Source organism: Mycobacterium sp. SA01, assembly GCF_041287105.1.
Classification (GTDB): domain Bacteria; phylum Actinomycetota; class Actinomycetes; order Mycobacteriales; family Mycobacteriaceae; genus Mycobacterium.
Genome location: NZ_JBGGNO010000022.1, coordinates 285,807 through 500,968, shown reverse-complemented (window position 1 = coordinate 500,968; position 215,162 = coordinate 285,807). Strand labels below are relative to the sequence as shown.

Sequence of the window (215,162 nt, the reverse complement as noted above, 5' to 3'; positions counted from 1 at the left end):
CACCGGTTCCGGGAACATCGGGTTGTTCAACTCGGGTAACAACAACGTCGGGTTCTTCAACTCCGGTGATGGCAATGTCGGGTTCTTCAACTCCGGCAACAACAACTGGGGCTTCGGCAACGCCGGCAACCTCAACACCGGCTGGCTCAACGTCGGCAACACCAACACCGGTGCGCTCAATGTGGGCCACACGAACACCGGTTACGGGAACACGGGTAACACCAATTCCGGTGTGCTGAACGTCGGCAGCACCAACACCGGCGGGTTCAACCCCGGTGATCTCAATACCGGGTTTGCGAACACCGGTAACTCCAACACCGGTTTCGCCAACACGGGCAACGTCAACACCGGCGCCTTCATCGGCGGCAATTACAGCAACGGCATCTTCTGGCGCGGCGACAACCAAGGACAGTTCAGCGCCAGCCTCGGCATCACGATCGCCGAGATACCCGCCTTCTTCGACGTCAACATCCCGGTGAACATCCCGATCGCCGTCACCGCGACACCCGTACACATCGACCAGATCACGATCCCCACCGTCACCATCGGGCCCGGCCCGATCACCGGCATCGCCATCGGCATCTGTGACCTCGGCTGCACCGTCAACCAAGTCGGCCTCAGCGGCTCCTTCGGCCCGTCGACCATCGGGCCCGTCGACATCGGCTTCACCGACAACAAAGCCGCCTCGCTCATCATCGGCGGACTCAACACCGCCATCCTCATCGGCGCATCCGGCGGCGTAGGCCCCATCCGAATCTCGTTGTTGGACATTCCCGCCGCGCCCGGGTTCTTCAACGCGACCACCAATCCGACGTCGGGCTTCTTCAACACCGGCACCGGCGGGGGATCGGGAGCCTTCAACTTCGGAGCTGCCACCTCCGGATGGGCCAACTTCGTCACCGGTGCCGGATCCACCCTGTCCGGCTGGCTCAATTACGGTGCGACGTCATCCGGCTTCGCCAACCTCGGCAACACCGTCTCAGGGCTCGTCAACACCAGCACCCTGAACCTGGCGACCCCTGGATTCGTCTCCGGAATCGGCACGCTCGGAACGAATCTGGCGGGTTGGTTCCGCGACGCCACCGGGACCCGGTTCAATCTCGGGTTCGGCAATGTCGGGTCGTTGAACGTTGGGTGGGGCAACGTCGGGAACGGGAACCTCGGTTCGGGCAACGATGGCAGCACCAACGTCGGCAACGGCAACCAGGGCGACGGCAACATCGGGTCGGGTAACCACGGCAGTTCCAATGCCGGGTTCGGGAACCTGGGCAACTCCAATTTTGGTTGGGGGAACTTGGGGGACTTCAACTTTGGGTTCGGCAATATCGGGTCGGGCAATATCGGGTTCGGGAATTCGGGTACCGGCAATATCGGGATCGGGCTGACCGGCAACAACCAATTCGGCTTCGGAGGCTGGAACACCGGCAGCGGGAACATCGGGTTGTTCAACTCGGGTAACAACAACATCGGGTTCTTCAACTCCGGTGATGGCAATGTCGGGTTCTTCAACTCCGGCAACAACAACTGGGGCTTCGGCAATGCGGGCAACCTCAATCGGGGTTGGCTCAACGTCGGCAACACCAACACGGGTTACGGGAACACGGGCAGCAACAACAGCGGCATGCTGAACGTGGGCAACACCAACACCGGCGGCTTCAACCCCGGCGACACCAATACCGGCGTCGCGAACACCGGAAACTCCAACACCGGCTTCGCCAACTCCGGCAACGTCAACACCGGCGCGTTCATCGGCGGCAACTTCAGCAACGGCATGTTCTGGCGAGGCGACCACCAAGGACTCGTCAACGTCAAGTACTCCATCGCTATCGAGCAATTCGGCTACCACTACGCCGTCCACGTCCCGATCGACATCCCGATCACCGGCACCATCAACGCGCTCAACCTCAGCGCTGTCGACATCAACATCCCGTTCTCGGTACGAACCTGGGATCGCCAGGGCCTGTGCGGACTCGGCGACTGCATCTGGACCGACTGGGGTCTGCCCATAACCGTTGCCAGCGGCAACATCCCGGTCACCATCGACCCGACCGCCATCATCGACCCGATCCCACTGAGCTTCGCCTTCCAAAGCCTCATCGATCTCATGGGCAATGGGACGCTGGGCCCCTACGAGTTCGACGTCATCGACTTCCACCAAACCCCCGGTTACTTCAACTCCACCACCAACCCGTCCTCCGGCTTCTTCAACAGCGGGACGGGCGGCAATTCCGGGGCGCTCAACTCCGGCGACCTCACCTCTGGTCTGGCCAACGCCGGCAATCAACTTTCGGGCTTGTTCAATCGGTAGGTTGGGATTCCATGTACCCCAACGCCGAGACAACCGGCACCGCACCGGTCGTGGCCGTCATCGCGGAAGTCCGATTCACCGATGCGCCGCGGCTGCGCAGGCAGGAAACCCTCGACGCCATCGCGATCGCCGTCGACAGACGCTTCCCGGTCACCGAGCCGCTGACCGGTGTCAGCCTTGCGGACGCCGGGCCCGGTCTGCCGCCACGGATGGAACAACGCCAGGGCATCCTGCTGCGTAACGCCGACAGCACCGAGTCGCTGACGGTCACCGCGAGCACCCTCAGTTATGAGACCACCAACTTCACCGGTCTCGACGCGATCCGCACCGCGATCGCCGCCGGATGCCGCGCCCTGGTCGACGCGCAGATCACCTCCGGCCTGCAGCGTGTCGGCCTGCGCTACATCGACGAGATCCGGGTGCCGCAGCCGCCCGCCGACGCCCGCGGATGGGCTACGTGGATCGACGGCGGCCTGCTCGGCCCGCTGGCGGTCGCCCCCGACCACGTGCCGTCCCGCGGCGTCCAAGGAGTCGCCGCCTTCGACCTCGGCGGGCGCGCCGGACTCAACGTGCAGTACGCCGCATTCGCGAACGGGTCCGCGACCCTCCCGCAGCACCTGCGGCGACGGCCCTTCCAGCCCGGGCCGTTCTTCGGCCTGGACTTCGACGGTTTCTACGAGTTCGGCACCGACGAGTTCGTCGGCATGGACGCCGACGTCGTCACCGACATCCTGGCCAAACTGGACGCCCCGATCACCTCGGCCTTCCAGCGCGCCATCACCGACGACGCCAGGGCCCTGTTCGGGCTCGCCGACGGCGCCTCCCGGCATCGCGGTGACCCCCTGGCCGGGCCCGCCTAGACCGGCCCCCACCTGCCGGTTGGTAGGGAGGCCGATACCCTGAGGGGATGAGTGTCGAAGCGCCATCCCTCGATCAGGGCTTGCGCGGCCAGGTTCACGACGCTGCCCGCCGCGCGCGGGTCGCGTCCCGCACCCTCGGCACGCTGACCACCACGGTCAAAGACCGCGCCCTGCACGCCGCCGCGGACGCCGTCCTCGCGCACGCCCACCGGATCCTGGCCGCCAATGCCGCCGACCTCGACGCCGCACGTGCAGCGGGCACCGCGGAGGCCATGCTGGACCGGCTGGCGCTCAACCCTCAGCGCATCGACGGCATCGCCGCCGGCCTGCGTCAGGTCGCCGGGCTGCCGGACCCGATCGGTGAAGTGTTGCGCGGCCGCACCCTGCCCAACGGGCTGCAACTGCGCCAGCAGCGGGTTCCGCTCGGAGTCGTCGGGATCGTCTACGAGGGCCGGCCCAACGTGACCGTCGACGCCTTCGGACTCACCCTCAAGTCCGGCAACGCCGTCCTGCTGCGCGGCAGTTCCTCGGCCGCCAACTCCAACGCCGCGCTCGTCGCCGCGCTGCGCGGCGCCCTGGCCGCCGAAGGCCTGCCCGAAGACGCGGTCCAGCTGCTGCCCAGCGCCGACCGCGCCAGCGTCACCCACCTCATCCAGGCCCGCGGGTTGGTGGACGTGGTGATCCCGCGCGGGGGCGCCGGCCTGATCGACGCCGTCGTGCGCGATGCCACGGTGCCGACCATCGAAACCGGCGTCGGCAACTGCCACGTCTACGTCCATTCCGCCGCGGACATCGACGTCGCTGAACGAATCATCCTCAACGCCAAGACCCGTCGGCCCAGCGTCTGCAATGCGGCCGAGACCCTGTTGGTCGACCAGGCGCTGGTCGACACCGCGCTACCTCGCCTGGTCGACGCCCTGAGTCGGGCCGGCGTCACCGTCCACGACAACCCGACCGAGGACGAGCTGCGGGCGGAGTTCCTGTCGATGGACATCGCGGTGGCCACCGTGGCCGGCCTCGACGCCGCCATCGAGCACATCAACACCTACGGCACCGGGCACACCGAGGCGATCGTCACCACCAATCTCGAAGCGGCGCAACGGTTCACCGAACGAGTGGACGCCGCCGCGGTGATGGTCAACGCCTCCACGGCATTCACCGACGGCGAGCAGTTCGGCTTCGGAGCCGAGATCGGCATCTCCACCCAGAAGCTGCATGCCCGCGGCCCGATGGGTTTGCCCGAATTGACGTCAACCAAGTGGATCGTCTGGGGAGACGGCCACACCCGACCTGCCTAGGACGACAACAGGAGAATCCGTGACTGAAACCCCGGCCCGCCCGGCGCCGCTGTTCGCTGACATCGACGATGTCGCCAAGCGGCTGGCCGAGACCGGCTACCTGCCCGACACCGCCACCGCCACCGCGGTGTTCCTGGCCGACCGGCTGGGCAAGCCCCTGCTGGTCGAGGGCCCGGCCGGCGTCGGCAAGACCGAGCTCGCCCGCGCGGTCGCCCAGACCACCGGGTCGGGCCTGGTACGCCTGCAGTGCTACGAGGGTGTCGACGAGGCCCGCGCGCTTTACGAGTGGAACCACGCCAAGCAGATCCTGCGGATGCAGTCCGGGTCGAACGACTGGGATCAGGCCAAGTCCGACATCTTCAGCGAGGAATTCCTGCTGTCCCGCCCGCTGCTGACCGCGATCCGACGCACCGAACCCACCGTGCTGCTGATCGACGAAACCGACAAGGCCGACATCGAGATCGAAGGCCTGCTGCTGGAGGTGCTCAGCGACTTCGCGGTCACCGTGCCCGAACTCGGCACCATCACCGCCTCGCGCACTCCGTTCGTGGTGCTGACCTCCAACGCCACCCGGGAGCTGTCCGAGGCGCTCAAGCGTCGTTGCCTGTTCCTGCACATCGACTTCCCCGACCCCGACCTCGAGCGACGCATCCTGTTGTCGCGGGTGCCCGAACTACCGGAGTCGCTGGCCGCCGAACTGGTGCGGATCATCGGGGTGCTGCGCGGGATGCAGCTCAAGAAGGTGCCCTCGGTCGCCGAGACCATCGACTGGGGCCGCACGATCCTGGCCCTCGGGATGGACACCATCGACGACGCCACCATCGCCGCGACGCTCGGGGTGGTGCTCAAGCACCAGTCCGATCAGCAGCGCGCCACCGGCGAACTTCGGCTGAACTAGCCCGATGGCCGTCCGCAGGGTGCGTCCCGCACAGCCGCTGGCCCCGCACGGGTTGCCCGGGCATCTGGTGGGGTTCGTCGAAGCGCTACGCGCCCAAGGTATCTCGGTGGGCCCCTCGGAGACCGTCGATGCGGGCCGGGTGCTGACGGTGCTGGGGCTGGGGGAGCGGGAAGCGCTGCGGGAGGGCCTGGCCTGCGCGGTGCTGCGGCGCGCTGACCACCGGCAGACCTACGACGCGTTGTTCGACCTGTGGTGGCCTGCCGCGCTGGGCGGCCGCACCGTGCTGGTCGACGAGGATGCCGACGAGGAGCCCCAGCAGGGCCTGCCGCCCGAGGACATCGAGGCCATGCGGGAAATGCTGCTGGACCTGCTGGCCGACAACCCCGACATCGGCGACATGGACGAGCGGCTGGTCGCGATGATCGCCCAGATCGTCGAGGCGTACGGCCGCTACACCTCGAGTCGCGGCCCGTCGTACTCGTCGTATCAGGCGCTCAAGGCGATGGGACTCGACGAGCTGGAAGGCCGGCTGCTGGCCGGCTTGCTCGCACCGCACGACGACGACCCCACCCCCACGCAGGAGCAGATCGCCAAAGCGCTTGCCGCGCAGAAGATCGCACAACTTCGCCGGATGGTGGAGAGCGAGACCAAGCGGCGCACCGCCGAACAGCTGGGCCGTGACCATGTCCAGATGTACGGCATCCCGCAGCTGTCCGAGAACGTGGAGTTCCTGCGGGCGTCCGGGGATCAGCTGCGCGAGATGCGCAAGGTCGTCGGCCCGCTGGCGCGGATGCTGGCCACCCGCCTGGCGGCCCGCCGCCGTCGGTCCCGGTCCGGTGCCATCGACCTGCGCAAGACGCTGCGCAAGTCGATGTCGACCGGTGGTGTGCCGATCGACGTTGTGCTGCGTAAGCCGCGCCCGGCTCGGCCGGAACTCGTTGTGCTGTGCGATGTCTCGGGTTCAGTGGCGGGCTTCAGTCACTTCACTCTGCTGCTCGTCAATGCCCTGCGTCAGCAGTTCTCCCGGGTTCGGGTGTTCGCCTTCATCGACACCACCGACGAGGTGACGCACCTGTTCGGTCCGGATGCCGACCTCGCGGTCGCGATCCAGCGCATCACCCGCGAGGCGGGGGTGTACACCCGCGACGGGCACTCCGACTACGGCAATGCGTTCGTCTCGTTCACCGAGAACTTCCACAACGTGTTGTCGCCGCGCAGTTCGCTGTTGGTGCTCGGCGACGGTCGCACCAACTACCGCAATCCGGCCGTGGACGTGCTGGCCCACATGGTCACCTCGAGCCGGCATGCGCACTGGCTCAACCCCGAGCCGCGGCACCTGTGGGGCAGCGGCGATTCGGCGGTCCCGCGCTACGAAGACGTCATCACCATGCACGAATGCCGGTCGGCCAAGCAGCTTGCCGCCGTGATCGACCAACTGCTGCCGGTCTAGCGCGCCTACCCCTCGCCGAAACCGACGTTTCGCCGAATTTGTGCGAGTGGAGCCCGACGCAACGTCGATCTCGGTCTAGTCGCTAGGCCCTGGGCGCCGCGTCACCGCCGGTGCGCCGCGACCAGATGTACAGCGCCCACATGACAATCGGCAGCAGAAAATCGGTCCACAACGGGAACCCGATGTTGTACGGCCGGGTGTTGTTTTCGGCCAGCCAGTAGTAGATGTGGCCGGCACCGTCGCCGAGGTACTGGATGGTCAGCACAATGATCGTGCACAGCCAGAAGTGGCCGCGAAACCAGTACGCCAGGATGCCGACGACGCCGATTGCGGTGTCGCCCATCGCGTTCTCCCATTGGAAACCGCCATTGCCGCGGGTGTAGCCGATCAGTTCCGCCGTGTGCGGGCCGTCGAAGATGTGGAAGGCGGCGCCCAGCAGCGACGCGACACCGACCACTGTGACCATCCACCACACCATGTGGACGTCGGCCGGGTTGCGGTCCCTATGACGGCGATTCTGAATCAGGGCACCGATCACCGCGATCAGAGCGGCAACGACTGTGGGCATAGCCGATCATGACATGCGCCAGCCCTGAAAGATCCGGCCTAGCTCGCCTTCTTGGCCGACGGCCGCGCGCTGCCGCCGGTGGACTTCTTCTTCGGTGCAGGGCTGCCCGACGAGTCGCTCGACGCGGCGCTCTTCTTCGCGCCGGTGGCCTTCTTGGCGGGACTGCCGGCTTTCGGCGTCGACGCGGCCGCCAGTGCGCTCACTTCAGGTGTGCTCACCTCCGGCTTGCTCACCTCGGCTGTGCCCGCCTCCGGTTCGGCTGCCGCCGCCGTCACGGCCTTCGGCGCGGCGCTGGGCGCAGCGGGCAGGCTGGGGAAGGCGGGCAGGCTGACGCCCGGCAGCAGTTGGGCCCTGGTCGGCGTGCTGTAATCGGCGCGGTTGTAACCCATTTCGATGAACTTGCGCAGGACCGGATCGATGGCGCCCAGAATCGGGTCCGGCACGATGCCCTTGAGCGGCATCAGCAGCGGGACCAGCGGGGTCCGAATGAGGTAGTACGTGGTGTCGCCGTGCTGTTGGTAGTACGCGCTGCCGCCGGCCTTCGCGGCCTCGATGTCGGCGGCGGTGAGCTCGGTCTGGGTCTGACCATGGACGTAGATCATCCCCATGATCGCGTTGACCGTTGCCAACAGATTCAAGGGGTAGGTGGGGAAGTCGGCCCAGCCGTCGTACTGGCGCGCGACGTCCACCGTCGTATCGCCGTTGTCTGGAGTCGCCCCGCTCACGCTGATATCGAGGACCGGAATATACAGTCCGGCAAACCTTTCCAGAATTCCACCGTTGGGTCGGCTCGGGTTCTCGACGAGGACGAAGGTGTTCCCGGTGCCCTCGGGGTGGGCGGCTTTGTAACGGGACAGCACCACCGCGCCCTGCGACAGTCCGAAGATGACGTCGCCCTGGGGGTCACGCGCTTCGACGTTCTTCACGCCCTGCGCAACGGACTGGTTCCAGGTCTTGTCGAAGATGTAGTTGTTCGACACCGGCCAGAAACCGGCGTTGTAGGCGATGTTGCCTGCCGAGGTGGGTGTGGCCGCCGGGGTGTCGGTGCCGTCGAGCACGCGGGAGATGAAATCGCGGTACTGCTGGTCGGTGGGGGTCCAGCCGATATTCGTGCCGCGCAGATAATCCACGGTGGCGGCGGTCAACACCGGTGCCGACGACACCGTCGGCGTCAGCCCCACCGCGACGGCCGCGGCCACAGCCACCACACTGGTCACAGGCGCAGATATCCGTCGGCTACCGAGCTTCTTCATCACAGGCCCCCTGATCGGCATAACTCGACTCGGGGAAAAGGCTACCTGAACTTTAGTGATATCCCTCACGTGCCTTTGCCAGGGCACAGAGTCCGCGACCGATCGCGAGCGTGCGGAAACGCACCAGCGCCTCCCGTAAGCTGGTCAATCGTGGTTTCCTCGGCGCGGCGCAGGCTCGGCGTGATGGGTGGGACGTTCGATCCCATCCACAACGGCCACCTGGTTGCGGCCAGTGAGGTCGCCGACCTCTTCGAGCTGGACGAGGTGGTGTTCGTCCCCACCGGCCAACCGTGGCAGAAGTCCCGGGAGGTGACCCCGGCCGAGGATCGCTACCTGATGACGGTCATCGCGACCGCCGCCAACCCCCGGTTCTCGGTGAGCCGCGTCGACATCGACCGTGGCGGAGCCACCTACACCAGCGACACCCTGCGCGATCTGCGCGCGCTGAATCCCGACGCCGACTTGTACTTCATCACCGGTGCCGACGCATTGGCCTCGATCCTGTCCTGGCAGAACTGGGAGGAACTGTTCGCGCTGGCGAAGTTCGTCGGTGTCAGCCGGCCCGGTTATGAACTCAACGGCCAACACATCGTCGCCGCGTTCGACCAACTGCCCGAGGAGGCACTGAGCCTCGTCTCGGTGCCCGCCCTGGCCATCTCATCCACCGACTGCCGGCTGCGCGCGGCCAAGAACCGGCCCATCTGGTATCTGGTGCCCGACGGCGTCGTGCAGTACGTGTCCAAGCGCCACCTCTACAGCGACTTGGGCCAGGTGGACCGTCTGTCCGTCACCACAATCGAGGAGACCACCACGTGACCGCGTCCGACGAAGCCGTCCAGATGGCGACGGTGGCCGCGCGGGCCGCCGCCGCCAAGCTCGCCCAGAACGTCGTCGTGATCGACGTGTCCGGCCAGCTGGTGATCACCGACTGCTTCGTGATCGCCTCGGCGTCCAACGAGCGACAGGTCAACGCGATTGTCGACGAGGTCGAGGAGAAGATGCGGCTGGCCGGATACAAGCCGGCCCGCCGGGAAGGCACCCGCGAAGGCCGCTGGGTGCTCCTGGACTATGTCGACATCGTGGTGCACATCCAGCATCAGGAGGAGCGCAACTTCTACGCCCTGGATCGGCTGTGGCGGGACTGCCCCTTCCTGAGCGTGAACCTGGATGACGTTGAGGTCGAGGACGCTCCATGAGGGTGCGCAGGCTGGTGATGCTGCGCCACGGACAGACGGAGTACAACGCCGGAAGCCGTATGCAGGGCCAGCTCGACAGCGAGCTCACCGACCTGGGCCGGGCTCAGGCTGTTGCCGCCGCCGAGGTGCTGGCCAAGCGTCAGCCCGTCCGCATCGTGTCCTCAGATCTGCACCGCGCCTACGACACCGCAGTGGCGCTGGGGGAGCGCACCGGCCTGCGGGTGGAGGTCGACACCCGGCTTCGCGAAACCCACCTCGGTGACTGGCAGGGTATGACCCACCACGAGGTGGATGCCGTGTCGCCAGGAGCGCGGCTGGCGTGGCGCGACGACGCGACCTGGGCTCCGCACGGCGGCGAGAGTCGGGTTGATGTTGCCAACCGCAGTATCCCGCTGGTCGCTGAATTGGTTGCCGCAGAACGTGAATGGGGCGTCGACGAGCCCGACCGCCCGCTGGTGCTGGTGGCCCACGGTGGACTGATCGCTGCGTTGTGTGCCGGGCTGCTCGGGCTTCCGGTCGGGAACTGGCCGGTGCTGGGTGGCATGGGCAACGCGAGTTGGGCGCAGCTGTCCGGACACGGTGCCGACGACGCGGTCTTCGAGGACATCCGCTGGCGGCTCGACGTGTGGAACGCTTCGGCGCAGGTGGCCAACGATGTCCTCTGAGCCGACGTTGCTGATCTTCTGCGACTCCCTGTCCTACTACGGTCCACAAGGCGGCCTGCCCTCCGACGATCCGCGGATCTGGCCCAATATCGTTGCCCGTCAACTGGGTTGGGATGTCGAACTGATCGGCCGCATCGGGTGGACCAGCCGCGACGTCTGGTGGGCAGCCACCCAGGATCCGCGGGCGTGGGCCGCGCTGCCCCGTGCCGGTGCGGTGATCTTCGCGACCAGCGGGATGGATTCGCTGCCTTCGCCGCTGCCCACCGCGCTGCGTGAGTTGATCCGCTACGTCCGGCCGTCTTGGCTGCGCCGCTGGGTGCGCGACGGCTACGGCTGGGTTCAGCCGAAACTCTCACCGATGGCGCGCCCGGCCCTACCGCCTCATCTGACGGTGGAGTACCTCGAAATGACCCGCGGTGCAATCGACTTCAACCGCCCCGGCATTCCGATGGTCGCGTCGGTACCCTCGGTGCACATCGCGCCCACCTATGGCATGTCCCATCGCGGCAGGCCCGGCACAGTCGCCGCGATCAACGAGTGGGCGGCGCAGCACGACATTCCGGTGGTCGATCTGAAAGCCGCGGTGGCCGAAGAGGTGCTGGCCGGCCGCGGCAACCCGGACGGTATCCACTGGAACTTCGAAGCGCATTCCGGCGTCGCCGAGCTGATGCTCAAGGCCCTCGCCGAAGCAGGCGTCCCACTCGACAACCCGCACCGCTGATCCATGGCCGTCGTCGTGGTCACCGATTCGTCGGCTCGGCTTCGGACCGATGATGTCCGCGCCTGCGGTATCCACGTTGTGCCACTGCACATCCTGGTCGACGGCCGCGACCTGCGCGACGGGGTCGACGCGACCCCGGCCGATCTGTATCAACGCGGTCATGTGACGACCGCCGGCGCGACACCGAGTGAATTGTCCGCGGCCTACCGGGAAGCTTTGCGCGCCAGCGACGGTGACGGGGTGGTGGCCGTGCACATCTCCGGTGAGCTATCCAGCACGCTGGGGGCCGCCGAATACGCGGCCCGCGAATTCGACGGTGCCGTTCGGGTGGTGGATTCCAAGTCGACGGCGATGGGCACCGGGTTCGTTGCACTGGCCGCTGCGCGTGCCGCGCTCGGCGGAGCTGACCTGGAAGCCGTTGCTGCCGAAGCGGAATCGGCCGTGTCGCGGGTGCGGGCCTACATCGTGGTCCAGCGGCTGGACAACCTTCGCCGCAGCGGCCGGATCGGTACCGCGGCATCCTGGCTGGGCACGGCACTCGCGCTCAAACCGCTGCTGCGCCTCGACGAACAGGGCCGTCTGGTGCTGGCCCAACGGGTGCGCACCGCATCCAAGGCGCAGGCCGCGATGATCGAGCAAGTCATCGAGGTGGTGGGTGAGCGGCACGCCGCGCTCGCCGTCCACCACATCGACAATCCCGACGCCGCAGGAGAATTGGCCGCCACGCTGGCGTCGGCGCTGCCCGGTTGCGGGGACGTGGTCGTCACCGACCTGGGCCCGGTGCTCGGCGTGCACGTCGGCGCCGGCGCGGTGGGAATCGTCGTCGCACTCGATCCCACCCCGCCGGATCGCCTCACGCCTGCTTGAGGGCTTCGATCTCCAGAGTGATGGTGACCTTGTCGCCGACAACCGCGCCGCCGGTCTCCAACGGCATGTCGATGTCGATGCCGAAGTCCTTGCGGTTCAGCACCACTGATGCCTCGAACCCGGCGACCGCGCCGTGCCCCATGCCGGGGTTCACACCGTTGAACTGCACGGGCAGGCTGATCCGGCGAGTCACACCCTTGAGGGTGAAGTCGCCCTCGAGCCGGTAGGAATCCCCGTCGGGGACCACCGACGTCGAGGCGAATGTGGCGGTGGGGTACTGCTCGACGTCGAAGAAGTCGGCCGCGCGCAGATGCGCGTCACGCTGCTCGTTGCCGGTGTAGACCGAGGTGACGTCGATCTCGGCGGTCACCGTTGGCGTGCCGTCGGCCGCGACGGTGACGGCGCCGCTGAACGCGCCGAACGTCCCGCGGACCTTACTGACGACGAGGTGGCGTACTGAGAAGCTGATCGACGAATGGACGGGGTCGATCGCCCAGGTTCCGGTGAGTTCGGTGGCCTGAACTGCTGCGGTCATCGTGAGGTCTCCTTGATCGGCGGCGCCGTGCCCTGTGCCCGGCGCCTCTCACGAAGTAACCGGACCGTGGTCCGGTTTCATTCCCGCGCCGTCAGCTGGCGGCGAACCGGCCCGTGACCGGCGGCAGATCGGCCAGCGTCGCGATGCCAGGCTTGGCGGCGACAACGGCGGGCACCGCGTTGGTGACCGGCAGCGCGGTGTAGATCATGCCCAGCCCCATGAAACCCGGCTCAGGCCAATTCTTGGGCGGCAGGCAATGCAGCACCGTGCGCATGTTGGGCACGCCGTACACCTGGATGACGTGACCGTGCTCGAGTGGTTTGGGCGGCACCACGTGGCTGCCCATGATCCAGTTGAACCCGACGCTGACCACATTGCGGTCGCCCACCCAGCCGCGGTGGTAGCCGTACACGCCGCCGACCGTGCCCTCCGGGATCGTCATGAAGCCGAGGTCGCTGTCGCCGGTGGCGGTGGTGAACGTGACGTCGAAGGTCATCCGGTCCAGCTTCGCGCCGATCGCGTCGGCCATCATCGCCGCGGATTCGGCGAACACCTCGCTTTCCACCCGCACACTTTCGGCCAGACCCTCGGTATCGGGATCGCAGCCGAACCCCATCGCGGACTGGGTGCCCGCCGACTCATATGTCGAACAGTCCACCGACTCGGTGATGCGGATCTCGTCGACGCGCTCGCAGGCGCCGGAGAGCACCATGCCGACCATGTTCGTCATGCCGGGATGCGCGCCGCTACCGAAGATCGTGGAATTGCCTTCCTCGCAGGCCTTTCGGATCCGGGCCAGGTCTTCGGGCGACTGCTTGCCGCCGGTGATCCACGCGGCCGACGAACACACGTTGACGCCGGCCTCCAACAGCCGTACCAACTCATCCACGCTGGGCCATAACGGGTTGTAGCAGCAGGCGTCCGGCTTGGCCGCCAGCAGCGCATCGATGTCGTTGGTCGCGCTGACGCCGGTGGGTTCGGGCCAGCCGGACAACTCCGCGGCGTCGACGCCGAGCTTGTCTTCGCCGTGGGCGTACACCCCGACCAGTTCCAGGTCCGGCCGGCTGATGATCGCGTGCAGCGACCGGCGGCCGATGTTGCCGGTGGTCCACTGGATCACCCGGATGGGGCGGTCGGTGATGGCGATCATGGGGTGCTCCCTGGGTGGCGAGGTTCGGACGTGTACACAGTTCCGGATTCATCCACAGGTTCGCACCGCGCAGTCCCGCACAGCGGATCTCCAGTCGCCATCGCGCCCTACGGTCGCGGCATGCGAACCGATCAACCGCTGGCCGGCCTGCAACGCCGCCTCCGGGGTGACCCGGCGGGTGAACCGACTGATGCTGACGACGATGACGAGGTCCCGGTCCCCAGCTGGATCCCGGACGGGCGCGCCGACCGCGGCGCGACCTGGCTCGCCGCGATCCGCGCTGATCCCGGCCGTTCGGGTGGCATCGCCCTGGCGGTGATCGCCGTTGTGGCGGTGCTCATCACGGTGTTCGCCCTGATGCGCGACGACCCACCACCGGTGGTGTCGGCCAAGCTGCCGCCGGTGGAGATGGTGTCCTCGGCCGTCGCGCGGCCCGGACCGGATCCCAACCAGCCCGTGGTGGTCAGCGTGGTCGGGCTCGTCACCAAGCCAGGGCTGGTGACCCTGGCCCCGGATGCCCGCATCGCCGACGCGGTGTCGGCCGCGGGCGGCGCACTGGCCGGAGCCGACACGCTGGGGCTCAACCTGGCACGCCACCTCACGGACGGTGAACAGATCGTCGTTGGCATCGGCACCCCGGCCGGCCAGCCGAGCGCACTCGGCAGTTCGGTCAAGGGCACACCGCCCGCCGCGTCCGATCCGCCGGCGGCGCCGGGAAAGGGCGGGCCTGCCGAGCCGGTCAACCTCAACACCGCCACCGTCGAGCAACTTGATGCGCTGCCGGGGGTGGGGCCGGTGACGGCCGCCGCGATCGTCGCCTGGCGGGACGCCAATGGAAAGTTCGCCGGCGTCGACCAGCTCGGCGAGGTCGACGGCATCGGTCCGGCGCGGCTGGAGAAACTACGGGCCCTGGTCCGGGTGTGACGGATCTGGGCGCCGCGCTTGATCTGCGGCTGGTGCCCGCGGCGCTGACGGCCTGGGCGGTCACGGCGGCGGCGATCACGTGGGCGGTGGGACCGCTGCTGGCCGCGGCCTGCGCGGGCATCGGGATCGGTTGGGTGGCGCTGGCCCGATGGCGTGGCGAACAGGTACCAGTTCTCCGCACGGCCGGTGTCGCGGTGGTGGGCGCGGCGGTGGTCGGTGCGGGTTTCGCGGTGGCCGCGGCGATGCGCAGCGACGCCGTTCGCGAACATCCGGTCGCCCAACGGTTCGGCGCGGTCGCGACGGTAACGGTGACGGTGACGGAGGAGCCTCGTCAGCTCGGCGGTGGACGACTGATGTTTCGTGCCGCGCTCTCGCAGTTCGACGGCGCCGAGATGACCGGCAGCGTGGTGGTTTTCGCTCAGACGCAGGGTTTCGGCGAGTTGATGGCCGGCCAGCCGGTCCGCTTTGCAGCCCGCATCAGCCGGCCGACTCGGCGCGACTTGACGGTGGCCGTGCTGAACGCGACCGGCCGGCCCACAGTGGGGCGGGCGTCGCCACCACAGCGGGCGGCCCGTGCAGTGCGTGACCATTTCGCCCGATCCGCCCGCGACGCGCTACCCGCCGATCAGGCTGCCATCCTGCCGGGGCTGGTGCTGGGTGACACCTCCGCTGTATCGGCCACCACCACAACGGAATTCAAAACCGCCGGGCTGACCCACCTCACCGCGGTCTCCGGCGCGAACGTCACGATCGTCTGCGGCGCCGTGCTGCTGTCCGCAGGCCTGGTGGGACCGCGCGCGGCGGTCGGGCTGGCGGCCCTCGCGCTGGTGTCGTTCGTCATCGTCGTGCAGCCCACGGCCAGTGTGCTGCGCGCGGCGGTGATGGGTGCCATCGCATTGGTGGCCATCGTCAGCGCTCGCAGACGGCAGGCGATTCCGGTGTTGGCGGCCACCGTACTCGGATTGCTGATAGCGGCACCGCAACTGGCGGTCGATGCGGGCTTTGCGCTGTCGGTCTCCGCGACCGCCGCACTCATCCTGCTGGCCCCCGGCTGGTCGGCTCGGCTCGTCGCCAGAGGTTGGCCCAAACCCCTGGCCGAGGCGTTGTGTATCGCGCTGGCCGCCCAATTGGTCACCGCACCGTTGGTTGCCGCGATATCGGGCAAGCTGAGCGTGGTCGGTGTGCTCGCCAATTTGGCTGTCGCCGTGGTGATCCCGCCGATCACCGTGTTGGGTACCGCGGCCGCCGCACTGTGCTGGCTGCTGCCGCCGGTCGCCGGGCTGCTGATCCGCTTCACCGGTCCGGAGCTGTGGTGGCTGCTGCGCGTCGCGTCCACCGCAGCGGATGTTCCCGGCGCCGCGGTGAGCGTGCCGTCCGGACTCGGTGGCGTGCTGGCTGTCGCGGGGACCTCGCTCGCCGCGCTGCTGGTGTGGCGATCCGTGAAGGTCGGTGTCCGCCGCTGTCGACCGCACGTGAAACGATCATCGGGTGAGCGCGACGGTAGACGGTCTGCATCTGATCCTGGGTGACGAGGAGTTACTGGTCGACCGCGCCATCTCCGAGGTGATGCGGCTGGCCCGCGACGCGTCTGGCGGTGGCGACGTTCCGGTGGACCGGTTGCGGGCGGGCGATGTGTCGGTCAACGAGCTCGCCGAACTGCTCAGCCCGTCGCTGTTCGCCGACGAGCGGGTGGTGGTGCTCGAGTCGGCCGCCGAGGCGGGTAAGGAGGCCGTCGAGCTGATCGCGACGGCGGCCGCCGACCTGCCGCCCGGCACCGTGCTGGCGGTCGCGCACTCCGGTGGTGGGCGCGCCAAGGCGCTCGCCGATCAACTCAAAAAACTCGGCGCGCAGGTGCATCCGTGCGCCAAGATCACCAAGGCCGCCGAGCGGGCCGACTTCGTGCGCGCCGAGTTCCGCAGGCAGAAGGTCAAGGTCGACGACGACACCGTCACCGCGCTGCTCGACGCCGTCGGATCCGACATCCGGGAACTCGCGTCGGCGTGCTCACAGCTGGTCGCCGACACCGCCGGTCACGTCGACGCGATCGCGGTCCGGCGCTATCACAGCGGCAAGGCGGAGGTCTCCGGCTTCGATATCGCCGACAAGGCCGTGGTGGGTGACGTCGCGGGCTCGGCCGAGGCGTTGCGGTGGGCGATGCTGCGCGGCGTCCCGCACGTCGTGCTCGCCGATGCGCTCGCGGAGGCGGTGCACACGATCGCGCGGGTGGGCCCGGTATCCGGCGACCCCTACCGGTTGGCCTCGGAGCTGGGGATGCCGCCGTGGAAGATCCAGAAGGCGCAAAAGCAGTCACGGCGCTGGTCGCGCGACAAGGTGGCGACGGCAATCCGGCTGGTCGCGGCGTTGAACGCCGACGTCAAGGGTGCCGCAGCCGATGCCGACTACGTGCTGGAGGATGCGGTGCGCAAGGTGGCGCAATTGGCCGCCGGAAGCGGCCGGGACTGAATCAGATCTTGTTGAAGGCCTGCGCCAGCGCGGACTTCTTGTTGGCCGCCTGATTCTTGTGAATGACGCCCTTGCTGGCGGCCTTGTCCAGCTTGCGGCTGGTCGACACGAGCAGCTCGGCGGCCTTGTCCTTGTCGCCCTCAGCAGCGGCCGTCCGGAACCCGCGGATCGCGGTGTGCAGCGCACTCTTCACCGACTTGTTGCGCACCCGGCGCCGCTCGTTGGTGCGGATGCGCTTTTCCTGCGACTTGATGTTGGCCACGCGTAAGTTCCTCGTCTTCAAGCTTGGGTTCGTCAGTCTTGCCGGGGCCGTCAGGCCCTCGGGCAGCGACTGCTCAGAGTACCAGTGGGGGCCCTGAACTCACAAAATGGAGGCCACTGGCCTGCCGAAACGGAGAACGTGCGGCAGCATGGGACACGTGAGCCTGCGAACCCTGCCTTCGGAAACCAACCGGTCGTCGCGCAATGGGTCGCGACAACCCCGGCGCCACGACCATATCTTCGGCGGCTACAACAACCTCGGCTCCTATGCCAAGGCCTTCGACGAGATGTTCGACAACCAGGGCAACGTCCGTGGGCCGTACAAGGGAATTTTCGCCGAACTCGCGCCGTCCGACGCCGAGGAGCTCGAGGCCAGGGCCGAGGCGCTGGGCCGGGCGTTCATCGATCAGGGCATCACGTTCTCGCTGTCCGGGCAGGAGCGGCCCTTCCCGCTCGACCTGGTGCCCCGGGTGATCTCCGCCGCCGAGTGGTCCCGGCTCGAACGGGGCATCACCCAACGGGTCAAGGCCCTGGAGATGTACCTCGACGACATCTATGGCGACCAGGAAATCCTGCGCGATGGGGTCATCCCGCGCCGACTGGTCACCTCCTGCGAGCACTTCCACCGGCAGGCCGCCGGCATCAGCCCGCCCAACGGGGTGCGCATCCACGTCGCCGGCATCGACCTGGTTCGCGACGCCCAGGGCACCTTCCGGGTCCTCGAAGACAACCTGCGGTCCCCGTCGGGCGTGTCCTACGTGATGGAGAACCGGCGCACGATGGCCCGGGTGTTCCCCAACCTGTTCGCCACCCACCGGGTACGCGCGGTCGGTGACTACTCCTCGCACCTGCTGCGGGCGCTGCGCAACGCCGCGGCCACCAACGAAGCCGATCCGACGGTGGTCGTGCTCACCCCGGGGCCGTTCAACTCGGCCTACTTCGAACACTCCCTGCTGGCTCGGCAGATGGGCGTGGAACTGGTCGAGGGGCGCGACCTGTTCTGTCGAGACAACGTCGTCTACATGCGCACCACCGAAGGCGAGCGCCAGGTCGATGTCATCTACCGCCGCATCGACGACGACTACCTCGACCCCATGCAGTTCCGTCCCGACTCGGTGCTCGGCGTTGCGGGCCTGCTGAATGCCGCACGTGCCGGCAACGTCGTGATCTCCAGCGCGGTCGGCAACGGCGTCGGCGACGACAAACTGGTCTACACCTACGTGCCGACGATCATCGAGTATTACCTCGGCGAAAAGCCGTTGCTGGCCAACGTCGACACGTTCCGCTGCTGGCTCGACGAGGAACGCGACGAAGTGCTCGACCGGGTCGACGAACTGGTGATCAAACCCGTCGAGGGATCGGGCGGCTACGGCATCGTGTTCGGCCCGGACGCGTCCGACAAGGAGTTGGCGACCATCCGCAAGAAGGTGATCGCCGATCCTCGCGGCTGGATCGCGCAACCGGTGGTCCAGCTGTCGACGGTGCCGACCAAGGTCGGCGACGCGCTGGCCCCGCGGCACGTCGATCTGCGGCCATTCGCCGTCAACGACGGCGAGGACGTCTGGGTGCTGCCCGGTGGACTCACCCGCACCGCGCTGATCGAGGGGTCGCTGGTGGTCAACTCCAGCCAGGGCGGAGGATCCAAGGACACCTGGGTGCTGGCCTCCAAGACATCGGTAGCCGCCCGCGAACTCGGCGATGCCGAGGTGGTGCGCAAGATTCCGAAACCCGGCAAGGCGGCGGTCGCCGAGAAAGGCCCCGAGTCGTCCGGTCAGCAGCAACAAGGCCAGCAACAGCAACAGCAACAGCAACAGCAGGTGATGCGCTGATGCTGGCCCGTAACGCCGAGGCGCTCTACTGGATCGGACGCTACGTCGAGCGTGCCGACGACATCGCCCGCATCCTCGATGTGACTGTGCACCAGCTGCTCGAGGACTCGAGCGTCGATCCCGACCAGACCTCTCGGATCCTCTTACAGGTGCTGGGCATCGAGTCGCCGAAACATGAGCTCGACCTGTGGTCGCTGACTGATCTGGTGGCATTCAGCCGCGACACCGCGGGCGGCTGCTCGATCGTCGAGGCGATCTCGGCGGCCCGTGAAAACGCCCGTTCGGCAAGGGAAGTCACATCCAGTGACATGTGGGAGTGTCTGAACACCACGTATAACGCGCTGGCCGAACGGGAGCGGGCGGCCCGCCGGCTGGGTCCGCACGAGTTCTTCAGCTTCATCGAGGGCCGGGCTGCGATGTTCGCGGGGTTGGCTGACTCGACGCTGTCCCGCGACGACGGGTACCGCTTCCTGGTGCTCGGACGCGCTATCGAGCGGGTCGACATGACGGTGCGGCTGCTGCTGTCCCGGGTGGGGGACAGCGCCTCGTCACCGGCCTGGGTGACGGTGTTGCGATCGGCGGGTGCCCACGACACATATTTGCGCACCTACCGCGGTGTGCTCGACGCCAGCCGGGTTGTCGAATTCATGTTGCTGGACCGGCTTTTCCCGCGGTCGATCTACTACTCGCTGAAGCTGGCCGAGCACAGCCTCGACGAGCTCATGCACCGCCCGCACAATCGGCTGGGGTCCACCGCAGAGGCGCAGCGTCTACTCGGTCGTGCCCGCAGCGAGTTGGAGTTCATCCGTCCGGGCGTGTTGCTCGAGTCGCTGGAGGAACGGCTGGCCGGGCTGCAGGCAACCTGTCGCGACGTCGGAGAAGCGGTGGCGCTGCAGTACTTTCACTCCGCGCCGTGGGTCGCGTGGTCCGATGCCGGGCAACGCGGTGCGCTGGTCATCGAGGAAGGGGAGATCTGATGTGGCGGATGCGGGTCGTACACGCGACGGGGTACGCCTACAAGTCACCGGTCACCGCGTCGTACAACGAGGCTCGGCTGACGCCGCGCTCGGACTCCCGGCAGAACGTCATCCTCAACCGCGTGGAGACCATACCGGCCACCCGCAATTACCGTTATGTCGACTATTGGGGCACGGCGGTAACGGCTTTCGACCTGCACGCGCCGCACACCGAGTTGGAGGTGACCGCGTCATCGGTGGTCGAGACCGACAAACCGGAAGCTCCGAGCGATGAGGTGACGTGGGACGAATTGGCATCCGCGGCGGTCCGGGACCGTTTCGACGAGGTGCTGACTCCGACGCACTACACGCCGGCCAGCCGGCGACTCGAGCGGGTCGGCAGACGCATCATCAAGGAGAACGATCCGGTGCAGGCCGTGATCGCCGCCGCCCAGTGGGCGCACAGCGAACTCAGTTACGTTCCCGGTACCACCGGGGTGCACTCGTCGGGTCTCGACGCACTCCGTGAAGGCAAGGGCGTATGCCAGGACTTCGCCCATCTGACGCTGATCCTGTTGCGCGGCATGGGAATTCCGGCCCGGTATGTGTCGGGGTATCTGCACCCTAACCGCGATGCCGTGATCGGCGACACCATCGACGGGCAGAGCCACGCGTGGATCCAGGCCTGGACCGGTGGCTGGTGGAACTACGACCCGACCAACGATGCGGAGATCAACGAGCAGTACATCAGCGTCGGCGTCGGCCGGGACTACGCCGACGTCACCCCACTGAAGGGCATCTACTCCGGTGAGGGCTCGACCGATCTCGATGTGATCGTGGAGGTCACCAGACTGGCGTGATCGGGCGGTGGCCGCCGGGCACTGATGATCGCTTCGGCCACCAGCACCACCAACAGCGAAATACCGAAGGCCGGGAACAGGATTCCGAGAACGACCGCGATCACGGCCACGGTGATCATCGCCTTCTTCGGGGTGTTCGCCCGGGTGGATTCGCTGGCCGGTCCGGGCAGCCCGCTGGCGCCGGTGGGGCGGCGTTTCCACCACATCAGCACTCCGGTCGCCGCGCTGAGGAGAACCCCGAGGCAGGCGACGGTGGCCGAAATGCGGGTGAGCCAACCCATCTGGTTGCCCATGTGCATGGCGATCCCGAAGCTCGTCAGCCGGGACAGGGCACCGTCCTGGGCGGCGGTGGCATTGGTGATGGTGGCGCCGGTGAACTGGTTCAGATAGAGCGTCCGCTGTTCGGACACGCGTTGCGGCCACCGGTTGACCACCGTGTAGCTGCCGTAGACCGTCGCGCCATCCTGCGTCGTGTCCGTTGGTGGGAAGATCGAATAGCCGGGCACCATGTGCTCGTCCTTCGCGATCCGGTCAATGTCGTTGTAGGACAGCCGGGCCGCGCCCGAGGTGGGCTGCGATGCGTAGATCGGGTCGTCGGTGGCGGCCCAGGCGATGCGGCGCCCCAGGCGGTCGTAGTCGCCGAGCTTGGCCGGCGTTGAGGGAGCATCGATTTCGGTGGACGGGGTGACCGTCGCGGTCACTGCCCGCCAGTTCTCACCCCAATAGCGCGTCCAGGTCATCCCGGACAGGATGTAGCAGATCAGGATGACCGCGATGACAACACCGGTCAGCGCATGCACATCGCGCCACCGCAGCCGGCCGCCGGCGCGCCATCGCACGCCCAGCAGCGGTTTCGCGGCTTCGATGGCGCGCGGCCACCACAGATAGATCCCGCTGCCGAGCAGAACCAGGATCCAGGTCGCGGTCAGCTCCATCCAGAGGTTGCCGATGCCGACCGGGATGGTGGACTCGGGATATGCGGACGGATTGATGAGGTGTCCCAGTGACGGCAGCTGGATGTGCGGGCCGTCGTTGCCGAACATTCGGTGCAGCTGATTGGCCCAGCCCACCAGGCCGGACAGTTGATCGCGCTGCCCCAGATAGGCGCCCGTGTAGGGATCGACGAACACCTGGATGACGTCGGCTTCGGCCTGCGGGTAGCCCTTGGCGTCGGCGGCGGAGAAGTCCACCCGGGTCGAGGAGTTCGGGCCGTCCGGCGGGGTGACCGCTTCCAGTGTGCTTCCGGCGCCGGCGTGTTGGGTGGCGGTGGCCACCTGCGCATCGAGGGGAACCGTCTGGGGTCCCTGCTCGACCACGAGCAGGTGCCGGTTGAGCAGGGCGTCCAGCGGCTGGCTGTAGAGGATCACCAGGCCGCTGCAGGCCAACACCACCAGCACCGGCGCGGCGAACAGCCCTACCCAGAAGTGCAGCCGCCAGATCCGGCGCAGCACAGCCGCGTCACCGCGGCGCGTCGAAGTCTCGGTCGTCGTCATCGCCCATAAGTCGGACGACGGCGCGGCTTAGTTCCCGACGGCTAGTTCCCGACGGATACCCGAAGCAGGTCGTTGCCGATCTCCACCGGGCCACTGAACTCGGTGGCCGCCTTCGCGCGCCACTGGTCCTCCTGGCCGGGCACCAGGGGCGGTACATAGTGGGTGAGCACCAGTGTGCCGACCCCGGCGCGGGCGGCGGTCGCGGCGGCCTGCTCGACCGACGAGTGATAGTCGAGGATGTCCCGGAGCCGCTGAACCGGCATCTGCTCGACGAGATCCGCGCGGATGACGGTGTGCACCAGTGCGTTCGCCCCCTTGGCGAGTTCGTCGAGGCCGGCGCAGGGCACGGTGTCACCGGCCAGCACCACCGCCGCCCCGTCGTATTCGACGCGGAAACCGAGTGTCGGCTCGACCGGACGGTGGTCGGTGGGCGCCGCGGTGATCCGGACGCCGCCGTCGTCCCACACCTGGCCGGAGGCGTACTCGTGCACCTGAATCGACGGCGGTTCGGTGATGTCGGGGTGGTGGCCGATGCGGTAGGAGATGTCGGGGGCCAACGCCGCCAGCGTCGCGTCGACGACGGCTTTGGTGCCGGGCGGGCCGATGATCGGCAGCGGGGTGGGCACGAACGTGGTGACCCACCGGGTGGTGATCACATCGGACAGGTCGGTGATGTGGTCGCTGTGCAGATGGGTCAGCAGCAGCGCGGTGATGTTGGCGGCGCCGACGCCCGCAGCGGCGGCCCGCATCAGCACCCCCCGCCCGCAATCCACCAGGAACAGCGAGTCGCCGGCTTTGACCAGGGTTGACGGCCCGGCGCGATTCGGGTCGACCATCGGGCTTCCGGTGCCGAGCAGCGTGACGTCGATCATGGGGTTAATTACTACCCTGCCGGGCAGCTGCTCGGGAGCAATTGGCCCTCGGTATGGCGGGTTTCACTGCTGAGGCGCTTTTCAATGACCTATTGACACAACTGTGCTGGCGATGACCGCCAACTGCTCTGTTCACGGCCGTCATCGCTGCCAAGTTTCAATAGGTCATTCATTATTTGGAAACAGCGCAGTTACAGAGCGTGGCTACGGTGGCGTCGACCGGTGCGAGAAAGGGAACAGATGACAAGCACGCTCAACGGGCAGGCGCACACCGACGTCCGCGAGGTCGCCGAGAAGCTGACCGCCGCGGGAGTCCGCTACGCGGCGATCAGTTTCGTCGACATGCACGGCAAGCCAAAGGCGAAGATGGTGCCGCTGGGCCATTTGGAGCAGGCCGCGAACGGGTCGGAGATGTTCACCGGCGCCGCCCTGGACGGTGTGCCGCAGGACGTCAACGACGACGAGGTCGCGCCGCACCCGGACCTCGACGCGGCGATCGTCATGCCGTTCAATCGCGAGATCGCATGGTTTCCCGGCGATCTGTGGATCGGTGACAGCCCGTTCGAGTCGTGTAGCCGTCAGATCCTCAAGCGGGTCACCGCCGAGGCGGCGACGTTGGGCTACACCTTCAACCTCGGGATCGAGACGGAGTTCTTCCTGCTGTCGGACCGAACCGGGGTGCCGGAGCCGGCTAGCCCCGACGACAACCTCGACAAACCCTGCTACGACCTGCGCGGGATGCTGCACAACTTCGGCGTGGTCGACGAGATCGTCGCGGCGATGAACGAACTGGGCTGGGATGTCTACTCTTTCGACCACGAGGACGGGAACGGTCAGTTCGAGACCGACTTCACCTACACCGATGCGGTATCGATGGCCGACCGGTTCGTCTTCTTCCGGATGATGGTCGGCGAGATCGCCCGCAAGCACGGCCTGTTCGCCTCGTGGATGCCCAAACCCTTCGCCGATCGAACGGGCAGCGGAGCGCATTACAACATGTCGCTGGCCGACGCCGGTGGGACCAACCTCTTCGAATCCAGCGACGATCCGCATGGATGCGGGCTTTCCTCGCTCGGCTACCAGTTCATCGCCGGAGTGCTGCGTCACGCCCGGGCGATCTGCGCGGTCATCGCGCCGACGGTCAACAGCTACAAGCGACTGGTCAAGCAGGGCAGCATGTCCGGTCTGACGTGGGCACCGATCTTCGCCTGCTACGGCGACAACAACCGCACCAACATGCTGCGGATCCCCCGGGGCGGCGGACGTGTCGAATGCCGCGCCGCCGACAGTGCCAACAACCCATATCTGGGTGCGGCCCTGATGCTGGCCGCCGGACTGGAAGGGATCCGGGAGGGGCTCGACCCCGGTGCTCCCAACCGCGACAACCTCTACCGGCTCTCGGAACCGGATCTGATCGAGCGCGGCATCACCTGGCTGCCCCGCTCGCTGGGTGAGGCCATCGACGCGATCGAAGCGGACCCGTTGGTGCACAGCGTGTTCGGGACCGCAATGTACGATTCGTTCGTCTCCGAGAAGAAGCTCGAGTGGGATTCCTACAACGCACACGTCTCGTCGTGGGAGTCCGAGCGCTACCTACGGTTCTTCTGATGAGCAGTCGCTGGGATGACCTCAACTCGGTGCAGATCGCCCACCGGCTTTCCGCCGACCCCGACACCGTGGCCCTGATTCCGGTGGGCGCCACCGAACAGCATGGGCCGCATCTGCCGGTGGGCACCGACACCATCATGGCCACCGCCATCGCCGAGGCTGCCGCCGGTGAGCTTGCTCTCGTGTTGCCTGCGATCGCGTTCGGCGCCAGCTTCTTTCACGGGACCGCGCTGCCTGGCACGGTGGCGTTCGACGGGGACCAGACCGCAACGGCGGCGGTACGGGTCGCCGAGGCGTGTGCGGACTCCGGGGTGCGCCGCATCCTGTTCGTCAATGGTCACGTCGGTAACAGCGCGCCATTGTGGTTGGCCTGCGATCGGTTTCGCCGACAGCATCCCGACCGGCGGATCGGCGTCATGCAGTGGTGGGACCTGACACCCGACATCGCCCGGCGAGCCACCGAGGACGCGGTCGACTGGCACGCCAATGCGGCGGAGACGTCGCTGATGCTGGCGATCCGGCCCGAACTGGTGGACGTCGACGCGATGCGCGATGCCGACGACCCCGACCGCACCGCGGGCACGGTGTTCCGTTATCCCGTCCAGCAGGTCTCCACCAACGGAGTGACCGGGTACCCGTCGCGGGCGTCGAAGAGCTACGGCCTCCAGTTGTGGGCGGACGTCGTGGCCGCAGCGCGTGACGTGGTGATGCGCGCGCACGCTGAAGTCCCACCGCTGGGATGACGGCGGATCCCGGCCGTACAATTCGCGACGTGCCGACACCGCAGGGCCGGTCACGGGTTCGCGTGATCGGACGGCCCCGCAACGATGCCGATTCGGCGGCGACGACCTCGCCACGCACCGGGATCGTCAACGCCGCGACCCGGCTGTTCTCCGAAAAGGGTTATGCGCAAACCACAATGAGCGACATCGCGCGGGCCGCCGGCCTGCAGCAGTCGTCGCTGTACTACTGGTTCCGCAACAAGGAGCAGCTGCTGGGGGAGACGCTGCTGGTGAACCGGGCGCCGCTGAAGTTCATCGCCGAGGTCGGTGCCGGTTCGGGATCGCCTGCCGTCAAGCTCTACCGGCTGTTGCGCTTCGACACCATCCAGTTGGCGCTCTCGCCGATCGACTTCAACGAGATCCAGCGCATCGCCCACGACCAGCGGGCCGACTTCCACCAGTTCTGGACCGACTATGAGCGGCTCAAAGACTGGGTGTCCGACCTGATCGGTGCGGCGATCGCGGAGGGCAAGTTCATCGACTGCGACCGGGAGGACACCGCCGGGTTGCTGCTGAACTTCGATGAGGGTGCGCAGAAGCGCACCCGCCTGCACACCGACGGGGGCGACCGGGTGGCCGAGGCGGTCCGGGTCGCCGAACAGGTTGCCATCATCTCGGTTCGCGGATTGCTCAAGCGGCCCAGCGAGATCGGCCGGATCAGCGCTCAGGCCGCCCAATTCGACGACACCGCGGTGGCCTTGTCGGTGAGCCAAACCTCGTCGGGGACGTGACCGCCGGGGTCACTCCCGCGCCGAGGACACCCAATTCGGATCGATGGACCGGTGGCCGGACACACTGGCGCCGGCCGCCTCAAGGGCCACCACTTGATCGGGGTTGAGCTGCACCGCCAGCGACGCGGCGTTCTCGTCGACGCGGGCCGCGCGTCGCGTGCCCGGGATCGGCACCGACGCCACACCGAGGACCTCGGCGCGCTGTCGCAACCACGCCAGCGCAACCTGCGCCGGCGTCGCGGCCACTTCGTCGGCGATCGAGCTGACCACCTGCACCACAGCAAGATTGGCGTCCAGTACGTCTTCGGCGAAGCGCGGTATGCGGCTGCGGAAGTCCCCGGCCGAGGAGAGGTCGGCCGCCGACCGGATCGTCCCGGTGAGGAATCCGCGTCCCAGTGGCGAATACGGCACGAAGCCGACGCCGAGTTCGGCGGCCGCCGGCACCACATGGCGTTCGACGTCGCGGCTCCAGATCGACCATTCGCTCTGCACGGCGGCGATCGGGTGCACGGCGGCCGCGGCGCGCAACTCGTCTGCAGTCACCTCCGACAGGCCGAGGTGGCGCACCTTGCCCGCGGTCACCAGCTCGGCCATGGCGCCCACCGTTTCCTCGATCGGCAGCGACACGTCGCGGCGGTGCATGTAGTAGAGGTCGATCACGTCGGTGCCGAGCCGGCCCAGGCTCTCGTCGACACAGCGCCGGACGTACTCCGCATCACCGCGGGCCTTGAGCTTGCCTGTCGTCGGGTCACCGTCGATCCCGAACTTCGTCGCCAGCGTGACCTCGTCGCGCCGGTGGGCCAGCACCTGGCCGATCAGTCGTTCGTTGGCGCCGCCGCCGTAGACGTTGGCGGTGTCGATGAAGGTCATCCCGACGTCCAGGCAGTGGTTCAGCGTCGCCAGTGACTCGGTGTCGTCGACCGCGCCGTAGACCGGCGTCAGCGCCATGCCGCCGAACCCGATCGCGCTGACCGTCAAGCCGTCGCCCAACTCCGTCTTCGGCAAGGTGCCCATGCAGATCTCCTCGTGTCTCGTGGTCGGCCTGTTCTGTCTTAACGCAACCGATGCGGTTTGCTTCCCCGGCGCTCTCACAAGCCTTAACCTGGTGTGACATCCATCACAAGGGGGTGGCGATGCGTATCGCCGACATCCTTCGCAGTAAGGGAACGACGGTGGCCACGGTCACCGAGACCACCACGGTCACCGGCCTGCTGGCCGAGCTGGTCATCCACAACATCGGCGCGATGGTCGTCGTCGGCCCGGACGGCGGCGTGGTGGGCATCGTCTCGGAGCGCGACGTCGTGCGCACGCTGCACGATCACGGTCCGGACCTGCTCCGCAGCGCGGTCGCCGACATCATGAGCACGGTGCTGGTGACGTGCTCGCCCGACGACCAGATCGACGACCTGAGCGCGCTGATGACCAACAACCGGGTGCGGCATGTACCGGTGATGCAGGGCGGCCGGCTGGTGGGCATCGTCAGCATCGGGGACGTGGTCAAGAACCGGATGGAGCAGCTGCAGGCCGAGCAGGAGCATCTGCAGGCCTACATCACGCAGGGCGGCTAGGGGCTCGCTTCTGCGCCGAGATCGACCTCAGGGTCGTGATCCGTGCGTGGCGACAACCCTCACGTCGATCTCGACCGTGACGTCAGGGGTGCCCGCGCACCGCGGGCACAACCGTCAACTCCAGGAGTATTCGTCACGCAGCCGCGCAGCGACCAGCTCGAAGGTGTGCTGATCCAGAATCGCGCCCTCGCGACGGATGCCCTCTTCGGGTACGTCGAGCACCCGGTCCAGGCGTACCCAGCTGGGGCGGCCGTCGTAGTCCCAGCCGCCCGAGCCGATCGCGATCCAGTTGCGGTCCTCGGCGTGGTGGGCCTGGCTGGACAGCATCAACCCGAGCAGCGTCCGGCGATCCCGGCCGACCACCAGCACCGGCCGGTCCTTGCCCTTGGTCGGGTCGTCCTCGTAGACCACCCAGGTCCAGACCACCTCGCCAGGGTCGGCTCGACCGTCGAGATCGGGTGCGTAGACCAGCCGGCGGGCGCGATGCGCCGTCGGGACACTGTTGTCGGTGACCGGGCGGCCCGCGGTGATCGCGGCGGGCTGATCGATCGGGGTGGTGCTGGCCACCAGAACTTCGATGCCCAGCCGCAGGCCCTGTTGGATGGTCCGAGGTACGGCCTGGGGTATCGGCAACTGTCGGATGAACTTGGGCGCCTCGGTGAAAACGAGGTGCTCCGCGATTCTCTGAAACGTCCTCCACTGCGACGCCATTCTGATGAGCATAGGCGGATCGCGCGAGCCTCGTGGCGCGCGATTGTGCCGGGCCGGGCCCTACTCGATACGCTGGAGACGCCCGAGGGCCCCCTCGAAGTACCACCCGACCAGGAGATTTCCCATCAGCAGTTTCGCCGACCAGACGTTCACCGCGCCGGCGCAGATTCGGAACTTCTGCATCATCGCCCATATCGATCATGGGAAGTCGACGCTGGCCGACCGGATGCTGCAGCTCACCGGCGTCGTCGATGAGCGGTCGATGCGCGCGCAGTACCTGGACCGGATGGATATCGAGCGGGAACGCGGCATCACGATCAAGGCGCAGAATGTGCGCCTGCCCTGGGAAAGCAACGGCGAGAAGTACGTCCTGCACCTGATCGACACCCCGGGCCACGTCGACTTCACCTACGAGGTGTCCCGTGCGCTGGAGGCCTGCGAGGGTGCGGTGCTTCTGGTCGACGCCGCCCAGGGCATCGAAGCTCAAACCCTGGCGAATCTGTATCTCGCGCTGGACCGCGATCTGACGATCATTCCGGTGCTCAACAAGATCGACCTGCCCGCCGCCGACCCCGACCGCTATGCCGGTGAGATCGCCCACATCATCGGCTGCGAACCGAGCGACGTGCTGCGGGTGTCCGGCAAGACCGGCGAGGGTGTGGGAGAGCTGCTCGACGAGGTCGTGCGTCTGGTGCCCGCACCGACCGGCGATGCCGACGCGCCGGCCCGGGCGATGATCTTCGACTCGGTCTACGACATCTACCGCGGCGTGGTCACCTACGTCCGCGTGGTCGACGGCAAGATCACCCCGCGCGAGAAGATCAAGATGATGTCCACCGGGGCCACCCACGAACTGCTCGAGGTGGGCATCGTCTCGCCGGAGCCCAAACCCACCGAGGGGCTGGGCGTCGGCGAGGTGGGCTATCTGATCACCGGCGTGAAGGACGTCCGGCAGTCCAAAGTCGGTGACACGGTGACCAGCGCGCGGCACGGCGCCACCGAAGCGCTCACCGGGTACCGCGAGCCCAAACCCATGGTCTATTCGGGGCTGTATCCGGTCGACGGCTCGGACTACCCGAATCTGCGTGAGGCGCTCGACAAGCTGCAACTCAACGACGCCGCGTTGACCTACGAGCCGGAGACGTCGGTGGCGTTGGGCTTCGGATTCCGCTGCGGCTTCCTCGGCCTGCTGCACATGGAGATCACCCGGGAACGCCTCGAGCGCGAGTTCGACCTGGATCTGATCTCCACCTCGCCGAACGTGGTCTACCGGGTGATCAAGGACGACGGCAGCGAACTGATCGTGACCAATCCGTCGGACTGGCCCGAGGGCAAGGTTCGCGAAGTGTATGAGCCGGTGGTGAAATGCACCCTGATCGCGCCTAGTGAGTTCATCGGAACCATCATGGAGCTGTGCCAGTCGCGGCGCGGCGAACTCGGCGGCATGGATTACCTCTCGCCGGAGCGTGTCGAGCTGCGCTACACGATGCCGTTGGGGGAGATAATCTTCGACTTCTTCGACGCGTTGAAATCGCGCACCCGTGGGTATGCCAGCCTGGACTACGAAGAGTCCGGTGAGCAGGAGGCGGCGCTGGTGAAGGTGGACATCCTGCTGCAGGGTGAGGCTGTCGATGCGTTCAGTGCGATCGTGCACAAGGATTCGGCGCAGGCCTACGGCAACAAGATGACCACCAAGCTCAAGGAGCTGATCCCGCGTCAGCAGTTCGAGGTGCCGGTGCAGGCTGCGATCGGCTCCAAAATCATTGCCCGCGAGAACATTCGGGCGATCCGCAAGGACGTTCTCGCCAAGTGCTACGGCGGTGACATCACCCGTAAGCGCAAACTGCTGGAGAAGCAGAAAGAGGGCAAGAAGCGGATGAAGACGATCGGGCGGGTCGACGTTCCTCAGGAGGCGTTCGTCGCCGCGCTGTCCACCGATTCGGCCGGGGACAAGGCCGGCGACAAGGCCAAGAAGTAGGGGGCGAGGGCTCAATCACACGCGACCAAGCTGTCGTTCGGGGGCGATCGATTGTTGGTGCCGTGGTCGGCATCGCTGTGCTGGCAGGGTGCACGAGCACCCTCGATGGCTCGGCGGCACGCCAAGACGACGGTGTTGTCCTGCGCGATCTGGCCGAGGTGTTGCCCACCGGTGCGGAGGTGAGCCGGGCAGCGGGAAATCCGTTGTCCGACAGCGAATCGCCAACCGTCGGCGGAATCGATGCCCTGCCCAACGGAATTCGCGACAATGCCGCCGCCAACCCCATCGAATGTCTCGGGCCTGCCACACCCTTCATGCGCGTGGTGTACGAGGTGGGTGACGTGCGCCGGGCGGCCTGGCAGGAGTTCTCGAACTTCGGTGGCGGCCAAACCGTTTCCAGCGTGGATGCCGGTGTTGTCCAATTCGCTTCCGATGCCGAGGCGCAACGGATGTTCGGTGCTTTCGTCAACCAATGGAAGGCGTGCGAAGGCAAGACGGTGCGTTCCGCCCTGCCCACCCCGGCCGGCGCCGAGATGCGCCAGAAGGTCACCGACGTGAGAGTCGATGGTCCGGTGTTGTCGGCGACGGTGGTCAACTCCGACAACCAGGGCGACGCGTCGTTCCCCACCGAGCGGGCCATCGGGCTGGCGGCTGATTGCGTGGTGGACGTGGACGCCGCGGTCACCGGCGGTCAGCGGCGGCCTTCGGGCCGCGCCGTGAGCCTGGCCGGAACCATGCTGGACAAGGTCGCCCACGGACGATGATCGGTCGTTGACCCACCGGAGCGGGTCGCCCGGGGGACAATGTCGTGCGTGAGCCGCATGCCCGTGTTCTGCGCCGCCGTCCTGGTCAGCGTGCTGCTGTCCGGTTGCGTGTCCACCGTCGGGGGCACGGCACTGCGCGCCGACAGCGCCCTCCCCACGTCCGTTGACGTCCCCACCCTCACGGAGTCCGACCTCGACCGGGTGCTGCTCAGCGCGGGAGAGGTGAACGGCATCATGGGCGCCACCGGGATCCGGGTGACCGGGTCCTCGCAGAACATGAGCGACAACTCCGACGGAGTGTCCGACGTCGACTGCCTCGGGGCGATCTACGGTGCCGAACAGATGGTGTACCAGGGCAGCGACTGGACGGCGGTCCGCGACCAGGTGCTCCAGGAGCCGACCGCCGACAATGCGCACTGGGTCGAACAGATCGCGGTGCTCTATCCGTCGAGTGAGAAGGCCGCGGCGTTCGTCGACAGCTCGCGCACCACGTGGCAGAAGTGCGGCGGCACATCGATCGACATCGACAACGCCGACGTGCACTCCACCTGGAAGATCGATGCTGCGGATGTGAGCGGCGACGTCCTGACGCAGGTCTCCACTCAGCGCAACGCCGGCGGATGGGGCTGCCAGCACGCGCTGACCTCGGCGTCCAACGTGGTGGTCGAGGCATGGGCGTGTAGCAATTCCATCGCCGACGAGGCCAGTGCCATCGCCTCGGGCATGATCAAGAATGCGGCAAATAAGTAACTACCGTTCTTGAAGGTGTTGTTGTGCAACGGATCTCGTGATCGCGGCTCAGCCGGGCCTGATCAGCTGACCCGGCGGCCGACGAGGAAGGCCGCCAGCGCCAGCACCGCCAGGGTCACCATCACCACTGCCAGCGGCAGGGCGGTGTGCTCTCCGCCCAGGCTGACCAGCGGTGAGACGGCGGCGCCGAGTCCGAATTGCAGCGCGCCCAGGCCGGCCGACCCCGTGCCGGCGGCGCGGGGGACTGCGGCCAGCGCCAGCGCGGTGGCATTGCCGAGGATCAGGCCCTGGGATGCGACGGCCACGAAGATCGGGATGGGGATCAGCCAAGCCGGTGCCCCGGTGAGAACCAGACCGAGTAGCACGAGCGTGGCGGCCATGGTCAGGCCCAGGCCCACACCCAGCAGCGTGGCGGTGGCGATGCGCTGGTTCAGCCGCGCCGACAGCGAGCTCACGCTGACGATGCCCAGTGCGTTGATGCCGAAGGCGACGCCGTACTGCGTCGGGGTGAGCCCCACCATCACCTGGTAGACGAACGGTGAGGCCGAGATGTAGGCCATCATCACCGAGAAACCGAACGCGAAGGCCAGCGTGTTGGCGATGTAGGCCCGGGACCGTAGCGCTGTCCACGGCGAGATACCCTGTGCGGCATCGGCTTTCAATTCTTCCCTACGATGAGCCGGGTGTGATTCGCGCACCACGGCCACGGTCGCGACCAGCATGGCCACCGTGAGGCCGCAGACCACCCAAAGGATGCCGCGCCAGCCGACGGGGCCGACCAGCAGTCCGCCGGCGAACGGTGCGACCACCGGCGCGACGCCGCCGACGATCATCATCAGGCTGAACGCCCGGCCCGCGCTCTTGCCGCCCGCGAGGTCGGAGATCACCGCGCGACCGATCACCATGCCGGCGGCACCGGTGAAGCCCTGGGCGAACCGGGCCGCGATGAGGACGGCGATGTTCGGGGCGGTGGCGGCGACGACGCTGGCCAGCACGCACAGCAGCGCCCCGACGATCAGCGGGGTGCGCCGGCCCAGCCGGTCGGACAGGGGGCCGAACAGCAACTGGCCGAACGTCAATCCGAGCAGGAACGCCGTCAAGGTCAGCTGCACGGCTGTGGCGCTGGCCTGCAATTCGGCGGTCATCTCGGGAAAGGCGGGGAGGTAGAGGTCGGTGGCCACCGGTGCGACCGCATTGAGCAGCGCGAGTACCACCAGCAGCCACGGCGAGATCGCGGTCTCGTGGGTCTGGGCGTCCCGGGTGGCGGTCGTCATGGAAGAACCTCATCTAGATAGTTATGAGAAAATAACTATCAAAGAATAACTAATGCGCTAGGATTTGTCCATGGATGGTGAGTTGGCCGATCTCGCCGAGGCGATCATCGGAGTGGCGCGGGAGCTTCGACTCCACCTCGACACCGCAGCCGCATCGGACGCCGACATCGTCGAGTTGACGGCGTCGGAAGCCCACCTGATGCGGCACATCGACCACCACCCGGGCGTCACGCCCAGCGACCTGGCCCGGGCGACCGGCCTGCAGCGCAGCAATATGTCCACCGCGCTCCGAAGCTTGGAGAACCGCGGCTTCGTCGAACGCCGTGCCGATCCGCACGACGCGCGCGGCGTGAATCTGTACCCGACCGATCGGGCTGCCGAGAACCTCGAGCGCCTGCGGCGGCAGTGGGCCCAGCTGATGGACAACGGCCTCCGGGGGGATCGACAGGATGCCGCGGCCGCGAAAGCTCTCCTCGAACGGGTCGAAGCGGCTCTGAAGGCCGACCGGCTGGGGTAAAGGCCATCCGCCTACATCTGCCTATCTGTAGGCCATCCGCCTACATCTGCCCATTTGTAGGCCATCCGCCTACATCGGGGCGTTGGCCGGCTGGAACACGCCCGTGCTGTCGGCCTCTTCCTCGGCGCGGATCACGTGCACCACGGCATTGATCAACGCCAGGTGGGTGAACGCCTGCGGGAAGTTACCCAGATGCCGGCCGGTGCGCGGTTCGATCTCCTCGGCGTACAGATGCAGCGGGCTGGCGAAGGACAGCAGCCGTTCGCACAGATGCCGGGCCCGGCTGACCTCGCCGATCTCGACCAGTGCCGACACCAGCCAGAACGAGCAGATCGTGAACGATCCCTCCTCGCCGGACAGGCCGTCGTCGGTTTCCTCGACGCGGTAGCGCAGCACCAGACCGTCCTCGGTGAGCTCGTCGGCGATCGCCAGCACCGTGGCCCGCACCCGCGGGTCGTCCGACGGCAGGAACCGCACCAACGGCACCAACAGCAGTGACGCATCCAGGGCGTCGTCGCCGTACCGCTGGGTGAGCACCCCGCGGTCGTCGACGCCGTGCGTCAGGATGTCGGCCTTGATCTCCTCGGCGATTGCTCGCCACTGCTGCGCGTAGCTCTTCTCGCCGACCAGTTCGGCCAGCTTCGAGCCGCGATCCAGCGCCACCCAGCACATCACCTTCGACGAGGTGAAGTGCTGGGGTTCGCCGCGCACCTCCCAGATGCCCCGGTCGGGTTCCCGCCAGTGTTTGATCGCCTCTTCGACCTGCTCCTTGAGCACCGGCCAGAGCTGATCGGAGATCTGTTCGCGCGACTTGGCGTGCAGATACACCGAGTCCAGCATGGTGCCCCAGATGTCGTGCTGCATCTGGTTGTAGGCGCCGTTGCCGATGCGCACCGGCCGGGCGTTGTCGTAGCCGGACAGGTGGTGCAGTTCCTCTTCGACCAGTTCGCGTTCCCCGCCGACTGCGTACATCACCTGCAGCGGATGCCGTTCACCGTTGTTGGCGCCGGAGACGTCGGCGATGAAGGAGAAGAAGTCGTCGGCCTCGCGGTCCAGACCCAGGGTGTACAGACCCCACAGCGCGAACGTCGAGTCTCGCACCCAGGCATAGCGGTAATCCCAATTGCGTTCGCCCTGAGGCGTTTCCGGCAGCGACGTGGTGGAGGCGGCCAGCAGTGCGCCGGTCGGCGAATACGTCAGACCCTTGAGGGTGAGCGCGCTGCGTTGCAGATACGACCGCCACGGGTGGTCGGGGAAGTCGCCGATGTTGATCCACTGCCGCCACGCCTCGCTGGTCTGCCACATCTTGTCGGCGGCTTCCTCGTAGGTCTGCGGCGACGGATGCTTCGACCAGGACAGGGCGACGAACACGTTGTCGCCTTCTTTGAGGCGGGTGCGGGCGCGTGCTTCCCGGCCTTCGAGGCCGATGCGAAGGTTCGTGGTCAGCCGCAGCGTCGGATGCGCGTCAGGATCGGTCCTGGCCCGCGCGATCGCCTCGCCGTAGGCGCTGGCCGAGTACTCCCAGGCGGCGTTGACCCGGCCGTAGTCGAAGGACGGTTCGCAGTTCATCACCACTTCGACCGTGCCGCTCACACAGCGCACCGTGCGCAGCAGGATGTGCTCGGCGTCCCAGTCCATGGGGGTGCGCCGGTGGGTCCGCGACCGGGCCTCGATGTCGTGCCACGGACCCATCACGAGTGCTTCGCGCACGATCAGCCAGCCGGTGTGCGTCTGCCAGGTGGTCTCCAGGATGAGGCTGCCCGGTAGATAACGGCGGGCCGCCGGAACCGACACACCGTAGGGGCCCAGTCGGAAATGCCCGGCGCCGCGGTCCAGAATCGCCCCGAAAACGCTGGGGGAGTCGGGCCGGGGAACGCACAGCCACTCCACGGCGCCCGCCGACGAGATCAGACAGGTGTTCTCGCAGTCGGAGAGGAAGCCGTAGTCCGCGATCGGTGGGAACGGGTTGCGCAGCGCAGCCGGCGAGGCATAGGGCACCGGGGCGGTCACGGACAACGGCGCGGGCGCCTGGACGCGCACGGCGTCGGTGTTCTCACCGGCTGGCTGGGCTTGGAGGACCATCTGGACATCATCGAACGCCGACCCTGTTGCCGTCTACTTATGCCCCGATCCGTGGCTTTGCTGTTACCGCGGCAAAGACCCGCAGGCAGGCACCGCCTACGCTGGAGCAATGCAGGGAGTGCTGAGCTGGTGGGACGGCGTCGAACTGTGGTTGTCCGGGCTGGGTTTCGTCGTTCAGACCATCGTCGTGATGCCGGTCGTTCTGCTGCTCGCCTACGTCATCGCGGTGGTGATCGATGCGCTGCTCGGCAACGGCATGCGGCTGGTGCGCCGGGTGCGTCACGCCGACCGGCGGCAGGAGTGACCGGGATGCCACGATCACGCGTGACGCTCGCCCTGGTGGCCCTGCTGGTCTTGATCATCGTGCTGTGGCTGGTCAACCGCTGATACCTCCGCCGGTCGTCCATCGGAACTCTGTTAAGCTTCGCGCCATGCATTCGGCGACCGGTTACGGCGAGGGCCACATTTTGGCCCTCATTGCCGTTGGCCCGTTGGCTGTTGCTGATGTTGCATGTTGTCGCTGACACCGTTGTGCCCGTCCGCGGTCTGGTGTCGGTGATGGTCGTTGACACTTCGTTGTCCAACATCGCCATTCCGTTGCGACGGGGCTCGATTCGCCCGTAACCCGCAATGAGAAAGGCCAGTAATGCCCAAGATTCACCTTCCCGGTCGCCGGTGGGGTACCGCCGTCGCGTTGGCGACGACCGCAACGGTGCTCGCCGCCTGCGGAGGCGGGTCCAGCGACGTTCCCGGTGGCGGCAACCAGCCGAAAGCGGACACCACCCTCACCCTGGTGGCCTATGCCGTCCCCGAGCCAGGCTGGAGCAAGATCATCCCGGCGTTCGCCGCCACCCCGGAGGGCAAGGGTGTCGCAGTGACGACCTCCTACGGTGCCTCCGGCGACCAGTCGCGGGGTGTGGTCGACGGCAAGCCGGCCGACATCGTGAACTTCTCTGTCGAGCCCGACGTCACCCGCCTGGTCAAGGCGAACAAGGTGGCCGCCGACTGGAACAAGTCCACCACCCAGGGCATCCCGTTCGGTTCGGTCGTGTCGCTGGTCGTCCGCAAAGGCAACCCGAAGAACATCAAGGACTGGGACGACTTGGTGAAGCCCGGCATCGAGGTGGTCACCCCGAGCCCGCTCAGTTCGGGATCGGCCAAGTGGAACCTGTTGGCGCCCTACGCCGCCAAGAGCAACGGCGGCAAGGATGCGCAAGCCGGCCTCGACTTCGTCAACAAGCTGGTGACCGAGCACGTCAAGACCCGTCCGGGGTCGGGCCGCGAGGCCACCGACGTGTTCCTGCAGGGCACCGGAGACGTGCTGATCAGTTATGAGAACGAGGCGATCAACACCGAGCGTCAGGGCAAGCCAGTCGAGCACGTCATCCCGCCGCAGACGTTCAAGATCGAGAACCCGGTGGCGGTGGTGACCACCAGCGCCCATCTGGACAAGGCGACCGCGCTGAACAACTACCTGTTCACGCCGGAAGGCCAGAAGATCTGGGCACAGGCCGGTTTCCGGCCAGTCGATCCGTCGGTGGCCGCTGACTTCGCCACCGACTTCCCGACACCACAGAAGCTCTGGACGATCGCCGATCTCGGTGGCTGGAGCACGGTCGATCCGGCCCTGTTCGACAAGGACAATGGCACCATTACGAAGATCTACAAGCAGGCCACTGGATGACAGCAGCTATCGAGCCAAATCCTCAGGCGGTCCGGCCCGAGCTCACTCCGAGTGAGCCGGGCGGGCCGTCCGGCTTCCTGGCCCGCAGGCACGGCACCACCAGCCTGCGGGTGGGGGCGGCGTCGATCTGGCTGAGCGTCATCGTGCTGCTGCCGCTGGCCGCGATCGTGTGGCAGTCGGCCAAGGGCGGCTGGCACGACTTCTGGGCGACCGTCACGTCCAATGCGGCGCTGGAGTCGTTCAAGGTGACGCTGACGATCTCGATCGGCGTCACTGTGGTCAACGCGGTGTTCGGGCTGCTGGTCGCCTGGGTGCTCACTCGCGACGAGTTCGTAGGCAAGCGGTTGGTCGATGCCGTGATCGACCTGCCGTTCGCGCTGCCCACCATCGTGGCGAGCCTGGTCATGCTGGCGCTCTACGGGCCGAACAGCCCGATCGACTTGCACCTGCAGCACACCAAATGGGGTGTGGGCGTAGCGCTGCTGTTCGTCACGCTGCCCTTCGTGGTGCGATCGGTTCAGCCGGTGCTCCTCGAACTCGACCGCGAGGTCGAGGAGGCCGCCGCGTCGCTTGGTGCGACGAACTTCGTCATCTTCACCAAGGTGGTGCTGCCCGCGTTGCTGCCGTCGCTGCTGTCCGGTGCCGGTCTGGCGTTCTCGCGTGCGATCGGTGAGTTCGGCTCGGTGGTGCTGATCGGTGGCGCGGTACCGGGGGAGACCGAAGTCTCCTCGCAGTGGATCCGCACGCTGATCGAGAACGACGATCCTTCCGGTGCGGCGGCGATTTCGATTGTGCTGCTGGTCGTCTCGTTCATCGTGTTGTTCATCCTGCGCGCCATCGGTTCCCGCGCCGCCAAGCGGGAGGAGCTGTCGGCATGATCCCGTCGCCCCTGGTCCGCTTTCTCACCCGTTACGTCGCGCTCGCCTACATCGCGGTCCTGGTGCTCGTGCCTGTCGGTCTGATCCTGTGGCGGACGTTCGCACCCGGCTTCGGTACGTTCGTCGAATCCATCACCACGCCCGCCGCGATTTCGGCACTGCAGTTGTCGCTGCTGGTGGTGGCGATCGTGGTGCCACTCAACGTGGTCTTCGGGGTGCCGACCGCGCTGGTGCTGGCGCGTAACAAGTTTCGCGGCAAATCCGCGCTGCAGGCCGTCATCGACCTGCCTTTCGCGGTGTCGCCGGTGGTCGTTGGTGTGGCGTTGATACTGCTGTGGGGTAGCTCGGGATTGTTCGGGTTCGTCCAGAACAACATGGGCTTGAAGATCATTTTCGGCTTGCCCGGCATCGTGCTGGCCAGCATCTTCGTCACTGTTCCATTCGTGATCCGCGAGGTCGAACCGGTTCTGCACGAGCTCGGCACCGATCAGGAACAAGCGGCGGCGACACTGGGATCCAGCTGGTGGCAGACATTCTGGCGAATCACGCTGCCGTCGATCCGGTGGGGTCTGACCTACGGCATCGTGCTGACCGTCGCCCGCACGCTCGGCGAGTACGGCGCGGTGATCATGGTGTCCTCCAACCTGCCCGGCACGTCGCAAACCCTGACCCTGCTGGTCTCCGACCGCTACAGCCGTGGTGCCGAGTACGGCGCCTACGCCGTTTCGACTCTGTTGATGGCCGTCGCGGTACTGGTCCTGATCGTCCAGGTGGTTCTGGACGCCCGGCGGGCCAAGGCGAGCGAGTAATCCCACTAGGAGAACGACTCTCATGACCAATGCCATCACCGTCGCGGGCGCGAACAAGCGTTATGGCGACTTCGCTGCCCTCGACAACGTCGATTTCGTGGTGCCGGCGGGGTCGTTGACCGCACTGCTCGGCCCCAGTGGATCGGGAAAATCGACACTGCTGCGCGCGATCGCCGGGCTGGATCAACCCGACACCGGCACCATCACGATCAACGGGCGGGACGTCACCAACGTGCCCCCGCAGCGCCGCGGGATCGGCTTCGTGTTCCAGCACTACGCCGCGTTCAAGCACCTGACCGTGCGGGAGAACGTCGCGTTCGGATTGAAAATTCGCAAGAAGCCGAAAGCTGAGGTCAAGGCGAAGGTCGACGACCTGCTCGAGGTCGTCGGGCTGGCCGGCTTCCAAACGCGTTATCCCAACCAGCTTTCCGGCGGTCAGCGCCAACGGATGGCGCTTGCCCGTGCGCTGGCCGTCGACCCTGAGGTGCTCCTGCTCGACGAACCGTTCGGCGCGCTGGACGCCAAGGTCCGCGACGATCTGCGGACCTGGCTGCGGCGACTGCACGACGAAGTGCACGTCACGACGGTGCTCGTCACCCACGATCAGGCCGAAGCTCTGGACGTGGCCGACCGGATCGCGGTGCTCAACAAGGGCCGGATCGAACAGATCGGCTCGCCGACCGACGTCTACGACAGTCCGGCCAATGCGTTCGTCATGTCCTTTCTCGGCACGGTGTCGTCGCTCAACGGAATCCTGGTGCGCCCGCACGACATTCGGGTTGGCCGCAATCCGGAGATGGCGATCGCGGCGGGGGATGGCACGGCCGAGTCGACCGGAGTAACCCGTGCCACCATCGATCGGGTGGTGTATCTGGGCTTCGAGGTACGAGTCGAACTGACCAGCGCCACCAACGGCGCCCCGTTCACCGCGCAGATCACCCGCGGCGACGCCGAGGCGCTGGCGCTGAAAGAGGGCGACACCGTCTACGTGCGGGCCACCCGGGTCCCGCCGATCGCCGGCGAGGTCCAGGTCGCGGCCAGTTAGGCGGCCATCCGGTTCGCGACGGCGGTATCGAACCGGTCGAGCACCGTCTCGGCCACCAACCGATGCGCGCCGAGCGGGGCGACCATGGACAGGCCTGCGGCATCGGCGATCGCGGCCACCCGGTCGGTGATGCGGCCCGGCGCGATGAACCACGGCGCCACCACGATCCGCCGCGCGCCGCTGTTGCGCAGCAACTCGATCCCGTCCTGCACCGACGGCTGGGGACCGGTGGCGTAGGCGACGTGCACCCCCGACCATCGGGTACCGCGGCCCAACGTGTCGGCGAGCGCCGCGGTGCGGGCGTTGGCGGCGGCACGGGACGAACCGACCGCCACCACCAGCACGCCGAGGCCGCGCTCGAACTGATGAATCTGGTGCTCCGCCAAGCGTTCCCGCATGACGGTCAGCAGACGCGGATCCTCGCCGAGGGTGTCGGCCTGGATCACGTCGGCGCCGGTGTCGGCGATCATCGCCGGGATGTCGACGCGGGCGTGGTAGGCGCTCGCCAACAGCAGCGGGGTGACGACCGCGGGGCCGTCGAGTGACCGCAGGACATCACTGAGGTTCGGGGCGTGCTTCTCGCAGAACGCCACTCGCACGTCGAGCTCGGGCCGCAGCATGCGGATGTGCTCGGCCACCCCGTATGTGGTCACCGCGGAACGCGGATCGGCACTGCCGTGCGCGGTGAGGATGAGCCTCACGAAACGTGAAGCCCGCATTCGGTTTTGGCCAGGCCCTGCCAGCGTCCACTACGCGGGTCGGCGCCCTCGACCGGCTTGGCCGTGCACGGCGCGCAACCGATCGACGGATAGCCTTCGTCGACAAGCGGATTCACCAGCACGCCGTTGGCCTGGATGTAGGCGTCCATGTCCTCATCGGTCCATGCGGCCAGCGGGTTGATCTTCACCAGCTTGAAGCCTTCATCGAAGCTGATCAGTGGCGCGTTGGCGCGAGTGGGTGCCTCGACCCGACGGATACCGGTGACCCAGGCGGTGTATCCCCCCAGCGCCTTGCTCAGCGGCACCACCTTGCGCAGCCGGCAGCATTCGCCCGGATTGCTGGCGAACAGGTCCTTGCCCAGCAGTTGATCCTGCTCGGTCACGCTGTGCTCGGGCGTGACGTTGACGACGTGAATGTCGTACACCGCCTCGACCGCATCGCGGGTGCCGATCGTCTCGGCGAAGTGGTAGCCCGTGTCGAGGAACAGCACATCCACGCCGGGGCGCACCTTCGAGGCCATGTCGACCAGCACCGCGTCCTGCATGTTGGAGGCGACGACGTAGTCACCACCGAAGTGCTTGTCGGTCCAGGCCAGCAGGTCGAGCGCGCTGGCGCCGTCGAGTTCGGCCGCGCCACGTTCGGCAAGCTCCCGCAGCTCGGCCTCGGTCGCCCTGTCCACCCCAATACTCATCTCGTCTCTCCGCTCTTCGCGCAAGCGCTCATCGCAACTCATCCTCTTCAGCCCGGACGGCCCACTGGGCGAAACGCTCGCCGTCGCTTCTTTGTTTCACGAAGTTGCGCACCACTCGCTCGATGTAGTCGCCGAGCTCGGTGCTGGTGACCTTGTGCTGGCGCAGTTTGCGGCCGAAACCGCTGTCCAGCCCCAGGCTTCCGCCCAGGTGCACCTGGAACCCTTCCTCCGGGCCGTTGCCGTCGTCGATCATCTGACCCTTGAAGCCGATGTCGGCGATCTGGATGCGCGCGCACGAGTTGGGGCAGCCGTTGATGTTGACCGTGACCGGGACGTCGAGCTGGGAGTTGATGTCCTCGAGCCGCTTCTCCAGATCGGGCACCAGGCTCTGAGCGCGCACCCGGGTCTCGGCGAAGCTGAGCTTGCAGAACTCGATTCCTGTGCAGGCCATCAGGTTTCGTCGCCAGTGCGACGGTGTTGACGGCAGGCCGAGCGCGTCGAGCCCACTTCGAAGTTCGTAAAGCTTGTCATCGGGAACGTCCAGGACGATGAGTTTCTGGTACGGCGTGAACCGGACCCGATTGGAGCCTGCGGCCTCAGCCAGGTCGGCAACCTTCGTGAGGATCGTGCCCGAGACGCGTCCGGCGATCGGCGCGACCCCGACAGCGTTGAGCCCGTTCTTGAGCCGTTGCACACCCACGTGGTCGATCGGGCGCACGACGGGCTCGGGTGCGGGCCCGTCGATCAGGGGCCGCTTCAAGTACTCCGTCTCGAGAACTTCGCGGAACTTTTCTACGCCCCAGTCCTTGATCAGGAACTTCAGCCGGGCTTTGGCGCGCAGCCGCCGGTAGCCGTAGTCGCGGAACACACTGACCACGGCCTCCCAGACGTCGGGCACCTCGTCCAGTGGCACCCAGGCGCCGACGCGTTGTCCGAGCATCGGATTGGTGGACAGACCGCCGCCGACCCACAGGTCGAAACCGGGACCGTGGTCGGGGTGGTTGACCCCGATGAAGGCGACATCGTTGACCTCGTGCACCACGTCCTGCAGACCACTGATCGCGGTCTTGAACTTGCGGGGGAGGTTCGAATACTCCGGCTTACCGATGTAGCGCTTCACAATCTCGTTGATCGCGGGCGTGCCGTCGATGACCTCGTCGAGCGATTCTCCCGCCAGCGGCGAGCCCAGCACCACGCGTGGGCAGTCACCGCACGCCTCGGTGGTTTGCAGACCCACCTCATCGAGGCGGCGCCAGATCTCCGGCATGTCCTCGACCTGGATCCAGTGGTACTGGACGTTCTCGCGGTCGCTGATATCCGCGGTATCGCGGGCGAACTCGGTCGAAATGCCGCCGAGAGTCCGAAGCGCGGCGGTGGTCAGAGCGCCACCGTCGCTGCGCACCCGCAGCATGAAGAACTCGTCTTCGAGCATGTCGGTGTTCTCATCACCGGTCCAGGTGCCGTCGTAACCGGGCTTGCGCTGGGTGTACAGACCCCACCAGCGCATCCGGCCGCGCAGGTCGGTCTTGTCGATGCTCGCGAAGCCCTGCTTGGCGTAGATGTTCTCGATACGGTCCCGGACGTTGAGTGCGTCGTCGTCCTTCTTGAACTGCTCGTTCGGGTTCAGCGGCTCGCGCTCACCCAGAGCCCACTGGCCTTCACTGCGTGTCTTCGCCGCGGCCTTGGTCGGCTGAGTCATGAAATGTGCTCCTCGATGTCAAGGAGCTGGCGTTCGAATCGCGCGAATCCACCGGTGAGCTGTTCCGGCGGCGCAGATCCGGTCGGCCAGCTGAGGTACAGGTGGGCGGGTCTACGGCGTCAAGCCAGACAACAACAGGTACAGACGCGCTTGAAATCCACATGCCGCCGAGCCACCAGTGCCACACGGCGCAGGTTCTGGGGGGCGAGCATGCGGGCCATTCTGCCACGAACGGCCCCGATAGCTCTAACCGGGCCAAATTTCGACTCGCGGTGAGCGAAAGTCGGCTCTGGGACACTGAACGGATGTCGGTCCGCCCCGTGCCGGCCGCCCTACCGGAATTCGCACTGACTCCCGGAACGGCGTTCGGCATCTACGTCCACGTGCCCTTCTGCGCCACGCGGTGCGGGTACTGCGACTTCAACACCTATACGGCTGCTGAGCTCGGCGGCGCCTCGCCGCAGGGCTGGCTGACCGCGCTGCGCTCCGAACTGGAGTTGACCGCCGCCCTGCTGGGTGAGGTGGCCGTCGACACGGTCTTCGTCGGCGGTGGCACCCCGTCGCTGCTCGGTGGCGCGGGATTGGCCTCGGTGCTCGCGGCCATCCGCGCCAACTTCACGCTGGCTGCTCAAGCCGAGGTCACCACCGAGGCCAACCCGGAGTCGACGTCGCAGGCGTTCTTCGCCGAGATCCGCGCCGCGGGCTACACCCGGGTGTCGTTGGGCATGCAGTCCACGGCGCGACGGGTGCTGGCAGTGCTGGACCGGACCCACTCCCCGGGGCGGCCGCTACAGGCCGCCGCCGAGGCGATGGCGGCGGGCTTCGAGCACGTCAACATCGACCTCATCTACGGCACGCCGGGGGAGTCCGATGACGATTTGGCACGCTCGGTCGACGCCGCGCTGAGCGCCGGCGTCGACCACATCTCGGCCTATGCGTTGGTGGTCGAGGACGGTACGGCGCTGGCTCGCCGGGTGCGCCGCGGCGAAATCGAAGCGCCGGACGACGACGTCCTCGCGCACCGTTACGAATTGCTCGACCAGCGGCTGGCGGCGGCGGGGCTGAGTTGGTACGAGGTGTCCAATTGGAGCCGTCCCGGCGGTGAGTGCCGGCACAACATCGGCTACTGGAACGGCGGGCAGTGGTGGGGTGCGGGGCCCGGGGCCCACGGGTTCGTCGGGGACACCCGGTGGTGGAACGTCAAGCACCCCAAAACGTACGCCGAGCAGCTGGCTGACGGGCGGCTGCCGGTGGCAGATTTCGAGCGTCTCGGTCCCGATGCCCGCCACATCGAGAACGTGCTGTTGGGAATCAGGTTGCGCACCGGGTTGCCGGTCGCCGCGCTGACCGAATCCGAACAGGCGCGTGCGGTCCGGGCCGTGGACGACGGGCTGTTGACGCGGGCCGGAGAGCGGTTGCTGCTCACCGACCGTGGCCGGCTGCTGGCCGATGCCGTGGTGCGCGACCTCCTCGACGACTGAGGGCCGGACACGGCAAGGCCGCGGGGGAGCCTTGGGGGGTAGGCACATCCCGCGGCCTTGCCCGGCATACCTGCCGGTTAGCCCAGCGCCCACATCGGGATGCCGTTGAACCCGAACGCCTGCTGAGGCGAGGTGGCAGGAGGTGTGGCGTGGATTCGTGCGTGGCCCTGCTTCTGGCACATGGTGGCACCGCCCTTGTCCAGGCAGTCCATCGGGTTGGGCGATGCGCCGGCGCTGGGCGCGAGGCTGACGGCCAGCGCCGCGGCACCGGCGGCGACGAGCGGGGCGAGGTGGCGGAGTTTGATCGTCATTGATCGTCCTTTCTTCTTCCGGGAGAGAAACCTTGGGGGGATTAGGTTTTCGTTGACTCTTCCCGATAACTCAACTCTATGTCTTGTGGGTGACCCAGTCACGGAGTTCATATCAGAGTCAAATCTATTGATGGACAAATGAACTCAATCAACGCACAGCAATCCCGTTGGTATGCAATGACAGTGCTGGCGTGGGATCGACGTGAAGAACCTGGGCGCTGCCGATGTCATAGAACAGGCCGATGACCTTCAGCCGGCCCTGCTCGTGCAGGTCGTGGATCAGTGGGTGGCGCACCAGGGTGTCGACCTGGACGGCAACACTGACCATGCTCAGCTGGTCGGCGCTGTTGAACCCCTGCTCGGCGGCCGATTGTGCGATCGGGTGCCGGCCCTCGTCGAAGGCGTCCAGGGCCGGCTGAGCGTATTTCAGCCAGGACCGGAGGTGTTCCTCGCCGGGTGGGCGCGGCGCCGCGACGCTTTGCTCCCGCAACGCGGCATGCATTGCGCTGCAGGCGGAATGGCCGCACACGACGATCGATGACACGTTCAACCTACCGACCGCGAAGGCGATCGCCGCTTCCACGGAATAGTCGTGCTGGTCGGCGGGCACCAGGTTGCCGACGTTGCGCACGGTGAACAGGTCACCCGGCCCACTGCTGGTGATCGCGTTGGGCACGATCCGGGCGTCGGTGCACGTGATGAACAACGTCTCGGCGGTGTTGGTGTGCGCCAATTTCTCCATGTGCGGCCGTATTTGGGGAGCGGTCCTGCGGTGGTACACCTCGAGGCCGTCGAGAACGGACTGGCCTGCGGTGTCGCGCCGTTCGTGGCCGTTGGTGGTCAGCGGGTCCTGCCATGAACTCCACGGCACGATGCCGAGCCGCTTGTCGACCATGCCGAAGGAGCGCTGCGGCGGCCCGTCCAGCGCGCTGTTCAGTTCGACGGAGCCGACTTCCTGCACCAGAACGCTGCCGCCTGAAGCCTCGTGCTGGCGCTGCCAATCCTCGATGACCTGGTGTGCGGCGTGATCGATGAAGTCCACCGAAATCTCCAGTGTGACGCGCACACCGGGCGGCACCGACGCCAGCGTCTTGTGCAGCTGGGGCAGCGACAGGAACGTGGCCGAGCCTTCCACGGCGACGCGCCAATCGTCGTTGTCGTCGTCATCGTCGGCGGGTTGGGCATGGATCCTGGCGCGCGCCACCCGCCAGACAGTCAGCACGACGGCCAGCGCCAGCCCGAGCAGAACGCCTTCGAGCAGGTTGAGAAAGACCACCCCGGTGATCGTCACCAGATAGACGGCGATATCGCCGGTTCGGCGTGCTGTCTTGATGTGGCTGAGTTTGACCAGCTGGATGCCGATGACGATCAGCAATCCGGCCAGCGCCGCAGTCGGAATCTGCTGAGCCAAACCGGCGAACGGCAGCGCGAAGACCAGCACCCACACGCCGTGCAACATCGCCGATGCGCGGGTCTTGGCGCCTGCGGTGACGTTGGCCGAGCTGCGCACGATCACGCCCGTGATCGGAAGTCCGCCGACCGCGCCCGAGACGACGTTGGCAGCGCCCTGTCCCACGAGTTCGCGGTTCAGGTTCGACCGCGGGCCGTCCTGCATCCGGTCCACGGCGACCGCGGTGAGCAAGCTCTCGACGCTGGCGATGAGTGCGACGGTGATTACGCCCGTCGCGAACGCACCCCAGTTCCCCTCCGGCAGGCCCGGCGGCTTCAAGGCGTCGAGCAGTGACCCGTTGAGTTGGATGCGGGGCACATTCATCGCGAAGAGCACCGACACGGCGCTGGCGACGACGATCGCGACCAGTGGCCCGGGCACCTTGCGGATCTTCGCGGGCATCCAGCGCCAGCCCACCAGGATCCCGATCACCAGCAGCCCCACGGCCAACCCCGCGTGATCAGCGGCGAGCAGCTGACCGGGCAGTTCGGTGATGTTGCGCCAGGCCGAGCTCTCGGAGCTGCCGCCCAGCAGGACGTGGACCTGCTGAAGCGCGATCGTGACGCCGATGCCGGCCAGCATGGCGTGCACCACCATCGGTGAGATAGCCAGCGCTGCGCGGCCCACCCGGCTGACTCCCAGCAGTACCTGGAGGATGCCCGCGCAGACGGTGATTGCGCAGGTCACGGCCCAGCCGAATTCGGCCACCAGGCCCGCGACGATCACCGTGAGCCCGGCGGCGGGACCGCTGACCTGCAGCGGCGATCCGCCAAGGGCGCCGGCAACCACACCGCCGACGATCGCCGCGATCAGTCCCGCCAGCACCGGTGCATCGGAGGCGATGGCGATGCCCAGGGACAGCGGCAGGGCCACCAGGAAGACCACCAGCGAGGCCGGTAGGTCGTAGCGCAGGAGGGTGGACATCCTGCCCGGGTCTTCAGAACCCTCGAGTGGCGCAGTTGAACGCTGCAAGGCCAGACTCCTGTCTGCGTATGCGAGATCTATTAATTGACAGTCGATTCACGAATCGTGCCGCCGAAGCGAAACGAATTCACAAGCGCGACAGTAGGTGTGGTGAAAGATCGACTTCAAGGAATCCATATCGGATCCATATCTGCGGGCACTCGGCGCGGTCGAGTTGTGACCAAAATGTGTCGCGTCTAACAGATGAGTGCGGAATGCTCTGGCCGCGAACGCAATACGACAACACCGTCAGTAGGGCTGCGACCGGGCAAGATATGAAACAGATATGGGGTCCATGACAGATTCATGTGTTTTCACCAGAATCGAAGTATGGCTATCCCGGTCGCACCGTCAACGTCTCGTCCTCTTCGCCCCCGTCAGGCCATCCTCGGTCAGCTTCCGCGCATCTCCCGCGCCGATGGTTCGCCCATCCGCGTACTGCTCGTCGATGACGAGCCGGCGCTGACGAATCTGGTCAAGATGGCCCTGCACTACGAGGGTTGGGAAGTGGAAACGGCCGGCGACGGTCGTGACGCCTTGTCGAAGTTCCGGGAGTTCGAGCCGGATCTGCTGGTGCTCGACATCATGCTGCCCGACACGGACGGACTGCAGATCCTCAAGATGACCCGGGAGACCGAGGGCTATACACCGACGCTGTTCCTGACGGCGCGGGATTCGGTGATGGACCGGGTGACGGGGCTGACCGCGGGAGCCGACGACTATCTGACCAAGCCGTTCAGCCTCGAGGAGTTGGTCGCGCGGTTGCGGGGCCTGCTGCGGCGGTCCAAGGCCACCACCGCGCCCGAGGACGAGGTGCTGAAGGTGGGCGATCTGGTGCTGGACGGGCCGAGTCGTGAGGTCACCCGGGGCGACGAGCAGATCTCGCTGACCACCACCGAGTTCGAGCTGCTGCGGTATCTGATGCGCAACCCGCGCCGCGCTGTCACGCGCGCCGAGATCCTGGACCGGGTGTGGAACTACGGCTTCGGCGGCCGGTCCAGCATCGTCGACCTCTACATCTCCTATCTGCGCCGCAAGGTCGACGCCGGACGCGAGCCGATGATCCATACGGTGCGCGGTGTCGGCTACATGCTGCGGCCCGAGCGGTGAGGCCGGCCACCCACGGCGAGAGGCGGTGGCGTCCGCGTTCACTGCGCAGGCGGTTGGTCATCTGGGTCTCGGCGATCAGCAGCGTGGCGATGATCGCCATCGGCGCGGTCGCCGTGATGAGTCTGCGCGACGAGGCGATGAGTCTGGCCAACAGTCAGGTGTCGAATTCGCTTGCTGCGTTCAGCTATTCGTATTCCAAGGCCAAGCGGTTCGGGGACATCGAGCAACCTTCCGAAGACGGCAGCGCCGGTCACGGCGACCTCGGTGAGTTCCCGGGTCAGGGGCCGGGCACGGTGATCGCGATGCTGCGCGACGACCGGGTGGTGTACGCCAGCGCGTTCACCGATGGTGAACCCGTCCCCGCTCCGCCGGACGCACTGCGCGCGTTGGAGAAGATCAACTGGGCCGGCGGCGATCCGCAGACCGTCGAACTCGGCGACATGGGGTCGCATCGGGTCGGGCACCGGGATTTCCCGGGCGGCGAGCGGCTGGTGTCGGCGGTGTCGCTGGATCTGGCCAACAAGACCGTCGCCGGCAAAGGCCTGACCGTGGTGATCCTGGTGGTCGTCGCTGTGGCGCTCACCGCGTTGGGAACGATGATCGTGGTGAACTACGCGTTGCGGCCGTTGCGGCGCGTCGCTGACGTCGCCGCCAAGGTTGCCGCCCTTCCCCTGGATCCCACCGACTACCGGATCACCGCCCGGGTGAGCCCGGCCGACACCGACCGGGCCAGTGAGGTCGGGGTCGTCGGCCATACCCTCAACCGGCTGTTGACCAATGTCGATTCCGCGCTCGGCGATATCGCGGCCTCCGACCGCCGAACCCGCCAATTCCTCACCGACGCGAGCCATGAACTGCGCACACCGCTGGCCGCGATCCTCGGCTACGCCGAACTGACCCGCCAGGACAGCGACTTGCTGCCGCCGACCACCGAGTACGCGCTGGCCCGCATCGAGGCGGAGTCACGCCGGATGGCGTCCCTGGTGGCCGACCTGCTGCTGCTGTCGCGGCTCGACGAGGGCGGTGACCTGGAGCTCGAAGACCTCGACCTGTGCGACGTGGTCGCCGACGCGGTCAACGACGCCGCGGTGAGCGCGCCGGATCATCACTTCATGATCGACCTGCCCGACGAGGCGATCTGGGTTCGCGGCGACCGCGCCCGGTTGCATCAGCTGCTGGCGAACCTGCTCGGCAACGCGCGGGTGCACACCCCGGCGGGAGTCACCGTCAACACATCGCTCACCAGGGGCGGCGACGGGCGGGTGCAGCTTGTCGTCAGCGACGACGGTCCCGGTATTCCCGAGGAGATCATGCCCAACCTGTTCGGCCGGTTCGTCCGGGCGGACAAGTCGCGGTCGCGCGAGCTGGGCTGCAGTGGGTTGGGGCTGGCGATCGTCCTGTCGATCGTGGAAGCACACGGCGGCACGGTTAACGCGCAATCCCGCCCGGGCAGAACTCAATTCACGGTGAGCCTGCCGGCCGCCGGTCAGCTGGCCGAGAACTGGTCGGCGACGCCGTCGTCCATGTCGTAGACCCGGGCGTGCAAGACCGTGCGATTACGCAGCGCGGCCCGGACCGCCCGGTGCAGGCCGTCCTCGAGGTAGATCACGCCGCGCCACCGGACCGCGTGCGGGAAGAGGTCGCCGTAGAACGTCGAGTCCTCGGACAGCAGGCGGTCCAGTGCCAGCACCGTCGTCGTGGTGACCAACTCGTCGAGGCGGATCTGTCGCGGCGGAATCTGCGACCAGTCGCGGTAGGAGAGGTTGTGCTCGGGGTATGGCTTGCCGTCCCGAACGCCTTTGAAGATCATCGCGCCGTCGTCCCTGCCGGCCGACCCCGCACCACCATTCGAGCAAGGCTAGTCGCTGGAGGCCCCACCGTCAGCGGTGGGCGAACATCCGTGCGCGCGGCCCGAGTCGGTGGCACTCCGCGTCCGTGGGTGCTAATTGTGCTGTTGGTGTCCGTAAAATGGAGACGACTTGGAGGTGTACCAGATGGGAAGTGCTGACGACCGTCGCTTCGAGGTGCTCCGTGCGATCGTCGCCGACTTCGTGGCGACCAAGGAACCGATCGGTTCCAAAGCCCTCGTCGACCGCCACAACCTGGGGGTATCCAGCGCAACGGTGCGCAATGACATGGCGGTACTGGAAGCCGAGGGCTACATCACCCAGCCCCACACGAGCTCCGGGCGAGTGCCCACCGAGAAGGGCTACCGCGAGTTCGTCGACCGCATCGACGACGTCAAACCGCTGTCGGGCTCCGAGCGCCGAGCGATCCTCCAGTTCCTGGAATCCGGCGTCGACCTCGATGACGTGCTGCGGCGTGCGGTGAAGCTGTTGGCCCAGCTGACTCGGCAGGTCGCGATCGTCCAGTACCCGACGCTGTCAACCTCGACGGTGCGGCACCTGGAAATCGTGGCGTTGACGCCGGCCCGGCTGCTGATGGTGGTGATCACCGACTCGGGCCGGGTCGACCAGCGCATCGTCGAGTTGGGCGACACCATCGACGACCACCAGCTGTCCCAGTTGCGCGAATTGCTCGGGCAGGCGTTGGAGGGCAAGCGGCTGGCGGCGGCGTCGGTTGCGGTCGCCGACCTGGCTGCGCGGCTGGATGGGTCGGGCGGCCTCGGCGATGCCGTCGGCCGGTCGGCCACGGTGCTCCTCGAGTCGTTGGTGGAGCACAATGAGGAACGTCTGCTGATGGGCGGCACCGCCAACCTGACCCGCAACACCGCCGACTTCGGGGGATCGCTGCGCTCCATCCTCGAAGCCCTCGAGGAACAGGTCGTGGTGCTTCGCCTGCTGGCCGCGTCACAGGAAGCGGGTAAGGTCACGGTGCGCATCGGCCAGGAAACCGAGGCCGAGCAGATGGCCGGAACGTCGGTCATCAGCACGACCTACGGCAGCTCGGGCACCGTGTACGGCGGCATGGGTGTTTTGGGACCCACCAGAATGGACTATCCGGGAACTATCGCCAACGTCGCAGCTGTTGCGATGTACATCGGCGATGTCCTAGGACACCGAGCCGGGTAGCCGGCGACATTAGACATGCGAGCCGGCTAGCCGGCGGGGAATTCGAAAGGTCAACAGTGGCACGGGATTACTACGGCTTGCTCGGGGTGAGCAAGGGCGCCAGCGATCAGGAGCTCAAGCGCGCCTATCGAAAGCTGGCCCGCGAATACCATCCCGACGTCAACCCTGACGAAGAGGCCCAGCACAAATTCAAGGAGATCAGCGCCGCCTACGAGGTGCTCTCCGATCCGGAGAAGCGGCGCATCGTCGACCTGGGCGGCGACCCGCTGGAGGGCGCCGCTGCGGGAGCCAACGGGTTCAGCGGCTTCGGCGGTCTGGGTGATGTGTTCGAGGCGTTCTTCGGCGGCGGCGGTGCGTCGCGCGGCCCGATCGGCCGGGTGCGGCCCGGTTCGGACTCGCTGCTGCGAATGCGCCTGGATCTGTCGGAGTGCGCGACCGGGGTCACCAAGCAGGTGACCGTTGACACCGCGGTGCTCTGTGATGTGTGCCAGGGCAAGGGAACTCACGGCGACTCCACGCCCGTCGCCTGTGACACCTGCGGCGGACGCGGCGAGGTGCAGACGGTGCAGCGTTCGCTGCTGGGTCAGGTCATGACCTCCCGGCCCTGCCCGACCTGCCGCGGCGTCGGCGAGGTCATTCCCGATCCCTGCCATCGGTGCGCCGGCGACGGACGAGTGCGCGCCCGCCGCGACATCAGCGTGAAGATTCCGGCCGGTGTCGGTGACGGCATGCGGGTTCGGTTGGCCGCACAAGGTGAGGTCGGCCCGGGTGGCGGCCCGGCGGGCGATCTGTACGTCGAGGTCCACGAGCAGCAGCACGACATCTTCGTCCGCGACGGCGACGACCTGCATTGCACCGTGTCGGTGCCGATGGTCGACGCCGCGCTCGGCACCTCCGTCACCGTCGACGGCATCCTCGACGGGCTGACCGAGATCGCCATCGCGCCGGGCACCCAACCCGGTTCGGTGACCACCCTGCGCGGGCACGGTATGCCGCATCTGCGGTCCGGGGTCCGGGGTGACCTGCACGCGCATATCGAGGTGACGGTGCCCGGCAAGCTCGACGCCCGGGCCAAGGAACTACTCACCGAGTTCAAGACCCGCAGCCATGCCGAACCCGAGGTCAAGTCCACGCACGCGGTGGCCGGCAACACCGGCGGACTGTTCAGCCGGCTCCGCGAAACATTCAGCGGCCGTTAGGCGTTGGCCGACACACTGTTTTTCGCCGACGCCATTCCGGTGGTGGGGCAGCGTGCTGTCGTCGACGGTGACGAGGGTTTCCACGCCGCGACGGTCCGGCGCATCCGGCCCGGCGAAAAGCTCGTCCTGTCCGACGGTGACGGGACGATGGCTCGCTGCGAAGTGGACCAGACCAGCAAGCGCGGGTTCTCGGCCCAGGTGCTGGAGCGCTGGACGCTCCCGCGTCCACATCCGCCGGTGACCGTCGCGCAGGGGATTCCGAAATCGGAGCGTTCGGAACTGGCGATCGAGTTGGCCACCGAGGCCGGCGCCGATGACTTCGTCGCCTGGCAGGCCGACCGGTGTGTGGCGCGCTGGGACGGCGAACGGGCCGAGAAGGGCCTACGCCGGTGGCGGGCGGTGGCGCGGTCGGCGGCGCGGCAATCGCGGCGAGGCTACATCCCACCTATCGACGGCCCGGTCGCGACGGCCGCGCTGGCCGACCTGGTCGCCGAGCGGGTCGGGGCCGGCGGACTGGTTCTGGCGCTGCACGAATCGGCCAACCGTCCCCTGGCGGAACTGCCGGTGGCCCAAGCGGATTCGATCATGTTGATCGTGGGTCCCGAAGGTGGGATCAGCGACGCCGAACTCCACAGGCTGGCCGACGCGGGGGCAACCGCGGTCCGGTTGGGTCCGACGGTGCTGCGCACAACGACAGCCGCGGCGGTGGCCCTCGGCGCGTTGGGTGTGCTGACCGGGCGTTGGTCCGATCAGCGTCAGTAGCGGTCAGGCCGGCTCGGGCCGGGCTGCCAAGCGCGCGTAGATCGACGCCGCCTCGGCGCGGTTACTGGCGTGCAGCTTCCGAAGTACCCGCTTCACATGGGATTTCACCGTGCCGGGGGTGATCACCAGTTCGTCGGCGATCTGCTGGTTGGTGCGCCCGTCGGCCATCAGTCGCAGCACCTCGGCTTCGCGGCGGGTCAGCATCTCGTGCACCCGCGATTCCACTTCCGCCAGCCGGCGGCTGGCCGTGCTGCGCTCGGCGGGCTCGACTTTGCGCAGTTCCAGGTCGGCGTCCTGGAGGGCTTGGGCGGCCTGCTCGGCGGTGGCCAGCGCGTTACGCACGTCGGCGTGCTGGCGGCGCATCCGCTCCATCAGCACGGTTCGTTCGAAGGCGTAGCCGAATCCCTCGGCGAACGCCCACACGGTGTCGCGGTCGATCTCGTCGACGGTGCGCCCGGAGTACAACCGGTCGGCGTGCAGGAAGCCGATCACCCGTCCGGTCGGCATCACGGGTGCCGCGACGTAGGAGTGGGTCAGCGAGAAGTCGATGATCGGCCGGTTGACCCGCGGATCGTTGCGGGCGTCGCGCACGATTTCCGGTGCGTGCCTGCGGATCATCTGCGTCTCGAGGAGCATGTGGTCCAGCGGCGGGGCGACCGACTGGGCGAACGCGACCATCTTCTCGGCGCCCTCGGCGTCGTCACCGAAGTAGGCCGACTCCATCACCATCTTGCCCTCGTGCACCCGGAACAGGACCGCGCGGTCGAAGCCGCACGACTCGACCAGTTCGCGCGGCGCGCGGTCGACGATCTTGGCGACCTCGTCGATGCCGCGCAGTTTTGACAAGCCTTCCTGCACGCGCAGCAACGCCAGCGTCCGGCGCCGGGCGCTGTCCTCGATCAGCTGGCGCTCCAGCAGGGACAGGTCCAGCACGGCTTCGAGCGCGGCGAGCGCTTGTTCGTCGCCGAGCGCTTCGAGCGCTTCGCGGACCAGGGTGGCCTGCGCGTCGACGGTGTCGGCGACGGCTCGGACCGGGTCGTCGGCAGGTTCGACGATCCCGAGCCGGCACGCCTCGTCGTAGCGGCGGGAGACCGCACTGACCGGCGGGGCTTTGGATGCCCAGCCGGGGTGGTTGCCGTCGATCAGCGCGGTCACAGGCAGACAGTCGGTGGGAGTGGTCACAGTGAGGCGATGCTCTCACCGCGATCGAGGCCGTGGTGGCAAAACCGCTCGGTCGGGAGCGCAACTGACCTCCATCGGGAGATCGACCAGGCTCATACGAGCAATGAGGCTGTTCGCATGACCTCGACGACCGCCTCTGCCCTGCATCTGCTCACCACCCCGGAGGGGATCGCGAACCCCTACCCGCTCTACGAGCAACTGCGCGATTCCTCGCCGGTGGCGGGCTATCGGGACTGGCCGCCGGGCACGGTGCCCGGCGCCGACGAACCGGTCACCGCGTGGGCGCTGTTCCGCTACGACCAGGTGCTCGCGGCGGCGCGGGACAGCGAGACGTTCTCGTCGCGTGATCCCATCCAGGAGGCGTCGTCGGCTCCGAGCCTGATGCTGGTCAACACCGACGCGCCCGCGCACACCGCCGAACGCAAACTGGTCAGCCAGGCGTTCTCGCCGCGGCGCATCCGGCGGCTCGAGAACTGGCTGGACCAACTGGTGCCGCTTCTGCTCGCCGAGTTCGACGACCGCACCGGCGACGGGGATCGCGACGTGATGGAGTTCGCCGACGAGGTGCCCACCCGGGCGATGGTTCGGCTGCTGGGTCTTCCCGAAGGCGACCACGTCCGATTCAAGAACTGGGCCAACGCGTTCATGCTGTCGTCGACGATGACTCCCGAGGAGCGGATGGCCAGCAACTTCGAGATGGTCACGGCGTTCACTGAGCGCGTCACTGAAAAGCTTGCGCACGTTGATGATTCGCAGGACATCGAGGATGCCGAGGACCTGATCTCGGCGCTGCTGCGGGCCGAGCTCGACGGTCAGCGGCTCACCCCGGAGCAGGTGGTGCGGTTCTGCGTCACCCTCGTGGTCGCAGGCAGCGAGACGACGACCTATCTCATCGGCAGCGTTCTCGACGCGATGGCGCGGGAACCCGCGGTCACCGCCCGGCTGCGGGCCGACCGTTCGTTGCTGAGCACGTTCATCGAGGAGGTCGCGCGGCTCACCGGGCCGAACCGGCTGTTCCGGATCGCGACCCGCGACGTCGAGATCGACGGCGCCACGATCCGCAAAGGGGAGTGGGTGGCATTGTTCTTCGGCTCGGCCAACCACGACCCGGCCGTGTTCGAAGATCCGGCACGCCTGGATCTGGACCGGCCCAACATCCGTCAGCATCTGGCGTTCGGCCACGGTCTGCACTTCTGCCTCGGTGCGCCGCTGGCCCGGCTGGAGGTGCTGTCGATCGTCAACGCGGTGCTGGACCGCTACTCGGTGATCGGCCTGTCCGAGGAGCCCGCCGAGCGGCAGACCGCCAGCCTGCTCACCCACGGCTTCGTCCGTCTGCCGATGCAGCTGAGCCGATGAGCGAGACCCTCAACATCGCCACCACCCGGGCCATCTACGCCGCGGTTCCGGCCGGTGACCTGGCGACGGCGCTGAGCCATATGGATCCGGACGTCCGGATCACCTACTACGGCAGTGCCGCCATCCCGTACGCCGGGGACTATCACGGCATCGAGGCTGCGGGAGAATTCTTCAGCACCGTCGGCGCCCACATCGAGATCGTGGCAATGGAGCCGTGGCTGTTCATCGGCGACGGCGACAACCTGGCGGTCTGGGGTCACCAGAAGTTCCTGCGCACGGCCACCGGGCACACCTGGGAGTCGGAGTTCGCCCACATCATCACGCTGCGCGACGGCAAATGGCTGCACTTCCGCGACTTCATGAACTCGGCACTGACCCATCAGGCGTTCACCCAGACTGTGGGTTAACCAGTGGGAGGTGCGGCGCTCGGACGGTAAACTGGTGTTTTCGACCTAACCGGAACCCAGGAAGCAGGCTTCGAAGACCACGTGACGCCCCGCGAGACGACCGCTGCCTCGCAAGTGCGCAGCAGCATGACTGTTCCGCCCGACCTCGTCGTGGGCCTGCTGGGTTCCGCTGACGAAAATCTGCGCGCACTCGAACGCAGCCTGTCGGCCGATGTTCATGTCCGAGGCAACACCATCTCCCTGTCCGGTGAGGCGGCCGACGTCGCGATGGCCGAACGGGTGATCTCCGAACTCATCGCTGTTGTGGCCGGTGGTCAGTCGCTGTCCCCGGACGCGGTCCGTCGCAGCGTCGGGATGCTCGCCGCGGCGGACAACGAGTCACCGGCCGAGGTGCTGACGCTGGACATCCTGTCCCGCCGCGGTAAGACGATTCGGCCCAAGACGCTCAACCAGAAGCGCTACGTCGACGCCATCGACGCCCACACGATCGTGTTCGGCATCGGTCCGGCGGGCACCGGCAAGACCTACCTGGCGATGGCCAAGGCGGTCAACGCGCTGCAGACCAAGCAGGTCACGCGGATCATCCTGACCCGGCCCGCGGTGGAAGCCGGTGAGCGCCTTGGGTTTCTGCCCGGCACGCTGACCGAGAAGATCGACCCGTACCTGCGTCCGCTCTATGACGCGCTGCACGACATGATGGACCCCGCCGCCATCCCGAACCTGCTGAGCACCGGGGTGATCGAGGTCGCGCCGCTGGCATTCATGCGTGGCCGCTCACTCAACGACGCGTTCATCATTCTCGATGAGGCGCAGAACACCACCGCCGAGCAGATGAAGATGTTCCTCACCCGGCTGGGGTTCGGCTCCAAGATCGTGGTCACCGGTGACATCACCCAGGTCGACCTGCCCGGCGGCGCCAAGTCCGGTCTGCGGGCGGCGATGGATGTCCTCGACGGCATCGACGACATCCATTTCGCCGAACTCACCAGCGCCGACGTGGTGCGCCACCGCCTGGTGTCGGAGATCGTCGACGCCTACGCCAAGGCCGAGCAGCCTGCGCTGATGAACCGCTCCCAACGCCGCTCGACGCGGCGCTAGGAGCATCTCAGATGACCATCGAGGTATCCAATGAATCCGGCCTCGACGTTTCCGAAGAGGAACTGATCAGCGTCGCGCGCTTCGTGATTCGTCGTATGGACGTCAATCCGGCCGCTGAGCTGTCGATGGTGTTGCTGGACACCAACGCGATGGCCGACCTGCACATGCGCTGGATGGATCTGCCCGGCCCCACCGACGTGATGAGCTTCCCGATGGACGAGCTCGAGCCCGGCGGGCGCCCGGATGCGCCCGAGCCCGGGCCGTCAATGCTCGGTGACATCGTGTTGTGCCCGCAGTTCGCCGCCGATCAGGCCACCGCCGCCGGTCACAGCCTCGGTCAGGAACTGGCGCTGTTGACCGTGCACGGCGTGCTGCATCTGTTGGGCTACGACCATGCCGAGCCGGACGAGGAAAAGGAGATGTTCGACCTGCAACGCACCCTGCTCGAAGAGTGGGTGGCCGAGCAGGTCGAGGCATACCACCAGGATCGGCAGATCGAGAAGGACCGTCGACTGCTCGACAAGTCACAGTTCTTCGACGAACCGTGACGGGCTGGAGTGCGCTGCTCGGTGCGATCGCCCTGATAGCGCTGGGCGGTTTGTTCGCCGCGATCGATGCCGCCATCAGCACCGTGTCGATTGCTCGGGTCGAGGAGCTGGTGCGCGACGAGCGACCCGGCGCCCTGCGGCTGGCCAGAATCATGGCCGAGCGGCCGCGGTACATCAATCTCGTTGTGCTGCTGCGCATTGCCTGCGAGGCCGCCGCGACGGTCTTGCTGGTCGCTTTCCTGTGGGATGACCTCGGGCTGACCTGGGGCCTGGTGGCGGCGGCAGGCATCATGACGGTGGCCAGCTTCGTCGCGATGGGGGTGGGCCCGCGCACCATCGGCAGGCAGAACGCCTACACCATTGCGTTGACGTCGGCCGTTCCGCTGCAGGCGATCTCGGTTCTGCTCACTCCGATCAGCAGGCTGCTGATCGTGCTCGGCAATGCGCTGACCCCGGGCCGCGGCTTCCGCAACGGACCGTTCGCCTCCGAGATCGAGCTGCGTGAGGTTGTCGACCTGGCTCAGCAGCGCGGCGTGGTGGCCGACGACGAACGCCGAATGATCCAGTCGGTGTTCGAACTCGGCGATACCGCCGCACGTGAGGTGATGGTGCCGCGCACCGAGATGGTGTGGATCGAGAACGACAAGTCCGCCAGCCAGGCGACGTCGCTTGCGGTGCGCAGTGGCTATTCGCGCATCCCGGTGATCGGGGAGAACGTCGACGATGTGGTCGGCGTCGTCTATCTCAAAGACCTTGTGCAGCGCACCTATTACTCCTCGGACAGCGGCCGCGGCACCAAGGTGGCCGACATCATGCGCCCGGCGGTCTTCGTCCCGGACTCCAAACCGCTCGACGAGTTGCTGCGCGAGATGCAGCGCGACCGCAACCATATGGCCTTGCTGGTCGACGAGTACGGCGCCATCGCGGGCCTGGTCACCATCGAGGACGTCCTGGAGGAGATCGTCGGCGAGATCGCCGACGAGTACGACACCCGCGAAGTGGCGCCCGTCGAAGAGTTGGGCGACAACAAGTTCCGGGTGTCGGCCCGCCTGCCGATCGAGGACGTCGGCGAGCTCTACGACATCGAGTTCGCCGACGATCTCGACGTCGACACGGTCGGCGGTCTGCTCGCCCTCGAGCTCGGCAGGGTGCCATTGCCCGGCGCCGAGGTGGTCTCGCATGGGCTGCGTCTGCAGGCTGAAGGTGGCCGCGACCACAGAGGGCGGCTTCGTATCGGCACCGTGCTGGTCAGCCGGATCGAGCCGGAAGGAAGCGACGAGGATGACTGACGCTGCGCAGAGTGAATTCCGGTCCGGCTTCGTCTGCTTCATCGGCAGGCCCAACACCGGCAAGTCGACGCTGACCAATGCGCTCGTCGGCACCAAGGTGGCGATCACCTCCAACCGGCCGCAGACCACCCGGCACACCATCCGCGGCATCGTGCACCGCCCGGACTTCCAGATTGTTCTGGTCGACACACCGGGTCTGCACCGCCCGCGCACGCTGCTGGGCAAGCGGCTCAACGACCTGGTCCGCGACACCTACTCCGAGGTGGATGTCATCGGGCTGTGCATTCCCGCCGACGAGAACATCGGGCCGGGTGATCGATGGATCTACGAACAGATCCGCGACGTCGCACCCCGCACAACGCTTGTCGTCATCGTCACCAAGATCGACAAGGTGTCCAAGGAGCGGGTGGCCGAACAGTTGATCGCCGTCCACGAACTGGTCGGCGACACCGCGGCCGAGATCGTGCCGGTGTCGGCGACAAGGGGAGACCAGGTCGACATCCTCATCGATGTGCTGGCCGGCCAGTTGCCGCCCGGCCCGGCGTTCTACCCCGACGGGGAGCTCACCGACGAGCCCGAAGAAGTGTTGATGGCCGAACTCATTCGCGAGGCCGCACTGGAAGGGGTACGCGACGAGTTGCCGCACTCCCTGGCGGTGGTGATCGAGGAGATCGAAGAGCGGCCCGACCGCCCGGCGGATGATCCCTTGATCGACGTGCACGCCGTGCTGTATGTCGAGCGGGACAGCCAGAAAGGCATCGTCATCGGCAAGGGCGGCGCTCGGCTCAAAGAGGTTGGGACGGTGGCCCGTACGCAGATCGAGAAGCTGCTCGGCACCAAGGTCTATCTCGATCTGCGGGTCAAGATCGCCAAGAACTGGCAGCGCGACCCCAAACAGCTTGGCCGGCTGGGGTTTTAGCTCTCGGTGGGCACCGGGGTGTTCCACCAGATCTCGGGTTGCTTGCTGGCCCACCCGTTGATGGCTTCCAGCTCGGCTGCCAGGGAGATCAGCAGCGGCTCACTGTTGGCCGGGCCCATCAGCTGCACGCCGATCGGCAGGCCCTCGGAGGTGAAGCCGGCCGGAACACTGATCGACGGCCAACCGAGCAGATTCCACGGGAACGTCACCGGGCACGCCGCGATCATCGCGCGGTCGGTGCCCATGGGTCCGAGGCGGTCGAACGTGCGGGCCGGGGGAGGCGGCTGCGCAGTCGTCGGTGCCAGCACGACGTCGACGGAGCGGAAGATCTGCCCGACGCGGCGGTGCAGCTTCGGCTCGCTGGCGCGGGCTCGGCGCAGCATCGAGCCAGACAGCAGCCGGCCCATCCGCATGTTGGACTCGGTGCGGGGGTCGAAGGCGACGTCGTCACCAAGGCGGTCAGCCCACTCCAGCAGTCCGGCGGTGGACCGGGGCAGGAACGTCAGCGGCAGCCGCAAGCCGTAGTTGGGGTTGCCCGCCATCACGGTGTGGCCCAGCAGGCCCAGCTGCTCGGCGATCCCGCTGAGCGCGACCCTGATCTCGGGATGCAGCCTGGCGGGAAAGAAGGTGAACGGAAAGCGGGTCGACAGCGCGATCTTCAACGGACCCGGCGCGGCCCCGACGGAGTCGGTCATCCGTACCGGCGGTGGCTTGAACGGGTCGTCGTCGTGGTTCCCGGAGGCGGCGTCGAGCACGAGCGCGGCGTCGGCGACCGTCCGGGCCAAAACCCCGTTGACGGTGATCCCGTTGAACGGGTCATGGACCGGCCAGGTCGAGATGCGGCCGCGCTGCGGCTTGATGCCCACCAGGTGAGTCCAGGCGGCCGGCACCCGGACGCTGCCCGCGCCGTCGGATCCGATGGCCGCGGCGACTAGACCTGCGGCGACGGCGGCGGCGCTGCCGCCCGACGAGCCACCGGGAGTGTGCTTGCGCGACCAGGGGTTACGGGTATGGCCGAAGGCGGGGCCGCTGGTGAACGGCCATTGGCCCAGTTCGCAGCAGTTGGTCTTGCCGACGATCACCGCGCCCGCCTCGCGCAGCCGGCGGACCACTTCGGAGTCGTGTGTCGCGGGGCGCACTGGTCCGGCGGTTCCGAAGGAGGTCGGCACCCCGGCGATGTCGACGTCGTCCTTGACCGCGATGGGAATGCCCAGCAGCGGGGCCTGCTCCCCGGCGGCGCGCCGTCGATCGGCGTTGGCGGCATCGGCGAGTGCCGATTCGGTCAGCACCACCCGGAAGGCGTTGAGCGTGGATTGGCTGGCGGTGATCGCACGCAGCGACCGGCGGGCCAGTTCGGTGGACGTGACCGTGCCGCTGGCCAACTGATAGAGCTGCTCACCGATGGTCGGAAACCGCGGTGGCCTGCCCAGACTCCGGTGAGCTGTCATGGCGACGTCGAGACTAACGGCGCGCGTCCGCGGTTATGTCGCAATGCGGTGGGAAACTAGTCGGATGCGGTTGTATCGGGATCGGGCGGTCGTGCTGCGCCAGCACAAGCTCGGTGAAGCCGACCGCATCGTCACCTTGCTGACCCGCGACCACGGTCTGGTCCGCGCGGTTGCCAAGGGCGTGCGCCGTACCCGCAGCAAATTCGGTTCCCGGCTGGAGCCGTTCGCCCACATCGATGTGCAGCTGCACCCCGGTCGCAACCTGGACATCGTCACCCAGGTGGTGTCGATCGACGCCTTCGCCACCGACATCGTCAGCGACTACGGCCGCTACACCAGCGCCTGCGCGGTCCTGGAGACCGCCGAGCGGCTCGCCGGGGAGGAACGCGCCCCGGCGCCGGCGCTGCACCGGCTCACAGTCGGGGCGTTGCGGGCGGTGGCCGACGGTGCCCGCAGCCGCGAGCTGGTCCTGGACGCCTACCTGCTGCGGGCCATGGGGATCGCCGGCTGGGCGCCGTCACTGACCGAATGTGCCCGCTGCGCGGCGCCGGGACCGCATCGAGCGTTCCACATCGCCGCTGGTGGCAGCGTCTGCATGCATTGCCGTCCGTCCGGCTCGACGACGCCGCCGCAGGCGGTGCTGGATCTGATGTCGGCGCTGCACGACGGCGATTGGGAACTTGCGGAGGCCTCGACGCCGTCGCATCGCAGCCACGCCAGCGGCTTGGTGGCTGCGCATCTGCAGTGGCATCTGGAACGCCAGCTGCGCACTTTGCCGCTGGTGGAGCGTGTCTACCGGCGGGCCGCTGACCACGGGATGGAGATGTTCAGGCAGGATGAGCCATATGGCGATGAACCGGGTGACCAGCTCGTGGCGGGGGGCTGAGCGCAGGCGGAAAGAGACCTTTCCGCAGCTGCCCCCGGCGCCCGACGACTACCCGATGTTCCCGGACACCTCTGTGTGGCCGGTCGTGTTTCCCGAGCTGCCGCCCGCGCCGGACGGCGGCCCGCGCCGGCCGCCCCAGCACACCTCCAAGGCCGTGCCGCCGGCGATCCCGGCCACCCAGATGCCCAAGCACGTGGCTGTCGTGATGGACGGCAACGGGCGATGGGCCACGCAGCGCGGGTTGAGCCGCACCGAGGGCCACAAGATGGGCGAGGCGGTGCTGATCGACATCACCTGCGGAGCCATCGAGATCGGTATCCAGCACCTGTCGGTGTACGCGTTCTCCACGGAGAACTGGCGGCGCAGTACCGAAGAGGTGCGGTTCCTGATGGGCTTCAATCGCGAGGTGGTGCGCCGGCGCCGGGAGAACCTGGATGCCATGGGCGTCAACATGCGCTGGGTGGGGTCGCGGGCGCGGATGTGGCGCAGCGTGATCAAGGAATTCGACATCGCCGAGAACATGACGGTCGGCAATGACGTCATCACGGTGAACTACTGCGTGAACTACGGTGGGCGGGCCGAAATCGCCGAAGCGGCAAAGCAAATCGCCCGTGATGCGGTCGCCGGCCGGGTCGACCCGGAACGGGTGAACGAGGCCACGATCACCGAGCACCTACACCGGCCCGACATTCCTGACGTCGACCTGTTCATCAGGACGTCGGGGGAGCAGCGGGCAAGCAACTTCATGCTGTGGCAGGCCGCGTACGCCGAGTACGTGTTCCAGGACAAGCTGTGGCCCGATTACGACCGCCGCGACCTGTGGGCGGCGTGCGAGGAGTACGCCGAACGCAACCGGCGCTTCGGCCGGGCCTGAGATGGGACTCGACACCCGGTTGGCCGATGCACTGAGCGCGGTCGTACCGGTCGAGGTGGAGCCGGACGGTGCGCTGACGGTGCGCTATGAAGGGACCTTCGCCTCGCTGCGGACGGTCACCATTGCCGAGGACATCGAGATGGTGTCGGTGACGCAGGTGCTCGGGTGGGATCTGCCGGCTAGTGCCGACCTTCGCAAACGTGTTGCCGCGCAAGCACAGTCGACGATGCTGGGGACGGTGACGCTCGTCGAGTCCGGCAAAAAGGGCGACATCATGCTGCGCTACAACTTTCCCGGCGATGGCCTGGCGGACCATGCGCTGCAGACTCTGGTGCTGATGGTGCTCGCCGGCGGGGCCGATGCCCGTCGCGCGCTCGTCGACTAGGTGTCAGGCGCCCCGCCGAGATCGACACCAGCGCGGGAAAGTTCGAGTAGGTCCCACGCTGACGTCGATCTCGAAGCGAAGGCTCAGATCTACGGGCCTGCAGGCTCTGGGTGACACTGTTGTTGTCCGCCTCTGAGCGACAACCGTTATCGCTCAGACGTGTGCTCCGCCAATTCCCGGATTCCGCAGGACGGGGAGTGACCGTGCTCTCGCCTTTGCTGCGGCTCGGGCATCCGACAGCTGCGAGTGGAATGGGTTTCTGTTGTTCTTGTCCAAGTTGAGCGGAAGATCTTGTGTCTCCAGTAAGTGGTCCTCCAACAGCCATGGTTGTGGAGTCGGATACCACGATACGAAAGCGTTTGCGGCCATCCAGCGAGACAGATCCTGCTCGCCGGTTCCGAAGTGGAGACGTTCGCCCGACCCGTAACGTCGCAATTCGATACCTAGGTGCTCGGCCAAAAGGCAGCCGAGCGTGAGGCGAAGCGTTGATCGGGCAGCGTTGCCGCTGTAATGAGTTCGAATCCGTTTGCGAAGCGATTGACGACTAGCAATTTGTCCATTTTTTGGTGGCGCCTTCGGACTGATGCCGGCGTACAGAAGGGTTCGCTGATCGCGAACCTCGCAATGCGCGACGTCGATGTCACCTGGCAATTCGCGAAACCACCAGCCGTATACCCCAGCGACCTGCTCGACGAGTGGTGGCTTGGCCAAGACCTCGGCGCGGCTGTGGATATTCGCGGCCAGATAGCGTGCAACGTCGTCCGGGGTAGGCACACTTCGATATTGCACGAACGCATCAATCAAGCGCGCTGAATCGACAACGGTTGTCGCTCAAAGGCGGACGCCACGCATGCCCGCCGCGCGCTCGTCCACCAGCTCAGCCGCGGCACTGCCCGCAGGTGCCGAACAACTCGATCGTGTGGCTGACGTCTGAAAAGCCATGCTCGGCAGCTACTTCCGCGGCCCAGGCTTCGACTTCGCGACCACTGACCTCCACCGCCGCACCGCAGCTGCGGCACACCAGGTGATGATGATGGTCCGCGCCGGCGCAGCGCCGGTAGACCGACTCCCCGGTATCGGTGCGCACCATATCCACCAGATCGGCCGCCGAGAGTGACTGCAGCGTCCGGTACACCGTGGTCAGCCCGATGTTCTCGCCGCGGCGGCGCAGCTCGTCGTGCAACTCCTGCGCCGAGCGGAACTCGTCGACGGTGTCGAGCAGCGCGATGATGGACGCCCGCTGACGAGTGGCGCGCACCCCGCCCGCGCCGGCGCGCGGACGGATGTCTGCTCCGGTCACGAGTGCTCCTCGCCGGCGTGGCTGATGGCGGCGACGATGATCTCGGCCAGGTGCTCATCGACCAGCCGGTACATCACCTCCCGCCCGGATCGCTCGCCGGCGACCACGCCGGCCGCTTTCAGGATTCGCAGGTGCTGGCTGACGAGGGGCTGCGGGACGTCGAGGGCGTCGACGAGCTCGTGCACGCACCGCCGGGACTCCCGCAGTTGCAGAACGATCGCGATTCGCACCGGGGCGGCCAGCGCGCGTAGCAGCTCACCGGCGCGTTCCAGCAGCGCGGCATGGTCGGTGGCGGTGGTCATTACGCACCTCCCCGTTATTGGAAACGATTTCCAGTTGGCTCACACTTTCCCATGCACGATCACGCATGTCAAAGGGTCCGGTGAGAGGTCGCTAGGCTATGGAGCTGTTGTCCGTTCACAGAACAGGAGTGGCACCCACCGTGGCGTCCGTCATCGATTCCGTCGTCAACCTGGCCAAGCGTCGTGGCTTGGTCTATCCAGCCGGCGAGATCTACGGCGGGACCAAATCGGCCTGGGACTACGGCCCACTGGGTGTGGAGCTCAAGGAGAACATCAAGCGCCAGTGGTGGCGGTCGGTGGTGACCGGCCGCGACGACGTCGTCGGTCTGGACAGCTCGATCATCCTGCCGCGCGAGGTGTGGGTCGCCTCCGGTCACGTCGAGGTGTTCAACGATCCGCTCATCGAGTGCCTCAACTGCCACAAGCGTCATCGCCAGGATCACCTGCAGGAGGCGTACGCGGAGAAGAAGGGCATCGCGGACCCCGAATCGGTCGCCATGACCGAGATCGTCTGCCCGGACTGCGGCACCAAGGGCCAGTGGACCGAGCCCCGCGAATTCAACATGATGCTCAAGACCTACCTCGGGCCGATCGAAGCCGAGGAGGGCATGCACTACCTGCGGCCCGAGACCGCGCAGGGCATCTTCGTGAACTTCGCCAACGTGGTGACCACCTCGCGTAAGAAGCCGCCGTTCGGCATCGGCCAGATCGGCAAGAGCTTCCGCAACGAGATCACCCCCGGCAACTTCATCTTCCGCACCCGCGAGTTCGAGCAGATGGAAATGGAGTTCTTCGTCGAGCCGGCCACCGCACCCGAGTGGCACCAGTACTGGATCGACACCCGGCTGCAGTGGTACATCGACCTCGGCATCAACCGCGACAACCTGAGGCTCTTCGAGCACCCCAAGGAGAAGCTGTCGCACTACTCGGCGGGCACCACCGACATCGAGTACAAGTTCGGCTTCCAGGGCAACCCGTGGGGTGAGCTCGAAGGCATCGCCAACCGCACCGACTTCGACCTCAAGACGCACTCGCAGCATTCCGGCACCGACCTGTCGTTCTACGACCAGGCCGCCGACACTCGCTACGTCCCGTACGTCATCGAACCCGCAGCGGGACTTACCCGTTCGTTCATGGCGTTCCTGGTCGACGCGTACGCCGAGGACGAGGCGCCGAACGCCAAGGGCGGGGTCGACAAGCGCACGGTGCTGCGGCTGGACCCAAGGCTGGCGCCGGTGAAGGCCGCGGTACTACCGCTGTCGCGGCACGCCGACCTCAGCCCGAAGGCCAAGGATCTGGCCGCGGAGTTGCGCAAGAACTGGAACATCGAGTTCGACGACGCCGGTGCGATCGGCCGCCGCTATCGCCGCCAGGACGAGATCGGCACGCCGTACTGCGTGACGGTCGATTTCGATTCTCTGGAGGATCACGCGGTGACCGTCCGCGAGCGCGACCAGATGACGCAGGAGCGCATCGGCATCGACTCGGTGGTCGACTACCTGGCGACCCGGCTGAAGGGCTAGAAGCGGCCTAGAAACGGCCACCGCCGCCCAGCATCCCGCCGCCGTCGGAGCCGCCTGACGATCCGCCGAAGGTCGTCGACGACCATCCGCCGCCACCGCCGAAGCCGCCGCCGAATCCGCCGCGCATACCGCCGGACAGGATGTTGCCGAGGATGATGCCGCCGATGACGGCGCCCATGTTCGACGAACCACCAACGCCGCCATAGTGATTCATATAGGTGCGCTGCGCCGACTGCACATCGTTGTTGGCCAGCTGCTGAGCTTGGGCAGCCAGCATCGACGCACCATTGGCATGCGCGATCGCCTCGGCGACGTTGGTCTTCCGTTTGGCCTGTGCGGCCTCGAGTTGACGCACCGCCTCGTTGAGGCGGGTACGCGCCTCGGGCCCGACGCTGCCGCGGCGGGTGTCGACGTAGTCCGCCACCGAACGCACCCGCGACTGCGCGGTGAACAGCGCCTGGTCGTAGGACCGGCCCAGCCGTTCGGCGTTCTCGCGTTCCTCTGCCACGCTCGCCAGTAGCCGGTCCAGATCGGCGTCGGCCTGGGTCAGCTGGGTGAACGCCCCCAACGGGTCGGCAGATCCGTTGGTCTGTGCGGCGGCCACCGCCGCGACCGCGGCGTCGCGGGCGGCCGTCAGCTCGGCGGTGTTGGACAGTCCGCCCTGGGTCAGCTGAGCCACGGCCTGGTTGATGCCCTGCTGGGTGTCGGCGATCGCCGCAGGCAAGGTCGCGACCGCACGCCTGATGTCGCTGGCCGCGCTGTCGACCGCGTCGAGCATCGAACTGGCCTGCTGCAGAGCGGCTTCCGCGCCGCGCACGCAATCGACCAATTCGATCTGCTCGCCGGCGACCGGTTTGGCCACCAGCTCGCGGGCCCGGCTGATCGAGTGGTCGGCGAAGTCCAGCCGTTCCTTGGCGGCAGCGGCGTTGCGCGCCACCGAAGCCAGCGCCGACTCGGCGAACTCGGTGTGCAGCTGGGTCAATGTGCCCTCGGCAGGATCGATACGGGCGCTGACGTCGACCAGCTTCTGGGTCAGTATGTCCAGCCGGTCGGGCGCGTTGATGACGAGATCACGCAGCTGATGGAACGCCTGGTTCTGGGCGTCCAGCTCGCGGTTGGCCCGCGCGGCGGCGACGACCACCCGGGTGAGCAGATCGCGGCGCTGGGCCGGGGTTTCGGGCACCGCGTCGTCGAGTTGCTGGCGCACGTTGAACGCCTGCTGCAGGGTGGCCTTGGCGTTCTCGACGGCGCGAACGAATGGTTGCGTCTGCTGCTCACCGAATTCCTCTTGCGCCAAGGTCAATTCGTTGGAGCTGGTGCGTACGGCATTGTCGACGTCGACGACGATCGAGCGGGACAACTCGTCGAGGGCGTCGAGTGGAACCGAGGCCAGGGCATTCGGATCGGTGGGGTCGACCCGCTTGGCGGCGGCCACCTCGGCCTCGTGCCGCTTGCGCCGGCGCTGTCGGCTCCACACCAGCAAGACCACGACCGCTAGCACGATGACGCCCAGGATGATCGCCAGTGGCAGTAGCGAGGAGCCGCCTGCGCCGGTGGTGGTCTTGGCCGCCAGGCCGTCGGCCGCCGCGATCGCGGCGCCTGCCCAGTCGCCGTTGTGCAGGGCGGGCTCGATCTTGTCGTGGCGCAGGTCGTCGATCTTCGCGCCGCCGGCCGCCGCGGTGGGTACCAGGAAGGCATAGGAGCGCTGCCCGGTCGCGACCGCCAGGATCGCGTCCTGGTTGCTCAGATCGCTGGCCTGGCGGGTTTCCTCGGTCCAGCCCACCGCGCTCTTGGGGGCGAAGGAGTCGACGAAGACCACCCACAGCCGCACGTTCCGTTCGCGGTAGAGGGTGTCGACGGCGTTCTGCACGCTGGCCAGTTGGCCGCCGGCCAGGACGCCGGCGTTGTCGGTGACGTAGTCCGGCAGCCGGAACGGTGGCTCGGCCGTCGCGGCGGGTGCCACCAGAGTGGCGGTGGCCAGGATGGCCGCGAGCAGGCTGAACAGACGAGCGAGGCGCATGACCGTCAAATGTAGTAGGGCCGGTGCTGGCAGACTGTGCGTCGGTGACGACGAATGAGCACGGCCACTACGACGAGGCCGACCGTGAGCGGGTGGTGCACGAGCCGCCGAAGACTGCCGGGCTACCCGGCACGTCGACGGAGCACCGCACCGACTTCGCTCGCGACCGTGCGCGCGTACTGCACTGTGCCGCTCTTCGCAGGCTGGCCGACAAGACTCAGGTGGTCGGTCCGCGGGAGAGTGAGAACCCGCGCACCAGGCTGACGCATTCGTTGGAGGTCGCCCAGATCGGGCGGGGGATGGCGCTGCCGCTGGGATGCGACGCCGACCTGGTGGACATGGCCGGCCTGGCGCACGACATCGGCCATCCGCCGTACGGCCACAACGGGGAACGCGCGCTCGACGAGTTCGCGGCCGCGTGCGGCGGCTTCGAAGGCAACGCCCAAAACTTCCGCATCCTGACCCGCATCGAACCGAAAGTGCTTGATGGACATGGTCGCAGCGTCGGGCTGAACCTGACCCGCGCGGGCCTGGACGCCGTCACCAAGTATCCGTGGTTCCGTGAACCGGGCGTGCGCAAATTCGGCTTCTACGAAGACGACCGGGCGCTCGCCGAGTGGGTGCGGGGCGCCGCGCCGTCGCGACGACCGTGCCTGGAATCCCAGGTGATGGACTGGGCCGACGACGTGGCCTACTCCGTGCACGATGTCGAAGACGGAGTGGTGTCGGGCCGCATCGACCTGCGGGTGCTGGCCGATTCCGACGCCGCGGCAGCGCTGGGCGCGCTGGGGAAGTCCAGCACGATCGCCGCCGCCGACCTCGAGGCCGCCGCCCAGCGATTGTCCCAGCTGCCGGTGGTCGCCGGCGTCGGTAAGTACGACGGCACGCTCGGGGCCTCGGTGGCACTCAAACGGCTGACCAGTGAACTGGTCGGCCGGTTCGCCTCGGCGGCAGTTCGGCTGACCCACGAGGTCGCCGGGCCGCAGCCGCTGGTGCGCTACCAGGCCGATCTGCAGGTGCCCGCGACGGTCCGCGCCGAGGTTGCGCTGCTCAAGACGCTGGCGCTGCAGTTCATCATGTCCGACCCGCGGCACCTGGAACTGCAGGCGCAGCAACGGGAACGGATCCACCGGGTGGCGAACTGGCTGCTCGACGGCGCGCCGGCGACACTCGATCCGGTGTTCGCTCCGGAGTTCACCGCTGCCGCTGACGACGCGGCGCGGATGCGGGTCGTCGTCGACCAGCTCGCCTCGTACACCGAAGGCCGGGTGGAGCGCATCGACGCGCACATCGCCGGTGGACCCGCGTCCTAGACTGTGCCGATGACGACAGCGGTGAGCGGAGGTGGAGACCGCAAGGGTCGGATCTCCGACCGCGACATCGCCGCGATCCGTGACCAGGTCCGCATCGAAGACGTCGTCGGCGACTACGTGCAGCTGCGCCGGGCCGGTGCGGATTCGATGAAGGGCCTGTGCCCGTTCCACGACGAGAAGTCGCCGTCGTTCCATGTGCGGCCCAATCACGGTCATTTCCACTGCTTCGGCTGCGGTGAGGGCGGCGACGCCTACGCCTTCATCCAGAAGATCGAGCACGTCAGTTTCGTCGAGGCCGTGGAAATGCTCGCCGACCGCGTCGGCTACACGGTGACCTACAGCGGCGGCGGAACCAGTGTGCAGCGCGACCGCGGCAGCCGGAGCCGGCTGATCGCCGCCAACGCTGCCGCGCAGGAATTCTATGCTGCCGCACTGGAATCCGAGGAAGCGGCGCCCGCGCGGCAGTACCTCACCGAGCGCAATTTCGATGCCGCGTCGGCCCGCCAGTTCGGCTGCGGGTTCGCGCCGTCGGGCTGGGATTCGCTGACCAAGCATCTGATCCGCAAGGGCTTCGAATTCAAGGAGCTCGAAGCCGCCGGGCTGTCGCGGGAGGGCCGACGCGGGCCGATGGACCGCTTCCACCGCAGGCTGTTGTGGCCGATCCGCACCGCCAGTGGCGAGACCGTCGGCTTCGGCGCCCGCCGGATCTTCGCCGACGACCAGATGGAAGCCAAGTACGTCAACACCCCCGAGACCGTGCTCTACAAGAAGTCGAATGTGTTGTTCGGCATCGACCTGGCCAAGCGCGATATCGCCAAGGGACATCAGGCCGTCGTCGTCGAGGGCTACACCGACGTGATGGCCATGCATCTGGCCGGTGTCACCACCGCGGTCGCGTCCTGCGGCACCGCGTTCGGCGACGAACACCTGTCGATGTTGCGGCGGCTGATGATGGACGACAAGTTCTTTCGCGGCGAGCTGATCTACGTCTTCGACGGTGACGCGGCCGGCCGCGCGGCCGCGCTCAAGGCGTTCGCCGGGGAGCAGAACCTCGCCGGGCAGAGCTTCGTGGCGGTGGCCGCCGACGGCATGGACCCGTGCGACCTGAGGCTGGCCCACGGCGACGGCGCGCTGCGCGACCTGGTGGCGCGGCGCACGCCGCTGTTCGAGTTCGCGATCCGCACGGCGCTGGCCGAGCTCGATCTGGAATCCGCCGAGGGCCGGGTGGCGGCGTTGCGCCGCTGCGTGCCGATGGTCGCCCAGATCAAGGACCCCACGCTGCGCGACGAGTACGCCCGTCAGCTCGCCGGCTGGGTCGGTTGGGACGACGTCGCCCAGGTGATCGCACGGGTGCGGGAGGAAGCCGGTCACAAACCGGGGGGCCGCGACAACAAACGCGCCGCACCCGCACGCACCAAGGTCACCGAGGCCGGGGCCCGGCGTCCTGACCCGCGCGACCCGACGCTGTGGCCGCAGCGTGAGGCGCTCAAAGCCGCCCTGCAGTACCCGGCGCTGGCCGGCCCGGTGTTCGACTCGCTGACCGTGGAGAGTTTCACCCACCCCGGCTACGCGGCGGTGCGGATCGCGATCGAGGCCGCCGGGGGCACCTCGTCGGGCATCGTCGGCGGCCAGTGGATCGATACCGTGCGCGAACGGGCCGGCGCGCCGCTGACCGAAGGCCTGATCACCGAGCTCGGAGTTGAGGCGATCCGGGTCGAGGAGGAAGAGAAACTGCCGCGGTACGTCGGCAGCGTCCTGGCCCGGCTGCAGGAGGTCTGGGTGGGCCGTCAGGTCGCCGAGGTCAAGTCCAAGCTGCAGCGAATGTCGCCGGTGGAGCAGGGCGACGAATACCACGCATTGTTCGGCGACCTGGTCGCGTTGGAAGCGTATCGGCGCAGCCTGCTCGAACAAGCCAGCGGTGACGACCTCACTGCGTGAAAACTCACCTCGGGTTATGGTTAACGTGCTGCCTGTCTCCGGCGAAAGGTCAGATATGACTACCGCGAACTCTCGTGCCCGGCGTATCGCCACCTTCGGTGCGCTTGCCGTGGCTGCGGCAGCGGTGCCGGCATTGGCCGCTCTGACTGCCCCGACCGCTTCGGCGAACCCCGGCGGCACCTGCCTGGCCTGGTTCGGTTCGCGCGGCGACGGGCAGTGTCTGTCGTACTCGAACAACAACGTCAGCATCGGCACGCCGCAGTTCGGTGTCTACGGTCCTGATGCGGGCTCGATGCCCGGTGGCGGAATCGGTGTGAGCACCGGTCCGCTGCTGCCGGGTCAGACCATCAGCATCCCGCTGGGCTGAGCGCCATTTCGGGTCGCGAGATCGACCTGAGGGCCGTGATTTTCCGCGATTGACGACCGTGAGGTCGATGTCGTCGTGTCTACTTCTCCGACCGCTGTGGTTCCACCACGGTGGTGTTGGCGTCGATCTCGGTGAGCGTGACCATCTTCGGGTCCGGATCCGGTGACACCCGGTCGGCGAGCTTGCGGCGGCCTGCGTCGAGCACAGTTTTGGTGGCGGGATTCTCGGTGATGGCGCGGTAGGTGCCGACGATCTGCTCGTAGCGCTTACGGCCCGCCTTGGTGCCCAACACATAACCCACGCCGAGCACGGCCAGATACTGGATCACTGCATTCCCTTCCTGAATCCTCGCGCCTCCATCCTGCCTGACGTACCTGTGTTGGCGCTCGCCCGCCGGTTTGGCATCCGGGGTCCCCGGTAAGCTAGAGTCACTCTCCGGTCCGCATCAGCGCGCAAGCGTTCACGCGGGCAGCAGATAGTCCCCTGTAGCTCAATTGGCAGAGCTTCCGACTGTTAATCGGACGGTTCTTGGTTCGAGTCCAAGCGGGGGAGCAGAGTTTGGCCCCAACTCCGCAGGCATACGCGGTAGGCCTTTCGTTTCCGGGCAGTTCCTCGCTGTGCTGGCGAGTGTGCCTCAGCTGCAAGCAGATTCACTAGTTCGTTGGGTAGCGGCAGCCCACATCGCGACCCGGCATACCGAACCGGTCGCGCCGGCCCGAACGGATATTTGCCATCCGGCCGTCGGTGTCGGAGTATCCGCGGGGCTGGGGTGCGGGCGAATATCGCCTAGTGATCTGCATTTTCTGATCCGAATAGTGGCCGGTGGCTGCATGCTGGGTGGGGGGATTGGTCGTAGGGGGTGCGATGGCTCGAGTTGTGCGATCCGCGGCAGTCCTCTGCGTGTTTGCTGTGGTATATGCGCTGTCGGTTTTTCTCGGTCGTGCGACCCGACTGGCCGGCGGCGAACTCTCGTTGCTGTGGCCGGCCGCAGCCGTGGCCATCATCTGGTTGCTCGCGGCACGCAAATACGGGCGGCGTGCCTGTCTGTTCAATGTGGCGATGCTGGGTGTCGCGAACTTCGGCACCAATATGGCGACCGGCGCCACGCTCGAGCTCAGCCTCTGGTTCGTGGTGGTCAACGTTGTATTAGGGCTGGTGACGGCCGCTATCCTGAGCCACGGGCGCGAAGAGGTCGTACTCCGTGACCCTGCCGACCTCGCACGACTGGTCGTGGCGGTGGCCAGCGGAACCATCTGCGCGGCCGTCCTTGCGACGGCCTATATGGCAGTCATCATGGATCAGCCGCCGTGGCAGACGTTTGCTCTCTTCGCGGTGCGTAACGGCGCCACCGCACTGCTCGGTGTGGCTGTCTGGCTGCGAGTACGTGACGTCACCTGGAAACGGCCGCGCTGGTCGCCGGCAGTGGTGGCGGAGGCATTGCTGGTCGGGACGGTGGTGGGGGGAGTCTTCATCTGGACGTTCTGGATGAACAGTGGTGTGCCCCTGGCTTTCCTGACGCTGCTGCCCGCCGTATGGGTGGCCCTGCGATACAGCACCACGACGAGCACCGTATTCCTTTTGGTTGCCGGAATATGGATCATCTTCGCCACGCTCGTGGACAGAGGTGTATTCATCGTCCCGAACATCCAGACACGCGCATTGCTGGCGCAGGCGATGGTCGGCAGTCTGACAACCATCGTGCTGACGTTGTCGCTGTACCGCGACTCGCGCGTACGCCTCATCTCGCAACTGGAGGTCGCGCGTGATCAGGCGGATCGCGACTCCGAACTGTTCGGCGCCGTTCTCGACAGCATTCACGACGGCGTACTGCTGATCGATCCTTCGGGCGAGGTCGTTCTGGAGAATGCGCGGGCGTCCAATTCGGGCATCGTCGGCGAGGTCGTCGCTGCGGCTCGGGTCGGCACCATCGGCCATAAAGGGAACCTCGGCGCGGTGGGCTGCGAACCCCGTGACGTGATGGTGGCCGCCGAAGAATCCCGGGTAGTCGAGCTCACCACGGCCCCTCTCGTGCGACGGTCGCTGTTTCAGGTCGTCGCTTTTCGGGACGTGACCGAAGAACGGATGAATGCGCGGGCGCTTGCCGAGGCGCGCGACCTGTTTGCCGGAGTCCTGGACGCGGCGTCCGAGCAAGCAATCATCGGTACCGACCCGGACGGGCACATCACCGTGTTCAACAACGGCGCGGAGCGGCTGCTGGGGTGGACCGAATCGGAGATGCTCGGTCGCACGCCGATGGACTTCCACTACGTTCCTGAAGTCCGTGCCAGGGCTGCCGAACTCGGAATCCCAGTGGGTTTCCAGGTGTTCGTGCACAACGTCACGCCCGAGCACGCGGAGATTCGCGAATGGACATACGTGCGACGCGACGGCAGCGCGGTGACCGTCAGCCTGGCCGTTTCACAAATGGTCAACGAGGGTGGCGGCTGCGGGGGATACATCGGCGTGGCTACCGACATAACCGAACAGAAAGCCGCCAAGCAGGCGCTTGGTGAAAGTGAAGAGCGGTTCCGGCTGGCGTTCGACACCGCCCCGATGGGCATGTTCATGTTCGAAATCACACCGCGGCGCGATGGACGTATCACCCGATGCAATCAGGCCATGGCGGACTTCCTCGGTCGCTCGACGGCCGAGGTGCTTGAGACCGCGGTGACCGAACTGATCGAAGACCAGCGCACCGCCGGGGCGCCTGGAATGGGATCTCTACTCGCGATGCGTGCCGGCCAGCAGTTCGAAGCCGAGACTGCATTCCGGCGGGCGGACGGCGCAACAGTGTGGGGCGCGATCTCGGCGTCGGTCATCGGGCCCGCGGGGTCTGGCTCGTACGGGATGTGCTTGGTCGAAGACATCACCAGCCGCAAGCGGGTTGAGGCTGAATTGCAGTACCTAGCTCTGCACGACCAGTTGACCGGACTGGCCAATCGAGCGTTGTTCGTGGATCAGGTAGAGCAGGCTCTGGCGGCGGTGGACGGCACTGCTTCCAGCCGGGTGGGGCTGATATTTCTCGACCTGGACGGGTTCAAGACTGTCAACGACACCTGGGGTCATGCGCAGGGTGACAACGTGCTGAAGAAGGTGGCAGGGCGGATTGCGGCCTCCATCCGGCGGGGGGATGTCGCCGCGAGACTCGGTGGCGACGAGTTCGCTGTGCTGTGTCCGGGCGTTGCCGACGTCACAGAGCTCGACGAGGTGGGCAAACGCATCCGAGAGAGCCTGCACCAGCCCCTTGGATTGGCCGACGGCACGAGTTACGACCAGCTCTCACTGAGCGCCGGCGCGGTGATCGCCCAGCCGGGATGCACCGCAGAATCGCTTCTTCAGCGCGCCGATCTGATGATGTACCAAGCAAAGAGGTCGGGCAAGGATCGGGTGGCGATCGGTGACCCGTCACAGGAGGCAGCGATACTGCGCAGTCTTCAGCTGACACGCGACCTCGAGCAAGCCCTCCATCTGGAGCAGTTCGAAGTTCATTTCCAGCCGATTGTGAACCTTGGTAGTGGCGAACGCGTTGCCGCAGAGGCCCTTCTGCGCTGGAAGCATCCGCGCTGGGGGTTGCTTACTCCGGAGGTGTTCTTGGATCTTGCCGAAACATCCAGTCACATGCCGGCGATCGGGCGTTATGTCCTCAACGAGGCGTGCTCGCAGGCGGCCGGATGGTCGGGGGTGATGGCCGCCGCCGCCGTCCACGTCAATGTCTCGCCCCGAGAACTGGCGGACGGCAACTTCCGGGTGGGCGTGTGTGATGCGCTGCGCAAGAGTGGACTCGCCCCGCAACGGCTCGTTCTCGAACTGACCGAGAGCCACGCGGGGCAAATCGCCGAGTCAGCCAAAGCCGATCTGGAGGATCTTCGCCGAGTCGGTATGCGCATCGCGATTGACGATGTCGGCACCGGGTTCAGCAGTCTTGCCAGGATCGTCGCCCTACCACTGGACATCCTCAAGATCGACAAGCAATTCACCGTTGGGCTCCTTGAAGACCTGCGCTGCGAGGCAATCACCAGAGCGGTGTTGGGTCTCGGCAAGAGTCTGGGCCTCGACGTGATCGCCGAGGGCATCGAGCGACGGGAACAACGCGATGCACTCGTGGAGTGGGGGTGCGAGCTGGGTCAGGGGTTCTTGTTCGGAGATCTCGACAGCACACCTGGCTGCGAAGCAAGCGTCCGACTCGTGAGCGCACGAGGTGCGATTGAGCCGGAATGCAGCATCACAGCCACAGATACAGGCCGGACAGCAGCGCCCACAACGCCACGCAGTAGACCTCGAAGGCCACCCGCAGCGGGATCGGGGCGTGCCGCAATTCCATGAAGTCCAGGCCCACCAGCCGCACCTTGATCGCCGCGATCGCCAGCACCGCGACAGCCACCAGCGATCCGGTGCCGTGGTCGGCCCCCAGCGCGAACGACGCCAGCGTGGCGGCGACCAAAATCAGCCAGCTCACGCCTGCCCGGTTACGCATCAACTGCAGCATCAGCTCACCAGGTACAGGAGCGGGAACAGGACGATCCACAGCAGGTCGACCAGGTGCCAGAAGCAGCCGCCGCCCTCGATGACCGCCAGCCGGGTCGCCGACAGCTCATCGCGGCGCGTCTGGGTGAACATCAGTGCCAGCACCAGGATGCCGATGCAGACGTGCAGCAGGTGCAGTCCGGTCAGGATGAAGTAGTACAGGTAGAAGTGGTTGACGCCGGCGGTGTGCCCGTCTCGAACCAGCAAGACGTACTCGGTCACCTTCAGCGCCACGAACACGACACCGCAGCCGGCGGCTATCACCAGTGCCCGCGCGGCGACGGTACGAGCCCCGGTGCGCAGACCGCCGATCGCCGCCACCACGAACAGCGAGCTGGTCAGCAACACCAGCGTGTTGACCAATCCGATGTTGACGTGCAACGTCTTGCGGGCCGCGTCGAAAACCTCTGGCGCTTTTGATCTTTCGACCATGAACGTGGCGAAGAAGGCGGCGAAAACCAGCATGTCGCCGAGCAGGAAGACCCAGGTGCCCTGTTCGCCAGGGATGCGACGGCCGGCGGTGGTAGAGCCCGCCGTCATGCTTGTTCGGCGCGTTGCTGCGCCTTGATCCCACGGTTCAGCACGTAGGTGGTGCTGAACATCCACACCGTCAGCGCCAGTCCGGGGATGTAGAACGCGAACACCCCGTGCCAGGCCAGCGGGCCGTCGTTGAACACCACGACAACGCAGCCCGGCAGCGACAGCAGCGCCACCCACAGGTTCAGGTAGCCGTACCAGCGCGGAAACGTCTGCGGGTCGGTGCTGTCGATGAACGACGCGATCGCCAGCGTGATGTTCTGCATGATGATCGTGCCGACGATGCCGATGAACATCAGCCAGAACACGTCGTTGAGCGCCTGGGTGATCTCCGGCGACCTGCTCTCGGGCCGGAACGCCGCCGCGGCCAGCACGAGGAATGGGAACAGCAGCGCCGGAACGAATATCGTCGCCGCGAACAACTGCGTCATCGACAACATGCCCCAGCGTCCTTCGACGCGGCGGATCCGCAGCACGATGGTGGCCAGGAACGGCAGGGCGATCACCGACGTCAGCAGGCAACCGGCGATACCGATGCGGATCCAGATCTTGTGGTCGATGAAGAAGTCGGTGACCTCCGTCGGCGACCACACTGGCGAGATCGGCGGGAACAGCCGCGCCAACCCCGACATGCAGGTGCCATACAGCACGATCATGATCGTTCCGCACCATGCGCCGATGCGCTGCAGCGTGAGCTCCACGGCCGCGACCTTACCGAGTCACACCCGCGGTTTTGTCAAAAATGTCAAAACCGCTAGTCGAGGATGTTCTCCGGGTGCAGCATCTCCGCGTACCGCAGCTGTTCGGGAATCCCGAATCCGTCGACCAGCAGCTCGGCGTGCGGTCGAAGATCGCGGCAGCGTTGGTTGATGCCGCGGGTCACGGCCTTGGCCCGTTCGGTGGACAGGAACCGGTGCTCGATGAACCACGCCTTGTCGTCCTCGATCACCGACAGGGCGTACAGGTCGCACACCATGCCGAGGATGTTGCGGGCGTCCTCGTCCTCGCAGGCGTCGATACCGGCGACGAAGGCCTCGAGCACGATCCGGTCGATGTGTGCCTTGGCGGTGTGCAGCACATGATCCTGCACGGAATTGAAGGCGTCGAACGCCGACATCTCCTTGGACTTGCGTTGCAGGCGGCGCGCCACCGACGCGAGCAGGTACTCCTCGCGGTCCTCGAACATCTTGACCTGGGTGCCGCGGTTGAACAGGCTGCCTTCCTCCTCGTTGTCCTGGCGGGAATCGAGGATGGTCTGCATGATCGTCTCGGCCGCAGTCCTTTTCAGCACGCGGTCGCCGGCGAAGTTGGCGGCGAAGCGCACCCACTCCACCGGGCTCATACCCTTGATGTCATCGGCGTAGGCGGTCAGTAGTTCCTTGGCGACCAGTTGGGTCAGCACATGGTTGTCGCCTTCAAAGGTGGTGAAGACGTCGGTGTCCGCGCGCAGCGCGATCAGCCGGTTCTCCGCGAGATAGCCTGCGCCACCGCATGCTTCGCGGGCCTCCTGGATGGCGGTGCTGGTGTGCCAGGTGTTGGCCGCCTTGAGCCCGGCCGCCCGGGATTCGAGCTCGCGCTGCTCCTCGGCGTCGGGGTTGTCCGAGGTCTGCAGGTCGTGCAACCGGGCCACCAACTCGTTCTGGGCGAACTGCAACGCATAGGAGCGGGCGATCAGCGGGAACAACCGGCGCTGGTGCACCAGGTAATCCATGATCAGCACTTCGCCGTCGTCATCGGGTGCGCTGAACTGCTTGCGCTGCAAGGCATATCGCACCGCGATATCCAGGGCCACCCGGCCGGCGGCCGCCGCGCTGCCGCCGACGGTGACCCGGCCGCGGATCAGGGTGCCCAACATGGTGAAGAAGCGCCGGTTCACGTTCTCGATGGGGGAGGAGTAGGTGCCGTCCGCGGCGACGTCACCGTATTTGTTCAGCAGGTTGTCGCGCGGGACGCGCACGTTGTCGAACATGATGCGGCCGTTGTCGACGCCGGGGAGGCCGCCCTTGTAGTGGCAATCCGAGGTGGTGATGCCGGGCAGGTCGTTGCCGTCCTCGTCCCGAAGCGGAACGACGAAACAGTGCACACCGTGTGATTCGCCTCCCGTGATCAGCTGCGCGAAAACCGCTGATACTTTGGCGGTTTCGGCCGCGCCCCCAATGTAGTCCTTGCGCGACGTCGGCGTGGGGGAGTTGATCACGAACTCTTGGGTCGCCGGATCGTAGGTGGCGGTGGTCTCCAACGCCTGGACATCACTGCCGTGACCGGTCTCGGTCATGCCGAAGCAGCCCATCAGGTCCAGGTCGATGATGCGCTGGACGTAGGCCTTGTGGTGACGTTCGGTGCCGAGGTTCTCGACGGCGCCGCCGAACAGGCCCCACTGCACGCCCGCCTTCACCATCAGTGACAGGTCGGACATCGCGAGCATCTCGATGCGAGTGACGGCTGCACCCACATCACCGTTGCCGCCGTGCTCCTTGCGGAAGCCGTCTTCAGCGGCGCCCTTGGCTGCCATGATCTTCATCTGCTCAGCCACCTTCGCGCGGGCGATGGCGGTATTGGGCGTGTAGTGCGGCCGGAAGACTTCGGTGGAAAGTTCGTCTCGCACGGCGTTCTTGACGTCTCGCCAACGGCCGTCGAGCGCGTTCCGGAGGTGCTCCGCAGTGGTGGTCATGGCATGAAGGTATCCGCGCAGCGCATTTGGCAAACGCGGATGTGGCAAACACAGGCCAACCTCAGTGGATGTGACTCGAGGGGCTGGCGTTCAATGGCGCGTATGACCGAGTCCGAGGGGGTCCCCGCACCGGGACACCTGCCCCACGACATCGATCACTCCCATCCCGACGTCACCGGAGGCTGGCTGCGTGCGGCGACCTTCGGGGCGATGGACGGATTGGTCTCCAACAGCGCGCTGATCGCCGGCGTCGCGGCCGGCGCCGGGGCGCACACCGTGGTGCTCAGCGGCGTCGCCGGATTGCTCGCGGGCGCATTTTCGATGGCGCTGGGCGAATATACGTCCGTCACCACCGCCAACGAACAGATCGACTCCCAGGTCCGCATCGAACGGCGCTCGTTCGAGCGGCATCCGCATGCCGAACGGGACGAACTGGTGTCGATGTTGATGGACATGGGGATGTCGGAGGCCACCGCGCGGCAGGCCACCGAGGAGATTCATCGCGATGAGGACCAGGCGGTGCATTTCCACCTGTCCCAGGAACTCGGCGTCGACCCGCGGGAGAAGCCGTCCCCGGTGATCGCGGCGGTCTCCTCGTTCGTGATGTTCGCCCTGGGTGCGATCGTCCCGCTGCTTCCGTATCTGTTCGGTTCAGAGAAGTTATGGCTGGGTCTGGTGTGCAGTGCAGTCGGCCTGTTGGTGGCCGGTGCGGTGGCCGCAAAATTCACCAAGGGGTCGATGTGGCTCGGCGCCGGACGACAATTGGCCTTTGGTGCCATCGCGATCGCCGCCACGTATGCGGTCGGAAATCTCGTCGAAGCCGCCTTGTGAGCAATACGCTGACGCGGTGATTCGTAGCGTCGGGAAGCTCGGCCCACTGAAGGTCTCGGGCCTGGTGTGGTGGCAGATGCGCTGGGATCTGCTGGCGATCATCGTGGTGGCCGCGATCTTGATCCCCATTCCCGACCCCACCCAGATCGATTACGCCGCGGCGGTGCTGTCGGTGTTGGGTATCGGTGCTTCGGTGTTCATCGGTTTCCGCAACACCACCGCCTACAACCGGTGGTGGGAGGCCCGAACGCTGTGGGGCAACGTCATCATCAACTCGCGTGCCACCGACAACACGCTGTGCTCGGTGGACTCCGGTTCCCCGGAGATGGCGGATGTGCTGAGCCGGATGCGTCGTCGGCAGGTGCGTTATGCCTGGCAGCTCGCCGCGGATCTGCGCAAGATTCCAGCGGTGGCGGGCGTCGCTGATCTGACACCGGAAGATCCCGCCGACATCGGCGCCACCGAATTGATGACCCGCCAGGCGGTCGACATCCAAACCCTCTCGGCGAACGGACATATCGACAACCAGGCCCGCGTGATGCTGATGAGCGTCAACACCGCTCTGGTGGCCGCCCAGAGCGGCCTGGAACGCATCCGCAATGAGCCGATCCCGCTGCAATACGAGGTCTTCGTCCGCGGACTGGCCTGGTTCTTCGCGATCATGGCGTTCAGCAGGCTGGACGGCTCGTCACACCCCTACGCGGGGGTGATCATCGGCCTGCTGCTGATGGCGGTCTTCATCGGCGCCGAACGCCTCGGGCACTTCATCGAGCAGCCCATGCAGAACGGAATCTTCGACATCTCGATGTACCGGTTCTGCGGCGTCATCACCGGCGACCTGTTGGGTAGGGACCATCCGCTGGCTCAGCCCAGGGAAAGCGCGAAGGCCACCATCTGGATGTGAGCGCCCACGGCGTTGAGCGACAACGGTTTCAGCTGTCGCTGCCGATGGTCACCGCGGTGGCCTGCTCGGTGATCTCCTCGACGTCGTCTTCGCCGGAAGCGTCGATCCCACTCAGGTGGCGTGCGGTCAGCGCCAGCACCCCGGCGCCGAGCAGCACCGCACCGGCGCCCACCCAGAACGGCAGGTGCACGCTGACCCGCTCACCGAGCACGCCGGCCAGCCACGGTGCGACGGCGGCGCCGCCGAACCGCATGAAGCTGTAGGCGGCCGAGGCGACACCGCGTTCGACGGGCGCAGCCTTCATGACCGTTTCGGTGATGAGCGTGTTGTTGATGCCGATGAACAGGCCGGCGATGACCACACAGGTGGCCAGGATGGTCTTGTTGTCGGTGCCGACGGCCATCACGACCAGCAGCGCCGAGAAACACAGCAGATTCAACAGCAGCACCCGGACGGTGCCGAAACGGTGCTGCAACCGGGGTGCCACCACCACCGAGGTGAAGGCGAGGCACAGACCCCAGCCGAAGAAGATGAGCCCGATCTCGTGCGCGTTCATGTCGAGTGGGAACGGGGTGAACGCCAGCAGCGTGAAGAAGCCGAAGTTATACAGAAGCGCGGTGACCGCGACCCCGAGCAGGCCCCGGTGCCGCAGCGCGCGGAACGGGTCGGCCAGCGTCGTCATGCGCTGCGGGCGGGGCGTCTCGGGCAACAGCAGCGCCGTCACCACCAGGGCGATGGCCATCAGCACCGACACCCCGAAAAATGGTCCACGCCAAGAGATTCCACCCAACACACCACCGACCAGCGGGCCGACCGCGATGCCGAGCCCCAGCGCGGCTTCGTAAAGGATGATCGCCTGGGCAACCGAGCCGCGCGCCGAGTTGACGATGGTGGCCAGCGCGGTCGCGATGAACAGCGCATTGCCCAGTCCCCACAATGCGCGCCAGCCGACGATGCCCATCACGGTGTCGCTCATCCCGGCGAGTCCGGCGCCGGCGATGATGATCACCAGACCGAGCAGCAGCGTGCGCTTCGGGCCGATACGGCTTGACACCACGCCGGTGACCAGCATCGCCACACCCATGACGGCCATGTAGCTGGTGAACAGTAGCGACACCTGCGACGGTGTGGCATTGAGATTGTCGGCGATCGGTTTCAGGATCGGATCAACGAGTCCGATTCCCATGAACGCGACGACGGATGCGAACGCAACGGCCCAGACGGCCTTGGGTTGGCGCCACATGAGTGGCTCACTCCTAACTACTTCGGTGACGTGTCGAGGTCGTCGAGCAGGCGATGCAATGCACCGACGGCGGTCGACAGGATTTCGCGGTCCTCGTCCGAGAGGCGCTCGATACGCGGATCGATCACCGCGGCGCGGTCGGCGCGGACCTGGGTGAGCATTGTCTTGCCCTCAGGGGTGATGCGAATACGGACCGCACGCGCGTCGTCGGGATCGGGGGTGCGAGCCACCAAGCCGGCGTCCTCGAGACGACGGACCTGCGTGGTCATCGTCGGCTGCGAGCAGTGGTCGAGCTCGGCCAGATCGGAGATGCGGGCCTCGCCCTGGTCGTCGATCGTGCTGAGCAGCCGGGCCTGCGCCCACGGCAGCGGCAGCCGGATCCGCTGGGTGGCCAGCCGGTTGAGCCGGGCGACGACGGTGAGCAGCTCAGACCCCAAGCCCGTGTGCGACGTGGACGCGGCGCCGGGGTGCTCCTGGGTGGGCGTCGGACTCATACCGACCATATTTACATAGAAATACTATGTTGTCGCCCGGCCGGCCGGTGTCATTTCTCACAGCTTTCCCACAGGCGGCCCTGGCCGCGGCAGGCCGAGACCCAGAGCAGCCCCAGGCGGCTGGCAGAATCAGGTGATGACCGCGACGAGACCGGAGGCCCCTGCGCAGCAGCCCTCCCGCCCGTCGCTCGATGGCCGTCGAACAGGATCGCTGTCACCCGTCGAGATGGCGCAAGCCTCCGTGATGGCCGCGCTGGCCGCCGCCTTGGCGATCATCTCCGTCGTCGTGCCGTTCGCCGGGGGACTCTCGCTTCTCACCACGGTGCCGATGGGACTGCTGGGTTACCGGTACCGCCTGCGGGTGTTGGTCGCGTCGACGGTCGCGGCGAGTGTGGTCGCCTTCCTCATCGCCGGTGTCAGCGGGCTCATGGTGGTGGTCAACTGCGCCTACGTCGGTGGGTTGGCCGGCATCATGAAGCGCCGCGGGCGGGGCACCCCGACTGTGATCGCGGTGGGCCTGGTGGCCGGTGTGGTGTTCGGTCTCTTCATCATCGCCGCATTGACCGTGCTGGTACGGCTGCGCACGCTGACGTTCGAGGCGATGACGGCCAACTTCGACGGCGTGGTGTCGGTGATGTCGCGCTTCGAGCCGTTCCGGCCTGCCGCCGAGGACGCGCGGCGCATGTTCGGCGTCGCCCTGCAGTATTGGCCGGCACTGCTGATGGTCTACGCGATGTTCTCGATCATGGTCGTCACCCTGGTCGGGTGGTGGGCGCTGTCGCGAGTGCTGGACCGCTTGCGCGGCATCCCCGATGTGCACAAGCTCGAGCCGCCCGACGAATCCGGGCCGGTCGCACCGGTTCCGGTGCGTCTGGCCGACGCCGGGTTCCGGTACCCCAACGCCGCGCGCGATGCGCTGCGGCCCGTGAGCTTGTCGGTCGACGTCGGCGAGCACGTGGCGATCACCGGCGCCAACGGCTCCGGCAAGACCACGCTGATGCTGCTGCTGGCCGGACGGAACCCCACCTCCGGCGTGATCGAGCGGCCCGGTGCGATCGGACTGGGTAAACCGGGCGGGACTGCGGTGATCCTGCAGCACCCCGAAAGTCAGGTCCTGGGAACGCGAGTCGCCGACGACGTGGTGTTCGGACTGCCGCCGGGGACGCACACCGATATTCCGGCGCTGCTCGACGAAGTCGGCCTGACGGGCATGGAGGAGCGCGACACCGGCGGACTGTCCGGCGGCGAGTTGCAGCGGCTCGCGGTGGCCGCCGCGCTGGCCCGCACGCCGTCGATGCTGATCGCCGACGAGGTCACCAGCATGGTGGACCAGCGCGGCCGGGAGGCATTGCTGAACGTGCTGTCCGGTCTGACCGATCGCCACCGGATGGCGTTGGTGGCGATCACCCATTACAACAACGAAGCCGATACCGCCGACCGGATCGTCGATCTCACCGAGTCGCTGGACAACACCGACATGGTCGAAAGCGCTGCCGCGCCGACGGCGACGACCAGTGCTGCGCCGCGCGCCGCGGAACCGGTGTTGCAGCTCGACCATGTCAGCCACGAATACGCTGCGGGTACACCGTGGGCCAAGCCCGCGCTGACCGATGTCAACTTCACCGTCCACGAGGGCGACGGCCTTCTCATCCACGGCGGCAACGGTTCTGGCAAGTCGACCCTGGCCTGGATCATGGCGGGCCTGACCACGCCGACGTCCGGCGCGTGCCTGGTGCGTGGGCGCCCGGCACCGGAGTGTGTCGGCGAGGTGGCGATCGCTTTCCAGGCCGCCCGGCTGCAGCTGATGCGCAGTCGTGTCGACCTGGAAGTTGCTTCCGCAGCTGGCTTTTCGCCCCGCGACACAGCCCGGGTGCACGCCGCGCTGGCCAAGGTCGGCCTGGATGCCTCATTGGCCGGGCGTCGCATCGACCAGCTCTCGGGCGGACAGATGCGCCGGGTGGTGATCGCCGGCCTGCTGGCCCGCTCGCCGCAGGCGCTGATTCTCGACGAGCCGCTGGCCGGCCTCGACGCGGCCAGCCAGCGTGGCCTGCTGCGGCTGCTGAGCGATCTGCGCCGCAACAGCGGACTGACCGTCGTGGTGATCTCACATGATTTCGTGGGCCTCGAGGAGCTGTGCCCACGCACTCTGCACCTGCGCGACGGTGTGCTCACCACCGCGCCGACCGCGGAGGAAGTGTCGTGACGACCGCGCGCCAGCCCCGCCCGGTGGTGCTGTTGCGTCCGGTGCCGGGCACGTCACCGATCCACGAGCTGTGGGCCGGCACCAAACTGGTTGTGGTCCTCGGTTTCTCGGCCCTGTTGGCGTTCTACCCGGATTGGGTGCCGATCGCTCTGGTCGCAATCCTCATCGGCACCGCGATCCGGATGGCCCGAATCCCGCGCGGGGTGCTGCCGTCAGTACCCAAGTGGCTGTGGTTATTGCTGCTGCTCGGCGCGGTGACCGCGACGTTGGGCGGTGGAGCGCCGGTGCTGCATCTGGCGTCCCACGCCTTCGAACTCGGTGGGCTGCTGAAGTTCGTGCGCATCACCGTGGTGGCGATCGTGCTGCTGGCGTTGGGGATGATGGTGTCGTGGACGACGAACGTCGCCGATATCGCGCCCGCGGTGGCGCGACTGGGCAGGCCGCTGAAATTCTTCCGCATCCCGGTTGACGACTGGGCGGTGGCTCTTGCCTTGTCGCTGCGGGCATTTCCGATGCTGCTCGACGAGTTCCGGTTGCTCTACGCCGCGCGACGGCTGCGGCCCCGCCCGGTGCTGACCAGTCGCCGGGCCCGGCGCCGGCGGTGGGCCATCGAGATGGTGGACCTGATGTCGGCGGGCGTCACAGTGGCGCTTCGGCGTGCTGACGAGATGGGCGACGCGATCACTGCGCGCGGCGGGACCGGCACGATCTCGGCGGCGCCGTCGGGGCCCAAGCGCGCCGACTGGGTGGTCTTGGCGATCTCCGCGCTGGTGTGCGTGGTGTCGGTCGGCCTCCAGGTGACGGTGCTCGCCGGTATCTAGCGCCCGGCCTCGGCTCTCCGTTCGCCGAGCGTGTGGGTTATCGGTGGAAACCACCGACGAATTCGACGAGAACCCCCACGCTCGACGCCATCACCTCGACACGGCGGTGTTGGCAGCACGCTGGGCGGCGGCCAGCGCATCCGCGACGGGTGTTCGGCCCAGGAACATTTCGTCGAAGTACGGCTTGATCGCCTGATATCCGGCAGCGAAGCCCGGCCCGCCCGGCGCGGCGATGCGCGGGCCGTCGAGCACCCGGAAGAACGGCGTCACGTCGACACCCTTCGCCGACCAGTAGTCGAAGTACTCCTGCTGGGCCGGCAGCACCGCCGGGATGGCGGCGCCGTGGCGGCCGACATAGGAGTTGCCGCGTTCGCTGCCCAGCCAGGCCAGTACCTCGCGCACCGCGTCGGGGTGACGGCTGACGGGATTGCCCGCGGCGACAATGCCGTTGGTCACGCTGACCCGTCCCGCCGGTCCGGCCGGCAACATCGCCACGCCCCAGCGGAACGTCGCCCGCTCGGCGACCTGGGCCAGGTTGTAGGTGCCCGACTGGAACAGCGCCATCCGCCCGGATAGAAACTGGTTGCGGGAGAAGTCGCCGTTGTCGTTGGTGTCCGACGCGGGCGGGGCGACCCGATCGGTGTTGATCAGCCCGACGACATAGCGGAACGCGGTGGCAGCCTGCGGGTTGTCGAAGGCGAACCGGTCGCCGTCGGAGAACACCCCGCCCGCCGAGCCGATGTAGTTGAGGTAGATGGCCTGTAAGTCGTTGGCGGCGTTGTACGCCCACTGCCTGCCGTGGGTGAGGCGCTTGAGTAGGGGCCGCAGGGTGTCGACGCTCGGGTCGGGATCCCAGCGCAGCGAGTTCAGTGCGGCGGTGTCGACGCCGTCGGCGGCCAGCAGATCGGCGTTGTAGTACAGGGCGATTCCGGCGTCGGTCAGTTGCGGCACTCCCCACAGTGCGCCGCCCCGGGTGAATTGCGCGGTGACCGACGGGTCCCAATCCGGGCTCGGCGCCACCGACATCAGCCGGTGGTTGTCGGCGTATTCGGCGAAGTTCGCGTTGTTGAGCCAGAAGATGTCGTCGGCGCCGCCGCCTGCGACGTCGGTCCGCAGGGTGGTGAAGTAACTGGCGTAGGGGACGACGTTGGTGCGCACCTCGATGTCCGGGTGTGTGCGGCTGAATTCGGTGAAGGACTCGGCGTAGGCGGCCGCCACCTGCGGATCCCAGAGTCGCATGGTGACCACGGTCGTGCCCGACGGTTCGCCTCTGCGGCCCAGCACCAGGGCCGCCGAAACCAGCACCACGGCGACCGCGATCAGCCCGGCCAGCATCCGGGTGGAGAACCGTGGCGGCCAGCTCATTTGGTCACACCCTCGTCGAGATCGACACCAGGGTTGTGAAATCGGCTCGACCGCAGCCATGACGTCGATCTCGGCGGGTGGGGCCATCTCATTGGCGAGTGCGGCCAGCTCATTTCAGCCCGGTGACGACGATCGAGCGGACGATCTGGCGTTGGAACATCAGGAACAGCGCGATCAGCGGAACGATCGCCACCGTCGTCGCCGCCATCACCAGCGTCCACTGTGCGTTGTACTGGGTCTGCAACCCCGCGGTCGCGACGGTCAACACCCGCCAGGTGCCACCGCTGGTGATGACCAGCGGCCACATGAACGAATTCCATTGACTGACAACGGTGATCAGGGTCAGGGTCACCAGGATCGGCTTGCTGGCCGGCAACACCACGTGTACAAGCACGTCGAGGGTGTTGGCCCCGTCCAGCCGGGCGGCGTTGACCAGGTCGGCGGGGATGCCGCGAAAGTATTCGCGCAGCAGGAAGATCGCGTAGGGGGAGCCGAACACGAATGGCAACGCCAACGCCCAGAACGTGTTCCGCAAGCCCAGCTCGGCCATCATCAGGTACAGCGGTACCACGGTCACCGTCCCGGGGACCATCAGCGTCGCGATGTAGATCCAGAACATGGCGTCGCGGCCGGTGAACTCCAGGCGGGCGAATGCGTAAGCGGCCAGGACCGAGAACGTCAGCTGCGCCAGTGTGATGATGGCCGTCATCAGCGCTGTCACCGCCAACGCCCGGCCGAATCCGGCATCGCCCAACGCGCTGTAGTTGGCCAACGTCGGCGGGCTCGGCAGCGATAGCGGAGTGCCGGTGGCGAACTGCTGCGCCGAGGTGAACGACGTCAACAGGCCCAGCCCGAACGGGGCCAGGGTGATCACTGCACCGGCCAGCAGACCCAGGTAGATCAACGCGTTACGTGAGGTCATAGCTGATCCGCCGCCGGAAGTAGAGGTGCTGGACGATCGTTGCGCCGACCAGGATGACGAACAGCACCAGCGCCATCACCGCTGCCCGGCCGATCGCGGCGGCGCCGAACGCCTCGGCATAGATTCGGTGCGCCACCAGATCGGTGCGCCCGGCGGGCCCGCCACCGGTCAGCGCGTACACCGTGTCGAACACCTGCGCCGCGCTGACGACGCCGGTCACCGAGACGAAGAACAATGTCGGTCGCAGCATCGGCAGCGTGATGTGCCAGAACCGCTGCCAGCTCGTCGCGCCGTCGAGGCGGGCCGCGGCGTGGATTTGCGGCGGAATCGCCAGGATCCCGGCCAGGAAGAACAGCGTCACGTAGCCGACGTTCATCCACACCGTCACCGCGGAGACGACCGGCAACGCCAGCCCGGGATCGGTCAGCCACTCGACGCGATGCCCCAACACGGTGCTGACGGCTCCGTCGGTCGGCGCCAGGATCCAATGCCACAGCACCGCGACCGCCAGCGGCGAGCACACCCACGGCACCACGTACACGGTGCGGAACACGCCGCTACCCGGCAGCTCGCGGGACAACAGCGCCGCGGCGAACAACCCCAGCACGATCTGCACCGGAACCACGATCGCGATGAACGCCAGCGTCACCAGCAGGGAGTTGCCGAAGCCGGCGTCGCTGAGCACCGAACGCCAATTGTCCAGCCCCACATAGCGGATGGGCCCCAGTAGATCCCAGCGGTGCAGGCTCAACCACACCACCACCAGCATGGGCAGCAACAGGAAGCAGACGACCCCGAACAGGCTCGGTGCGAGCAGCGCGTACCCCAGCAGGGTCGAGCGCACACGCCGAGTCATCACCTTGGCCATTAAAGCGGGTCACCGAGCCGCCCGTTACCGTGTAGCACGTGAGTCCCCGCGACGTTGACGCCGACTTTCTGGCCCTGCCGCGCCATGCGCTGGCCGACGCTGCCCTGTCGGCGGCTCGTGCCGCCGGCGCCAGCTACGCCGATCTGCGGATCCATGCGATCACCAGCGAGGTGGTCCAGCTACGCGACGGCGAGCTGCAGAGCGCGGTCACCGACCGCGAGATCGGGCTGGCTGTGCGGGTGATCGTCGACGGCACCTGGGGGTTCGCCTCGCACGCCGAGCTGGCGCCCGAGGTCGCCGCGGACACCGCACGCCGCGCAGTCCAGGTCGCCACCACACTGGCGCTGCTGAACGCCGAGCGCATCGAGTTGGCGGCCGAACCGGTCTACAGCGATGTGACGTGGGTGTCGAACTACGGAATCGACCCGTTCACCGTGCCGACCGCCGACAAGATCGCTCTGCTGGGGGAGTACTCGGGTCGTTTGATGGCGTCGGACGGGGTGGATCACGTCTCGGCGATGGTGATGACCGTCAAGGAGCAGACGTTCTACGCCGACACCTTCGGCTCGTCGATCACCCAGCAGCGGGTGCGGCTGCAGCCGGCGCTGGACGCGGTGGCCGTTGACGCGGCGGCCGGCAGCTTCGAGTCGATGCGCACGCTGGCCCCGCCGACCGCCCGCGGCTGGGAGGCGGTGGCCGGCGACGAGGTCTGGAACTGGAGTACCGAACTGGCCGAGCTGCCCAGCCTGCTCGCCGAGAAGAACAAGGCGCCGACGGTGGTGGCGGGGCCGACCGATCTGGTGATCGACCCCACCAACCTGTGGCTGACCATTCACGAATCCATCGGCCACGCCACCGAATACGACCGAGCGATCGGCTACGAAGCCGCCTACGCGGGTACCTCGTTCGCCACCCCGGACAAGCTGAACACGATGCGCTACGGCTCGCCGGTGATGACGGTGACCGCTGATCGCACTGTCGAATACGGTTTGGCCACAATTGGATACGACGACGAGGGAGTGGCCGCCCAGAGCTGGGATCTGGTGCGCGACGGCATCTTTGTCGGCTACCAACTCGACCGGGTGTTCGCGCCGCGGCTGGGCCACGCCCGGTCCAACGGCTGCAGCTATGCCGACTCCCCACACCACGTCCCGATCCAGCGGATGGCCAACGTCTCGCTGCAGCCCGGCGCCGAGGATCTGAGCACCGAGGACCTGATCTCCCGGGTCTCGGACGGCATCTACATCGTCGGCGACAAGTCCTGGTCGATCGACATGCAGCGGTACAACTTCCAGTTCACCGGCCAGCGGTTCTACCGGATCCGCGACGGACGGCTGGAGGGTCAGCTGCGTGACGTGGCGTATCAGGCCACCACCACCGATTTCTGGAATTCGATGGAAGCCGTTGGCGGGCCCCAGACTTGGCGTCTCGGCGGGGCGTTCAACTGCGGCAAGGCCCAGCCCGGTCAGGTGGCCGCCGTCAGCCACGGCTGCCCGTCGGCGTTGTTCCGTGGGGTGAACGTGCTCAACACGCGCGAGGAAGCGGGTCACGCATGATCCCCGCCCAGCAGGTCGTCGAGTTGGCACTGCAGGCCGCCACCGTCGACGAGACGATCGTCATCGTCACCGATCGGGCCGAGGCCTCGCTGCGGTGGGCGGGGAACTCGATGACCACCAACGGTGTCTCGACCACCCGGTCGACCACCGTGATTTCGATTGTCCGCAAAGGTGATACGTCGCATACCGGCGCGGTCCGCAGCAGCGACGTCAACCCCGCGGCGATCGCGGTGTTGGTGGCCGCCGCCGAACACGCCGCCCACGCCGCTCCCGACGCCCGCGACAGTGCTCCGCTGCTGACCGGCAGCGGCACCCCGGACGACTGGAACGAGTCGATTGCGGAGACCGGGGCCGAGGTGTTCGCCGATGTCGCCGAATCACTGTCGGGCGGCTTCGGGCGCACCGACCGGTTGTACGGCTACGCCCACCACGTCGTCGAGACGACGTTTCTGGCCACCTCGACCGGGATCCGCCGCCGCTTCACCCAGCCCACCGGAACCGTCGAGATCAACGCCAAACGCGACGGTGCCAGCGCATGGGCGGGCATCAGCACCCCATGGTTCACCGAGGTGCCCACCGACACGCTGCTCGACGATCTGGCGATGCGACTCGGCTGGGCCAACCGGACCGTCGACCTGCCGGCCGGCCGCTACGAAACCCTGATGCCGCCGTCCGCGGTGGCCGACATGATGATCTACCTCGGCTGGTCGATGGACGGTCGCGGCGCCCAGGAGGGCCGGACGGCGTTGTCGGCTCCCGGCGGTGGAACGCGGGTCGGGGAGCGGCTCACCGAACTGCCGCTGACGATGTACTCCGATCCGTTCGCACCGGGACTGGAGTGCGCGCCGTTCGTCGCGGCCACCAGCGGTTCGGAGACGATCTCGGTCTTCGACAACGGGCTCGACATCAGGCGGGTGGACTGGATCCGCGACGGCGCCATCAACGCACTGGCCTACCCGCGGGCGGCGGCCGCCGAGTTCGGGACGTCGGTCGCGGTGCCGGCCGACAACCTGCTGATGACCGGCGGCAGCGCCGACTTGGCGGACATGGTGGCATCCACCGAACGCGGGCTGCTGCTGACCACGCTGTGGTACATCCGCACCGTCGATCCGACCACCCTGCTGCTGACCGGGTTGACCCGCGACGGGGTGTACCTGATCGAGGACGGCGAAGTCACCGGGGCGGTCAACAATTTCCGCTTCAACGAGAGCCCGCTGGATCTGCTGAGGCGCGCCACCGAGGCTGGCGTGCCCGAGCAGACGCTGCCCCGTGAATGGGGCGACTGGGCGACCCGAGCGGTGATGCCGACGCTGCGAATCCCCGACTTCCACATGTCGTCGGTGAGCCAAGCGCAATAATCGGCAGATGGCCGATGATCTTGACGCTGTCCTGACCCAGCTGGTGGTGCAATCACCGGGCGACCTGCAGCGGCTGGTGGGGCTGATCCGCACCACCTGTGGCGACACCCTCTCGTTGACTCCGCTGCCCGCGCAGACGCCGGTGAGCGCTCCCGAGTCGGACGCCGAGAAAGTGGTGGCCGAGTTCGCCGAACAGTTCAGCGTCGACGTGTCGGCGATCTCCGATCGCCAGCGGGAGGCGTTGACCGGTGCGTTGGGTGCGGCGAGCTTCGCGGCGGTCATCCAGATGTTCTTCGCCGACTTCCTGCCGCGGGTACGCACCGGGTTGGAGGTGCTCGGGTTGCCGGTCGGCTGGGTGCCCGACGTACCGGTGTGGGATCCGAGCATCGACGCCGGTGACGTGCTGTTCAACCAGCTGCTGCCCGGGGTGGCGCGGCTGCGGTCGCTGGACCCGGTCACCACCGAGGTGGTGCGGCTACGCGGAGCTGTCGCCCACAACTGCCGGCTGTGCAAATCGCTGCGGGAGAGCAAGGCCCTGGACGCCGGTGGCAGCGAATCGATGTACGACGACATCGAGCACTTCGAGTCTTCCGAGCTGCTGACCGATGCGCACAAGGCGGCGCTGCGCTATGCCGACGCGCTGATCTGGTCGCCGGCGCGGATCAGTCCAGCGGTGGCTTCCGTTGTGCGGGAGCACTTCTCGCAGGAGCAGGCCCGCGAGCTGACGCTGGACGTGATGCGCAACGCCAGCAACAAGATCGCGGTGTCGTTGAAGGCCGATCAGGCCCGCGTCGACGAGGGTACCGAGCGCTACCTCATCGACGAGGACGGTCAGACCGTCTTCGCCTGAGCAAGCGCCGCCAAGGCCGCATCGACGTCGGTGCCGGTGGTCGCCCACGAACAGACGAACCGGGCGGCGGGCTTGTGCGGGTCGGGGACGTGCACGGCGAAGTGTCGTCGCACGGCCGCCAACGCGTCGGCGGGCAGGTCGACGAACACTTCATTGGCATCGGTGGCCGACGCCAGGCGCAGGCCGAGTGCGGTCAAGCCTGAACTGAGCTTGCCGGCCATGGCATTCGCGTGGGCGGCCGTGTCGAGCCAGGCGCCGTCGGCCAGCATGGCCTCGAATTGCGCTGCGACATAGCGGTGTTTGCTGGCCAGGTGGCCGATCTGCTTCTGGACGAACTCGATACCGGTGAAGTGTTCGGGGCGTCGCACCAAGACCGCGTCGCCGAACAGCATGCCGTTCTTGGTACCGCCCACCGTGACGATGTCGGCGTCACCGACAGCATCCAGCGGCGAGACATTCAGGGCTGCAATCGCATTGGCAACGCGGGAGCCGTCAACATGGACCAGCAGGTCGAGATCGTGCGCGTGGTCGACGAACTCTGCGATCGCCTCGGGCTGCCAGACGCGGCCGTTCTCGGTGGACTGGGTGATGGTGACGATGCGTGGTTGGGAGTGGTGCACGTCGCCGCGGCGGGTGATGCGGCGATCCAGGAGTGCCGGGTCGATGAGGCCGTCGTCGCTGGGCAGCGCGACGAGGCTGGCGCCGGACACCCGCACCGGACCGCCGGCCTCGTCGAGCAGGCTGTGGGCGACGTCGCTGCAGAGGATTTCGTGCCAGGGCCGTACGGCGGCGGTCAGCGCGATGATGTTCGCGCCGGTGCCGGTGAAGGCGAAAAGTACATCGGCGCCGGGGGAGTCGAAGACGTCCCGGATCCGGTCGGCCGCGCGGTGAGTGATGGGGTCACCGCCGTAGGACATGACTGCGCCGTCATTGGCGGCCTGGATCGCCTCGAGCGCCCGAGGGTGTGCGGGAGCGGCGTTGTCGGAGGCGAAAGCGCTGGAAGGCATCGGCACAGTACCCATCGTGCACCTCGCCGTGAGTGAAAGTGTTGCCGCCCGCTGCGCGCGCCGGGAGACTGGTGCCATGTCTGATGCCGAACCCCACAAGACGGACACCACCGCGGGGCTCTCACCGCTGGCCGGTCAACTGGAAATGATCGCTGAGCAGCTCGGGGTGAAGTCGGTTCTGGTGATGCGCTCCGAGCCCGATTCGATGGTGGTGGCGGCGACTGCCGGTGAGGCCACCAAGCACTACACGGTGGGGGCGGCCGGCAAGAAGGCCCGTGACGATGGTTCCCGGGTGCCGCTGTACTGCGAGAAGGTGGTCGACGCTGACAGCCCCCTGTTCGTGCGCGATTCGCGCGAGGATGCGACGTTCGCCGGCAATGAGGACGAGACGGAGTTCGGCCTGCACAACTATCTGGGCCTGCCGGTGCACGACGCATCGGGGACTGTGGTGGGCACGGTCTGCGTGCTCGACGATTCCTCGCGCGAGTACACCGACGAGCAGCGCGAGCAGCTCGCGGCGTTCCGCGGTGATGTCGAAGCGGTACTGCGCAATGACGGCACCGCACTGGGCTGAGGCCGACCAATCTGCCTCGGAGCGAGGCGGACATGCGACGATAGGGTCCGCACCAGGGGGCGGTAGCTCAGTTGGTTAGAGCCGTGGACTCATAATCCATTGGTCGCGGGTTCGAGCCCCGCCCGCCCTACTTCAGTAATGTATGACCTCGGTTGATGCTTGACGTTTGGTCTTCGGTTGATGGGCGACAGTGTTTCGGCTGTTGCTTTACACCTACTTCGGTTGATCCTTGACACTCCCTAGATGAGGGAGTTGAGCGTGGCTGAGCAGCGGTATCAGGCTGTGTTGGAGCGAAGCGGATAAGGGCCATTCAGACGAGGGTGCTTGCCCCCTCGAAGTCCGTAGCGAGGACAACCCCGGCAGGCCGACGCACCGATTCATGTCGCGTCATCGCCGTGTTTTCCGGAAAATGGAAGAGCGACAATGTCTCCACGCCACTCATCCATTCCGCAGGGGCAGAAACAGTGGACGCACCCACGAACCAGGACTCCTCGGTGGGCCGTTGGTTACCCAGATGGACGCCGAGCACGTGCCGATGCACAAATTTCGAGTAGCGATGCGGAATCCCTACTCTGACAGGTTGCACACATGACGATGTCCCGAGACACCCGTCGAAGGTGTCTCGGGACATCAGAAGTCGTTCAGTGCCTCCGGATTACCGGCGGCTCGAAAGGCGCCGCGATGCGGCGCTAGAACCAGACTTTTCGTCCACCGACCGGGCGCCCGACTGCTCCGAGGATCCACAGCACGAGGCCGACTACGACGAGGATGCCACCGATTGTGTAGAGGATCGATAGGCCGGTGAAATAGCCGATCAGAAGGAGGATGATGCCGAGGATAATCATGTTTCATCCGTTCGTAGAGCGTGTGTAGCGATGTAGTACTGCGCCTAGGGAATTGCCGGATCTGTCATTTTCAAACCGGGCGCCCAAACAGCCGTCGGGGATGCGTCGTGCGGCAAACCTCGGCGGCACAACGCATCCCCGCGTCACAGCTGAATTACTCGGCGGCCTTCTGGCGAGCCTCGGCGGCCTGCTCCGCGGTGCGGGCGGCCTCGGCTTCGGCTTCCTTCTTGGCTACATCGCGCGCGGCATCGGCTTTGTCCTGCTGAGCGCGGCCTTCTTCACGCAGATCGTCCTTGTCGGTGACGATGCCGATGACTTCCTTGGCCTTGCCCTTGACGTCTTCGACGACGCCTTTGACGGCTTCTTCGGGTCCGCTGTCGCCCATGATCGTTCCTTCCATTCAGGTCAGGTGTACAGCGCTGTGTACCCGCCATCAGCGAACGTTCAATCGTCAACTTCTGTGACGCCGCGCACCGTCGTGATCGTGAATCGACGGAAGGTTCCGGCCGGCGTTGGACGTTCCTATGATCTGAACCGTTGATCGTCACCAGAAAAGAGGCACCCCTAATGGTCGAAAATCTGCCCGACAAGGCTCTCGAGCTGCGTTCGCTGGTGACGTCCGACGGCACACTCGAACTCTCGTTGCAGGACGTCGACGTTCCGTCGCCCGGCGACAACCAGGTGCTGGTGCGGGTCGAGGCCGCGCCGATCAACCCGTCAGACTTGGGCTTGCTGATCGCGACCGCGGACATGAGCACCGCGACTGTGACCGGCACACCGGAACGTCCCGTCGTCACCGCGTCACTACCGGAGCGCTCTCTTGCCGGTCTGGCCGCGCGACTCGACAAGTCCCTCCCGGTGGGCAATGAGGGCGCGGGCACAGTGGTGGCCGCCGGGTCATCCGAAGCGGCCCAAGCCCTCATCGGCAAAACCGTCGGCGTCGCGGGCGGCGCGATGTACTCCCAGTATCGAGTAGTGGACGCACCGATGTGTCTGGTCCTGCCCGACGGTGCCACGGCGCGTGACGGGGCGTCGTCCTTCGTCAACCCGCTGACGGCGCTCGGAATGACGGAAACCATGCGGCGCGAAGGACATTCGGCACTCGTGCACACCGCGGCCGCATCAAACCTGGGGCAGATGCTGGTCAAGATCTGCCAGAAAGACGGCATCCCACTGGTCAACATCGTCCGCAAGCCCGAGCAGGAACAACTGCTCACCTCGCTCGGCGCCGAGTACGTCCTGAACTCGACGTCGCCGTCGTTCACCACCGATCTGGTGGAGGCACTCACGGCGACCTCGGCGACCCTGGCGTTCGATGCCACCGGCGGCGGGACGCTCGCGAGCGACATCCTCAACGCCATGGAGGTGGCGGCGAGCGCGAAAGCGGGCGAATACTCCCGGTACGGATCGGATGTCCACAAGCAGGTCTATATCTACGGCGCACTCGACACCAGTCCGACCGTGCTGACGCGAAACTTCGGGATGTCGTGGGGGATCGGTGGCTGGCTGCTGACCCCGTTTCTCGCCACCGCCGGCGCCGAGACGATCGGCCGGTTACGCGCACGGGTGGCCGCGGAGCTCACCACAACTTTCGCCAGCAGCTACACCCGTGAGGTGTCACTCGCCGGAATGCTCCAGCCGGACGCGTTCACCGAATACGTCAAGCGGGCGACGGGGGAGAAGTTCCTGGTAACCCCACACAACGGCTGATCCCTAACGAATAAGTCAAATAATCGCAGGCCGGCGGCCAGGCTCGTTTAGGCTGCCCTTTGGCCCTCCGCCGGGGTGTGGCCGGAGGGGAGTTCGCTGTCATGGACCCTGTACGCACGCGAGCAATCGTCCGAGTGACGGCAGCCGCCGTGGCGCTCGGACTGGTCGTCGCCGGATGCGGTAAGGATGAGGAGAAGTCGTCGTCGACGACGAGCACCACGACATCCAAGACGACGTCGACCACCACCGCTGCCGAAACGACCAGTGCTGAAGCCACCACGCCGGCCGGTACCCCGGACTACGCGACGCTCCTGGTGAAGCCTGCCGACATCCCGCAGGTGGGTAACACCCCGTGGGCCGGTGACGCACCCAAGGTGACGCTGACGCCGGCGCCGCCGGACGTCTCGCAGACCTACACCTCCGGTACCGACGCCATCAACATCTCGGTGATTGTCAGTGACGATCCCTCACAGGCCGCGACCGGTCTGACCGGCGCCGCGAACAGCGTGCCCAGTCAGGTGACCGGCTCCCCGGTGCCGCTGCCCGCGGTCACCCCGGACGCCACCGTCACGATCGGCACGTCAGTGGACGGCAAGTCGGCGATGGCCGCCCTGCTCTTCACGGTCGAGCGCACCGTCGTGGTGGCGATCTTCAGCAGCGCACCGGGTGACCTCAACCCGGTGCCGCAGGACTTCGTCGAGGCCGTGGGCAAGGCTCAGGTCGCGGCGATCCAGGAGAACCTGCCCGACCTGAAGTAACTCAGCACCAACCGCAAAAAGGTCAGGGGCGTTGCGCCCCTGACCTTTTTGCGTTGCACTGTGGCCCGCCGCCGACGACGAGTTGTCGTTGGTCCGCGGCTGTGGTGACCAAAGGCCATAGCCGCCAGGTGCGCGGCGCTGGTCAGATCTGAGTTGGCACTGAAGGGGGTCGCCATGGGCACGGCGAGCCGACCGATCGCAACGACCATCATCGCGCTTGGCGGTGCGCTCCTCATGGCGTTGACGCCGCTGAACTCGGTCGCTATCGCGTGGGCCGCAACGGCACTGATCATGGGTGGCACCGGCCACCCACTCAGCATCCCCCAGGATTCGACGCAATACATCGCAAACTATGTGGGTGACGCGGACGCCGTGTACGTGGCGCCGTCCGGACTGTGCACCGGGGGTAGCGTTGGGTGCGCGGAAGTGGCGGTCTACACCCCCGAGCAATTCCCCATCGCAACCGGCCTGCGCGCCATGCCGTTCGACTCATCGGTCGCTATCGGACTCGCCAATCTCGATGCATGTCTGCGCGGAAAGCCTTGCACCGTAACGGAACCGCCGTTCACCACGACTGGCCCGAGCCCCGTGGTCGACACTTCCTATGTGGTGTACGGCTATTCGCAGAGTGCGACGATCACCGCTCAAGAGAAATATGATCTGATCGCGCATCCGCTGGCCGGCGCCACCGTCGGCTTCGTCGTCACGTCCAATCCGAATCGGCCCAACGGCGGGATCCTCGAACGATTCGTCGGGGCCTACCTGCCGGTCTTCGGCGTGACGTTCGACGGTGCGATGACCACGAATTCGCCGCAGCCGACGCCACTTACGACGGTCGATGTTGCGCGGCAATATGATCCGGTGTCGGATTTTCCCACCAACCCGCTGAACGTGGTGGCCGACCTCAACGTCGCCCTCGGCTTCCTGTACTTCCATCCTGAAACGGCGTACTTCTCGGCGACCACTGTTGAGCTCCAAGGCCAGCATCAGGACACGACCTACTATTTGATTCCCGCACAGACCCTTCCACTTCTGATGCCACTGGAGCAGATCCCGATCATCGGCCCGCCGATCGCGGCCACACTCGACCCGCCGCTGCGGGTTCTGGTGGAAGCGGGCTACGACCGCACGATCAATCCGGGCCGTCCGACTCCGGCCAACTACCTCTACAGCCCGAACCTGATCAAGACGGCTGTCGACTTCATGACGGCGATACCGACCGGATGGGATAACGGGATCGCCATGATCACCGGCGACCCGGCCAACAGGCCGTTCCACACCACGCCTCAAGGAACCTACGGGGTCGGCGGCCCGCCCGTGTACGCCGGTGCGGTCGATCCCTACGGCCCGCCGACGCCGTACACGCCGGCACCGGTGAAACACACGGCCTCAGCGGCGACCGGCCACGCAGTCAGCGCGCGCGTGCGTCCGTCCGCACACAACGCTCGCTCGATTGCACGACCCGTGCGGGCCGCGACCGCTACACCGCGGCCGGCACCCGGTCCCGCGCGGCCGAGCTCCGCATCTCGGCACGCAAGGTCGTGAAGTCCGAGATCGTCTTGGACACCACGGTCGCCACCGGGCGGGCGTTGCGGCTGGTGGCCTCGGTCTTGGACACCATGATCACGCTGTCGATGTAGGGCTGAATCGTGGTGGCGTTCTGCACCGTCGCCACGATGACGAGCTGGAAACCGAACTTGCGGAACGCCTGCAGCGCCTGCTGGGCGAACTGCGGGTCCGACTTCGAGAACGCCTCGTCGAGCATCAACTGCGCGAAAACCGGCTTGTTGTCCGAACTTTCGGGGCTCGCCAGGTTGAAGCTCAGTGCCCCGGCGAGACAGAACGCCATCAGCTTCTCCTGCTCGCCACCGGAGTTGTCGCCGGCGTTGCTGTGCGTGCGGATCAGCTCCTCGGTGCGGACATCCCACTCGGCGCAGTCGAAGGTGAACCGGTTGCGGACGTCCAGCGCGTCGCGGGTCCACGCCTTGTCCTCCGGCGCCGTCGACGCCAGTCGGTTGCGCAGCCGCAAGATATCGGCGTACTGATCCAGGATCGCCTGCTTGTCACCCAGGCCCACCTCGGCGATGCGCCGCGAGATCGCCCGAACGATTTCGGTCAGCTCTGCCACCGCGGTCAGGCTGCGTGGCGTGGCCCGCAGCGTCAGCCGGGTACCGCTGTTGAACTCGACCGCGCCCAGACCGGTGTTGACCCGGTCGATCTGCTCGCAGATCCGCCGGGCCTCCTGCTCGGCCACCCGGTGCAGCGTGAGGATCGCGTCAGGCGCCTGCTCGGTGACCAAGCGCATCATCCGCTCGTAAGCATCGGGCAGTTCGCGCTCATCGATGTGCCGGCACAGCGCCACGTAGTCGTGCACCCGCTCGTCGAACACGTCGCTGTCGTTGGGAATCGCATCGGGGAACGCGGTGTCGAAGGTGTTCAGGATGCGAGCCAGCTCATCGTATGAGCGCCTGCGACTTTCACGCAGCTGCTCGCGCTCACGGCGAATCGTGTTGAACACGGCCTCGCGGTGCGGCTCGGGATTGAGCACCTCCAAGGCCACCGGCACGAGGGCGGCGTAGCGGTTCAGCAGCTCGGTCAGCGGTTCGGAGACGAACGCGGGCGCCAGCCGGTCCTGCAGTTCCAGCAGCTGGGTGCGCCGGGCGTCCAGGTCGTCGCGGCGGGTCTGAATGGCCCCGCGCCGCGTCATCAGCGTCTGGATCTCCTCCCAGCACTCGTCGGCGCGCGCGGTCAGCGCCTCGATGTCCGGGTTGTCGGCCAGTAGGAGCTCGAACTGCTCGCGCAGCCGGTCGGCGTGCCCGTCGGCGGTATCGCTGTCGACCTGGTTCCACTGCGGGAACTGCTCGCAGATCGCTTTGCACGCCGCTGCCCGATCCCGCCACTGCTGACGCTGCGCGGCGATCTCGTCGGCCTTGCGGCGCGCCTGTTGGTACAGCTCTTCGGCATTGGCGAGGTCGACGGTCAGCGCGTCGATCTTCGCCCGAACGTCGCCCTGGTAGATGTAGTCGGCCTGTTTGAGCGGACGACGGTCATCCTTGATGGCCAGCCGCTCGGAGTCCTTGTACAGGCCGGTGTCGGTGACCGCGCGGCGGAACCGGGAGAACACATCCGGGGTGTCCACGCAGATGTGGTCGCCCGCTGCGGCGATGACGTCGGCGGCCTCGGCCGCGCACGGATGCGTCGGATCGACCACGAATAGCTTGCCGGCCAACGTGTTCGGCTCGGCGTCAACCGGTTCGGCGCCGACCAGCGAGGCGCGGACGTGGTGCAGCTGCAGCCGTCCGCCCATGTTGGTTTCGTTGACGAATCGCAGCACCGCCGAATACCGGTCATCCGGCACCAGCAGCCGCAGACCCACCCCGCGCAGCACCTTCTCCACGGCCACTCGCCACCGGCTCTGATCGGGGCGCAGATCCATCAGCTCGGCGATGTACGGCAGCTCGCCGGGGTCGACACCGACTGCAGCGCAAATGTGTTCACGCATGGTGATCGCGAACTCGGGCAGCGCCGACCCGACGTGTTCGACGCGCTTGAGCTCCTTGGTGGCGTCATCGCGGGCGATGCGCGCCGCCTTCTGCGCGTACTCGGCATCGGTCGAGGCTTCCCGGCCCCGGTCGAGTTTGGCCAGCAGTTCGGTGACCTCGGTGGCGAGTTCCTCACGCAGATTCCAGAATTCGTCGGCGGTGTCCGGGACGTCGATGTCCTGGGCGGCCAGCATCGTTTCGTAGGCCGCCCGGCGCCGCGACACCTGTTCGGCCTGTGCTTCGGCGCCGGCCACCTGGGACTGCAACGGCCCAAGGCTGGCGCTGGATCCGCTGATCTGCGCATTGAGCGAATCGCCCTCGGCCTTGGCCAGATTCAGCTGGCGGGTGACGTCCTCGTACTCATTGCCGAGCTGGTCGATGGTGGCGTCCAGCGACTGGATCTGCGGCCCGCACTGCGTGAGCCGGACATGGTCGGTGTAGGCGCGGACCATCGGCTGATCCACCAGATCGATGATGCCCAGGTCGGACGACTCCGAGGCGTAGCGCTGCTGGATCTTCTCGATGTCGCCGAGGATCTTGCGCTTCTTCTGGGCGACGGCCAGCAGCTCGCGGGCCTCCACCAGCGGATCGATCTGCTTGAGTGCCTCGGGTAGCCGGGTCAGACTGCTTGGTTCGTCGAGCATGAATTCGCGCACGAACTGTTCCAGTCCACCAACGCTTTTCAGCGATTTCGCCTTGCCGAGCAGCTGCTGAGCGGCGTCGGAGGCGCGGATACCGATCGTGGCGTACAGCTGGGCGAGGTATTGCGACTCCACCTTGGTGGAGAATCGCCACTCGTCATCCTTGAACACCCCGGAGTCGAAACGTCCTGCCGCCCAGCGGTTACAGACGTCCTCGATGTCGCGGTCGCCGTCGGCCAGCACGAACCGGCTCGACGAATCCGAGCGGGACTCCCCGGTCAGCCATTTCAGTACCAGGCCGGTGACCGTGCGCCCGGTGTTGCTGCGGTAGCTGACGGCGATGGCCGACCATGCCGTGCCGTCGCCGCGTAAGTACATCACCTTGCTGGCGCCGCCGTCGCTGCGCTGACCCCACGCCCCGCGCACATACTTGTCGACCGTGCGCCGGCCCGCGCTGGATCCGGCCGCGGTGTTGTCGCCGGAGGCGTTGAAATTACGCCGGTTGAACGGCAGGAAGCCCAGCGAAATCGCATCCAGCAGTGAGGACTTCCCACTTCCGGACGCGCCGGCGATCAACGCGCCACCTTCGCTGAACGGGATGTCGTGGTAGCCGTCGAACACACCCCAGTTGATGACCTGCAGCCGCGACAAGTGGAACTGTTCAGCCATCGAGCGAGGTCTCCTGTTCATCGCGGTCCGGGGATGCGCCGCCGGACAGCAGCATCTCGAACTGCTGCTGCAATTCGGCGATCACCGATGCGGTCATCACGGCGTTGATCACCGGGCTGACGGTGTAGCTGTCTTCGTCATCGCGGGTCTTGCGCAGGATCTCCAGTCCGGCCAGGCGCGCGATGGCGGCGTCGATGCGGGCGGTGAAGGTGACGGTGTCGCGGTCCACGTCGTTGAGGACACCGGAGAACAGTCCGTGCACCTCCTCGCGGCTGATCAACACGGCTTGGCCACCCGTGGCTCGTGACATCTGCGCCAGGTGCAGCGCCAGGATCGAGTCGTAGGTACCCAGCGGCTCGCGGCGCAAAAGCTTGGCGCCCCTGGCGGATTCGTACCGGGCCTGCTCGACGAACGCGACGTCAGCACCCTCGACCACGCGCAGCATCAGGTCGAGCTCGGACAGCCGAACCGACAGTTGCGTACGGTATTCCAGCACCCAGCTGTAGAGATCGGCATCACCTTCGGCGCTGATGTAGCGGCGGGTCAGCAGCTGCTGCAGCGCCCAGCAGGCCCGGTCGGGCAGCTCGCTCACGTCGCCGTCGAAGCGGGGGCGCCGCTGATGCGGGGTGCGCGCGGTCTGGTCGACCTGGGGGAGTGAGCTGAAGGCCGTGATGTCCAGGTCGGCTGTGTCCGTCATGCGCTGGCTCCCAACAGGCTGGAGATCGGTTCGGTGAAGACCAAGTGGGGGACCTCCATCTCGCGGTCCCGTCCGTCCAGCGACTGGAATCGGACGGTCACCGGTGTGTTCGAGGCTGGGTCTGTCTGTGATGGTTGTTTGAGCGCCCACGACCACAGCACGATGACGTGACCCAGGTACGCCGCGTCGAGCATCTGCACCGCGTCCGGCAGCGACACCGGGCCGGTATCCAGGGCGGTGTTGATCATCTCCGACATCGCCGGGGCATCGACCTGGGTGGTCAGCGCGGCGAAGCTGGTCAGGTCCAGCTCGCCTTCGGAAGCCTGAGCCGGCCTGGGCGATGACAGGTCACCGATCCGGAAGCTCAGTGCGCCAACCGAACTGATGGCGTGACGGGCCAGGGGGAGTTCGATGTCGAGCCGCGAGTCGGTCAGCGAGCTCTTGAGCAGGGCGCGGGCGGCGCCGATCGCGTCGCTCAGCTGACGGGCCACACCGCGGCTTTGCTCCAGCGTCCCGAACGCGGTGAAGCGCTTGACCCGCTGCGCGCAGCGCTGCTGGATGCGCTCCACCTCGTCGATCTGCTGTCCGACGAGCTCGAAGAACCCCGCCATCACCTTGCGCAGCGCCGGATCGAGGGCGGGCAGCGCGTGGGCGACGGCGGCCACATCGGCCTCGAACTCCGCGCGCTGGTCCGGGTCGTTGATCATCCGGAGGAAGGCGCGGTGCGAATCGCGGCCCTGGGAGTCCCAGGCGGCCTGGTAGTCGGCGTACATCTGGCGCTGCCGGTCGCGGTAGGCCAGGTTGCTGTCGATGGGCTCGTCGAGGGCGGCGGTGGCCCGCTCGATCATCGTCCCGTACTGGCCGATGTCGGTGATCAGCCGTTCCATCTGCAACGCGATGGCGTGGGCCTCGTCGTACATGTCGGTCATGTCGACGTCGGCGGAGCGGTCCAGCCCTTCACCGCGTTCCAGCGCATCCAGTTCGGCGTGCAGGGCGGCGATCTCGGCCTGGATGCCGGCGCGGATGCGGACCGGGTCGTTGCCGACGCGCAGGGCGATCTGCTTGAGGCGCGCGGCGATGCCGTTGATCGACCCGCCGGTGGCGATGGTGTCCTGGCGGCGCAGCCCGCGCAGGAAGTCCAGCGCTCGGCGGGCGTCCTGGGTGAGGTAGCAGAGGTTGCGTTCGATGCCGCTGCGCTGGTCGGCGACCCGGTGCAGCCAGCCCTGGCTGGCCCAGCTCTTGATCAGGCCCAGGCCGGACTGTTCGCCACCGGGCCGGCCCAGCTCGTCGAGGTCGCGCTCGAGTCGCACGACCAGCTCGGTCTCGCTGATCTCGCCCTCGCTGAGGTGGCGCTCCATGAGGGTGGCGTAACCCCCCAGGTTGAGCGCGGCCAGCAGCCGGATCGTGGGGGAGCCCTGGATCTCTCGGTTGATGTCGAGGAGGTCGACGGCTGACAAGCCGGTCTCGTCCTCCACGCTGTTTCCCCCTCGATGAAGTTGGTTGGACGGTCCAAGATAGGCGATCGCGGGGACATCGGACGACGCCATCTCCGGGGTGTCGGGCAGGTGCCCCGGAATGCCTGTCACAGCCGTCTCAAGAGTGCTCTCGAGCCTCGCTGGTCACAGGGGCGCCATGATGAGCAGGCTGTCCGCCGCCGGGAAAGTACGCCGCAGACCGGCCCGGCGTCCTGGAAAAGTTCATGCAACCGCCAGCGTGGCTTTGGACGATCTTGAATCTGTTTTATTTGGGTGTACTGAAACCCCCGTATTTTGCGATTTTGTGTGATATAGCCGGGCACGTTGAGGGATTGGAGCACACACGAACGTCGTTATTACATCTTAATGACGGTGCACTGATTTCGGATTGCTGGGAAACGGCAGCGAAATTGAAGCGGTTTGCGGGTGGTTGGCTGCACGGTCGTTCGACACCGCGAGCTGGTTGATGGCGCGCTGCGTAAGCCCTGGCGCGTGCTCAGAACGTACGGATCGGTCGATGACGTGGTCGCAAACCGGGTTCGGCTATCAGACCATTTCATGGCAGGTGCAGGTAAGGGTGATCTCTGTGACGCCTGGCCCGCGCGCCCGGGTTGCCGGCGCGGACCGCGCACGCTCTCAACAGAAGCATGGGTTCCCCCGACGGGCGGCGGTGGTTGCTCGATCCGTTTGCGGAACGGGCGGGGCCAACGATTAGTCCCGCAAAATAAAATTTGCTTTGGTGTGAATTTGTGATTGTTGACACAGCGGGATAAGTCGTCTAATGTTGCGTCTAGTCAGGTTTATGAAGATCGTTTCGATCTACTGCCGCTCTGAAATTGTATAGCTCGCGAGGGGGCTTTCAAAGGCGGCCCATAGACCATCAAGCGAGTCGATATTTACCCCATTCGCCGCACGGCTATTGCCGTGTCGATGTTCTGACTTCCTTTCGAATCCTCCATTCGCAGCGCTCGTGTTATCCGGTGCCGTTCACGGTGGATTCGCCACATTCTGCCGATCACCGTCGGCTCTTTAGCTTTGCGTTTTCAATTCGATTGTCGAGCGCAAAGGCCATCGAATGATGCGGCCGTTTTCTTTGGCGCGCTCAACGAGTGACGAACGGAGCAGCTCGGTCCATCACCCCATCGACGTCAATCGGCCAGTGTGGCCACATCGCAAGAAATGTAAGTAGGAGCAAGAAAATGAGAAAATACGTCTACCCCTGTGCAACCGGAATCGCCATGGCGGGAGCCGGTGTCGCGCTCGCGTTCGGAGCCGGTGCCGCGCAGGCAGCGCCTGCGCTCGTCGCTCCATTGTCGCCGGCGAGTAGCTCGGCGAGCAGCTCGGCGTCGACAACGTCCGGGCTCAACTGCCTCATGATGGGATCGGGGTGTTCGGCGGTCAGTGGGGTACAGGCCAGTGGCTTCGCAATCACACCGAATTTACCGACCCCCAATTTCCTGGCAGCCTCGGTAATCAGTCCAGGCGGCGTTAATCAACCGTTCTACGGAATCATCGGGCTCGCCGGGCAGATTCCGATTGTCAACATCTTCATCGCCAACGGTACGAATGGCGCCGCAGGCACTGGAGTAAACGGTGGGCGTGCCGGACTGTTGATCGGCTATGGCGGTATCGGCGGTTCCGGCTCGACCGGATTAGCCGGCGGTAACGGCGGAGCCGGCGGGCTGTTCTTCGGCAACGGCGGCGGCGGCGGCGCGGGCGGAACCAGTGCTGCGGGTGGCAATGGCGGAGACGCCGGGTCCCTGGCGCTGTTCGGGCACGGCGGAAGCGGCGGCACGGGCGGCAACGGCACGGCGGGCAACGTCGGCACCTCCGGCGGCGGCGCAGCCGCAGACGGTGCGACCGGTTCAGCCGGCACAACAGTGGGCGGCACCGGCGACAACGGGGTGAACCCGACGCCGAGCGGCCCTGCGGGCTCCTTGGGTGACGCGGGTGCCACCGACACCGTCACCGGTGGGAGCGGCACGGCCGGTGGAGCCGGCAATCCCGGTGGTGAAGGCGGTGCCGGTGGAGCAGTCGCCGGTGGCGCACCGGTGGCGACCGGTGGTAACGGAGCCGCAGGCGGCGACGGAACCGACGGCGCCAACGGCGGTGCAGGTGGCGCAGGCGGAGCCTCGTCAACCACAGGGGCCGGCGGTGTCGCTATCGGCGGCAACGGCGCCAACGGAGGCAACGGTGGAACTGGCAACACGGATGGTGGGGTCGGCGGCGCCGGCGGCGCCGGCGTGAGCACCAGTGGCGTCGGCACCGGTGGCACCGGTGGCAACGGTGGCAACGGCGGGACCGGCGCTGCCGGCCAGCAGGGCGGGACCGGAAGTGCAGGCGGAGCCGGCACCAACGGGACCGACGGCACCACAGTCGGCGGCAATGGAACCGCGGGTGGGCCCGCAGGCGTCGGCGGCAATGGCGGTCGCGGCGGCCTCCTGGGGTCCGGCGGTGCGGCCGGTAACGGCGGCACGGGCGGAACCGGTGGGGCTGGCGGCACGGGCCAGGCCGGCGGCGCAGGTGGCGCAGGTGGCACCGGCGCTGCAGGTGGTACCGGTGGAAACGGTGCTGCAGGCGGCAACGGCGGCGCGGGCGGTGCCGGTGGATCCGGCACGGGTGCCGGTGGCACCGGTGTTGGCGGCGTCGGTGGTACCGGAGGATCCGGTGCTACTGGTGGAGCTGCAGGCGCTGGTGGATCCGGCGGAGCGGGTGGTGCAGGTGGCACTGGTGGAACCGGTGCTGCAGGCGGAACCGGCGGAACCGGCGGTAACGGCGCAGCAGCCGGCACCGCGGGACGCGGCGGGATCTTCGGCCGCCCGGGTCATACCGGCACTGCGGGTAGCACCGGCGCGAACGGTGCGACCGGCGGAACCGGGGCGACCGGCGCTACAGGTGGGACCGGCAAAGCCGGTGCCACCGGTGGGACCGGCACCGCGGGTGCCAACGGCGCCAACGGGGCCAATGGGGCCCACGGCGCATCGTCATAACCACGACGGTGGCCCCTCGCTGAGAGGTCGCTGCTGATCGGACGCTCGGGGCGTCGGCTGATGCCGGCGCCCCGAGTGCGTCCTCATTCGCTAGATCAGACCGAGAACAGCCAACAAGAGAGGCGAAAAGCCATGGCTCGCAACGGCTTCACCGCACCCGTCGAGGATGTGCACCCTCAGCCGGTGGCGGCGTCACCGACCGCTGACGTCGGACGGCTACTACTGCGGTGCGCCGACCGCCCCGGCCTGGTGGCCGCCGTCAGCACGTTCCTCGCCGACGCCGGCGCCAACATCGTGTCGCTGGACCAGCATTCCACCCGGAATTCCGGCGGAACTTTCATGCAGCGCACAATCTTTCATCTTCCCGGGCTATCGAACGCACGCGACGCCGTGCAGCGCGACTTCGCCGCGAACGTCGCCGCGCGGTTCGAGATGGACTTCAGCCTCACCGAGGCCTCGACCCCTAAACGGGTGGCGATCATGGCGTCGACGGCCGACCACTGTCTGCTGGATCTACTGTGGCGCAATCGTCGCGGCGAACTCGACATGTCGGTGCACGTGGTGATCTCCAACCATCTCGACCTGGCCGAGCAGGTGCGACCGTTCGGGGTTCCGTTCGTGCACGTGCCCGCCGGGCGGTCAGACACCGAAAGCCGCCAACTCGACATACTCGGCGGCAACGTCGATCTGGTGATACTGGCGCGTTACATGCAGATCCTCACGCCACGCTTTCTCGAGCAGGTCGGCTGCCCGCTGATCAACATCCATCACTCGTTCCTGCCCTCGTTCGTCGGGGCAGCCCCCTATCGCCGGGCGAAGGAGCGCGGCGTCAAACTCGTCGGCGCCACTGCGCATTACGTGACCGAAACGCTCGACGAAGGACCGATCATCGAACAAGACGTCGTGCGGGTGGACCACCGCCACGATGTCGGCGACCTGACCCGCCTCGGTGCCGATGTCGAACGCGCGGTGCTCTCACGAGCGGTGCTGTGGCACTGCGAGGACCGCATCATCCGCGACGGGAATCAGACGATCGTGTTCTGAAACCGGGGACCTACCTGAGCAGCTTGCCGTGGGGCCGCGTGGACAGCGGCCGTGATCGCACGACGCGCGGCCACCAGAACCACCGGCCGAGCAGTGCCGCGATCGCCGGCGTCATGAATGCCCGGATCACCAGGGTGTCGAACATCAGGCCGAGTCCGATCGTCGTGCCGACCTGCGCGATGACTTTCATGCTGCTGACGGACATCGCCATCATGGTGAAGGCGAACACCAGGCCGGCCGCGGTGACCACCGATCCGCTGCCGCCCATCGCGCGGATGATGCCGGTGTTGATGCCGGCCGGGATTTCCTCCTTCATCCGGGCGACCAGCAGCAGGTTGTAGTCGGCGCCGACCGCCAACAGGATGATGACCGCCATCGCGATCACGATGAACTGCAGCGGCATCCCGAGGATGTGCTGCCAGAGCAAGATCGACAATCCATAGGACGCGCCGAGTGACAGCACCACGGTTCCGACGATCACGGCCGCGGCGACCAGAGCCCGGGTGATCAGCAGCATGATGATGAAGATCAGCGACAGCGCCGCCAGTCCGGCGATCAGCAGGTCGTAGGAGTTGCCTTCCTCCATATCCTTGAACGCCGAAGCGGTACCGCCGAGATAGACCTTCGAACCCTCCAGGGGCGTGCCCTTGATCGCTTCGAAGACGGCGTTCTTGATGGCGTCGATCCGGCTGATGCCCTCGGCCGACATCGGGTCCTGCTCGTGGGAGATGATGAACCGGGCCACATGACCATTGGGGGAGATGAAGTTCTTCATGCCGCGCTTGATCTCGTCGTTGTCGAAGATCTCCGGCGGCGCGTAGAACGTGTCGTCGTTCAGGGAGTCGTTGAATGCGGCAGCCATGGCCGACGAGCCGTCGTTCAATGCGGCGATCTGATCCTGCATGCCGGACTGGGTGGACTGCAGCGTCAGCATCATGATGCGCATCCGCTTCATCGACTCGATGGACGAGCGCATCAGCGGAATCATTTGCGGCATAATGGAATCTAGGTCGCGGAGATCGGGTACCAACCGCGCGATGTCGTCGGTCATGGTGTCGACGCCGTCGAGAGCGTCGAAGGTCGACCGAACCGCCCAGCACATCGGGATGTCGAAGCAGTGCGGCTCCCAGTACAGGTAGCTGCGGATCGGACGGAAGAAGTCGTCGAAGTCGGAGATGTGATCTCGTAATGCCGCGATGTCCACAGCTGTTTGCTCGGTCTTGCCGACCATGTCGTGCGTGGTGGCGCTGAGTTGCTCCATCAAACCGATCATCTGGGTCATCGTGTTGATGGTGTTCTGCATGTCCTGACCCTGCACCAGCATGTCGGCCATGCGGTCTTCCAGGTAGGAGCGGTTCAACGTCTGCACCGAGCCGCTGATACTCATCTGAGCCGGAATGGTGCTGTATTTCAACGGTTTTCCGTCAGGTCGCGTAATGGACTGCACCCGGCCGATGCCGGGAACCTTCGTGACGGCCTTGGCGATCCGCTCGAGTACCAGGAAGTCGGCCGGGTTGCGCAGGTCCTGATCGGTTTCGATGAGCAACAGTTCCGGGTTCATCCGGGCGACGGGGAAGTGCCGCTCAGCTGCCGCGAAACCCTCGTTGGCCGGCAGGTCGGCGGGCAGGTATTTGCGGTCATCGTAGTTGGGCCGGTAGCCGGGCAGTGCGATCAGCCCGATCAACGCGATGAACACGGTGAGGAACAGCACCCACCCCGGCCAGCGCACCACCACCGCACCGAGCCTGCGCCAGAACCGAATTCGCATCGCCCGCTTGGATTCCAGCAGTCCGAACCGGCTGGCCACCGTCACGATCGACGGTCCGAGTGTCAGCGCGGAGAACACCGCCACCACCATGCCGACGGCAAGCGGGATGCCCAGCGTGTGGAAGTACGGCAGCCGGGTGAACGTCAGGCAGCACGTCGCTCCGGCAATCGTCATGCCGGACGCCAACACCACATGCGCGGTACCCCGAAACATGGTGTAATAGGCCGACTCTCGGTCCTGCCCGGCCACGCGGGCTTCTTGGTAACGGCCGATGAGGAAGATGGCATAGTCTGTCGTCGCGGCGAGCGCCAGCGGTACCAGGATCTGCGTGACGAACGTCGTCAAGCCAATCAGGTTGTGATAGGCCAGGAATGCCACTGCGCCCTGGGTCACCGACAGCCCCATGACGAGCATCACCAGGACGATTCCTACCGTGGTGATCGACCGGTAGAAGAACAGCAGCATGCAGATGATGACGGCGACGGTGGCGATCTTCACCACCTGGATGCTGCGGCCGCCTTCTTTCTGCTGGTCGGTCTGCATGGCCGAGCCGCCGGTCACGAATGTCTTGACGCCCGGCGGCGCAGGCAGGTCTTTCACGATCTTCTGGACCGCCGCGACCGACGCGTTGCCCAGCGACTCGCCCATGTTTCCGGCGAGTGCCACCTGCACGTAGACGGCTTTCCCGTCGGAGCTGAGCGCGCCGGACTCGGTGAGCGGATCGCCCCAGAAGTCTTGAATGTGCTGCACGTGCGTGGTGTCCGCGCGCAGCGTGGTGATCAGCTCGTCGTAATACTGGCGGGCCGCCGCGTCGAGGGGGCGTTGTCCCTCCAGGACGATCATCACGGCGTTGTCGGAATCGGACTCCTCGAAGACCTGGCCGCTGCGCATCAGGGCGATCACCGACGGGGATTCCTTCGGCGACAACGACACCGCCCGCATCTCACCGACGACGTCTAATGGGGGCACGAAGATGGTCAGCGCGCCGATGACAGCGAGCCAGCCGAGGATGATCGGTATCGCCAGGCGCCGGATCCAGCGGGCCACCCCGGGTTTCGGCTCGACGGAGGCCTCACCCCGCCGGTGCGGTACCTCGGTCTGAGTCCCCACGGCGTCCAGTCATAGCAGAACCGGCGACAGCTAGCGCAGCAATTGACCGTGCGGACGTTTCGACAGCGGTTTGGGCCGTACGATTTGCGGCCACCAGAACCACGGCCCCATCAACGCCGCGATCGCCGGCGTCATGAATGCCCGCACCACCAGGGTGTCGAACAGCAGGCCGAGTCCGATCGTCGTGCCCACCTGAGCCACCACCACCATGGCGCTCACCGACATCGAGATCATGGTGAAGGCAAACACCAGGCCGGCCGCGGTGACCACCGATCCGCTGCCGCCCATCGCGCGGATGATGCCGGTGTTGATGCCGGCCGGTATCTCTTCTTTCATCCGGGCGACCAGCAGCAGGTTGTAGTCGGCGCCGACGGCCAACAAGATGATCACGGCCATCGCCATGACCATGAACTGCAACTCGATACCCAGGATGTGCTGCCACAGCAGCACCGAAAGCCCGAACGACGCTCCGAGCGACAGCACGACGGTGCCGACGATCACCGCCGCGGCCACAATGGCCCGGGTGATCAGCAGCATGATGATGAAGATCAGTGACAGTGCCGCCACACCGGCGATCAACAGGTCGTACTTGTTGCCTTCCTGCATGTCCTTGAAGGCCGATGCGGTGCCACCGAGGTAGACCTTCGAACCTTCCAGGGGGGTGCCTTTGATGGCTTCGAAGACGGCGTTCTTGATGGCGTCGATGCGTTTGATGCCGTCAGCCGACAGCGGGTCGTCCTCGTGGGAGATGATGAACCGGACGGCGTGGCCGTTCGGGGAGATGAAATTCTTTATGCCGCGCTTGAATTCGTCGTTGTCGAAGATCTCCGGCGGCAGGTAGAACGTGTCGTCGTTCAGCGAATCATTGAAGGCGGCACCCATCGCCGCCTGGTTTTCGCTCAAGGCGGCCTGCTGATCCTGCTGGCCGGCCTGGGTGGCCTGCTGGGTCAGCATCATGATGCGCATCCGCTTCATCGACTCGATTGACGAGTTCATCAGCGGAATCATCTGCGGCATGACGGCATCGAGCGCATGCATGTCCGGCAACAGCTGCTGGATGTCGTCGGTCATCTTGTCCACTCCGTCGAGAGTGTCGAAGACCGATCGAGTCGACCAGCACAACGGGATGTCGTAGCAGTGCGGCTCCCAGTACAGGTAGCTGCGGATCGGGCGGAAGAAGTCGTCGAAGTCGGAAATGTGGTCTCGGAGCTCGGCGATATCCTGGGCAGTCTTGTCGGTCTTGCCCACCATGTCGTGAGTGACGCCGCTCAATTCCTGCATCAAACCGATCATCTGCGTCATCGTGTTGATGGTGTTCTGCATGTCCTGACCCTGCACCAGCATGTCGGCCATCCGGTCCTGCATGTATGACCGATTCATCGTCTGACTGGTGCTACCCATGCTCATCTGGGACGGAATGGTGCTGTATTTCAACGGTTTACCGGCAGGGCGGGTGATCGACTGAACCCGGCCGATGCCGGGCACCTTGGCGATCGCCTTGCTGATCTTCTCGATCACCAGGAAATCGGCCGAGTTGCGCACGTCCTGGTCGGTTTCCAACAGCAGCATCTCGGGGTTCATCCGAGCGATGGGGAAGTGCCGCTCGGCTGCCGCGAAACCCTCGTTTGCAGGCAGGTCGGCAGGCAGATACTTCCGGTCGTTGTAGTTCGGCTGATAACCCGGCAGCGTGATCAACCCGATCAGCGCGATCATCACCGTCGAGAACAAGATGGCCGCGGGCCAGCGCACCACGGCCGCACCGAGGCGGCGCCAGAATCGAATCCGCATCGCCCGCTTGGGTTCGAGCAGCCCGAACCGGCTGGCCACCGTGACGATGGCCGCGCCCAGCGTCAACGCCGACACCACTGCGACCACCATGCCGACGGCCAGCGGAACACCGAGCGACTTGAAGTACGGCAATCGGGTGAAGGACAGGCAGAACGTCGCGCCGGCGATCGTCATGCCCGAACCGAGCACCACGTGCGCGGTGCCGTGGTACATCGTGTAGTAGGCGTCCTCGCGGCTTTCGCCGACCGATCTGGCCTCTTGATATCGCCCGATCAGGAAGATCGCGTAGTCCGTCGTCGCCGCTATCGCCAACGTCACCAACAGCTGGGTCGCGAACGGCGATAGGCCTATGAGGTTGTGATAGCCGAGGAAGGCGACGGCGCCACGGGTCACCGTCAGGCCCAGGATCAGCATCACCAGGACCAGCCCGACCGTGATGAACGATCGGTAGAAGAACAGCAGCATGATGACGATCACGCCGATGGTGGTCATCTCGATGATCCGGATGCTCTTGTCGCCGGCATGCTGCTGGTCGGCCTGCAATGCGGGGCCGCCGGTCACGAAGACCTTGACGCCCGGCGGCGGTGACAAGCCCTTGACGATCTTCTGGACCGCCTCCACCGAATCGTTGCCCAGCGTCTCGCCCATGTTGCCGGCGAGCGCCACCTGCACGTAGACGGCCTTCGAGTCGGCGCTCAGCGCCCCGGCCTCGGTGAGCGGATCGCCCCAGAAGTCCTGGATGTGCTGCACGTGCGTGGTGTCGGCCCGCAGCGCGGTGATCATCTCGTTGTAGAAGCGGTGCGCGTCATCGCCGAGGGGCTGGTCGCCTTCCAGCACGATCATCGCCGAACTGTCGGAGTCGGACTCCTCGAAGACCTTGCCTGAGCGCATCATCGCGATGACCGACGGCGCCTCTTTCGGCGACATCGACACCGCTCGCAGCTTGCCGACTTCTTCCAGCTGTGGAACCGAGACGTTCAGCACCACGATCAGCCCGAGCCAGCCAAGGATGATCGGCACGGCCAGGCGGCGGATCCACTTGGCCAGCGCCGCGCGCTGCGGCGGCTCGGTGTGGACCACGCGTTCTTCGATGGGGGTGCTCACCAGGCCCCCTTCGGCTCAACGCCCCAGCTGGGCACCTCGGTGCTAATCCTCCCGTGCGGCAAAAATACTTAGATAGTCATACCAGACTGCGGGCTTCCTGTGTGAGGTCGGTAACGGCGTTCCAGGCGCGCTGGGAGTGACCCGCCGGCATACACGGGCGCACGCGCGCTACAGCGCCCCCAGATCGTCGGGCACGTCGACGGCGTACTCCTGCAGAGTCTCCAGCGGCACCACATCCAGGGTTCGCTCGTGAGTGCAGGCCAGCACCACGGGCGCGGCGTGCCCGTCGGTGTGGGCCCGCAGCCAGTTCAGCGCTGTGACACACCACCGGTCGCCGGGCGTCAGGCCGGGGAATCGATACTGCGGCATCGGGGTGGACAGATCGTTGCCTATGGAGCGCTGATGGGCGAGGAATTCGGCGGTCACCACCGCGCAGATGGTGTGCCGGCCGGCGTCCTCCGGGCCGGTCGAACAACAGCCGTCTCGGTAAAAACCCGTCATCGGATCGGTTCCGCACGGTTCGAGTGGGCCGCCCAGGACGTTGCGATCAGCCATGTGAGCCAGTATTCCGTGGCGCGGGATGCGATGCGGCTTGTCGGGAGTTGTTAACAGAAATGACTAGTTGCACCGGGTCGGGCCGTCGATGGCACGACCCGTCCTGAGAGGCCGGAACGCCGAACTGGCTGCCGTGGCGACGTTGCTGCGGCGGACCCGTGACGTGGGGCAAGGCTGTGTGATCCGGCTGCGCGGCGAGCCCGGCATCGGCAAGAGCACGATGCTGCACGCGGTCGCGCGGCACGCGGCCGCGGCCGGTTTCGCCGTCGGTTTCGGCAAGGCCGAGGAACTGGATCAGATCTCGGCATGCGCCCCGCTGCTGGTCGCGTTGCGGTCCGGCTCGAAGCCGTTGCTGGACGCCGACACCTTCGCGGGTCTCGCGCCGCTTCATCACCAGCCGGTGTGGCTCATCGACCGCATCGCTTCGCTGCTTGCCGAGATCTCGGCCCGAAGCCCCGTTCTGATCGTCGTCGACGACGCTCAGTGGGCGGACCCGGTAACCCGATTCGCCCTCGAGACATTGCCGGCCCGTCTCGCCGAAGCGCCGGTGGTCTGGCTGACTGCCAGCCGTGACGTCGGTACCGAGCCCGCCGGTGCGCTCGACGACATCGACCGGCACGACGTGGTGCTCGGGCCGCTGACCGATGCCGAGCTGGATGCACTGGCGCGCGACTATCTGGGTGGCCCTGCCGAGGGGCTTACACATCGACGCCTACATGCGTTGGGCGGCAACCCTTTTCTGGCGGTGCAGCTGTTGTCGGGAGTGGCCGCGGCTCGCAGTGCCGGGGCGGAGACCGCCGACATCCCGCCGGCGTTCGCCGATGCGATCGCCAGCCGCTTGCGCTCGCTCCGTCCAGGCACCGCCGAGTTGGTCGAACTCGCGGCCGTCTGGGGCCGGCCGCTCGACCTCTCCGACGCCGCCGAGTTGCTCGGCGGCCCGTCAGTGGTGGCGATCACGGCGCAGCGGCGCGAAGCGCACGGGCGCGGCCTGCTGGCCGAGGATCGCGACCACATCGCGTTCGCCCACGATCTGATCCGGGAAGCGGTCTACGAGACCGTGCCCGCAGCGGTTCGCCGCGCTCTGCACCTGCGGTGCGCCAGATATCTGGTGGCATCGGGCAAGGGCGTGGTCGCGGCAGCGCCGCACGCCCGGGCCGGCGCCCGCTCGGGTGATCACGAGGCGGTGGAGATCCTCCGTGGTGCCGCCGCGCAGACGTCGCTGACCATGCCCGCGGTCGCCGCGCCACTGATCGTCGAGGCATTCGGATTGCTCGATGCCGAGGATCCGCGGCGTCTGGAGATCGGCGAACAGTGCGCCGAAGTTCTGATTCGCGCGCAGCGCGGCAACGACGCTGTCACGATCATCGATGCGCTACTGATGGAGACATCCGATACCGAGGCGCGGGCTCGCCTGCAATCGCTTGCTGCCCAGGCGCTTTGGCTGATGGGCCAGCTCGGCGAGATCGATCGCCGGATCGTCGAGGTGCAGGGCCGTCCTCCGGTGTCGCCGCGACTACAGGCCCGCCTCGGCGCGGTCGAGGCTTTGATGCTCACCCGCGCCGGGACGGCCGTGGCGGCCTCCGAAGCCGCCGAGGCAGCCCTGGCCCGCGGGCGCGCACTGGGCGATGAGCGAACTCAACTCCTGGCCCTCGAGGCCCTCGCCGAGGCCGACACCGCCGAGGGCCGGCACGGGTCGGCCCGCAGACATTTTCGCGCACTGCGCGCCCTGGGCGGGACGACCTACCTGGCCGGTGAGGTCCTGGCGCTGCAGCAACTCGACCGCTTCGAGGAGGCCGAGGAACTGCTCGCTCGGGTACATCAGCGCCACGACCACAGTCTGCCGTCGCTCGTGTTCGCCCAGCTCCTGCAGGACTTCAAGCTCGGACGCTTCGCCGAGGCCGAAGCCGGCGCCATGACGATGGTCCGCCTCTGCGACGAAATGGGCACCTACGTCCACAAATTCGAGGCCTGGCTGATCGGCAGTGTCGTCGCGGTTATCCGTGGTGATCTGGCGCTGGCCCGGGAACGGCTTCGGCCTGCCGAGGAAACCAGGCAGGCTGACGACGCCTTCCGCAAGGCTCCGACGTTGTTGATCAAAGGGCGGATAGCCGGAGCCGAAGGCCGATTCGAGGACAGTGTGCGAATCCTCAAGCCGCTGATGGACTCATTGGCGCAGTCGAGGTCGTGGTGGCCGAGGAGCCCCGAGCTGCTGCGTGTGCAAGCGGGTATCGCCGTCGCCGCCGCCGACGACGAATTCGCCTGGCAGACAGTCGAACGGGCGAGGACCGCTGCCGAACGCAACCCCGGCGTGGCCAGCTTCGAGGGCGTGGCGTTGCAAGTCGAGGGATTCGTCACCGGCGACGCGGGGACGCTACGCAGCGCGGTCAAGATCCTTCGTGAGTCACCGCGCTCGTTCTTGTTGGCGGGGGCGCTGGCCGACTACGGTGCCGTCCTGGTCGACCAGGGCGACCGACACACCGCGGTGGCGGCGCTGTCCGAGGCGTGGGACCTCTACGCCGAGCTCGGCGCGAACTTCTATCTGCCCGGTGTGGAGCGCAACTTGAGCAGGGCCGGTGCACCCACCGGCAGCGGGGAGAGCCTGACGAAGGCCGAGGTGCGGGTCGCCCAGCTGGTGAGTGAGGGTCACACCAACCAATCCGTGGCGTCCACTCTTGGCGTGTCGGTCCATACGGTGAACACCCATCTACGTGCGGTGTTCCGCAAGATGGGGGTTCGTTCGCGGGTGCAGCTCGCCAACGTGATGAATTCCAAGGCGATTCGACGCAACTGATTCCGTAGGCACAGCCCGGCCGGCTCCCGCTGACGATCTCATCAATTTGTGCGATGGTCAGCCAAACTTACCCGGCAGTAGGTTCCCGAATGTCAGTACAACCTCAACATCTCGGGATTCCTCATGCAACGTGCTGTTCGTTCCTCCGTCACGGCGAGTGTGGCGCTGCTCGGCGCCGGCGTCATCGCCGCCTCGCCGATCGCCCCACCGGTGCCGGATCTCCATCTGCCCGCGATCCACCTGGACGCAACGACGCTCGCGGCTGCGGTCAGCCCCATCGACACCTACAAGCAGGTATTCGCAACCGCGACCGCCAATCTGCAAGCCCTCGTCGACGCCGCCGATCCCGGTGAGGCGCTCAAGCAGATCGTGGCCAATCAGACCGCGAGCCTCAGTGCGCTCGGGGCGGCCTTGGGCGACGCGGGCAGCGGACTATTCACCGCGCTGACGAAGACGTCACCCGACCTGTTGAAGACGGTGCTTACCTCGCTTGCGGCGGGCAATGTGGAGGCGGCAACCAACGCCCTGTTGACCGTCCCTGTGGCAGTGGGCCTGCCGTTGATCAACCTGCTGCCCGCCGTTGAGCAGTTCGTCACCCAGCCCATTCAGAACCTGATCAACGTTGCCGGGGTATTCCGGGATCCACTGCAGGATGGGCTTTACGTTGTCGGCTTACTCGGACCGGTGATCAGCGGCCTGGGGGCTGCTGGCGCCGCCACCCAAAACGTCATCGACGCTGTCCGCACCGGCGACCCGCGTCAGGTCGTCAACGCCATCCTCACCGGTCCCGCCACGATTCTCGACGGTGTACTCAACGGCGGCTTCGGACCCGACCTGGGGCCCCTTGTCAGTCCGGGGCTGTCGGTGCTGGCTGGAGGGCTGTTCTCCGCGAGTGGAATTTCGATAGGGCCAGACGGCGGAATCATCCTCAATGCCGCAGGCCCCATTTCGACTCTGCAGACACTGGCACACCAGATTGCAGCGGCCCTGAAGCCGGCCGCGACCACGACGGCTGCCGCGGTGAAGACGAAAGAACTGCCCGCCGCGTCGGCCACCGCCGAGACGACGGTGACCGACAAGCCGGCGGGCGAAAAGCCGACAACGGTCGATCCGTCGGCACCGACCGGCACCAAGGCGTCGTCAGACGCCAAGGCATCGGCAAAGCCGTTGCAGCACAAGCCTTCCGCTTCGGCATCAACGAAGGACGGCAACGACAGCAAGTCGGATACGGCCGGCCCGAAGCACCAGCACAAGGCGGGTGGCCGCGGACACAGCGGCCGCTAATCGGGAGTGGGTCTCTCCTCACCCCCGGGGAGGGGCCCACCCTCGCGCCGCCCACGCCAGCCGCGATACCCGCGATGGGCGGCGAACGCCCCGATGATCGCGGTGATGCACCACACCGCGATCGCGGTATAGCCCAGTGGCGATGACAGGTCCGAAATCGACGCGCCCAAGGCGGTATACACGAATGCGCGCGGCGCAGATCCGACGAATGCTCCAACCGCCATCTGCCACACCGGCATTCCGAACGCGCCGAATGCGTAGGACGCCAGTGCATCGGAGATGCCCGGCACGAACCGCTGACCGACCACCGCCCACAGGCCGCGGCGCTGGATCTGTGAGTCGATGCGGGTCGACCAGTCGGGGCCGAGCAGAGCCCGGGCGCTGTCGCGGCCGGCTCGCCTGCCCAGCAGAGCGGCGATGACGGCCGTCAGGACCGTCGAACCGAGAGTGACGAACGTGCCCAGCAGCGGGCCGAACAACACGCCACTGCCTGCGGCCAGCAGCGGGCCCGGAACGAACACGGCGGCCAATCCCGCCGACACCACGACGTAGACCAGGGGAGCGGCGGGACCCGTCGCCGATACCGCGGCGCGCACACCCGCCGGATCGATGACCTTGGACACCGCAACGAGGTAGAACAGCGTCAGCAGGGCTGCGACGAACAGCACGAGCCGCAGCACGTGCGGCCACCGCCGGGTTGCGGGCTGTTCGGGATCGTCGGCCATTCAGTCTTTGTAGTAGACGATCTGGTGACTGGTGGCCAGCAGGGTCCCGGTGCGGCCCCAGATCTGCGCGGTCTGATCGAAGTATCCGCGGGCGAACCGCTGGGCGTGCGCAGTGGCCAGAACGAAGTCGGACCCCTGCTCGGCGAGTTCGGTGCCGTCGACGTGGAAGTAGGTGGTCAGCGAGATGGTGCCGGCCGGCAGCATCCGGCCGCGGCGCAGGAACACGCGCGGGTAGAAGACATCGGTGAGCGCGCTCAGCGCCGGGAAATCCAGCCCGCGGACCGGGCGTTGTCGCACCCACAGCGTCGTCGTCGACGACGAGATTTCCGCCGCGTCCGTCGGCACCCCTCCCTCGACGTAGCGCATGTCGTAGTTGCGCATCCACGGGACCGGTCCGGGAACTGTTGTGTGCGCGATGCTTTCGGGATCGGGGGCGTCGGGCATGGTCGCTTCGGTGTCGGACCAAGCATCCCGGCGCAGCCCGAAGACGGCGGTGGCGGTCGTGGTGATGCCGTTCTCCTGGGTCACCTCGGCGGTCCAGTGCTGGTTGGTCCGGTTGGTGCGAACGGCGCGCACCGAGACGTCGAAGGAGCCGTCGGTGACCGCGGCGAGATAGTTGACGGTCAGCGCGACGGGTTCGCCGATCCGATCCGGGTGCCGCTCGATCGCACGCACGATTGCAGCGGCCGTCACTCCACCGAACGGGCCCACCATGTTCGCGTAGTCCGGCGTGGTCTGGCCGACATAGCTCCCATTGGCGTTGTCCGACAGGCTGATCGCGGTGTCAAAAGGGTGCGTGGCGGTCGTGGTCATCGACTCGTCCTTCCGGTCGTGGCTGGGCGGGCGCCGGGACCCGGCCGCGGCTCGGTGTCGTGGGCGGTCAGCGGGGCGTGGTCGTCGCGACATCGCAGAACCAGTTCGACGGGATGGCCGCACTCCCGGTGCACGACCTCGACCGGTGGACCGGCCGCGTCGGCCTCCCACTTGTCGCCCCAGTGCATCAGCGCGATCACGGCCGGCAGCAGGTCGCGGCCCTTCTCGGTCAGCCGGTACTCGTGACGCTCCCGCTGGCCGGGCTCCTGATAGGGCACCTTCCGTAACACGCCCGCCGCGACGAGGGTGTTCAGGCGGTCGGTGAGAACCTGACGGGGACAGCCGATGCGGCTCTGGAACCGCTCGAAGCGCCGGGCGCCGTACAACGCCTCCCGCAGCACCAACAGAGTCCACTTCTCGCCGACGATGTCCAGTGCTCGCTTGACCGAACAGTTTTCGGCACTGATCAGGTCGCGGTCGACGGGCATAGCACCGAGACTAGCAGAGTCTGAATTTTGGACTCAGGGGCGGACGCCGAACGTCACACCGGTGACGTTGGTTAGGCGGGTGGCCTCAGACCAGAGTGGCCTTCAGCGAGGACAGGTCGGTCTCCATCAGCACGACGTTGTAGTTGCCCCACAGCGACATGTTCCAGTACAGCGTGCTGTCGTCGGGATTTCCGTTGCTGTCGACCAGCTTTCCGGTGCCCGACCACGGATGGATCATCGGCGCGTACAGGCCCGGATACGTCGCCGACGTCGCAACGGTGATCGGTGCCGACCATGCATCCTCGGGGGAGTCGGCGTAGCGCATCTTGACGTTGTTGTTGCCGTCGGCGTACATCATCACGTACTTGCCCAGATAGTCGTTGTACTGAACCGACATCTCGCTGACGTTGCCACCCGTCTTGGCGCCGAACAGGCCGCCGAGCATTCCACCGAGCACGTTGGGGTTGTTGGCCCAGTCGATGACGGGTCCGAAAAGCCCGGCGGAGCGGGTGGAATCGCCGATGATCGGCGTGGCCGCGACGGGCTTGCCGGTAACCCAGGTGCTCGTGGTCGCGTTCCAGTACTGATACTTGGCCAGGTTGTTCACGTCGTCGACCGAGACCCGCGACAGATAGGCCGAACCGGCGCGACCCGACGGGGTGCCGAATGCGTAGAGGTACTGGGTGTCGCCCTCGGCGACCTGATCGGCGGGCTGCAGGACATACGCCGCCTGCTGGAAGTTCTGGTTACCGGGCACGTAGGGCTTCGTCGAGCCGAACCAGCTCGCCGAGCGGATGGTCGACCGCTGCAGCACCCACTTGTCCGTGGCCGGGTCGTACATCGAGATCGCCGAGTAGTTGGTGGTCCACCGGCCCGGGGTGTCCCAGGACTTGACCGACATGTAGTTGACGTACTGCTCGTTGTTCACCGAGATGGCCGACGTCGGGATGACCGTCACCTCGGAGCCGAGGAACGGGAACAGGACGCCGGAATTGCGCGGGATGAACTGGTAGGCGTAGCCGGTCTGCAGCAGGGTCAGGCCATTGGTCAGGTTCTTGTCCTGGCTGAGCAGCAGCACATTGGAGCGCCAGTCGCCGGTCATGCCCGGCGCGCTGAAGGTGTCGCCGAACGCCAGCTGGATGTTGCCGGTCAGCCCGTTCTCCCACATGATGCCGAGATCGGTGCCGTAGATCCCGAAGCCCTTGGTGTTGTTCGTCTGCGGCCATCCGATGCCGGGGTAGGCGTTGTTGGCCTGCCCGGTCACCCAGCCGACCGGATACGACGGGATGGTGGTGGGTGCGGTCGGCACGGCTGCGGTCGACACCACCGCGCTGGCGACGGCCGCACGTTGGGAGGTGGCCACACCGGTGGTGCCGGTCGTCACGCCGACTGCGGAGAGCAGCCCGGTGACGATCTTGGGTGCGGTGGGCTTGGCCGCGGCGTTGACCGCGCTGGTCTTCGGTGCGGCGGCGGCCTGGGGGGCCTTGCTGGCGCTGCGCGCGGTGAGCTTGTTCGAGGTGCGGGCCGACGATGCGGTGGTCTTGGGCTTCGACGGTCCGGACGAGCCGGTGCTGGACGAGCTGTGCGACGCCGAGCTGTGCGACGACGAGCCCGAGTTGCCCGACCCGGACCCCTCCGCCCACGCCGCGCCGGCGCCGGCGAGGATGGCCACCCCGACACCCAATCCCACTGCCAGGCCGCCGATGCGGCCCACATATGCCGAGGCATTATTCGTCGAACCCATTACTGCTTCCCCTTAGAAAACACTGAGAAGACGGTACCGCACCCGGCAAACCTCGTGGAGGACTCGGAGTCACAAGTCTGCAAACAAAATCACCGGGCATGCAATGACGAGAAGCCGGTCAGCTCGGGTGATCACGGCATACAGCCGAATGGCCCGGCGAACCCGCCGGCCCGCTTCGCGGAACCGCGAGGAAACAACACCCTCGGCACGAATGTTTGCCAATTCCGGCAGTCCGTGGCAAGATCTCCGCTTGAACAGGCATTCAGGCCTATCTAAGGCCCCCGGCGAGGGCGAGATCGCCGCCTTCGGTAAAGGATTTTCATGAATTCGCCCTCTGTTTCTGCCCGTCTCGCTGCGGTCGTCGGCGGTGCCGCACTCGTTGCCATGGCGTCGTTTGTCGCCTCCTGCAGCAAGAACGAGAACCCGGCTCCGGCACCGTCGGTCTCGACCACGACGTCCTCGACGTCACCGAGCCCGTCGGCGACGCCCACCGAGAAGGGGCTCAACCCGTCGAACCCCAACAAGTTCAGCCCGACGGTGATCGCTCCGCCGGCGCCGACCGACTCGGGCGGCAATCACCACCACGGACTCAACGGGATTGGCTGAGCTCCCGCGCGATAGCGGCGTGGTACCGGTCGATATTGGCCGGGTTGACGATTCGGAAGAAGCCGTCGGGCATCGGCGCGTCCTTGGGCGCCTCGATGGTCATCGTGCGGGTGAACAGCGTGATGTCCGGGCCGGGCGTGGTGAAGTGGTACTGGACGGTGATCCGCCCGTCCATTCCGCCATTGCCCTCCCGGTCGTGGCCCAGCCGGCCCACCGACGTGAACACCCACAGTTTCGGTCGCACGGCGATCGCCAAATGCCACGTGAAGATCCGGTCCCCGTCGGGCCCGCCCTCTTCCCACGTGTCGCCCACGGCCAGCGGTAGTTTGTCCAGCTTCCCCACGTAATTGCTGCCGGGGTAGGTCTTGGTCCAGTTGGCGGGATTGGTGACGAAGTCGTAGATCGTCTCCGGTGATTGGCTGAAGGCCGTCTCCGAGCTGGTGGTCACGATGCCCAATTGCCTTGCCTTTCATGTCGGCTGTGCGCGCAGTTTACACTTCCTCTCCAATTTGTAACTACGCGCGCCGCGGTGGCGGTATGGTCCACCGGTGCGATCAGCTGCACGCTTCGGCGTCCATCTCGGCCGCGGTGTGCGGCGTCTCGCTCTCGACGGTGCCCTCGGCGGCAGGCGGTCCTTTCCGCGCCGGATCGCCGACCTCACGCCGGCCGCGTTGTCCGCGATCATCGGCCGACCCGTCGACTCGGTGGCCGTTCTGGACGGCGCGGCCGGCACGTCGAGTCGTGCCCGCCTCGGCCTCACCGGCGCCGGCGTGCCGTCATCGGTGTTCGTGAAGATGAGCGCCGCCACCGCCGCAATCAGAATGCTGGGGGAGCTGGCCGGACTCGGGGAGACCGAGGCCCGGTTCTACCGTGAGCTGGCGCCTGAACTCGGAGCGGGGATTCCGCGGTCATACGGCTCGGCGTTCGACGCGCTGACGGGTCGGTATGTGATCGTGCTGGAGGACATGTCTCGCACGCCATGCGAATTCCCCGACACCCTGCACCCACTGTCCACCGACCAGATGGCTCAAGTCGTCGAGGCGCTGGCCGGACTGCACGCGACATTCTGGGGCCGGTTACCGCAAAAGTCCGGTGGCGGTGGCCAATTCGGCTGGCTGCTGGCCCCGTCCGGTGACCCGGCCAATCTCATCACACCCACGGTGATGCGCGCCTCCGCGCGCCGGCTGGCCGGCTCGACGACGATACCCGTGCACGCCGGTCGCTATATCTGGGAGAACTTTCCCGCCGTCGCCGAACTGATCGACAGCGGCCCGCACACCGTCTTGCACGGCGACTCCCATCCCGGAAACACGTTCTTCCGCAACGGACATGCCGGATTGCTGGACTGGCAGGTGGTGCGCCGCGGTCATCCGTCGCGCGATCTTGCCTACGCGATCGTCCTCGGCACCCCCGTCGCCGACCGCGGCACTGTGGAGCGCGACCTACTCGATACGTATCGGAATGCACTGACGGACCGTGGCGGCCCGAACTTCGACCGTGACGATTTATGGACGCGATACCGGCAAGCCGTTGTGCACCCGTATCTTTCGGCGCTTGGCACTGCGGGCCTCGGTGGCATGCAGTCCGAAGGCATTGCCCTGGAGGGTCTGCGGCGCGCGGTGACGGCACTCGAGGAGCTCGAGACCGTCGATGCGCTTCAACGCGGGCGCTGAGCCTACTTGGGGCAGTTGATGGTGACGTAGGCGAGGCCCTGGCTGCCCGCCGACCCCGTCGTGTTGATGTCGGTCACTGTGCACTGCGACAGCGGAGACAGCGGAGCGCCGTTCTCGTACTGCAACTGCACGTCGTAACCTGCTGCGTCGAGGTCCCGGATGGTCGCGGCGGCCGACTCCGATCCCGGCTCCGGGATGCTCGGGGGATCGGCAACAGCCAACGGGGCCAGCACAATCGACGTACCGACACCAATCAGCAGCGTCGCGAAGCAGCGCAGTTCGAGCGACATCGGAGTCCTTTCATCGGTGGCCGGCCTTCAGGGCTGCCGTCAAGGATGACAGCAAAGTCATGGCCGGACTTACCGATGTGCGAACGGCGGTTGAACAGGTGCCGAACAGCCGACGACTCGCCAGGTGAGATCGCCGCGCTGATCAGGTCGAGCCGCCGGGCGCGTTCGCGTCCGCGGGCCGCCGGTCCGCCGCCTCCTGCGGCGTCGGCCATGACTCCGGCAGCGGGCGCTGGCGCACCCGCTGCGGCCACCAGAACCACCGGCCCAGCAGGGCCGCGATCGACGGCGTCATGAACGACCGAATCACCAAGGTGTCGAACAACAGGCCCAAGGCGATCGTCGTACCCACCTGGCCGCCGACCCGAAGGGGACTGACCGCCATCGAGGCCATCGTGAAGGCGAAGACCAGGCCGGCCGACGTCACCACCGATCCACTGCCGCCCATCGCCCGGATGATGCCGGTGTTGAGGCCGGCGTGGATCTCTTCCTTGAACCGCGCGACCAGAAGCAGGTTGTAGTCCGATCCCACCGCCAACAGGATGATCACCGCCATCGCGATGACCAGCCAGTGCAATGGCTGACCCAGAATGTGTTGCCACAGTAGGACTGACAGCCCGAACGACGCACCGAGCGACAGCACCACCGTGCCGACGATCACCGCCGCCGCCACCACGCTTCGGGTGATCACCAGCATGATGATGAAGATCAGACACAGCGCCGCGATACCGGCGATCATCAGGTCGTAGTTCGCGCCCTCCTGCATGTCCTTGTAGACCGACGCGGTGCCACCGAGATAGACCCTCGAGCCCTCCAGCGGGGTGCCCTTGATCGCTTCGAAAGCGGCGTTCTTGATCTTGTCGATGTGTGAGATGCCTTCCGGCGTCGCGGGATCTCCCTCGTGGGAGATGATGAACCGCACCGCTTTTCCGTCCGGCGAGACGAACATCTTCAGGCCGCGCTTGAACTCCGGGTTGTCGAACACCTCGGGCGGCAGATAGAAGGAGTCGTCGTTCTTCGACGCGTCGTACGCCTGGCCCAATGCCGTGGCATTCTGCTGCATGGCGTCCATCTGATCCTGCAGCCCACCCATGGTCGACTGCATGGTCAGCATCGTGGTCTTCATGGTCTTCATGGTCGCGATCATCGGCGGCATGACCTCGAGCATCTTGGGCATCAGGACGTCGAGCCTGTCCATGTCGACCACCAATGCCCCGAGATCGTCACTGAGCGTGTCGATTCCGTCGAGGGAGTCGAAGATCGACCGCATCGACCAGCAGATCGGGATGTCGAAGCAGTGCGGCTCCCAATAGAGGTAATTGCGGATCGGCCGGAAGAAGTCGTCGAAATCGGAGATGTTGTCCCGGATTTCGTTGGTGTCGGCCACCATCTGCTTGGTCTTGCCCACCATGCTGTGGGTGATCCCGACCATCTCTTTGGTCAGCGCCAGCATGCGCTCCATGGTGTCGATGGTGACCTGTAGCTCGTCACCCATCTTCAGCATGTCCTTCATGCGGTCCTGCAGATAGGACATGTTCATCGTCTGGTTGGTGCCCTGCATGCTGATGATGAACGGGATCGAGGTGTGCTCGATCGGGGTGCCGAGTGGGCGCGTGATCGTCTGCACCCGACCGATGCCCGGAATGTGGAAGACGGTCTTGGCGATTCGGTCGATGACGAGCATGTCGGCCGGGTTGCGCACATCGTGGTCGGTTTCGATCAGCAGCAGCTCGGGATTCATCCGGGCCTGCGGGAAGTGCCGGTCGGCGGCCGCGTAACCCTGGTTGGCGGGGATGCTGCCGGGCAGGTAGTAGCGATCGTTGTAATTGGTCTTGTACGACGGCAGCGCCAGCAGCCCGATCAACGACAGCGCGATCGAGGCGACCAGGATCGGTCCGGGCCAGCGAACCACCGCGGCGCCGACACGTCGCCAGGTACGGGTGTTCATCTTCCGCTTGGGCTCGAACAGGCCGAACCGGCCGCCGATCGAGATGACGGCCGCGCCGAGGGTCAGCGCAGCGATGACGACGACGAGCATGCCGATGGCCAGCGGGAAGCCCAGCGATTGGAAGTACGGCAGCCGGGTGAAGTGCAGGCAGAATGTCGCGCCGGCGATGGTCAGGCCCGAACCCAGGATCACGTGCGATGTGCCGTGATACATGGAGTAGAAGGCCGTTTCGCGGTCCTCACCGGCCAGTCTCGCCTCGTGATAACGGCCGATCAGGAATATCGCGTAGTCGGTCGCGGCGGCGATGGCCAAGGTGGCGAGCAGGTTCACCGCGAACGTCGACAGGCCGATGAGTTCGTAGTGGCCGAGGAAGGCGATGACCCCCCTGGCCGCGGTGAGCTCGGTGAACACCATCACGAGCACGAGGATCACCGTCGTGATCGATCGGTAGACCAGCAGCAGCATCACGAAGATGACGCCGATCGTGATGGCCTCGATCAGTTTGACCGCCGAGTCGCCGGCGTTGTGCTGGTCGTGGCTCAACGCGGTCGGTCCGGTGACGTAGACCTTTATCCCCGCGGGCGGGGGATTGTCGTCGACGATCTTGGTGACCGCGTCGATCGATTCGTTGGCCAGCGCCTCGCCCTGGTTGCCGGCCAGGTAGACCTGGACGTAGGCGGCTTTGCCGTCCGCGCTCTGGGACCCGGCGGCGGTCAGCGGATCACCCCAGAAGTCCTGGATGTGCTCGACATGCTTGGTGTCCGCGCGCAGCTTCTGCATCAAGCCGTCGTAGTAGTGGTGCGCCTCGGGGCCCAGCTCGTGATCGCTCTCGAGCAGCACCATCGCACTGCTGTTGGAGTCGAACTCCTGAAAGTCCTTGCCGACCTTCTTCATCGCCTTCATCGACGGAGCGTCCTCGGGAGCCAGCGAGACCGTGTGCTCCTGGCTCACCTGTTCCAGCGAGGGAACCGCGACACTGAGGACGACGACCAGGCCCAGCCACAGCAGGACGATCGGCACCGAGAACGCCCGGACGAACCGGGGGATCAACGGATTTTTCTTGGGCGGGGTCTGCAGGTCGATCATGCGGACTTCACCAGGCAGAAGGTCTGGGCATTGACCCCGGTCGAGGTCTTCTCGTCCTTGAGCACGCCGTCGACGAGGATGCGGCACCCGATCGTGTCGGTGTCGCCCTGGGCGACGATGTTGGCGCTGGCGGCCGGGGCGGTCGTGGTGAGCGTCAACGACCAGGGCAGCGTGATGTCACGGGCGATCTGCGGTTGCGCGTCCAGGTCGAGATAGTTGATGGTTGCCACAGCGCCTTCGGGGCCAAAGATCTGATAGGTCACTTGCTTGGGGTTGAACGGCTTGGTGTCGTTGGCCAGGCCGCTGCCGGGACGGGTGAGCTCGGTCTTGCCGAAGACACCGTGCAGGCGGACGACGCCGAACGCGGCGATGGCGACCACAACCACGATGAGCAGCGGTATCCACGCCCGCCTGAGTGCCTTGACCATAGGATTTCCCGACGAAACTACGACGCCGGCACGGACAGCGCGGTGACTCCTTCGGCGCCGTTCGTGAGTGCGGCCGTCCGTCCCATCTCAACCCCGATTTCTTGTATGTCGCGATAGCTTAGCTGACTTAACGTAAGAGATTAGCTCACTTAATTGATCGGACGATACCCCCCGGTAACGGCTGTAATCGATTCTCCCTCGGCGTTCGTGCCCGAGGTCACATCGCCGACCGAAGTCGGCTGTGGTCACACCCGCGGAGGGCCGATTTCACCGTCGCGCGGCCAATTGTGCGGGATGGCTCGTGCAGCAGTGTTTAGCTGTCCTACAATCTTGGCCATGAACGTTACGAGGCTTGCCATGGCCGCCGTTGCGGCCGTTGCGGCGCCGATTGTGCTGGCCGCGCCGTCGCACGCCGACCCCGACACCGATTTCGCCAATCAGTTGCACACGTTCGGGATCTACGGGCCTCGTGACTACAACGCATGGATCGGCAAGATCACCTGCAAGCGTCTGGCCACCGGCCTGGACAAGGACGCGTACGCCTCGGCGAAGTTCCTGGTGACCAACCTGCCGCTGGGTACCACCCAGGGCCAGGCTCTGCAGTTCCTCGGCGCTGCGATCGGCACTTATTGCCCGGACCAGGTCGGCGTTCTGCAGGCAGTCGCCGTCCAGTAGTCGGCGTGGCAGGTCCCGTCGACCGGGTCGTCGCACAGGACGTGCCCGGCGCACCCGATGCGGTGCGCGCGCACTACGTCGATCTGAACAACATCAAGGACGTGCACCCGCTGGTGGTGTCTGTCGAAACGCTGTCGCACACGGTCAACGACGACGGCTACGTCCACGTCTACCGGGTTCGTGACCGCATCCCGCTCGGCATCGCGAGCCTTCCGATCACCTATACGGCCCGACTCGAGGTTCCTGAGTCCGGTCCGGTTCGCACCGAGGCCCGCCAGTTCCCGGCCGTTCGGCTGGACTCGGTGGTGTCCTTCGATCCGATACCCGTCGGCACCCGGCTGACCGAACGCATCCGGTTCACCGCGCCGTGGCCGCTGCTCGGTATCACCGTGCGGCAGGCGGTTGACGCCCACGAGGAGATGCTGGCCGGCATTCGCCGCCACTTCGAGGCCTCGGGTTAGCCCGCCGTCTTGCCGTTGTCGACGTTGTAGACCGCGCCGTGGATGGTCGTCGCATCGTCGCTCGCCAGGAACGCGATCACCTTCGCCACATCGGCAGGCGCCATCATCCCGCGGGGAGCGGCGATGCGCATGATCAGATCCCAGTCCGCGTCCTCGGGGGTCTTGAACTCGGTCACCTGCGGGGTGAGCATTCCGCCCGGGCAGATGACGTTCACCCGCAGCTGTTCCTTGGTGTATTCGATCGCCAAGGCCTTCGTCATTCCGACCAGCCCGTGCTTGGCCGCGCAGTACGCAGCCGAATACACCTCACCCTCGATGCCGGCGATCGAGGCGACATTGACGATGTTGCCGCCCACCTCCAGCAGCTTCGGCAGCGCCGCGCGGGTCAGATAGAACGGGCCGTTCAGGTTGACGGCGAGGTCGTAATCCCAGTCCTCGTCGGTCACCGACGTGGTGCGCCGCATCTGGTGAAAACCCGCCGCGTTCACCAGCACGTCGAGCCGCCCGAACTTTTCGACGCACTGCGCGACCGCGTCCTGGCAGGCCTGTGCGCTGGTGATGTCGACCGACGAATAGGCGCCGCCGGGAACAGATTCGAACACCGTCGCCATCCGCTCGGCGTCTCGCGCGATGCCGAAGACCGATGCACCCCGCTCGGCGAACACCTGCGCCGTCGCAGCCCCGAGGCCCGACGACGCGCCGGTCACCAGGGCGACCTTTCCGTCCAGCTGTGTCATAACCCGACCCTTCGCTCAAGCGTGTACGTCGCGAAGTCCCTTCGCGTTGCGTAGTCCCGAGCAGTTGTAGCACCCAACGCAGCCGACGCAGTCGGTGCATCTCACACAGCCGACGCAGGCGGTGCAACCCCGGCATGCGACGCACGCCAGGCACGCCACGCATTTGCGGAGCCGCACCGAGAACACCGAGAGCACGCTGCCGGCGATCAGCGCGCTGCCCGAGGTGGCCACCGAGCCGACAACGAGGGCGCTGCCCGCGGTGGCGATGGATCCGACGACGGCGGCGCTGCCCGCCGTCGCAATCGAGGCGTTCACCACCGCGCTGCCGACGGTGGCGATGGACCCGGCGACGACTGCGCTGCTGATGGTGCTGACTGATCCGGCCACGACCGCGCTGTCGGTGGTGGCGACCGAGCCGGCGACGGTGGCCGCCTCGGAGGGTTCGATGACGGCGAGTGGTTTCACGCCACGAGCATGTCAGCCCGCGCGCGGTCGTGCTGGCGGTACGGCCGCCAGCAGTGCGCGGGTGTACTCCTGCTCGGGCGTCGCGAGTAGGTCGGCGGCAGGCCGGTATTCGACAGTGGCGCCACCGCGCAGCACCAGCACCTCGTGGCTCATCCGTTCCACCACCGCCAGGTCGTGGGAGATGAACAGGTAGGTCAGGCCGAGGTCGCGCTGCAGGTCGGCGAGCAGATCCAGAACACGGGACTGGACCGAAACGTCGAGGGATGCTGTTGCCTCGTCGAGAATGACCAGTTCCGGTTCGGCAGCGAGCGCCCGGGCGATGCTGACCCGCTGCCGCTGGCCCCCGGACAGTTCATGCGGATAGCGCGACGCGAACTCGCCCGGTAGGCCGACCAGCTCCAGCAGTTCGGCCACCCGCGCGGTGCGAGCGGACTTACCGCGCCGAATGCGATGCACAGCAAGGGGTTCGGCGATCGCCGAACCGATGCGGGAGCGCGGGTCGAGTGCCGCGAACGGGTCCTGCAGCACCAGGCTGATCCGGCGTCGCAGCGCCTTCTCGTCCGCGCCGCGCACCCCGAGAATGTCCACCCCGTCCAGCGTCGCCGTGCCAGACGTGGGGGTGACCAGTCCGGTCAGGGCACCGGCCACCGTCGACTTACCGGACCCGGATTCGCCGACCAGACCCAGGGTGGTGCCGCGGCGGATCTGGAATGAGAGGCCGTCGACGGCCGTGACCCCGCCGAATCGCACGCGGAGTTTCTCGACGTCCAGCAGGACGGCGGCATCGGCCGGCGCGGGCGGTGGCCCGCCGGCGCCGATCAGGGGTCGAGCGTCGAGCAGTTCACGGGTGTAGGGATGACTCGGGGAGTCGAAGATGTCCAGGATCGGCGCCTGTTCCACCGACACCCCGTCCTGCAGCACCGTGACGGTGTCGGCCACCTGCCCGACGAGGCCCAGATCGTGGCTGATCCACACCACCGCGGCGCCGAAATCGCGCTGTAGATCCTTGATGAGGGCGACGATCTGCGCTTGCGTGGTCACGTCCAGGGCGGTGGTCGGTTCGTCGGCGACCAGAAGTTCGGGGTCGCAGGCCAGCGCGATCGCCACCATGACCCGTTGTCGCTGACCGCCCGAGAGCTGATGCGGGTAACTGTCCAGGCGCCGTTCCGCCTCGGGCAGCCCGACGGCCTCCAGCAGTTCGAGGGCGCGCTGCCGGGCACCGCGCCGGGTCAGGTTCTTTTGTGCCTGAAGGGATTCGGTGATTTGCCGCTCCAGCGTCAGCAGCGGATTGAGTGACGTGCCGGGGTCCTGGAACACGAAGCCGATACGCCCGCCGTGCACGCTGCGCAGCACCCGGGGTTTCGCACCCACCAGCTGAATCGTGCGCGAATCATCATTGGGTGCAAGCACACTCGAGCCGGTTGTGACCGCGCCCGGGGTGTCCAGCAAACCGGTGGCTGCCAGTGCCGTCATCGTTTTGCCGGAGCCGGATTCACCGACAATCCCCAATGTCTGTTCAGGCTCGACATCGAATGAGATGCCCCGCACGATCTCTCGGCGACCGAGCCGCACGTGCAGATCGCGGACACTGAGCACGGGAGTCATGAGGCCCGCCCGGCTTCGGTGGACGTGCGCTGCTTGGGATCCAGGACGTCGCGGAGCCCGTCGCCCAGCAGGTTGAACGCCAGCACGATCACGAAGATCGCCGCGCCGGGGAACACCGCCACCCACCACGCCAGCGTGACGAACCCCTGCGAGTCGAAGATCATCCGGCCCAGGGACGGCTGCGGCGGTTGCAGTCCCAGCCCCAGGAACGACAGCGCAGCCTCGGAAAGGATCGCGAACGCCAGCGACAGCGACGTCTGCACGATCAGCGGCCCGGCGATGTTGGGAAGTATGTGGCGAGCCAGGATGTAGCGGTGCGGGCTGCCCATCGAACGTGACACCGCCACATACGGTTCCACTCGTACACCCAGTGTGCTGGCCCGGGAAACCCGGGCGAAGATCGGCGTATACACCACGCCGATGGCCAGCATGGTGGTGGTCAGCCCCGGGCCGAGGACGGCGACGATCGCCAACGCCAGCAACAGAACCGGGAACGCGAACATCACGTCGACGCATCTCATCAACACCGTGTCCGCCCAGCCGCCCCGGTACCCGGCGAACACGCCAATGCTCACCCCCACGACAAGAGCGAACGCGACGCTGACGACCGCGACCTCCAGCGACGCCCGAGTCGCGACCAGTACCCGGGAGGCGATGTCGCGGCCGAGCTCGTCGGTGCCGAACCAGTGTGCGCCGCCGGGAGCCTGCAGGGCATTCGGCACATCCACATCGTTGACTCCAGATGGGGCCAACCACGGTGCGCCGAGGGCCGCGACGACGATGGCCAGCAGCAGTATCGCACTGATCAAGGCGACCGGATTGCCAAGCAGCAAGCGCCAATTCGACACTCTCATGACAGCCGGATCCGTGGATCGGCCACCGCGTACAGTACATCGACGATCAGGTTGATCAGCAGGAACAGCGCGGCGATCAGCAGGACCGCACCCTGGATCACCGGATAGTCGCGGGCGGCGACCGCGTTGAAGGTCAGCCGCCCCAATCCGGGCCACGCGAAGACCACCTCGACGACGATCACGCCGCCGAGGATCGTCGCCAGCTGAATACCGGTGATGGTCAACACCGGAACCAGCGCGTTGCGCACGATGTGCCGCGACGTGATCACCATGGGTGCAAGTCCTTTGGACCGGGCGGTTCGCACGTAGCCGGCCTCGGCGACCTCCAGCACCGCGGACCGGACATACCGGGTCATGATCGCTCCGGCCACCAATCCGACCGTGAGGCCGGGCAATACGATGTGGCGCAGCCATCCGCCAGGGTCCTGCAACAGCGGCCGGTACCCGGATGTGGGCAACCAGCCCAGTGTCGAGGCGAACAGGCCGATCAGCAGGATCGCCATCCAGAAGTCTGGGATCGAGACACCGAATTGGCTTGCCACCCGGATGATTCCGTCACCCGGCCGACCGCGGTGCAGAGCCGAATAGATGCCCGCGGGCAGCGCGATCAGGAGCGCGATCAGGATGCCGACCAGGGCAAGGGACACCGTGGCGGGCAGCCGCTCGAGCAGTGTCGCGGTCACCGGTTCGCCGTTGCGGAAGCTGACCCCGAGGTCGCCGGTCAGCGCCGAGCCGGCGTAGGAGAAGAACTGTGTGATCAGCGGGCGGTCGAGACCGCTGGCCGAGCGCAGGGCTTGGTAGGCCTCCGGTGTGTAGCGGGTGCCCAATGCGATGCGCACCGGGTCGCCGGGCACCAGGTGCACCAACGCGAACACCACGACAAGCACACCGAACATCACCACCGCCGAGTACAGCAGCCGTCGCAGAAGAAACGCGATCACGCCGCACCACCCCTCGTCAGGTAGGCCGAGCGAAACCTCACGGCCCCGTCGCGGCGGGCGTCATATCCGGCCAGGCTGGTCGACCACGCCTGAATGACCGAGGGGTTGTAGAGGTAGATGTAGCTGGCCTTGTCGGCGATGATCGTCGCGGCGCGGGCGTACTCGTCGTGGCGGCGCGCACGGTCGGTCTCCTCGCGCGCGGCGTCCAGTAGTCGGTCGACAACAGGGTCGGAGAACTTCTGCGCATTGCTCGAGCCGCCGGTGTGGTGCTGGGCGTAGTAGAAGTCGTCGGGATCGATGTTGCCGAGCCACCCCATCATCAGCATGTCGAAGTGGCCGCTGTTCTGTTCGTCGAGCCAGGTCGCGAAGTCGACGGTGCGGATGCTGACGTCGATGCCTATCCCCGCGAGGTTGTCGGCGATGATCTGCGCCGCGGTGACCGTCTCCGGGTACTCGCTGGTCACCAGCATGTCCAACTTCTGGTTGCCGATCCCGGCCTGCCGGAGAAGATCCCGGGCCCGGTCTTCGTCGTGGCGGTAGCGGTCGTACGGCGTGTACCACGGGTTACCGTGGGGAATCGCAAGCTGATTCGCAGTGGCGGTCCCGTAGCTGGTGGCTTGCACGATCGACGCCCGGTCGATGCCGTAGGCGATCGCCTGCCGTACCCGTTCGTCATTCCACGGAGCGCGTGCCTCGTTGAGCGCCAGATACCAGTAGTCGTTGGACGGCGTGACGGCCAGGTGGATCGAGTCGTCGCCCTTCAACTGCTCGACACGCTGCGGCGGAATCGCGTCGGTCCAGTCGATCTCACCGGCCTGCAGTGCCGACAACGCCGTCGACGGTTCGGAGATGAACCGGAACGTCACCCCCGGAACCTTCGGGGCGCCTCCCCAGTAGTTCTTGTTCGCGGTCAGAGTGATCGAGTCACCGCTCTTGCGTCCGGTGAAGGCGAACGGTCCGGTGCCCACCGGATGCGTTGCGATCTGGCCGCTTTCGACGTTGCGACGCTGCACGATCGCCATCCCTTTGAAGCCGCCGAGGTTCGTCAGCAGGTTCGGGGTGGGGTGCCGGACGTCGATGACGACCGTCTGCGGATCCGGTGCGCGCACGTCGCGAACCGCGCTGAGCTTGTCGACGTTGGCGAGTTTCTCATCGATGATCCGCCGGTAGGAGTAGACGACATCGGAAGCGCGCAGCGGCGAACCGTCGTGCCAGCTGACGCCGGGGCGCAGGTGAAAGGTCCAGCTGAGTTGGTCGGGGGAGACCTCCCAGGATTCGGCCAGTGCCGGTCGCATCTCGAGGTTCTCGTCGGGCTCGACCAGGGTGTCGAAGACATTCTCCAGCACCTCGAAGGAGAAGTACGCGGTGCTGCGCTGAGGATCGAGCTGGTCGGGCTCGCCGGCGATCGCAGCCGTGATGTTGCCCGCCGAGGCGCCGCCCAGATCGACCCGCGAGCCCATCGAACACGCCGCCAGCAGCCCGATCATTACGAGGGCAGCGGTCAATACCGCTGGTCGTCTCATGATGGGATGCGAGTTTCCCGAACCGTTGATAGGTAAACGCCGTCGCTGCGATAATCGGCCGGGGTGGGGAACCGAAGCCGCATCACGTCCGCCACCTGGACTAACTCGCCGATGTGCGTGCCGGTCTGCTCGGTCGGGACCTGCCGCGGCGAGACCCGGGAGGAAAATTACGCGTGCGTGACAAACGCCCGTGACCGCAGCATGGCGACCGCAACTCGCATTGAATGGAGGCCAGACCGCAGCCAGTTGATTGCACGTGCATCCGGCGGGGTATCGCCTAGGGGCTCGGCCGGGGCGAACCCAGCCCTCGGCGTGGAGAGGAGCGAGTGATGCGTACCGTCCCGGGCGCCACAGACCATGTCGTGGTGGTGGGTGCGGGCCTGTCAGGGCTGTCGGCAGCGATGCAATTGGCCGGTCGCGGGCGATCGGTCACCGTCGTCGAGCGTTACCCGTTCCCCGGCGGCCGGATGGGGCAGGCCGACATCGCCGGCTACCGCATCGATACCGGGCCGACCGTGCTGACGATGCCGGACATCATCGAGGACGCGTTCGCCGCCGTCGGTGCGTCGATGACCGACCATGTGGACCTCGTGCAGGTCGCCCCCGCCTACCGGGCCACCTTCGCCGATGGCCGATCGCTGGATGTACACCCCGACGCCGCAGCGATGACGGCCGCCATCGAGGAGTTCGCCGGCCCGGATCAGGCCGCCGGCTATCAACGCCTGCGTGCCTGGCTCACCGAGCTATACCGGTTGGAGTTCGACGGCTTCATCGCGTCCAACTTCTCCTCCCCGCTGTCGCTGCTGACCCCGCAGTTGGCCCGGCTGGCCGCGATCGGCGGATTCCGCGGCTGGGAACGCATGGTCGGCCGGTTCATCACCGACGAGCGCGTCCAGCGGCTATTCACCTTCCAAGCGCTCTACGCCGGTGTCCCGCCGCAGCAGGCGCTGGCCGCCTATGCGGTGATCGCATACATGGATACCGTTGCGGGCGTGTACTTCCCGCGCGGCGGCATGCGCGCGGTTCCCGAGGCGATGGCCGCCGCGGCCGAAGCGGCCGGTGTGCAGTTCCGTTACGGGTCGACCGTGGACGCGCTCGAACGCAGCGGCTCACGAGTGACTGCGGTGCGGACCGGCGACGGTGAGCGGATCGCTTGTGACGCTGTGGTACTCACCACCGAACTGCCGCTGACCTATCAGCTTCTCGGTCGCACACCGCGGCGTCCGATCAAGGTGCGTCCCGCGCCGTCCGCAGTCGTCGTCCACGTCGGAGTGCCCGCGGTCGGTGAGCGCCTGCTCCACCACAACATCAGCTTCGGGCATCAATGGGCTCGCACGTTCGACGAGATCATCCGGGATGGCGCTCTGATGAGCGACCCGTCGCTGCTGGTGACCAGGCCCACCGCGGGCGACCCGAGTCTCGCGCCGCCCGGTCGTGATCTGCTCTATGTTCTGGCCCCCGCGCCGAATCTCGAAGTGGGCAAGGTCGATTGGAGCTCGAGAGGGGACAGCTACGCGCGCGAGGTGGTGGCCACTGCCGCCGAACGGCTCATGCCCGGGCTCGCCGACGATGCCGAGATCCTGGACGTCGTCACCCCCGCCGACTGGGCCGCGCAGGGCATGGCCGCCGGCTCGCCGTTCGCGCTGGCACACACCTTCGCCCAGACCGGGCCGTTCCGGCCGGCCAACACGGTCCGCGGCATCGACAACGCCGTGTTGGCCGGCGGGTCGACCGTGCCCGGTGTCGGCATCCCGACCGCGATGATCTCCGGGCGGCTGGCCGCCGACCGCGTCACCGGGGCCGTCGACGACCCGTCCGACAAACGCACCATCGTCGGGTCGGGAAGCAGGTAGCGATGATCCACACCGAGTTGCATGCCGCAGGCATCGACGATTCGCGACTGGTCGAGTCCTACCGCTACTGCCGGCGCCTCAACGCCCAGCACGGCCGGACCTACTTCCTGGCCACCCGGCTGCTCGCCCCATCGCAGCGCCCGCCGGTGCACGCCCTCTACGGGTTCGCCCGCTATGCCGACGACATCCTCGACGACATGGACATCGACGCCAGCACCGCCGACCGTGAGCGGCGCCTCGACGAGCTGTCGGACAAGTTCTTCAACGGCGACGAGACGGAGCCGGTGCTCGCCGCCGTGCTGCACACCGCGCAGACCTACCAGATTCCGCGTGATCTGTTCGACGACTTCCTGACCTCGATGCGGATGGATCTCACCGTCACCGACTATCCGGATCGTCCCGCGCTGAACCACTACATGCGTGGCTCGGCCGCGGTCATCGGCCTGCAGATGCTGCCGATCCTCGGCACCGTCGGGCCTGCCGAGGAGGCTGCGCCGTACGCCGAGGCGCTGGGCAATGCCTTCCAGCTGACCAACTTCCTGCGCGACGTCGACGAGGACCTCGCGCGCGACCGCATCTATCTACCCGCCGACGAGCTCGCCGCCTTCGGCGTGGACCGCGACGTGCTGACCTGGTGCCACCAGAACCGCCGCACCGATCCCAAGGTGCGTCGCGCGCTGGCCGCCCAGCACGACATCGCCCGCGGTGTGTACCGGCAGGCGCGCAAGGGGATCGCCCTGCTCGCCCCGCAGTCGCGGCCCTGCGTGACGACCGCGTTCACGCTGTACTCGGAGATTCTCGATCGCATCGAAGCCATCGACTTCGCCGTGTTCAGCCGGCGTGCCTCGGTGTCCATCGGACGACGACTGCAGGTGTTCGCGTCCGGATTGGTCCGGGCCCACCACGCCCGTGGCGCCGCCTGATGGATGGCAGGACCTGCTCCCGTGGGACATCTCGATGAAAGGCGTCGTGTTGGGTTGGGTGATGGTCGCCGCTGTGCTGTTGTTATGGGTAGAGCAGCGGCCCCTTCGCGATGATCCAGGAGATCTATCATGACCGTAACCAACCGCGGCCTGGATCGCGCCGAGGTGCCCGGCGCCTTCGACATCGGCGCGCACGCCTACGACAAACTGGTCGGCGCCAATCCGGGCTACCACGACCACCTGCGGATCTCCGCGCGACGGATGCGGATTCCGGGCGGCGGGCGGGGATTGCGTCTGCTGGACGCGGGCTGCGGCACGGGTGCCTCCACGGCCGCGCTTCTGGAGGCCGCCCCGCATGCCGAGATCGTCGCCGTCGACGCGTCGGCGGGCATGCTGGCCGAGGCCAGTGTGAAGTCCTGGCCGGATTCGGTCCGCTTTGTGCACAGCCCGATCGAGAAGATCGCCGACGCCGGCGTCGACGGTCCTTTCGACGGCATCCTCGCGGCATACCTGTTGCGCAACCTTGCCGATCCGGACGCGCAGTTGCGGACGTTCCGCGAGATGCTGCGGCCCGGCGGAACGCTGGCCGTGCACGAGTACTCGGTGCGTGATTCCCGGGCGGCGTCCGCGATCTGGGACGCGGTGTGCTGGGGCATCATCATCCCGTCCGGCTGGCGGCAGACCCGCAATGCCACCCTGTATCGGCACCTGTGGCGCAGCGTGAAAACGTTCGACGGGGCGGCTGCCTTCCAGCGACGGCTGACGGCAGCGGGTTTCGCCGGCGTGCACAGCGAGACGATGCCCGGCTGGCAGCGTGACATCGTGCACACCTTCCTGGCGGACGCACCGCGATGATCGACCCGCGCCGCGTCGCCCACCCCGCAATCACCGGGGTGCCGCACGCCCACGCGCTGCCCTCGACTCCACACGTCGTCGTGGTCGGCGGCGGGATCGCCGGCCTGTCGGCTGCCACCGGCCTGGCCGAACGTGGTGTCTCCGTTGACCTTCTGGAGTCTCAGCACTATCTGGGCGGGCGGGTCGGCGGCTGGACCGAGCAACTTCCCGACGGCTCCCAGCTGGCGAACAATCGGGGCTTCCACGCGTTCTTCCGGCAGTACTACAACTTGCGATGGTTGTTGCGCCGAACCGATCCCGAGCTCGAGCGGCTGCAAGCGGTCGAAGACTATCCGCTGGTCGACGGCGAAGGCCGGCGCGATACCTTCCGCGGCCTGCCGAAGGCCCCGCCGTGGAACGCACTGGCCTTCGCGCTGCGCAGCCCCACTTTCCGGATGCGGGACCTGATGCGGCTCAACGCCGTTGCCGCGGCCCCGCTGGCCGCGGTGTCCGTACCGGACATCTATGAACAGCTCGACGGACTCGACGCGGGCACCTTCCTGACCGACATCAACTTTCCCGTCGCCGCCCGCCACCTCGCCTTCGAGGTGTTCGCCCGCAGCTTCTTCGCCAGGCCGGAGCGGCTCTCGGCGGCCGAACTGGCGACGATGTTCCACATCTACTTCCTGGGCTCCAGTGAGGGATTGGTCTTCGACGTCGCCGCGTCGAATTTCGACACCGCGCTGTGGGAACCGTTGGGCCGGTATCTGATCGAACACGGTGTTCGGGTACATCGGGGAGTGGCGGTGGAATCGGTGACCCGCGGCAGCGCCAAGGCGCTGCAGGTGCGCGATTCCACCGGAGCCACGACCGACGCCGACGGCGTGGTGCTGGCCACCGATGTCGCTGCCCTGCAACGAATCGTGGCCGCCTCGCCGGGCCTCGGCGACGAGGGCTGGCGTCACAACGTGGCACAGATGCAGACCGCGCCGCCGTTCATGGTGCAGCGACTCTGGCTGGACCGTCCGGTGAACTCCGACCGGCCGGCCTTCCTGGGTACCGGCGGTCTCGACCCTGTCGACAACATCAGCGTGGTCAGCAGCTACGAAAGTCAGGCCGCTGAATGGGCTCGCGCACATCATGGTTCGGTCGTGGAAGTGCATTCGTACTCGGTGGGTGAGGAGCCTGACGTCGACGGCCTCCGTGAGCGCATGCTGGCCCGGCTGCACCAGCTCTACCCGGAGACCGCGGCGGCCGGCATCGTCAAGGAGACACTGCTGGTCCGCGACGACTGCCCGTTGTTCTCCCCGGGTTCCTTCGCCAACCGGCCGACGGTCAACACCCCGGTCCCCGGCCTGATGCTGGCCGGCGACGGCATTCGCATCGATCTGCCGGTCGCGCTCATGGAGCGTGCCGCCACCACCGGATGGACGGCCGCCAACCAACTGCTGGCCGGCTGGGGGATCTCCGGGCACACCCTGCACACCGTGCCGGTGCACGGACGCTCTCCGCTACTTCGGCGGCTGGCCGGCCGGGAAAGGCGCGCGTCATGAGCTTCCGGTCGCGGATGAAATCGATTCCGCTGCAAGTGATCCCGAAAGCGAACTGGGCGGGGCAGCGACCCACCTATCAGGACGCCCAGCCGGCGCTGATCGCCGCCGCGCTGCGCCGTGCCGAGGGCCGGCCCAGCGGCAACTGGTATGTCTTCGGCGCCAGCACCGACATTCGAGCCAACCGGCCGTTCGGTACCCGAGTCGGTGGACTCGACATCGTGGCGTGGCGGGATCAGCAGCGCCGCTTGCACGTCGGGCCCGCAGCCTGCCCTCACCTGGGCGCCGACCTTGCGACCGGAAAAGTGGAGTGTGGCGGCCTGATCTGCCCATGGCACGGACTGCGGCTCGAGGGTGGCCGCGAATTCGGCTGGAAGCCGCTGCCCGCCTTCGACGACGGAGTCCTGGTCTGGGTCCGGCTGGACCGGGTGGGCGGCGAAGCGCCGCTCGACGCACCGGTGATCCCGGTCCGTCCCCGCGGGCCGCGGCTGGCCGCGGTCACCCGCCTGGACGGCGTGTGCGAACCGTCGGACATCATTGCCAACCGGCTCGACCCCTGGCACGGCGCCTGGTTCCATCCGTACTCGTTCACTCAATTGGAGGTGCTGAGCGCCCCGGCGGTCGACGCCGACGAGGACGCCGACCGATTCCTGGTGGCCGTGACATTCCGGATGGGACGTCTCGGTGTCCCGGTGATCGCGGAATTCACCGCCCCGGAGCCGCGCACCATCGTCATGCGGATCGTGGACGGCGAGGGTACGGGCAGCGTCGTCGAAACCCACGCAACACCGATGGGGCCGGGGCGCGACGGGCGCCCACGCACAGCGGTGATCGAAGCCGTTGTCGCACAATCTGATCGCACCGGATTCCATCACTCGCTGCGCGTGGCACCGCTCATCACCCCGTTCATGCGCCTGGCGGCCACCCGGCTGTGGCGTGACGACCTCGCCTATGCCGAGCGGCTCTACGCCCTGCGCGACAACACCTCCGGCTAGGCAGGCGTCAGGATCGTCTTGCCGGGCAGCCGGCCGGCTTCGGCGTCGGCGTGCACCGCGGCGATCTCGGCCAATGGTCGGCGATCGGCGACGTCGATCGTCAGTTGTCCGGCATCGACGCGGCCGACCAGATCGGCGAGTTGGGCGGCGTCGCTGCGGACGAACACCCGTTGGCTGCGCAACCCACGCCGCGGAGTCTCCGGCCCCGAGGTCATGGTGCCGACGTAATGCCCGCCGTCGGCCACCAGGCCCGCCAGTGCCTCGGTCTCCTCGACCGTCGTGCCGATCAGATTGAGCACCACGTCGAACGGCGCTCCGTCGGCGACCGGGGTGGCCGTGTAGTCGAGGTAGCCGATCAGGTGGTCGGCTCCATAGCCGCGGAGCCGTTCGGCTGCAGCCACTTTCGCGGTCGCGGTGACCACGGCACCGGCCTGCTTGGCGAGCTGGACCGCGTAGCCGCCGACCGCACCGCCCGCGCCGTTGATCAGGATCGTCTGCCCGGCCGTCATGCCGGCCACCTCGAACAAGGCCTGCCAGGCGGTGAGAGCGACGGTCGGCAGGGCGGCGGCATCGGCCAGCGGCACCGACTCCGGCGCGGCGGCCAGTGCCTCGGCCGGGGCGACCACGTACTCGGCGGCCGCGCCGCGGGCAATCATGGGCAGCAAGCCCACGACTGCGTCGCCGACCTGCCACCCGCTGACCCCGGCGCCGAGTTCGGCGATCGTGCCCGCCACGTCGATACCCGGCACGTGCGGGAAGGTGATCGGAAAGACGTCCGACAGGTAGCCGCCGCGGATCCCGGCATCGACCGGGTTGAACGAGGTCCCGGCGACCCTCACCAGGACCTCGCCGGGGCCGGGTGCCGGCCGCTCGATGTCCCCGTACTGCAGAACGTCGCTGTCGCCGTACCGGTGGTAAAACGCTGCCTTCATGGTGGTCTCCTCGGTTAGTTGCTTCGAACTCGAAGCAGTTACACATCCGGTAACTTGCTTCGAGTTCGAAACATTCCCGGTAGGATCGGTCAATGGCCGAGGCACTCCACCCGTCGCAGATGCGCACCTACTTCGCGCTCACCGAAGCGGCGAGCCTGCTGCAGTACGCCGTGCAGCAGCAGCTGCAGGCCGAGGGCGGATTGAGCTACGTCCAGTTCGAGATCCTGGCCAAGCTCGTCGACGCCGGCCGGCCGCTGACGATGACCGAACTGGCCGACGGCGTGGTTTACAGCCGCAGCGGGCTGACCCATCAGGCCGGAGTTCTCGAGGCCGACGGGCTGATCACCCGTGCGCCCAGCACCGTCGATCAGCGCGCGACCGTCGTGACCATCACCAAGGCGGGCCGCCGCCGACTCGACAAGGTCCTTCCCGGCCACATCGACGTCGTGCGCGGACTGCTGTTCGACACCCTGTCGGCGCAGGACGTCCGTACCCTGGGCAACCTCATGACGCGCGTCCGCGACCACATGCGGGAGCAGCCGCCCCGGTCCGCCGCGCCGCGCAAGAGCCGCGGGTCCGCGCACTGAGACAACGGCCCTGACGCCGGCGACAACCGGGCTAGCCTCCGTACATGGCCAAGCGCGTGGTGATCTGGGGTACGGGTTTCGTCGGCCGGATGGTCATTCCAGAAGTGCTGGATCATCCCGACTTCGAACTCGTCGGCGTCGGCGTCAGCAACCCGGCCAAGGTGGGTGTCGACGTGGGGGAGATCTGCGGCATCCCCCCCGTGGGCATCGCGGCCACCGACGACGTCGACGCGTTGATCGCACTCAAGCCGGACGCGCTGGTGCATTACGGCCCGACCGCGGCGCAGGCCGATGCCAACATCGACCTGATCGGCCGCTTCCTGCAGGCCGGCATCGATGTCTGCTCGACCGCGATGACGCCGTGGGTGTGGCCGAAGATGCACCTCAATCCGCCCAACTGGATCGACCCCATCACCCGGGCGTGCGAAGAGGGCCAGTCGTCATGCTTCACCACGGGCATCGACCCCGGCTTCGCCAACGATCTGTTCCCGATGACGCTGATGGGCCTGACCTCCCAGATCACGTTGGTCCGCGCCTCCGAGTTGCTGGACTACACCAACTACGAGGGCGACTACGAGTTCGAGATGGGCATCGGCCGCGAACCGGAGTTCAAGCCGCTGCTGCAGAACTCCGACATCCTGGTGTTCGCCTGGGGCGCGACGGTGCCGATGATCGCCCATGCCGCCGGCATCGAGCTCGACGAGATCACCACCACCTGGGACAAGTGGGTCACCCCCACCGAACGCAAGACCGTCAAGGGCGTCATCCCGGCCGGCCACGTCGCGGCGGTCCGCTTCACGATCAACGGCGTCTACAAGGGCGAGACCCGCATCCAACTCGAGCACGTCAACCGCATCGGTCAGGATGCCGCCCCGGATTGGCCGTCGGGCACCCAGGACGACGTCTACCGCGTCGACATCCAGGGCACTCCCAGCATCTTCCAGGAGACTGCGTTCAGGTTCACCGACGGTTCCGGGCGCGACGCCGCGACCGCGGGCTGCCTGTCCACCGGGCTGCGCGCGCTCAACGCCGTACCGGCCGTCAATGACCTGCCCCCGGGCTGGGTCACCCCGCTGGACCTGCCCCTGATTCCGGGCCGCGGCACCATTCGCTGAGTAACGTCCAGCGGCTTCGGATCGACATCTTTGATGAATCCGAAGACTGGAGGAGCCCGCCTGCTCGCGTTGCAGGCTGGTGCCCGGATTGGACGACATGACAGACCCAACACGGCCGGCGGTCGGCCTGTCGGTCGGTGCTACCACACTGGCCGCTGTCACCCCGGATAACGCCGTCACCGGCCCTGCCGTTGTGACGCTGCCCAGCGGCGTTGTCATCACCGACTTCGTCGACCGGGTCGGCGACCCGGTCGGGATCGTGGCGCCTGACGGCTCGGTGCATCACGCAGAGATTTTGCTGGCCGATGCGCTGAGGTCACTGGCCTACGCCGCCACGAGTGGCCGGCCGCTGCCGCCGGCCGCCGCGATCACCCACCCGGCGCACTGGCGGCCAGCCGCCGTCGACGGGTTGCGGCGCGCGATCCGGCAGGTTCCCGAGTGGTCGGCCGAAGAGCCCCTGCTCATCCCCGACACCACTGCCGCGCTGACCGCGCTGGCCGCCAATCCCGGGCTGCCGACCCGCGGTGTGATCGCGTTGTGCGATTTCGGTGGCACCGGCACGTCGATCACCCTCGTCGACGGCGCGACCTCTGCGCCGATCGCACCGACCGTGCGGCACCTCGACTTCTCCGGCGACCTGATCGACCAGGGCCTGCTGGCGCACGTGATCTCGGAACTGTCAGCAGGTGGGTCGCTCGACGTCACCGGCACATCGGCGATCGGATCGCTGACCAGGCTGCGGGCCCAGTGCCGAGCGGCGAAGGAGCGGCTGTCGACCGTCACGGTCACCGCCTTGCCCGCCGAGCTGCCCAACTTCCGGGGCGACGTCCGGCTCACCCGCACCGAGCTCGACGGAGCGATGGGCAATGCGCTGAACGACGTCGTCGCGGTCCTGCAGGACACCCTGGCCAGGAACGGAGTGCGGCCGAGCCACTTGGCCGCGGTGGCCTCGACCGGCGGCGGCGCGGCCATTCCGGTGATCACCACGACCCTGTCCGAGCACCTGCGCGTTCCGGTGATCACCACTGCCCGCCCGGCCCTCACCGGCGCCATCGGCGGCGCACTGCGAGCCGCGCGGGGGCCTGCCGACGACAGCGCCACCGCGCTGGCCCCGGCGGCCCCGGTCGTTCCGGCCGCCCCGTTCGAACCGGCGCCCGGCCCGGCCACCGGTGCCGCGCTGGCCTGGTCGGAGGCGCCCGACGGGCCGGACCTCGAGTCGGCGGTCGACCCGGTGCCGCAACCCGTCGCCGGTCCGCTACTGGATTTCGAGCCGGACCCCGAACCTGAGGGGACCGCGGCCGCCACGCCCGCGTGGTATCGGCGCCCGATGCCCGTGGTCGCCGCCGCGCTGATGGTGATCCTGATGGCCGGCGCGGGAACGGCGGTCGCGCTGAGCGCCGACAGCAGTCCCGACCCGGTGACCCCCACCCCGAGCGTGACCACCACTCCGCAGGCCGCGCCCGCTCCGGCGCCCACCGGCGACCCGACGTCGGCGCCGGTGCAGAACCAGGCAGTCCAGCAGGCCCCGGCGCCACAGACGGTGGTGCAGCAGGCACCCGCACCGGTGACCGTGGTGCAGCAGGCGCCAGCTCCGCCGCCGGTCACGACCGAGGCGCCGCCACCGCCGCCGGTGACCGAGACGCAGACGACGACCGTCGTCACCACCGAGGTGTCCACGCCGCCGCCGGTGACGCAGACCGAGACACAGACCGTTGCGCCACCGACGCAGCAGCCCCAACAGCCGCCGCGCTTCATCCCGACGATTCCGCCGATCCCGACGATTCCCGGTCTGCCGCAGATCTTCGTGCAGCCGCCGGCCTAGGCTGAGCGACGCCGCTTCTCCAGCACGACGAGCCCCAGCGGGATGGACATCCGCGCCGGTGCCGCCGCCAGCTGAGCAGCCAGGGCGGAATGTAACTGGTCGACGAATTCGCGCCGCCGCGCACTGCGCCGGTCACCGTTCGCCCCCTCGGCGTCCACCGCGGCGGCGAGCGTCGGAAACATCGAACCGCGAAGGAAGTCAGCCCAATTCGCGCCGAAGGCGTCGGCGTCCTTGTCGCTTTGGAACTGCTTCCAGAACCGGTCTTCGCCGTTGAACAGCTCCACGTCCTCGATCGAGAGACCTTCGAATCGCCCGGACGGGTGGAACGGCGCCCGAAAGTCCTTCTCGTCGCGGCCCGTCGACGGGATCGACATCCGACGCATCTCCTCGGCGGTGATCAGGCCGTCGCGGACGAACTGGTGCAGGGCCGTCATGATGGCGTCGAAGGCGGCTTCGAATCCTGACGTGCCATCCGGCTTGAGGCCGACGGTCAGCACCAGCAGCCGACCCCCGGGCGCCAGCTCCCGACCGCGGAAGGCGACGAAGTCGCGCCAGTCCTCGGCGGCTTGGCGGGCGTAGGCGCGACGGGCTTCCTCGTCGGCGCTGTAGGAGATCTCGACGTGATCGGGGATGGGTACGGGCACCCGGCGCAGCCAGTGAATGGCCCACGAACTCCAGCCCAGCGCGATGCTGTCCGATGGCAGGATCTGGCTGTAGAACGAGCGGCCCACCACCGAGGCGTAGGTGGCCGAGTCCTTCTTCAGATAGCTGTCCTGATCGTCGGCCAGCGTGCTGAACAAGGTGGTGAAGTCGTTTCCCGGCACGTCGGTGTGGGCCACCAGGATGGCGTGGTCGGAGCGGGTGCGCTTGCGGATGACGCTGATCGCCGCGCCGATCGGGAGCAGCGAGTTGTACCCCGTTGCCGCGCCGTAGTCGACGATCGCGATGGGCTGCGGCGCCCGGGGAATCGCGACGATGCGCGCGGCCGCCTCGAATCGTGCTGTCGCGGTGCGTAATCCGGCGGCCTGCAGGCGCGAGGACTCGGTATAGGTGTGGCTGCCCATCGGCTGCGGGCGCACCACGATGCTCGATTCGCGCACGTCAGTTCCTGCGGCGGCGGTGCAACAGCAGCCCCACCACAAGACCCACGACCGCCATCGCGGTCAGCAACAGCCACATCGGCGATTCGACAGTGATCCACAGGACGTGCACCCGCTGGCGGTCGCGATTCTGGGCGATGAAGACTGCCGCCAGGACCACCAGGATGATGGCCAGCCAGTAGCGCAGAGCGAACCGCCGCACCACACCGCCGGTGGGCTTACCGTCGTCCTCCCTGGACATCGCAACCTCCCCGTTGTGTCAGAAGCTTGACGTTAGTCGCTGGTCGCGGATTCGGCGGAGAAGTCCGGCCGGTGCGCTTGCGTCGTGACACACTTTCCGCCATGGCCGGCACCAAGACTGTGTCCCGCATCCTGATGACCTCGGGGATTCTGATGATGGTGGTCGGCGCCATCGGCTTCTTCGTCACGATGATGCTCAACGCTTTCGTGCTCGACGAATTCGATGCCTACGGTGAGGTGCCCATTCCGGGGTCGGGTCAGGTGCAGCTGCCGGCCGGGCAGGCGCAGATCAGCTTTCACACCTCGGTGACCGGTTCGCCGTCGAGCGGATTCCCGCTGCCCACCCTGCGACTGAACATCGTGCCGCCGCCAGGTGTCCCCGACCCGGTGCTGACCGAAGATCACGGCACCTTGACGACGGTCAACAGTGACACCCACATCCGCATCTGGACAGCCGAGATTCCCGCCGCAGGCACCTACCAGATCCGGACCGAGGGCCAGGTGAACGGCTACATCAACCCGCGGCTGGCCTTCGGCAAGGAAAGCGGCTCCGGTTACCTGCCGTGGGTCTTCGCCGGCGTGTTCGGGCTGGGTCTGGTGGACCTGATCGTCTCGTTGTTCCTGCGTAGACGACGAGGTGCCGACCCGTCGTTCGCCTTCGTCGCCGACGCCCCGCCGGAGTCCTTCATCCCCACCGGTCACTACACTCCCTCAGACCAGGGCGTGCGCCTCGAGCAGCTGAAAACTCTCGCGGCACTACGGGATTCCGGTGCGCTGACCCAAGCCGAGTTCGACACGGAGAAGCGCCGGATTCTCGGCGAGTAGGCTCGGACGCCGTGAAGGCTGTCAGCTGTATGCACGGAAACCTGTCGGTGGTCGACCTACCCGCACCCGAACCGGCCGACGGCCAACTGGTGCTCAACGTCGCCAGCTGTGGCATCTGCGGGTCGGATCTGCATGCCAAGGACCATGCCGACGAGGTGAGTCGCAACACGGAGGAGATGGGCTACCACCACTTCATGCGCGGCGACACTCCGGTGGTGATGGGCCACGAGTTCGCCGGGGAGGTCGCCGAACGTGGCCGCAAGACGCCGAAAGCGTTCAAGGTCGGAACGCGGGTGGTGTCCTTCCCGCTGGTCCGTTCCCACGGCGGCGTGCACTTGACCGGGCTGTCCCCCCTGGCGCCCGGCGGGTACGCCGAGCAGGTTCTGGTGCAGGCGGCGATGACCTTCGCAGTGCCCAACGGGTTGTCCCTGGATATCGCGTCGCTCACCGAGCCGATGGCGGTCGCGCTGCACGCGGTTCGCCGAAGCGAGATCAAGAAACGCGACACTGCCGTTGTGATCGGTTGCGGGCCAGTCGGTTTGGGTATCATCTGCCAGCTCAAAACGTTGGGGGTGAGCACGATCGTCGCCAGCGATTTCTCGGCGGGGCGGCGGGAGTTGGCTGCCCGCTGTGGTGCGCATATCGTGGTCGACCCGAGGGTGGAGTCGCCGTACGAGAAGGCCGGATCGGCGGGCCTGACCGACGCCACGGCCCTGTATGAGATGGGCATGGGCGCCATGGAGAAGCTGCGGAAGCTACCCGGCTGGCAGCACGTCTACCGCGTTGCCGACGCATTGGGCGCGGCGGGGCCCAAGCGTCCGGTGGTCTTTGAATGTGTTGGTGTGCCCGGTGTGCTCGACGGGATCATCGGCGCGGCCCCGTTGAACTCGCGGGTGGTGGTGGCCGGGGTGTGCATGGGCACGGATCAGTTGCGTCCGTCGATGGCCAACGCCAAAGAGATCGACCTCAGGTTCGTATTCGCCTACACGCCACTGGAATTCCGCGACACCCTGCACATGCTGGCCGACGGCAAGCTCGACGCGTCCGCTCTGGTGACCGGCAAGGTCGGGCTCGACGGAGTTGCGGCGGCCTTCGACGCGCTGGGCGACCCGGAGGTGCACGCGAAGATCCTCGTCGATCCCCGCAGCACGGTGACGGCTCCTTAGGAGCCGTTCTTGACCCAGTCGTCGTAGTTCACCAGCTCGTCGCCGATCCGCGTGGTGTCGCCGTGGCCGGTGTAGACGACGGTGTCGGCGGGTAGCTTGCCGAGCTTGTCCTTGATCGACCCCAGGATGGTCGGGAAGTCGGAGAACGAGCGACCGGTCGCGCCGGGGCCGCCTTGGAAGAGGGTGTCGCCGGAGAACACCGCGCCCAGGGCCGGGGCGTAGAGGCAGGTGGAGCCGGGGGAGTGTCCCGGGGTCGCGATCGCGTGCAGCTCGATGCCGTCGGCCTTGAGTACCTGACCGTCCTCCAGGGTGTCGAACTGCTTGTCGCCGTGCGTCATCCGCCACAGCATGTCGTCGGCCGGATTCAGCAGAATCGGCGCGTCGAGGTCGGTCGACAACTGCGGCGCGACGGTGATGTGGTCGTTGTGGCCGTGGGTGCACACCACCGCGACCACGTGGCGGTTGCCGACGGCGTCTTCGATGGCCTTGGCGTTGTGGGCGGCGTCGATGACGATGACCTCGGAGGAGTCACCGACGATCCAGATGTTGTTGTCGACTTCCCAACTGCCGCCGTCGAGTTCGAAGGTGCCGTGGGTGACCACCCGCTCGATGCCGCTCACAGGATCACCACCGAACGCAGGACTTCGCCGGCGTGCATTTTGTGGAAGGCGTCTTCGATGGCATCGAGGCCGATGCGTTCGGACACGAATTTGTCCAGCGGCAGGCGGCCCTCGCGGTAGAGGCTGATCAGGGTGGGGAAGTCCCGTTCGGGCAGGCAGTCGCCGTACCAGGACGACTTGAGCGATCCGCCCCGGGAGAAGAAGTCCACCAGGGGCATGTCGAGGCGCATATCCGGGGTCGGAACACCCACCAACACAACGGTTCCCGCGAGATCGCGGGCGTAGAAGGCCTGCTTCCAGGTTTCCGGGCGCCCGACGGCATCGATCACCACGTCGGCGCCGAAGCCGTCGGTCAGGTCCTGGATGGTCTCGACCGGGTCGAGATCCTTGGCGTTGATGGTGTGGGTGGCGCCGAACTCGCGCGCCCACTCCAGCTTCTTGTTGTCGGTGTCGACGGCGATGATCTTCTTCGCGCCGACCAGAGCGGCGCCAGCGATCGCGGCATCACCGACACCGCCGCACCCGATGACCGCGACGGTGTCGTCGCGGCCGACGTTGCCGGTGTTGACCGCCGCACCGAGTCCGGCCATCACGCCGCAGCCGAGCAGGCCCGCCACGGCGGGGTCGGCCTCGGGATCGACTTTGGTGCACTGTCCTTCGTGGACCAGCGTTTTGTCGGCGAAGGCGCCGATACCGAGCGCCGGGGTCAGTTCGGTGCCGTCGGTCAGCGTCATCTTCTGGGCGGCGTTGTGGGTGTTGAAGCAGTACCAGGGGCGGCCGCGCTTGCAGGCGCGGCACTGCCCGCACACCGCGCGCCAGTTCAGGATCACGAAGTCGCCGGGCTCGACGTTGGTGACTCCGGCGCCGACCGACTCCACGGTGCCGGCGGCCTCATGGCCGAGCAGGAACGGGTACTCGTCGTTGATCCCGCCTTCGCGGTAGGTCAGATCGGTGTGGCAGACGCCGCAGGCGATGACATCGACGACCACCTCGCCGGGGCCCGGGTCGGGGATCACGATGTCCACCAACTCGACGGGCTGCTTCTTCGACCGGGAGATCACCCCGCGCACTGTCTGACTCATGGGCCAAACACTAGCGCGGCGGATGCCGAATGTGCCGTGCGTGTCCCGTTGGGGAGCTACGGTGAAGACTTGTTCACCGCGATCCGTCAAACCCGGTCCGACCTGCTGGTCACCGCCCGCGCCGCGTACCGCGGCGGCGATTTCGAGACCAGTTATGCGAGCTTTTCCCGGGCCGGTGCGGTCGGCCCGTTGACCCTGGACGATCTCGATGCGATGGCGACGTCGGCGGGGCGGCTCGGGCACGGCCGCGAGGCGATGCGGATGGGCGAACTCGTCTTCCTACGGCTGGTGCGGACCGACCCTAATGCGGCGGCGGGCAAGGCGGTCGAGCTCGGCATGGCGTGGTTGTCGAACGGTGAGGTGGCCGTTGGTGAGGCATGGATCCGCCGGGCACGCGGACTGCTCGCCGATGCGTCGCAGGGTGTGGCGTCTGCCCGGCTGGCCCATCTGGAAGCCGTGCTGACGGCGCTCGGTGACGATGCCGATCTAGCCGCGGAACGGTCGGCGGTCCTGCGGGAGATGGCACTGGAGCCCGGGACGTCGGTCATGGGGCAGGCGTATCACCGGCTCGGTGATATCCGCCGCCGCCGTGGTGACGTGGATGGGGCGTTCGCGGCGTACGCCCGAGCGCTCGAATCCGGCGTGGTGCCTCAGCCGGGAGAAGCCTTATTGCGCTGTGCGCTGGGGGATGTGGACACCGCGAGAGCCCAGGTGCGGGCGGCGATCGCGACGGCTGCCGCGCGGGAGCTGCCGCGGCTGCTGCGCGGAGGGATCGAGATTGCCTTGGCTGCAGGCGAAGTGGATGAGGCTGAGGGTTACCTGCGTGAGCTGGAGATGGCCGACGGCGACGACATGGTGTTACGCGGGGCGGTGCTGGTGCGCCGCGGCCGGTATCGCGAGGCACTGACCGTGTTGCGGGCGGCGCTGCGAGAGCCGCGGTTGCGGCAGTCGGCGGCCGCGCGGGCCGAGGTTCACGCGTGGATCGAGCGGGCCTACACCGGTCTGCTGACCGCATCCGCGTAGCCTGCTCGGGATGGCCACGCCACTCGACTCGATTGCTGACTGGCCGGTTTCGGCCGCCGCCGCCGCTGTGGTTGGCGCGACCGGGGTGCTGGCCGAGTACGGCGACGTCACGCACCAATTCCGGCTCGCATCGGTGACCAAGCCGCTCTCGGCGCGCGCAGCGCAAGTAGCGATCGAAGAGGGTGTGGTTGAGCTGGACACCCCGGCGGGCCCACCCGGCAGCACGGTGCGGCACCTGCTGTCGCACGCCTCCGGGCTGGCGATGCATTCGGCGGAGGTGATGGCCGAACCCGGCAAACGCCGGGTCTACTCGAACTACGGCTTCCAGGTGCTGGCCGAGACGATCGAACAGAACTCGGAGATCGAGTTCGGCCGGTATCTGGCCGAGGCTGTCTTCGAACCGCTCGGCATGACGGCGTCGCGACTGGAGGGCGGCGCGGAGGCGGCCGGCTACGGCGGGGTGTCGACGGTGGCCGACCTGGAGGCGTTCGCGGCGGATCTACTGGCTCCGAAGACAGTGTCGGCGCAACTGCACGAGCAGGCGATCAGCGTGCAGTTCCCGGGCCTGACCGGGGTGTTGCCCGGGTTCGGGGTGCAGCGGCCCAACGACTGGGGGCTGGGTTTCGAGATTCGGGACAAAAAGTCACCGCATTGGACCGGCTTGGCGAACTCGCCGCGGACGTTCGGCCATTTCGGCCAGACCGGCACCTTCATCTGGGTGGAACCGGAATTGGCATTGTCGCTGGTAGTGCTCACGGATCGGGATTTCGACGAGTGGGCCAAACCGGTCTGGCGGGCGATCTCTGATGAAGTTCTGAGAGTGTACGGAGCGCACTAGCGCAACACAGGCCCCACAAGGCACAATAGACACGCACGACACTATTGCAACTCGGTCACACCAGGTCGTTGGGGAAGACGTCCCTCGTAGAGCCGAAGGAGCAAGGTGATGCGTGCGTCGAACCAGTTCGCCGATGCGACGACTGGCGTGGTGTACATCCACGCCTCTCCCGCAGCGGTGTGCCCACATGTCGAGTGGGCGCTGTCGTCGACCCTGAATGCCAGGGCGAATTTGAAGTGGACCCCACAGCCGGCGATGCCTGGGCAGCTGCGGGCGGTGACCAACTGGGTTGGTCCCGTCGGCACCGGTGCCCGGCTGGCGAACGCGCTGCGCTCGTGGTCGGTCCTGCGGTTCGAGGTCACCGAGGATCCCAGTGCCGGCGTGGACGGCGAGCGGTTCTGCCATACGCCGCAACTCGGTCTGTGGGCCGGCACGATGAGCGCCAACGGCGACATCATGGTCGGCGAGATGCGCTTGCGGACCCTGATGGCATCGGGCGCTGACACGCTGGCATCCGAGTTGGACTCGGTGCTCGGCACGGCCTGGGATGAAGCACTCGAGCCGTATCGCGATGGCGGTGACGGCGGCGAGGTCAGTTGGCTGAGCAGGGGAGTCGGCTAGTACGTGACGCCCGCCCGGCTAAAACGGTGGCGGACGGTTGCGTTCGGTGACGTAGGCGTCGTTGAGTTTGCGTTCTGCCGTGATGCGGTGGGCGCGCTGCGCGGCCCGGGTTTGTCGTCGGGTGGGCATCATGATGCCGACGGTGGGCGGGGGTTCACCTTTCGGTGGTGGCAGCGTGGCGGTGGTGGTGTTCCAGGTCGGTATCAGCAGGTGGCTGCCGGGCCGGGTGGTGTAGGTGTGTCCGGTGGGTGAGGTCCAGGTGATGGTGGCGTCGGGGTGTTGACGGCTTGACCAGCCGGCCCAGAAGGTTTTGAGCAGGTGGTGTTTTCGGCACGCACAGGCCAGGTTGGATGGGTGGGTGGGCCCGAAGGGCCACGCGATGGTGTGGTCGATGTCGCAATACTCGGCGGGTATGTCGCAATTCGGGAACCGGCATGTCATGTCGCGCAGGCGAATCCACTCGTCCAGAGCGGTGGAGGGCCGGTAGTGCGGTTCCGGAGCATCCGTGGGTCGACGCAGGTGTCGGACCGTGGCGCCGGCGCGGATGAGTCCGGCCAGCAGCGAGGCGGGCACGATGCCCCGGTTGCCGGTCAGCACTGCGCCGCCGGCCCGTGAAGGTTCGGGTTTCACATCGGGTTTCTCGCCGTGCATGACGGGATCCGTTTCGGTGGCAAGCACATCGGCGTCGGCGAGCACGTGCACGACCACGCTGGCTGCGCGGCTGTCCTCGCCGGCGGCGGGGCAGTCCGGGTTGCCACATAGGCACGCCAGCCGGTGGGCTCCGGCGCCCAGTGCGCCCATGGCGTCAGCGCGGCGCTGGGCGATGGTGCGCGGATCGTCCTCGCACACCTCATGCGCCATCTGGGTGAGCCGGCGATCTACTACCGCGGCGTCGGTGAGGCCAAGTCGACCCCAAATCTCGGCCACGCCATCACGAGCGTCGCGGAGGCCGATGCCGATCTCGCGATCGCGGCTGCGGGCCCGCGTCTGACGCACCGCTCCCGGATCGTAGCGATCCACCCAGGAGTCGATCGCGCGCTGCAGCTTCAGCGTCGACAACGTGCCCCAGCCCACCGCGTCGTGGGCGATGGTCTTGTCCACCAACGCCAAGGCCGCTCGGTCCTGGATCAGGTAGGTGCGGTCGGTGATCGCTTCACATACCCGATAGCTCACCGTGCCGGCCAGGAACAGCTCGCCGACCCGCGGCAGCCGATGCCGCAGCGACATCGCCATCAGCATCTCGCTCGACGCCCGACCCGCGGTGACACCCAGTGCCGCCGATACTTCGGCCGTGGCGGAATCCCAGTCATCGCAGGCCCACTGCGCGTGCTCGTCATCGGCGCACCGGCGCGCGACCAATTCGGCGATCGCGGCGAGCCGCCGCGCGGCGTTCTGTGCCTCGATCCGCGCGAAATCGCCGATGGCCTCCACCACCGCCGCATCGCTCGCCGTTCTCAACCCACCATCGAACACATGTTCGAGTATGCCAGCGGGGTATGACACGTCGTTCGCTGCGGACTCAGACGCCTAACCTGAGTCGCATGGCTCATCTGCACGTCGAGAAGACGATCGCCGCACCGCCCGACAAGGTCTTCGCCTGGCTGGCCGACCCGGCCAACTTGAAGACCGCTCCGCTGATCGTCACGGCCGAGTGGGCGCGGGATTCACCGCCTCCGGGTCTGGGCGCAATTCGGACGGGCTTCGCGATCGGCTTGTGGTTTCGCGAGGAGATCGTGGCCTACGATCCGCCGCACAGCTACACCTATCTGATCGTCGGATCGGTTCCCGCGTTCGACCATGAGGGCGGCACGCTGACGTTCACGCCCGAGGGTGCGGGCACTCATGTCGATTGGGTGAGCACCTACACCCACCCCGTTCGTGGCGGCGGCAAGGCGATGGAGGCGCTCACCGCGAAGCTGCTGCCATGGAACTTCTCTGCTGTCCTCGACGCGTGCGCGAAGGCGCTGGAACGCTAGACGGGTTCGGGGACAATGAGTTTGAGAGCAGCGGGCACCGCCGAAATCTCGGCTGGCAGCGGGCAGACGTAGTCGCCGTCGGCGTAGGCGTTGATGCCGGGGGAGTCGACCGTGATTGTGCGGGCCCGGTAGGTGCTCACCTCGTCTAGGTTCACGTGCGTGCCCTTGAACACCGTGGGAAACAACCGAATCAGCTTGGTGCGTGAGGATGCGCGCACGATCGTGATGTCCAGCAGTCCATCCGAGTGATCAGCACCTGGGCAGATGAGCATGCCGCCGCCGTAGCTCCGGGTGTTGCCGAACGCGGCCAACGTCAGATCGGCGACGATCTCGCGCTCGCCGTCGAGCACCAGCCGAAAAGGCAACGGCCGCAACTGGGAAATCTCTGCCACCAGCGCGACGTTGTACCGCATCCGGCCGTGCGGCCAGCTCATCCGGTTCACTCGATCGCTGACCAACGAGTCGAAGCCCGTCGCGGCGACCGTGCCGAACCACGTACTGGACTCGTCGGCACCCTTGATGTGCCCGAGATCGACGGTCTCGGTGTGCCCGGCGGCGATCACGTCGACCGCAGCCACCGGATCTGCCATCGGCAACCGGTACTCGCGGGCATGGTCGTTGCCGGTGCCGGCCGGCACGATGCCGAGCGGAATATCGGTGCGCGCCAACGCCTGGATCGCCAGGCGGATCACACCGTCGCCGCCGATCACCACCAGCGCGTCGGTGTCACGGGTCAGGGCCTCGTCCACCAGCTGACGTGCGTGGGCGGCGTCGCGCCCGACGATTCCGGTCACGTCGATCCCGAGTTCCTGGAAGCGGGCGACCGCCAATTCCCCGGCGTGGGGCGCATTGCCGTGACCGGACTTGGGATTCGTCAGGACCGTGACGCGAGAGATCATGGAATCAGCTTGCCCGGATTCAGGATTCCCGCCGGGTCGACGGCCTGCTTGACCGCCCGCAGCACCTTCGCGCCCAGCTCACCGATCTCCGCGCCCATCCACGGCCGATGGTCCGCGCCGACGGCATGGTGATGGGTGATGGTGCCGCCGGTCCGCGAAATCGCATCAGAGGCAGCGACTTTGGCCGCAAGCCATTGCTGGGCGACGTCGCCGCGCTGGCCCGCGACCACGGTGAAGTAGAGCGACGCGCCGGTGGGATACACATGCGAAATGTGGCACATCACCAACGCCGGTGTCCCGCTTTCGGCGAGGGAAGTTGTCAGCGCCTCGGTGACCGCCGCCTTCAGCGCCGACAGGTTGGACCATGTGGTCGCCGTCTCCAGTGTCTCGCACAAGGCTCCCGCCGCCAGCAGTGAGTCCCGCAGATACGGTGCGTCGAAACGGCCATGCTCCCACGCGCGCGCAGGAGCCTCGCCCAGGGAGGTGCCGCCCTGGGCCTCCAGAACCGCGCGGGTCTCGGCATGCCGGCTCTCGGTGTGTGCTGAGCTCCCTTCGAACAAGGTGATGCCCAGGCAGCCGCCGGTGATGCTCTGCTCACCGATGCTCCCGGTGGTGGCCAGGTTCACGCCGGTCTCGGCTTCATCGGACAACCGCACGACGGTGGGCCCGGTGCCGATCTGGGTGACCGCGCGCAGTGCGGCTGCGCCGGTGGCGAAGTCGGGGAACGACCACGCCTCGTAGCGCACCGTTTCCGGGACGGGATGGACTCGCAGGCGCACCCGCGTGATCACACCGAAGACACCCTCGGAACCGGAGAACAACTCCCGAAGATCGGGTCCGGCCGCGGTTTCCGGCGCCCGGCCGAGGTCGAGAACGCCGACCGGGGTCACCACCGTCAGCCCCCGGATCATGTCGTTGAACCGGCCGTAACCAGCGGAGTCCTGCCCCGAGGACCGGGTCGCGGCGTAACCGCCGATCGTGGCGAACCGGAAGCTCTGCGGAAAGTGCCCGAGCGAGAAACCGTGTTCGCCGAGCAGTCGCTCGGCGTCCGGTCCGGTCACCCCGGCGCCCAGTTCGGCCTGCATCGAGGTCTCGTCCAGCGAGTGCAACGCGTTCAGTCGGCGCAGGTCCAGTGTGATGACGGCGGTGAAGTCGCCGCGGATCGGGTCCAGTCCGCCGACCACGCTGGTGCCGCCGCCGAACGGCACCACGGCGATGCCGTGCGCAGAGCAATAGCGCAGGACGGTGGCGATCTCGTCCTCGCTGCCGGGAAGTAGTACGGCGTCGGGTGCATCCTGGTGGGTTTGCTTGCGGCGCAACAGGTCCAGCGTGGACTTTCCGCCCGCGTACAACAGCCGGCCGTGGTCGTCGGTACGCAGGTAGTCGGCCCCGACAAACTCTGCGAGCGCATCTCGGTGCGCCTCCGGCAACGCCGACGGGCGCACCTCCACCTCATCGATCGAGGGCGCGGGGATCTCGCTCGCGGTCACGCCGAGCGCCTGCTCGAGGAGCGTCTTGATGCCGTCGGAGAGGGGCTTGGCCGCTGCGGGGTCGCCCCAGGCATTCCAGGCCATCGGGGGAACAAGGGTGCGGGCGTCATCACTCATGCGTTACAGTATTACAGATGCTGTCAATCAGTAACGATGAATCGGTGGACATCGGCGACCGGATCATGGCCGCCGCCGCCAGCTGTGTCCGTGACTTCGGGGTCGAGCGGGTCACGCTCGCCGAAATCGCGCGACGAGCCGGTGTCAGCCGACCGACGGTGTATCGCCGCTGGCCAGACACCCGCACCATCGTGGCGTCGCTGCTCACCGAGCGGATCACCGGTACGTGGCGCGCTGTCGCGCCGAGGGCGCCCGGCCGCAGCGGCCTCGTCGAGCGGATTGTCGAGGTGGCCCGTCGCCTACGGGACGACGAACTGATCACCTCGGTGCTGCGATCAGCCCCAGACTTGGCGATGACGTACATCGCCGGGCGGCTGGGCACCAGCCAGCAGATCCTCATCGACCTGCTCGTCGACGCACTGCGGGAAGCCCAGGCCGACGGCAGCGTGCGTGTTGGCGATGTCCGCCAGTTGTCGGCGATGGTCCTGCTTATCAGCCAGTCCGTGATCCAGTCAGCCCAGATCGTCGAACCCATCCTCGACGCCGACGCCCTGAGTGCCGAGCTGTCGCACGCCCTGAACGGATACCTCGCCCCATGAGTGACCTCACCGCCCTCAACGCCAGCCGCCGAATTGCCGACCTGACCGAACTCGGCGACGGCGCCCACGTCGACATCGTCGTGATCGGCGGCGGCATCACCGGGACCGGCATCGCGCTCGACGCCGCCAGCCGCGGCCTGTCCGTGGTGCTGGTCGAAAAGCACGACTTGGCTTTCGGCACCAGCCGGTGGAGTTCCAAGCTCGTGCACGGCGGCCTGCGGTACCTGGCCACCGGCAACGTCGGCATCGCGCGGCGCAGCGCCATCGAGCGCGGCATCCTGATGACCCGTAACGCCCCGCACCTGGTGAGCGCCATGCCGCAGCTCGTTCCGTTGCTGCCGTCGATGGGACGCGGTCAACGGGCCTTGATTCGAACAGGTTTCGTGGCCGGCGATGCGTTGCGGATCTTGGCGGGCACCAAGTCGTCGACTCTGCCTCGATCACGCCGCGTTGGTGCGTCGCAGGCGTTGGAGATGGTCCCGACCATTCGGCGGGAGGGTCTCGACGGCGGACTGTTGGCCTATGACGGTCAGCTGATCGACGATGCCCGGTTGGTGGTCGCCGTGGCGCGCACCGCCGCCCAGAACGGTGCACGGATCTTGACCCGCGTATCGGCGGCGGCCGCCAGCGGCACCTCGGTCCGGTTGGTGGATGAACTCACCGGCGAATCGCTGGATGTGAAGGCCCGCGCGGTGATCAACGCCACGGGAGTATGGGCCGGCGAAGTGGACGCGGCAATCAAGCTGCGGCCGAGCCGGGGAACGCATCTGGTGTTCGACGCCGCCTCGTTCGGTAATCCGACTGCGGCGCTGACGATTCCGATTCCCGGCGAGGTCAACCGATTCGTGTTCGCGATGCCCGAACAACTCGGTCGCGTCTATCTCGGACTGACCGATGAGGATGCGCCGGGCCCGATTCCCGATGTGCCCGAACCGACGCCGGGTGAGATCCGCTTCCTGCTCGACACGGTCAACACCGCGCTCGGGACAGCGTTGACGACCGCGGACGTGAAGGGCTCCTACGCGGGATTGCGTCCGCTGATTGACACGGGCGAGGGCCGGACATCGGATCTATCCCGTGACCACGCTGTCATCGAGTCATCGAACGGTGTGTTCAGTGTCGTCGGTGGCAAGCTCACCGAATACCGGCACATGGCCGAGGACGTCCTCGACCGCGCGCTGGCGGCACGTGCGATGACCGCGCAGCCGTGCCGGACCCGGAACCTGCCGTTGGTGGGAGCTGCCGCCAATCCGGTTGCGACGCTGCGGACGACCAGCGATCTGCCGGGCTCGCTGGTGGCCCGCTACGGCGCGGAATCACCCAATGTCATCGCGTCGGCGCGGTGCAGCAAGCCCACAGACCAGGTAGCCGACGGAATCGACGTCACCCGTGCGGAATTCGAGTTCGCCGTTGCTCACGAGGGCGCGTTGAGTGCCGACGACATCCTCGACCGGCGCACCCGGATCGGCCTGGTGGAGGCCGACCGGAACCGCGCGCTCACCGCCGCGCAGGAGTTCCTGGCCAGCGCCCACTGAGGGCCGCGGCTGACCGACGCATAAACGGACTCGTAAGTGGGCATCCAACGTCCATTGAACGAAGCCGGAGGATGCGCCATGGCAGCGACACCAGCCTTGAAAAAGGCCCTCAACCAGCGGCAGTTACGGATGATCGCGATCGGCGGCGTGATCGGCGCGGGCCTGTTCGTGGGATCCGGTGTGGTGATCGGAGATACCGGACCGGGCGCCTTCATCACCTATGCACTGTCCGGGGTGCTGATCGTCATGGTGATGCGGATGCTGGCCGAAATGGCGGTGGCCAACCCGTCGACGGGCTCGTTCGCCGACTACTCCCGTGACGCTCTGGGGCATTGGGCGGGATTCTCGGTGGGCTGGCTCTACTGGTACTTCTGGGTGATCGTCGTCGGGTTCGAGGCGATTGCCGGCGCCAAGATCATCCAGTACTGGGTGGACGTCCCACTGTGGTTGTGTGCGTTGATCTTCATGGTGCTGATGACGGCGACGAACCTGTTCTCGGTGAAGTCCTACGGCGAGTTCGAGTTCTGGTTCGCCGGTATCAAGGTGGCAGCGATCCTCGCCTTCATCGCCATCGGGGCCTGCTTCGTCTTTGGCTTGTGGCCCAACAAGTCGGTGGACTTCTCGAACCTCACCAGCCACGGCGGTTTCATGCCGATGGGGGCCGGGGTCATCACCGTGGGGATCGTGACGGTGATCTTCTCCATGGTCGGGCCCGAGATCGCCACCATCGCCGCCGCCGAGTCGTCGGATCCCGAGAAAGCCGTTGCCCGAGCGTCCAACTCGGTGGTCATGCGGATCCTGGTGTTCTACGTGCTGGCGGTGTTCCTGGTCGTGGCGATCGTGCCGTGGAACGACGAGAACCTGGCCGCCTCCCCGTTCGTGGCGGCGTTCACCAAGATGGGCATTCCCTACGCCGACCACATCATGAACGCGGTGGTGCTGACAGCGGTGCTGAGTTGCCTCAACTCGGGGATGTACACCGCATCGCGGATGCTGTTCGTGCTGGCCGCCCGCCGCGAAGCTCCCAAGCTTCTGGTGAAGCTGACACCACGCGGTGTGCCGGCCAACGCGATCCTCTTCTCGTCGGTCGTCGGCTTCGCCTGCGTCATCGCCGCTGCGTTCGCCGAGAAGACGATCTTCGCGTTCCTGCTCAACTCCAGTGGCGCGATCATCCTGTTCGTCTATCTGCTGATAGCGGTTTCGCAGATCGTGCTGCGCTACCGCCACCGCGACGCAAAACTACGACTCAAGATGTGGCTGTTCCCGGTGCTGTCCATCCTCACCGTGGTGGCGATGCTGGCCATCCTGGTGCAGATGTACCTGGACGACAAGCTGCGCTCGCAGCTGGTGCTGAGCCTGCTGTCGTGGGGCGTCGTCCTGGTGCTGTACTTCGTCACCCGACGGTTCAACCGCAATCGCCCGCAGGAAGAGCAGCCCGCAGTCGAAGCCGAGGTGGCGCGGACCTGAGCTCGCGCGTGACTCAGTACCGAACGGCACTCTGCACCAGCGGGGGATAGACCGTCGAAGGCTCACCGTCCACCGTGGTCCCGGCGAACTGCAGCATCGAACGCGTCGTCCCGTTCACAGCGGCGGGATAATTCAGTGTCGGTGTGGACACCTCGTCGAGGCGGCGCAGCTGTTCGGCGGTCAATGTCACGTCGACGGCGGCCAGGTTGTCCTCGAGGTGGCTCATCCGCCGCGCGCCGAGGATCGGTACCACCGTGCCGGGTCGCGCTCGCAGCCAGGCCAATGCCACCGCGGCCGACGTGGCGCCGATCTCGTCGGCGACGGCGGTGACCGCGTCGATGACCACGAACTCGTCGTCACTGGGACCGCCGACGTACGCGGCGCGGACCGAATCGTCGACGACCGCGCCGCGACGGTACTTGCCGGACAGGAATCCGTTCTTCAGCGGGCTCCACGGCACCAAGGCCATGCCCTGGTCGAGTGCCAGCGGCGCCAGCTCGCCTTCCACGGTGCGCGCCAGCAGCGAGTACTCCACTTGCAGCGCCACCAGCGGTGTCCAGTCACGCAGCATGGCCATGGTCTGCGCCTGAGCGGTGACCCATGCCGGGGTGTTGGAGAACCCGATGTAGCGAATCGTGCCCGCCCGAACCAGGTCGTCGAGGGTGCGCATGGTCTCTTCGATGGGTGTGTTGCGGTCCCAGTTGTGCAGCCAGTACAGATCGAGATAGTCGGTTTGCATGCGCCGCAGCGTTTCTCGCAGCTGCGCGTGGATGGCGGAACGACCCGCGCCGCCGCCGTTGGGGTCGCCGGGGTGGAGATTGGCGAAGAACTTGGACGCGAGCACGACCCGGTCACGTCGGCCCGAACGGGCGGCGAACCAATCCCCGAGGATCTTTTCCGAGTGTCCGTTGGTGTAGAAGTTCGCGGTGTCGATGAAGTTGCCGCCGCGGTCCAGGTAGGTCTCCAGGATCCGCTCCGACTCCTCGACGCTGGAGCCCGCGCCGCCGGCGTCTTCACCGAAGGTCATCGCACCGAGCGCGAACGGGCTGACCCGCAGCCCGGACCGGCCGAGAGTGACGTAGTGATCGAGTGGCATGAATCGCTCCTTCAAGGTCGTATCTGTCATCTCCCATCAAACCGACCGTCGCAGTTCAGCGGTATATCGATGCGACGCAGTCCTTGCATAATCCGCTCACTATTGATGTGATCGAGCGATGGATCGTCTGTCTGAGCTTCACGCGCTGATCGCGGCACACGCCCAGCCGGATATGCGGACGCCGATCGACGGGCTCCTGCTATCGGTGGAGGCCGCTTCGGAGACGCCGGACTACTCGCTGACAGAGCCGCTCGTCGTGGTGCTGGCACAGGGCGGTAAGCGCCTGCTTCTCGGCGACGACGTCTACGAATACCGCGCGGGTCAATGCCTCGTGGTGACGGCTGATCTCCCAGTCACCGGCCACTTCATCGACACCGGCGACGGTCTGCCGTCGCTCGGGATGGCACTGGTGCTGCGGCCCGCGGTGGTCGCCGAGTTGGTTCTGCAGGCGCCGTTCGTCCGGCGGGTGCGCAACTCGGGAAACGCGGCGATGTCGACCGCCGATGCCGACGAGGAACTGCTGGACGCGGTGGTCCGGCTGGTCCGATTAATCGAGAAGCCATCTGATGCAGGAATTCTCGCGCCGCTGATCGAGCGCGAAATCATCTGGAGATTGCTGACCGGACCCCAAGGCGAGACCGTGCGACAGATCGGCATGGCCGACAGCAATCTGACCTATGTCAGCCGGGCCATCGGATGGATTCGCCAGAACTATGCCGAACCGATGCGCATCGAGGAACTCGCCCAGCTGGCGGGGATGAGCCCCTCGACGTTCCATCGGCACTTCCGTGCAGTTACGGCCATGAGCCCGTTGCAGTTTCAGAAGCGCATTCGGCTGCAGGAAGCGCGCTCCATGCTCGTCACCGCACCCGGCGACATCGCAGGCGTCGGGCATCGCGTCGGATACGACAGCCCGTCGCAATTCACCCGCGAGTACCGCCGACTCTTCGGCGCACCGCCGGGACAGGACGCCCTGCGGTTGCGGCAGAGCGCTTAGCTACAGCGGGATGTTCTTGTGGCGCCCGCGCCGGGCGGGTGCCTCGGCGAGCGCCTGCGTCAGCTTGCTGCGAGTGTGCGCCGGATCGATCTTCTCGTCGACCACGCCGATCTCGACCGCACTGTCCACGCCGCCGGCGATCCGCTCATGCTCGGCCGCCAATTCCTCGTGCAACGCTTCGCGTTCGTGATCCGGGGTGGCGGCCAGCTTCTTCTTGTGCAGGATGCCGACAGCGGCCTTGGCGCCCATGACCGCGACCTCGGCGTCCGGCCAGGCGAACACCTTGGTGGCGCCCAGCGAGCGCGAGTTCATCGCAATGTAGGCCCCGCCGTAGATCTTTCGCGTCACCAGCGTGACCCGGGGAACTGTTGCCTCACCGAAGGCGTGCAGCAGCTTCGCGCCGCGGCGGACCACGCCACCCCACTCCTGGTCCACACCGGGCAGGTAGCCGGGCACGTCGACCACCACGACCAGCGGGATGCCGAAGGCATCGCACAGCCGGACGAAACGCGCTGACTTCTCGGCGCTTTCGGAGTTCAGGCAGCCACCGAGGCGCAGCGGGTTGTTGGCGATGACGCCGACGGTGCGGCCCGACAACCGGCCCAGGCCGACGACGATCGACGGTGCCCACTTGCCCTGGAATTCTTCGAACGGGGTGTCCGCATCGAGCAGTGCCTCGACGAGCGGGTGCACGTCGTAGGCGCGGCGGGCCGATTCGGGCAGCAGCGCGTGCAGGTCGGTGTCACCGGCCTCGGCCTTGCTGCGGTCGAAATGTCCCTGCTGGGAAAACAATCCGACCAACCGGCGACCGCGCTCGTAGGCGTCGAGTTCGGAGTCGGCGACGATGTGGCACACGCCGGACTTCTTGTGGTGGGTGTCGGGGCCGCCGAGGGAGGCCATGTCGACATCCTCGCCGGTCACGCTGCGCACCACGTCGGGGCCGGTGACGAACACCCGGCCCTCCTGGGCCATGATGACGATGTCGGTCAGGGCGGGGCCGTAGGCCGCGCCGCCCGCGGCAAAGCCGACCACGACCGAAATCTGGGGGATGTAGCCCGAGGCGCGGATCATGGCTTCGAAGACCAGGCCCACCGCGTGCAGCGCTTTGACGCCCTCGGCCAGTCGCGCACCGCCGGAGTGCCAGATGCCCACGATCGGGCTCTGCTCCTCGATGGCGGTGTCGTAGGCGGTGACGATGTGCTGGCAGCCCTCCACGCCCATGGCGCCACCCATGACGGTGCCGTCGGTGCAGAAGGCGATCGTGCGCACACCGTTGACGGTTCCGGCCGCGGCCAGCACACCGGAGCGGTCACGCTCGTGCAGCAGCTGCACGCTGCCGTCGTCGAAGAACGTGGACAGCCGCAGCAGCGGGTCGCGAGGGTCGAGGGATTCGCCGACCGTCTCAGGGGCCATGATCGTCATCTAAACCTCCATAGTGCGCGGATGTCGGTCAACGCTTGTCGAGAGTCACTGGATTTCAGTACTTCCCGAAGGCGATCGCGACGTTGTGACCACCGAATCCGAACGAGTTGTTGATCGCGTACTGGTAGTTGCCTGGCCGGGGTTCACCAGCCACCACGTCCAGATCGATCTCCGGATCGAGGTTCCGCAGGTTGAGCGTGGGCGGCACGACGCCGTCCCGCAGCGCCAACACGGTGAGGATCGACTCCACCGCGCCGACGGCGCCCACCGAGTGGCCCAGCGCCGATTTGGGCGCGTAGACGGCCGGCCGGTGCTTGCCGAGCGCATTGTTGATCGCCTTGCCTTCCGCGACGTCACCCACCTGGGTGCCTGTCGCATGGGCGTTGATGTGATCGATGTCGGACGGCTCGAGACCCGCGAGCTGGATTGCCCGGGTGATCGCGTGTCCCGCCTGCTCACCGTTCGGGTCGGGCGCCACGATGTGGTAGCCGTCCGAGGTGATGCCTGCCCCCATGATGCGCGCGAGGATGTTGGCCCCGCGGGCCTTGGCGTGCTCCTCGGTCTCGATGACCAGGAGCGCACCGCCCTCACCGAAGACGAACCCGTTGCGGTCCTTGTCGAACGGGCGGCATGCGCCGGCCGGGTCGTCGTTGGTGGTGGACAAGACAATTCGCATTTGAGCGAAGCCGGCGATCGGCACGGCCTCGATCTTGGTCTCGACGCCACCGCACACCGCGATGTCGGCTTCGCCGAGAACGATCTGTCGCCATGCCTGGGCGATTCCCTCGGACCCCGACGCACAGGCCGAGACCGGGGTGATGACCCCGGCCTTGGCCTTGAGTTCGAGGCCGACGGCCGCGGCGGCCGCGTTCGGCATGTACATCTGGACCGCAAGCGGCGACACCGCTTTGAGGCCTTTGGCGCGCATCCCGTCATAGGCGAACACCAATTCCTCGGTGGATCCCATGCCGGTGCCGATCGACACCATCAGCCGCTTCGGATCCACCTCGGGTGAACCGGCGTTCTGCCACACGCGCCGACTGAGCACCGTGGACATCTTCTGCAGATAGGACAGCCGACGAAGTTCGACGCGAGTCAGCTCACCGTCGAACTCCTCGACCAGATGCCCCCCGATGCGGACAGGCAGGTCGTACTTCTCGACGAATTCGTCATTGAGAAGCCGGATCCCGCTCTGCCCGTCCAACAGCCGCTTCCACGTGCTGTCGGCATCGGATGCCAGGGCGGTCGTCATCGCAACACCGGTGACGACCACGTTGGGGAAACCGTTCCCCGTTGACAAACGCGTCAACCCTGCCATTGCTTCTGCTAATCCTTTCCCCCCGGATCGGTGTCAGTACCGCCCGAAGGCGAGCGCGACGTTATGCCCTCCGAATCCGAACGAGTTGTTGATCGCATACTGGTAGTCGCCGTAACGCGGTTCTCCCGCAACGACATCCAGGTCGACCTCCGGATCCGGCGTTTCGTAGTTCAGCGTCGGCGGGATGACGCCGTCGCGCAGGCTCAGCACCGTGAGAGCCGATTCCAAGGCGCCGACGGCGCCGATGGAATGGCCGAGCGCTGACTTCGGCGCGTAGACGGCGGCATGCTCGCACCCGGCGACCCGGATAGCAGTCGCCTCGGCGGTGTCACCGATCGGGGTGGCCGTTCCGTGTGCGTTGATGTGGTCGATGTCCTTGGGGGACAAGCCCGCCGTCTCCATCGCCCGCTTCATCGCGGCGCCTGCGCGCAGACCGTCCGGTGACGGAGCCACCATGTGGAAGGCATCCGAGGTGATGCCCGCACCCATGAGCCGGGCCAGCGGCTTGGCGCCACGGGCTTTGGCGTGCTCCTCGGTCTCGATGATCATCATGCAGCCGGCTTCGCCGAAGACGAATCCGTCGCGATCCTTGTCGAACGGGCGCGACGCACCTTGGGGATCATCGTTGCGCGTCGACATGGCGCGCATCATCGAGAACGCAGCGATCGGCAGCGCCTCGATGGTGCCCTCGACACCGCCGACGACCGCGAAGTCCGCGTCGCCCATGACGATCTGCCGCCACCCGTGAGCGATGGCCTCCGACCCGGACGAGCACGCCGACACCGGGGTGATGACCCCGGCGCGGGCGCCCAGTTCCAGGCCGGCGACCGCGGCCGCACCGTTCGGCATGACCATCTGAACGGCCAGCGGCGAAACCTTGCGGATTCCACCCTCGTTCATCGCGTCGTAGGTCTCGACGATCTTCTCGCCGCCACCGAGGCCCGTGCCGATGACCACCGTGAAGCGGTCCGGGTCGACCTCGGGCTTACCCGAGTTCTCCCACAGCCGTCGGGATAGCACCAGAGACATGCGTTGCACGTAGGAATTGCGACGCAGTTCGACACGGGTGAGGTGGCTGTCCATGTCCTCGACGAGGTGGCCGCCGATACGAACCGGCAAGTCCCACTTGTCGACGAAGTCGTCGGTGAGCTCGCGAATACCGCTGTCGCCTGCCAACAAGCCCTTCCACGTGCTCTCGATATCCGTGGCGAGCGCCGTGGTGGCCTCGACGGCGGTCACGACAACGCTAGGGAAACCGCCGTTAGCAGTGGAAGGCCTGCTCATTCGCCCGCGAACTTCTCGCGCAGGGCGGCAGCAGCCTCCGGGTTCTCTTCCTCGAGCTTCTGGATGTAGGAGACGACGTCACCGACGGTGCGCAGACCGGCGAGGTCTTCGTCGGGGATCTTCACGCCGTACTTGTCCTCGGTCTGAACGGCGATCTCCACCATCGACAGCGAGTCGATGTCCAGGTCGTCGACGAACGACTTCTCCGGGGTGACCTCAGACGGCTCGATGCCGGTCACTTCTTCGATGATCTCGGCGAGACCGGCGATGATTTCATCCTGAGAGGCGGGCACTGTGGCTCCTTCGTAATCGGTTGTGCTACTTGGATTCTTGATTTGGTTTGTTACTTCGTAACGGGCTTGCTATGCGGTTGTCCCGGACGGGGGGTTAGAGCTCGGTGAGTCCGTCCAGGTCTGCGGGGGTCTTGATCGCACGGTTGGCGACTCCCCGAAGTTCTCGTTTGGCGATTCCGGCCAGAGTGCCCGCGGGCGGGAACTCGACGATCGCTGAGCCCTCTGCGTTCTCAAAGAGCCGGCGCATGGTGTCGGTGCACAGATCCCAGCGCACCGGGCGGGTGAGCTGCGCGACGAGCTTCTCCATCGCGTCTTGCGCAGACGCTACCGGCTGACCGTCGGCATTGCTCAGCAGCGTGGTGGTGGGCTCGTTGGTGGCGACCTCGGCGGCCGCGGCGGCGTAGCCATCGAGCGCGGACGCCATGTAGTGGGTGTGGAACGCGCCTGCGGTGGCCAGCTGGCGTACGCGCGCCTTGGCCGGCGGATCCTCGGCCAGCTTCTCCAAGGCCGCGACGGCGCCGGCGGCCACGATCTGTCCTGCGGCGTTGCGGTTGGCGGGGATCAGGTCGAGCGCCTCCAGGCGGGCCAATACCTCGGCCTCGTCGCCGCCCAGGATCGCGGACATGCCGGTCGGCTCGACGGCGCAGGCCTTGGCCATCTCGGACCCGCGGACGGCGGCCAGCTTGACCGCGTCGTCGGGTGAGATGACGCCGGCGATCGCGTATGCCGCGATCTCGCCGACGGAGTGACCGGCGACGACGGTCGTGCGCCCGGCCAGCGCGCCGCGCTTGGTCAGCTCGGCATTGGCAAGCAGGGTCGCCGCGACGACCAGCGGTTGAGTGACCGCGGTGTCGGTGATCTCGTCAGCAGTTGCGGTGGTGCCCAGGCGGGCAAGGTCGAGACCGGCGATGTCCGACCAGGTCTTGATCTGATCGGCCGCGCCGGGCAGCTCCAGCCAGGGCTCGAGCATGCCGGGGGTCTGCGAGCCCTGTCCGGGCGCCAGCAATGCGATCACGGGTTCATGAGGCACTCTTTAAGAGAACACTGTGAAACCGGATCTGCACGGTGTAAGAGAATATGAACCTCGTCTTAGGTTTTTGTGGAGGTCCCACAAAAGTGCATGTGATGCGACGTCCCCGATACCTTGCCGCGATCTACGGCCCTTATCAGACGTTGCCCGCACTTCCGACCAACGGCGCTGTGAGTTGTGCGACAGAACTGTTTGCCGTGGTGTTGGGGGGCGCTGGATAGCCCAGCCGTCCCACTGTGGACGCCACCCGCAGGACGTACGCGTCGCGGGGCACGGTGGGATCGCGGCCGGTGAAGTCGGCGATCCGCTTGAGTCGGTAGCGGACCGTGTTTGGATGAACGAACAATTTTCTGGCGCAAGCTTCGATCGCGCCGCCGCTGTCGAGGTAGGCGTCGAGGGTCTCCGACAGCGCCGGCCCGGCGTCGGCGAGGGGTCGCATGATCTCGGTGTGGAGCGCGGCGACGGCCGAGGAGTCACCGAGAAGGGCTCGCTCAGGCAGCAATTCGCGGGCCAGTACCGGACGCGGCGCGCCGGTCCACCCGACGACGGCGTTCATCCCGGATATCGCCTCGCGGGCGCTGTGGTAGGCCGCGGAGAGCATCGGCGCGGTCGGCCCGATCACCACCGGGCTGTCGGAGTAGGCGTTGATCAGGTCCTTGAAGAATTTGTCGGTGGGTCCGAGCGGGCCGGAGATGATGCCGATCAGCCAGGTGCCGTGCACGTCGGCCAGGGCCGCCCGATTGTGCCGGGCGGCGATCTCGCGGACGTCTTCGCTGGCCAGCTCCTCCCGTCCGGGTGGCGGGGTGCCGACCACCACCGTCGCCGGCGCGGTGGTGTCCCAGTTCAGCGCAGCCGCCCGGGACAGCAGTTCCTGGCCGGTGTCACCGCGGACGACGGCGTCGACGACGCTGGCCTCCATTCGGCTGTCCCAGGACCCGCGGGCCTCGGCGGCGTCGGCGTAGGAGGCTGCCGCGGCGAACGCGAGGTCGCGGCTGTATCGCAGGATGCCGACCGCCAGGGCGGTGCGCTGCTCGTCGTTGCGGCCCAGCGCGGGGACGGCGACCTCGAAGTACTGCATGCTGACGCGGACCATGTCGACGGTCTGGGCCAGCGCGATCCGGCGGGTCAGGTCCTGCGGGACGAGGGCGAACGCGTCAGCGGTGTAGCCCACATTGCTCAGCGGGTCGCGGATCCACTCGGCGAAGTTGACCACCGCGGTCTGGAGTACCAACTGGACGCTGGCGCGCTGGGAGGCTTCCAGCTCGCCGAAGAACGGCAGATGCTCGTGCATGGCCTGCACGGCCTGGGTGGCCAGTCGACCGGAGTACTGCTTGAGCCGGCGCAGCGTCGAATCCGGCACGTTCTCGAGCAGCTCCAGAGCCGACGGCGGCAGGGGCTCCACGAGCGGGTTGTCATTCACCCCTAAAAGCTACGCCGATTTTCTGGATGTTCCCACCAAATGTGCTGGTGTGCGGCGCGGACTAGGCGCTGCCGGTGTCCACGAACGAGACCTCCGCGGCCATCACGTCGTCGATCCGGTACTCCCGGGCCGCGGCGATCGCGACCGACGGGTCGATCTCGCCGTCACGGGCCAGCGCCTCGAGCACCGCCACCACCACTGATTCGGCGTCGGTGTTGAAGTACCGGCGGGCGGCAGGCCGGGTGTCGGAGAAGCCGAACCCGTCGGTGCCCAGCGTGACGTAGGTGTTGGGCACCCACGGTCGGATCTGCTCCGGCACCGCGCGCATCCAGTCCGAGACCGCGACAGCGGGGCCCGCGGTATCAGCCAGCGCCTGCGTCACGTACGGCGTGCGCGCCGTCCGGTCCGGGTGGCGGAGCAGCTCCTTCTCGACCGCGACACCGTCGCGGTTGAGTTCACCCCAACTCGTCACCGACCAGACGTCGGCCGCGACATCCCAGCGCTCGGAGAGCATGTCAGCGGCCCGCAGGGCCTCGGGCATCGCCACTCCGGAGGCCAGGATCTGCGCGACGTTGGATCGGGACTGTTGCGCTGCCCGGTACCGGTACATGCCGCGCAACAGGCCCTCGGGGTCGAAGTGCTCCGGCTCTGCGGGCTGGGCGTACGGCTCGTTGTAGATCGTCATGTAGAAGTAGACGTTCTCCGGGTCCTCGCCGTACATCCTCGCCAGGCCGCTCTCCACGATGTAGGCGATCTCGTAGGCGAACGCCGGGTCGTAGGCCACCACGGCGGGGTTGGTCGAGGCCAGCAGCAGCGAGTGCCCGTCGGCGTGCTGAAGACCTTCGCCGGTCAGCGTGGTGCGTCCGGCGGTTGCGCCGAGCACGAATCCGCGGGCCATCTGATCGGCGGCCGCCCACAGCCCGTCGCCGGTGCGCTGGAACCCGAACATCGAGTAGAAGATGTAGATCGGGATCATCGGCTCGTTGTGGGTGGAGTACGAGGTGCCGACCGCGGTGAACGACGCCGTCGAGCCGGCTTCGTTGATGCCCTCGTGCAGGATCTGACCGACTTCACTTTCCTTGTAGGCCAGCATCAGCTCGGCGTCGACGGCGGTGTACAGCTGGCCGTTGCGGTTGTAGATCTTCAGGCTCGGGAACCAGGAGTCCATGCCGAAGGTGCGCGCCTCGTCGGGAATGATCGGGACGATTCGGTGCCCGATCTCCTTGTCCCGCAACAGCTCTTTGAACGTGCGCACGGTGGCCATGGTGGTCGCCACCTGCTGCTGGCCGGACCCCTTCTTCAGCGCCTTGTACACGTCGCGCGGCGGCAGGGTCAGCACCTTGGCCTTGGTGCGGCGTTCGGGCAGGAAGCCGCCGAGGGCGCGGCGCCGGTCGATGAGGTAGCGGATCTCCGGCGCCTCGGGGCCTGGGTGGTAGTACGGCGGCAGGTACGGGTTCTCTTCGAGCTGCTCGTCCGACACCGGAATGCGGATGGCGTCGCGGAAGTCCCGAAGATCTTGCAGTGCAAGCTTTTTCATCTGGTGGGTGGCGTTGCGGCCCTGGAAGTGGGCGCCCAGCGAGTAACCCTTGATGGTCTTGGCCAGAATCACCGTGGGCTGGCCCTTGTGCTCCATCGCCGCCCGATATGCGGCGTAGACCTTGCGGTAGTCGTGGCCGCCGCGCTTGAGGTTCCAGATCTCGTTGTCGCTCATATCGGCCACCAGCGCCTTGGTCCGCGGGTCGCGGCCGAAGAAGTGGTCGCGCACGTAGGCGCCGTCGTTGGCCTTATAGGTCTGGTAGTCGCCGTCGGGCGTGGTGTTCATCAGGTTCACCAGCGCGCCGTCCTTGTCGGCGTGCAGCAGCGCATCCCACTCGCGGCCCCACACCACCTTGATGACGTTCCAGCCGGCGCCGCGGAAGAAGGACTCCAGCTCCTGGATGATCTTGCCGTTGCCGCGCACCGGTCCGTCGAGGCGCTGCAGGTTGCAGTTCACCACGAAGGTCAGGTTGTCCAGACCCTCGTTGGCGGCGACCTGGATCAGGCCGCGGCTCTCCGGCTCATCCATCTCGCCGTCGCCGAGGAACGCCCACACGTGCTGATCGGAGGTGTCCTTGATGCCACGGTCAGCCAGGTAGTGGTTGAACCTCGCCTGATAAATGGCGTTCATCGGGCCCAGGCCCATCGACACCGTCGGGAACTCCCAGAAGTCGGGCATCAGCCGCGGGTGCGGGTAGGACGGTAACCCGCCGCCGGGGTGGCTGTGTTCCTGACGGAAGCCATCGAGCTGGTCGGCGGTGAGCCGGCCCTCGAGGAAGGCGCGGGCGTAGATGCCGGGGGAGGCGTGGCCCTGGATGAAGATCTGGTCGCCGCCGCCCGGATGGGCCTTACCGCGGAAGAAGTGGTTGAAGCCGACCTCGTAAAGCGCTGCCGATGAGGCATAGGTGGAGATGTGTCCGCCCACGCCGACGCCGGGGCGCTGCGCGCGGTGCACCATGATCGCGGCGTTCCACCGGATCCAGGCACGGTAGCGGCGCTCGACGTCCTCGTCGCCGGGGAACCAGGGCTCCAGCTCGGTGGGAATGGTGTTGACGTAGTCGGTTGAGGTCAACGCGGGGATGGCGACCCGCTGCTCACCGGCGCGCTCGAGCAATCGGAGCATCAGGTAGCGCGCGCGGGCCGGGCCCGAACGGGCAAGCAGGTCGTCGAACGACTCCAGCCATTCCGAGGTCTCCTCGGCGTCGATATCGGGCAGATATGACGCGACGCCTTCGCGGATCACCCGTACTCGATCGGAATCGCTTGGGCTGCTTGAGTTTTGGGCCAGATCGTGGCGCGCGAACTCGGTGGTCAACTTCAGCTCCTTAGTAGCTGGCGCAGGTTTTGCGCCCTCTGCCTCCTATCGTGCCGCAATCGAGGCAGTACCGACGAGTAGTCAACCCAGGGGTTGGTGAATTCTTCGCAGTGCGCCGAGCACAGCTTGCACCCGGTAACCTGCCGGGGTGCTGATCAGACATGCGCGCGAGCTCCGGATCGGCGGGCTGCTGGTTGGCAGTGCGGCGGCCGTGCTGGCCGGCGTGGTGGGCTGCACCAGCGTGACCGGCGGTCAGCCGTCGGCCAACGGGCGCGACGCCCCGGCTTTCCGGACCTCGATGTCGGTGTCGGTCTCGGAGTCGGCCGCCTCGTCCAGTGCCCGAGAATCCGAACGGCAGGCCTCGCTGACCACCCAGGCCATGCACGACACCTGCGAGACGCTGTCCACCTCCAGCGCCGACGCGATCGACGCGGTCAACGCCTACGTGAGCGCCTTCAACCAGGCCACTCCCGACATCGCCGCGACCGAAGGCCCGGCGGTCGACGCGCTGAACAAGAGCGCAGACGCCGTCGCCGCCAGCGTCACCGACGCGATCCCGGCCGAGCTGAAGGCCGCGTTCAAGGATTGGGTCGACGGCGCACATGCCACTGCCAGCGCAATTACCGGACACGCGGGTCCGTCAGAGTTCAACACGACCATCCAGAGCCTCAACGACACCAGGTCGAACGCGTTGAGCTTGTGCGACGCGACGTATTGATTCCCACCGCACGGCGAGTAATCGTGGCGGTCGTGCGACGATAGGGCCTAGACAGCCGACCCAGATATCTAGGAGGTTCCGACCGTGGTCGCGGAGGGTGGCCCCCCGAACTACGCCCAGAAGCTGGGCATCGAGAAAGACCAGGTCGTGCAGGAGCTGGGCTGGGACGAGGACACCGACGACGACATCAGGCTCGACGTCGAGGACGCCAGCGGCGGGGAATTGCTCGACGAGGATGCCGACGAGGTGGTCGACGTGGTCCTGCTGTGGTGGCGGGATGGCGACGGTGACCTGGTGGATCGGCTGATGGATGCGATCGCGCCGCTGGCCGACGACGGCATCATCTGGGTGGTGACGCCCAAGACCGGCAAGCCCGGCCATGTGCAGCCCGCGGAGATCGCCGAATCGGCGCCCACCGCGGGATTGATGCAGACCTCGTCGGCCAACCTGGGGGACTGGATCGCCAGCCGGCTGGTGCAGCCGAAGTCGAAGGCGGCCGGGAGGCACTCGTGACAGTTGGGGTCGGATCCGATGCCCCTGACTTCACGCTCAAAGACCAGAACGGTCAACCCGTCACGCTCAGTGACTTCCGCGGCGCGAAGAACGTGCTGCTGGTGTTCTTCCCGTTGGCTTTCACCGGCATCTGCCAGGGAGAGCTCGACTACGTTCGCGACCATCTGGACGAGTTCGCCAACGGCGACACCGCCACACTGACGATCTCCGTCGGCCCGCCGCCGACGCACAAGGTCTGGGCGATGCAGAGCCGTTTCTCCTTCCCGGTGCTCTCCGACTTCTGGCCGCACGGTGCGGTGGCGCAGGCGTATGGGGTGTTCAACGCCGCCGCCGGCTTCGCCAATCGGGGCACGTTCGCGATCGACCGCGAGGGTGTCATCCGGTTCGCCGACTGCAAGGAACCCGGCGAAGCGCGCGATCCATCGGTTTGGACGCAGGCGCTGGCCGCCGTGTAACCTGCCCGGGCACGGGCGCGTAGCTCAGTGGTAGAGCTCTGGTTTTACACACCAGCGGTCGGCGGTTCGATACCGTCCGCGCCCACCAACATTTTCCGTAGCATCCGCATCATGCGGCTCGACCACGTCGTCCTGTGGACCAAACACATCGCGACGGCCATGGATTTCTACACGCGCGTCGTCGGGCTCGAGCCGGTTCGCTTCGATGAGTTCCGCAGCGGCGAGGCGCCATTCCCGAGTGTGCGGATCTCAGCCGACTCGATCATCGATCTGTCGCCGGACCACGGCGGCGCCGAACATCGGGTGAACCATGTGTGCCTGGCGATGACCAAAGCCGAGTACGACGCGCTCATCGACCGCCTGCAGGCGGAAGGGATCGACACCAGTGACCGGCTGGCGCCGACGTTCGGTGCCCGCGGCTGGGGACCGGAAGGCATGTACTTCCCCGACCCGGACGGCAACGTCATCGAGGCCCGCTATTACGACGACTAGGTGTTCAGGACACCGAAGTTCGTGCGTATACGGTTGCGGTCGGGGAAAGGAGAGCGGACGCATGTGGATAGGTTCGAGGACTGCCGCCGGTGTAGGCGCGGTCGTGGCGCTGGTGGCGTTGTCAGCCGGCTGTAGCAGCAACTCGAGTTCGCCGCCGCACACCTCGGGCTCATCGAACGCCTCGGCGAGTACCACCGCGGCGCCGACTCCGGGACAGCCCGTTGATTACACGAAACTCCTGATCAAGCCGACCGACATCGAGGCGCCGATGACGTTCACCGCCGCGCCGCCTGTTTCGAACCCGGACGGCCGGCCCGGGGCCGCAATCACGTTCAGCGGTCCGGAGAATTCGCGGGTCATCACCGACACCGTCTTGGTCTTTCCGGATCCTGCCGCCGCCGCCAACGCGCTCGACGCTGCCAAGAACGCACTCGGCAGTTCGGTGAACGGGACGCCCAAACCCGTGGATGTCGGCACTGGAGGCATGAAAGTCGAGGGGAATTCACCCGACAAGTCCAAGGGGAAGACGGTGTTGCTCTTCACCGAGGGCAGAGCCTTCGTCACGATCGACTTCGACGCGCCCGCCGAGTTGTTCCCGCCCCCGGAATTCGTCACTCAGCTCGGGCAAAAACAAGCTGCCGCCATCAAGAACGGCCTTTAGCGGTCCGAAATACGTTGGGTCGGAAGCTCTCCGATGAGTTCGTCGAGGAAATGCCCGGCTTCGGTTCCGGCCCGATCGGCGTCCTGCTCGGCAATGGCCTCGATCAATGCGGCGTGGCCGACATCCGGGTCCATCGCGCTGGTGATGGCAACACTGTCGGTGACTGCTTCGGTCAGTCCCCGGTACAACTCGATGAGTACCGCGTTGTGTGATGCGCGGACGACCGCGAAATGCAACTGCGCGTCGGCCCGGGAGAATTCGGCCCGGTCGGCGCCGCCGTGCAGAGCGTCACGGCGGGCGAGCAATTCCTCAAGCTCGGCGAGGTCGTCGTCGGTGCGGGCAGCGGCGGCCAGTCGCGCCCCCTCCACCTCGAGGCACCGGCGCACCTGCAGTACCTCACGCAGTTTCGACCCGTACATCCGGCTCAGGGCGCCGGAGATCTCACTGGTGGCCCGTACGTAGGTCCCGTCGCCCCGACGGACTTCGAGGATGCCGCTATGGGCCAGCGCACGGACTGCTTCCCGCACGGTATTGCGCCCGACGCCGAGCGCCGTCGCCAAGTTCGGCTCGGTGGGGATCCGCGTTCCGACCGGCCATTCACCGGTTGTGATCGACTGCCGCAGCTGGTCGATGGCATGGTCGACCAGCCCGGCGGGGCGCGCGGCGGCTAACGGCATCAAAACCCTTTTCATCCGATCATGGGATGTATGACACGATAGCGCGGTGAGCCGCTACGAGCACGACCTGAGCCTCGAACTGGACGGCGCTTGCGAAGTGCCTCCCGTCGGGCGGGTCGTCGGCGGCGCGGTCCTGATCGTCGCGGTCGTTCTCACCGCGCTCAATCTGCGCCCCGCGGTCACCAGCATCGGGCCGGTGCTCGGCGACATGCAGCGCGCGCTCGGTGCGTCGGCGGTCTGGGCCGGCGTGCTGACCACACTGCCCGGATTGTGCTTTGCCGGAGCAGGATTGGCGTCCGCGGCGCTGTCCCGCCGGTTCGGCCTCGGCCGATCCATCAGCCTGGCCCTGGCCACGCTGATCGTCGGACTGTTGGTCCGCGTGCTCGACGGGCCGTACGTGGTGATCGGCGGAACCCTGGTCGCGACCGCGGGAATCGCCGTCATCAACGTGCTGATCCCGGTGGTGATCAAGACGTCGTTCCCCGCCCGGCTCGGGCTGATGACCGGCATCTACACCGCGGCCCTGCAGGGCGGCGGCGCGCTGGGTTCCGCCGTCACCCCACCGCTGGAGAACATCTCCGGCGGATGGCGCCCGGCGTTGGGCGCGTGGGCCGTGCTGGCCGTCGTGGCGTTGGTGGTGTGGCTGATCGCCGCGCGCCGGGTCGAGAGTCCCGCTGACTCCACCGATTCCGGTGGCCGCCGGTCACTGATCCGCAATCCCTTGGCCTGGACCGTGACGCTGTTCTTCGGAACGCAATCGCTACTGGCCTACATCATGATGGGCTGGTTGCCCGAAGTGTTCATCGACAATGGGGTGAGCAAGTCCTCGGCGGGTCTGCTCGTCGGGCTGCTCTCGGTGATCGCAGTGCCGATCAGCCTCGTCCTGGCGCCGATGGCGGCGCGTGCCACCCACCAGAGCGGCTGGATCGCCGGTCTCGGGGCGTGTGGTTTCGCCGGTGTCGTCGGAATGTTGATCGCTCCGGACTTCAGTCCGCTGCTGTGGAGCGTGCTGATCGGCATCGGCATGAGCGTGTTCTCGTTGGCCCTGACCGTGATTGGATTGCGCGCGCGTACCCCCGAGGACACCGTGGCGCTGTCGTCGATGGCGCAGGGCTTCGGCTATCTGCTGGCCGGCATCGGCCCGTTCCTGTTCGGCACGCTGCATGATCTGACCGGTGGCTGGACGGTGCCGTGGATCATGGTGCTCGGTGTGTATGTGGTGCAGATGGTCATGGGTGCGCTGGCCGGTCGCAACCGCTACGTCTGAGGAGATGTGCAGTGCTGTCGACGGACTGGTCCCACGCGATGGGACTCGACGTGCCGATCGTCAACGCCCCGATGGGCGGCGCCGCCGGTGGCGCCCTGGCGGCGGCAGTGTCCACCGCCGGCGGCCTCGGCATGATCGGGATGGGAAGCTCGGCGACTGCCGAGAAGCTCTCGGCGGAACTACCGCATGTGTCGAACATCAACCGGCCCTTCGGTATTGGCTTGGTCGACTGGGTGACGACCGGCCAGCCGGACCTGCTCGACACCGCGCTGGCCGCCCGCCCTTCGCTGCTGTGCATCAGCTTCGGTGACCGGTGGGAGTGGGTGAGCCGTGCGCATGAGGTCGGCGTGCTCGCCGCAACCCAGGTTCCCGACCTGCTCACCGCGCAGCGCGCCGCCGATGCCGGCGTCGACGTGGTGATCGCCCGCGGTAGCGAGGGCGGCGGACATGGCCGGCCCCTCATCGGCACGTTGCCATTGCTCACCGAACTTCTCGACCACCTCACGGTTCCGGTGCTGGCGGCCGGCGGGATCTCGTCGGGCCGCGGGGTGGCTGCGGTGCTGGCAGCTGGTGCGTCGGCGGCCTGGCTCGGGACCGCCTTCACGGCGTGCACCGAGTCGCTGCTGTCCGACGCGACGCGTGCCCAGCTGTTGGCAGCGAACGGGACCGACACCGTCACCACCCGCGTTTTCGACGTCGCGCTGGGCTACGCGTGGCCGCCTTCGCTTCCAGAACGTGTGTTGCGCAACGCCTTCAGCGATCGGTGGGACGGCGACGAAGGCTCACTCGACGCCGAAGCGGCCGCGGAACTGGCCCAGGCCATCGCTGCCGAGGACTTCACCCGGTCGCCGATCAATGCCGGCCAGGGCGTCGGGGCGCTGACCGCGGTCCGGACTGCCGCCGACGTGATCGGCCAGCTCGGTAGCGAAGCGGCCGAGTTGCTGTCGCGCTGGGCTATGCCGGATTGAACGCCTGGCGGGGGATGGTCAGCGGCAGGTCGACGGAGCTGACCAGACCCGGCTCCGCCTCGACGACATAGGGGATGGCGTTGACCACCCGCATCGCGGTGGCCACCATTGCGCCGGCTCCCGAGGTCATCGATTCGATACCGGCCTTCTTGCGGTCCCGCAGTGTCACGTCGAACGTGCAGTCGATGTCCGGCGTTCCGGTGATCACCACGCGATAGCCCAGCGCGTTCGGCAGTGTCGGCCAGTGCGGCGCGACGTCGGGAGCCAGCCGCGTGACATGCTCGATGACGATCGCGTCCCTGCCGTCGACAATGCCGATCGCCTGCATGCGCAGCGCGCCGCAGGTACCCGCCTCGACGGTGCCCATGGCCACCTCCAGCGTCCGCTCCGTCACCGCGCGGTCGAATGTCTCACGCACCGACTGCAATTCAACGCCGAGCGCGTCGGCGACCATGCGGAGCTGGCCGTGCCATTCGCCTGCGATCGCGCCGGGGAAACTGATCCACGGTTGATACTCCAGCGGCCTGCCGAAGCCCAGCGCATCGCTCATGATGTCCGGCACGCCGTAGTCGTCGTACAGCCCGATCTCGTAGGAATGGATCTTCTCGATCCGCGATGACTGGGTCGAGAGCACGAGCGGAAGGTAGTCGGCGGCGAAGCCGGGCTCGATGCCGGACGCGTAGAGCGTCACCTGCCCCTGCTTGGCCGCGGCGGCGATCTGGTCGCGCCATTCGGCCGGCTCGTAGGCGTGCGGGTTGACCAGCCGGGTGGTGCTGGTCGTGACGACATTGATGCCCGCGCCGAGCAGCTTCACGTAATCAGGGATCGCCAACGCGTCACGCTCCGGCCCGCTGGCGGCATACACGACACAGTCCGGCTTGAGCGCGATCAACGCGTCGGCGTCGGTGGTGACCGCCAGGCCGATCGGCTCGCCGTTGGCCAGCTCGCCGGCATCGCGACCGTCCTTCTCCGCGGAGTGCACCCAGACGCCGACCAGGTCGAGGTTGGGGCGCTCCTGAATGGCACGGATCGCGATAGACCCGATACCGCCGGTGGACCACACGACCACCCGATAGCTGCCACCAGCCATGACTGCCTCCGCAAACCTAACCTTTGATCCGGAACGTAACAGTCGCTCGTCGGCATGGTCAAGGAACCGGGCAAAGCGAAGCAGGGAGGAACAAAGTTTAGGTTATGGTGGCGCTGATGTTCACGTTGCGGTTCGACATGCGCGCACCGGCGGGCTCGGCGCCGACGGCCGACCTCTATGCGGCCGCGGTCGACATGTGCGAGTGGGCCGAAGACCGCGGGGCCGTCATCGCGGTGCTGTCCGAACATCACGGCACCGATGACGGCCATCTACCGGCGCCGCAGCTGCTGGCTGCGGCGATCGCCGCGCGGACCAAGCACCTGGCGATCCTGCTGGCGGCGGTCCCCATCACCTTCTGGGATCCGGTCCGTCTGGCCGAAGAGATCAGCGTTCTGGACATCATCAGTAAGGGCCGGGTCTCCTACGCGCTCGGCATCGGGCACCGGGTCGAGGAGTACGAGCACTTCGGCATCGATCCGCACGGCCGCGGAAAGCGCGCTGATGAGTTACTCGATCTGCTGCGCAGACTGCTGCGCGGGGCGCCGGTCGACCACGGCGGTCGACGGGTCCGGGTGACGCCGTCGCCATTCACACCCGACGGTCCGACCCTGGTGATCGCCGGTGGCAGCACGGCCGCGGCCCGTCGCGCGGCCCGACACGGTCTGGGTCTCATCTCTCAGGTCGCCGCACCGGATCTCCGTGCGCTCTACGAAACCGAATGCCGGGCCAACGGATTCGAACCCGGCATGGCGCAGTTCCCGGTCGACGGCGTCCCGACAACGGTCTTCGTTGCCGACGACACCGATGCCGCGTGGCACGAACTCGGCCCGTATCTCCTTCACGACGCGATGACCGCGGCGTCCTATCGGCACGACGATGACTCGGTGGCCAGCATCTGCCACGCGTCGACGGTTTCCGAACTGCGCGACGCCGGTGGTCCCTACCGGATCTTCACCACCGACGAGGCGGCCGAGTACATCCGTGGCGGCAGGCTGCTGCCGCTGTTGCCGTTGTGCGGTGGTCTGCCACCGGATACGGCGTGGCGATATCTCGACCAGGCCGTGATTGCGAGCCGCAACGCCCAGGAGCGGTCATGACATTGCGAGTCGTCGTCTGGGCGACGGGCGGTGTCGGGTCGATCGCCATCGACGCGATCCGGGGCCGGTCCGATCTGGAGCTGGTCGGGGTGTGGGTGCATTCCGCAGCGAAGGTCGGCAAGGACGCGGGGGAGTTGGCCGGAGGCGGTCCGATCGGTGTCGCGGCGACCAACGACGCTGCCGAACTCATTGCGCTACAGCCTGATTGCGTGGTGTACACCGCCAGCGGACCCGATCGCGACGCCGGCGCGATGCCGCACTACCTGATGCTGCTCGAGGCGGGCATCAATGTGGTGTCGACCTCGTCGACCAGCCTGGTCTACCCGCCGGCCTATTACTCGCCCGAGTGGCGCGGTCAGCTGGAGCGGGCCGCCGGCGCGGGAGATGCCTCGTTCTACGCGTCAGGAATCTTCCCGGGATTCGGATCTGATCAGCTCGCGCTGTTGCTGTCGACGCAATCCAAAACGATCCGCACCGTGACAGTCAGCGAGGTCGCACTCAACGACCACTATCCCGTCGCCGACGTGATGATGAACGGGATGGGCTTCGGCCATCCGCTCGAATTCGAGCCGCTTCTCCAGACGCCCGGCTTCATCGAGATGGCCTGGCGGGCACCGATTCACCTCATCGCCGCCGGGCTGGGTGTCGAGATCGAGGACGTGCGGGGAACTCTCGACCGCCGCCTCACCGACCGCAACATCGAGGTGGCCTTCGGGACCATCACGGCAGGCACCTGCGGCGCGGTCAGGACCCGAGCGGCCGGGGTGGTCAACGGTCGCGAAGCCATCGTCGTGGAGCACATCATCCGGATGGCGCGTGACGTCGCTCCCGACTGGCCGTCATCGGAATTCGACGCCGACTACCGCGTCGACATCGAGGGCGACCCCGACATCCACTGCGCCATGAACGTCGGAGCCGCCGAAGGACATCGCGCCGGCCATGCCGCGATGACCGCCACCGCGATGCGGGTCGTCAACGCGGTTCCCTACGTCGTGGCGGCGCCGGCCGGCCTGCTCAGCTCTCTCGACCTGCCCACCACCCTGCCGCGCAATGCGATCGACTGACAGGAGAAACGAATGACCGGCGCCAGTGCCGTGGACCTGTACTACGACCCGTTCGACTTCGCGATCGACGACGACCCGTACCCGATCTGGAAGCGGATGCGCGACGAAGCGCCGCTCTATGTCAACGAGAAGTACAACTTCTATGCGTTGAGCCGGTACGACGACGTCAGCCGGGAACTGCACAACTGGGAGACCTACCGGTCGGGACGCGGCACCACGATCGACGTCATCATGAGCGGTCTCGAGGTGCCGCCGGGTGTCATTTTGTTCGAGGACCCACCGCTGCACGATCTGCACCGGCGGTTGCTGTCGAAGGTGTTCACGCCGCGGCGGATGGAAGCGATCGAAGACCGGGTGCGGGGATTCTGCGTGCGGGCCCTGGACGCGCTGGCCGGCGCCGAACGTTTCGACGTGATCGCGGACTTCGGCGCTCTGATCCCGATGCGGACGATCGGCTACCTGCTGGGCATCCCCGAAGAAGGCCAGCAACACATCCGGGACAGCACGAACGCCGAAATCGGCCTGAAAGATGGCGCCTTTCAATCGGTGTCGGCCAGCGCGTTCGAGAACGCATACCAACTGTTCGCCGACTACATCGAGTGGCGGGCCGAGCACCCCGCCGACGATCTGATGACCCAGCTGCTCAACGCGGAGGTGGAAGAGGACGGTCAGCTGCGACCACTGACCCGTCTGGAGGTGCTGACCTACACCAGCATGATCGCCGGCGCCGGCAACGAGACCACCACGCGCCTGATCGGTTTCATCGCCCAACTGCTGGCACAGCACCCCGATCAGCGCCGCGAACTGGTGGCGGACCACTCGCTGATCCCCGGGGCGATCGAAGAGGTGCTGCGCTACCAGGCGCCGTCACCGGTGCAAGCCCGCTACGTCGCGTGTGACACCGAACAGCACGGCCAGCGCATTCCCGAAGGGTCGATCATGTTGCTGCTCAACGGCTCGGCCAACCGGGACGAGCGGCACTATCCCCGCGGTGAGGAGTTCGACATCCACCGCACCGGCGCGCACCTCTCGTTCGGGCAGGGGTTGCACTTCTGCCTCGGCTCGTCGCTGGCGCGGATGCAGGCCCGGGTCGCGCTCGAGGAGATGCTCAGGCGCTGGCCGCAGTGGGATGTCGACCTGGAGAACGCCGCGATGGCGCACACCTCCAGCGTTCGGGGCTGGGGCACGCTGCCGATGATCGTCGGCTGATCTCAGTCGCTGCGCGTCGCGACGCCGCGTAGCGAGGTGTCGCGGATATGGATGAGTGCCGCTCGCGTCCCGATGTCACGCAGGATGTTCTCCGGGATCCAGCCGAGGCCGATCACGGCCCGCGCGAGCATCTCGGTCGACGGACCGTCGATCGTGAGCTCGCCGGAGTTGATCCCCTCGGCGAGAAGCGTTTCCATCTGACCGACCCGCGTCGAGAACAACCAGCCGGGATCCCGGGTGTCCGGCGGTGACTGCCGCATCCACGCCAACTGGATGCGGAACTCGTCGCCGAACCGGTCCAGCACGTTGGTGTGGATCCAGGACACGGCGTCGAGCTTCTCCAGGGGTGACGAGTCCGAGCCCAGGACGCCGGTCCACCCCGGCTCCATCTTCTCGCCGAACGCCCGCATGATGTCGGTCAGCAGTTGATCTTTGGACCCGATCAGCCGGTACACCGTTCCGGTTCCCATGCCCGCCGCGGCGGCGATGTCCCGGATCGACGTGAATTCATAGCCCTTGCGGCCGAACTCGGCCCGGGCGACCGCCCGGACGCGGGCGGCGTCGTCGTCCGGGGCGTCAGCTGCCTGCCAGGACCGCACCACCTCGTCGGCGGCGCGGAATGCGGCCGATGCGTCGAGCTCGGCATCGCTGACCGCACGAGTGGCAAGGCCCTGCAGCATGATCGTGCACAGCAGCGCGGCGACCTTGTCGGGTCCGGCGTCGTTTCGGATGACGTCGAGGCCGACGTGCAGCATGGTCTGGACGAAGCGGTCGGCGAGGATCGCGATGTCGACGTGCGATCCGATGTGACCGCTCCAGCGGGCAGCCCGCAGCGTCTGCAGGGTGGCCTGCAAGGTCGCAGAGGGACGCTGCCGGGCGAGGGCCGTCAGATCCGGGTCGTCGGACGGGAACTCGTAGAACGTCATCTGCAACGCCGCCCGGTGGGTCACCGCGCACTGGGCAATCGCCGAACCGAGGTCGACCAGACGGTCGAATGCCGATGTCGATCCGGCGTCGTCGAGCCGCTGCTCAGCCTGCCGGGCGATCTCATCGAGGTCGTCGTGATAACGCCGCAGCAACTCGACGAAGATCGCTTCTTTCGATTCGAAGTGGTGGTAGAGGCTTCCGGGCAGAATGCCTGCGGCGTCGGCGATCTCCTGCAGCGACGTCCGCAGTCCCGAGGTGGCGATCAGCGCGGCGGCGGACTGAAGTATGTCGCTACGCCTGCTCACGGCACCTCCAATCCGGACCGGATATTTGGTAACGGTAGCAGAAGTGCGTGGCCCGGCATCGTTGACGAGGGGTTTGCGGCTGGGTACTGTCTGAACAAAAGTTAGGTTTCACGTCTACATGTCCGAGTGGGGTCCATGTCGAGCACGTCGATGTCGGGTGAACGCCGCAGTGTCGTCATCACCGGCGCTTCCCGCGGGCTCGGTCTGGCGTCGGCGGCGAATCTCTACCGGCGGGGTTGGCGTGTGGTCGCGGCGATGCGCTCGGTGGACGCCGGTATGACGGTGTTGCGGAAGGCCACCGGGGCCGGCGACGACGATCCGAGACTCGTCGGCGTCAGCCTCGACCTGACCGATCCGGGTTCGGTGACCGCCGCGGCGCGGACCATCGAGGATGCGGTGGGCGCACCGTACGGGCTGGTGCACAACGCCGGCATCTCCGCGGCGGGCATGGTCGAGGAGACGCCGACCGAACTCTGGGAGCGAATGTTCGCGACCACGATCTTCGGCCCGGTGCTGCTGACCAAGGAGCTGCTGCCGTCGATGCGCCGAGCCGGCGCCGGCCGCATCGTCCTGGTGTCCAGCCAGGGCGGAGTTCGCGGAATGCCGGCTACCGCAGCGTATTCCGCGGTCAAAGGCGCCCTGGAGAGGTGGGGGGAGTCGATGGCCGGGGAGATCGCACCGTTCGGCATCGGTGTGACGGTCGTCGTCACCGGCACCTACGACACCGAGATCATCACCGATGCGGGCACCACCGATTGCCGTGACCTGCAGGGCGTGTACGCCCGCCACCACCAGACCATGGACAAACGAGGCCGCGCCGCGATGAAGATGGCGGCGCGTTCCCCGGACAAGTTCGCCGCGGGCCTGGCCAAGGCGCTCGACGGCAGGAAGCCCTTCGTCAAGACAGCGATCGGTCCGGACGCGCGAATGTTGTTGATCGTCAACCGGATATTGCCGTCGGCCGGACTGCACCAGATGACCCGGTTGATGATGGGTATTCCGCGGTTCGGCGCCATGAGATCAGGAGATACCCAGAGTGGCTGACAGCGCAGGCGTCCGCTTCGAAACCAAGATGATGATCGACGGCGCCCTGGTCGACGGTCAGGCGGGGACCTTCACCAACATCAACCCGGCCACCGAAGAGATACTCGGCGAGGTCGCCGACGCGTCGAAAGCCGACATGCACCGGGCCATCGACGCCGCGCGGCGCGCGTTCGACCAGACGGGCTGGTCGACCGATCATGCTTTCCGGCAACGGTGCCTGCTGCAATTGCAGGAGGCGCTGGAATCCGAACAGGAGGAGCTGCGCGAGGAGCTGATCCTCGAGGTGGGCTGTCCGCGCGCCATCACCCACGGTCCCCAGCTCGACGCCCCGCTGGCCGACGGGCTGCGCTACCCGGCAAAGCTGATCGACGAATATCCCTGGGAGACATCCCTGGGCGACACGGTGGTGTCGGTCACCGGGGTGAACACCACCCGCAAGGTCTGGCGGGAGCCGGTCGGCGTGGTCGGTGCGATCGTCCCGTGGAACTTCCCGTTCGAGGTCGCCATCCACAAGATCGGCCAGGCGCTGGCGACGGGAAACACCGTCGTCCTCAAGCCTGCGCCCGACACGCCGTACAACGCGACCCGGCTGGGCCGGCTGATCGCCGAGAACACCGACATCCCGGCGGGTGTGGTGAACGTCGTCACCGCGTCGGACCACCTCGTTGGTGAAGAGCTCACGCTGTCGCCGAAGGTCGACCTGATCTCGTTCACCGGATCGACGGTTGTCGGGCAGCGGATCATGGAGAAGGGCGCCGCCACCATGAAGCGGCTGTTCCTCGAGCTCGGTGGGAAATCGGCGACGATCGTTCTCGAGGACGCGGACTTTGCGCTCGGCTGCATGATGGGCATCGCTCCGTGCATGCACGCCGGCCAGGGCTGCGCCAACCCCACCCGATTGCTGCTGCCGCGCTCCCGTTATTCCGAGGGTGTCGAAATTCTGCGCGGGATCTACGAGGGCGTCTCCGCCGGCGACCCGCAGGACCCCGGCACGCTGTGCGGCCCGGTCATCTCCGACCGCCAGCGCAGCCGCATCCGCGGCTACATCCAGAAAGGCGTCGAGGAAGGCGCCACGCTGCTCGTCGGCGGAGCCGAGGCGCCGGCGGGAATGGACAAGGGATTCTTCGTCAAGCCAACGCTATTCGTGAACGTCGACAACTCGATGACGATCGCGCAGGAGGAGATCTTCGGCCCGGTCTTGTCGGTGATTCCCTTCGACGACGAGGACGACGCGGTGCGCATCGCCAACGACAGCCCCTATGGTCTGGCCGGCAATGTGATGGCGGGCTCGCTGGACCGGGCCCTGTCGGTGGCCAGGCGGCTGCGGGCCGGCTTCATCGGCCTGAACGGCACCGCAGGCTACGGCGCCGACACCCCGTTCGGCGGGTACAAGGCCAGTGGTGTGGGCCGACAGAACGGCGTCGCCGGATTCGACCAGTACACCGAAATCAAATCGGTTGCCTACCCAGCCAATTGAGGAGTTCTTTGTTGTGACCGATTTCGACGTGGTGGACTTCTTCACCGACGAGGCGCTCGTCCCCGACCCATACCCGTACTTCGACCATCTACGGGCGAAGTGCCCGGTGACCCCGGCGACGGCCTTCAACGTGCTGGCGGTCACCGGATACGACGCCGCACTGAGCGTGTACAAGAACCCGGCTTTCTCGTCGTGCGTCTCGGTGGCCGGACCGTTCTCCGGCATGCCCATCACGCCGGGCGAAACCGATGACGTATCGGAACTGATCGAGCAGCACGGCGCCAGTGTGCCGATGGGCGAACACATCACGTCGCAAGATCCACCACTGCACACCCGCACCCGCAGCCTGATGAACACACTGCTCACCCCCAAACGCCTCAAAGAGAACGAAGACTTCATGTGGCGGCTGGCCGATCAGCAGCTGGACACCTTCCTGGCCAAGGGTGAGTGCGAATTCCTCACCGACTACGCAAAGCCGTTCTCGCTGTTGGTCATCGCCGACCTGCTGGGGGTACCTTCCGAGGACCAGGAAGAGTTCACGGCGGTGTTCGCCAACGCGACGGTCGGCGAAATCGGCTCCGAGGCGCCCGCGTCCCACAACCCGCTGGAGTGGCTGAACGAGAGGTTCTACCGCTACCTCGACGAGCGCCGCCGCGCCCCGCGCGAGGACGTCCTCACCGGACTGGCGCTCGCCAAGTACGACGACGGATCGACACCCGACCTCGAAGACGTGGTGAACCTCTCGGCGTTCCTGTTCGCCGCCGGCAGCGAGACCACGACGAAGCTGGTCAGCTCTGCGGTGCGGTTCATCGGAGACAACCCGGGAGTCGAAGAGTCGTTACGCAACGACCGCAGCAAGATTCCGGCCTTCTGCGAAGAGACATTGCGAATGGAAAGCCCTGTCAAGGCGCACTTCCGGATGGCCCGCACCACCACCACGATCGGCGATGTCACGGTCCCGGCCGGAACGATCGTGATGCTGCTGCCCGGAGCCTGCAACCGGGACGCAAGCAAGTTCGAGAGCCCCCACGAGTTCCGAGCCGACCGGCCGAATGTCCGCGAACACATCGCCTTCATCCGTGGGGCGCACTCGTGCCCGGGCGCTCCGCTGGCTCGGGCGGAAGGCCGGATTTCGCTGAACCGGATCCTCGATCGGATGACCGGCATCACGATCTCGGAAGCCCACCACGGTCCCGCCGGGAACCGGCTCTACAGCTATGAGCCGACGTTCATCATGCGCGGGCTCAGCGATCTGCACATCACCTTCGAGGAGAACCCATGACTGGAAAGCTGGACGGCAAGGTCGCTTTCATCACCGGGGCGGCCCGCGGCCAGGGCCGCGCGCACGCGATCGCGATGGCCAGAGAGGGCGCCGACATCATCGCCGTCGACATCTGCCGGGACATTCCCTCGAACCCCTATCCGTTGGCCACCCCGGACGACCTGTCGGAGACCGAACGCTCCATCAAGGAGACCGGCCGCCGAGTGCTGGCCCGGGTGGCCGACGTCCGTGAGCGCCACGAGTTGCGCGACGCGGTCGAGGCGGGCGTGGCCGACTTCGGCGCGATCGACATCGTCGTCGCCAACGCCGGCATCCTGCCGATGGCCATGGGCCGCCCGCACGACGCGATGTCGTTCGTCGACGCCAGCGATGTGGATCTGCTCGGCGTGATGAACACCGTCGCGGTCACCGTGCCGCACCTGCCGAACGGGGCGTCGGTCATCGTCACCGGCTCGACGGCAGGCATGATCCGCGGCACCACCGACAACCCGAACATGGGACCCGGCGGACGGGGCTACGGGTGGAGCAAGCGGGTCATCATCGAGTACGTCGAGGAGATGGCGATCGCGCTGGCGGACAGGATGATTCGGGTCAACGCCATACACCCGACGAACTGCAACACCCATCTGCTGCAGAACGACGGGATGTACAGCATGTTCCGGCCCGACCTGACCCAGGCGGGCCAGCAGGCGACCCGCGAGGACGCCGAGCCGTTGTTCACGATCTTCCAGGCGATGCCGATCCCGTACATCGAGCCGGAAGACATGGCCAACCTCGGGGTGTTCCTCGCCAGCGACGACAGCCGCTACATCACCGGACAACAGATCCGGGTGGACGCCGGCTCGCTGCTCAAGTGGCCCAACGGCCCAGGGGGATGAGAGCACAGGGGATAGGAGCACACCGATGGGTGCGGTAATCATGCTCGGCACGTTGTTCGGTCTGATCGTGCTGATCTTCGGACTGGTCATCTACCTCGACCCGGAAGCGCGCGACCGGTGACGCCGGTGATGATCGCCGGCCAGACCTTCGCCTACGTCGGCGGATTCGTCCTGCTGGCCGTCGGTGTCTTCCTCAGCGTGCGTCGCGGGCGCATTCACCCCCTGCTGCTGGTGTCGATCTCGGCGATCTCGTTCTCCTGGATCGAGGCGCCCTACGACTGGGCGATGTACGCCCAGTTCCCGTCCGCACTGCCACGCATGCCGTCGTGGTGGCCGATGAACATGACCTGGGGTGGCGGGCTGCCGTCCGCGGTGCCCATCGGGTACATCTCGTACTTCGTGTTCCCCGCGCTGATCGGCGCCGCCGTCGGCCGGTGGCTGGTGAGGCGGTTCGGGTGGCGCAGGCCGCAGACGCTTCTGATCACCGGTTTCGGCGTCGGGTTCTGCTGGGCGCTGTTCTTCAACGCGGTGATCGGCGCCCAGCTCGGGGTCTTCTACTACGGCTACGTGATTCCGGGGCTGGCGATCTTCGAGGGCACCAAGCACCAGTATCCGATCTACGACTCGGTCGCGATGGGCGTACAGATGATGGTGTTCGCCTACCTGCTGGGCCGGACTGATGACCAGGGACGCAACGTGATCGAGGCGTGGGCCGACAGGCGGTCGCCGAGCAAGGTCGGCGCGGGTGTCCTGTCGGTGGTGGGAGTGATCGTCGTGGGACATCTCCTGTACGGGGCGGTGTTCGCGCCGCACCTCGTCACGAAGCTCGCCGGCTACGTCACCGTCGGTCCGACCGAGCAACTGTTCCCCGGCGTGCCGAATCAGCCGCGATAGATGGACTTGATCTCCTGGTAGGCGGCCAGTCCCTCGGGCCCGAGTTCGCGGCCGAGCCCACTGGCCTTGACGCCGCCGAACGGTGCTGTCGGGTCGGGCAGATAGTGGTTGATCCCCACCGTTCCCGACCGCACGCCGCGGGCGACCGCAAGCCCGCGCTCCGGGTCGGTGGTCCACACCGACCCGCCGAGGCCGTAGGCGTTGGCATTCGCGATCCGCACCGCGTCGTCATCGTCGTCGTAGCCGATGATCGTCAGCACCGGGCCGAAGATCTCCTCCCGGGCGATCGCGTCATCGTTGTCGACGTCGGCGAAAACCGTTGGCGCGACGAACCACCCGGTATCGCGCCCCGGCGACCTGGTGCCACCTGTGGTCAACCGCACCCCGCGGTGTGCGGCGGCGGCGATCGCGGACTCGACACGGTCACGCTGGCGGGCGCTGACCAGCGGACCGATCTGGGTGGCCGGATCCAGGGAATCACCGACGGTCAACGACGCGGCCAGGGCGGTGACGGTGTCGACGACGTCGGTGTAGCGGCTTCGGGGCGCGAGTATCCGAGTCCCGATGAAGCAGGTCTGGCCATTGTTGAGCAATGTTGCGGCGAAGAGCTTTTCGCCGATCACACCCAGATCGAGGTCGGCGTCGTCGAGGATGATGGCCGCGGATTTGCCGCCGAGTTCCAGCGTGACGGGGCGTAACAACCCGCCACACATCCGCGCTATCTCGCGGCCGACGTGCGTCGAACCGGTGAACGCCACCTTGTCGACACCGGGATGCGCAACCAGGTGGGCGCCGGTGCGGCTGCCGCCGGGTACCACGTTGATCACGCCGGGCGGGATGTCGGACTCGGCGACGGCCTCGGCGAACAGGGCGGCGTCGAACACCGTCTGCGGTGCCGGCTTGATGACGAATGTGCACCCGGCCGCGAGACCCGGTGCGTATTTGAACGCGCTCAGCACCTGCGGAAAGTTCCACGGCACGATCGCGGCCACCACGCCGATCGGTGTCCGGGTGATGGTCGTCGAACCGCCCAGCAGGCCGGGGCGTTCGGTGTCGGATTGCTGGGTGCACAGTTGGGCGTAGTACCGCAACAGTACCGCGGGGAAGACCGCCTCGAGCTGGCCCGCGATCGCGATGGGCATGCCGTTCTGGGCGCTGACGGCGTGAGCGAGCTCTCCGCTGCGGCGGTCGAGGGCGTCGGCGAGGGATTCCATCGCCGCGGCCCGTTTGTCTGCGGGCCAGTTCGGCCAGCCGTCGCCGGCGTCGAACGCCGCCCGGGCTGCGGAGACCGCCGCGTCGATGTCGGCCTCGACGCCGGCGGCGACGGCGCCCAGTCGCTGTTCGTCGTTGGGGGAGACCACAACGATCTCGTCGTCCGAACTCGGTGTGGTCCACCGGCCCCCGATCAGGAAAGTGTCGTGGTGGGTGCTCATGCGGCACAAGGTATTGACCTCCGCCAGGCGATGGTGTGACCTTGTGCCGCAATGAGCCCGATCGAGCGTCGTAATTATCCCTTCCGGGGTTACGGCGCGTAGCAGCGTTCGTCGTTGTTGACGTTGATCCAGCAGTTGGGGCTGATGAAGTGCGCGTTGGGACGCGGCCTCGTCAGTTCGGCGTAAATCCCCCCACTCGGCCGCCGACCGGCAAATACTGGACGGGCAACGACAGGGGGACGCCATGCGCACAGCGGCGTATATCGGGGGAATCGGCGGCTTCGCCGTGGCGTTGGGAGTCGGCGCCGCAGTGACAGCGGGATGTGGTGTCGCCTCGGCCGACTCTGCGGAGTCCGGATCCTCGGCTCCCCACTCATCGTCAGCCAACCGCTCGGCAGTCGGTCATCCGCAGCGGACCAAACCCAAAGCAACCGCCGCGTCCCGGCTGTCAAAGCCACTGCCGGCCAAACAATCTCGAGCCGTCACGGTACGAACGAGCGCGGCCGCCGTCACCACAGCGCCAGTCACCACCAAGGTCGGCTGGGTGACCGGGCCCAACACCTCCACCCCCGGCAGATTCGGCGTCTACGGCACCGACGTCGGCATCATGTGGGACAACGGGATGGCCGGGGACAGGCGTCAGGTGCTGATGATCTTCGGCGACACCTTCAGCGGCCCCAACATGACCGGCAACTGGCGCTCCAACGTACTGCTGCGCACCACTGATCCGATCAACCGTGTGTTCGCACCCGGTTCGGCCACGGATCCGTTCGCCGGATCGCCACTGGCATCGCCGGGGATGTCCAAGCAGGTGATCGCCGGCAGTGCCCGCAATCTTGGGCCGTTCGGTTCCCAGGTGACCGTCATTCCGACCGCCGCCATCTCGGTGCCGTACGACAATCAGTACGGCGCACGGCAATACGTGAACTTCATGTCGGTGCGATCATGGGACTTCGGCGGCGCCTGGACCACCAACTACTCCGCGATCGCCTACTCCGATGACAACGGTCAGAACTGGACGGTGGCGCCGCAAACCGTCCGGGCCGCGAGCTGGCTGCGCTCGTCCACCCCATTCGTCTACGGAAATCAGAACTTTCAGCAGGGCGCCTTCGTGAAGCCGCCCGCGGACTCGCCGGACGCGGGCTACGTGTTCTCCTACGGCACACCGTCGGGTCGGCTCGGCTCGGCCTATCTGTCCCGGGTCAGCGAAGCCGACATCCTCGATCTGACGAAATACCAGTACTGGAACGGCACCGACTGGGTGACAGGAAAGCCCGGCGCCGCGGTGCCGATCCTGCCGACCACCCGAAGCAACCAGTACGCCGGCGGAATCCTGGGCCAGCTGGGGTTGTTCTTCGGCAGCTGGGTGGCGGGCATCTTCGGGGTGGGCGGCCCCAGCGGACATGTCAGCGAGCTGTCGGTGCAGTACAACACCTACCTCAACAAATACGTGGCGATGTACTCGAGCAGCGTCGGCAGCGTGATCATTCGCACCGCCGACACTCCGCAGGGCACCTGGTCGGCACCCACCACGCTCGTCACGTCGGCGCAGTATCCCGGGCTCTACGCACCGATGATGGATCCGTGGTCCACCGGCCAGGACATCTACTGGAACATGTCGGTCTGGGGCAGCTACAACGTGCTGCTGATGAAGACGACGCTGGGCGGCGCCGCGGTTCAGGCCTGAGCCGCCGGCGCGAAGAATTCGAGCGTGATGCCGTCGGGATCGCGGAAGCTCAACCCGGAACCGTAGTGTGCGTCCACGATTCCGCCGTGGCTGATGCCCAGCTCGTCGAGTCGGGCTTGCCAGCGCTCCAGTTCGGCGCGCTCCGCGCAGCCGAAACCGACGTGATCCAGGCCGACGTTGTGCTCGCTGAACGGCTGATCCGACGGGGCAGTGGTGTGTTGGTGCAACCCGAACAGGGTGCCGTTGTCCAGCAGGAACACCGAGTGATGGAAGCCGGCGTCGGTGTCCTCGTCGAGCACCGGATCCGAGCCGATGAGCGCTCGGTACCAGGGCACGCTCACTGACAGGTCACGCACGGTCACCGCGATGTGGGCAAGAGTGGGAAACGACATGGGACACCCTTCTGATGGTGGGGCTAACAACACGTATGACGGGGATGGTCCGCCAAATGTTCATGCGGACCCGGATCGGTGCCGCTGACCGCGGCGACGAACGCGCCCAGATCGATACGCTCGCCGCTCAGCCAGGTCCCGTTGACCGTGGCCTTGTCCGCCAATTCGGCGGGGTCCACCGCGTAGGGGTCGGCGGCCAGCTCCACGAAATCGGCGAGCTTACCCACCTCGAGCGAGCCGATCAGATTGTCGCGGTGCAGGGTCCGGGCGGCGTTGATGGTGTGCGCCCGCAGGGCGTGGTCGAGGCTGATGCATTGCTCGGCACCGTGAACGCTGCCGGCCCGGGTGCGCCGGGTCACCGCGGTCGCGATGTTGAGCACCGGGGTCGGCGGCGACACGGACCCGTCGTTGTGCAGCGAGACCACCGCACCCGAGGCCACCGCGTCGGCGAAGGCCCCCCACGTGCTGCCGTGCTCGTGATCGAAGATCTGCCCGTCCAGCAGATCGCCCCAGTAGTAGTACTGGAACGGAGCCATCGAGACGTGCACGCCGAGGCGCGCTGCCCGGTCGAACTGCTCGCGGGTGCCCGCCCCGAGATGCTCCAGACGCCAACGATGGTCGCTGCCTTGCAGATTGTGGCGATTCAGTGCGCCCTCATAGGCGTCCAGCGCCAACTCGATGGCGAGATCGCCGTTGGCGTGGAAGGCCATCTGCCACCCGGAGGGGGCCGCGACGTCCAGCACGGAGTCGAGCTGCTCGAGGGTGTAGTTCATCGACTGGGGGCCACCGGCCAAGGCCGGGTCGATACCGGCCGTTCTGGTCGTCTCGGTACTCAGATAGGGAAAGGAAATCGCGATGTTCCCGATCCATGGGGAGCCGTCGGTCCACAGCTTGACACCCTGCTTGACCAGGAGTTGCTCAGCGACATTGAAGGTTTCGGCGTTGTTGTAGGTGTCGGTGGTCGACATCTCCCACATGCTCACCCGAAGCGGGCAGGACGGCGCCGTCGCCAGCGCTTCGTAGGCGCCCTTGAATTTCGGGTCGTAGGTCATGTCGGAGGTCGAGGTGTACCCGCCGCGCGACATCCAGGCGTAGTACTCGGCCGCACTGACCAGCGGGTTGCCCAGCTGGGACAGGATCGGCCCGGCGACGGCAAGCAGCACCGCGGTCTCGAATCCCTGGCCGTTGAGGCTGCCGTCGGGATTTCGGCCGAAGTGAGCGCCGACCGGATCGGCAGGCGGATTGACATTCCAGCCCCGCTGCTTCATCACGGCGGTGTTGAAATACGCGCCATGGCCGGAATTGTCGGTGACAACGGCGATTCGGTCGCCGAAGATACGGTCGAGCTCGGGGGCCTTCGGGGAGGGGCGCTTGTGCAGCAGCGCGTCGAAGCCGGCGAACAACAGCGGGGTGGCCGGGTCGGTCTGGGCGATCGCATCGGCGAAGATCTTCTCGACGTCCTGCCAGGTCGGTGCGTCCCACGGTGCGATCGAGCGGGCCGGCGGCTGGGTGGCGACACCGCTCATCACCGGATGGCTATGCGGTTCAACGAAACCCGGTAACAGGGCGGCCGCGCCGGTGTCGATCACCTCGGCGTCCGGGCACCGCGCCCGGCATTGCGCCAATGACCCGACCGCGGCGATCAGCCCGTCGGTGACGGCGACGGCCTCCGCGCGCGGCTGATCGGGATCCATCGTGATGACCGTTGCGGCGGTGAGGATTGTGCTGGACATGAGACCCCTTGCTGCTATCAGACGATGCGCTGTCCGCGGCGCGCCCTGGCGCGCATGTCCCAGAGGTACAGCTGGTACCCGAGAATCCAGGCCTGGTGCGGGATCAGCCGGTCGGCGAGCCGCAGTGCGGCCAGCAACCACTCGAAACGGCGCTGCTGCCCGGCGCTCCACGGCAGCCGCATCATCGACCGGAATTCGGACGGCAGGAAACCGACGGTGGCGAACAGGTTGAACCGGCCCAGCGTCTCCCGGATCGGGAACGGCATGAATGCCATTCCCGCAACACCTTTCAGATGCTCGCGGACCGGCGGGTCGATGGACAACTCGTCCAGTGACTGCTGCCAGTACTCGTCGAAGGCCGCGCGGTCGGCCGGCCACATCCCCTCGCGCACCTGCAGCGTGGTGCCGAGCCGGCTGGCGTCGGCATAGACCGCGTCGGCGGCAGCGTCGTCAAGCGGGCCGTAGAGGAACTCGTGCTGGTCGACGTAGTAGCGGTACAGACAGGCCGCCACCCACAGCTGAAGCTTCGGGTCGAAGGCGCGGTAGGACACCGGGCTCGACGCGGTGGAGCGGACCTTGGCGTGCGCGGTGTCCACCGCCGAGCGGATGAGGGCTCGGTCGGCGTCGGTGCCGATGGTGGCCGCCGCGAGATAGGTGCCCGTGGTGCGGGCCCGCTTGATCGGATGCTTGTACACGTTGCCGCTGTCCACCGGGGACTCGAGAACGCCGTAACCGACGCCGGGGTGGGCCAGTTGCATGATGACGTTGGCGGCGGGCGCCAGCACCGCGGCCGGGTTGAGCAAGTCCGAGACCCGCGTCGGGGATCGCGTCATCGCGGCCTCATCAGGGCAGTACATCACGTGTGAGAGAGTGCCGGGGTGTTTGCGCGCAGACGGTACCGCGGTGTCGGCATCCTGACGGCCCAGCTGGCGGATCTTGCTTTCGGCGACCCCGTCCACGGCCATCCGGTGGCGGGGTTCGGTTGGTGTGCAGCCGCACTCGAAAAGCTGACCTACCGCGACAGCCGGGTCGCGGGCGCGGTGCACACCGGTGTACTGCTGGGCGGGCTGGCCGTGGCCGGAACGCTGCTGCAGCGCGGTGCCCGCGGCCCGGCGTTGGCGGCCGTCACCGCCGCCGCCACCTGGGCCTCCCTCGGCGGAACGACGCTGGGGCGGACCGGCGAGAAACTGGCCGATCTCCTGGCGGCCGGTGACATCGACGGTGCCCGGGCGCTGTTACCGTCGTTGTGCGGACGGGACCCGTCGGCACTGGACACCGACGGACTGGCCCGGGCGGCTCTGGAGTCGGTGGCCGAGAACACCTCCGACGCGCACGTCGCGCCGCTGCTCTGGGCGGCGGCCGGGGGAGTACCGGGTGTGCTGGTCTACCGCGGAGTCAACACACTGGATGCGATGATCGGGCATCGCTCGCCGCGCTATACCCGATTCGGTTGGGCGGCAGCACGTCTGGATGACGCCGCGAACTTCGGGGCGGCGCGGGCGGCCGGCGTGCTGGTGGTGGTGTGCGCACCACTGGTCGGCGGCTCACCGGCCGGGGCGCTGCGGGCGTGGCGCCGCGACGCCGCCCGGCACCCCAGTCCGAACGCCGGCGTGGTGGAAGCGACATTCGCCGGCGCGCTGGGTGTGCGCCTCGGCGGCCCCACCCAATATCACCACCAGCTGGAGATCCGCCCGACCCTCGGTGAGGGTCGCGTCCCGGGCATCGACGACCTTCGCCGCTCGGTGCGGTTGTCCCGGGTCGTTCAGCTCGCCGCCGCGGTTCTCGCGGTCGGGCTCACTGCCGCCGGCCGTACCGGTCGGCGAGCTTGTCCTCGACGGTGACCGGTGCCGACGGATTCTGCGCGGCTGCGGCGTTCTCGCGGCGGCGGGCCTTGATCTCCGAATACACGAAGTAGCCGAGGCCGATCGGGGCCACGATGCCGAAGGCGATCCACTGGATGCCGTACGACAGGAACGGTCCGGCATCCAGGTGTGGCAGTTCGGCGATGCCGAGCCCGCCCGGTTGGTTCTCCACCAACTGCAGATACGAGCCGGCCACCGGCACCCCGGTGGTCGCCGCGGCCTGGGCGGTGTCGATCGCGTAGAGCTGGGTGAAGCCGCCTTCGCGGAACGGCGGCTTGTCGGGGGGTGCGGTCTCCGAATCGCGTAGCCGCGCTGTGATGCTCACCGTGCCGGTGGGCAGCGGTGCGATGTCGGGCACTTTCGAGCCCTGGACGGCGAGCACATAACCGCGGTCGACCAGAACCGTCGGACCACCGTCGACGGTGAACGGCACCAGGACTTCGAATGCCGGCGCGCCACCGACCACCCGCAGCCTGGCGAGCACCTCGGCGGACGGCACGTAGCGCCCGGTCGCGGTCACGCGCCGCCACTGATCCCCGGGCGCCGACGAATCCTGGTGCGGCAGAAACGTTGTCACCGGAACCGGCTCGGCGTTGAGCGAGGACGCGATCTGATTGTTCTCGCGCGATGTCTTGGTGTTCTTGCCCAGCTGCCACGGTGCCAGCACGGTGAAGCAGAGATAGGCGAACGCGACGACCACCAGCGCCAGGGCAATCCAGCCCGGGCGCAGCAGGAACGTCCAGCGCTTCATCAGCCGGTCAGACCCTCGCCGGCCAGCCGTCGGTCAACCCAGGCATGCAGACCCGGCAGGGCCGCGTCGATGACGGTGAACGTCTCCTCGAAATCCGTCGGGCCGCCGTAGTACGGGTCGTCGACGTCGTCGGCATGCGCACCTGAGCGAGGGTCGAACGAGCGCAACAGCCGAACCCGCTCGGGTTCCACCCCGAGGTGGGTCAGCATCCGCAGATGGTTGCGCCCGAGCGCGACGACGAGATCGGCGGCCAGGTGGTCGTCGCCGACCTGCGCCGCGCTGTGCTCGGTCGGATAGCCGTGCGCTCGCAGGACGGTGTTGGCGCGTTCGTCGGCCGGATCGCCGGCATGCCAGTCGCCGGTGCCGCCGCTGGTCACCCGGACGAGGTGGCCCAGGCCACGCTGCTCGATCTGGTGGGCGAACATCTTCTCGGCCATCGGCGAGCGGCAGATGTTGCCCGAGCAGACGAACGTCACGTGGACAAGGCGAGTATCAGACACCGAGCACCTCACGCAGCGCCGTCACGGTCGGAACATGAGCGGCCGCGGCCTCGGCCAGCTGCGGTTCGCGGAAGTCCTCGGCGCCATAGCCCCAGCCCACCACGACCGTGTCGATGCCGTGCTCGGCGGCACCTTCCACGTCGTGGGCGCGGTCGCCGACCATGATGACCCGCTCCGGCAGCGGCTGGAGTTGACCCAGCGCGTGGGCGAGCACGTCGGCCTTGCTGGACCGGGCCCCGTCGACACTGGCGCCGGCGATCACGTCGAAGTAGTCGGACAGCTCGAAGTGCTCGAGGATCCGCTGCGCGGTGGGCTCGGCCTTCGAGGTCGCCACCGCCAGGCGCACGCCGGCCGCCTGCAGGTCGGCCAACAGCTGCGGAATGCCGTCGAACAGGCTGTTCATCGCCCAGCCCCGGCTGGTGTAGTCGGCCCGGTACGCCGCGATCGCCTCGTCGGCGCGCTCGCCGAGGCCGAGCCCGCCCAACGTCTGATGCATCGGGGGCCCGACGATCCGACCGGTCAGATCGCCGCCGGGCGCCTCGGCCCCGACTGCGGCCAGCGCGTGACGGAAGCTGGCCACGATGCCCTCTGCCGAGTCGGTGAGGGTGCCGTCGAGGTCGAAGATCACCAACTGCGGGCGGGTGTCGGAAGCCGTGCTCGTCACCGGTCCATTGTGGCCGATCGCTGCGCACTACTGTTCTTGGCGTGGTGGAACACACGGCGACGGGCGTCAAACTGGCCGAGATCATCGCCGTGCTCGACGACGCCTACCCGCCCGGTCTCGCGCAGAGCTGGGACTCCGTCGGCCTGGTGTGCGGCGATCCCGACGACGTCGTCGACTCGGTGACGGTGGCCGTGGACGCCACCGCCGAGGTGGCCGCGACGGTGGGTGCGCGCGGGTTGTTGCTGGCACACCATCCGTTGCTGCTGCGCGGGGTGGACACCGTCGCGGCCAGCACGCCCAAGGGCGGGCTGATCCACCAGCTCATCCGGGCCGGTGCCGCGCTGTTCACCGCACATACCAACGCCGATTCGGCCAATCCGGGAGTGTCCGACGCGCTGGCCGAGGTCCTGGGGCTGACGGTCGACGGTGTGCTCGACCCGATCAGCGCGGGCTCCGACATCGACAAATGGGTGATCTTCGTCCCGACCGCCGACGCCGAAACCGTCCGCTCGGCGATGTTCGCCGCCGGTGCCGGCCACATCGGCGACTATTCGCACTGCAGCTGGAGCGTGGCGGGCGCCGGACAGTTCCTGCCACTCGACGGCGCCGCGCCTGCCATCGGAACGATCGGGTCCCTCGAGCGGGTGGCCGAGGACCGCGTCGAGATGGTGGCGCCGGTCCGGCTGCGATCCCAGGTGCTGGCCGCTGTCCGCGCGTCCCACCCGTACGAGGAACCGGCGTTCGACGTGCTGCCGCTGGCCGCCCTGCCCACCGGCGTGGGTATCGGCCGGATCGGGACGCTGGCCGAACCGCTGCGGTTCGCCGATTTCGTCGCCCGCGCCGGCGCGGTACTGCCGCAGACGACGTGGGGGGTTCGGGCGGCGGGGGATCCCGACGCCCCGGTGACCCGGGTGGCGGTGTGCGGGGGAGCCGGCGACTCACTGCTGAGCGCCGCCGCCTCCGCGGGAGTGGACGCCTACGTCACCGCCGACCTGCGCCACCATCCCGCCGACGAGCACCGCCGTGGCAGTGATGTCGCGTTGGTCGATGTCGCGCACTGGGCCAGCGAGTATCCGTGGTGTGCGCAGGCCGCCGGGGTGCTGCACGACCATTTCGGGGCTGCGCTCCCGGTCCGCGTCTGCGACCTGCGCACCGACCCGTGGAACATCACATCACCGAAAGGCATTTCGTGAAAGCTGAACTGGCACAGCAACGGTCGCTTCTGGAGCTGGCCGAGCTCGATGCCGAGATGGGGCGGCTGACCCATCGGGCGGCCAACCTGCCCGAGCAACAGGAGTACGACACCGCCCTGGGTGAGCAGCGGGCGTCCGCCGACCGGCTGGCGGCCCTGGCGATCGCGATCGAGGACATCGACGGCCAGGTGGCCCGATTCGAGTCAGAGATCGACGGTGTGCGCCAGCGTGAGGACCGCGACCGCAAACTCCTCGACTCCGGCACCGTCAACCCCAAGCAGCTCGAGGAACTGCAGCACGAACTCGACACGCTCGAGCGCAGGCAGGCCAGCCTGGAGGATTCGCTGCTCGAGGTGATGGAGCGGCGCGAGCAGCTGGCCGGTGAGCAGTCCGAGGAGCAGGCGAAAGCCGGAGCGCTGCAAGCCAATCTGACCACTGCCGGACACAACCGCGACGAAGCGCTGTCCGACGTCGAACGGGTGCGCGGCGAGCGTGGGGCCCGGCGTGACTCGATCGTGGCCGGGCTCGACCCGGGCCTGGTGGCGCTCTACGAGCGGCAGCGGACCACATCGGGTGTCGGCGCTGCACGGCTGCTGGGCCGTCGCTGCGGAGCATGCCGCATCGAGCTGGATCGCGGTGAGCTGGCCAGGATTTCGGCGGCGCCGGAGGACGAGGTGATCCGCTGCCCCGAGTGTCAGGCGATCCTGCTGCGCATCGGCGGGCTGTAGCCGTGCGCGTTCTCATCGAGGCCGACGGCGGGTCCCGCGGCAACCCCGGGCCGGCGGGCTACGGCTGTGTCGTGTGGTCGGCCGACCATCAGACCGTGCTGGCCGAGCACGGCCAGGCGATCGGCATCACCACCAACAATGTCGCCGAATACCGTGGGCTGATCGCAGCTCTGGAGGAGGCCCGCCGGCTCGGGGCCGACGAGGTTGCCGTCTCGATGGACTCGAAGCTCGTCGTAGAGCAGATGTCCGGCCGCTGGAAGGTCAAGCACGCCGCGATGGCCGAGCTGCACCAGCAGGCGCGCGCGCTGGCCTCGACGTTCGATTCGGTTACCTACCAATGGATTCCACGCGAGCAGAACTCCTACGCAGACCGGCTGGCCAACGAGGCGATGGACCGTGAACAGCAGTCAACCGTGGCCGATCCGCCGGCTGGTGCGGTCGCGGTTCCGCCCGCGGCGTGGACAGGCAACCAGGGCGCCCCGACCCGCATGCTGCTGTTGAGGCACGGTCAGACCGAATTCTCCCGGCAGCGAAGGTATTCGGGTCGCGGCAACCCCGAACTCACCGACACCGGCCGGCGTCAGGCCGAGGCCGCGGCCAAATACCTGGCCGGGGGCGGTGGCGTCGACGTGGTGATCAGCTCGCCGTTGCAGCGCGCCTATGAGACCGCGTCGGCCGCCGCCGCGGCGCTGGGGCTGACGGTGACGGTCGACGATGACCTGATCGAGACGGACTTCGGCGCGTGGGAAGGCCTGACGTTCGCCGAGGCCAGGGAGCGCGATCCGGAGTTGCACGGCCGTTGGTTGCGGGACACCGGTCTGCGTCCGCCGGACGGGGAGAGCTTCGTCGACGTCGAAGAACGGATCCAGCGGGTCCGGGCCCGCATCATCGCCGAGAATCCCGGCGCCACCGTGCTGGTGGTCTCGCACGTGACGCCGATCAAGACACTGCTGCGGCTGGCGCTCGACGCCGGGCCGAGCATCCTGCACCGGTTGCACCTGGATCTCGCGTCGCTGAGCATCGCGGAGTTCTATCCCGACGGCGGCGCCTCGGTGCGGCTGGTGAACCAGACGTCGTACCTGGCCTGAGCTAATCCCGCATGTGCACGCGTTCGCCGTGCGGGCCGAACAGGATGATGGCCTCCACCGGGCCGTCGACGGCGCCGAACCAATGCGGTGTCCAGGTGCTGAACTCCACGGCCTCACCGGGCTCGATCACGAAATTCTGCTCGCCGAGGATCAGCTGCAGGCGTCCGGAGAGCACGTAAAGCCATTCCTGCCCTTCATGGGTGGGCAGGTCGGCCGGTGGGGTACGCCGGCGCGGGTTGATGCGAATCTTGAAGGCCTGCGGCCCGCCCGCCCCGCTGTGGCGGGTCAGCGGCCAGTACGTGACCAGGTGCCGGGTGTGCGACGCCGCCCGCACCCGGGGGTCGGCGGCCGGGGGTGCGCCGAGCAGTTCGTCGGCGCTGACCGACAGCGCTGCGGCCAGCCGGGGCAGGTGATCGAGGGCCAGCCGGCGCTTGCCCGATTCCAGCCGGCTCAGCGTGGAGACGTCGATACCGGCCCGCGACGCGACGTCGTCCAGTGTCAGACCGAGCCGGCCGCGCAGTTCCCGCAGCCGCCTGCGCACCCGCAGATCGACGTCATCGTTTGCCTGCATGGCAAAAGACATTGCCACTTCTGGGGCGGCACCGGCAAGCTGATGAGCATGACTACTGATCACCACACCCACTGGGAGACGCGCTACGCGGAGAAGCCACGGATCTGGAGTGGGCGCCCCAACGCGCGCCTCGCCGAAATCGTCGAACCGCTGACTGGTTCGCGCGCACTGGATCTGGGCTGCGGCGAGGGCGGCGACGCCATGTGGCTGGCCGAGCACGGCTGGCACGTCGTCGCCGTCGACGTGTCCACCACCGCCCTGGCCCGCGCGGCGGAAGACGCTGCGGCGCGAGGAGTGTTGGAGCGCATCGACTTTCAGCAACACGACCTGACCCAGACGCTGCCCGAGGGGCCCTTCGACCTGGTGTCGGCGCACTTCTTCCACACCACCCTCGAAATGGACCGGCCCGCGATCCTGCGCCGCGCGGCGGCGACCGTGGCGCCCGGCGGAACGCTGCTGATCGTCGACCACGGTGGTGCGCCGCCATGGGCGCCGGAGGAGGTCCAGCACCACGAATTCCCGGCGCCTGACGAGGTGCTGGCCGGCCTGGCCCTCGACGACACCGAGTGGGAGAGGGTCCGGGTGGGGACCGCCCAGCGCGACGTGGACGGGCCCGAGGGTCAGCCCGCCACCCTGGACGACAACATCATCCAGCTGCGCCGCAAATGAGCTACCGTGTTCAGGCGAACGAGTTGGCCGGGCGGCCGCGGCTCACCGTGGAAAGTGAGTCGAGGAAAGTCCGGACTTCACAGAGCAGGGTGATTGCTAACGGCAATCCGAGGTGACTCGCGGGACAGTGCCACAGAAAACAGACCGCCGTCCGTCAGGACGGTAAGGGTGAAACGGTGCGGTAAGAGCGCACCAGCATTCCGGGTGACCGGGATGGCTTGGTAAACCCCACCCGAAGCAAGGCCAAGAGGCCGCACCTGGTGCGGCTGCGCAGGCGATCGAGGGCTGCTCGCCCGAGCCTGCGGGTAGGCCGCTCGAGGTACCCGGTGACGGAGTGCCCAGATGGATGGTCGCCGCCGTCCTGCCCCGGTCAGCCGGGGCGGGACGGGACAGAATCCGGCTTAGAGGCCAACTCGTTCGCCTCAAGGCAGGCGCTTCTCAATTCGAGGGCGCACGAGCTTGTCGTAGATCAGTTCTGCCGCATGGAATGCGATGCTTTTCGTTGTCTCTTTGAGGCGGCCGTTATCGAGTTCCTCGATGGCTTGGGCCAAGTCTTTGTCCAAGTTTTTAAAGACGCCAATGATGGGGATGAAGCCGATCCCATCGCCGAGGAGGTCCAGCACTTCGTCATAAATCTCGTGCTTTTCCTGGCTGGCGATTGCCGTAAGGAGCTGACCGATATCGACGCCCATGCTTATCGCGGCAATTCCATCGCCGACTAACGGAATCCACCCAAAATACGTTGTGAATTTCTCCCAGGACTTCTCCCAGAAAGGGTTGGCGTCGTCACCGTGTATGTACTCCCATTCCTCCTTTGAGTAGATGGTGACGCGTAGTGGCCTGCTCGTCTCACTTAGATGACCCTCGGCGTCTTGAGCCCTGACGGTGTAGGTGTAGACGTGCGAGGAATCCAGGTTCAAGTCGATGAAGCTATCGCCGAGCTTGGTGATTGTGTAGACCGGTTCACCGTCGCGGTAGACGACGTAGCCGACGACTCGATTGTCGTGTTTGGCTCTGCTCAATTCGATTACGACTGAATTGTCCGTGATCTCAGACGCCCTGAGCCCTGGTATCGGCAGCGGATCTTGTTGGCCGCCACCGCCGCCACCACCTCCGGGGTTGCCGCCGTCGCCCGTGCTGCCGGTCGTCGTGACGAGAACGGCTGCGCTTTCGTCGCTTTCGTTCCCTGCGGCGTCGTAGGCATAGGCGGTATAGCTGTATCCGGTTCCCGGCGTCAGGTCGGTATCGACGAAGCTCTCACCGGCCGCGATGAGTGCATCATTGACCCGGACGCCATCGCGGTAGATGTCATAGCCGTCGACTCCCACGTTGTCCGTGCTGCCGGAGACCAGCAGTGTCGCAGTCGTCGTCGTGATGGTTCCTGCGGTGACGGTCGGCGCGGTCGGCGGCTCGGTGTCGATGGCTGGTGTCGTCACGACAAGTGCTGCGCTGTCAAGACTTTCGTGACCCGCTGCATCGACGGCGCGAGCGGTGTAGGTATAGGTTGAGTCGGGTTCGACTGCCGTATCGACGAACGCCGTCCCAGCCGGTACGACCGACGTGCTGGCCATCCAGATGGTTGTCTGAAGATAGCCGTCGCCGTAGTCATAGGTGCTGACGCGATAGAAGTTATAGCCCACGACACCGACATCGTCGGTGCTTCCCGACGTTTTCAGCGTGACGCTGCCAGGGGTGAGCTTGGAGGTGGCGAGGGTAGGGGCGGTGGGTGCCGTGATATCCCCACCGGGAAAGACCGGAACGATGTTCTTCGGCAGAATGACGACAGAATAGTCGCTTTGCCAGCTGGGGTCTGTAGTAGAGGGAAACACAGACACGGGAGCGCCATTGGCGTCCAGTGTGACGGCAACGATGGGCGCGGGGTGCACGATGCTGTCCCCGATGGTGAGCTGCTTGCCGCCACTGATGGTCGAAGGGTCCGTCGGTGACCTCGCTATCAGATAGGCGGTGTAGTTGGTGGCCGAGTAGCTCAGATGCAACTCGAGAGCTCTGTTTTTCAGCTGGGTTTGAACATCGGTGTTTTGTGCGTACGGCGTGGAGTAGGTGAACGTCGTCTGAGTCGCGATGTAAGCGCCGAAATCCGTATCGTCGAAGGCGTCCAACTGCGTGTTCTTCACGGTCCACGACGTGTCAAACAGGGTCACCTGGATGTTGTTGTCGGAGATACTTGCGGTCGGTGACGAGATGTAGCCGCCGTACTTCGCGACATCAGTGATCAACTGATTCCACGTGCTGATCGTCACCGTCGTCGTTGCGGCTGCGGAGGTGGCGGCCGCGGGGGAGTCGCCGTCATCAGTCGGGCGGCGAGCAACGCCCAACATCACGAACAAAGACTGCATTTGAGCGGGGGCATTCGTGCCCGACGCCAGCGGTGCGGGCAAGACCTTGAGCCCGGTAACCCGTGTTACCGCTTGGGTGGCCATCGGTGCGGGCGACACCGAGAGCGGTTCTGGGACAACAGGGTCTATCGCGGCAGTGCTGGAAAACTCTTCGACTCGGGGTTTCGTTTCGGCCTGCTGCTGCTTTTGCTCGGCGGCCGGCGCAGGGTGGGCCTCTGGGCTGGCCGACTTCACGACGCCGGCACCGCTGGACTTCTTGGGGCTTTTGTTCACCTCGCCGCCGCCCCCGGCGGCGCTGCGGCGCTTGAAGGCGGCTTTGCCCCCGTTGCGTGGCCCGGCCGTGGTGGACGAACGAGCCGACGATGGCGAACTCGATGCCGACGAATCAGACCCCGAAGGGTTGTCGTCAGCCCAAGCCGGAGCCGCGAGCGCGGTGCCAACCCCCAACATGACAGCGAGTGCGCCGACGCGGCCGACGTAGCGTGAAGAAAGCATGATCCCCCGAAGATGCGTTGCTGTGATCCTGTCATCATGTCGATTCACGGAATTCAACAAACGTGAATCGACTGATACTAAGCACAGCAAGCTCACACCAGCAGGACATATCGACCAATACGGCCAAACTGCTTGCGTTCGTCAAAAAACGCAGGGAACTTCGCTGGAAGGTCTCGCCCGAGCCCTAGTGCTTCTTCTTGAACGTCTTCCGCAATGCGCTCAGCGCATCGTCGAGCTGTTCGCGGCAGCGGTTCGCGAGGTCATCCTCCTGCTGATAGAGCAGGCCGTAGGTGAAGGTGTCCTCGCCCGCGGCGTGCGCCGCAAGCGACTGCTGGGCCAGATGCGTGCGGCTGACCACACTGTCCTGGTGATCGCCGAGCAGAGTCTGGATGGTCTTGGCCCGGTCTGACACCTTGGGCTCGCCGGTGGCCGCAGCGACATACCGGAGTCGCTTGGCGCCCTTGCGAATTCGGTGCAACGCCTCGTCGCGGTCTTCGGTGGCCCGGGCGGCGTTCTTGGCCGCCTTGTTCACCCGCTTATACGCCGAGTCGATGCTGACCGGCTTGGGTTCCTCGCCCGGTGCCGCAGGCGGCGGCTGCGCGGCCACCAGCGCCTCCAGCGCGTCGAGTAGCCGGAAGTACCGGGTCGACCGCATCGCGGCCAGCGAGCGCCGCAAGCCGGCCTGATAGCTGCGCTGAGCCCCGGACACCAGACGCTCGTACACCGGGCCGCGGATCAAGTCGGCCGGCAGTGCCGTCAGCGCGGCCTCATACCGTTCGGCGAGCACCTCGGCATCGCGGGCGACACCCAGCACACCGGCAAGCTGGCGCAGCTCGTCGAGGATCCAGGCGTCATCGCTCAACCCGAAGGCGTCCTCGGAGGCCTGCAACAAGCTGCGGATCTTGCGGCTGGTCACCCGCATCTGATGGACCGAGTCGTAGGTGTCGGCGCGCACCGCGCGGTCCCACACCAGCAGCTGGCCGACCTGCTCGGCGACCGCCTGATGCACCGGGTCGCGGGACGCCTCGTTCTCGTCAGGCACCTCCGCCGCCGTACCCGCCGTCTCCAGCACCTTCGCCAGCTTCGATCCGTGGCCGGCCGGCACGGCTCCGGCGTCGAGCAGCCGATTGCCCAGCCGCTTCAGCAGGTCGCGCCCGCCGTCGATCTCACCGTCGACCAGCTCCAGCTCCCACTCGTGCCAACGCTGTTCCTCCCCGGTCTCGCCGCCGCTCCCGAGCGCCCACGCACTCACCTCGTCGTCGCAGAACTCGGCCAGCGCCGCGCCGTCTCCGTCGTAGAGCATCACCCCGTTGCGGGTCGTCGAGATCCGGGCCACCGGGGCCAGTGGGCGGTCCCGCACCACTGCGAGCACGACGTCCAGCAGATCGGTGGGTACCGAGTCTCCGCCCTCGGGGGAGCTGTCCAACGGCGCGTGCACCTCAGTTCGGGCGTCCGGCCCGGCGGGCAGCTTCAGGTGCCAGCCCGCATCGGGCCCGCCGGTGCGGCGGCGCAGCGTGATCCGATGGGCGTTGAGATCGCGATCCGGGGTGTCGAAATACACCGCGTCGAGCGATTGCGCGGGCTGCCGCTCCACGCGTGCCACCGCCGAGAGCCCGTCGAACGACGGCAGCGTCGCCCCGTCGGGAACGTCGAACTTGCGCTCCACCTCGACATGGCGACTTTTTCCCGCAGTACCCGAACCCATGCCGCTCAGGGTGTCATATCCAGGTGAACACGAGGTCAGCTGGCCAGCTGACCGGCGAACTCGCCGGCCTGATCCCAGGCCCGGCGTTCGGCGGTGAACGCCTCGGCCTGCTGGGCCCGGAACTCGGCGATGCCGTCGGCGTTCAGCGTCAGGAAGCGCTGATAATCCGGCATCGAGAACGTGCCGTCGGCGATGTCGACGCAACCGCGGCCCGCAGCCATGTCGGCGCGCAGGTCCAGCAATTCCTCGGCGCTGACCGGATAGAAGCTGATCCGGTCGAAATAACGCAGCAGCCACGGTGTTCCGGGCTCGAACGAGCGCGAGTCCTGCGGATGGCGGTGGTTCCACACCTGCGTGGTGCGGCCGACGAACTGGTAGCCGCCCGGACCCTCCATGCCGTAGATGCACAGATAGGCCCCGCCGATCCCGACGGCGTTCTCCGGAGTCCAGGTTCGTGCCGGGTTGTACTTGGTGGTCACCAGCCGGTGGCGGGGATCCAGCGGGGTGGCCACCGGTGCGCCGAGGTAGACGTCGCCGAGGCCCAGCACCAGATACTGGGCGTCGTAGACGGTGTCGTGCACCCGCTGCACATCGGCCAAACCGTTGATACGCCGGATGAATTCGATGTTCCACGGGCACCACGGGGCGTCGGCGCGCACACCATGCATATAGCGCTGAATAGCCTCGTGGGTGGCGGGGTCGTCCCATGACAGCGGCAGACGTACGGTGCGGCTGGGCACCACCAGCTGGTCGGTGGCGGGCAGGGTTTCCTCGGTTCGGGCCAGCAGATCGACCAACTCCGGCGCGCTCAGGACGGCCGGGTCGAACTGAACCTGCAGCGATCGCACGCCAGGGGTCAGTTCGGTGACGCCGGGAACCGCGCTGGCCGACAGTGATTCGTACAGCACGTGGACCCGGGCGCGCATGGCCAGGTCCAGCACCATGGGCCCGTATTCGACCAGGACACCGCCGTCGCCGTCACGGCGGACGGTCACGTCGGTGCCCTCGGCGCCGACGAATCGGGTCAGCACACCGTCGTCGGCGTCGCTGGAGGTCGAGATCACCAGCGGCATCGACGCCCGTCGGTCGGCGCCGATACTGCCCAGTGACGGAGCCCGGTCGGCGCGCACCGGGACGAAGCGCACGGTGTCGCCGGGTGCCATCTGTCCGAGCTTCCAGCGGTCGCCGCGCACGACGGTGACCGGGCAGACGAATCCGCCGAGGCTTGGGCCGTCCGGGCCGAGCAGGATCGGGGTGTCGCCGGTGAAGTCCAAAGTTCCTACGCAGTAGGCATTGTCGTGGATGTTCGAGGGGTGCAAACCGGCTTCGCCACCGTCGGTGCGGGCCCACTGCGGCTTCGGGCCCACGAGGCGGACACCGGTGCGATCGGAGTTGAAGTGCACGGTGTAGTCCGTGCCGACGATCGTCGCCATGTCGGCGCGGGTGAAGAATTCCGGTGCGCCGTGCGGGCCTTCGGTGACTGCAAGTTGCCAGCGGTGACCGATCGCGGGCTGCTCGTCGATCGCGGCGCGGGCCGGCCGTGCCGTGGCAGGTCCGGGATCGTCACCGATGGTCAGCCTGTCCCCGGCGCGCAGCGGGCGACCGTCGTGACCGCCGAAGCAACCCAGCGTGAACGTTGCTGTGCTGCCCAGGTATTCGTCCTCGCACACACCGCCGGCGATCAGCACGTAGCAGCGCATGCCGGGGCCGTCGACCACTCCGATGTCCAGCACCCCACCAGGCGGCACCGGTACCGACTGCCACTGCGGCACCGGCTCGCCGTTGACGGTGACCGGAGCGGCCGCCCCCGTGACACACACCCGGGCACCGTTCGGGAAGCTCAGCGCGGGACCGGCTTTCGTGCATTCGAGGCCTGCGGCACCTTCGGGGTTGCCGAGCACCCGGTTGCCGACGCGGAAGGACAGATCATCCATCGGCCCCGACGGCGGCACGCCGACATTCCAGTAGCCGACGCGGCCGGGCCAATCCTGGACGGTGGTCAGGAGGCCCGCCCGCTGTACTTCGAGGGTGGTCATGAGTCGGTGATCACCATCCGCACCGGGGTGGGGTCGAATCCGTTGCAGGGGTTGTTGATCTGCGGGCAGTTCGATACCAGCACCAGGGTGTCGGTGTCGGCGCGCACCGTCAGCGACTTGCCCGGCGCCGACAGTCCGTCGACGATGCCCAGGGTGCCGTCGGCTTCGACGGGCACGTTCATGAAGAAGTTGACGTTGGAGACGATGTCGCGCTTGCCCATGCCCCACTTGGCGGCTTCGGCGAGGAAGTTCTCGGCGCAGGCATGCTGATGCACGGTGTGATGGCCGTAGCGCAAGGTGTTCGATTCCTTGGAACAGGCGCCGGCGATGGTGTCGTGGTTGCCCACCTCGTCGGCAATGATCGTCACCAACGGCCTGCCGTCGGCGGCCCGCAGCACCGAGCCGGTGGTCAGGAAGATGCTGCGCTGCGCGGCGATGGTGGCCTGCGCGCTGTACCGCCCGGCCGGATCGACCCGGTCACCGGTGACGCCGTAGAACAGGGTGTCCACCGCCTGGTTGCCGTGCAGATCGATGATCTGCAGGCACTGGCCGGCCCGCAGGATGGCCGACCACGGTGCGCACGCCGCGACGATCTCGTCGAGAATCATTGTGCTGCCGCCCAGGTGGTTTCAGTGTTGAACAGAGCTCGCAGGTATTCGGGATCTGTGTTCACCGGGGTGGTCAGCTCCTCGTCGGCACGCCAGGCCAGGATGTCGAGTCCGGTCACCTCGGGCTGTGGATCCAAGGGGTGTGCGGTGTTGACCACGGCGACGATGACGGGCAGATGGATCAGCAGCTCCACGGCCGTGCCGGGGCCCGCCGATCCGGTGAATGTCAGTGCTCCGGTGTCCTCGACTCGAACACCCTTGAACAGCGTCGCCGACGGTGCGACGTCGCGAATGTCCATTCCGTGCTTGATCGCGGCCAGCAGCATCGCGGGCTGTCCGGCGGCAGGCAATCCGCACAGCAGGTCGTGGTGGCCGGAACTGTCGGCGACGACCGTCGCCAGCACGCGACCCTGATCGGACAACAGCGGATGGCCCACGCCGAGGTAGGCCTGCCACGGGACCTTCATGGTGTCGGCGACGTTGAGCCGCTCCCAGGAGGCGTCGGCCCGGAACAGCAACAGGTGCGCGCAGGCGCCGCCGTCGGGATCGGCCAGGCGCAGGCGGGTACCGCGGCCGAGCACCCGGCTGGCGTAGGACTCCGCGGGCACGGACTCGGCCCAGAGCAGCCGGGTGCCGTCCACTCCGTCGGGCAGGACGGGCACCCGCATGGTGGCGTCGTTCGCTTGGGAACGCGCGTGTGAGCGGGCGCCGTCGGTCGACGCGGTTGTCATCGTGGCACTCCTGAGTTGGCCGATTACCTGTCAAGTGAAAGTTTTCTCACGTGCCGTTCCCGGGGAATGTCGCCGGTGTAACGACTGGGTTGACTGCATTTCGATCAAGTGACAGGTATTCGCCGACGACGGCGAGTGCCAGAATGGCGTATGCGCAGCCAGGGCCATGACGGGCGCGGCAGGCCCCGGCTCGAACAGTCCCGCCGGCCCGGCAACACCGCCCGCGAGGAGATCCTGGACGCCGCCGCCGAGCTCTTCACCACGATCGGGTACGCCGGGACGTCGACCAGGCGGATCGCCGACGCGGTGGGTATCCGCCAGGCATCGCTCTACCACCATTTCGCCACCAAGGACGACATCCTCGAGGCATTGCTGGCCGGAACGGTCGACGAAGCGCTGCGGCTGGCCGGCGACCTGCTGACCGGTGCCGGGCCGGCCAGGACCAGACTGCGCGCCCTGGTGATCGCGGACTGCTCGCAGCTGTGCGCCAGCCGCTGGAACCTCGGCGCGCTCTACCTGCTGCCGGAACTGCGCATCGAGCGGTTCGCGCAGTTTCGCGCCAGCCGTGAGGAGTTGCGGCGCCGGTACCGTGCGCTCGCGGCGCAGGTGATTTCCGAGTGCGACGGGATCGCCGAAGCCGACGACCTTCCGTTCCGCCTTGTCGAGTCGGTGATCAACCGGCGCTCCGACAATGAGGAGTGCACGCCCGAAACGCCCGCTGTGATTGCCGATGCCGCCCTGCGAATCCTCGGTTGCTAACGTTCCGGCCGTGAGCGACTACCAGACGTTGTCCTTCGATCAGGCCGGTCCGATCGCGCGGATCGTGCTGAACCGGCCCGAGGCCGCCAACGGCATGAACGACGTGATGACCGCCGAACTCGCGCAGGTCGCCGTTCGCTGCGACGTGGCGGAGGTCAAGGTCGTCGTGCTCACCGGAGCCGGCCGGTTCTTCTGCGCCGGGGGAGACCTCAAGGCGATGGCGGCATCCCCGTTGGGTCCGGGCCGATTCGTCAAGGGCATCGCCGACGATCTGCACCGCGCGATCTCGACGCTGGCCCGGATGGATGCCGTGGTGATCACGGCGGTCAACGGCGTGGCCGCGGGCGCCGGGTTCAGCCTTGCGGTGGCGGGGGATCTGGTGCTGGCCGCCGACACCGCATCGTTCACCATGGCCTACACCAAAGCCGGGCTGAGCCCCGACGGCAGCTCCTCGTACTTCCTGCCCCGCATCATCGGCGTGCGCCGCACCCAGGAGCTGATGCTCACCAACCGGACGTTGACG

At 66.9% G+C, this 215,162-nt stretch carries 197 protein-coding genes, 3 tRNA genes, 1 other RNA gene and 2 pseudogenes (1 of these 203 only partly in view); 114 read left to right on the top strand and 89 right to left on the bottom strand.

What is annotated here, in order from left to right:
• The 5 genes from AB4879_RS28480 to AB4879_RS28460 form a co-directional block, all read left to right on the top strand.
• Positions 1-2,308, top strand: a 2,308-nt coding sequence (locus AB4879_RS28480; protein ID WP_370510223.1) for a beta strand repeat-containing protein, incomplete at its 5' end; no start/stop codon positions are given.
• 11 nt (positions 2,309-2,319) lie between these two features.
• The gene (locus tag AB4879_RS28475) at positions 2,320-3,168 is read left to right on the top strand and encodes a TIGR04255 family protein (protein ID WP_370510222.1); all 849 of its coding nucleotides are present in this window, start codon (positions 2,320-2,322) and stop codon (positions 3,166-3,168) included.
• Between the two features lie 47 nt (positions 3,169-3,215).
• On the top strand, positions 3,216-4,466 hold the full coding sequence (locus AB4879_RS28470; protein ID WP_370510221.1) for a glutamate-5-semialdehyde dehydrogenase: 1,251 nt from the start codon (positions 3,216-3,218) through the stop codon (positions 4,464-4,466).
• A gap of 19 nt (positions 4,467-4,485) precedes the next feature.
• Positions 4,486-5,364 carry a MoxR family ATPase gene (locus AB4879_RS28465; protein ID WP_102805656.1) on the top strand — a complete coding sequence of 293 codons (879 nt, stop codon included), beginning with the start codon at positions 4,486-4,488 and terminating at the stop codon, positions 5,362-5,364.
• 4 nt (positions 5,365-5,368) lie between these two features.
• The gene (locus AB4879_RS28460) at positions 5,369-6,814 is read left to right on the top strand and encodes a VWA domain-containing protein (RefSeq protein ID WP_370510220.1); all 1,446 of its coding nucleotides are present in this window, start codon (positions 5,369-5,371) and stop codon (positions 6,812-6,814) included.
• Between the two features lie 82 nt (positions 6,815-6,896).
• Here AB4879_RS28460 and AB4879_RS28455 read toward each other — a convergent pair whose 3' ends face one another.
• Together AB4879_RS28455 and AB4879_RS28450 are read right to left on the bottom strand one after the other, a co-directional pair.
• The gene (locus AB4879_RS28455; protein WP_370510219.1) at positions 6,897-7,382 is read right to left on the bottom strand and encodes a DUF6790 family protein; all 486 of its coding nucleotides are present in this window, start codon (positions 7,380-7,382) and stop codon (positions 6,897-6,899) included.
• A 38-nt stretch (positions 7,383-7,420) separates the two neighbouring features.
• A complete protein-coding gene (locus AB4879_RS28450; RefSeq protein WP_370510218.1) occupies positions 7,421-8,599 on the bottom strand; it encodes a PE-PPE domain-containing protein in 1,179 nt (392 codons plus the stop codon).
• A 186-nt stretch (positions 8,600-8,785) separates the two neighbouring features.
• Between AB4879_RS28450 and nadD the strand changes: the two genes are divergently transcribed.
• From nadD to AB4879_RS28425, 5 genes are read left to right on the top strand one after another with little or no spacing between them, the layout of a single operon-like run.
• A complete protein-coding gene (nadD, locus tag AB4879_RS28445) occupies positions 8,786-9,451 on the top strand; it encodes a nicotinate-nucleotide adenylyltransferase (RefSeq protein ID WP_370510217.1) in 666 nt (221 codons plus the stop codon).
• Positions 9,448-9,831 (top strand): ribosome silencing factor, encoded by a 384-nt coding sequence (rsfS, locus tag AB4879_RS28440; RefSeq protein ID WP_102805651.1) that lies wholly within the window; start codon positions 9,448-9,450, stop codon positions 9,829-9,831. Before nadD ends, rsfS begins: the two co-directional genes overlap by 4 nt.
• Positions 9,828-10,496 (top strand): glucosyl-3-phosphoglycerate phosphatase, encoded by a 669-nt coding sequence (gpgP, locus tag AB4879_RS28435; protein ID WP_102805650.1) that lies wholly within the window; start codon positions 9,828-9,830, stop codon positions 10,494-10,496. The genes rsfS and gpgP overlap by 4 nt, the downstream gene beginning before the upstream one ends.
• Positions 10,486-11,217, top strand: a complete 732-nt coding sequence (octT, locus tag AB4879_RS28430; RefSeq protein WP_370510216.1) for a diglucosylglycerate octanoyltransferase — start codon at positions 10,486-10,488, stop codon at positions 11,215-11,217. The genes gpgP and octT overlap by 11 nt, the downstream gene beginning before the upstream one ends.
• Before the next feature lie 3 nt (positions 11,218-11,220).
• Positions 11,221-12,084, top strand: a complete 864-nt coding sequence (locus AB4879_RS28425; protein WP_370510215.1) for a DegV family protein — start codon at positions 11,221-11,223, stop codon at positions 12,082-12,084.
• Here AB4879_RS28425 and AB4879_RS28420 read toward each other — a convergent pair.
• Both AB4879_RS28420 and AB4879_RS28415 read right to left on the bottom strand, forming a co-directional pair.
• On the bottom strand, positions 12,071-12,619 hold the full coding sequence (locus AB4879_RS28420) for a YceI family protein (protein WP_102805647.1): 549 nt from the start codon (positions 12,617-12,619) through the stop codon (positions 12,071-12,073). The genes AB4879_RS28425 and AB4879_RS28420 overlap by 14 nt on opposite strands.
• 91 nt (positions 12,620-12,710) lie before the next feature.
• Positions 12,711-13,769, bottom strand: a complete 1,059-nt coding sequence (locus AB4879_RS28415) for a dihydrodipicolinate reductase (RefSeq protein WP_370510214.1) — start codon at positions 13,767-13,769, stop codon at positions 12,711-12,713.
• A 120-nt stretch (positions 13,770-13,889) separates the two neighbouring features.
• On the opposite strand from AB4879_RS28415, the gene AB4879_RS28410 reads away from it, so the two are divergent.
• Genes AB4879_RS28410 through holA form a run of 3 tightly spaced genes read left to right on the top strand, consistent with a single transcriptional unit; the run spans position 13,890 to position 17,156 of the window.
• Positions 13,890-14,693, top strand: a complete 804-nt coding sequence (locus tag AB4879_RS28410) for a ComEA family DNA-binding protein (RefSeq protein ID WP_370510213.1) — start codon at positions 13,890-13,892, stop codon at positions 14,691-14,693.
• Positions 14,694-14,716: 23 nt separating this feature from the next.
• Positions 14,717-16,222, top strand: a complete 1,506-nt coding sequence (locus AB4879_RS28405; RefSeq protein ID WP_370510262.1) for a ComEC/Rec2 family competence protein — start codon at positions 14,717-14,719, stop codon at positions 16,220-16,222.
• Entirely contained in the window at positions 16,203-17,156 is a 954-nt protein-coding gene (gene holA, locus AB4879_RS28400; protein ID WP_370510261.1) for a DNA polymerase III subunit delta, read from the top strand. Before AB4879_RS28405 ends, holA begins: the two co-directional genes overlap by 20 nt.
• A 1-nt stretch (position 17,157) precedes the next feature.
• Here holA and rpsT read toward each other — a convergent pair whose 3' ends face one another.
• Complete coding sequence (gene rpsT, locus AB4879_RS28395; RefSeq protein WP_036344424.1) at positions 17,158-17,418, bottom strand: 30S ribosomal protein S20; 261 nt, start codon at positions 17,416-17,418, stop codon at positions 17,158-17,160.
• Between the two features lie 148 nt (positions 17,419-17,566).
• Here rpsT and AB4879_RS28390 point away from each other — a divergent pair, with 148 nt between their 5' ends.
• Genes AB4879_RS28390 through AB4879_RS28380 form a run of 3 tightly spaced genes read left to right on the top strand, consistent with a single transcriptional unit; the run spans position 17,567 to position 21,062 of the window.
• Positions 17,567-19,246, top strand: a complete 1,680-nt coding sequence (locus AB4879_RS28390; RefSeq protein WP_370510212.1) for a circularly permuted type 2 ATP-grasp protein — start codon at positions 17,567-17,569, stop codon at positions 19,244-19,246.
• Positions 19,246-20,223 (top strand): alpha-E domain-containing protein, encoded by a 978-nt coding sequence (locus AB4879_RS28385; protein WP_102805641.1) that lies wholly within the window; start codon positions 19,246-19,248, stop codon positions 20,221-20,223. Before AB4879_RS28390 ends, AB4879_RS28385 begins: the two co-directional genes overlap by 1 nt.
• Positions 20,223-21,062 carry a transglutaminase N-terminal domain-containing protein gene (locus AB4879_RS28380; RefSeq protein ID WP_370510211.1) on the top strand — a complete coding sequence of 280 codons (840 nt, stop codon included), beginning with the start codon at positions 20,223-20,225 and terminating at the stop codon, positions 21,060-21,062. Before AB4879_RS28385 ends, AB4879_RS28380 begins: the two co-directional genes overlap by 1 nt.
• Here the strand turns inward: AB4879_RS28380 and AB4879_RS28375 are convergent.
• Complete coding sequence (locus AB4879_RS28375; RefSeq protein WP_370510210.1) at positions 21,002-22,555, bottom strand: PepSY-associated TM helix domain-containing protein; 1,554 nt, start codon at positions 22,553-22,555, stop codon at positions 21,002-21,004. The two genes, AB4879_RS28380 and AB4879_RS28375, sit on opposite strands and share 61 nt — an antisense overlap.
• Before the next feature lie 41 nt (positions 22,556-22,596).
• On the bottom strand, positions 22,597-23,427 hold the full coding sequence (locus AB4879_RS28370) for a ribonuclease Z (protein WP_102805638.1): 831 nt from the start codon (positions 23,425-23,427) through the stop codon (positions 22,597-22,599).
• A 240-nt stretch (positions 23,428-23,667) separates the two neighbouring features.
• Here AB4879_RS28370 and glnT point away from each other — a divergent pair, with 240 nt between their 5' ends.
• From glnT to AB4879_RS28355, 3 genes are read left to right on the top strand one after another with little or no spacing between them, the layout of a single operon-like run.
• Positions 23,668-25,035, top strand: coding sequence for a type III glutamate--ammonia ligase (gene glnT, locus AB4879_RS28365; RefSeq protein ID WP_102805637.1), 1,368 nt, complete (start codon positions 23,668-23,670; stop codon positions 25,033-25,035).
• Positions 25,035-25,778, top strand: a complete 744-nt coding sequence (locus AB4879_RS28360) for a creatininase family protein (RefSeq protein WP_370510209.1) — start codon at positions 25,035-25,037, stop codon at positions 25,776-25,778. Before glnT ends, AB4879_RS28360 begins: the two co-directional genes overlap by 1 nt.
• A gap of 29 nt (positions 25,779-25,807) precedes the next feature.
• Complete coding sequence (locus AB4879_RS28355) at positions 25,808-26,548, top strand: TetR/AcrR family transcriptional regulator (RefSeq protein ID WP_370510208.1); 741 nt, start codon at positions 25,808-25,810, stop codon at positions 26,546-26,548.
• Between the two features lie 9 nt (positions 26,549-26,557).
• Here the strand turns inward: AB4879_RS28355 and AB4879_RS28350 are convergent, their stop codons facing one another.
• Positions 26,558-27,562 carry an aldo/keto reductase gene (locus AB4879_RS28350; protein WP_370510207.1) on the bottom strand — a complete coding sequence of 335 codons (1,005 nt, stop codon included), beginning with the start codon at positions 27,560-27,562 and terminating at the stop codon, positions 26,558-26,560.
• 119 nt (positions 27,563-27,681) lie between these two features.
• Here AB4879_RS28350 and AB4879_RS28345 point away from each other — a divergent pair, with 119 nt between their 5' ends.
• Positions 27,682-28,116, top strand: a complete 435-nt coding sequence (locus AB4879_RS28345; RefSeq protein ID WP_102805780.1) for a CBS domain-containing protein — start codon at positions 27,682-27,684, stop codon at positions 28,114-28,116.
• A gap of 114 nt (positions 28,117-28,230) precedes the next feature.
• On the opposite strand, the gene AB4879_RS28340 is transcribed toward AB4879_RS28345, so the two are convergent.
• On the bottom strand, positions 28,231-28,827 hold the full coding sequence (locus AB4879_RS28340; protein ID WP_370510206.1) for a type II toxin-antitoxin system PemK/MazF family toxin: 597 nt from the start codon (positions 28,825-28,827) through the stop codon (positions 28,231-28,233).
• Positions 28,828-28,869: 42 nt separating this feature from the next.
• Between AB4879_RS28340 and lepA the strand changes: the two are divergent.
• The 3 genes and pseudogenes from lepA to AB4879_RS28325 all read left to right on the top strand — a co-directional run bounded on the left by lepA (position 28,870) and on the right by AB4879_RS28325 (position 32,319).
• A pseudogene (lepA, locus tag AB4879_RS28335) lies at positions 28,870-30,805 on the top strand (translation elongation factor 4).
• A gap of 62 nt (positions 30,806-30,867) precedes the next feature.
• A complete protein-coding gene (locus AB4879_RS28330) occupies positions 30,868-31,569 on the top strand; it encodes a sensor domain-containing protein (RefSeq protein ID WP_158248978.1) in 702 nt (233 codons plus the stop codon).
• Positions 31,570-31,608: 39 nt separating this feature from the next.
• The gene (locus AB4879_RS28325) at positions 31,609-32,319 is read left to right on the top strand and encodes a sensor domain-containing protein (protein WP_370510205.1); all 711 of its coding nucleotides are present in this window, start codon (positions 31,609-31,611) and stop codon (positions 32,317-32,319) included.
• Positions 32,320-32,381: 62 nt separating this feature from the next.
• On the opposite strand, the gene AB4879_RS28320 is transcribed toward AB4879_RS28325, so the two are convergent.
• The gene (locus tag AB4879_RS28320) at positions 32,382-33,593 is read right to left on the bottom strand and encodes a multidrug effflux MFS transporter (RefSeq protein WP_370510204.1); all 1,212 of its coding nucleotides are present in this window, start codon (positions 33,591-33,593) and stop codon (positions 32,382-32,384) included.
• A gap of 70 nt (positions 33,594-33,663) precedes the next feature.
• Here AB4879_RS28320 and AB4879_RS28315 point away from each other — a divergent pair, with 70 nt between their 5' ends.
• Entirely contained in the window at positions 33,664-34,110 is a 447-nt protein-coding gene (locus AB4879_RS28315; protein WP_370510203.1) for a MarR family winged helix-turn-helix transcriptional regulator, read from the top strand.
• Positions 34,111-34,179: 69 nt separating this feature from the next.
• Here the strand turns inward: AB4879_RS28315 and AB4879_RS28310 are convergent, their stop codons facing one another.
• Positions 34,180-36,192, bottom strand: coding sequence for a glycoside hydrolase family 15 protein (locus AB4879_RS28310; RefSeq protein WP_233209145.1), 2,013 nt, complete (start codon positions 36,190-36,192; stop codon positions 34,180-34,182).
• A 109-nt stretch (positions 36,193-36,301) separates the two neighbouring features.
• Between AB4879_RS28310 and AB4879_RS28305 the strand changes: the two genes are divergently transcribed.
• The 6 genes from AB4879_RS28305 to AB4879_RS28280 all read left to right on the top strand — a co-directional run bounded on the left by AB4879_RS28305 (position 36,302) and on the right by AB4879_RS28280 (position 40,608).
• Positions 36,302-36,496 carry a hypothetical protein gene (locus AB4879_RS28305; RefSeq protein WP_102805629.1) on the top strand — a complete coding sequence of 65 codons (195 nt, stop codon included), beginning with the start codon at positions 36,302-36,304 and terminating at the stop codon, positions 36,494-36,496.
• Positions 36,429-36,716 carry an Ms4533A family Cys-rich leader peptide gene (locus AB4879_RS28300; RefSeq protein WP_370510202.1) on the top strand — a complete coding sequence of 96 codons (288 nt, stop codon included), beginning with the start codon at positions 36,429-36,431 and terminating at the stop codon, positions 36,714-36,716. Before AB4879_RS28305 ends, AB4879_RS28300 begins: the two co-directional genes overlap by 68 nt.
• A 122-nt stretch (positions 36,717-36,838) precedes the next feature.
• Positions 36,839-37,876, top strand: coding sequence for a sulfate ABC transporter substrate-binding protein (locus AB4879_RS28295; RefSeq protein ID WP_102805628.1), 1,038 nt, complete (start codon positions 36,839-36,841; stop codon positions 37,874-37,876).
• A complete protein-coding gene (gene cysT, locus AB4879_RS28290) occupies positions 37,873-38,754 on the top strand; it encodes a sulfate ABC transporter permease subunit CysT (RefSeq protein WP_370510201.1) in 882 nt (293 codons plus the stop codon). The genes AB4879_RS28295 and cysT overlap by 4 nt, the downstream gene beginning before the upstream one ends.
• Positions 38,751-39,563 carry a sulfate ABC transporter permease subunit CysW gene (cysW, locus tag AB4879_RS28285; RefSeq protein ID WP_370510200.1) on the top strand — a complete coding sequence of 271 codons (813 nt, stop codon included), beginning with the start codon at positions 38,751-38,753 and terminating at the stop codon, positions 39,561-39,563. Before cysT ends, cysW begins: the two co-directional genes overlap by 4 nt.
• 22 nt (positions 39,564-39,585) lie before the next feature.
• Entirely contained in the window at positions 39,586-40,608 is a 1,023-nt protein-coding gene (locus tag AB4879_RS28280) for a sulfate/molybdate ABC transporter ATP-binding protein (protein ID WP_102805625.1), read from the top strand.
• On the opposite strand, the gene AB4879_RS28275 is transcribed toward AB4879_RS28280, so the two are convergent.
• The 4 genes from AB4879_RS28275 to AB4879_RS28260 all read right to left on the bottom strand — a co-directional run bounded on the left by AB4879_RS28275 (position 40,605) and on the right by AB4879_RS28260 (position 43,930).
• Positions 40,605-41,309, bottom strand: a complete 705-nt coding sequence (locus tag AB4879_RS28275) for a sirohydrochlorin chelatase (RefSeq protein WP_370510199.1) — start codon at positions 41,307-41,309, stop codon at positions 40,605-40,607. The genes AB4879_RS28280 and AB4879_RS28275 overlap by 4 nt on opposite strands.
• Positions 41,306-42,019 (bottom strand): phosphoadenylyl-sulfate reductase, encoded by a 714-nt coding sequence (locus tag AB4879_RS28270; RefSeq protein ID WP_370510198.1) that lies wholly within the window; start codon positions 42,017-42,019, stop codon positions 41,306-41,308. The genes AB4879_RS28275 and AB4879_RS28270 overlap by 4 nt, the downstream gene beginning before the upstream one ends.
• Before the next feature lie 28 nt (positions 42,020-42,047).
• On the bottom strand, positions 42,048-43,718 hold the full coding sequence (locus AB4879_RS28265; RefSeq protein WP_370510197.1) for a nitrite/sulfite reductase: 1,671 nt from the start codon (positions 43,716-43,718) through the stop codon (positions 42,048-42,050).
• A 119-nt stretch (positions 43,719-43,837) separates the two neighbouring features.
• Positions 43,838-43,930 (bottom strand): Ms4527A family Cys-rich leader peptide, encoded by a 93-nt coding sequence (locus tag AB4879_RS28260; protein WP_353616970.1) that lies wholly within the window; start codon positions 43,928-43,930, stop codon positions 43,838-43,840.
• A gap of 93 nt (positions 43,931-44,023) precedes the next feature.
• On the opposite strand from AB4879_RS28260, the gene hemW reads away from it, so the two are divergent.
• Complete coding sequence (hemW, locus tag AB4879_RS28255; protein WP_370510196.1) at positions 44,024-45,199, top strand: radical SAM family heme chaperone HemW; 1,176 nt, start codon at positions 44,024-44,026, stop codon at positions 45,197-45,199.
• A 77-nt stretch (positions 45,200-45,276) separates the two neighbouring features.
• Here the strand turns inward: hemW and AB4879_RS28250 are convergent, their stop codons facing one another.
• Together AB4879_RS28250 and AB4879_RS28245 are read right to left on the bottom strand one after the other, a co-directional pair.
• Entirely contained in the window at positions 45,277-45,510 is a 234-nt protein-coding gene (locus tag AB4879_RS28250) for a hypothetical protein (protein ID WP_102805620.1), read from the bottom strand.
• A 148-nt stretch (positions 45,511-45,658) separates the two neighbouring features.
• A complete protein-coding gene (locus AB4879_RS28245) occupies positions 45,659-47,884 on the bottom strand; it encodes a SulP family inorganic anion transporter (RefSeq protein WP_370510195.1) in 2,226 nt (741 codons plus the stop codon).
• 369 nt (positions 47,885-48,253) lie between these two features.
• Here AB4879_RS28245 and AB4879_RS28240 point away from each other — a divergent pair, with 369 nt between their 5' ends.
• Both AB4879_RS28240 and AB4879_RS28235 read left to right on the top strand, forming a co-directional pair.
• A complete protein-coding gene (locus tag AB4879_RS28240; protein WP_083121376.1) occupies positions 48,254-49,033 on the top strand; it encodes a response regulator transcription factor in 780 nt (259 codons plus the stop codon).
• A complete protein-coding gene (locus AB4879_RS28235) occupies positions 49,030-50,565 on the top strand; it encodes a sensor histidine kinase (protein ID WP_370510194.1) in 1,536 nt (511 codons plus the stop codon). Before AB4879_RS28240 ends, AB4879_RS28235 begins: the two co-directional genes overlap by 4 nt.
• On the opposite strand, the gene AB4879_RS28230 is transcribed toward AB4879_RS28235, so the two are convergent.
• Entirely contained in the window at positions 50,520-50,843 is a 324-nt protein-coding gene (locus AB4879_RS28230; protein ID WP_102805617.1) for a type II toxin-antitoxin system VapB family antitoxin, read from the bottom strand. The two genes, AB4879_RS28235 and AB4879_RS28230, sit on opposite strands and share 46 nt — an antisense overlap.
• A gap of 184 nt (positions 50,844-51,027) precedes the next feature.
• Here AB4879_RS28230 and hrcA point away from each other — a divergent pair, with 184 nt between their 5' ends.
• Genes hrcA through AB4879_RS28215 form a run of 3 tightly spaced genes read left to right on the top strand, consistent with a single transcriptional unit; the run spans position 51,028 to position 54,026 of the window.
• A complete protein-coding gene (gene hrcA, locus AB4879_RS28225) occupies positions 51,028-52,065 on the top strand; it encodes a heat-inducible transcriptional repressor HrcA (protein WP_036344462.1) in 1,038 nt (345 codons plus the stop codon).
• A 56-nt stretch (positions 52,066-52,121) separates the two neighbouring features.
• A complete protein-coding gene (gene dnaJ / locus AB4879_RS28220; RefSeq protein WP_370510193.1) occupies positions 52,122-53,264 on the top strand; it encodes a molecular chaperone DnaJ in 1,143 nt (380 codons plus the stop codon).
• A 3-nt stretch (positions 53,265-53,267) separates the two neighbouring features.
• The gene (locus AB4879_RS28215; protein ID WP_370510192.1) at positions 53,268-54,026 is read left to right on the top strand and encodes a 16S rRNA (uracil(1498)-N(3))-methyltransferase; all 759 of its coding nucleotides are present in this window, start codon (positions 53,268-53,270) and stop codon (positions 54,024-54,026) included.
• Positions 54,027-54,029: 3 nt separating this feature from the next.
• Here the strand turns inward: AB4879_RS28215 and AB4879_RS28210 are convergent, their stop codons facing one another.
• Positions 54,030-55,181 (bottom strand): LuxR C-terminal-related transcriptional regulator, encoded by a 1,152-nt coding sequence (locus AB4879_RS28210; protein WP_370510191.1) that lies wholly within the window; start codon positions 55,179-55,181, stop codon positions 54,030-54,032.
• A gap of 144 nt (positions 55,182-55,325) precedes the next feature.
• On the opposite strand from AB4879_RS28210, the gene AB4879_RS28205 reads away from it, so the two are divergent.
• The 6 genes from AB4879_RS28205 to era all read left to right on the top strand — a co-directional run bounded on the left by AB4879_RS28205 (position 55,326) and on the right by era (position 60,825).
• Positions 55,326-56,564, top strand: coding sequence for a cytochrome P450 (locus AB4879_RS28205; protein ID WP_370510190.1), 1,239 nt, complete (start codon positions 55,326-55,328; stop codon positions 56,562-56,564).
• On the top strand, positions 56,561-56,971 hold the full coding sequence (locus tag AB4879_RS28200; RefSeq protein WP_102805612.1) for a nuclear transport factor 2 family protein: 411 nt from the start codon (positions 56,561-56,563) through the stop codon (positions 56,969-56,971). The genes AB4879_RS28205 and AB4879_RS28200 overlap by 4 nt, the downstream gene beginning before the upstream one ends.
• A gap of 81 nt (positions 56,972-57,052) precedes the next feature.
• Positions 57,053-58,069, top strand: coding sequence for a PhoH family protein (locus tag AB4879_RS28195; protein ID WP_370510189.1), 1,017 nt, complete (start codon positions 57,053-57,055; stop codon positions 58,067-58,069).
• Positions 58,070-58,080: 11 nt separating this feature from the next.
• Positions 58,081-58,617, top strand: coding sequence for an rRNA maturation RNase YbeY (gene ybeY, locus AB4879_RS28190; RefSeq protein ID WP_036344468.1), 537 nt, complete (start codon positions 58,081-58,083; stop codon positions 58,615-58,617).
• A complete protein-coding gene (locus AB4879_RS28185; RefSeq protein WP_102805611.1) occupies positions 58,614-59,906 on the top strand; it encodes a hemolysin family protein in 1,293 nt (430 codons plus the stop codon). The genes ybeY and AB4879_RS28185 overlap by 4 nt, the downstream gene beginning before the upstream one ends.
• Entirely contained in the window at positions 59,899-60,825 is a 927-nt protein-coding gene (gene era / locus AB4879_RS28180) for a GTPase Era (RefSeq protein WP_370510188.1), read from the top strand. The genes AB4879_RS28185 and era overlap by 8 nt, the downstream gene beginning before the upstream one ends.
• On the opposite strand, the gene AB4879_RS28175 is transcribed toward era, so the two are convergent.
• Entirely contained in the window at positions 60,822-62,273 is a 1,452-nt protein-coding gene (locus AB4879_RS28175) for an amidase (protein WP_370510187.1), read from the bottom strand. The genes era and AB4879_RS28175 overlap by 4 nt on opposite strands.
• A gap of 64 nt (positions 62,274-62,337) precedes the next feature.
• On the opposite strand from AB4879_RS28175, the gene recO reads away from it, so the two are divergent.
• Genes recO through AB4879_RS28160 form a run of 3 tightly spaced genes read left to right on the top strand, consistent with a single transcriptional unit; the run spans position 62,338 to position 64,418 of the window.
• Positions 62,338-63,159, top strand: a complete 822-nt coding sequence (gene recO / locus AB4879_RS28170) for a DNA repair protein RecO (RefSeq protein WP_036344473.1) — start codon at positions 62,338-62,340, stop codon at positions 63,157-63,159.
• The gene (locus AB4879_RS28165) at positions 63,125-64,033 is read left to right on the top strand and encodes a decaprenyl diphosphate synthase (protein WP_051660448.1); all 909 of its coding nucleotides are present in this window, start codon (positions 63,125-63,127) and stop codon (positions 64,031-64,033) included. The genes recO and AB4879_RS28165 overlap by 35 nt, the downstream gene beginning before the upstream one ends.
• Position 64,034: 1 nt before the next feature.
• Positions 64,035-64,418 carry a hypothetical protein gene (locus tag AB4879_RS28160; protein ID WP_370510186.1) on the top strand — a complete coding sequence of 128 codons (384 nt, stop codon included), beginning with the start codon at positions 64,035-64,037 and terminating at the stop codon, positions 64,416-64,418.
• Between the two features lie 153 nt (positions 64,419-64,571).
• Here the strand turns inward: AB4879_RS28160 and AB4879_RS28155 are convergent, their stop codons facing one another.
• The 3 genes from AB4879_RS28155 to AB4879_RS28145 form a co-directional block, all read right to left on the bottom strand.
• Positions 64,572-65,192 carry a GIY-YIG nuclease family protein gene (locus AB4879_RS28155; protein ID WP_370510185.1) on the bottom strand — a complete coding sequence of 207 codons (621 nt, stop codon included), beginning with the start codon at positions 65,190-65,192 and terminating at the stop codon, positions 64,572-64,574.
• 103 nt (positions 65,193-65,295) lie between these two features.
• On the bottom strand, positions 65,296-65,703 hold the full coding sequence (locus tag AB4879_RS28150) for a Fur family transcriptional regulator (RefSeq protein ID WP_370510260.1): 408 nt from the start codon (positions 65,701-65,703) through the stop codon (positions 65,296-65,298).
• An 11-nt stretch (positions 65,704-65,714) separates the two neighbouring features.
• Positions 65,715-66,020, bottom strand: a complete 306-nt coding sequence (locus AB4879_RS28145) for a helix-turn-helix transcriptional regulator (RefSeq protein ID WP_102805607.1) — start codon at positions 66,018-66,020, stop codon at positions 65,715-65,717.
• 98 nt (positions 66,021-66,118) lie between these two features.
• Between AB4879_RS28145 and AB4879_RS28140 the strand changes: the two genes are divergently transcribed.
• Positions 66,119-67,543: a glycine--tRNA ligase gene (locus AB4879_RS28140; RefSeq protein ID WP_370510184.1), complete on the top strand. Its 1,425-nt coding sequence runs from the start codon at positions 66,119-66,121 to the stop codon at positions 67,541-67,543.
• A 7-nt stretch (positions 67,544-67,550) separates the two neighbouring features.
• Here the strand turns inward: AB4879_RS28140 and AB4879_RS28135 are convergent, their stop codons facing one another.
• Entirely contained in the window at positions 67,551-69,563 is a 2,013-nt protein-coding gene (locus tag AB4879_RS28135; protein WP_370510183.1) for a TPM domain-containing protein, read from the bottom strand.
• A gap of 44 nt (positions 69,564-69,607) precedes the next feature.
• On the opposite strand from AB4879_RS28135, the gene AB4879_RS28130 reads away from it, so the two are divergent.
• The 3 genes from AB4879_RS28130 to AB4879_RS28120 are packed head-to-tail and all read left to right on the top strand — an operon-like array spanning position 69,608 to position 73,181.
• On the top strand, positions 69,608-70,876 hold the full coding sequence (locus AB4879_RS28130; RefSeq protein WP_370510182.1) for a deoxyguanosinetriphosphate triphosphohydrolase: 1,269 nt from the start codon (positions 69,608-69,610) through the stop codon (positions 70,874-70,876).
• A 9-nt stretch (positions 70,877-70,885) separates the two neighbouring features.
• Positions 70,886-72,814: a DNA primase gene (dnaG, locus tag AB4879_RS28125; RefSeq protein WP_370510181.1), complete on the top strand. Its 1,929-nt coding sequence runs from the start codon at positions 70,886-70,888 to the stop codon at positions 72,812-72,814.
• A gap of 55 nt (positions 72,815-72,869) precedes the next feature.
• Entirely contained in the window at positions 72,870-73,181 is a 312-nt protein-coding gene (locus tag AB4879_RS28120; protein ID WP_102805604.1) for a hypothetical protein, read from the top strand.
• Positions 73,182-73,260: 79 nt separating this feature from the next.
• On the opposite strand, the gene AB4879_RS28115 is transcribed toward AB4879_RS28120, so the two are convergent.
• On the bottom strand, positions 73,261-73,509 hold the full coding sequence (locus tag AB4879_RS28115; RefSeq protein ID WP_102805603.1) for a hypothetical protein: 249 nt from the start codon (positions 73,507-73,509) through the stop codon (positions 73,261-73,263).
• Positions 73,510-73,660: 151 nt separating this feature from the next.
• Between AB4879_RS28115 and AB4879_RS28110 the strand changes: the two genes are divergently transcribed.
• Together AB4879_RS28110 and AB4879_RS28105 are read left to right on the top strand one after the other, a co-directional pair.
• Positions 73,661-73,733, top strand: a tRNA-Asn gene (locus tag AB4879_RS28110).
• 312 nt (positions 73,734-74,045) lie between these two features.
• Entirely contained in the window at positions 74,046-77,504 is a 3,459-nt protein-coding gene (locus tag AB4879_RS28105; protein WP_370510259.1) for an EAL domain-containing protein, read from the top strand.
• On the opposite strand, the gene AB4879_RS28100 is transcribed toward AB4879_RS28105, so the two are convergent.
• From AB4879_RS28100 to AB4879_RS28085, 4 genes are all read right to left on the bottom strand, one after another.
• On the bottom strand, positions 77,404-77,667 hold the full coding sequence (locus AB4879_RS28100; protein ID WP_102805601.1) for a cytochrome C oxidase subunit IV family protein: 264 nt from the start codon (positions 77,665-77,667) through the stop codon (positions 77,404-77,406). The genes AB4879_RS28105 and AB4879_RS28100 overlap by 101 nt on opposite strands.
• Positions 77,667-78,245, bottom strand: a complete 579-nt coding sequence (locus tag AB4879_RS28095) for a cytochrome c oxidase subunit 3 (RefSeq protein ID WP_370510180.1) — start codon at positions 78,243-78,245, stop codon at positions 77,667-77,669. The genes AB4879_RS28100 and AB4879_RS28095 overlap by 1 nt, the downstream gene beginning before the upstream one ends.
• Positions 78,242-78,898 carry a hypothetical protein gene (locus tag AB4879_RS28090; protein ID WP_370510258.1) on the bottom strand — a complete coding sequence of 219 codons (657 nt, stop codon included), beginning with the start codon at positions 78,896-78,898 and terminating at the stop codon, positions 78,242-78,244. Before AB4879_RS28090 ends, AB4879_RS28095 begins: the two co-directional genes overlap by 4 nt.
• A gap of 98 nt (positions 78,899-78,996) precedes the next feature.
• A complete protein-coding gene (locus AB4879_RS28085; RefSeq protein ID WP_370510179.1) occupies positions 78,997-80,913 on the bottom strand; it encodes an acyl-CoA dehydrogenase in 1,917 nt (638 codons plus the stop codon).
• 102 nt (positions 80,914-81,015) lie between these two features.
• Here AB4879_RS28085 and AB4879_RS28080 point away from each other — a divergent pair, with 102 nt between their 5' ends.
• Both AB4879_RS28080 and AB4879_RS28075 read left to right on the top strand, forming a co-directional pair.
• Positions 81,016-81,744 (top strand): VIT1/CCC1 transporter family protein, encoded by a 729-nt coding sequence (locus AB4879_RS28080; protein WP_370510178.1) that lies wholly within the window; start codon positions 81,016-81,018, stop codon positions 81,742-81,744.
• Between the two features lie 16 nt (positions 81,745-81,760).
• The gene (locus AB4879_RS28075; RefSeq protein ID WP_370510177.1) at positions 81,761-82,648 is read left to right on the top strand and encodes a bestrophin family ion channel; all 888 of its coding nucleotides are present in this window, start codon (positions 81,761-81,763) and stop codon (positions 82,646-82,648) included.
• A 28-nt stretch (positions 82,649-82,676) separates the two neighbouring features.
• Here AB4879_RS28075 and AB4879_RS28070 read toward each other — a convergent pair whose 3' ends face one another.
• Together AB4879_RS28070 and AB4879_RS28065 are read right to left on the bottom strand one after the other, a co-directional pair.
• Positions 82,677-83,891: an MFS transporter gene (locus tag AB4879_RS28070; protein WP_370510176.1), complete on the bottom strand. Its 1,215-nt coding sequence runs from the start codon at positions 83,889-83,891 to the stop codon at positions 82,677-82,679.
• 17 nt (positions 83,892-83,908) lie between these two features.
• A complete protein-coding gene (locus AB4879_RS28065; RefSeq protein WP_102805770.1) occupies positions 83,909-84,385 on the bottom strand; it encodes a MarR family winged helix-turn-helix transcriptional regulator in 477 nt (158 codons plus the stop codon).
• 136 nt (positions 84,386-84,521) lie between these two features.
• On the opposite strand from AB4879_RS28065, the gene AB4879_RS28060 reads away from it, so the two are divergent.
• Both AB4879_RS28060 and AB4879_RS28055 read left to right on the top strand, forming a co-directional pair.
• Complete coding sequence (locus AB4879_RS28060) at positions 84,522-86,588, top strand: DUF2232 domain-containing protein (protein ID WP_370510175.1); 2,067 nt, start codon at positions 84,522-84,524, stop codon at positions 86,586-86,588.
• Positions 86,585-87,409, top strand: coding sequence for a CbiQ family ECF transporter T component (locus tag AB4879_RS28055; RefSeq protein WP_370510174.1), 825 nt, complete (start codon positions 86,585-86,587; stop codon positions 87,407-87,409). Before AB4879_RS28060 ends, AB4879_RS28055 begins: the two co-directional genes overlap by 4 nt.
• Positions 87,410-87,499: 90 nt before the next feature.
• Here AB4879_RS28055 and AB4879_RS28050 read toward each other — a convergent pair whose 3' ends face one another.
• From AB4879_RS28050 to AB4879_RS28040, 3 genes are all read right to left on the bottom strand, one after another.
• A complete protein-coding gene (locus AB4879_RS28050; RefSeq protein WP_370510173.1) occupies positions 87,500-88,774 on the bottom strand; it encodes a sugar ABC transporter substrate-binding protein in 1,275 nt (424 codons plus the stop codon).
• A 109-nt stretch (positions 88,775-88,883) separates the two neighbouring features.
• The gene (locus AB4879_RS28045) at positions 88,884-89,696 is read right to left on the bottom strand and encodes a carbohydrate ABC transporter permease (RefSeq protein ID WP_370510172.1); all 813 of its coding nucleotides are present in this window, start codon (positions 89,694-89,696) and stop codon (positions 88,884-88,886) included.
• Positions 89,683-90,552 carry a carbohydrate ABC transporter permease gene (locus tag AB4879_RS28040; RefSeq protein WP_370510257.1) on the bottom strand — a complete coding sequence of 290 codons (870 nt, stop codon included), beginning with the start codon at positions 90,550-90,552 and terminating at the stop codon, positions 89,683-89,685. The genes AB4879_RS28045 and AB4879_RS28040 overlap by 14 nt, the downstream gene beginning before the upstream one ends.
• Before the next feature lie 50 nt (positions 90,553-90,602).
• On the opposite strand from AB4879_RS28040, the gene AB4879_RS28035 reads away from it, so the two are divergent.
• Genes AB4879_RS28035 through AB4879_RS28025 form a run of 3 tightly spaced genes read left to right on the top strand, consistent with a single transcriptional unit; the run spans position 90,603 to position 94,328 of the window.
• Positions 90,603-92,120: a TldD/PmbA family protein gene (locus AB4879_RS28035; protein WP_370510171.1), complete on the top strand. Its 1,518-nt coding sequence runs from the start codon at positions 90,603-90,605 to the stop codon at positions 92,118-92,120.
• On the top strand, positions 92,117-93,478 hold the full coding sequence (locus AB4879_RS28030; protein WP_370510170.1) for a metallopeptidase TldD-related protein: 1,362 nt from the start codon (positions 92,117-92,119) through the stop codon (positions 93,476-93,478). Before AB4879_RS28035 ends, AB4879_RS28030 begins: the two co-directional genes overlap by 4 nt.
• Positions 93,479-93,485: 7 nt before the next feature.
• A complete protein-coding gene (locus AB4879_RS28025) occupies positions 93,486-94,328 on the top strand; it encodes a carboxymuconolactone decarboxylase family protein (protein ID WP_370510169.1) in 843 nt (280 codons plus the stop codon).
• On the opposite strand, the gene AB4879_RS28020 is transcribed toward AB4879_RS28025, so the two are convergent.
• Positions 94,310-95,335, bottom strand: a complete 1,026-nt coding sequence (locus AB4879_RS28020; protein ID WP_370510168.1) for a low specificity L-threonine aldolase — start codon at positions 95,333-95,335, stop codon at positions 94,310-94,312. The two genes, AB4879_RS28025 and AB4879_RS28020, sit on opposite strands and share 19 nt — an antisense overlap.
• Positions 95,336-95,411: 76 nt before the next feature.
• Between AB4879_RS28020 and AB4879_RS28015 the strand changes: the two genes are divergently transcribed.
• Together AB4879_RS28015 and AB4879_RS28010 are read left to right on the top strand one after the other, a co-directional pair.
• Entirely contained in the window at positions 95,412-95,909 is a 498-nt protein-coding gene (locus AB4879_RS28015; protein WP_370510167.1) for a GAF domain-containing protein, read from the top strand.
• Positions 95,910-95,965: 56 nt separating this feature from the next.
• Positions 95,966-96,039 (top strand) — tRNA-Ile (locus AB4879_RS28010).
• A gap of 559 nt (positions 96,040-96,598) precedes the next feature.
• Here the strand turns inward: AB4879_RS28010 and AB4879_RS28005 are convergent.
• Both AB4879_RS28005 and AB4879_RS28000 read right to left on the bottom strand, forming a co-directional pair.
• Positions 96,599-96,754 (bottom strand): hypothetical protein, encoded by a 156-nt coding sequence (locus tag AB4879_RS28005; RefSeq protein ID WP_102805588.1) that lies wholly within the window; start codon positions 96,752-96,754, stop codon positions 96,599-96,601.
• A 154-nt stretch (positions 96,755-96,908) separates the two neighbouring features.
• Positions 96,909-97,139 (bottom strand): CsbD family protein, encoded by a 231-nt coding sequence (locus tag AB4879_RS28000; RefSeq protein ID WP_102805587.1) that lies wholly within the window; start codon positions 97,137-97,139, stop codon positions 96,909-96,911.
• Positions 97,140-97,321: 182 nt separating this feature from the next.
• On the opposite strand from AB4879_RS28000, the gene AB4879_RS27995 reads away from it, so the two are divergent.
• The 3 genes from AB4879_RS27995 (at position 97,322) to AB4879_RS27985 (ending at position 100,767) form a co-directional block, all read left to right on the top strand.
• Complete coding sequence (locus AB4879_RS27995) at positions 97,322-98,464, top strand: zinc-binding dehydrogenase (protein ID WP_370510166.1); 1,143 nt, start codon at positions 97,322-97,324, stop codon at positions 98,462-98,464.
• 134 nt (positions 98,465-98,598) lie between these two features.
• Positions 98,599-99,222 carry a hypothetical protein gene (locus AB4879_RS27990; RefSeq protein ID WP_370510165.1) on the top strand — a complete coding sequence of 208 codons (624 nt, stop codon included), beginning with the start codon at positions 98,599-98,601 and terminating at the stop codon, positions 99,220-99,222.
• 174 nt (positions 99,223-99,396) lie between these two features.
• Positions 99,397-100,767 carry a PE-PPE domain-containing protein gene (locus AB4879_RS27985; RefSeq protein WP_370510164.1) on the top strand — a complete coding sequence of 457 codons (1,371 nt, stop codon included), beginning with the start codon at positions 99,397-99,399 and terminating at the stop codon, positions 100,765-100,767.
• Here the strand turns inward: AB4879_RS27985 and AB4879_RS27980 are convergent.
• The 3 genes from AB4879_RS27980 to AB4879_RS27970 are packed head-to-tail and all read right to left on the bottom strand — an operon-like array spanning position 100,703 to position 106,318.
• A complete protein-coding gene (locus AB4879_RS27980; protein WP_370510163.1) occupies positions 100,703-104,074 on the bottom strand; it encodes an ATP-binding protein in 3,372 nt (1,123 codons plus the stop codon). The two genes, AB4879_RS27985 and AB4879_RS27980, sit on opposite strands and share 65 nt — an antisense overlap.
• Positions 104,067-104,771, bottom strand: a complete 705-nt coding sequence (locus AB4879_RS27975; RefSeq protein WP_370510162.1) for a DUF4194 domain-containing protein — start codon at positions 104,769-104,771, stop codon at positions 104,067-104,069. The genes AB4879_RS27980 and AB4879_RS27975 overlap by 8 nt, the downstream gene beginning before the upstream one ends.
• A complete protein-coding gene (locus tag AB4879_RS27970; protein WP_370510256.1) occupies positions 104,768-106,318 on the bottom strand; it encodes a DUF3375 domain-containing protein in 1,551 nt (516 codons plus the stop codon). Before AB4879_RS27970 ends, AB4879_RS27975 begins: the two co-directional genes overlap by 4 nt.
• A 1,127-nt stretch (positions 106,319-107,445) precedes the next feature.
• Here AB4879_RS27970 and AB4879_RS27965 point away from each other — a divergent pair.
• Together AB4879_RS27965 and purU are read left to right on the top strand one after the other, a co-directional pair.
• Positions 107,446-109,236: a PE family protein gene (locus tag AB4879_RS27965; RefSeq protein ID WP_370510161.1), complete on the top strand. Its 1,791-nt coding sequence runs from the start codon at positions 107,446-107,448 to the stop codon at positions 109,234-109,236.
• A gap of 132 nt (positions 109,237-109,368) precedes the next feature.
• Positions 109,369-110,280, top strand: coding sequence for a formyltetrahydrofolate deformylase (purU, locus tag AB4879_RS27960; protein ID WP_370510160.1), 912 nt, complete (start codon positions 109,369-109,371; stop codon positions 110,278-110,280).
• Positions 110,281-110,290: 10 nt separating this feature from the next.
• Here the strand turns inward: purU and AB4879_RS27955 are convergent, their stop codons facing one another.
• The 3 genes from AB4879_RS27955 to AB4879_RS27945 all read right to left on the bottom strand — a co-directional run bounded on the left by AB4879_RS27955 (position 110,291) and on the right by AB4879_RS27945 (position 116,605).
• Positions 110,291-113,158, bottom strand: coding sequence for an RND family transporter (locus AB4879_RS27955; protein ID WP_370510159.1), 2,868 nt, complete (start codon positions 113,156-113,158; stop codon positions 110,291-110,293).
• A gap of 30 nt (positions 113,159-113,188) precedes the next feature.
• Complete coding sequence (locus AB4879_RS27950) at positions 113,189-116,050, bottom strand: RND family transporter (protein ID WP_370510158.1); 2,862 nt, start codon at positions 116,048-116,050, stop codon at positions 113,189-113,191.
• 168 nt (positions 116,051-116,218) lie between these two features.
• The gene (locus AB4879_RS27945; RefSeq protein ID WP_102805580.1) at positions 116,219-116,605 is read right to left on the bottom strand and encodes a DUF2237 family protein; all 387 of its coding nucleotides are present in this window, start codon (positions 116,603-116,605) and stop codon (positions 116,219-116,221) included.
• A gap of 88 nt (positions 116,606-116,693) precedes the next feature.
• Between AB4879_RS27945 and AB4879_RS27940 the strand changes: the two genes are divergently transcribed.
• Positions 116,694-119,396: an AAA family ATPase gene (locus AB4879_RS27940; RefSeq protein ID WP_370510157.1), complete on the top strand. Its 2,703-nt coding sequence runs from the start codon at positions 116,694-116,696 to the stop codon at positions 119,394-119,396.
• A gap of 123 nt (positions 119,397-119,519) precedes the next feature.
• Positions 119,520-120,680, top strand: a complete 1,161-nt coding sequence (locus tag AB4879_RS27935; protein WP_370510156.1) for a hypothetical protein — start codon at positions 119,520-119,522, stop codon at positions 120,678-120,680.
• On the opposite strand, the gene AB4879_RS27930 is transcribed toward AB4879_RS27935, so the two are convergent.
• The 4 genes from AB4879_RS27930 to AB4879_RS27915 all read right to left on the bottom strand — a co-directional run bounded on the left by AB4879_RS27930 (position 120,677) and on the right by AB4879_RS27915 (position 124,450).
• The gene (locus AB4879_RS27930; protein ID WP_370510155.1) at positions 120,677-121,405 is read right to left on the bottom strand and encodes a TVP38/TMEM64 family protein; all 729 of its coding nucleotides are present in this window, start codon (positions 121,403-121,405) and stop codon (positions 120,677-120,679) included. The genes AB4879_RS27935 and AB4879_RS27930 overlap by 4 nt on opposite strands.
• Entirely contained in the window at positions 121,406-122,218 is an 813-nt protein-coding gene (locus AB4879_RS27925; protein WP_370510154.1) for an acyl-CoA thioesterase, read from the bottom strand.
• The gene (locus tag AB4879_RS27920; RefSeq protein ID WP_370510153.1) at positions 122,215-122,706 is read right to left on the bottom strand and encodes a winged helix-turn-helix transcriptional regulator; all 492 of its coding nucleotides are present in this window, start codon (positions 122,704-122,706) and stop codon (positions 122,215-122,217) included. Before AB4879_RS27920 ends, AB4879_RS27925 begins: the two co-directional genes overlap by 4 nt.
• Before the next feature lie 85 nt (positions 122,707-122,791).
• Positions 122,792-124,450, bottom strand: coding sequence for a DUF4185 domain-containing protein (locus tag AB4879_RS27915; protein WP_370510152.1), 1,659 nt, complete (start codon positions 124,448-124,450; stop codon positions 122,792-122,794).
• A gap of 321 nt (positions 124,451-124,771) precedes the next feature.
• Between AB4879_RS27915 and AB4879_RS27910 the strand changes: the two genes are divergently transcribed.
• Positions 124,772-125,056, top strand: a complete 285-nt coding sequence (locus AB4879_RS27910; protein ID WP_102805573.1) for a hypothetical protein — start codon at positions 124,772-124,774, stop codon at positions 125,054-125,056.
• On the opposite strand, the gene AB4879_RS27905 is transcribed toward AB4879_RS27910, so the two are convergent.
• Entirely contained in the window at positions 125,040-125,513 is a 474-nt protein-coding gene (locus AB4879_RS27905; protein ID WP_102805572.1) for an SRPBCC family protein, read from the bottom strand. The genes AB4879_RS27910 and AB4879_RS27905 overlap by 17 nt on opposite strands.
• A gap of 91 nt (positions 125,514-125,604) precedes the next feature.
• Between AB4879_RS27905 and AB4879_RS27900 the strand changes: the two genes are divergently transcribed.
• Complete coding sequence (locus tag AB4879_RS27900; protein ID WP_370510151.1) at positions 125,605-126,729, top strand: phosphotransferase family protein; 1,125 nt, start codon at positions 125,605-125,607, stop codon at positions 126,727-126,729.
• 2 nt (positions 126,730-126,731) lie between these two features.
• Here the strand turns inward: AB4879_RS27900 and AB4879_RS27895 are convergent, their stop codons facing one another.
• From AB4879_RS27895 to AB4879_RS27885, 3 genes are all read right to left on the bottom strand, one after another.
• A complete protein-coding gene (locus tag AB4879_RS27895) occupies positions 126,732-127,019 on the bottom strand; it encodes a hypothetical protein (protein ID WP_370510150.1) in 288 nt (95 codons plus the stop codon).
• A gap of 142 nt (positions 127,020-127,161) precedes the next feature.
• Complete coding sequence (locus AB4879_RS27890) at positions 127,162-130,050, bottom strand: RND family transporter (RefSeq protein WP_370510149.1); 2,889 nt, start codon at positions 130,048-130,050, stop codon at positions 127,162-127,164.
• On the bottom strand, positions 130,047-130,478 hold the full coding sequence (locus tag AB4879_RS27885; RefSeq protein WP_102805568.1) for an MmpS family protein: 432 nt from the start codon (positions 130,476-130,478) through the stop codon (positions 130,047-130,049). Before AB4879_RS27885 ends, AB4879_RS27890 begins: the two co-directional genes overlap by 4 nt.
• A gap of 336 nt (positions 130,479-130,814) precedes the next feature.
• Between AB4879_RS27885 and AB4879_RS27880 the strand changes: the two genes are divergently transcribed.
• Both AB4879_RS27880 and AB4879_RS27875 read left to right on the top strand, forming a co-directional pair.
• Positions 130,815-131,153 carry a DUF732 domain-containing protein gene (locus AB4879_RS27880; protein WP_199189758.1) on the top strand — a complete coding sequence of 113 codons (339 nt, stop codon included), beginning with the start codon at positions 130,815-130,817 and terminating at the stop codon, positions 131,151-131,153.
• Positions 131,154-131,158: 5 nt separating this feature from the next.
• On the top strand, positions 131,159-131,614 hold the full coding sequence (locus AB4879_RS27875; RefSeq protein WP_102805566.1) for an SRPBCC family protein: 456 nt from the start codon (positions 131,159-131,161) through the stop codon (positions 131,612-131,614).
• Here AB4879_RS27875 and AB4879_RS27870 read toward each other — a convergent pair.
• Genes AB4879_RS27870 through AB4879_RS27845 form a run of 6 tightly spaced genes read right to left on the bottom strand, consistent with a single transcriptional unit; the run spans position 131,611 to position 137,739 of the window.
• Entirely contained in the window at positions 131,611-132,351 is a 741-nt protein-coding gene (locus AB4879_RS27870; protein ID WP_102805565.1) for an SDR family NAD(P)-dependent oxidoreductase, read from the bottom strand. The genes AB4879_RS27875 and AB4879_RS27870 overlap by 4 nt on opposite strands.
• Positions 132,352-132,366: 15 nt before the next feature.
• The gene (locus AB4879_RS27865; protein WP_370510148.1) at positions 132,367-132,816 is read right to left on the bottom strand and encodes a hypothetical protein; all 450 of its coding nucleotides are present in this window, start codon (positions 132,814-132,816) and stop codon (positions 132,367-132,369) included.
• A 12-nt stretch (positions 132,817-132,828) separates the two neighbouring features.
• On the bottom strand, positions 132,829-134,421 hold the full coding sequence (locus tag AB4879_RS27860) for a dipeptide ABC transporter ATP-binding protein (protein WP_370510147.1): 1,593 nt from the start codon (positions 134,419-134,421) through the stop codon (positions 132,829-132,831).
• Positions 134,418-135,275 (bottom strand): ABC transporter permease, encoded by an 858-nt coding sequence (locus AB4879_RS27855; protein WP_370510146.1) that lies wholly within the window; start codon positions 135,273-135,275, stop codon positions 134,418-134,420. The genes AB4879_RS27860 and AB4879_RS27855 overlap by 4 nt, the downstream gene beginning before the upstream one ends.
• Positions 135,272-136,213 (bottom strand): ABC transporter permease, encoded by a 942-nt coding sequence (locus tag AB4879_RS27850; protein ID WP_370510255.1) that lies wholly within the window; start codon positions 136,211-136,213, stop codon positions 135,272-135,274. The genes AB4879_RS27855 and AB4879_RS27850 overlap by 4 nt, the downstream gene beginning before the upstream one ends.
• On the bottom strand, positions 136,213-137,739 hold the full coding sequence (locus tag AB4879_RS27845) for an ABC transporter substrate-binding protein (RefSeq protein WP_370510145.1): 1,527 nt from the start codon (positions 137,737-137,739) through the stop codon (positions 136,213-136,215). Before AB4879_RS27845 ends, AB4879_RS27850 begins: the two co-directional genes overlap by 1 nt.
• 329 nt (positions 137,740-138,068) lie before the next feature.
• Between AB4879_RS27845 and crtI the strand changes: the two genes are divergently transcribed.
• From crtI to AB4879_RS27820, 5 genes are all read left to right on the top strand, one after another.
• On the top strand, positions 138,069-139,592 hold the full coding sequence (gene crtI, locus AB4879_RS27840) for a phytoene desaturase family protein (protein WP_370510144.1): 1,524 nt from the start codon (positions 138,069-138,071) through the stop codon (positions 139,590-139,592).
• A gap of 2 nt (positions 139,593-139,594) precedes the next feature.
• The gene (locus AB4879_RS27835) at positions 139,595-140,515 is read left to right on the top strand and encodes a phytoene/squalene synthase family protein (RefSeq protein WP_102805559.1); all 921 of its coding nucleotides are present in this window, start codon (positions 139,595-139,597) and stop codon (positions 140,513-140,515) included.
• A gap of 129 nt (positions 140,516-140,644) precedes the next feature.
• Positions 140,645-141,370, top strand: coding sequence for a class I SAM-dependent methyltransferase (locus AB4879_RS27830; RefSeq protein WP_102805558.1), 726 nt, complete (start codon positions 140,645-140,647; stop codon positions 141,368-141,370).
• Positions 141,367-142,902: an FAD-dependent oxidoreductase gene (locus AB4879_RS27825; protein ID WP_370510143.1), complete on the top strand. Its 1,536-nt coding sequence runs from the start codon at positions 141,367-141,369 to the stop codon at positions 142,900-142,902. Before AB4879_RS27830 ends, AB4879_RS27825 begins: the two co-directional genes overlap by 4 nt.
• Entirely contained in the window at positions 142,899-143,894 is a 996-nt protein-coding gene (locus AB4879_RS27820) for a DUF5914 domain-containing protein (RefSeq protein ID WP_370510142.1), read from the top strand. The genes AB4879_RS27825 and AB4879_RS27820 overlap by 4 nt, the downstream gene beginning before the upstream one ends.
• Here AB4879_RS27820 and AB4879_RS27815 read toward each other — a convergent pair.
• Positions 143,891-144,826, bottom strand: a complete 936-nt coding sequence (locus AB4879_RS27815) for an NADP-dependent oxidoreductase (RefSeq protein WP_370510141.1) — start codon at positions 144,824-144,826, stop codon at positions 143,891-143,893. The two genes, AB4879_RS27820 and AB4879_RS27815, sit on opposite strands and share 4 nt — an antisense overlap.
• A 92-nt stretch (positions 144,827-144,918) precedes the next feature.
• On the opposite strand from AB4879_RS27815, the gene AB4879_RS27810 reads away from it, so the two are divergent.
• The 3 genes from AB4879_RS27810 to AB4879_RS27800 all read left to right on the top strand — a co-directional run bounded on the left by AB4879_RS27810 (position 144,919) and on the right by AB4879_RS27800 (position 148,350).
• Positions 144,919-145,413, top strand: coding sequence for a MarR family winged helix-turn-helix transcriptional regulator (locus AB4879_RS27810; protein WP_036344552.1), 495 nt, complete (start codon positions 144,919-144,921; stop codon positions 145,411-145,413).
• Positions 145,414-145,457: 44 nt separating this feature from the next.
• The gene (locus AB4879_RS27805) at positions 145,458-146,528 is read left to right on the top strand and encodes a dihydrodipicolinate reductase (RefSeq protein WP_370510140.1); all 1,071 of its coding nucleotides are present in this window, start codon (positions 145,458-145,460) and stop codon (positions 146,526-146,528) included.
• Between the two features lie 97 nt (positions 146,529-146,625).
• A complete protein-coding gene (locus AB4879_RS27800; protein WP_370510138.1) occupies positions 146,626-148,350 on the top strand; it encodes an Hsp70 family protein in 1,725 nt (574 codons plus the stop codon).
• Here AB4879_RS27800 and AB4879_RS27795 read toward each other — a convergent pair.
• Both AB4879_RS27795 and AB4879_RS27790 read right to left on the bottom strand, forming a co-directional pair.
• Complete coding sequence (locus AB4879_RS27795; RefSeq protein WP_370510137.1) at positions 148,347-149,450, bottom strand: SAM-dependent methyltransferase; 1,104 nt, start codon at positions 149,448-149,450, stop codon at positions 148,347-148,349. The genes AB4879_RS27800 and AB4879_RS27795 overlap by 4 nt on opposite strands.
• A 1-nt stretch (position 149,451) precedes the next feature.
• Entirely contained in the window at positions 149,452-149,691 is a 240-nt protein-coding gene (locus tag AB4879_RS27790) for a DUF1049 domain-containing protein (protein ID WP_370510136.1), read from the bottom strand.
• A gap of 101 nt (positions 149,692-149,792) precedes the next feature.
• On the opposite strand from AB4879_RS27790, the gene AB4879_RS27785 reads away from it, so the two are divergent.
• Both AB4879_RS27785 and AB4879_RS27780 read left to right on the top strand, forming a co-directional pair.
• A complete protein-coding gene (locus tag AB4879_RS27785) occupies positions 149,793-150,515 on the top strand; it encodes an SHOCT domain-containing protein (protein WP_370510135.1) in 723 nt (240 codons plus the stop codon).
• A gap of 11 nt (positions 150,516-150,526) precedes the next feature.
• The gene (locus AB4879_RS27780; RefSeq protein ID WP_370510134.1) at positions 150,527-151,681 is read left to right on the top strand and encodes a zinc-binding dehydrogenase; all 1,155 of its coding nucleotides are present in this window, start codon (positions 150,527-150,529) and stop codon (positions 151,679-151,681) included.
• Here the strand turns inward: AB4879_RS27780 and AB4879_RS27775 are convergent.
• Both AB4879_RS27775 and AB4879_RS27770 read right to left on the bottom strand, forming a co-directional pair.
• On the bottom strand, positions 151,678-152,301 hold the full coding sequence (locus tag AB4879_RS27775; RefSeq protein WP_102805549.1) for an MBL fold metallo-hydrolase: 624 nt from the start codon (positions 152,299-152,301) through the stop codon (positions 151,678-151,680). The two genes, AB4879_RS27780 and AB4879_RS27775, sit on opposite strands and share 4 nt — an antisense overlap.
• Positions 152,298-153,383, bottom strand: coding sequence for an S-(hydroxymethyl)mycothiol dehydrogenase (locus tag AB4879_RS27770; protein ID WP_036344564.1), 1,086 nt, complete (start codon positions 153,381-153,383; stop codon positions 152,298-152,300). The genes AB4879_RS27775 and AB4879_RS27770 overlap by 4 nt, the downstream gene beginning before the upstream one ends.
• 69 nt (positions 153,384-153,452) lie before the next feature.
• On the opposite strand from AB4879_RS27770, the gene AB4879_RS27765 reads away from it, so the two are divergent.
• From AB4879_RS27765 to AB4879_RS27755, 3 genes are all read left to right on the top strand, one after another.
• On the top strand, positions 153,453-154,406 hold the full coding sequence (locus tag AB4879_RS27765) for a tetratricopeptide repeat protein (RefSeq protein ID WP_370510133.1): 954 nt from the start codon (positions 153,453-153,455) through the stop codon (positions 154,404-154,406).
• Between the two features lie 10 nt (positions 154,407-154,416).
• Positions 154,417-155,244 carry a serine hydrolase domain-containing protein gene (locus AB4879_RS27760; RefSeq protein WP_370510132.1) on the top strand — a complete coding sequence of 276 codons (828 nt, stop codon included), beginning with the start codon at positions 154,417-154,419 and terminating at the stop codon, positions 155,242-155,244.
• Between the two features lie 108 nt (positions 155,245-155,352).
• Positions 155,353-155,865, top strand: coding sequence for a DUF3145 domain-containing protein (locus tag AB4879_RS27755; RefSeq protein ID WP_036344566.1), 513 nt, complete (start codon positions 155,353-155,355; stop codon positions 155,863-155,865).
• Between the two features lie 18 nt (positions 155,866-155,883).
• On the opposite strand, the gene AB4879_RS27750 is transcribed toward AB4879_RS27755, so the two are convergent.
• Positions 155,884-157,323, bottom strand: a complete 1,440-nt coding sequence (locus tag AB4879_RS27750; RefSeq protein ID WP_370510131.1) for a DUF222 domain-containing protein — start codon at positions 157,321-157,323, stop codon at positions 155,884-155,886.
• 83 nt (positions 157,324-157,406) lie between these two features.
• On the opposite strand from AB4879_RS27750, the gene AB4879_RS27745 reads away from it, so the two are divergent.
• Positions 157,407-157,841 carry an SRPBCC family protein gene (locus AB4879_RS27745; protein ID WP_370510130.1) on the top strand — a complete coding sequence of 145 codons (435 nt, stop codon included), beginning with the start codon at positions 157,407-157,409 and terminating at the stop codon, positions 157,839-157,841.
• On the opposite strand, the gene AB4879_RS27740 is transcribed toward AB4879_RS27745, so the two are convergent.
• Both AB4879_RS27740 and AB4879_RS27735 read right to left on the bottom strand, forming a co-directional pair.
• A complete protein-coding gene (locus tag AB4879_RS27740; protein ID WP_370510129.1) occupies positions 157,838-158,740 on the bottom strand; it encodes a diacylglycerol kinase in 903 nt (300 codons plus the stop codon). The genes AB4879_RS27745 and AB4879_RS27740 overlap by 4 nt on opposite strands.
• Entirely contained in the window at positions 158,737-160,314 is a 1,578-nt protein-coding gene (locus AB4879_RS27735) for an FAD-binding oxidoreductase (RefSeq protein ID WP_370510254.1), read from the bottom strand. The genes AB4879_RS27740 and AB4879_RS27735 overlap by 4 nt, the downstream gene beginning before the upstream one ends.
• 50 nt (positions 160,315-160,364) lie before the next feature.
• Here AB4879_RS27735 and AB4879_RS27730 point away from each other — a divergent pair, with 50 nt between their 5' ends.
• From AB4879_RS27730 to AB4879_RS27720, 3 genes and pseudogenes are all read left to right on the top strand, one after another.
• Positions 160,365-160,946 (top strand): TetR/AcrR family transcriptional regulator, encoded by a 582-nt coding sequence (locus tag AB4879_RS27730; RefSeq protein WP_370510128.1) that lies wholly within the window; start codon positions 160,365-160,367, stop codon positions 160,944-160,946.
• The gene (locus AB4879_RS27725; RefSeq protein ID WP_370510127.1) at positions 160,943-162,481 is read left to right on the top strand and encodes a glycerol-3-phosphate dehydrogenase/oxidase; all 1,539 of its coding nucleotides are present in this window, start codon (positions 160,943-160,945) and stop codon (positions 162,479-162,481) included. Before AB4879_RS27730 ends, AB4879_RS27725 begins: the two co-directional genes overlap by 4 nt.
• A 78-nt stretch (positions 162,482-162,559) precedes the next feature.
• Positions 162,560-163,912: pseudogene (locus AB4879_RS27720) on the top strand (amino acid permease); the annotation flags it as partial.
• Positions 163,913-163,961: 49 nt separating this feature from the next.
• On the opposite strand, the gene AB4879_RS27715 reads toward AB4879_RS27720, so the two are convergent.
• Entirely contained in the window at positions 163,962-165,044 is a 1,083-nt protein-coding gene (locus AB4879_RS27715; RefSeq protein WP_370510126.1) for an aldo/keto reductase, read from the bottom strand.
• A gap of 118 nt (positions 165,045-165,162) precedes the next feature.
• On the opposite strand from AB4879_RS27715, the gene AB4879_RS27710 reads away from it, so the two are divergent.
• A complete protein-coding gene (locus AB4879_RS27710) occupies positions 165,163-166,041 on the top strand; it encodes an AraC family transcriptional regulator N-terminal domain-containing protein (RefSeq protein WP_370510125.1) in 879 nt (292 codons plus the stop codon).
• On the opposite strand, the gene AB4879_RS27705 is transcribed toward AB4879_RS27710, so the two are convergent.
• The 7 genes from AB4879_RS27705 to aceE form a co-directional block, all read right to left on the bottom strand.
• Positions 166,042-167,463: an acyl-CoA carboxylase subunit beta gene (locus tag AB4879_RS27705; protein ID WP_102805536.1), complete on the bottom strand. Its 1,422-nt coding sequence runs from the start codon at positions 167,461-167,463 to the stop codon at positions 166,042-166,044. It lies immediately after the preceding gene.
• A gap of 55 nt (positions 167,464-167,518) precedes the next feature.
• Positions 167,519-168,781, bottom strand: coding sequence for a 3-oxoacyl-ACP synthase KasB (kasB, locus tag AB4879_RS27700; RefSeq protein WP_286145611.1), 1,263 nt, complete (start codon positions 168,779-168,781; stop codon positions 167,519-167,521).
• Positions 168,782-168,814: 33 nt separating this feature from the next.
• Entirely contained in the window at positions 168,815-170,065 is a 1,251-nt protein-coding gene (kasA, locus tag AB4879_RS27695; RefSeq protein ID WP_102805535.1) for a 3-oxoacyl-ACP synthase KasA, read from the bottom strand.
• Positions 170,062-170,358: a meromycolate extension acyl carrier protein AcpM gene (gene acpM / locus AB4879_RS27690; RefSeq protein ID WP_005144687.1), complete on the bottom strand. Its 297-nt coding sequence runs from the start codon at positions 170,356-170,358 to the stop codon at positions 170,062-170,064. Before acpM ends, kasA begins: the two co-directional genes overlap by 4 nt.
• Before the next feature lie 94 nt (positions 170,359-170,452).
• Positions 170,453-171,373 (bottom strand): ACP S-malonyltransferase, encoded by a 921-nt coding sequence (locus tag AB4879_RS27685; RefSeq protein WP_370510253.1) that lies wholly within the window; start codon positions 171,371-171,373, stop codon positions 170,453-170,455.
• A 151-nt stretch (positions 171,374-171,524) separates the two neighbouring features.
• Positions 171,525-172,808: a PucR family transcriptional regulator gene (locus AB4879_RS27680; RefSeq protein ID WP_370510124.1), complete on the bottom strand. Its 1,284-nt coding sequence runs from the start codon at positions 172,806-172,808 to the stop codon at positions 171,525-171,527.
• 61 nt (positions 172,809-172,869) lie between these two features.
• On the bottom strand, positions 172,870-175,659 hold the full coding sequence (aceE, locus tag AB4879_RS27675) for a pyruvate dehydrogenase (acetyl-transferring), homodimeric type (protein WP_370510123.1): 2,790 nt from the start codon (positions 175,657-175,659) through the stop codon (positions 172,870-172,872).
• 148 nt (positions 175,660-175,807) lie between these two features.
• Here aceE and AB4879_RS27670 point away from each other — a divergent pair, with 148 nt between their 5' ends.
• The 6 genes from AB4879_RS27670 to AB4879_RS27645 all read left to right on the top strand — a co-directional run bounded on the left by AB4879_RS27670 (position 175,808) and on the right by AB4879_RS27645 (position 178,498).
• A complete protein-coding gene (locus AB4879_RS27670) occupies positions 175,808-176,377 on the top strand; it encodes a hypothetical protein (protein ID WP_370510122.1) in 570 nt (189 codons plus the stop codon).
• An 84-nt stretch (positions 176,378-176,461) separates the two neighbouring features.
• Positions 176,462-176,890, top strand: coding sequence for a DUF3052 domain-containing protein (locus AB4879_RS27665; RefSeq protein ID WP_083121930.1), 429 nt, complete (start codon positions 176,462-176,464; stop codon positions 176,888-176,890).
• Positions 176,887-177,345 carry a peroxiredoxin gene (locus AB4879_RS27660; protein ID WP_370510121.1) on the top strand — a complete coding sequence of 153 codons (459 nt, stop codon included), beginning with the start codon at positions 176,887-176,889 and terminating at the stop codon, positions 177,343-177,345. The genes AB4879_RS27665 and AB4879_RS27660 overlap by 4 nt, the downstream gene beginning before the upstream one ends.
• 13 nt (positions 177,346-177,358) lie before the next feature.
• Positions 177,359-177,433: transfer RNA gene (locus AB4879_RS27655), tRNA-Val, on the top strand.
• A gap of 23 nt (positions 177,434-177,456) precedes the next feature.
• A complete protein-coding gene (locus tag AB4879_RS27650) occupies positions 177,457-177,837 on the top strand; it encodes a VOC family protein (RefSeq protein ID WP_370510120.1) in 381 nt (126 codons plus the stop codon).
• Between the two features lie 61 nt (positions 177,838-177,898).
• The gene (locus AB4879_RS27645; protein ID WP_370510119.1) at positions 177,899-178,498 is read left to right on the top strand and encodes a hypothetical protein; all 600 of its coding nucleotides are present in this window, start codon (positions 177,899-177,901) and stop codon (positions 178,496-178,498) included.
• Here the strand turns inward: AB4879_RS27645 and AB4879_RS27640 are convergent.
• Positions 178,495-179,175 (bottom strand): FadR/GntR family transcriptional regulator, encoded by a 681-nt coding sequence (locus AB4879_RS27640; protein ID WP_370510118.1) that lies wholly within the window; start codon positions 179,173-179,175, stop codon positions 178,495-178,497. The genes AB4879_RS27645 and AB4879_RS27640 overlap by 4 nt on opposite strands.
• A gap of 67 nt (positions 179,176-179,242) precedes the next feature.
• Between AB4879_RS27640 and AB4879_RS27635 the strand changes: the two genes are divergently transcribed.
• Both AB4879_RS27635 and AB4879_RS27630 read left to right on the top strand, forming a co-directional pair.
• On the top strand, positions 179,243-180,442 hold the full coding sequence (locus tag AB4879_RS27635; protein WP_370510252.1) for a CynX/NimT family MFS transporter: 1,200 nt from the start codon (positions 179,243-179,245) through the stop codon (positions 180,440-180,442).
• Between the two features lie 38 nt (positions 180,443-180,480).
• Positions 180,481-181,410 (top strand): NAD(P)H-dependent flavin oxidoreductase, encoded by a 930-nt coding sequence (locus AB4879_RS27630; RefSeq protein ID WP_370510251.1) that lies wholly within the window; start codon positions 180,481-180,483, stop codon positions 181,408-181,410.
• Here AB4879_RS27630 and AB4879_RS27625 read toward each other — a convergent pair.
• A complete protein-coding gene (locus AB4879_RS27625; RefSeq protein ID WP_370510117.1) occupies positions 181,397-182,500 on the bottom strand; it encodes a dihydrodipicolinate reductase in 1,104 nt (367 codons plus the stop codon). The genes AB4879_RS27630 and AB4879_RS27625 overlap by 14 nt on opposite strands.
• 116 nt (positions 182,501-182,616) lie before the next feature.
• Here AB4879_RS27625 and AB4879_RS27620 point away from each other — a divergent pair, with 116 nt between their 5' ends.
• From AB4879_RS27620 to AB4879_RS27610, 3 genes are read left to right on the top strand one after another with little or no spacing between them, the layout of a single operon-like run.
• A complete protein-coding gene (locus AB4879_RS27620) occupies positions 182,617-183,597 on the top strand; it encodes an LLM class flavin-dependent oxidoreductase (protein ID WP_370510116.1) in 981 nt (326 codons plus the stop codon).
• On the top strand, positions 183,594-184,661 hold the full coding sequence (locus AB4879_RS27615) for a dihydrodipicolinate reductase (protein ID WP_370510115.1): 1,068 nt from the start codon (positions 183,594-183,596) through the stop codon (positions 184,659-184,661). The genes AB4879_RS27620 and AB4879_RS27615 overlap by 4 nt, the downstream gene beginning before the upstream one ends.
• A 12-nt stretch (positions 184,662-184,673) precedes the next feature.
• The gene (locus tag AB4879_RS27610; protein WP_370510114.1) at positions 184,674-185,870 is read left to right on the top strand and encodes a cytochrome P450; all 1,197 of its coding nucleotides are present in this window, start codon (positions 184,674-184,676) and stop codon (positions 185,868-185,870) included.
• Between the two features lie 2 nt (positions 185,871-185,872).
• Here the strand turns inward: AB4879_RS27610 and AB4879_RS27605 are convergent, their stop codons facing one another.
• The gene (locus AB4879_RS27605; RefSeq protein ID WP_370510113.1) at positions 185,873-187,102 is read right to left on the bottom strand and encodes a TetR/AcrR family transcriptional regulator; all 1,230 of its coding nucleotides are present in this window, start codon (positions 187,100-187,102) and stop codon (positions 185,873-185,875) included.
• Between the two features lie 135 nt (positions 187,103-187,237).
• Here AB4879_RS27605 and AB4879_RS27600 point away from each other — a divergent pair, with 135 nt between their 5' ends.
• The 5 genes from AB4879_RS27600 to AB4879_RS27580 all read left to right on the top strand — a co-directional run bounded on the left by AB4879_RS27600 (position 187,238) and on the right by AB4879_RS27580 (position 192,677).
• Complete coding sequence (locus AB4879_RS27600) at positions 187,238-188,146, top strand: SDR family oxidoreductase (RefSeq protein ID WP_370510112.1); 909 nt, start codon at positions 187,238-187,240, stop codon at positions 188,144-188,146.
• A gap of 28 nt (positions 188,147-188,174) precedes the next feature.
• Positions 188,175-189,623: an aldehyde dehydrogenase family protein gene (locus AB4879_RS27595; RefSeq protein WP_370510250.1), complete on the top strand. Its 1,449-nt coding sequence runs from the start codon at positions 188,175-188,177 to the stop codon at positions 189,621-189,623.
• A 13-nt stretch (positions 189,624-189,636) separates the two neighbouring features.
• The gene (locus AB4879_RS27590; protein WP_370510111.1) at positions 189,637-190,905 is read left to right on the top strand and encodes a cytochrome P450; all 1,269 of its coding nucleotides are present in this window, start codon (positions 189,637-189,639) and stop codon (positions 190,903-190,905) included.
• Positions 190,902-191,783 carry a mycofactocin-coupled SDR family oxidoreductase gene (locus tag AB4879_RS27585; protein ID WP_370510110.1) on the top strand — a complete coding sequence of 294 codons (882 nt, stop codon included), beginning with the start codon at positions 190,902-190,904 and terminating at the stop codon, positions 191,781-191,783. The genes AB4879_RS27590 and AB4879_RS27585 overlap by 4 nt, the downstream gene beginning before the upstream one ends.
• 129 nt (positions 191,784-191,912) lie before the next feature.
• Positions 191,913-192,677 (top strand): spirocyclase AveC family protein, encoded by a 765-nt coding sequence (locus AB4879_RS27580; protein WP_370510249.1) that lies wholly within the window; start codon positions 191,913-191,915, stop codon positions 192,675-192,677.
• Here AB4879_RS27580 and AB4879_RS27575 read toward each other — a convergent pair.
• The gene (locus AB4879_RS27575; protein ID WP_370510109.1) at positions 192,665-194,110 is read right to left on the bottom strand and encodes an aldehyde dehydrogenase; all 1,446 of its coding nucleotides are present in this window, start codon (positions 194,108-194,110) and stop codon (positions 192,665-192,667) included. The two genes, AB4879_RS27580 and AB4879_RS27575, sit on opposite strands and share 13 nt — an antisense overlap.
• A gap of 244 nt (positions 194,111-194,354) precedes the next feature.
• Between AB4879_RS27575 and AB4879_RS27570 the strand changes: the two genes are divergently transcribed.
• Positions 194,355-195,797 carry a DUF4185 domain-containing protein gene (locus tag AB4879_RS27570; protein WP_370510108.1) on the top strand — a complete coding sequence of 481 codons (1,443 nt, stop codon included), beginning with the start codon at positions 194,355-194,357 and terminating at the stop codon, positions 195,795-195,797.
• Here the strand turns inward: AB4879_RS27570 and AB4879_RS27565 are convergent.
• Genes AB4879_RS27565 through AB4879_RS27555 form a run of 3 tightly spaced genes read right to left on the bottom strand, consistent with a single transcriptional unit; the run spans position 195,788 to position 198,755 of the window.
• Positions 195,788-196,189 carry a VOC family protein gene (locus tag AB4879_RS27565; RefSeq protein WP_370510107.1) on the bottom strand — a complete coding sequence of 134 codons (402 nt, stop codon included), beginning with the start codon at positions 196,187-196,189 and terminating at the stop codon, positions 195,788-195,790. The two genes, AB4879_RS27570 and AB4879_RS27565, sit on opposite strands and share 10 nt — an antisense overlap.
• Positions 196,190-196,212: 23 nt before the next feature.
• A complete protein-coding gene (locus tag AB4879_RS27560) occupies positions 196,213-197,922 on the bottom strand; it encodes an amidohydrolase (protein ID WP_370510106.1) in 1,710 nt (569 codons plus the stop codon).
• A gap of 17 nt (positions 197,923-197,939) precedes the next feature.
• Positions 197,940-198,755: an oxygenase MpaB family protein gene (locus tag AB4879_RS27555; RefSeq protein ID WP_370510105.1), complete on the bottom strand. Its 816-nt coding sequence runs from the start codon at positions 198,753-198,755 to the stop codon at positions 197,940-197,942.
• A 45-nt stretch (positions 198,756-198,800) separates the two neighbouring features.
• Here AB4879_RS27555 and AB4879_RS27550 point away from each other — a divergent pair, with 45 nt between their 5' ends.
• The gene (locus AB4879_RS27550) at positions 198,801-199,763 is read left to right on the top strand and encodes a cobalamin biosynthesis protein (protein WP_370510104.1); all 963 of its coding nucleotides are present in this window, start codon (positions 198,801-198,803) and stop codon (positions 199,761-199,763) included.
• Here AB4879_RS27550 and AB4879_RS27545 read toward each other — a convergent pair.
• Genes AB4879_RS27545 through AB4879_RS27535 form a run of 3 tightly spaced genes read right to left on the bottom strand, consistent with a single transcriptional unit; the run spans position 199,717 to position 201,699 of the window.
• Complete coding sequence (locus AB4879_RS27545; protein ID WP_370510103.1) at positions 199,717-200,535, bottom strand: SURF1 family protein; 819 nt, start codon at positions 200,533-200,535, stop codon at positions 199,717-199,719. The genes AB4879_RS27550 and AB4879_RS27545 overlap by 47 nt on opposite strands.
• Positions 200,535-201,035, bottom strand: coding sequence for a low molecular weight protein-tyrosine-phosphatase (locus AB4879_RS27540; RefSeq protein ID WP_370510102.1), 501 nt, complete (start codon positions 201,033-201,035; stop codon positions 200,535-200,537). Before AB4879_RS27540 ends, AB4879_RS27545 begins: the two co-directional genes overlap by 1 nt.
• On the bottom strand, positions 201,028-201,699 hold the full coding sequence (locus AB4879_RS27535; RefSeq protein WP_370510101.1) for an HAD-IA family hydrolase: 672 nt from the start codon (positions 201,697-201,699) through the stop codon (positions 201,028-201,030). Before AB4879_RS27535 ends, AB4879_RS27540 begins: the two co-directional genes overlap by 8 nt.
• A gap of 44 nt (positions 201,700-201,743) precedes the next feature.
• Between AB4879_RS27535 and AB4879_RS27530 the strand changes: the two genes are divergently transcribed.
• The 3 genes from AB4879_RS27530 to AB4879_RS27520 are packed head-to-tail and all read left to right on the top strand — an operon-like array spanning position 201,744 to position 204,708.
• Positions 201,744-202,892 carry a Nif3-like dinuclear metal center hexameric protein gene (locus AB4879_RS27530; protein WP_370510248.1) on the top strand — a complete coding sequence of 383 codons (1,149 nt, stop codon included), beginning with the start codon at positions 201,744-201,746 and terminating at the stop codon, positions 202,890-202,892.
• On the top strand, positions 202,889-203,620 hold the full coding sequence (locus AB4879_RS27525; RefSeq protein WP_370510100.1) for a zinc ribbon domain-containing protein: 732 nt from the start codon (positions 202,889-202,891) through the stop codon (positions 203,618-203,620). The genes AB4879_RS27530 and AB4879_RS27525 overlap by 4 nt, the downstream gene beginning before the upstream one ends.
• Positions 203,621-203,622: 2 nt before the next feature.
• Positions 203,623-204,708, top strand: coding sequence for a bifunctional RNase H/acid phosphatase (locus tag AB4879_RS27520; protein ID WP_370510099.1), 1,086 nt, complete (start codon positions 203,623-203,625; stop codon positions 204,706-204,708).
• A 1-nt stretch (position 204,709) separates the two neighbouring features.
• Here AB4879_RS27520 and AB4879_RS27515 read toward each other — a convergent pair whose 3' ends face one another.
• The gene (locus tag AB4879_RS27515; protein ID WP_370510098.1) at positions 204,710-205,279 is read right to left on the bottom strand and encodes a helix-turn-helix domain-containing protein; all 570 of its coding nucleotides are present in this window, start codon (positions 205,277-205,279) and stop codon (positions 204,710-204,712) included.
• 48 nt (positions 205,280-205,327) lie between these two features.
• Here AB4879_RS27515 and AB4879_RS27510 point away from each other — a divergent pair, with 48 nt between their 5' ends.
• Both AB4879_RS27510 and rnpB read left to right on the top strand, forming a co-directional pair.
• Positions 205,328-205,948: a class I SAM-dependent methyltransferase gene (locus tag AB4879_RS27510; protein ID WP_370510097.1), complete on the top strand. Its 621-nt coding sequence runs from the start codon at positions 205,328-205,330 to the stop codon at positions 205,946-205,948.
• A 19-nt stretch (positions 205,949-205,967) separates the two neighbouring features.
• Positions 205,968-206,368, top strand: an RNA gene (gene rnpB, locus AB4879_RS27505) — RNase P RNA component class A.
• Positions 206,369-206,370: 2 nt separating this feature from the next.
• Here the strand turns inward: rnpB and AB4879_RS27500 are convergent.
• From AB4879_RS27500 to AB4879_RS27480, 5 genes are all read right to left on the bottom strand, one after another.
• Positions 206,371-208,896 carry a fibronectin type III domain-containing protein gene (locus AB4879_RS27500; protein WP_370510096.1) on the bottom strand — a complete coding sequence of 842 codons (2,526 nt, stop codon included), beginning with the start codon at positions 208,894-208,896 and terminating at the stop codon, positions 206,371-206,373.
• Positions 208,897-208,984: 88 nt separating this feature from the next.
• Positions 208,985-210,505, bottom strand: coding sequence for a CHAD domain-containing protein (locus AB4879_RS27495; RefSeq protein ID WP_370510095.1), 1,521 nt, complete (start codon positions 210,503-210,505; stop codon positions 208,985-208,987).
• Between the two features lie 35 nt (positions 210,506-210,540).
• Entirely contained in the window at positions 210,541-212,541 is a 2,001-nt protein-coding gene (locus AB4879_RS27490) for a 5-oxoprolinase/urea amidolyase family protein (RefSeq protein ID WP_370510094.1), read from the bottom strand.
• Positions 212,538-213,149, bottom strand: a complete 612-nt coding sequence (locus AB4879_RS27485; protein ID WP_370510093.1) for an urea amidolyase associated protein UAAP2 — start codon at positions 213,147-213,149, stop codon at positions 212,538-212,540. The genes AB4879_RS27490 and AB4879_RS27485 overlap by 4 nt, the downstream gene beginning before the upstream one ends.
• Positions 213,146-213,880 (bottom strand): DUF1989 domain-containing protein, encoded by a 735-nt coding sequence (locus AB4879_RS27480; RefSeq protein ID WP_102805500.1) that lies wholly within the window; start codon positions 213,878-213,880, stop codon positions 213,146-213,148. Before AB4879_RS27480 ends, AB4879_RS27485 begins: the two co-directional genes overlap by 4 nt.
• Before the next feature lie 150 nt (positions 213,881-214,030).
• Between AB4879_RS27480 and AB4879_RS27475 the strand changes: the two genes are divergently transcribed.
• Together AB4879_RS27475 and AB4879_RS27470 are read left to right on the top strand one after the other, a co-directional pair.
• The gene (locus tag AB4879_RS27475; protein WP_370510247.1) at positions 214,031-214,639 is read left to right on the top strand and encodes a TetR/AcrR family transcriptional regulator; all 609 of its coding nucleotides are present in this window, start codon (positions 214,031-214,033) and stop codon (positions 214,637-214,639) included.
• A gap of 10 nt (positions 214,640-214,649) precedes the next feature.
• A protein-coding gene (locus tag AB4879_RS27470; RefSeq protein WP_370510092.1) for an enoyl-CoA hydratase/isomerase family protein crosses the window boundary here: on the top strand, positions 214,650-215,162 show its 5' portion. 270 nt of this gene lie beyond the right edge of the window; 513 of the gene's 783 nt are visible here — the first part of the coding sequence; it begins with the start codon at positions 214,650-214,652; its stop codon lies beyond the right edge, outside the window.

Bases quoted from the DNA above. Each gene is read 5' to 3' on its own strand.
- AB4879_RS28455 (WP_370510219.1), bottom strand. From the start codon at position 7,382: ATGCCCACAGTCGTTGCCGCTCTGATCGCGGTGATCGGTGCCCTGATT.
- AB4879_RS27725 (WP_370510127.1), top strand. From the start codon at position 160,943: ATGAGTGACCTCACCGCCCTCAACGCCAGCCGCCGAATTGCCGACCTG.
- AB4879_RS27785 (WP_370510135.1), top strand. From the start codon at position 149,793: ATGGCCGGCACCAAGACTGTGTCCCGCATCCTGATGACCTCGGGGATT.
- AB4879_RS27970 (WP_370510256.1), bottom strand. From the start codon at position 106,318: ATGGCGTCGTCCGATGTCCCCGCGATCGCCTATCTTGGACCGTCCAAC.
- AB4879_RS28245 (WP_370510195.1), bottom strand. From the start codon at position 47,884: ATGTCCACCCTCCTGCGCTACGACCTACCGGCCTCGCTGGTGGTCTTC.
- AB4879_RS28030 (WP_370510170.1), top strand. From the start codon at position 92,117: ATGATCCCCGCCCAGCAGGTCGTCGAGTTGGCACTGCAGGCCGCCACC.
- AB4879_RS28100 (WP_102805601.1), bottom strand. From the start codon at position 77,667: ATGCTGCAGTTGATGCGTAACCGGGCAGGCGTGAGCTGGCTGATTTTG.
- AB4879_RS28160 (WP_370510186.1), top strand. From the start codon at position 64,035: ATGGGACTCGACACCCGGTTGGCCGATGCACTGAGCGCGGTCGTACCG.
- AB4879_RS27625 (WP_370510117.1), bottom strand. From the start codon at position 182,500: ATGGCTGGTGGCAGCTATCGGGTGGTCGTGTGGTCCACCGGCGGTATC.
- AB4879_RS27930 (WP_370510155.1), bottom strand. From the start codon at position 121,405: ATGGCCGACGATCCCGAACAGCCCGCAACCCGGCGGTGGCCGCACGTG.
- AB4879_RS27985 (WP_370510164.1), top strand. From the start codon at position 99,397: ATGGGCACGGCGAGCCGACCGATCGCAACGACCATCATCGCGCTTGGC.
- glnT (WP_102805637.1), top strand. From the start codon at position 23,668: ATGACAAGCACGCTCAACGGGCAGGCGCACACCGACGTCCGCGAGGTC.
- crtI (WP_370510144.1), top strand. From the start codon at position 138,069: ATGCGTACCGTCCCGGGCGCCACAGACCATGTCGTGGTGGTGGGTGCG.
- AB4879_RS27980 (WP_370510163.1), bottom strand. From the start codon at position 104,074: ATGGCTGAACAGTTCCACTTGTCGCGGCTGCAGGTCATCAACTGGGGT.
- AB4879_RS27615 (WP_370510115.1), top strand. From the start codon at position 183,594: ATGACATTGCGAGTCGTCGTCTGGGCGACGGGCGGTGTCGGGTCGATC.
- AB4879_RS28305 (WP_102805629.1), top strand. From the start codon at position 36,302: ATGCAGGGAGTGCTGAGCTGGTGGGACGGCGTCGAACTGTGGTTGTCC.
- cysW (WP_370510200.1), top strand. From the start codon at position 38,751: ATGATCCCGTCGCCCCTGGTCCGCTTTCTCACCCGTTACGTCGCGCTC.
- AB4879_RS28085 (WP_370510179.1), bottom strand. From the start codon at position 80,913: ATGACCACCACTGCGGAGCACCTCCGGAACGCGCTCGACGGCCGTTGG.
- AB4879_RS28360 (WP_370510209.1), top strand. From the start codon at position 25,035: ATGAGCAGTCGCTGGGATGACCTCAACTCGGTGCAGATCGCCCACCGG.
- AB4879_RS28025 (WP_370510169.1), top strand. From the start codon at position 93,486: ATGGCCGATGATCTTGACGCTGTCCTGACCCAGCTGGTGGTGCAATCA.
- kasB (WP_286145611.1), bottom strand. From the start codon at position 168,781: ATGGCAGGGTTGACGCGTTTGTCAACGGGGAACGGTTTCCCCAACGTG.
- AB4879_RS27620 (WP_370510116.1), top strand. From the start codon at position 182,617: ATGTTCACGTTGCGGTTCGACATGCGCGCACCGGCGGGCTCGGCGCCG.
- AB4879_RS28065 (WP_102805770.1), bottom strand. From the start codon at position 84,385: ATGAGTCCGACGCCCACCCAGGAGCACCCCGGCGCCGCGTCCACGTCG.
- era (WP_370510188.1), top strand. From the start codon at position 59,899: ATGACTGACGCTGCGCAGAGTGAATTCCGGTCCGGCTTCGTCTGCTTC.
- AB4879_RS28005 (WP_102805588.1), bottom strand. From the start codon at position 96,754: ATGATTATCCTCGGCATCATCCTCCTTCTGATCGGCTATTTCACCGGC.
- AB4879_RS28315 (WP_370510203.1), top strand. From the start codon at position 33,664: ATGGATGGTGAGTTGGCCGATCTCGCCGAGGCGATCATCGGAGTGGCG.
- AB4879_RS27495 (WP_370510095.1), bottom strand. From the start codon at position 210,505: ATGGGTTCGGGTACTGCGGGAAAAAGTCGCCATGTCGAGGTGGAGCGC.
- AB4879_RS27740 (WP_370510129.1), bottom strand. From the start codon at position 158,740: ATGATCTCTCGCGTCACGGTCCTGACGAATCCCAAGTCCGGTCACGGC.
- ybeY (WP_036344468.1), top strand. From the start codon at position 58,081: ATGACCATCGAGGTATCCAATGAATCCGGCCTCGACGTTTCCGAAGAG.
- AB4879_RS28205 (WP_370510190.1), top strand. From the start codon at position 55,326: ATGACCTCGACGACCGCCTCTGCCCTGCATCTGCTCACCACCCCGGAG.
- AB4879_RS27630 (WP_370510251.1), top strand. From the start codon at position 180,481: ATGGGACTCGACGTGCCGATCGTCAACGCCCCGATGGGCGGCGCCGCC.
- AB4879_RS28250 (WP_102805620.1), bottom strand. From the start codon at position 45,510: ATGACGATCAAACTCCGCCACCTCGCCCCGCTCGTCGCCGCCGGTGCC.
- AB4879_RS27915 (WP_370510152.1), bottom strand. From the start codon at position 124,450: ATGGGTTCGACGAATAATGCCTCGGCATATGTGGGCCGCATCGGCGGC.
- AB4879_RS27885 (WP_102805568.1), bottom strand. From the start codon at position 130,478: ATGGTCAAGGCACTCAGGCGGGCGTGGATACCGCTGCTCATCGTGGTT.
- AB4879_RS28425 (WP_370510215.1), top strand. From the start codon at position 11,221: ATGGCCGTCGTCGTGGTCACCGATTCGTCGGCTCGGCTTCGGACCGAT.
- AB4879_RS27760 (WP_370510132.1), top strand. From the start codon at position 154,417: ATGGCCACGCCACTCGACTCGATTGCTGACTGGCCGGTTTCGGCCGCC.
- AB4879_RS27565 (WP_370510107.1), bottom strand. From the start codon at position 196,189: ATGTCGTTTCCCACTCTTGCCCACATCGCGGTGACCGTGCGTGACCTG.
- AB4879_RS28380 (WP_370510211.1), top strand. From the start codon at position 20,223: ATGTGGCGGATGCGGGTCGTACACGCGACGGGGTACGCCTACAAGTCA.
- AB4879_RS27855 (WP_370510146.1), bottom strand. From the start codon at position 135,275: ATGAGAGTGTCGAATTGGCGCTTGCTGCTTGGCAATCCGGTCGCCTTG.
- AB4879_RS28095 (WP_370510180.1), bottom strand. From the start codon at position 78,245: ATGACGGCGGGCTCTACCACCGCCGGCCGTCGCATCCCTGGCGAACAG.
- AB4879_RS27595 (WP_370510250.1), top strand. From the start codon at position 188,175: ATGATGATCGACGGCGCCCTGGTCGACGGTCAGGCGGGGACCTTCACC.
- AB4879_RS27545 (WP_370510103.1), bottom strand. From the start codon at position 200,535: ATGAAGCGCTGGACGTTCCTGCTGCGCCCGGGCTGGATTGCCCTGGCG.
- hrcA (WP_036344462.1), top strand. From the start codon at position 51,028: ATGGGAAGTGCTGACGACCGTCGCTTCGAGGTGCTCCGTGCGATCGTC.
- AB4879_RS27755 (WP_036344566.1), top strand. From the start codon at position 155,353: ATGCGTGCGTCGAACCAGTTCGCCGATGCGACGACTGGCGTGGTGTAC.
- AB4879_RS27890 (WP_370510149.1), bottom strand. From the start codon at position 130,050: ATGATCGACCTGCAGACCCCGCCCAAGAAAAATCCGTTGATCCCCCGG.
- AB4879_RS28165 (WP_051660448.1), top strand. From the start codon at position 63,125: ATGAACCGGGTGACCAGCTCGTGGCGGGGGGCTGAGCGCAGGCGGAAA.
- AB4879_RS27800 (WP_370510138.1), top strand. From the start codon at position 146,626: ATGACAGACCCAACACGGCCGGCGGTCGGCCTGTCGGTCGGTGCTACC.
- AB4879_RS27995 (WP_370510166.1), top strand. From the start codon at position 97,322: ATGGTCGAAAATCTGCCCGACAAGGCTCTCGAGCTGCGTTCGCTGGTG.
- octT (WP_370510216.1), top strand. From the start codon at position 10,486: ATGTCCTCTGAGCCGACGTTGCTGATCTTCTGCGACTCCCTGTCCTAC.
- AB4879_RS27975 (WP_370510162.1), bottom strand. From the start codon at position 104,771: ATGACGGACACAGCCGACCTGGACATCACGGCCTTCAGCTCACTCCCC.
- AB4879_RS28390 (WP_370510212.1), top strand. From the start codon at position 17,567: ATGGGACACGTGAGCCTGCGAACCCTGCCTTCGGAAACCAACCGGTCG.
- AB4879_RS28340 (WP_370510206.1), bottom strand. From the start codon at position 28,827: ATGGCGTCGCAGTGGAGGACGTTTCAGAGAATCGCGGAGCACCTCGTT.
- AB4879_RS28345 (WP_102805780.1), top strand. From the start codon at position 27,682: ATGCGTATCGCCGACATCCTTCGCAGTAAGGGAACGACGGTGGCCACG.
- AB4879_RS28240 (WP_083121376.1), top strand. From the start codon at position 48,254: ATGGCTATCCCGGTCGCACCGTCAACGTCTCGTCCTCTTCGCCCCCGT.
- AB4879_RS27555 (WP_370510105.1), bottom strand. From the start codon at position 198,755: ATGACGCGATCCCCGACGCGGGTCTCGGACTTGCTCAACCCGGCCGCG.
- AB4879_RS28475 (WP_370510222.1), top strand. From the start codon at position 2,320: ATGTACCCCAACGCCGAGACAACCGGCACCGCACCGGTCGTGGCCGTC.
- AB4879_RS28325 (WP_370510205.1), top strand. From the start codon at position 31,609: ATGTCGTGCGTGAGCCGCATGCCCGTGTTCTGCGCCGCCGTCCTGGTC.
- AB4879_RS27965 (WP_370510161.1), top strand. From the start codon at position 107,446: ATGAGAAAATACGTCTACCCCTGTGCAACCGGAATCGCCATGGCGGGA.
- AB4879_RS28080 (WP_370510178.1), top strand. From the start codon at position 81,016: ATGACCGAGTCCGAGGGGGTCCCCGCACCGGGACACCTGCCCCACGAC.
- cysT (WP_370510201.1), top strand. From the start codon at position 37,873: ATGACAGCAGCTATCGAGCCAAATCCTCAGGCGGTCCGGCCCGAGCTC.
- AB4879_RS28310 (WP_233209145.1), bottom strand. From the start codon at position 36,192: ATGGTCCTCCAAGCCCAGCCAGCCGGTGAGAACACCGACGCCGTGCGC.
- AB4879_RS28265 (WP_370510197.1), bottom strand. From the start codon at position 43,718: ATGACTCAGCCGACCAAGGCCGCGGCGAAGACACGCAGTGAAGGCCAG.
- dnaG (WP_370510181.1), top strand. From the start codon at position 70,886: ATGACGACAGCGGTGAGCGGAGGTGGAGACCGCAAGGGTCGGATCTCC.
- AB4879_RS27745 (WP_370510130.1), top strand. From the start codon at position 157,407: ATGGCTCATCTGCACGTCGAGAAGACGATCGCCGCACCGCCCGACAAG.
- AB4879_RS28295 (WP_102805628.1), top strand. From the start codon at position 36,839: ATGCCCAAGATTCACCTTCCCGGTCGCCGGTGGGGTACCGCCGTCGCG.
- AB4879_RS27570 (WP_370510108.1), top strand. From the start codon at position 194,355: ATGCGCACAGCGGCGTATATCGGGGGAATCGGCGGCTTCGCCGTGGCG.
- AB4879_RS27860 (WP_370510147.1), bottom strand. From the start codon at position 134,421: ATGACTCCCGTGCTCAGTGTCCGCGATCTGCACGTGCGGCTCGGTCGC.
- AB4879_RS27790 (WP_370510136.1), bottom strand. From the start codon at position 149,691: ATGTCCAGGGAGGACGACGGTAAGCCCACCGGCGGTGTGGTGCGGCGG.
- AB4879_RS28385 (WP_102805641.1), top strand. From the start codon at position 19,246: ATGCTGGCCCGTAACGCCGAGGCGCTCTACTGGATCGGACGCTACGTC.
- AB4879_RS28470 (WP_370510221.1), top strand. From the start codon at position 3,216: ATGAGTGTCGAAGCGCCATCCCTCGATCAGGGCTTGCGCGGCCAGGTT.
- AB4879_RS28270 (WP_370510198.1), bottom strand. From the start codon at position 42,019: ATGAGTATTGGGGTGGACAGGGCGACCGAGGCCGAGCTGCGGGAGCTT.
- purU (WP_370510160.1), top strand. From the start codon at position 109,369: ATGGCTCGCAACGGCTTCACCGCACCCGTCGAGGATGTGCACCCTCAG.
- AB4879_RS28200 (WP_102805612.1), top strand. From the start codon at position 56,561: ATGAGCGAGACCCTCAACATCGCCACCACCCGGGCCATCTACGCCGCG.
- AB4879_RS28140 (WP_370510184.1), top strand. From the start codon at position 66,119: ATGGAGCTGTTGTCCGTTCACAGAACAGGAGTGGCACCCACCGTGGCG.
- AB4879_RS28260 (WP_353616970.1), bottom strand. From the start codon at position 43,930: ATGCTCGCCCCCCAGAACCTGCGCCGTGTGGCACTGGTGGCTCGGCGG.
- AB4879_RS28175 (WP_370510187.1), bottom strand. From the start codon at position 62,273: ATGACAGCTCACCGGAGTCTGGGCAGGCCACCGCGGTTTCCGACCATC.
- AB4879_RS27650 (WP_370510120.1), top strand. From the start codon at position 177,457: ATGCGGCTCGACCACGTCGTCCTGTGGACCAAACACATCGCGACGGCC.
- AB4879_RS28015 (WP_370510167.1), top strand. From the start codon at position 95,412: ATGTCTGATGCCGAACCCCACAAGACGGACACCACCGCGGGGCTCTCA.
- AB4879_RS27480 (WP_102805500.1), bottom strand. From the start codon at position 213,880: ATGACAACCGCGTCGACCGACGGCGCCCGCTCACACGCGCGTTCCCAA.
- AB4879_RS27920 (WP_370510153.1), bottom strand. From the start codon at position 122,706: ATGCCCGTCGACCGCGACCTGATCAGTGCCGAAAACTGTTCGGTCAAG.
- AB4879_RS27490 (WP_370510094.1), bottom strand. From the start codon at position 212,541: ATGACCACCCTCGAAGTACAGCGGGCGGGCCTCCTGACCACCGTCCAG.
- AB4879_RS27510 (WP_370510097.1), top strand. From the start codon at position 205,328: ATGACTACTGATCACCACACCCACTGGGAGACGCGCTACGCGGAGAAG.
- AB4879_RS27935 (WP_370510156.1), top strand. From the start codon at position 119,520: ATGCAACGTGCTGTTCGTTCCTCCGTCACGGCGAGTGTGGCGCTGCTC.
- AB4879_RS27705 (WP_102805536.1), bottom strand. From the start codon at position 167,463: ATGACGATCATGGCCCCTGAGACGGTCGGCGAATCCCTCGACCCTCGC.
- AB4879_RS28050 (WP_370510173.1), bottom strand. From the start codon at position 88,774: ATGAGCTGGCCGCCACGGTTCTCCACCCGGATGCTGGCCGGGCTGATC.
- AB4879_RS27845 (WP_370510145.1), bottom strand. From the start codon at position 137,739: ATGAGACGACCAGCGGTATTGACCGCTGCCCTCGTAATGATCGGGCTG.
- kasA (WP_102805535.1), bottom strand. From the start codon at position 170,065: ATGAGCAGGCCTTCCACTGCTAACGGCGGTTTCCCTAGCGTTGTCGTG.
- AB4879_RS27835 (WP_102805559.1), top strand. From the start codon at position 139,595: ATGATCCACACCGAGTTGCATGCCGCAGGCATCGACGATTCGCGACTG.
- AB4879_RS28070 (WP_370510176.1), bottom strand. From the start codon at position 83,891: ATGTGGCGCCAACCCAAGGCCGTCTGGGCCGTTGCGTTCGCATCCGTC.
- AB4879_RS28280 (WP_102805625.1), top strand. From the start codon at position 39,586: ATGACCAATGCCATCACCGTCGCGGGCGCGAACAAGCGTTATGGCGAC.
- gpgP (WP_102805650.1), top strand. From the start codon at position 9,828: ATGAGGGTGCGCAGGCTGGTGATGCTGCGCCACGGACAGACGGAGTAC.
- AB4879_RS27710 (WP_370510125.1), top strand. From the start codon at position 165,163: ATGGATCGTCTGTCTGAGCTTCACGCGCTGATCGCGGCACACGCCCAG.
- AB4879_RS28040 (WP_370510257.1), bottom strand. From the start codon at position 90,552: ATGACTCGGCGTGTGCGCTCGACCCTGCTGGGGTACGCGCTGCTCGCA.
- AB4879_RS27575 (WP_370510109.1), bottom strand. From the start codon at position 194,110: ATGAGCACCCACCACGACACTTTCCTGATCGGGGGCCGGTGGACCACA.
- AB4879_RS27485 (WP_370510093.1), bottom strand. From the start codon at position 213,149: ATGATTCTCGACGAGATCGTCGCGGCGTGCGCACCGTGGTCGGCCATC.
- AB4879_RS28045 (WP_370510172.1), bottom strand. From the start codon at position 89,696: ATGACCTCACGTAACGCGTTGATCTACCTGGGTCTGCTGGCCGGTGCA.
- AB4879_RS27870 (WP_102805565.1), bottom strand. From the start codon at position 132,351: ATGACACAGCTGGACGGAAAGGTCGCCCTGGTGACCGGCGCGTCGTCG.
- AB4879_RS27880 (WP_199189758.1), top strand. From the start codon at position 130,815: ATGAACGTTACGAGGCTTGCCATGGCCGCCGTTGCGGCCGTTGCGGCG.
- AB4879_RS28320 (WP_370510204.1), bottom strand. From the start codon at position 33,593: ATGACGACCGCCACCCGGGACGCCCAGACCCACGAGACCGCGATCTCG.
- AB4879_RS28420 (WP_102805647.1), bottom strand. From the start codon at position 12,619: ATGACCGCAGCAGTTCAGGCCACCGAACTCACCGGAACCTGGGCGATC.
- AB4879_RS27925 (WP_370510154.1), bottom strand. From the start codon at position 122,218: ATGACCACGACCGCCACGCACCCTTTTGACACCGCGATCAGCCTGTCG.
- AB4879_RS27910 (WP_102805573.1), top strand. From the start codon at position 124,772: ATGAATTCGCCCTCTGTTTCTGCCCGTCTCGCTGCGGTCGTCGGCGGT.
- AB4879_RS28120 (WP_102805604.1), top strand. From the start codon at position 72,870: ATGACTACCGCGAACTCTCGTGCCCGGCGTATCGCCACCTTCGGTGCG.
- AB4879_RS28000 (WP_102805587.1), bottom strand. From the start codon at position 97,139: ATGGGCGACAGCGGACCCGAAGAAGCCGTCAAAGGCGTCGTCGAAGAC.
- AB4879_RS28060 (WP_370510175.1), top strand. From the start codon at position 84,522: ATGACCGCGACGAGACCGGAGGCCCCTGCGCAGCAGCCCTCCCGCCCG.
- AB4879_RS28105 (WP_370510259.1), top strand. From the start codon at position 74,046: ATGGCTCGAGTTGTGCGATCCGCGGCAGTCCTCTGCGTGTTTGCTGTG.
- AB4879_RS27945 (WP_102805580.1), bottom strand. From the start codon at position 116,605: ATGGCTGATCGCAACGTCCTGGGCGGCCCACTCGAACCGTGCGGAACC.
- AB4879_RS27600 (WP_370510112.1), top strand. From the start codon at position 187,238: ATGTCGAGCACGTCGATGTCGGGTGAACGCCGCAGTGTCGTCATCACC.
- AB4879_RS27815 (WP_370510141.1), bottom strand. From the start codon at position 144,826: ATGAAGGCAGCGTTTTACCACCGGTACGGCGACAGCGACGTTCTGCAG.
- AB4879_RS27735 (WP_370510254.1), bottom strand. From the start codon at position 160,314: ATGGCCTGGAATGCCTGGGGCGACCCCGCAGCGGCCAAGCCCCTCTCC.
- AB4879_RS28460 (WP_370510220.1), top strand. From the start codon at position 5,369: ATGGCCGTCCGCAGGGTGCGTCCCGCACAGCCGCTGGCCCCGCACGGG.
- AB4879_RS28375 (WP_370510210.1), bottom strand. From the start codon at position 22,555: ATGACGACGACCGAGACTTCGACGCGCCGCGGTGACGCGGCTGTGCTG.
- AB4879_RS27825 (WP_370510143.1), top strand. From the start codon at position 141,367: ATGATCGACCCGCGCCGCGTCGCCCACCCCGCAATCACCGGGGTGCCG.
- AB4879_RS27640 (WP_370510118.1), bottom strand. From the start codon at position 179,175: ATGCCGTTAGCCGCCGCGCGCCCCGCCGGGCTGGTCGACCATGCCATC.
- AB4879_RS27560 (WP_370510106.1), bottom strand. From the start codon at position 197,922: ATGTCCAGCACAATCCTCACCGCCGCAACGGTCATCACGATGGATCCC.
- AB4879_RS27805 (WP_370510140.1), top strand. From the start codon at position 145,458: ATGGCCAAGCGCGTGGTGATCTGGGGTACGGGTTTCGTCGGCCGGATG.
- AB4879_RS28370 (WP_102805638.1), bottom strand. From the start codon at position 23,427: ATGATCGACGTCACGCTGCTCGGCACCGGAAGCCCGATGGTCGACCCG.
- AB4879_RS28410 (WP_370510213.1), top strand. From the start codon at position 13,890: ATGCGAACCGATCAACCGCTGGCCGGCCTGCAACGCCGCCTCCGGGGT.
- AB4879_RS27580 (WP_370510249.1), top strand. From the start codon at position 191,913: ATGATCGCCGGCCAGACCTTCGCCTACGTCGGCGGATTCGTCCTGCTG.
- AB4879_RS28415 (WP_370510214.1), bottom strand. From the start codon at position 13,769: ATGATCGCCATCACCGACCGCCCCATCCGGGTGATCCAGTGGACCACC.
- AB4879_RS27645 (WP_370510119.1), top strand. From the start codon at position 177,899: ATGTGGATAGGTTCGAGGACTGCCGCCGGTGTAGGCGCGGTCGTGGCG.
- AB4879_RS28145 (WP_102805607.1), bottom strand. From the start codon at position 66,020: ATGACCACCGCCACCGACCATGCCGCGCTGCTGGAACGCGCCGGTGAG.
- AB4879_RS28350 (WP_370510207.1), bottom strand. From the start codon at position 27,562: ATGGGCACCTTGCCGAAGACGGAGTTGGGCGACGGCTTGACGGTCAGC.
- AB4879_RS27515 (WP_370510098.1), bottom strand. From the start codon at position 205,279: ATGCAGGCAAACGATGACGTCGATCTGCGGGTGCGCAGGCGGCTGCGG.
- AB4879_RS27895 (WP_370510150.1), bottom strand. From the start codon at position 127,019: ATGTCGCTCGAACTGCGCTGCTTCGCGACGCTGCTGATTGGTGTCGGT.
- AB4879_RS27770 (WP_036344564.1), bottom strand. From the start codon at position 153,383: ATGAGTCAGACAGTGCGCGGGGTGATCTCCCGGTCGAAGAAGCAGCCC.
- AB4879_RS27715 (WP_370510126.1), bottom strand. From the start codon at position 165,044: ATGCCACTCGATCACTACGTCACTCTCGGCCGGTCCGGGCTGCGGGTC.
- AB4879_RS27820 (WP_370510142.1), top strand. From the start codon at position 142,899: ATGAGCTTCCGGTCGCGGATGAAATCGATTCCGCTGCAAGTGATCCCG.
- AB4879_RS28090 (WP_370510258.1), bottom strand. From the start codon at position 78,898: ATGATCGTGCTGTATGGCACCTGCATGTCGGGGTTGGCGCGGCTGTTC.
- AB4879_RS27585 (WP_370510110.1), top strand. From the start codon at position 190,902: ATGACTGGAAAGCTGGACGGCAAGGTCGCTTTCATCACCGGGGCGGCC.
- AB4879_RS28020 (WP_370510168.1), bottom strand. From the start codon at position 95,335: ATGCCTTCCAGCGCTTTCGCCTCCGACAACGCCGCTCCCGCACACCCT.
- recO (WP_036344473.1), top strand. From the start codon at position 62,338: ATGCGGTTGTATCGGGATCGGGCGGTCGTGCTGCGCCAGCACAAGCTC.
- AB4879_RS27730 (WP_370510128.1), top strand. From the start codon at position 160,365: ATGCTGTCAATCAGTAACGATGAATCGGTGGACATCGGCGACCGGATC.
- AB4879_RS28300 (WP_370510202.1), top strand. From the start codon at position 36,429: ATGCGCTGCTCGGCAACGGCATGCGGCTGGTGCGCCGGGTGCGTCACG.
- AB4879_RS27830 (WP_102805558.1), top strand. From the start codon at position 140,645: ATGACCGTAACCAACCGCGGCCTGGATCGCGCCGAGGTGCCCGGCGCC.
- AB4879_RS27610 (WP_370510114.1), top strand. From the start codon at position 184,674: ATGACCGGCGCCAGTGCCGTGGACCTGTACTACGACCCGTTCGACTTC.
- hemW (WP_370510196.1), top strand. From the start codon at position 44,024: ATGTCGGTCCGCCCCGTGCCGGCCGCCCTACCGGAATTCGCACTGACT.
- AB4879_RS28135 (WP_370510183.1), bottom strand. From the start codon at position 69,563: ATGCGCCTCGCTCGTCTGTTCAGCCTGCTCGCGGCCATCCTGGCCACC.
- AB4879_RS27810 (WP_036344552.1), top strand. From the start codon at position 144,919: ATGGCCGAGGCACTCCACCCGTCGCAGATGCGCACCTACTTCGCGCTC.
- AB4879_RS27475 (WP_370510247.1), top strand. From the start codon at position 214,031: ATGCGCAGCCAGGGCCATGACGGGCGCGGCAGGCCCCGGCTCGAACAG.
- AB4879_RS28230 (WP_102805617.1), bottom strand. From the start codon at position 50,843: ATGATCTTCAAAGGCGTTCGGGACGGCAAGCCATACCCCGAGCACAAC.
- AB4879_RS27940 (WP_370510157.1), top strand. From the start codon at position 116,694: ATGGCACGACCCGTCCTGAGAGGCCGGAACGCCGAACTGGCTGCCGTG.